The sequence below is a fragment of the Paenibacillus vortex V453 genome (assembly GCF_000193415.1).
Classification (GTDB): domain Bacteria; phylum Bacillota; class Bacilli; order Paenibacillales; family Paenibacillaceae; genus Paenibacillus_AQ; species Paenibacillus_AQ glucanolyticus.
The window spans coordinates 115343-346028 of sequence record NZ_ADHJ01000001.1 but is presented as its reverse complement, the minus strand read 5'-3'; the positions used below and the strand labels follow the sequence as shown (position 1 = coordinate 346028).

The window sequence follows — 230686 nt, the reverse complement described above, 5'->3', positions numbered from 1 at the left end:
ATGACATCACGGAGCTCGGTCAGCTGGCGCAATCCAGTCTGGATATGGCTCTTGGCCGTGGCGGAGACCAGGCCGCAGTCAAAGCGGGCCAGCGTCTTTCCTTCTACGGCGGTAAATCCAATGCGGTGGAGAAGCGGACGCGGGTAAGAGCGCGCGTCATCTCCCATGCGCTGCGTGATTTGATGCAGGAGAGCGACAAAGTCATCATTATGGGGCATAAGCTGCCGGATATGGATGTGATCGGAGCAGCCATCGGCGTGCTGAAAGCTGCCCAGATGTACAAGGTTGAGGCTTACATTGTCCTAGAGGGATTGAACCCATCCATTTCACGGATTATGGAAGAGGTCCGGAAGGATGAGGCGTTGATGAGCCGATTCGTTTCGACAGAACAAGCGATGCAGATGATGACGGAGCATACGCTGCTGGTTGTCGTTGATACACATAAAGCCTCCATGACGATGGAACCGCGTCTGGTGCATCGTGCCAGCCGGGTCGTTGTCATGGATCACCATCGGCGCGGTGAAGAGTTCATCAACGACGCTGTGTTAATCTATCTTGAGCCGTATGCTTCATCGACCTGCGAGCTGGTCACGGAGGTGCTTCAGTATATTCACGAGCGGGTATCCCTTACCCCGGTTGAAGCCACCGCGTTATTAGCCGGGATTACGGTGGACACGAAGCATTTTGCGCTGCACACGGGATCGAGAACATTCGAGGCCGCCGGATTCCTGCGGCGTCACGGTGCCGATACGATGATGATTCAGCGGGTGCTCAAGGAAGATCTGACAGAATTTATAGCGAAGGCAGAAATCGTAAAACATGCTAGAATGGTATATGACCATATCGCTATTGCGGTATCGAAGAACGGGGAGCCCATGCCGCAGCTGCTGATCGCTCAAGTAGCGGATATGCTGCTTAATATGACGGATGTGCAGGCATCGTTTGTTATTAGCGAACGCACCGACGGCAAGATTGGTATTAGCGCCCGTTCGATGGGCAAGATGAATGTTCAGATGATTATGGAACGTCTCGGGGGAGGCGGACACTTAACGAACGCCGCAGTACAGCTGGATACGACGCCTGAGAAGGCAGAGGAGAAGTTGATGGAGGTACTGGCGGACATCGAAGCGAAAGGAGGGGTTATTTGAATGAAAGTCATTTTCATAAAAGATATGAAGGGCCAAGGCAAGAAAGGTGAAGTGAAGGAAGTATCCGAAGGATACGCTACCAACTTTCTGATTCCGCGCGGCGTTGCTCGCCCGGCAACCGATGGCAACATGAAGAACCTGGAGCAGCAGCAAGCTTCCGAGGAGAAGCGTAAAGCTCAGGAGAAGGAAGATGCACAGGCACTTGGCAAGAAGCTGGAAGAGATGACGGTTGTCCTGAAAGCCAAAGCAGGCGAAGGCGGCCGGCTGTTCGGAGCAATCACAAGCAAACAAATCGCTGAGGCGCTGGCAGGACAGAAGATCAAAATCGACAAACGCAAAATTGAACTTAGCGATCCGATCCGCAGTCTGGGTGTAACCCAGGTTCCGGTGAAGCTGCATCCTGACGTCAAGGCGACGGTCAAGGTTCAAATCACGGAGGAGTAATATGGGAGGAGAACTCTATTTCGATCGGGTCCCTCCGCAGAACCTTGAGGCAGAGCAGGCGGTCGCTGGGTGCCATTCTGCTGCAGAGTGAAGCGCTGATCACAGCGATGGAGCGGGTGCAGTCCGAGGACTTCTACGATAAAACGCACCAGATGATTTACGAAGTTATGGTGCAGCTTGGAGAAGGCAATCAACCGATCGATCTGGTGACCCTTACATCTCTTCTTCAGGATAAAGGCCAACTGGAGGAAATCGGAGGAGTCAGTTATTTAGCGAAGCTGGCCCATGCGGTTCCGACGGCGGCCAACGTGGATTATTACGCTCAGATTATCGAAGAGAAATCGATGCTGCGGCGGTTGATTCGAACAGCAACACAGATTGTCAGCGAGGGATACACCGGAGGCGAAGATGTATCCGGCATGCTGAGTGAAGCAGAGCGCCGCATTCTGGAGATTTCCAACCGACGCACAGGCAGCGGGTTCATTGCGATTCGCGATGTGCTGATGGAAGTATTTGAGAAGGTGGAGGTCCTCCACCAGAACCGTGGGAATACAACGGGGATTCCGTCCGGCTTCGTTGATCTGGATAAAATGACGAGTGGATTCCAGCGAAATGACTTGATTATTGTGGCGGCCCGTCCGTCCGTAGGTAAGACGGCCTTCGCACTGAATATTGCCCAGAACGTGGCTATCCGGGCTAAGGAAACCGTCGCCATCTTCAGTCTGGAGATGTCTGCGCCACAATTGGTTCAGCGTATGATTTGCGCCGAGGCCAATCTGGATGCAAATGTCATGCGGAACGGGGATTTTAAGGGTGACGACGATTGGTCCAAGCTGACCATGGGCATTGCGGCACTGTCGGAAGCGGAAATTTACATTGATGATACACCCGGCGTAACGGTTGCCGATATCCGTGCAAAATGCCGCCGTTTGAAGAAAGAGAAGGGGCTCGGCATGATACTGATCGATTATCTGCAGCTCATTCATGGACGCGGCAAGGCGGGCGAGAACCGGCAGCAGGAGGTATCTGAGATCTCACGTACGCTCAAGCAGATTGCCCGGGAGCTTGAGGTGCCGGTTATTGCGCTGTCACAGCTCAGCCGGGGCGTGGAGCAGCGTCAGGACAAGCGTCCGATGATGAGTGACCTTCGGGAATCCGGTTCAATTGAGCAGGATGCCGATATCGTGGCCTTCTTATACCGGGATGATTATTACAATCAGGAAACGGAGAAGAAGAACATCATCGAGATCATCATTGCCAAACAGCGTAATGGTCCCGTAGGCACAGTAGAGCTGGTGTTCCTCAAGAACTTTAACAAGTTCGTTAATTACGAGCGAACGCATGCGGATGCCTTTGCAGCCGGGTGACGACAGAGGCAGCTTGTTAGCAAGGATTCTATTGGTTTCTTAATGGCGCATGTGGCCTTTGTCGTAAAGTTCGGGAAAATCTCTAATACCTGCCGCAACCTGTAAGTTCAGGGCGTTTCTTATTGCACATTCCCGAATAAAGCAGAAATCATTCCATAATCTCGTCCTAATTCCGAACAATCGTACACACTGATGTGCGATTGTTCGTTTTTGTATTTGACTTTAAAAAATGGGGCTGTTACACTGTTATTGCTGCTTTAATGCAGTGAGGTTGTTTTTTAATCATAATGAAATGCTTATTACATCAGTGTTTTGTGAAATAATAAGGGTGTAACAGCCCGGGCGGAGGAATGATTATGTCAACGGTAGTCGTTGTGGGAACACAATGGGGAGATGAAGGGAAAGGGAAGATCACGGATTATTTAGCGGAAAGCGCTGACGTGGTAGCCCGTTACCAAGGCGGCAATAATGCTGGCCACACCATTCTGATTGACGGTAAAAAATTCAAGCTTAGCTTGATTCCATCCGGAGTATTCTATAAAGATAAAACCTGTGTGATCGGAAACGGTATGGTGGTTAACCCGGCTGCACTTATTGAAGAGATTAATTATATTCATGATAATGGATTCAGCACGGATAATCTGGTAATCAGCGATCGTGCTCATGTTATCATGCCTTATCATATGGTATTGGACGCTCTGGAAGAGGATCGCAAAGGTCCCAACAAAATTGGCACGACTCGCAAGGGAATCGGCCCTTGTTACATGGATAAAGCCGCACGTAACGGCATCCGGATCGCGGATCTGATGGATGCGGAAGAGTTTGAATTGAAGCTTCGCCATATGGTGAAGGAGAAGAACCAAGTGATTACCCAAGTGTATGGTGGGGAAGGACTTGAGGTTGAAGAAATCCTGATTCAATACCTGCAATACGCTGAAATCATTCGTAAATATGTGCGTGACACTTCCGTTGTCCTGAACGATGCCATTGACGGTAATCAAAAAGTATTGTTCGAAGGCGCACAGGGGGTCATGCTGGACATCGACCAAGGCACGTATCCGTTCGTAACCTCTTCGAACCCTTCTGCTGGCGGTGTATGTATCGGTTCCGGCGTAGGACCATCGAAGATTCAACAAGTGATTGGGGTCGCTAAATCGTATACGACGCGTGTAGGGGACGGACCCTTCCCGACGGAGCTCGACAATGAGATCGGCCATTATATCCGTGAAAAAGGACATGAATACGGCACCGTCACCGGACGCGCCCGCCGCGTAGGCTGGTTTGACAGCGTGGTTGTGCGCCACGCCCGTCGCGTAAGCGGCATTACCGGCTTGTCCCTGAACTCCCTGGACGTGCTTAGCGGACTTGAGACCGTTAAGATCTGTACCGCTTATAAATTCCGCGGTGAGGAAATCACACATTACCCAGCAAGTTTGAAGATGCTGGCTGAATGTGAAGCGATTTATGAAGAACTGCCAGGCTGGAGCGAGGACATTACCGGAGCGAAGACGCTGGAGGATCTGCCAGAGAATACTCGCCGCTATGTAGAACGTGTATCGGAGTTGACTGGTATTCCGATTTCCATCTTCTCCGTAGGGCGCAACCGGGAACAGACAAATCAAGTGCTTCCGATTTATGAGAAATAATATCGAGTTGGAACAAGAGTAGAATCCATTCCAATTTGGAAAAGAAGATATATTGCGAAACCTGCTAATGGCGATGCCATGCGGGTTTTTCTTTTTATTTGGAATGAAATCTATGATTGTACCTCGGAAATAACATACAAGACCCAAAAGTGGAAGGATTTGTCCCTTTGTCTGAGGATATTATCCCCTAGCAGCATGTCCATCAACCCTATAATGGAGAGAGACATAGAGGACAGCACGCTGATTATTTGGAATTGGGGCTAAAGGCAGCGGATATATGCAGTCATTTCGATTTAGGGGGGACAGAAGCCATACGGCCAATTGGGCATGTGGCCTTCTTCGAGAGCTGGAATGTGTTTGCACATTCAGCATAATAAAGACCGGATTCATCCTCAGGTTTGTCGGGATGGATCCGGTCTTTTCATTCTACAGCAGAATCGGCTGCGGCTGCTCGGACAGCTTGCCGTCCTCGATATATACAATCCGGTCACACAGATCCAGCATACGCTTGTCATGGGTGACCATCACGGCGGCCTTCTGGCGCAGCTTCACCTCATCGGCCAACATCTGCACGACGGTCCGGCCGCGTTCAGAATCCAGACTGGCGGTGGGCTCATCTGCCAGAATGAGCTCCGGGTCGTTCATCCAGGCCCGGGCAATGGCAACGCGCTGGCGTTCACCGCCTGACAGGCTCTCGGGATAATGATTCTTACGATGGGACAAGCCCAGGCGCTCAAGCAGATGGTCTGCCCGCTGCTTTGGTTCCTGGCCCTGCTGGCCGGCCAACTTGGCAATTAACAGTAGCTGATCACGAACGGTCAAATACGGAATGAGATTCGAGGATTGAAAGACAAATCCGATATGGCTCAGCCGCAGCTGATTCATTTTTTTGGCCGACAGCTTGGTGACTTCATGATCACCCATCCAGATTCGCCCCTGCGTAGGAGATAGCAGTGCCCCTGCTATGGACAGGAAGGTACTCTTGCCGGACCCGGAAGGACCGACCACCGCTACGAACTCACCGCTCTTGATATCCAGTGAAATGCGGTCCAGCACTTTAACGGACGTATCCCCGTCGCCGAATTCCTTACTCACCTGATCCAGCATCAGTTTGGATTGTTTCATTATGCAGCCCTCCCGATAGCTTCGATTGCATCAATCTTGATAACACGATAGAGCGACAGCAGAGACCCCATCAGGGAAACCGCCAGGAACAGCAAGGAACAGAGCAGAACAACGGAAGGAGTTAAGGAAAAAGGAACGGCGCCGGCTATCAGGAGGGATACCCCGTAAGTTAGACCGATACTGATGGCAAGACTGACCACGGTCAGTGTCAGCACTTGAAAGATCAGATTCCTTACGAGATAGCCGGTTCCAGCTCCAATGGCCTTCAGGACGCCGAACTGGTTCATTTTTTGAATCGTGATAACGTAGAAGAACACAGCCAGTACGAAAGCCGCGATGACAAACAAGAACACAATCATCATTACGAGTGAGCCCTGCTCCTCCTGAAAACCGGGAATCCCCTGCAGTGCCTCGCTTTTCGTTATGATCTCGATGCCGGATATGTCCTGAGCCAAGGCGTCTATCTGCTCCTGACTACCATTCAGAGCGACCGCATTATAGATGGTCCCTTGCTGTGAACCGCTGGGCTGAAGCGCCTTCCATCCCTCAAAATTCAAGTGAATGACCGGGGCATGGCTGAAGGACTGTCCTTCTGTAAAGGCTGCGATCGTAAATGCAGCACCTCTTGCCTGATCAACGATCCGGTCACCAAGCCGGTATCCGTCATCCTTCAGGGAGCGGTCAGCCATCACATGTTCCGCATCCGTATTGTTTATCATGGTTCCTTCCACAACCTTGGGAGCCATCATACTCGCCATATCGATGGCAAAGAAAGCCGCGTCGAATTTGGCGGTGGAGCCTTCCTTGGTCAAGGTGTTCATGTGGACCCCCAGCGGGGAGGCATGGTCTCCAGCCGGATGCCGCTGGATCTCTCTCCAGATCTCATCGGTCAGAATGGAACGGTTGATCCGATGGTCGGACTCTTCCTGAAGTATCAGATAGTCGGCATTCATGTTTTGTATGGATGAGGCATTATCGGAAGAGAGCCCCTGAGCCAATCCGGTGACGAACAGGACAAGCCAGGATATCAGTACCATAATGAAGCCGATCAGCAAATAACGCAGCTTCGCGTGTTGAAGTTCGCGCAGTGCAAGAAACATGTTTCTCATCTCCATTCCTGTAATGGGTAGCATCTTCTCCCTGTATGATCACTACGGGATATGCCACAAGTATAGGAATGGAATATGAACAGCGCATGAACTGGAATCAGGCTTAAGCTACAGGGTGGGCAGGGTCACCGTAAAGGTGGTTCCTTCTCCAGGCTGACTCGTTACTTCAATGCGTCCGCCGTGCATCTGCACAATCTTCTGGGTTATGGCCAGACCTAGTCCGCTGCTGCCCTCGGAGCGGTCGCGTGCCTCATCCACACGATAGAACCGGTCAAAGATGTGAGGGAGATGTTCTGGCGGAATGCCAATGCCCGTATCGGAAATCTCGATGCTGCATGATGGGTTGTCCTGTCCTGTGATACGCAGCGAGATGATGCCTTCCGGAGCGGTGAATTTAATGCTGTTGGTCATGAGATTGGTCCATACCTGATGCAGCAGCTGTTGATCGCCGTGGATATAGGTAGATGGCAGTGACATATCCATGGTCAATTCCTTGCTGCGCCAGCTCCATTCGGTGTGGAACAACACCTGCTTGATTTGCTCGGCAACGTCGAAGGTGGATTTCTCCAGGATATTCTCTTCTTTATCCAGGGAAGCCAGCATGAGGAGCTGTTTGCTAAGCTGGGACATCCGGCGGCTCTCCGCCTCGATAATCGACAAGTAGTGCTGCTGCTGTTCCTCGGACAAGCGCTTGGTTTGCAGCGTCTGCGAAAAACCTTGAATAGAGGCAAGCGGTGACTGAATTTCATGGGATACATTGGACACAAACTCCTGGCGCATCTGCTCCAGCTGCGCTATACCTTTGGCCATCTGGGAAAAATGATCCGCGAGCTGCCCCAGCTCATCTCTTCTCGCGACATTCAGCTGTACGTTATAATTGCCCTTTGCCACATTCTGTGTAGCCTCGGTTAATTTCACGATGGGTTTCACGATATATCGCGTAATGACGCCAACCAACAGAATGCTCAGCAGGATGGCGATAGCCATAATGATCGAGAAGAAGATGCGCATTTCGCCGAACTGTACGGTAATATCGGGTCTGATGAAGAGTGCATGAGGGCTGCCGTCTACCTGCAGCGGAATGCCGATAGAGTTGCTTAATACATTGTCGAAGAAGCCGGTAATGAACAGCTCTGATGGAAACTCTGCGATGCCATGGTACACCGTACCGTTCAGCACTTGCTGCACGGTTTCAGGCGAGAGATCCCGTTCACGGAAGATACCGCCATAAAGCCACTCCTTGCCTTGATCGTTGACCAGATAGAATTGATAGCCGAGCTGCCCGATGTGCTGTAGATAATCATGAATATTGAGTTCCGGGTGGCTGTCATAGAAATCCCCGATGTCCTTGGCCATGGTGGTGACCTTCTGATCGTTATAAGGCTTAAGATTGTACTGGTAGTAGAGATTGGACAGCACAAAAGCAATCAAGCTGCTGGTCACCATAATAGCGATGGTGGTAAGTACGATGCGCGAATAGAGGGTCTTCATTGCGGCGAGGCCTCCAATTTGTATCCTACCCCCCGGATCGTTCGTATTTGAAAATCGCCGCTTCGGTCCGCAAAGCGCTCCCGCAGTCTTTTAATATGAACATCAACGGTGCGGTCATCTCCCTCAAAATCCGTCCCCCAGATGAGCTGAATCAGTTCCTCGCGTGAGAACGTCCGGTCCGGATAGCTTGCAAGCTGAGAGAGCAGCTCAAATTCCTTCATCGGCAGCATCAGCATTTTTCCGTGTCCCTGAACCTCATAACTTTTGCGGTCGATCGTGGTTTCGTTCAGATGAATTTTATCTGCGTTCACCATCTGATACCTCCGCAGCAGCGCCTTGATGCGAAACAATAATTCCTTTGGCTCAAAAGGTTTGGTTAGATAATCATCCGTACCCACAGCAAAACCCTTCTCCTTGTCCACGAGCTGATCCTTTGCCGTCAGCAGAATGACGGGAAAATCATAATACCGCCGAATCTCCTCGCAGAGCTGATAGCCGTCCATATTCGGCATCATGACATCCACAACAGCCAGATGAATCTGTTCTTCCGCCAAGCGAGCAGAGGCTTCCTTCCCATCAGCAGCTGTAAAGACCGTATACCCTTCCGATTGAAGATGATATTGCAGCAGCTCCCGAATATGCGCGTCGTCATCCGCGATTAAGATATGAATCATTACTAGAATAAACCCTCCTTCATATGCAGTTTCCAATTGACTATATATGTATCACAAATACCCCGGTCTGGTCGATTCCTGCCTTCACAACACGGGACTAGTGTGGCCTGAATTTACGTGAATCATGAAATATATCAAATAAGAAGTAGAAAAAATGGATAGAAAACGGTTGAAGCGATTCCGAGCCGTCAATACTGGAAAAAGAAAGCAATCATTGTCATGTCATTTCTGAGCATGCATGAGGAAGGAGGAGATACGGATGAATTGGATGAAATGGCTGCTAAAGGTCAGCCTTACCGCCATACTGGTGAGTACACTGACGATTGTGACAACGGGCATTGTGGTCAATGCTTATCTTCAATCGGTTCTTGCCAGTTTCAATATTCAACTGGAGACGGAGTCGGTGGGGGTTGGAGGCATTATGAAGACGATGCTGGGAATGGGTTCAGGCTCTAAGCCAGATAGCAGCAACGGGGACATTTCGAAGGCACAGGATCCCGCCGGTCAGGGTGCAGCATCTGATGATCAGACAGCAGGGGCGGATCAGAGCGGAGGGGCAGAAGAGGACACCAAGGCGACTACAGGCTCATCGGGGGATTCGGACGAGCCGCCGGTTGATGATCAGGCACCGGAAGATTCTCTGCCAGTGATGGGGGCCACTACGACGGAGTCCGATGATTCCTCCCTGGAGGATCAAGAGATCGTGATGTCTCCGACGGATATCGTGGATCGGAAAGAAAGTCTGTCGACAGCGGATAAGGAAGAGATTTTTACCATGCTGATGAATAAGCTGCCCCAATCCGAAATGCAGAAGATATCCGAGGCCATGGAGGATGGCCTGACGGCAGTGGAGCTTACGGAGATCGAGGAGGGCATATCCAAATATTTGAACCCGGAAGAATTCGATAAATTGATCTCGATGCTCAAAGAATAACGGTATGGCGGGTTTCAGACCCGGTTTGTCACTGTTTTGTCACTGACTGGCGAAAGTTGTATATTGGAAAAAATCAGGAAACCCGTGCTGCGCGCGGGTTTTTCGCTGTTTTCACAAACTTGAAATGATTGTAATGGCTATGTTAAAGTATACGAAGATCGAAAAGGTTAAAATTTTGATACCTTTTGACAGGTAGTGTCATATTCAATGCTAAGTCGGCAGGTTCAGATGAACAGAGTCTTACATATGAACAAGGCTTAAAGGAGAGAGACATGAAAGGTTCTAAGGGGAAACGGTGGATGAACAGCGTCTTGCGCAAGCAGGCGGGCGAACATTCCGCCCACAACAACAACTCGAATAGCGGGTCCTCTGAGCCGTCGAGCCCACACAACCGGGGATGGAAATCACCGCGCAGATGGGTTTGGATATCGGCAGGGGCATTGCTCATAGCAGGATCGATATATACTGGCGGAAAAGCGTATGTGAACGCGAACACGATTCCGTTCTACCATGTGCTTGTAGATGGGAAGGCAGTCGGTACCATTCAAGATGATGCTCAGCTTGACCAGCTTCTGAAAGAGAAGCAGAAGGAATATCAGGAGGAGTATCCCGACGTCCTTATGGTACTTCATACTGAAGGTATCACAACCAAGGCGGACCGTTCCTATAAGCCAATCGTGAACAGCGAGGAAACCCTTGATAAGCTGGACGGCATGCTGAAGGCCTATGCCCGCGGCGTGGAGCTGAAGGTGAACGGAGAGACCGTGGCAATCGTGAAGGATCAGCAGACGGCACAAGCGGCCGTTGAGGCAGCGAAGCTGAAATTCGCTCCGGCTGCTGCCAAGAAGGAGCAGACGCAGAAGGTTGCCTTCACGAAGACCTCCGCATCGGCATCAAGCAAGAAGAACGATAACGGCAGCGGGCTCCAGTCGGTTGATATTAAAGAAAACATCTCGCTGGCCAACACGAAGGCCGATCCGAACAAGGTGCTGGACGTGGAAGAGGCGATGAAGGTGCTTACGGGCACCAAGGACAAGCCGGTGGTTTACACGGTAAAAGAGGGAGATACCATATCCTCGATTGCGCAGCAGTTCGGCATGAAGTCAGCTGACGTGATGGCATTGAATCCCCAGCTGGAGGAGAAATATGTGCAGATCGGCGCCGAGCTGCAAGTGACGAAGCCGGAAGCGCCGCTTACTGTAAGAACGGTTGAGACGGTATCGGTGAAGCAGCCAAGCAAACCGGAAACGATTGTTCGCAAGAGCAGCGAACTTCCGCTTGGCAAGCGAAAAGTCGTCCGTCCTGGACGCGATGGTGTGAAAACGGTCGATTATATCGTAACCAAAGAGAACGGCAAGGTCATATCCAAGCAATGGACGGGTCAACAGGTGGTGCAGGAATCCCTGCCGGAAGTTGTGTACAAAGGCACCAAGGTGGCTCCTAAGAAAAAGACATCCACCGCAGTCATGAGCCAGAAATCCAGCGGCAGCATGTTTGCTTGGCCAGTGAGCGGAGCACGAATTACGAGTCCCTTCGGACATCGCTGGGGAAGAAGCCATGAGGGTGTGGATATGGTGGGAGGCAGTACTATTATGGCATCCGCCTCCGGAAGAGTTGTGTTTGCCGGTCAGCAGAGCGGCTATGGCAACGTCGTTATTGTCGATCATGGCAACGGATATCGTACCCTTTACGGTCATATGAGCAAGATTTCCGTTAGTAACGGACAATCGGTCGGACAAGGCTCCAAGCTGGGGGTCATGGGCAATACGGGCCGTTCTACGGGAACCCATCTGCATTTTGAAGTGCAAAAAAATGGAGTTGCCCAAAATCCGATGAATTATCTGTAGTTCTGTGTTATACTAGGGAAACCAATGCGACATAAGCCATTATTGGTTCATATATCATAATAGTGAAGATGGCCGCTCCTTAACGGGGGCGGTCATTTTTGCGTCTTGGCAGGTGGGGATGTGGAGGGGGATGTGGGACAGAACGGGAAATATTTGCAGTGGTGTCGCAAGTGGTGTCCTTCTCCGTCGCTGTTGAATTCGGAAAATAGAAATGTGGCTTACGATGAAATTTTCCGAATTCAAAGGCGATCGCTCACGCTCTCCGAATGACCCCACTTGCTGCATTCGAAGGTTTCCCTTATCTGTCGATCCATCCCCGCACCTTCCGGCCATGCTGCCGGAGCAAAGATGGCCATCCCCTGAATCGGGGCGGCCACTTAGCGCGGTGTGGGGGGGAGAGGATGTGGGACAAAGCGGGAATTTGCTGCCGTTTACATTGAGATGGCTGCTCAGGAGCGGTGGGTGTGTAGCGGCGGCAGGTGTGGTAAAATGAAAAGAAGACCGTTTAAGTGAAGGTATGAGGTGAACAGGAAGATGCAGGGAACCATTCTGGTGGTGGATGATGAACAGCCCATCGCCGATATTTTAAAGTTTAACTTGGAAAAAGAGGGCTATGACGTCATCTGTGCTTTTGATGGCATTAGCGCCGTGGAGATTGCGCTCACGAAGCGGCCGGATTTAATGCTGCTTGATTTGATGCTGCCCGGTAAAGATGGAATGGATGTGTGCCGCGAGGTACGTGCCGCTAACCTGCAGATCCCGATCATCATGCTCACGGCAAAGGACGGAGAGATCGACAAGGTGCTTGGACTTGAGCTTGGCGCAGATGATTATGTGACGAAGCCGTTCAGCACGAGAGAAATACTGGCACGCGTGAAGGCGCAAATGCGCCGCCAGCAAAAGCCCGACAACTCAGCGGATAACACAGGCGGCACAAGTGCGGGTGGACAAGGCCTGCGGCTGTTCGAGCTGTTTATAGATACGGATATGTATATGGTATACAAGAGCGGGGAAGCGCTCGATCTGACGCACCGTGAATATGAATTGGTGTATTATTTGGCCCGGAATGCAGGCAAAGTGATGACGCGCGAACATTTGCTGCAGGCCGTATGGGGCTTTGAATACTTTGGCGATGTGCGGACCGTGGACGTTACCATCCGTCGACTGCGCGAGAAAATCGAAGAGAATCCTAGCAAGCCGGAATACATACTGACTCGGCGCGGACTAGGCTACCTGATGCGCAGCGCTAAAAACGGAGGCCTGTAATGAAGTGGCTGTCCTTCTTCCGCACCATTCAGGCGAAGGTCATCATCATTTATGTCCTTCTCATTCTGATCGCGATGCAGCTGATCGGGGTGTATTTTGTGAGTGCGATGAAGAACTCGCTGACCAGCAACTTCACGAAGGATTTGCAGGAGCGCGCCGAGCTGATGTCAGTGCTGGCAGCTAAGACCCTTGGCGGCGAGAATGATTCGGAAGAGGATTCGATCGACAGCCTGCGGATTATGGTGAACAATCTGTTCAATTTGAACGGAGCCGAGATTCAGGTGCTGGATTCCACGGGACGGGTTCTCACCACCTCGCTGCCTTCGCATGCAGACTACGTGAACACCAAGAATACACAAACGGTTGTCAGCCGGGCATTGCAGGGAATACAGGATAATGAGGAATACATTATCGATGATGATAACATCCGCAAGAAAGTGGTGGCCAAGCCGGTCATGTATAACGAGAAAATCGTCGGTGCCATCTACATTGTGGCCAGCATGAGCGAGCTGTACAGCACGATGCAGCGGATCAACAATATTTTTATATCGGGGATTCTGTTGGCGCTTGGCTTAACCGCGGTGCTTGGCGTCATTCTGTCGCATACGATTACCCATCCGATCAAGGAGCTGACCAAGCATGCCCGGGCCGTCGCGGACGGCCGGTTTACCGAGAAAACACCGGTGTTCGGCAGCGATGAGATCGGCCAGCTCAGCCAGGCGTTCAACTATATGACCAGCCGTCTGCGCGAAGCCCTCTCGCAGAACGAAGAAGAGAAGGAGAAGCTTGCTTCGATTCTGACCAATATGAGTGACGGCGTTATCGCAACCGATGAAGCGGGACGTGTCATTCTGATGAACCGGCGCGCCGGGGAAATGTTGGGCGTGGAGGGGGAGGAGCTGGCAGGACATGATATTGTATCCCTGCTGGGCCTAGAGGAATCCGAATCGGAGGCGCTGGCGCGCAGCGAAGGGCATGATTCCAAGCTGCTGGAGATTGTACCGCGCGAGGGCAGCGAGCCGTTCATGATGCGTGTGACCTTTACGCCGATTCACCGGCGGGAGATTGGCATCACCGGTACGATTGCGGTGCTGCAAGACGTTACAGAGCAGGAGAAGCTGGAAGCGTCGCGGCGGGAGTTCGTGGCGAATGTATCCCATGAGCTGCGTACGCCGCTGACCACCATCAAGAGTTATACCGAGGCGCTGGAGGATGGGGCGCTGGAGGATAAACAGATGGGGCCGCGATTTGTCGGCGTCATCCAGAACGAGACCGGCCGGATGATCCGACTGGTAACGGACCTGCTGCACCTGTCACGGCTTGATTCCAAGGAGGCAGCTCTGCACAAGGAGCCGACGGACATTGTGGAGATGTTGGAGGATGTAGAGGATCGCTTCTCTTTCCAAATGAAGCAAAAGCATATCCGCACCATAATTGAGGTTAAACCAGGGGTATCCACAGCTATGCTGGACCGGGACGGCATCGATCAGGTTCTCGACAACCTGATCTCCAATGCCTTGAAATATACGCCAGACGGAGGCACTATCACCATGGATGCAAGCATTACGGAGGAAGGCATGCTGTCTTTATCCGTTAAGGATACCGGGATCGGTATTCCGAAGAAGGATCTGGACCGGATCTTTGAACGCTTCTACCGCGTAGATAAGGCCAGAACACGCAATTTAGGCGGAACGGGACTCGGTTTATCCATTGCCCGGGAAATTGTCAGAGCCCATGGAGGCTTTATTACCCTGCAATCAGAGCTTGAGAAGGGCACAACCGTGACCTTCACCCTGCCCTTGAACAACGAGGGGAGGGCGGTTATGTGAAGGAACGTATGAAGACCGTACTGCTGGTTGTGTTGGTCCTTGGCAGTCTGCTGCAAAGTTATGTTCTGATATTCCGTTTCCCGGGCAGCGATTCCGTTGTTCAATCCAAGGATTCCTATATCCGAACCGAGGAGATGGGACCGGAGGAGAAGCCGGAGAATCTGCTCTTTCCTGATAAAATGGTCATTCATCTGGGAGAAGACAAACATACGGTATTCTATTCGAACGATACGTTTTACAATCTCGTGTATAACCGGCTTAAGGGCCGGACCTTTGATAACTTTCAGCGCCGGATGGTTAGCAATATCGACTGGACCAAGGTTCGTTCGGAGAACCGGGGCATTGAGCTGAGCTTTGATTCGGGCATTCCGGTTACTCTGCTGCAGCGAGTAATGCAGATCGTGCCGGACACGCTGTTTGAAGGGGAAAGCATCAATAAAATATGGCTGTACAGTGTGGAAGGCGAAGCTAAGGTTCACGTCATGTTCTTCAGCACGGAGGGCGATGTCGTCTATGAAGCCGCGCAGGCTGATTTGACGGTACAGGACGTGGATCAACTGGTGGATTTCGGGCTGAGCTGGCCATCGTATAAGATGGTGGATGGGCGCTACTATATACCGGAGAAGGAACTGAATATGGTCAGTGTCGAACTGCCGATTGGCGAATACACGGTGGAGCAAATGCAGCGCAGCTTGTTCTTCGATCCTAGCATCACCCGCAACATTAGGGAAAAAGACGGCTCCGAGATTTATACGGACAGCAAGCGGAGCTTACAGGTTGACCAGGGGCAAAAATGGATCAGTTATACCGATCCGGCTGCGCCGCCATCCGGCGAGAGCAGTCCCGGGAAGGATGTACTGTCCGCCATTGATTTCGTGAATCAGCACGGCGGCTGGAACGGAACGTATCGACTGGGCAAAGCAGGCGAATCCGAGGACCGGACGCTGGTGAAATTCCAGCAGTACTATGGCGGATTTCCCATCCTGAATACACCGGGCTTCCAGTATGGGGTGATGGAACTGGATTTACAGCAGGGTACGGTCACATCCTATGAGCGTTCGCTGTTATATCTGGAGTCTGCCCCGTTGAAGAAGCAAATGGTAAAGCTGACAGGTGGCGAGGCACTGGAGGCGAAGCTGAAGCCTTATGCTGAGGATAACTCCATCGCGAGTCTGGACCCTGCATATCTGCCAGTGCGAACGGAGGAAAACCTGCTGCTTAAGCCGGTATGGGCGGTCGAGCTTCAGAACGGGACAGTCATCACGCTTGAATAAGCGATAGTGTTCAACAATGAAGGAATAAGGAGGGAACATCATGGATTGGGGCCGTGCCAAAAATGTATTGATCTACGCGTTTTTGCTGCTGAATCTGGTGCTGGGCTATCAGCTCTGGATGGATTACCGTGAGCAGGTCGGCTCCAATCTCGATTTCACCTCGCTATCCGAGAGCACCCAGCAGGTGATGGAGGAGAATGGGATTCAATTGCTGAGCCCGATTCCGACGGAGACGCCGCAGCTTCCTAAAATTAATTATATATACAGTGCAGAAGCGCAGGGCGAGCCGGTAGGGCTTGAGGAGCCGGTTGACACCAAGCTGGTGTATGCCGATGAGAAGGAATTGCGAAATGCCTTTGAAGGGAAGGTTGCCGATCTCGGAAACTATCGTCATGATCCGCAGTCAGACAAGGAGAACATATTCATATTCCGTCCGTTGGTGCAAAAGGAATGGCCGCTCTTTAATGTGGAACTGGAGTTCATTTATGAATCCCAGAAGATTCACGCCTATCGCGAACCGGTCTTTGAGATTATGCCAACCGATGATATGGAGGAGCAGAAGGTACTGTCCGCATCGAAGGCGCTTGAGACCCTCATTGAACGTAACTTTATACCGCCGGACACAGCGGTCAGAGAGATTCAGCTCGGTTATTATGGGCAGCTGTTTAATACGGAGGATCAATTGGCAGCGCCAACCTGGCGGTTTACGCTGGACCATGGCGAGATGATTTATGTACAGGGCATCAGCGGGGATGTCCTTACGCCAAAAAGCGATACGACAAAGGAGTAACAAGACTATGGGGATATCATTTTCCGTGCTGTCGAGCGGCTCAACGGGCAATGCGACCATTGTCCGCAATGAGGATACGACACTGCTGATTGATGCGGGATTGAGTGCACGGCGCATTGATGAGCTGCTGAAGGAACGCGAGATGATGGGGGAAGAAATCGACGGCATCCTGGTAACGCATGAGCATTCCGATCACATTCGGGGGCTTGGTGCGGTTGCCCGTAAATACAATCTGCCCATCTATGCGAATGAGAAGACGTGGGAAGCGATGACCAAGTCGCTGGGCAAGATTGCCGAAGAGAACCGGATTGTGCTGGAGAGTCATGAGGTCAAGGATTTTGGCACGCTGCGGGTAGAGCCTTTTGAAATATCCCATGACGCTGCGGCACCGGTCGGTTATTGCTTCTATGATGGCGATGAGAAGCTCGGCGTGGCTACAGATCTCGGTTATGTCAGCGATAAAGTGAAGAAAGCGCTGGATGGATCGGACGTGCTGGTGCTGGAGGCGAACCATGATATCGAGATGCTAAGGATGGGACGGTATCCATGGAATACCAAACGCCGGATTCTCGGCGACATGGGCCATTTGTCGAATATTTCGGCAGGTGATGCCCTGAGCGAGCTGCTGACGGGAGATACCAAACGGACATATCTTGCCCATCTTAGCCTTGATCATAACATGATGGAGCTGGCAAGAATGACCGTCCGTGATACGATGGAGGATCGCGGGTGCTTCTTCAAGGACAGTGAGTTTAAATTGTGTGACACGTATTATGACCGTCCAACCCCTTGGGATAAGGTAAGCGAGTAGACGTAAAAGCCATTATAGATTCATTATATAATCATAAGAAAACAGCCCCACCGTCATATTTATTTATGACATGGAGCTGTTTTTGTTGTTATGGCCTATCCTGAGAACTTCGCCCGCGTTAACGCTTGCTGAGACTCTCCTGCGCCATGCGAACCATTTCCCGAACCATGGAACCGCCAATCGCACCGCCGACTTTTCCGGCCTGCTCCGTGGTCAGATCTCCGTTACTGCCGGGTTTAAGCGGTACCCCCAAAGACTTGGCGACCTCATATTTGACGTCTTCCTGACTCTGCGGGTCTACCTTGTAACCTTCATTCTGCATCACCTTGGTCATGAATTGCTGCATTTCGGGGCTCCGGTGCCGCCTTGATCTTCTTGCCATCCCATAACCCTCCTCACTGCTGTATGGTTTCCCCCTCATAACATTCCCCGTTGAGAACTTACAAATGAATGGATAACCTAACCATTTCAAATACTAGGGGGAGTTTGAGAGCTCTTCTGGTTGTTAATAGGATCATTTCATAGACAAGACTCGGATAGGAGGCTAGCTGCTGGGAAATCGGAAGTATTTTTGCAATGGGAAGCTTATGAAGAATAAGTTGCCGGGAATCCAAATAGGAATGATGTGTAGGTCAACCGGAGCCTACCTCCTGGCCTGTCTGATTTGTATGGATTTGGCAGCTTTTGGCGATCTCCTTTGCCATATTCTTAACACATTTGTTCTGTATAGTTCTTGAAGGGGGAATGCACGATTGAGGGCTGAGACGTTCAGTGCTTGAGGGATGTCGAAAGAATGGAACATGGAATAATATCCTTGAAAATGGAACCTCTTGGTTGTCTCTCACGTATAGAAGGGTATCGTGTTCACCCGTGATTGTTGTTGTTCTGTAATGAAGAATTACGCTGTGTACAGACTTTAGGAATTGCCATCAATTTGGCATTTGTTTTTACAAAAGAAAGCTGACGTGAACCTCTGTTCGTGTGGTACAATAGGAGCACTAGAAGGCTGGATGCTTCTGTCAGAACCCGCATCGAACAAGACATCAGGGCCTCTGTATGGTATAGATCGAGCTGGTCCAGGTATTCCCAGTTTTTTTTACGAAAAACAGATATTTCGCGCTTAAGCCGCCCTGTTTGTGGTAATAGAAAGATACAGGGTTTTTTTTGAACTGTCGGGTGGCAATACATACCTTTTATGGAACTAGATTTCAGCCGAAAGAGCCGGAATATTCGCTAAAGAGCCATATTTCGATAAAAGTTCAAAGAGAGGGTTCAAAAATGCAACTTTTTGAGCCGCTAAAGAGTTAATACAATAGAGAGATATTTAACAGGTGGCACGCTGCCGATTCATAGAAAGCTAGATACACTCGGTGCAGGGCGGTTGTTATGACGACAAGATGATTAAGTCGGTAATGGCGGAAGGTCTGAAGCTGGTAAAGTATCTTGACGTGTAGCAGCCAAGGGGAGAGAGGGATCGCAATGGGATTGTTTGACGATGATTTCTATTCAACTAAAATTTCCAGACAGAGCAAAAATACCAGCGAGGACCCATCTGAGCGAAAAACGAAGTGGCGGACTTCCCGCCGTAAAAAGAGTTTATCCACATTTCAGATATCCGCGATCAGCTCCGTATGCAGCGCATTGATTGCAGTCATGCTGTTCAGCTTCCTTACAGGACATCCTGCGACTTCGTCGCCCATGACCTTAGTTAATGGCAGTCACCAGCTGTCCACGTCCGATGGCGATCCATACGAACGAATTATCAGCGCTGCTCAGAAGGTACGGCCGGCCGTAGTCAGCGTACTGACACATAAAGAGACCGTCTTTCCCGAAGAGGAAGGCCTAGAGGGAGAGGGTCTGGAAGAGGAGTCCGCTGTTCCACCGGAACAAGAAGGAGACTTTGAGCTTCCGGAAGGGTTCGATTTCGGGGAAGATTTTGACTTTGGCAATGATTTCGGGGGCTCGCAAGAGGATGCCTTGGGCTCCGGCGTTATCTTTAAGAAACTGGAAGGGAAAGCCTTCGTTATTACCAATAACCATGTGGTTGAAGGAGCCGATTCCCTGGAGGTTGTATTGGTAGGAGGGGAAAAGAGGAAGGCAACCTTGGTCGGCACAGACAACGTCAGCGATATCGCAGTTCTGTCCATTGATAGCAAAGGTATCGGCGAGGTCGCAGAATTTGGCGATTCCTCCAAGCTTCGTCTAGGCGAAACGGTCATTGCCATCGGCAACCCGCTTGGTCTTGGCGATACACTCACTTCCGGCATTGTCAGTTACACGAACCGTATTATTCCGGTGTCACTGAATCAGGATGGCATCTACGATTGGGAACAGGAGGTCATCCAGACTGATGCCGCTATTAACGAAGGCAACAGCGGCGGTGCGCTGGTGGATCTGAACGGCAAAGTCATTGGCATCAACACGATGAAGATTGCTGACACCGGCGTAGAAGGACTCGGGTTTGCAATTCCGGTCAATGAGATTACGGAGGTTGTGACCGAGTTGATGCTGAAGGGCCACATTGCGCGTCCATATCTGGGCGTCTACACGGTGGATCTAAGTAATCCGTATGCTCCGCTCAGCAAGAAGGAGAAGGAGAACCTCAAGCTGCCGAAGACGGTAACCGAAGGCGTGGTTGTACTGGATGCGCTTGGTCCTGCGCTGGATGCCGGTATGCAGTTGAATGACGTCATCATCAAGCTTGACGGCAAACCGATCACGACGACGCTGGAGCTTCGCAAGCACCTCTATCGTAACACGAAGGTAGGCAGTGACCTGAATGTGACCTTTTATCGCGATGGCAAGCTGCAGTCGCTGAAGGTGAAGCTGGAAGAGAAGCCTGGAGAATAATACGGGCAGTTCTGAAGAATACGGAATCAGGCCCTTGAAGATTTTTTTTGTGCCACGTGATCGTTCGTTGTTTAATGCAGCAAGTAACGGGTATATATTATCGTTAGTGTTGAATAGAATCCAATATAGAGAGATTTTGAAAAAGGTTAGATTAGAGCCGATGAACGGCCGTGAAAAAAGAGCGTGATCCACGCTCTTTTTTTCATTTACCTGAAAGAGATGTAGAGAGCGAAGGACAAGTCCTGTGAAATCCATGGATGTGGAGGAAGCTTTTGCGGATTGAAATAAAGAGGGAATAGCCATTTGCGGCAAAAAGATTTCTTTTTGTCGTAGAGTGTGGTAGAACAAAAGAGTGGCTATACTTGATTGATGATAAAACACAACATGAGGCGAATGATAGAAAGGATGCATAGAATGTACGTCGTATGCAAGGAACATGTGGAACTAGCGATCGAAAATTTCGTGGATGAATATGAGGATGCCCCGGATATTGTTGATCTGAAGGAGACCGAGTTTTCGGACTGGGACCCACCGGTGAAGTGCGCGGAGTGCGAGAAGCATGCTGAGTTTTTAGTTGTGTAACTTTTGAACATTTGACTTGAATAGATGATACCGATGAGAAAGCGTGATGAATTCACGCTTTTTTTGTTAGAATCGATGGGATTATGTTTTCGCTAAGAGCTTGGGAATGGAGGGGACGTCGATGATACAGAGGAGCATCCGAGGCATCCGAGTGACGGATTATACCGATATCTATCTCCTGAACGTGGAGTTTAACCCGAATCTGCATGCGTTCTCGGAAGATAAAGTCAAAGAGAAAATCGAGACCCTCATCCACCATACGAACGATGTGGTTCTGCTATGCGAATCTGATGATGAGGTTATAGGCTACATTCATGGAAGTCCTTATGAGCTGTTGTTCTCAGAATCTTTAATCAATGTGTTAGGTTTTGTCGTAAAGGAGAGGTACCGGAATCAAGGGACGGGAAGTCTGTTGATCGAGAGTCTGGAGCAGTGGTCCCAGAGCCGCGGTTATTCCGGCATCAAGCTGCTGTCACATCCGAGCCGTGTGCAGGCTCACAGATTTTATGAAAGACGGGGCTACAAGTTTACCAAGGATCAGAAAAACTTTATAAAAAAGTTTGAATAAACTCATGCTATCGTACAGGGACTGCCTTTTCAGCGAGGGGTTGAAGAGGTAATAAAGAGTATGCCTGCATTCCGAACGTACTTGTCAGATGGAGTCATAGGCTTCGATGTACAGACTGTCAATAGTGTATGATGGGTCTATAGATGGAATGTGGCGCGGTAAATACCTATCGTGAATGGAGACGATCACTGTGGATGACTACGGGAAATCATGGGAGAATGAAATCAGGCGGGCCGCAGATGAGGCCTACGATAAGGAAATGGATGCAATCAATCAACAGCTGAAGCAAGAAATCCTCATTGCGCTCATTGGCGATGTGAATACCGGGAAGTCTTCCACCATGAACCGTATCGTCGGTGAAGAGGTGGCAGGCGTAGGGGCTGAGCCGGGAGAGACAACCGAGATTAAACCGCACAAGTACAAAGAGCACATTTATTTTATTGACACACCCGGATTGAATGACGTAAATACGGCCAATTCGGATGTGACCTTGAATTATTATAAACAGGCGGATATCGTACTGTTCTTCCTGAACGCAGCGGGTATCGTCTTCTCCGAGGTGGAGAAAAAGTCCTTTGAGAAGATTCAGAGTATCAACTCAAATATTTTGATTGTGCTGAACAAAATCGATGCCGCAGATGAAATCGACCGGCTGGTGGCGCGCATCAAGAAGGAGACCGGGGGGCGCTACGTTGTTGCGCCGGTATCCTCACGGACGGGTGAGAACATCGACCAGCTGCGGAGCAGCATTCTGGAGCTGACTTAAAAAAAAGTCTAAAGACATTCTCTTTGCCAAAAGTATCAAAGAGAAGTCTGCGACAGCCAATGCCTGGATCATTGGAGCCTCCGTCTCCGCAGGGGCGGTAGGCGCATCGCCTATTCCGGGCTCGGATATCATTCCGATTACCGGCATTCAGGTGAGCCTGCTGACGCGGCTGGCGGTGCTGTACAATAAGCCGATCAGCAAGGAGACAGCGAAGGAGCTGGTCATTGCCACGATATTCGGGAATATCGGCAAGAGTATTTTTCGGCAGATCGTGAAGGTGTTTCCGGGAGCGGGATCTGTCGCCGGAGCGACGGTTGCGGGCGCAACTACGCTGGCACTGGGGTATGCGGTGAAATATGCCTATGAGCACAATATCGAGATCAATACGGCGAATATTACGAAGCTTTACAAGAAGTTCAGGGATAAAGCGGAGTCTGAAGCCAAGAGCGAGTCCAAGTAATCTGATGGAATAGAAAAAGGGGCCATCGGCCCCTTGATCGCAGCTGCTTACGGCAGCCGATACTTCCTTATTTACTTTACCGCAGCATGATCGGATTTTGCCTGCTGCAGCATCGATTTCCAATCCGGGAAATCCGTTTCTCTTGAAACATGCCGGTCAAACAGTTCATCTGGAATGTTATCGATATCTTCGTGAGTTTCCACCTGGAAGTTACCCTTTATCAGAAATTCCCCAAAGCTGCCGTGCGATGAATGTTTACGCATAAACGCTTCATTGAACAGCTTTTCCAGAGAAATGTTATCCGGATCCTCCTGTACCGACTTTTGTCCTTGCAGCTCCTTCAACAGATCGTCAAACGACATAGGCTTTTGCTTTCTCAGAGTACCACTCCTAAAACTTTTATTTGTTTTCAGTATAACATATCAGAAATATCTCATACGCATAACCGATTGGGCAGGGGCTTTTCAGTCAAGTTATCTTTTCAATAATGAAGACCATGTCTGCTCAAGCCAGGCATCAAAGTCAGCGCCCTTGTCACCTTCGTACGTATCGTAGAGGTCGATTCTCATCTTTTTCAACTTCTCTTTGAACTCTTCATACGTATGGTCGCGGGGCAGGCTTTTCTTGATGCGCAGCAGCACCTTCGTAGCGTCCTTCATCAGTTCGCCCTTCTGTCGTACCGGCATTTGCACATCTTCGCCAAAAGCCAGCAGTTTATGATAAGCAGCCTCCCGCACTTGATAAACCGCATCCGTATTCAGTCTATGCTTGAGGATGTCGATGGATTTCTGATTTTTCCAATTTCCTAATTCTTCTACCGCATCCAAACGTTCTCTCCAATTGGCGTTCCGGTTGGCAGAGCTCTTCAGCTCCTCGTAATTCTCGGGCATATCCGTTATTACTTCTTGATTGTCCAATCATTTCATCTCCTCAACATGTTGTATCAGGTGGATCTGTACCATATGTTTAATTATGGGGTATCTTTATGGTTTCCGGCGTCGGCTGTACCGTTCGCCTGCTTGGCCCCTTTACTGGTATAAGGTTTGGGTTTACTCTTGGCTCTTCGAGCGCTTGCATCCCACCGGCTCCAGCCCTTCTTGCCCGTGCCTCTGCCTGTTCCGCCCTTGCCTTTGGATTTACTCAACAAATCACTCCGTTATGGTTTAGTCTTGTCCATATATGCTGATTGTTTACCAGCACTGTTGAAATATACACTGTATTTGCCCATATGTATAGGATACCACGGAATTTAGCATAAGAATCGGATTTTATTGGTGGTTTTCATCAGAAGTCATGTTAGAAGTTGACTAATTTCTTTCGGCATGCTATTTTGTTTTTGAACTGACCAGTCAGAATAAGATTGATGAATCGAAAATTAGCCGTGAAAGGGCAGATCCGATTGTGAGTAAAGATAAAATTATCCAAGCAGCCATTGAAGTATTCTCCGAGAACGGATACCACCGTGCAAGCATGGATGAAATTGCCGCCCGGGCACAGGTTGCCAAGGGGACCCTCTATTACAACTTCCCGGGCAAGTCGCAGCTGTTCAAGACGGTTGTGAAGCAGGGCATCGAAGATATTATGCAGCGGACCGAGGCTGAACTGAACTCGCCTCTGCCTATGAAAGAGAAGATCGAGCGTGTGATCCGCGATCATCTGGATTTGTTTCTGGAATCCCGCCATTTTTCCCACATCGTGTTTAACGAGATTTCTAACGGAATCGAGCAGGAAGTACTGGATGAGCTGAAGGAGCTGAAGCGGAAATATTTAAGCTTCTTGGCAAGCATCATTGAGGAGGGTCAGTGTGAAGAGAACCTGTGCCGAGCCGTCGATGCCAATCTAGCGGCTGCCAGCATTGTTGGTACGCTGGAAAGCACCTGTAATTATTACCTGAACCATCAGGATGCGTATTCCCGCGATGATCTGGAGCAGTTTGCGTTCACGATGATTACCCAAGGCCTGTTTATATCGCTTGAATAAGCGAGGCCTTCTTTTTTTGAGCATGTACAACTGACCAGTCAGTACAAAATTTACGGAGGAAAGCGACGGTGTTGATCATGGATTGGAATACAAACGGTTTACTGGCATTGGACTGGTTCAAACAAATGCGAATGGACTCCCCGATAGCGGCAGTTGAGGGGGATGGAGCCTGGAATGTTTTCAAATACGAGGATGTCAAAGCCGTGTTTACAAATTATGAAGTATTCTCATCCCAAGGCTCGTCTTCTACCGATGATCCCATTGAATCCAGTGTTCTGCGGCAGGACCCGCCGAAGCACCGTCAGCTGCGCAAGCTGGTGTCTCATGCGTTCACGCCGCGCATGATTGAATCGCTTGCTCCCAAGATTCAGGAGATTACGACTTCCCTGCTGGATGAAGCAGAGAAGAAGGGAACGGTGGATATCGTTGAAGATCTCGCAAGCCCGCTTCCGATCACGGTAATCGCGGAGATGCTTGGGGTATCGATGGAGTATCGGGAACGCTTCAAGGCATGGTCGGACGCTCTGGTGGGCAACAATTCGGATGCCTATTATCAGTGTCAGCAAGAGATGAGTGAGTATTTCTCCGAGATTGCCGAGGACCGCCGCCGGCATCCGCAGGATGACCTGATCACGAAGCTGGTGGAGGCGCGCATTGATAATGAGCATCTAACCGATCTGGAGATTATCGGGTTCTGTATTCTCCTACTCGTAGCCGGAAATGAAACGACAACCAATCTGATCTCATCAGCGGTACTCGCCTTTGACAGCCTGCCGGGAGGTTCGTGCGGAGGTGCTTGCAGACCCATCGCTGCTTCCGGGGGCATTGGAGGAAGTGTTCCGCTACTTCTCGCCCGTTCAGTTAATGTTCCGCAGCGTGAAGCAGGATACGGTGCTTCGGGGGCAGGAGCTGAAGCAGGGCCAATTCGTCTACATCTGGATGGCCTCTGCCAATCATGATGAGGATGTGTTCGAGAAGCCGGACGTCTTCAACATTCACCGGAATCCGAATCCACATCTTGGGCTGGGAAGCGGCATTCATTACTGCATGGGCTCCCAGTTAGCCCGTATGGAGTCCCGAATTGCCCTTCAGACTCTGCTGGACCGTTATCCCGCATACCGCCGGGACCGCTCCGTTGAGCTGGCACGGATGGACAGCACGATGATGTTCGCGCTGAAAGAGCTGCCGATCATTTTGAAATAGATAGCAAGCGAAGAGTCGATCTCGGAGGAGAGCGGCTCTTTTTTAAATGGTGATGTCATTGCTCAAATAACGGTTGAACATGCATAGAAGCAATTGAAATGGCAATGCCCATAAGTTAAATGTTATGGCGGTCTCCTGTCGATTAGAAATTGAGGGAGGGGCTGTAGGAATGCGGAAGGTATGACCTTTAACTGGGGGCGCTACCATGTTAGAATGAACGTCATAACAGCAGAGATTAAGGAGCGAAAGCGCCATGAATATACAGATGATATGCGTAGGCAAGTTGAAGGAGAAGTACCTGGTGCAGGGCATTGCGGAGTACAGCAAGCGCCTTGCGCCTTACGTGCGCCTCTTTGTGCATGAGGTGCCCGATGAGAAGGCGCCGGAGAACATGAGCGAAGCGGAGATGCGGCAAGTGCAGGAGAAGGAGGGCGTGGGTACTCTCCTCGGCCACATCAAGCCGGACACCCACGTCATCGCCCTTGCGATCGGCGGCCAGCTGTGGTCCAGCGAGGAGCTGGCAGCCCATATCGACAAGCTGGGACACGTATGGCACCAGCAGCGTAGCTTTTGTCATCGGGGGCTCTAACGGCCTCTCCGAGGACGTATTAAAGCGCGCGCAGACGAAGCTCAGCTTCGGGCGCATGACCCTGCCGCACCAGCTGATGCGGCTGGTGCTGGTGGAGCAGGTGTACCGCGCGGTGAAGATTAATCGGGGGGAACCGTATCACAAATAGTGGTAAAGCAGAAGACAGAATTAACTATTGAAACGGAGTGGATTAAAAAAGCGTTAACTTCAAGAAAACTATAATAAAGAAGAAATGATTATAAAAGAATCTGGGGAGTTCAAATCCCCTCGCCTCCACCATGAAAACCCAGTCCTCACGCGGACTGGGTTTTGTTATGCCTTAAATATGTAGACGGATTGTAGACATGGGAACTGTAAGACATGTTTTTTTATTTTACTTGTAGACATTTTGTCTACAAATTCTAGTGACTATTAGTGTTTGAAATAGAACTTAATAAGATATTGGGACTGGTTTAATCTTTGCGATTATTCAGTCTCTTTATTGATGGATGTTTCTGAAAAGCAGTTGTATAATAAGAGTATTACGAGATTATACAACATTTAACAGCATTGGAGTGAGAAACAGTTGAGCAAAAATCTTAAACTAAAGAATGATTTTCAAAATTTCATTCTTAGTGAGGACTCCAAGCTTTATACACCTGATGAAATTAAACTAATTAACCTGATTATTCGCAATTTTGATAGTATTGCCGAAGTTGGCACAGCAGGTGGCAAACGAGCAAAGTTACTTAAAGACTTCCTCGCAATTGACTGGGGAAGTATATCTAGTGAGCTTGTTATTGCAAGCACCGATAAAGAGGCTGTGTCTTTTCCAATTAAACAACTGAAGAAAATTACTATTGAAAACTTTAGAGGTTTTTCTAATCAATTTTTTCATGATTTTTCTAAACCCTACACACTTATTTATGGAACTAACGGATCTGGAAAGACAAGCTTTTGTGAGGCATTAGAATATTCGTTATTAGGATATATAAGTGAGGCGGAATCAAAAAGATATGATTCAAACAAATATATCGTTAACGTTGCTACTGGTAAAGGGCAGAAACCTATGCTTACAGTTATTGATGAAAATGATGCCGAGATAGCAGTGTCTGCATCGCCTAATTCCTATCATTTTTGCTTTATTGAAAAAAATAGAATTGATGGATTTGCTAGAATATCTGCAAATACACGTTCAAATCAAACGCAGATGTTGTCTATTTTATTAGGATTAGAAGATTTTAATCAGTATGTTTCGGGATTTACAGAAAACATTGAAAACTATATTAATACGAACGAGTTAGAGGGGGATAAATACAAAAATCTAGCTCAAAAAACAAAAGAGGTTGATGCGGATAGAGTAAGTATTGAGACGAATAATAATAATGTCAATAAACTGAAAAGTGAAAGAGATCTTCTTATAAAAGCAAGTAAGTTAGAAATGACTTTTGAAGAAATTGATGTCTACCTTCATGGTGTTCCCGATAAAAATGGACGGTTAATTGAAATTGATGAAGAATTACAAAACATCAGTCATGTTCACTATGATAGTACTGGGCTGAAAAGTATTACAGAAAATTATGAAGAGATTTTACTTTCTTTGAAGGAGTACAAGCAGCTCAGAGAAGACTTGGATAAATCAAAGGATCAGATTAGCTTTATGCAACTGTTTACAGCGTTAAAAGAGCTGAATAGCATCTCTGAAGACAATTGTCCAGCATGCCTAACTCCTATTGCTTTAGTTGTAAAAAATCCATACAATCATGCAGTAGAAAAGCTATCGGAGTTAGGTGAATTAGCTCATTTGGAGGAAAGGCTTGAAGTAATTTCAGAGGAAATTGTATCCAAGACAACAAAGCTTATAAGAGATATTGACACCAAGATTAAATTTGCAAAAGAGCTTAGTTCGTCAGTGCAGTTTAACTTCACCCAAGACTTATTATCCCAAGAATTGAAACAGAGTAATATAAAGAACAAAGTCATTGATATAGAGGTACTAATTAATGAAATAAAGAGAAATAATGAATCACTCGAAGTATTGGAGGAGTTGCTAAACTTTAAGAACTCAGAGTATAAGAATTCATCACAGAAGAAAGATACACTTCAAGAAGAAAAGAAACACTTGAAAGGTCTTTCTGATAAAATCAAAAACATACAAACTCAAGAAAGTACATACAAAAAACTAATAAGTGATGCACAAGTAAAAATACAAGAATTTGATAAGAGCAATGCAAAATTGATTAGCGAAGTGGAAATTGAGAAACAGCAAGTTGCTATTAATAAGGAGTTTGTCAGTGCCTATAAGTCACTCTTAACTAAACTGAAAAAATACAACATGGAATTACCTGGGAAGCTAATATCTAATATGAATGAACTAACCAGAGATTTTTATAATGAAATCAACAAACATGATTCTGATTTTGAATTACTTGAGAAGATTGAATTACCAACGAAACCAGAAGATAGAATTACAGCGTATTTCAAAGATAATCCGACCAAGGCTGTTGATGCATTACATGTATTAAGTGAAGGGCATGTAAGATGTTTGGGGTTGTCTTTACTTTTGTCAAAAATCGTAAGGGAGAATATTAATGTTATTATCTTTGATGATGTAGTCAACGCAATAGATGATGATCACCGTGGAGGGATAAGAGAAGTTCTTATAAACAGTCCAATGTTAAAAAATAAACAGATAATCCTAACATCACATGCTGAAGAATTTATTAAGGATTTGGAAAACCAAGTAGGGAAGCGGCAGTATGACAAATTAATAACGAGAATTACGTTCCTACCTCCAGAGAAGAGAATAATTAGAACAGATAATATTTCAACATCACACTATTTGACTAACGCCTAAGACGTTCCTTGAACGGTCACAAAAACGAGATTGTCTACGCTATTGTAGAAGTGCGCTTGAAAATATAAACAGTGTTTTATGGAAGAGATTAGGTAGAACATATAATGCACAAATTTCAGTACAGATTCGACAACCAAAAGGTTTACCGGACACTATGTCTACCGCGCAGGGGCTTTCTAAATTTATAAAAGATCTGAAGAAAAAGGAAGGGAATGTTTAAGTTTGTATCGCATTATAGAAATTTACGACTACTTGATTGGACTTGAAACAACGAATAACACTGCATGGAATTATCTCAATAAAGGTACTCATGAAGAGGAAGAAATGTATGAATTTGATTCCCTAATAGTGAAAAATATTTTCGAGAATTTAGAATCACTAGATAATGAAGCTAAAGCAGTATAATGAAAAAACAGAAAGCAGGGAGCCACTTCCCTCAGCTATCTGTTTTATGAAATTATTTAAACGGGATCAGTTCAGTTGGAATATAAGTAGCTATTAAGTGACTTAAATGAATTAAATAATCAGGGATATTGAATTCAGGCATTGTAATGAAAAATAATGGGGGGATGTGTCATATGAAGGTTAGTGAACTTATAGCCGTGCTGCAAACTCTCCAACAAGATGCCACTATTAAAGTGGTTATTCCTGTTCCTGGAAGGGAACACTTAGGTGGTGGATATTTAAAGGAGATAAGCGAAATATCCGAAGCATATGACCAAGATACCAATAGATTGAATTATGGCATCGTCATTACAGAGTATCAACCAGATTAAATTGAAATAAAAGCAGTTAAGTTAATGGAGGATAACAAGTGCAAAAAAATAAAACTATTTATATCGCTCAATTACCTCAGCCCATACAGGAGGCTATAATGACAGATGTAAGAAGCGCGTTAATGGATATTGATTTAACAGTAGCAGAGCAAGAAATAGCATTACAAGATGCTATGGATAGCCGTTTATGTGACTTATCGGATACCATTGATATTGAAAAATATCTTTAATATAAGTTTGTTCAAGTTTTCTATAGAGCTAATAAAATAGATTTCTGTGAGATGATTTAAATCATATAAAAAGCAGCCATCAATGGCTGCTTTTGTTTTTAGTTAAACCCTAAACTAATCAATATTGATGTTTCGATTTCCTTAAACTCTATGGAATCAAAACGTAGTTTTCCGATGTATTTTGTTAAGTAACTCTTATCTACTGTTCTTATTTGTTCACACAACACGAATGATGAGTAAAGTAGCCCAGCAACGCCTTCATTTAATTGAACATGCGTCGGTAACGGTTTATTCTTTCTGGAGATAGGTGCGATTAAGGTGGTAGGAGAGAATTGATTGCCAATATCATTTTGTATAATTAATACAGGTCTATAATTCGATTGAACAGAACCAGGTCCTTTCGGTAGCTTACACATATAAATTTCTCCACGTTTGATTCGCTTCTCTAATTCTATTTTTGATTTTTCAATAATTGTCCCCATTTGTTTAATCCTCTCTATTTAATGATGTAATGATGAATAATATCATTGAAACAAAATATCTCAAAAAATGATAAAGGTATTAGCGGAGATAGGGGACAAACAAAAGCCGCCTCCCAGATTTCTTAGGAGACAGCTCGTTTTTCTTACGGTATAAAAAGTTTAGGTTCATTGAAATGTGAGTATGTCATCTGCGAAGGATGTTGAACCCCAAGCTGCTTTAAAACGGGTTTTATATGCATACGCCAATCTTGACCTGTATAACTTAATGGATTATCAAAAAGTAAAGAACGAGAAAGCTTCCCATTAATAACTTCCCATTTTACTCTGACGGCAAGAGGTCGTGGACCATCTGTACTATCTACGTCAGTTCTCCAATTGTTAGCTGTGAAAATTAGATATGTAGGTTTGATTTTCAGTGAATCGATTAGTTTTAAATTTTGTAGAATAGCATCAGGGTTTTGATCTCTATAAAGTTCTGAGTACAATATGTATTCTGCTACACCTGAGTTAGGAATAATAGAGCCATTAACAAAGGCGTTTTTCTTTGAATCAGATAAGTTAGATCCTTTATAGACATATTCCCTTATTTGTTGGTCAGATAGAGCTATTGGTGCGCTAAGCTTTCTTTCTTTGCTAGCAATTTCAAGCTTCCATCCTAGGGTAATAGAATTAGGTTTTGTAGGATGCTTACCACTACCGAAAACAACCGATTGGGATATGAACCTATCCTCAATTTTTCGGCAAGTTTCAGCGATAATACTAGCCCAATCGAGTCCAAAGTACTCCTCAGCTCTGAGAGCAGAAACCTTGTTTTCTTGGAACTCGTTGCTACTTTCGGTTTTTACAGAGATCTTTATCTCTTTTTGCTCTCCAGATTCAGTTTTCCCAAGGATATAAACATCAGTTTTGCATTCGCCGTTCGAAACTGAAGGCTTACCCACAGTTACTAATTTGTAGTTCTTGCCCTGGAAATAGAAGTTTCCTTTTGCTTTGAAGTTATCTATAATAGTTCTTTCAAGTTGACCATAATTTTTAGTTGCCATAATACCACCTTCTGTTTGTATAATTTTGTATTTTTAAGTAGTTCTATAGAAGGGGGACTTTCTCCTGCTTTTTCATATATATTGTTTTTGAGTGGGTAATTAGTTGGGATATGTTCAATGAGATCTAATGTTTTTGGTGAGTTATAAAAAAGACCTGTTTTATTACAACAGGTCATGCTTCAGAAATTGGGGTTTAGCCTTAAAGATCTATTTTTTGCATGTTGAAGAAAAGCCGCAATCGTATCAACAGTATCGTTAAAATCATCTTTTATTTGATGTTCCCAAATCCTTAATATATGCCATCCAGAATCTATGTATAATTCGGTGTTCATGCGATCCCTTTCTTTATTACGTAAAAGTTTCTTACTCCAATATTCAATATTTGATTGAGGGATGTGACCATGAATTTCGCATAAATGCCAGTAACATGAGTCAAGGAACACTACTGATTTGTATTTGTTAATAGCAATATCCGGTTTCCCAGGGAGGTCTTTAATATTTCTGCGAAAACGGAAACCTCTCTTCCATAACTCCTTACTCACTTTATCCTCCATTTTACTTATGGACTTTATAGACTTCATTATCTTGCTTCGTACTTCTCCTGAGAACTTATCAACCACTTCTTAGTTATCCCCTATCAGTTTTATTTACATTTTACGGCATGATCTAATCATGATATTTTAATATAAGTGGTGGATTTGGATTTACCCGCCTTTAGTCCGATTACAGTTCATTTATTATCGTTTCCAATGTGTGGTTGTTTTAAAATGCATAAAAAGAAAGTTGTATTTTTGTAAGGGAGGGCAACTAGTGAACGCACCAGCTGCAGAACTGTTCAAACGTGGGAATGAACTACTGAATAGAAGTAAATATAGCGAGGCCATTGAATGTTTTAAAAAGGTTATTGAATACGGAGACAATGAGTTTCTTAGTGGTTCATACGTTAATATAGCAAAGTGCCTTAATGAACGTTCCTTAGAAACTAAAGAAGACAGCAGCAATCAAATTGAAGAGTACCTTCAAATGGCACTGAAAATAAAACCAACCAACCAAGCAGCTTTTGCAAACTATTTTTGGTACCACTTGTTCAACAAGAGATTTACTGAGGCCATTGAATATTTTATGTTGATTGAAGTAAAAGCGATTTTCGATCAAGGCATTATTCTCTTAGAAAAAATCCATGAGTATAAAAACGAAAGAGAAGCAGATGCTTTTTATAATCTATACAAGAAAAATCTTAAGTATTCTAGGATATTGGTAAACGTAGCAATGTGGCATTTGAATAATGGGACATCTCACAAGGCTTATTTATATCTTAAAGAATCACATCAAAGAGTAGGAAACGATATTAATATATTGAGTGGACTTAGCTTGACATGTCTTGTTTTAAACAATCCAATTGAAGCAGAAGAGTATTGCATACTTGGAATTAATGCTTTAGAAGCGATGAAGAATAAAGAGAATAAAGTCCAGAATTCTATCGAAGGCTTTTATAGTAATTTGGCATTAGCATATTTGAATCAACATAAGTATAGCGAAGCAGTTGAGTTATTAAGTTTAAAGGTGATACGTTATCCTAATAATACTGATTTTCATAATTTAGCCTTTGCTCAGTACATGTTAGGGCGTTTCGATGAGGCGTACATAAATTGCGAAAAAGCGCTATTTATTGCTGAAGATGAAACTAGTTACTTTTTAATGGGTGAATGCCAATATGCAAAAAAAGAATATGAAAGAGCAATACTATGGTATAAAAAAGCGTTAGCTTTTATAAATGATAAGCAGACTAGTTATAATGTTGAAGATGAAACCATGAATATCATCTCGACACTACTGGATTCTAAGAAAACCTTAAAGAAAATATATCTAAACTTAATAAATGCATTATTAGAGAGTAATGAATATCTTTCTGCAGCAGCTTTTCAAGAAATTGCTCTAACTAAATTTCCATATGATCATGATATTAAACGGTTAAGTAACGTAATAAGGATGCTCGATATAAAGAATTTAGAAATTGAGACGGTAAACGAGAGAGTTAATTTAATAATAAGAGAGTTATCAGAACAGAGGGAGAAACTTGAAGAAAGAAGTGAAAAGGTAAGAGAATGGGCGTTGGAGTTAATAAAATTACAGGATAGATGCATAAAGGATGATATCCTAGTCATTCAAACAGAAGATGACTGGAGAGTAATTGAAAATCAGATGGTATCCATTGCTGATGCAATGAAGTCAAGTTCTCCGTCAGATGCTATTTATCAGAAGATTGATGCAAAGATGAAAAATGATTTTTATGGTTTGAATGAAAAATCTTTAAATTTCTTAATCACTGCGGAATATCTATATCAAATTCATTCGAACACGAGTAACATTGATTTTGCTCCAATAATGATTGAGTTCTGTAAAGTAGTTGAGAATGAACTAAGTGTAAAAATGAAACAAAAGAAGATGATAGAAAAAAAGAAAAATTTTACACTCGGGCAACTGTTATTTGAGCTAGAACGACACAGAATTAGCTCCTTCACTGAATTTGTTCCAATTCTTAAAACTATACTGCTTTATCGGAATGGCAGCGCACACACGGGCAGTACCAACGTTGAAAAGACTGGTATGGTCAGGAACCTGCTTTTTGAAGAAGGATGGTTAAATTACTTAATACAACAAAAATGATTACGGGGATCCCGTAATCATTTTTTGTATACTTATGGATTGACATCATACGCTTTTTGGATAAACGACTTAATCTGATTCAAGTTATTTACGCAAGCTAGGTTAATAAAGGCTTCATGGGTATAACGATTTAAATCCTTCTCAGTTCGTTTGTAGACTGTATTCAGTTCGCTATCGATAATTGATTGCATTTCTTTGCCTAAATTACTATTAGAGTTTCCGAAGCGCAAAATCAAGGACTTTCTTACCGTACAAAGTTTGGCAAACCCGCCTCTTCTACCTTTGCGCTTATACCCAATCCCTTTAGTGCTTTTTGGGTCAATAATATCGAATGGACCACTCCATAGAAACTGATCTATTTCCATAGCTAAATTTCTAGTTTGCACTGGGAAATGATTGAAATATTGTTCCTTGCCACTCCACCCTATTCCGTTAATTTCGCACAATTGCTCGAATTGTCTTAATAAAAAGCCTGTCACTGTTTCTGCACTGTGATTGATTTGTTGACTAAGGAAAAAACTACGGACGCTTTCCCAAGAATAAAGAAAAGGTTGCTCGATATAGGATTGCTCGGCATGAAATTTTTCCTTGTGTTTATCGAGCTGTCCCATGTGTAAATAATGTGTATCACCAATTTTGGTTTCGATAAGTACAGCAAGACCTTCCGAAAGAATTGAGGCATCAGGTTTGCTGTTTTTATCGGTGTAATTGCCCTCATTATATTTGGTTGTATTTTCTGCTATTCCTACTATAACACCCTTCTTAGCTAGTGTAAGTAAGCGTTCATGAACTTGGATTCCATAATTGTATGGCTCAAAAGTAACTGCGGAAGGATCGATCATTTGTAAGAACTGCTTCGTTAGTAGTGGGGAGGAGTGTTGTAAGACATTGATTAGAGCTTTTGTGACATTGTTTTCATTTTGAAGTGTTTTTGAATCTTCGCTAGATTGACCCCGAAAATATTGAAATACATTATCGTATTCCGTTATTGTATCCATCTTAGACCCCGCTTATCTTTTTGAAGTTTGAGTAACCTAGAAATTTGAATTTATCTGAAGGAATTGGATGATTGCTGTCGAATTCTAACTTTTGGCAAAAGAAAAAGCCTGAGGATGCTCTCCCACAGGCTTTTCTCACTGGTTCTTCCAGATTTGTATATATAGTATCACCAAATGCAATAGAAGGCAAGCTATTGCTGGAGAAAGAGAGGAGTGAAATAATGAATATGATGGCTTTTGGTAATGCAGAACGATACATCCTAAGTTTGTTTCCTCCAGATGCAATGTTTAGATTAGGCGGATTTGACTATAGAGTTATATTTTCAGGGAAACCTAGACCAACAAATCGTGGAGGCGAATGTAAAACAGATGTTTATGTAAGTGCCTTTAATATTCAAAGTGGAGATGAAATTGAACTTAAAATATCTTTCAAAAAAGAAAACGCTGACTTCTTAGAGAATAAAATGACAGATATAAGAGCAATTCAGATATTCGGTGATGCTTGGCAGAATAGGATTCGAGAATTCGTTAGTCAAATACATAGAAAATTTTTGAGTAGACCAATAATCTATAAATCTAGTTATGGCAATACCCAAGCGGGAAGCTTTACATTAGGTTGGAAAATGGAGCTAGTCTGTAGAAGTAATGGGGATTTATCAGGAAATGCCCATATGACACACGATGAAACTATTGAAGTATATGCCGGGAATAATTTAAGTACTGAAAAAAAGGATGCCATTGTTCATAATAGAATAATTTATGGATCCGGTTCAGCAAATTGTGTTTTAAATGTGGATATAGCGTATATAAGAACAATTCAAGATGCTGTAGATCATTTGCAAGGTGTTTTTGAATACACTGAACAAAATCCAGACGTTTATTTTGTGTGCAAAGCATTAAATTATCGCTCTTTTCAACAGAAATGGGATGGGGATCGTCCTTTAGCAGTTTTTGTTGAATGGCACGCTATTGATGGAAGGCTTACTCCTAGAATTATTTTTAACAATCCATTGCAAATAGGTGGTCATGCAGTTGCTGGTCTTTTGGAAGAAAGCCTACAAACGTTGGGGATTCGGGATACAGACTGTATAAACATAAACAATGTCTCGGATTCAAGAATAATTCACTTCTAAGTTTATGTTAGGTATTTGCAATAGGATACTTATGAAGGAAGGAAATGATTTGAAATATAGAGCCTATTTTGATGTTCCAATTGATACAGTGACAAAGAATATGAGAGGCAGCTCACCGTATTTGTTAGAAAGATTGATTGAAGAACTAGACAATGCAGTAGATATAAAACTGTCATTTTTCTTATACAATAATCCTTTTTTGCATGAGAAGCTTGAACAATTAAGTGATGAAGGCTGTTTAGTGCATATCTATTCTATCCCCTTAAATGGCTATACTAAGCAGTCGGTACAGATACATAATCCAATAAAGAATAGAAGTTTCCCTTCATCCAAGTACAAATATGCTGAGAAGATATATAGACGCATTGAAGAGAAGCTCTACCCTAATATAAAGCTTAGTTTATTTCCGCATACTTACGTGTGGTACAAACAACTTTTTTCTCGTGGAAAAGAAGCATACAGTCTTCATAATAAATCGATGCTTGTAGAGATGAGGGATGGAAGTACTAAATGCATTTCTTTATCAAGTAATCTTGCTTTTGCTGATCCTCCACATAGTGATAATTTATTAGTTGTAGAGAATGAACGGTATGCTACTAATATGTTTAGAACTTATTTTGACTTGTTGGATAGGCATTCTTTATCACTTGCTGAATATAAAGAGTTCTCTCTTTCGAAATATGATTTCGAATATCAAGTTAAACCAACAGACCTTGACCCTGATAATTATTATGGTTGTTATTACACTGCCCCCTTTATTACCTATAATGGTCAAGGCAGTAATCATTTTGTGCAGGGCAAGATTATTGATTTTATAAAATCAGCGAAGCAAAAAATATATGTATGCTCACAACACTTTATGGATATAGATCCATTTGATAAGGCAGCTAGAAGTGTTCTTACTTCTCTCGGTGAATTAGCTGATATGAGTCCTTTGATGGAGATAAAGGTTTTGAAGCAGACTAGGGCAAATAATCAAGCTCAAGGAAAAAGGACTCATATTGCGGAGGAATATATAAAGCGTATAAAAGATGCGGAACAAAGGTATCTGTCCCCAACTGTGCATGATAAATTTATTATTGTGGATGATAAAATCATTGTGATGACGGCGAACATTACGCCGACTCAGTTTGCATGGGGATACCCACATGCAATGAAATACGCAGTGAATAATGAAGTCCACATTGTAGAAAATTGTTTTTCTGAAATCAACAGTTTTCACTTCATTGAGGATATTGAGCTGGCGGAGAACTACAAAGCTCATTTTCAAACGTTATGGGCTATATCTAATGAAATATAATAAGAGAATGATGTCGGACTATGGAACTAAGTTCGATATCATTCTTTTTTTGAGCCTCTCAGTAGGGTATAATATATAGATAACAATGTGACGGAAGCACTGTTTAATCAGGGAGGCACTAATATATATGAAGCTTAATGAAAGAGGAAGAGGCAAATTTAAGCCTGCTCCTAATTTGTCACGTGAGGAAGTCCAACAAGTTTTATTTGAGAAAATCCAAGAAGAGATGTCATTAATTATAGAGTCTACTGATGATGAGGAACTTCTTAATAATTTAGATTATAAAAAAGATAAGTTTAACTTGGTCAGCCTCTTTTCTGGTTGTGGCGGTTTGGATATGGGGTTTGAATTAGCAGGGCTTGCTGCGGTAATTGGAGAAGAAGCTGCAATGGAAGCCTTCAAGGATAAAGATAAATTTAATGAAGTTAGGCATAAAAGCATTTTCCACACGATTTACACAAATGATCTTTTTACAGAAGCTAATGAGTCATATAAGATTAATTTCCCTCAATCGGTTGTACAACATCGTAAAGATATAAGGAAAGTGAAAAACTTTCCTAAAGCTGATGTAGTAGTAGGAGGTTTCCCATGCCCAGGATTTTCTGAGGCGGGACCAAGGTTGATAGATGATGAAAGAAATTTCTTGTACATCCATTTCATTAGATGCCTTATTGAAACTCAGCCATATTTCTTCATTGCTGAAAATGTTAAAGGCATGATGAATATTGGTGGCGGTGAAGTTCTAAAACAAATTGTAGAAGACTTTGCATCAGCAGGCTATAAAATGAAATATAAGCTACTGAATTCGAGGGACTATGGAGTTCCGCAGTTAAGGGAACGAGTTATTTTAGTAGGAGTAAGAAATGACATCGATTTTGATTATGAATATCCAGAGCCATCACATGGTGAAGGATTGGGTTTGAATCCGTATGTTACGCTGAGAGATGCAATTGGTGACTTGGTTGAAGACCCAGGTCCATATTTTACAGGATCTTTCTCAACAATTTATTTATCTCGAAATAGAAAAAAAACGTGGGAAGAGCAAAGCTTTACAATTCAGGCTTCAGGTAGACAAGCTCCTCTTCATCCTGATGGACCATTAATGGTCAAAATGGATGCAAATTGGTGGGATTTGCCTGGGGGAGAAGAACTTAATCGTAGACTCTCTGTAAAGGAAATCGCCAGAATACAAACCTTCCCTGATTGGTATGATTTCACAACGACACCTAAAAAAGTATCGGAAAGCTCCAAACTTGACTATATATATAAACAAATTGGGAATGCTGTTCCGGTTTTGTTAGCAAAAGCAATTGCTAAACCGCTAGCTGATTGGGCTGTTAAGTTCAAGGAGAATGAAGAACTGTTAGTCGAATCTATAGGTAGGCTTGAAACTAATCGATTACGTAGACGAGGTAAACAGTGGTCTTTATTGCTGCGAAGAGCTACGAGTCCACGAAATCGTGGCAAAAGGGTTTCAAAGGTATTCAACAGAAGTAGTTATGTATATCGTCGTGGTCAAAGTCAGACTTTAGTTATGAACAGAAAAAATATTGTATATCGACGCCGTAAAAGTCGGTCAAAATGACAGAGATAGCTATGTAGTTTATTTGATTTAAAATATACTGTTCATTATAATTTTTTTAATGATGGAGATATGATGTTAAAATACACTATTGGCTTTATTAAACGTGGCAATGAAATATTAATGCTAAACAGAAATTCCTCTCCCGACATGGGAAAATGGAATGGCGTAGGTGGGAAATTCGAAGAGGGAGAAACACCTCTAGAATGCATTATAAGAGAGACTTATGAGGAAACGGGAATCAGGCTGAAAAAAGAAGATGTAATTTATTCAGGTGCAGTGACATGGGCTAGTGAGAATGGAAGATCAGGAATGTATGCTTTTATTACTGAAGTGCCTCATGATTTTGAATACACAGCCCCGATTGAAATGGTAGAAGGAATTTTATGCTGGAAGAAAATTCAATGGGTTTGTGATGAAAAGAATTTAGGCGTAGTAGGTCATGTCCCTCATTTTTTGCCTAAAATGCTTAGTGATGAGAAACAATATGAGCATCGTTTTTTCTTCTCAAATGGTACTGTTAAGAAGTATGAACAGATTCCTCTAAGTGATGAATTAACATTTTAAAGAGTGGCAGGGGTTTCCCCTGCCACTCTTTAATCTAATATTGGGAAATCTGCTTCCTTACCCTTTTTTGCAATATAAGACCCAAATGCCCAAAGCAAGTTATCCATCTCAGAGTATGTCATACTACTTGGAGTAATATTATGCCCTATTAAAGAATATTGTATGAATTCATTCAGTTCCTTTCTTTGAGAATGTAACAGTTGTTGAAATAAGCCAATATCTGAGTATTCGTCTTCACTTTTGGGATTATACCAAAAACCAAATAGTCGTTTAATATGTCGATCAGGCTTAAACCCATTCCAACCTAAGTTTCTTAGAAACTCACTTGAAAGAATATATCCCATCCCCATAAATTTATAATGTTTCGGATTATAAAACATGCCTAGTAGAGTTGAGTCTTTTGGAGGGTTTGCGCAAAAACCACATATGAGCAACAACAATTGTTCATCACTTAAGTTTATTGCATCATCTTTGGTCTTATTTAAAAAGGCAGATGCCAATCTTATGATATAGTTTTGATAAAAATCTTCTAGAAGAGTTAGTTTTTGTGACCATTGAAAAACTGCGGTAACATCATTTTTTCTAGTTTGACCAGGAAAGAATGTCTTAACCTCATTTTCAAACTCAGGATTCCATTTATCGTATACTTTTAAGGGGTCGTAATCCTCTAAAAGTTCTCTTAACTCATGTTCTCTTGCAGAGAATGTCCCCCACTGACGTGAATTGCTTCCTAATGCTCTAGTAGCTGCCTCGAAGACATCTTTATTAGATACATCCCTAAAAATACTTCTGACTGGCTGTTTCAATGCTAGGATAATGGATTTCGAAAAATCTTCAGCAGAAATTGACGGTTCAAGGCTATAATCCGTTTCTATTTTCTTTCTTATGTGTGGATCTTCCCAGAGATATTGCGTGATTCTTGTGACGTTAAGTTTATCCATCGTATTCCTCCGAATAGTAATATCATTATTGTATTCTATGTTTTGTTGCTGTCAAATATTAGACTGGAAAATTCGTGAAATAAAACTCTTGACAATCACTATGTAGCCAATATATGATTAGCTTCAACAAATTGAATAACGAGTTGAGTAATCAACGGTCGAATTTTCGGCGGTCGCTCTTGTAAGCAATGAAGAGCGCGGTTAAGCCGGGTGCAAAGAATAGCTGCACCCCTGCTTAGCCGTTGGCAAAACTCGACTAAACGGAAGAGTCCCAACGTAGGGACTCTTTTTTTTGTCCCAAGTACATTGAAAAGTTCATATATCAAGTAGTCACTAACAAAAAACATTGGAGGAATTTATTTATGTCAAATCTATTATTAAAAAAACTTAACAAGAAAGCAAAGGATTACTCAGTAGAAAGAAAGCAAATTAATGGGTGTGCAAGTGAAGGATACATATTTATTTCAGGCAAGTTAAAGTTAAACTCAGATGAAGCATCTATGTTAGCAATGAAATTAATACATTTGCACATTGTTCAAGCGGTTGAGGTTTACTGTGCAGATAAAACAAACCGTTTTATACTAAGGAAAATTCGTAATGTTATTGACGGAACAAAAGTAGTTTCTGAACAACTAGAATATGCGATATCTGATTACTTCTCTGAACATGACAAAGAATTGGGTCTTGCGGTTATTAAAATAACAGCATTTGATATTCCCAATAAGCACCTAACAAGAATTTCTACTCATAGAAATAGTTTTTTGGATGTTTTACATTACTTTTTTTCTACTCAGATTCATGCGTTAACTCAGCTATATCCAGTATATAAGCCCGAAGAGGAGTCACTCTCCGATATTCAGCTTCAATTGATCAATTGTGATCAGTACGAATATCGTTTAAAGCAATTGGTTCTGGATGATATTGTGAGTAACTATTTTGAGTTTGAAATCATGGCAGGAAAAAATAATATTCAGGAATTGATAAAGAAAATTGATCAAAGCCAATTCAAAAAGGTAAAAGGGATTTATTGTATAGACCCGAAAATGACGCATGCCATATGTGCAATAAGCAAGGAATATGAAAACCATCCAGTAATTAATTTTTGGTTGCATGAAGATTTCCAATCAAGGGATAGCAACTCTATATTTGATGTCAATTGTGACTATGCTTCGATGGTGGTTAAGATTAACAGGAAAGACCGAGCAGCATTAATAAAACTGAAAACTGGTAGAGAAGCTCTTCAATATTTATGTGAATAAAGGCATGACAACAAAAGGACACACAATTTTGATTGTATAACCTTTAATGCAATAATAGGATATACAACATTAAATATGAGAGTCATCTATGACGAAAAAATAGGTTACAGAATGTTAAAGGAGATGAGCCAACTGGACTTTACCCTATACCTTAAACAACAAGAGATGCGGCAGAAAACAATTGCTGGCTATACTGCTGTAATTAATGAATTTATACAATGGCGGGATGCCCTTCTTGATCAGCCCGAAATAGTTACACAGCTACACATATTGGAATATAAATCTTATTTGAAGACAATCAGAAAAAATCATCCTAAAACGGTCAACCGCAAGCTTGCCGCTTTAAGGAAATGGATTCAGTATTTACAAGCAACAGGGCAGTTAAAGGAAGTCATTGCTGTTAAGGATGAAGCATTGGCAGATATAGAACGCTGGAAAGATCCAAAATTCTTGGATAAAAACGAAATTAGGGATATCCGAAAAGGTATCGAAAAAGAGCCGAGCAATTTTCTGCGGAACCGTGACAGATGTATGATTTACCTAATGCTATATCTTGGCTTGCGGCAAGAAGAAATGCTCAATTTGGAGCTTACCGATATTATTCGCACACCAGGCAAGCAAAAAGTTATTATTCGTGAAGGAAAAGGTGGTTTCTACGGAGAATTGGCACTTGAATCAACCGAGCTACGTGGAGCCATTGACCAATGGATAGCTGAACGAGCCAAAAGCAGATTTGCCGACAGTTCTTATCTGTTTGTCAGTCGGAAATCAGCACATGCTGGGAAGCGGGCTGCTGTTAAAATGATTAAGCGAGTATGTAAAACATCTGGTGTTGAGTTCACTTGCCATCAGTTACGACACACGTTTGCCAAACGCATCATTGATGAAACAGGAAACATAAAAAAAGCGCAGGAGCTTCTTCGCCACAAGCATACATCTTCGACAGAAATCTACACAAGGCACCGTAAGGAAGAACTGAACGAGGTACTACGAAAACTTGATGATGTGATGTAAAAAAAGCGCAAATAGCCAAGCCGATGGTATGCTGATAAAATCAGCGCAGGGGCTTGGCTTTTTTATGCGGTTTTATCGAATAGAACCATTGAACATATTGCATCTATTAGAAACATCATTTATAACGGTTTGATGAAACGGGATGGTCGTATGGAATATAGCCGATATTCAGGATGCATCCAATCTATATATTATATGGACAGTATCTGTTCCTTTCAATATATCTATTGTATCTGATAGATACGATATAACTACGGACGATAAGCAAGTGTCGCTGTTCATTATACTTGGTAAACAGTTTCAAGCTTAATCATGCTATCACAATTGAAACCATGTAGAATTACCGTTCAAATGGCATGCTAATACCAGACTACTAAATATTTTGTGTACCATTTTAAGAAAAAACAGGCTCATATCGATAAAAAATAATGTGTGCGTGAACAAGCTCGTTAATAGCAGCGACGCTAAGTGGTTGATTGGCTTTTGCTTCTAATACATCTAAAAACTGCTGGAGAGCATCGGCTTCCTTATCTGATAATTGCTTGCGATACACATAAACAAACAAGCCAAAAGCTAAGACACGATTAATAATAATTTCGTTTTGAAGAATGAATGCACTAGATTTACGTTCAGCATGCAGCAGATCCATATATAGCAATACTGCTAGGATGACAGCAGGTATGAACCAATACATTAAGCTGAACTTAATCCATACAAGTAAGCTGGCGACTGCTAGAAGAATAACACTCGCCAGCAATAGAGACAACTTTTGACTCGTAAAAAATAACTTACCCTCATATTTCAAATAGCTTCACCAGTTTTTTGTTCATTCAGGATAAGCAATGAAACGTCATGTTTCGACAATTGTTCTGAAATTTTTTGGAATTGGTCATGATCGATGTGCAAAATGTGATAAGACTGAACGACTAATACATCAATTTTTGTTGAACCACTTAATACAGGTTCAAGACTTGGACGTGGTGCATCTGATTTGACTATATCTTTTAGTATGATAACATCCTCATGAGCAACCTGATAGTCATAGCAGAATTGCTGTAAGGTTAAATATTGCTTATTAATCGTTCGTGGTGTTTCGCCACGTATATAAAAAGCAACGGTCAGGTTAGTCATATTCATAAAATTAACATTCTCCTTTCTTGGTAGATGCTTGTATTTGTTCAAGTTGCATTCTAATTGTCGCATCGTCAAAAAAATGAGCATGCCTAATATCAGATTGGTCACGATATAGTTGTTGATAACGATAACGAAATCCTTTACCAATATGTTGGTAAGCCTCAGGTGTTTCATGCATGTCTTTGAGTAATTTGCGTTCTAATAATTTATATAATGTGGATAGGCTAATCAGGAATAAAGCAAACAAAATTGTATTTTGTGGTGTTATATAGTCCATCAGTCTGTCCTCCCTAATGTTAAACCATTTTTATCCAGTTAATCTATAGCAACCAGTATAGCTGGTTTCCTCTCTCTTGCCAAGGCTAGTTATGCTAACTGTTTATGTTTGTTCTTTCTCTTCTTGTTCTTGTTCTTGTTCTAAAAAGAAAAAAATATAGTCTTGTGTCCCAGCGGATATGTCCCAAAGCAGGATAGTATCTGAAATTTGACTTTGTTTCTTGCACATATATAATGTCTCTACAAATTGCATCTGTTTAATTTTCAATATGGAGTTGATTCCATACAGATGCTATAAAATTCAAAATTTGAAGGGAATTATTTATATGTCAGAACAAATCGAACAACACATACAAGACCATAAAGAGGCATTATTACAACAGTTGAATACGTTGATTATTGGAGAACGCAAACGTTTTATTGAGCAGTCGGGAGAAGGAGAAGCAACTAAATACTTTACAGCGAAACGAGCAATAAGAGACGATGATGTAATGGCGCATTTAGATGGAGAAAGAACGGTAGGCTGTTTTTATATTGGAAAAGCAAGTAAATTCTTATGCTTTGATATTGATGAAAACAATCCATCTATCCCACTACAACTGCTTCAACTATTAAAAGATGCAGGATTCAAGTCCGAAGAACTTCACGTTGAAAATAGTGGCTTAAAGGGATGGCATATCTGGTTATTCTTTGAAAAGCCAGTTCCCATATCCCGATTGGTGACGTTTGGAAGGTATTACATTAAAGAGCTTGGTTCTATGGGGACGAAAATTGAATTGCGCCCTGAACAAATTGAAAACAGTCGGCGGCATCAAGTTGCCATTTGCTAAGCACCGCAAAACAAATGTGCGCACAACCTTTTTACAGCATGATTTGCAATCACATGATAATGCTGTGCAGTATTTTTTGAACATTATTCCGATGCAGAAGCAACGATTTGATGTTCTCGCAAGAGATGTATTGGCTTATCAAATGCAAAAAGAAGCTTTCACCATAGGTCGTTCTATGCTTTTAAAGGAAGCAGAGAATAAACCTAAAACGGATAAAGCAGAAGACGCTGCGGCAACCAAACGCAATGCATTAAAAAGTACACCACTTGCCATTGTAGCTCAAAAGCTATTACAAGACGGTATTCCTCAACAGGACACCGAGGTTCAGCAAGGAAGGCATTATTATCAATTTTTAGTTGCATTGTATTATAAAGAGCAAGGCTACTCCGAACAAGAAACGACGAAGAAAGTATTGGAGTGGGCGTTAAGAGAGAAGCAAATGAACCGTGCCAAGAGCAGTGAAAGTGAAATTAAGCAGGATGTTACGACTGATGTTCATCATGTCTATGCTAAGGATAAGAATTTTTTTGCAATAAGAGTAAGAGAAATGACATTTTACGAAGACGATTTTCGAGTAGTCCAAGAGCTATATGAAGCTACACTGCAACAGATTGCTTGGGCAATATTGATTTTGGGACGCATGTATCACGAAAATGGACAGGTTTACTTTTCAATTAGACAATTAGAAACGATGACGGGTATTAGTCGCAATACGGTTCACCGCAGGTTAAATGTATTAAAGGAATCAGGTATTTTTGAAAGTTATTGAACATGGTTATTACAAACAAGATAAGTCAATGGCGAGCTTATACCATGTTCCCGCCTTACTCAATCAGGACGACAAAGCATCGTTTATGCTAACTATTCAGGAAACAGAATGGAAGGGAATTTACGAGGAAGCACTTGTTCAGATTTACAAGCAGAACATGATAATTGAGATGCGTCAAGAGGAAGCGCAATGAGAACATTATTTTGTGACCAATCTTTGTTGCGATTTGGATTCTCCATTGTGGAAAAGGCATCTGATCATGTTCAGATTATCGCTTATGGACTGCTTCAACTGGATGCAAAGCTTCACTATATTGAGCGACTAGGAGAAATTGAAAAATGGCTAATTCGAATGATTAGAGAGTATGGAATTGAACAAATTGTTTGTGAAGAAATTCAGTTTCAGCGTAATGTTCAGACTTTTCGCAAGCTTGCCGTTCTGCAATCTGCCATTGAGGCGGTATGTTATCATAATGGAATTAGTTATGCAAAGCCATTACAAGTGCATGTCTGGCGAACAAAAGGTGTAAGGCGAATTTTGCAACTGCCTGATGGTAGTAAGCAAACGTTATTTCAATATCTCAACCATTATTTAAATGCTCCCCCAGCATTCGATATGAACCAAGCAGATGCACTAGGAATGGCGATTTATTGGTGTGATAAGTACTATGAAAATTTACCCTTACATATGCAAAATGCTTTACAACTACAAATAAAGGGCAAAGGAATAGGTTAATTCCTTGCCCGTTTATTCAGAAATACTTGGAATTGCTTGGTGAAAGAAGCTTTTTTATCATCGGTAATAACAGCCGTCTGATTCGAATGCTTGAAGTGGACAGTGTTCTCTCTAATTTCTTGTACCTGATTTAGATTAATCAAGCAGGAACGATGTGTTAATACAAAATCATGAAATAATAAGTAGTTTTCGTATAACTTGATCGAAATTTTAGACTCCAATTGCTCTTGGCTAGTATGAACATAAACAATGCGATTGATGGACTCAATGAATAAAATTTCATTAGGTGTATAAAGTTGAATGTCGTTTGAGACAACAGGAACAAATAGACCGCCGCTAGACATAAACTGAGTTTGCTTGATGCTCCAACGCTGTTTATCAATCCCTTGTTTGACTCGTTCGAATGTAAAGGGGGCTTCCAAAATATCTATCATTCCTAAATCTGCTACATAAGTCGCTGGCAATGTCTGATTGGTAATTAGAATGGTCGGAACCATTCTGCCACGCAATCGAAGCAAATGGTAGGCTTCAATCGCATTCCATTCAGTATTTACGTTGTGACCCAAAAAGACAGCATTAATATTCTGTTCACGAAGTAGGGTATCCATGTAATCTTTTGCTGAATTCGCAGTTCCAACAATTTTAACGTTTGGGATATTTTCAAGTAAGAGTTGGAGTATGTCAGATTGCTCGATATCGCCAACAAGTAATAGTTCTAATTTGGATTCATACATTTAGATCCACCTAACCAACAACAGTTTCTAATAAATAAGTTCTTTCAGTTTGTCTTCTAATTGGCTCATCATGTGCTTGGATAGTTTTCCAAGAGGCTCTAACAGCCTAGCTTGCTTGTCTATGGTCATGATTTTACTTACATCCATGCTCAGCTTAAATTGACTTTCTGCAGAATATCCCGTTAATTCCTTTACGAATAAGGGATGGCTGTCAGGGGTGCTAGAAGCTATAATTTGTACAGTTGGAGAATGTAAATTTCCTGTATTATTCTGGATCACAACTACTGGACCGACCCATTCTTCGTCATGCATTAAGTGGTTTAACTTCGCAAGAAACACATCTGCCCGCTTGGCAGGAATGCGTCCGCAGGAACATCTCTTTTTAACATTGGTAACGATTTGCTTACAGCTGGAACAAGTCATGCTGCATCCTCTCCTTTATGCTAAAACTGATCAGTTTTAGCACGAGAAAGGAAAAAAACAAAATCAGAACGTTCTGCCATTATTTTAACCCAAGATTGGTTCCATCAGATGGGTTATCGGTAGTGACAATAAGGGAATTGTTGAAACAAAGAACTCGTGGTACATACGAGAAAACGCTAGTCATGTACCGAAAGGAATGCACCGTTTTGACTAATCCCGTTACAATTAAGATAAGGAGGCGGCGCAATGGGAGTGGTTGCTAATCTAGTGGTGTATATGATTTCATCAGGGCTGCTTATTTTTATGGTAATTCTGGTGATTAGAAAAATAGGCGGTAATGAAGCGCAACGATTAATGGGGGATAATCATACGAGTAGAAGGTTACGTGACCAACAACAGCAATTAGACCCCTATATGAATCCAGGCGTAGATGTTGTGGTAGACCGTTACCATCATGGGATGAACCAGCATCATATAGGGAGCCATGACAATAATGGTTAGGGTGAATTTAATAATGAGATGTGAACAAAAAAAACATGGTGAAGAAGGGTGTCTCCCTTCTCTCCATGCTTTTTGTTTTGAACGGCTAGTCCTCAAATGGTCCATTGCTCCAGACATCAATCAAGTCGTGTTTAACTTGGTCTAGATTGCCGTAATCAACGAACAGCTTCACACCAACTGAAGACGAATCTATGGCAAGAATCTCCCGTAACTCATCATCGCCTCCGAAATGGTCCCAATTCATTATTAATAATCCGAATCGAATGTCCTGTTGACCATAAAAGAAGATTGCCTGAACTTCCTCATCTGGCAGTTTAGACATTTGAATAGAAGGAAAAAATTTCGTAATTAATGGTTGCAAAATCTGTCTTAACTCTTCGGTTGGTTCGACTCTTTCCTTTCTGCTTAATTACCCCCATAGATTGGAGAACGGTCATACCCTTGTTGCGTAGGCTGGACAAATTGGTCGGCATGACTGGGATTGTAAATATGGTTGCTGTCCAGATTGATTTTTTCAATAATCTCGTCATAGGTCGAGGTTTTCAAGCTTGCTTTATCAAATACGGAATCTTCCCCCAATGAAAAGCCTTTACCTACTTGACTATTGGCTTGAAAAAATGCAAAAGCATTGTAGCCAACAAGCCCAACTAGCAGAATAATGCCAAGAATTCCAGCCGCTACAAGCCCAATCCATGGATTTTTGACTTGTTTAGTGGACTGTTCTATTTCCACAATAGGCATTCCTGCGTTTCTCGCCGTAATTTTGGCGCCTCGGTCATTTGTAAGAAAATAAATTGGCTTTCCTTGCTTGTGTAACTGCAAATAAGCTGCAAGAATACGATCATCCATGGTATCAGCTAGATTGAGTTGGGTGAGTGTCTTGAAATCGACAGAAGGCAGTATAGTTAGGGATTGTCCTTGTCTTTGCGCATCTTCAATGGCTTTAAAGGCACGTCTTGCGTTGGAAGATGTTTCTTTATCACTGCTGTTCTTTAAGCCATCCAGTTCTTTTTGGACTTCTCTGCTCATGACAATGTTTTCTTTCTTCAATATCTCAAAGGTTTCGGTTGGGTAGTGCATTAAAATATTCGTATCCAAGCCAAAAGCATTGCCTTGCCCTATTTTTTCAGAAATAGCTTTTTTATATTGTTGGAGAAAGACATTTTGTTTCAAGTTGCGAACATTCGTTGTTGCTAATGAGCGAGAATTAAACAGAATTCGTGCAAGCGCATCTTTTGCTCCGAAAATCTCTTTATAGTGTAGGAACAGTAAGGCTGTTCTGCATATGCCGATATACAGCACCAAAGCTACCAAAGAAATAAAAAGTCTTATAAATAGTGCAGATTTGTCGTGTTGTGCTTCAATGATTTGAATGACATTTTCGCTGGCGAATGCAGTAACATTCCAGGTAAATAAGCCTGTAAGTAGGAACAGATTGGTGATCCATCTTTTTTTCATGTTCGTTAGTTCTCCTTATCATGATATACATAACAATATATATTTTAAGGGACTGTGGAAAATCTTGCCGAATATTTGGTTGTTACGAATGGGTGTTGGTTTTAACAATAACGAAAAAAGTAATTGACAAACCAATTTAACCCATGATAGTATTCTACTAAGCTCAAAAGAGTGATAACCTACAACTGAATGTTTTATTAATGATACACCCATAGTTTCCGGTACCGAAAGGTATGCGGAGCTGGTATCACCATAAAGTGGTTTCAAACACTTGGTGATCTGTCGTTTTTGCTTTACTTGTGTATCTAATCGTATCTATTAGACGGGAGAAGTCTGCCCTCTGATAGAGAAAGATTAGATGACAAGAAAAAACGATAACCAGCTCTACAACGGATTACTATGGGTGTTTTTTGTTTACCCAAGTAACTCCAAATGCTCATTGACAACTAAAAAATATTACAATCCCTAATTGCACAGGGAGCGTAATGAACAAACTTTGTAGGTGATCGAATTGGAAATGCAATATGATTCACAACTAGATCGGTGGTATGCATTAGATTTTGAAGCATTTGAGTTGCATTAAAACGAAAGCAACTAACCCAAAACTTAGCGGAGGTATATGTATGAAAACCCATTACAAACTGAAATACGAGAAGAACGATGACAGATGGTTAGCGATATCAAATCAAGATAATGAATTTCCCATGCGTTGCGGTGATATGTTTCAGATTAAGCTAGGAAAAATACTATTAAGTTGCCGTCTTGAAATGGACAGTGATTGGTATGTAATCAGCAGTGGAACAAAGATTAAGCTTCATCCGAAAGAGCATTACGAAGTACTCATCCAATAACGGTGAAGACAATTAATTATAAAAATAATAAGGAGAAATCAATGATGAAAACTAAAATAACGAAAGAAAAAAAAGGAATTCTAATTGGAGAAGCACTTGCTATTCTGGAAAATGAGCTTGAAGGTTGTCATTTTGAATATGAAATGGAATATCATGAGGTACTTTATTGGGGATGCACGTTTAAGGTCAGAGTAAATCAAAAAGGAATACTAGTACAAATGGATCCAGTTAAAGATGAACTCGGATATGAACATAGTGCGGGTCCAACTCAAATTACGAATAAGGAAATAATCAAGCTAGTTACACCTGAGAAATTATCACATCTAATACTTGATGGGTTAGATGGTGCTTGCCAAAGCTTAGGAATGCATATAAGTAGTTTCTATAAACATCTTAGACGAGAGGGCTATATAGTTGACGGTATAACTGTTGAATATAAGCAGAATAAATACTGTGTAAGTGTTTTGTTCGACGATGAAGATGGGAAGTATAGATTGATTGCTGTTGAAATCTTCAACGGTAACTTAGATAACTGGGAGTACAAAGAAACACACAACCTAGATGTTGATTTATATATTTACTTAACTGATATTGCTAATGAAATGATTTCGTTACAAAAACAATCTGTTTAACAGCAGTTCATATATAGGCTTCGATAATCCTTTAACGGTGAGAAGCCTCAAAAAAACAAAATTCCAGGAGGAAACAAGAATGCAAAATACATTATTAAAGGGTATACATATTATCGAAAACGGCACAGAAATTGAAAAAGAACTTTTCCCTTATAGCGGGGAAAATAACCATTGTTCAAAGCTTAAGGAATTTGAAGTAAGACAAATTAGACATTGGTACAGTTACGGACTCTCTACAAAACAAGAACTCGCAAATTACTTTCATGTTTCAGTTTCAACAATTAGAGATATTATCAATTATCGCACTTGGAAACATTTAAGTACTTACCGTCCCAAAGGCGAGATAATTACAGCTACAAAATTTCAATTAGTGAATAATGGGAACAGCAATAATCCCAAATTGATTGCATTAGTACATATGATAGTGTCACCAAGTGAAACAAAATTATTAGAGATTATTCACGACGATGAGTTGCTGCTTAATTATAAGTATCCCGATGCAGTACTTATTGGAGAGTACATAATAGAAACCTAATATCATAGTTGCTTTACACAAAGTGAATCACCATGAGTTGAAATAAAAAACGTAGTATAGCTATTGGAACAGTTCTAAATATGATGAAGTTTGCAAAATTTGAATGTACAGTCACATGGAAGTGGCTTTTATATAGAACCAAGGGGAAAATGAAAATGACTACAAATACAAAAAATGATATTATTACACCTACAATACAGGAGATAAAGCAGGATCAGCTTGTAACGGCTCTTATTACTATAATTAAAAAATATGCTGAGTCGAAGCAAGTGAATGAATAATTTAATGCAGGTGGGTTGCCAAATGGTAATCCACCTGATTTTTTAAGCAAAATAAAAAATATAGGAGTGAGTAGCTATGACAAAGCAAAAGGTTGCAGTATATTGTCGAGTTTCCACAGAGGAGCAAGCTAGCGGTTTTTCATTGGAGAGTCAGGAAGCAATTTTAATTGAATATGCGGAAAAAAGAGGTTTTGAAATTTATGATGTATATATCGATGATGGGTACTCGGGGAAAGATTTTAACAGACCGGAAATACAACGTTTAATGAGAGATGCTCGGCAAGATAAATTTGATATTGTGTTGGCTTGGAAGGTAGATAGAATTTCACGTAGTAATAGGGATGTTCTTACTATGATTGATTTAGAGCTTCGTCCTCGAAATATGAAATTGCTTATCAGTACTTGTGATATTGATAGCTCTACTACTATTGGGTACATGTTTATTAGCCTTCTTGGAACATTTGCTGAATATGAGCGAACAGTTATTATTGAGCGTGTTGAAATGGGAATGTCTAAGAGAGCATCAAAAGGTAAATGGTGCGGAGGAAAGATACTTGGATATAAAAATGTAGATGGCTGTTTGGAGATTCACCAAGAAGAAAAGAGAACTGTTACCCAAATATTTGAGATGAGAGCAGAGGGGTTAGGTTATAAGGCAATAGCTAGTCGTTTAAATGAACTAGGGCATACTACAAAAAACAATAAAGCCTTTCAAATTAATACGGTTAAAACCATTTTGAGTAATCCGACTTATATAGGAAAAATTAGATGGGGGCAACACCGCCAATGGGCAAAAAAAAGACGTAACGGCAAGTCTAATAATGAAATAACAGTTGATGGTATTCATGAACCAATTATAAGCCAAGAATTATGGGAAAAAGCAGTAGAGGTTGGAAAGTTACAAAATAATAAAGCGATAGCCCCAAGTAATAATAAAGGACAATTCTTGTTGTCAGGGATTTTACGTTGTCCTCAATGTGGTGCTGGTACTGTCATGACAAAACGAAAGATGAGAAATGGTGATGGACATCATTTATATTACATGTGCCAAGCTTATCATTCCAAGGGGTTGACGGCTTGTAGAACTAATCTCATTGACAAGCATCTAATTGAGGAACAGGTGTTAAAAGTTATTAAAGGGGTCTTAAATAATCAAGCGCTAGTTGATGAGATTTTAAACAAAGCCAAAAGTGAAAGCAATTATGATACAAGCGAATTGAATCTTCAACTATCAGTTCAAGTAAAAGAATTAGACAGATTAATCAATCGAAAATCAGAGACGAATCAATCGTTCATTGTAGGAGATATTGAGGCAACAGCGTACAATGAAATTACAATGGCATTAGTACAAAAAATCGAGGGCATTGAACGAAGTATCCATAATTTGAATGTTGAGATTGAGAAGAAGTCTTCGAAATATCATATAACGGAAGCTATGATAGCTGATACATTACAAAACTTTGAAACTGCTCTTGAACATGCTGACAATGAAGAAAAGAAACAATTAATAAAAGCATTAATAAAGAAAATTGAAGTTGAACCTGACCGTAAGCATCTAAAAAGCATCATCTTTTGGTTTTCGGAAGATGATGCTTTACCACTAAATGAAGCACGGAGAACCTTATCATAAATGACGGCTAAAAATTGGGTTCTTTACTGCCATCTTCGCGGCTTAGCCTGAAGTTGCCGAGGTCGCGAATGTTGTCTCCCGCTTTGAGAACGACGATGTAGCCCTGCGCGCCTAAGCAAAAATCGATTTCAAATTCATCTTCCAGTTCAACACTTAGTTGGTTGAAATAATCCTCGACCTGATCGAGGAGTGCCGCCGGAAGCGCCCCAACCCGGTGCAGCATGACAAGGTCCCGCTTAGTTTTGATGATTTTCAATCTATTTACCTCCTGAAAAAGAAAATGACCCCTCGAAAAGGGGGCTTGGTACTAGGTCACGAATATTATATATGTATCAAAAATTGCTTGAACCGGTTTTAAGCTAACTGGCAGATTAGCGAAAAAGGAAATTGCAGATCAGTGACGATGTTGTAATCGTTAAAGCTTTGAATCTCATAATTACTCTTTTGTAAGGTGTGGTTAAATGGCCTTGGAAAACACAAAGTTTAAATACTTGGAGACTTTTTAAAATCCCGCCGTGAACGGATTAAGCCGGATCGTATGGTTTGGGCGGCTTTTTGGGACAAGTTGCAAAGCGTTTGGGAGCCGGCAAAGTATTGGGGACCGTTGGAAACCCAGAGAAAGCCAAGCTTGCCGCTTCCTTCGGATATGACGAATTATTTGTCCGGTCCGAATTTGCTGAGAAGACCCTGAAGTCCACCGGACAGAAAGGCGTTCACGCTGTCTTTGATCCGGTGGGGGGAAGCATGCGCAAACAAAGCTTAGGTGCTTTGCCCGCTCGGCCAGTTGGTTGTTGTCGGAAACGCCAGCGGTGAAGAGGATGTCTCGCATTCCTTTAACCAAATATGGTTTTCCAACAAACAGTCCGCTGGTTTTACATTAGGCGGATACGCCGAAAGCAATCCTGCAGAAACCGGGAAAGCGGCGCGGGAAGCGTTAAGCATGCTGGCAAGAAAAGAAATCCATGCTGAGATTCACGGCGTGTATCCTTTGGAAAAAGCGGCAGAAGCTCTTACACTTTTAGAGCAGAAAAACACTGTCGGCAAACTGGTTTCGAAAGTATAAGCTCGAAGCAAAACGAGAGAGCTTCACTGTGAGCCTCTTTCCTAAAATACAGTTATTGAAGTAACGAAGACGATAGTTGAATAAAGCGAGATCTAAGAAAGGGCCATCCCGCGAAGGATGGCCCTATAACTTGCCGTTATAAACAACGCGGAGAACCGTATCATAAATAGTGGTAAAGTGGAGGGTAGAAATTGAATATTGATGCCCAGACATTAATCAAGATGAGAGAGCCTCACACCCAGAAGCTGAACAAAAGCGATCTGCAGGGGCATTTGGGTTCCATAAATATATAGATTCGTGAGTATGTGCCCTGCCGCATTACCGGCTAGGAAGATTCGGCATAAAAAGTGTATGATACGGTGCAGCAGCAACAGCGCCGATATCTGAGGACGGTGAGAAGGAGGGAAGAGCAGGAAACACTCTATCATTGATGTGGACCTATAATATAGATACATAAGTAACAGGGCACTCTTCGAAGTAGAGTGACCCTGTTTATAGTGTTTTAGCCAAATATACCATATTACACCGGTAAAAATGATTAACCTAGTTGTTGCACACCTTTGTACCATACGGCTTGGATAGACAAGGTATCCGAGATATTGGTTGTCGGATCACCAGCTACCAATACAAGGTCAGCGAGCGCCCCTACGGCAATTTGGCCCCGATCGTTAAGACCAAAGCGACGGGCCGGTTTTGAGGTAGCGGACCGAAGTGCTTCTATCGGAGTAAACCCGGCCATAACCAGCAATTGCATTTCATGATGAACGCTGGCACCATGCGCGAGGCCTCCGAGATTCTTAACGGGAACGGGGGAGACATCCGTACCGACCAGAATATCCACTCCGGCACGGTGAAGATCCATCACGTTACTAAAGCTATTCTCCATATGGCCTTGCGGGAAAGTATTGAAGCTAGAGTTCAAAATATCGATCCATTCCGGACTTAATTTGGAATAAACACGCGGATCATTCGCCAATTCCGATGCCGGATTCCCAAGAATGGACGAGTTCAATACCAAACATGGTGTCACGAACGCGCCTGAATCGGCTATGGATTTCACCAATTTGGCCGTGTGTTCGGGCCTGTCGATAAACAAGTGACCCAATCCGTCCACCCCAATATCAATGGCGCTCTGTGAGGAATCAGCAGTCAAGACGTGAGCTATGACGATTTTATCGAACTTATGGGCTTCTTCCACGGCTGCTTTTAGAATCTCATCGCTCAAAACAGGCAGGCCAGGAGCAGCCATGACCGTCCCTTCTTCGATCATGATTTTAATATAATCGGCTCCATTCTCCACTTGGGTATGCACATGTTTGATCGCTTCCTCCACAGTCGTTACTTGGGGCACTTCTTCGTGATCGTGAGCGTAAGCGGCTAGCATAGCTTCCCGGTCTTCTTTCGATAACTTCTCCAATTCCTTTAATATGAAATCAGGGATTTCATCCCCATCCGGAAGCAGTTCATCCGGATGACCGCCTGGAGCGGTGATCGCTGTACCGGCAGAACGGACATCGGCGACGTCATTCACATTTTTCAACTGGATCGCCCGCCCTCTTTTCGTAAAATCGCCGTTCATTTCGAGTTCTGTCGTAACGCCGAATTTTAAGGCATCCCTTAGTCCACCAATGGAAGTGTGAACATGCGCATCAATCAAGCCTGGCAATAATGTCGCGTTTTTCGCATCAATGATGGTTGCGTTTGCCGGAAGATCTCCACTTACCGCAATAATGGTTTCCCCTTTGATGACAACATTTCTTGAATCGATAACCTTTTCCCCGTCGAAAATACGTGCATTTGTAATCGCCGTAACTCTTTCTAAAGGAGAGCTTTGGGCAGCATTCTTCATTTTGTTATTCCTCCTTGGAGTTGTACGTGAATCACTTCGGAGTATAACTGTTAGATAACTAACTGTCAACAAACTAATATTTATTTGACATGCAAGCTGGATCTCTGTATAGTTTATTTACTTACAGTTAGCTTTCTAACAATTTGAGGAGGTACGATCATGAAGCCTCGCAAGGATACGCCTTATCTGGATTTGTTTCAGATTATTGGCCTTAAGTTAAAGAAAAAAGCAGACGAGAGCATAAAAGAGTTGGGGTTAAACGCTCAACAAGGAAAAATAATTGGTTATATCTACGAGAACCAAGAAACTGAATTAATTCAGAGGGATCTTGCCGATCGGTTTCATCTGCGCGGGGCTAGCATTACAAGTATGCTTCAAGGTCTTGAGCAAAGAGGATTCATCGAGCGAAAAATCCCAGCCAATAATGAACGGCAAAAAAATATTTATGTTTTACCAAAGGCCGTTGAATTGATTGAAGACTTTAATGACTCCTTCCAAAAGGTGGAGGACGAAATCGTTCAAGTCCTTTCCGAAGAGGAGAAGCAAACCTTAAAGGAATTGTTGATCAAAATAAATGAACGCTTATAATGACTGCGAGGGTGATCTAAGCCTGATGTAAATTAGGCAGCCGATTACTTCGGCGGCTTTGTGTGCATCATTCTGAAGGCTTGATCATGGCCCAGAGATTGAGACAAAAAAGTTGGGAGTTAAGCGCCGAAGTGGAATTTTCGCCGATAGACCCGTTAAGGCTGAACCGTATCATAAGTGACGGCGAAAAATATACTGTACTGTTCTACTGATCTTCTATCTTTTTGTAATTTATGTTATGTTAGAATCTGGATTTAAAGCCAAGTAGCAGAGGTGATTACTCTGAGTGAAGAGTCTATGTTAATTTTAAAACTTCCATTTTATTGGAGAATGATCGATTCAGTAGTGAGTACTTTACATCAATACCCTAATGTTTAATTAGGAGGGGTAGACATGAGAAGAAAAAAGTTAGTAATCTCGCTGACAATCATATTTGTTGTTGCATATGTTTTATTTGGAGTATGGATTGCTAATGACACAAAAGTTGTTTTAGAAAAGGCTATGAGTGGAGCAGCCGATTATCCCGAATATATGAACCAAACGACATATCAAAAAATTAATCCAATCGAACGTGGAGTTGGAAAAGAAAATTTCACGTATGACAAAGAGTTACATCGTATAGGATTTGTTTTTCCCTTGCATTTCTTTTTTGTATCGAAGGTCTATGTAACACAACAGTATGAAAATGATAGTCTCGGATTAAAGGAACCTGTCAATTTAAAACTAAAACTGAAATCTGGTAGATGGTATGCTACCAACGCACATATTAAACCTTAAAGAACAAAGAACAAGGTCCCATTTAAAGTCGCTAAATTAGCGGCTTTTTTTGTTTTATCGGTACAAGTTCTTGTCCCGAGCCAAGGACAACAACTTGTACCGATTGCCATAAAGGACAAGAACTTGAGGGCTGTCTAAGGTGTACAAGTCCATGCGCTAAACAAAAACTTGCGCCGTTACAGACAGCGCGGTGAACCTTATCACAAGTGACGGCTAAATATTTCGGGGAGAAATTCGGGCCTTCGACGCACGACGTGTGTAGGATGCGTTTGAGGGCGCCTCTGGAAATGCTCGCGCCAAAAGCGGCGGATGATGGGTAAATCCAAATCATAGCTGATCCATGGCTGGGAGCATAACCACGCTTCAAAAGACTCCTTGTCGTCAAATGTTGGTTCAACGTAATCAGGAGGTGCCACCAACGCAAACTCCTCCTGCATGTACGGGATATATTCGAGTTCCAGGGGCAGTAAGCTTTTGCGACATGATGATGATCTCTACCTTTTCCTCAAGCAGCCAGTCAAGTAGCTTGGAAGCGACACCGAGATAGGCAACGACGCGCATCTGGTAGGTGCCGATATAAGGAGCGATCCCGAAAAAACTCATGTGCAGACCCGATTCGAAGTACGGGCAAAGAAGTGATCGCACTTGTCTTGAGGGTTTGTGTGGTTACTTCCAAAGCCTCGATTAGCGGAACCAACTGTGTATATAGTGCTTTGCCTCTCTCAGTCGGAATCATTTTCCGGGGAGCTCGTGTAAATAAAGGTTCACCCACCTCTGCTTCCAGATAAGCCAAATGCTGGCTCATGGCTGGCTGGGTCATCATCCTTGTTCTGGCGGCTTCCGATACGGAACTATGCTTGTAGATACTAATAAAGCTTCGGTACCATTCAAAGTCCGCCATGTTCGCTTTCCTCTCTTACTTGAGACATTTCTGGTGCTGTACTCCTCATATCGTAAACAAAATTCCGATGACTGTCACGAGCGAAGCAACCCAAGGTACGGCAGGGAGCCCTCCTGCAAAGCCCGCATCAATGACGATACCCCGATATAGGCACCAAGTGCATTGCCCAGATTAAAGGCCGCGATGTTCAATGTCGAGGCAAGTCCTCACGTGTATTATTCGCCTAATTTGCTTAATACTGCATTTGTGACAGCGAGCGTAGACTGAGGATTTTGTCCGGTAATCAGATTGCCGTCGACCTCTACATGTGTACTCCAGTTTGGTGCCGCTACAAAAATGGCACCCAGATCACGGATTTTGCTCTCCAAGAGGAACGGCAGGTAAGAGCCCAAGACTGTCGATTCTTCTTCTCTGTCGGTGAAAGCATTCACCCGCTTGCCTGCGACCAGCGGCTGTCCATTGGACAAGGTTGCGCCAACGAGACCGGCAGGACCATGGCAAACAGCGGCGACGATTTTTCCTGCTTCGTAAAATTCACGAAGCAATTGCTGGAGCTTTTGGTTGTCTGGCAGATCGAACATCGTGCCATGACCGCCAGGCAGGAATATCCCCTCGAATCCTTCTGCCATCACATCATCCAGCTTTTTGGTATTTTCCAGATGCTTGGAAGCGTCCAGGATTTCTTGTGGTGTTTGGTCGCCCACGCTGCCCGGGTCAATCGGGCCAGCTCCTCCCTTTGGGCTTGCTACGGTGATTTCATAGCCGTTTTCTTGGAAGGCCATATAAGCCTCCGCGAATTCCGATAGCCAGATTCCTGTCTTTTTGCCTTCCTGCATATCTGTATGATTGGTGACAACCATTAAGATTTTTTTCCCATTTATATTGCCTCCTATACTTTTGAACTCTGCTTACAGGTGTTATTTTACGGCCGCGTTATCAATAAAACAAATTATGTTTTATGTGCATATATATAAATTTATTTATACTTTGTACGTGGTAAGAGCAGTGCCGCCGCGCGGCACACTTAAGCGTATTTTTCGCTGATAGACCCGTTAAGCTGAACCGTACCACAAGTAGGGCGGAAATTTCGCAAGAGGGGGACCTTTATCCTTCTCAAGGGTCTACCCAAGCATTACTTTTTGGTTTGGATAACTGGGTTTTCCATCGAAAATCGAAAATACGAGATGGTGTAAATGAAATGACTTCGCCAGTCTCCAACGGGATTTCAGAGATGACTGGAAAAGTGTCCAAACTGTCCAGCAAACGATGCAAAGAGCGAACGAATTAAAAAAACTGATTAATGGTCCTTTTATGATCATACCTTTGAAAACTGGGAATAAAATTAAGAAATAGATGGAAAAAATGTGGACTTCGTTTTGTCATGACTGATTTCGTCGATTTTAGACCTTTCTTATGAACTGATTATTATTAATTCACAACGATCGTGCGAAAGGATGTGAAGCATGATTAATATTTGGTTTGGTGAAATTCAAATCGGCAAAGTATCAAGCTCATCGGGCGTTTTTTCAGGAAGTAATGAACAGTGGAAGTTTAGGAATACATCCAAGCAAAACCAAGCGTTTGGATCTATTAACGGAGAAGGGTGCTCGATTACCGATATCCTTGTCGTCCTGAATGATGACGATAAGGTGGATTCATCTTCGAGTTCAAAGCCTACTCAAAAGTGATAAACCCCTTTCGTAAAAAACAGCACCCGCGTACAGATGAGCTGATTCATGATATCCGTGGGCGATTGGAAGAGATGGAGTCTCTGTTAAAACGCATGGAGCAACAACTTAGCCAACCGGAATGCCCTCATCCAGGCATTCAGATCGAGACTGTCCACATTCACCAACCTGTTTTGGAGAATCTGGAATTTAGGCTAGATGCTTTGGATATCGACCAGCTCAGCGGATCACTCAACTTGGGCAACAACTTCGGAACTAAGTGGATCCGAAGTCGTAGCACCTCCAAAGCCAAGAGCGGCTCCTCAAGCACTGCTGCCAACTCTGAGCCATCCAAGGAGAAAATTCATCCAACGTCATCAGGCTATCGTTGGAATAATCGGGGGTGATGACTGTGGCTTCTTTTATGTCACCGCAATTCGTGATCGGGTCGATTCGTATTGGATCCGTGGAAAATGCTTCATGCATCAATATGGGGAATAACCGGCCGGCCGGCTTCGAGAACCATCAGAAATTGACCCAAGGTTTCGGAGCGGTCAGCGGAGATCGGAACCTGGTAGCCGGCATCCGCTCTTTGCTCAACGATTCCGATTTCCTGGATATGCTTCATGTCACGGACGGAGACATTCCCGAATGGCTCAACGGTATCATTTCCAAAAACGAGCACATAAAATAGGGAGGAACTTCATTTGGAGAAGGGTAGTGACTGAAGCGATGGATAAAAAAAAAGCCCCTAATAGCATTTGGCAAGGTTTCCTAGATAATTGGTCTGAGCAGATGCTTTTTGCAAACAAGGAATTGAACGCAAAAGGCATCGAAAATTTCGTTCAAGAAACGATGAAAAATTACATGCCCAAAACTATGCTTCAACAGGCAGGCCTTCATCATTTTGCCGACTCACTCGATTACGAGCTGTTCGAAACGCATCAATCCATCTTCATAAGATGGAGTATACCAGCCGATGTTTCGCTGAAGAACATAAGATTTTACGTCAATAGTCGAATTTTAAAAATCGTACATGGCGATTCTTCCGAGGAGATCGCGCTCCCTCACGATGTGGATCCGGACCAGACATCCTCAAAATATGATCAAGGCGTCTTGGAAATCAGTCTTTCCAAGACAGGCGATCCAGAGCCGTTTCGGGAGATTTTTGTTCGCGACGGAGGCAAATGACTAAACGTTAATCCGAAAATGATAGGGCATTTGAAGCAAATTGGCCATTCCTTCAAGCAGAGGCTGTCTGCCCGAAGGAATATCCGTCTTTGCGATGGGAAGCTCGGCGAGTTGAGTCATGCAGCTTGTCGAATGCGGTAGGATATCCACGATCCGGACATTATAGCGGACGGAAGAATAAGGGGATATATCTACGGTCATACAAAATAACCGAATCATTCATGACACCAAGGAGCCTTAGACGGAATATAAATGTAGAGATAGTCTCCTATTGGGGGTGAGCGGGTTGGCTGTAATCATTACGTTGGCAGCGGGAGCTATCAATGTGAATCAAATGAATAGGGGAAGCGGAATTTCGATAGGGGAGAACTCGCTACCCGGCTGGAGCCAGAATGGGAAAGACAATTACGGCAACGGCCAAAATATTGGGGCTAACGTACAAGTGGGATTCGTGGCTACCGTTGTCGATCCAGATGCAATTGATAACCCTATAGGTGAAATTCAACCTTCCGCTTCGTTACAAAATCAAACGATTTAAGAAAAAGGGAGGCGTGACCCATGGGAGATAAGCCGGCTTTAAAACCTTGCATTCGTTGTGGGCGAATACCGGGCGAGGAAGATGAGTATTGCAGCGACTGCGGAGTTCCGATTCTAAACCGTTGTTCGGACGAACCCGGAATATTTGGCAAAGGATGTACTTTTGTGAATCCTCCAACGGCGGTTTATTGCACAAAATGTGGGGAGCCTACCGTTTATCAATTAAATGGTTTGATCCAGCCGAAGTATCCCAATGGAAACAGACCCAAGTCCTCGGATATCAATTAGTTTCTCATATGGGGCCGCCGATGATATAGCTTATGTTTGCCTTCCTTAATCAAGATTCTCGCTTGGAGGGATTAGTATGGAGGAGCGGATAAAGACGAATACACCGAAAGATTTCTACAGCCAGGTGACTGAGGTACTCGGCGATGACTTTTGGAGTGAAATGAGTGAGCTTCTACCTAATTCGGGTCCTCGGATCGACGTCTTTCATACTTCAACAACGGTGGTTGTTTTAGTAGAGCTTCCCGGTTTGGAATCGGTGGAGCAAATAAGACTTCAATTAATCGGGCAGACGCTGGAATTGGAAGGCGACTTGCCTTGTCATTATCCCGTTACCGGTCCTCGGATCACAATAAGTGAGAGGTTCTTTGGCCCGTTCTGTCGGTCGCTGGCTTTGCCGAAGCCTGTGTCCGCTGAAGCAATTTCCGCGAAGTACACCAAAGGTTTGCTGGTCGTGGTGCTGCAAATTATCCAAGATGAAAATCAAACCCCGATCCAAGTCGATTTTGAACGATCCTGATCCAGCTAATGATGTTAATAATGAAGAACCCTGTTTACGAAGTAATTAGACTGGGATAGTTCACGACATTGTTTAAGAGAGAAACGGAAAAGTTTAGAGCATCAGTGTATTCATTACTTCTGATAAAGGAGGTCTAGTCGTTGAACGTATCGGGACAGAAGGCAAGCGTCATATTTCAAAAAATGATCGTTAACCATCTCGAGGATACTTCGGGGATTTTTATTGGGACCAACCAAGCGATTGGGTGGAGTACGATTAAAAAAACAAACCAAGGATTCGGCGAGTTGAGTCATACGGTTTTGTCGAATGCGGTAGGTGTTCTCCATGATGAGGATATTGTAGACTTCACCATTCAGGATTATCATAATATCATCTTAACGGAAGTTCCCAATAACCAGCAGCAATGCGCCATTCATTTCGGCTCCCTCCAGACGAATTCGTTAATCAACTCTTGTGCGATTGACTTGGGCGACAATAAGCAATTGGGATGGAGAACTGCCCGTAAAGATAACTTTGGAGTTGGCAAACCCATTGGAATCAATTCGCTAAAACGGACCATTGGGGTACTTAACGATAACGATGCCGTGGATGCGACGATAATTACAAACCAGCATGACGAAGATATATCTACGGTCATAAAAAATATTCGAATCACTCAGGACACCGAGGAGACTTAGATGGAATGTAATTATAGGAATAGGCTCTTATCGGAGGTGAGTTGGTTGGCTATCAACATATCGTTGGGGGCGGGAGCTATTAGTGTGAATCAATTGAATAAGGGGTGCACGATTGCAGTAGGAGATAATTCTCAGCCCGGTTGGAGCCAGAAAGGGAAACACAATTACGCTAACTGTCAAAATATAGGGATCAACGTACAAACGGAATTCTTCGCTATCGTTTTCGATAAAGATGTGATCGATAACCGGATAAGTGGCATCAAATCTTTCGCTTCGTTGCAAAATCAAATGGCTTAAGAAACATCTTTCTATGACACCTTGGGATCGATTTGATGAGGCTGTAGAATGGTATTAAATGAAAAATGGGATGGAGGCGAAAAGGAACGGTCCTGACGCCAGCAAAAAAGCTTTTCTTTTCATGCTGATATGGGACAGGCTATCCTAAAATCGTAATTAAGGCTTTTTTGGACATGGATACTTTTGGCTTGATGTGGCGATGGCGACTATGGCGATACCGGCTGAGAGTAGAGAGCGGTTGTTGGATGTATATTTGGAAACGGCAAATGGACAGTGAGCGAATTGAGTATTCTTGTGGGTTTTGCTGGAGTCATGTTTGGTTACTTCGCTTTCTAGATTAACGGTAACGACAACGAGAGTTGAATCACTGACAATCAGGCCGCCGATGACTTCGGTGGCCTTCTGTCATGTTAAGTAGGCTTGGATCATAGCCCTTGGAGCGAGTAAGATTGGCAACTATGTGTCGCGGGGGATTTTTCACCGGTAGACCCGTTAAGCTGAACCGTATCATAAGTGATGGCGAAAAATGTTGTGACAAGAGGGATGTAGATGCAGCCTTATCTCTTCTTTGCAATGATGGGGGAGGCTTAGAAAGGAAAATGCCCCCGTACCTTTGGCAAGGATTGACGGGAGCATTCCAATCAATTGTTGAAGTAGTGTGACTGTTGGAGGTCGGGGAGCAGTGCTGGCTGGACGGGCCTCCATCCCAGAAGTTCCTGCGTTGCAGTGCTTGATCTTGGGATATCGGGCCCTGCAAGTGAGTAATACACCAATTGACCTAAAAGGAGCTTGTTAAAATGACAAACACACCCCAATTACGCGGTATGGCAAACATTAGTTTCTGGGCAGAGGATCTCAAAGCGGCAAAAGAATGGTATACGAAGCTACTGGGGGTGGAGTCGTACTTTCAAGATTGGATTACCGCATCGGTAGTTGATCCCTTTGGAAACATTATCGGTTTCATTCATAGTCCGCATTATAAAGAAATTTGGGATTCTTTTCACCAAACATAACCTGAACTTCTAGCTGGTGTCGTTACGCAAACTTACATCAGCTTTTCTGTGAATCCTGCTGCGCTTCGCACCGCACCGTCTTGGTCTGCCAGTTGCTTCTCCAGCATGGCTGGTCTTAACCTTGGGACGATTTTCACGGCGGTTCCCGAAGCGATGTGCTAACCCCATACTCGCTTGACCTCCTCTAATCGCTCTGCATCATGAGCGCTGGATTAACCGTCCGATGGAGTGTACTTCCCAACGTCCAGCTCGAAAGTTGCTTCATTGGACGGGTCCAGCTCTACTTGGATGGTTCCTCGATTGTCGGTCAGCACAAGCATGCGCGAGCCGACGAGAGGAACGCGGTCAGCGCTGGTGCGCATGTGTGCTAATACGACATGAGGGGAACCTTCTGCAATATAAGTTACTTCAACTGTGAACATCGGATAATTGAAGAGCCAGTGGTTATCGAATTTTATGGCGGTCAACGTCCCGGCGAATGACGAGCCCTCCATGCGGAGGCGCTCGATGTCTGCTTGCCGCCGCTTCGCGTGGACGATGGAGCCGGGCAACCGCAGGAGTACGATGACGGCCCAGAGGGCGAAGCCAGCTCCAACGATTGCTCCGAGTTCTGGTGGGATTGTTGGCGATGTAACTATGGCCTCAAGGTCGAAGGGACGCGATGGATTGTTTATAAGCGTCCAGAGCAGAAGGACTCCCGCAACAGCAGAGATTCCACCTGCGATTGATAGCATTGAGTACAGGCCGGCGACCCTGATTTGTCCGAATTGATCGTCCGCTCGCGAGTACAGTCCACCGGTCACACCGATCGCGGCGAGCAGCAGTACCACGGCGGCACCCACCGTTACAGGATGACCGAGGAACTTGCTGATCTCCGGTGTCGGCGCAAGGCCGAGCAGGGCGCCGAACGGTACGGAGCTTGCCAGCGCCCATAGTACAGCAGCAGCGAGCAACCATGACAGCAGCGGAGCCACACGTCCGACAGGGCGTCCCGGTTGGAGCGCAGTCATCCGTCCGTTCTTGTCCGTGGTGGAAAACAGCGGCAGGATCTCAATATGGTCTTGCTGCCCGTGCTTTTGCTGACCTTCCACAGTATTCCTCATTGGTATGTCCCTCCCGAGAAAGGTTCTCGTACCTCGAGCTGCGAAGGTAGAATCCCCACGGCGCAGCCGGGCTGATCAACAATAAAATTCAATTTAATATAGTTGAGAAGCTAAAGGTGAATTTTTGTAGGCATCCATAATTTTTCTATATATTACCACATGAATGTTGCCCACTGTAATACCTTCCACATACATTTTTTTACGAGTTAGAAGGTAATCATAGATTTGCAATATGGTGTGAGCAACTAACAGTCTTCGTAGATGTGAGGTTTGCAAGACTTTGATCGCGAAGGTGTACATATCCCGATGGAAAGTTTAAGCCAGATCATGCCGTGACACGCGCGGAATTTGTAGTCATGCTAATGAATGCGCTGAAGATGCAAGAAGCAGGATCGGAGCTGATATTCACAGATAAGGCTGAGATCGGAGCATGGGCACAGAAAGCAGTCTCACAAGCACTACAACTGGGCATTATTAAGGGCTGTGAAGACGGTACCTTCGGTCCGAATCGAAATATAACGCGCGCTGAGATGGCGATGATGATTGCGAAGACACTCAAGTTACCGAACGAAGAGAACGCGATAACTTCTTTCAGAGATGACAAGGAAATTCCTGTCTGGGTTAAAGGTGCAGTGGCAGCTCTAAAGGATAATGGCATTATACAAGGAACGGGTACTAACCAATTCAACCCTCGTGCCGAAACTACGAGAGCAGAGGCAGCAACCATATTATTAAACATGTTAGATGACTTAAAATAAAGAATGAAAGGCATCCAAGAGGATGCCTTTAAATTTAGCTCTATAGATGCTGTGAACCGTATGTGATCCAGTATGACGATGTCAGAGGTGTGTTCCGCATCCATCCTTGGAGGTAAGAGATTATTTTGGTAAAAAAGCGTACCCTCAACTCTTCAACGATACATTGTATAATGTCTGAAAAGGGATCGAAGGAGAGAAGAAGCATTGGGTTTTATCGAAGACTTTAAGCAACATATCCTCCGCAACGTCATGAAGGATATCGAAAAAGAATTTCAAAAAACATGGAGCATCGATTATAAAGGGCATGTGATCGAAATTCATCACGCGCTGAAAGAAGAGCAGCTCATACTGGACGGGCAAATCGTGGACCGCAAGCAGAAGAATCTGATGTTCTATTTGAAGTTGAAGCCGTATTCAACCTTATCCGGCACACTTGATGTAGGCGATGGCGTGAAGCAGAAGGTGAAGGTCAGGTTTGGAGGTCTTATCCGATTCAAATGCGTTGTCAAAGTGGGTCGGGCCGTCGTATGGAAGGAGTCAATCAAATTAGATTTTCTTCCGTGGAATCATAAGGAAATGCTGGTTCCTTTCATTGAGCAGCAAGTTCAGATCCACCACCGCGTGATGGATGATGCTTTGCCTGATGACGAATACGTGTATAGCGACCATCATCCGCGGGTGGCTGCCGGTTATGCCGATCGGCACTTAGATGATGTGCCTACGCCGTTCTTTTCAAGAAAATTGCTTAATAGATTCGCGAAGCAGCTTCATCATCCTACGATCAAGACGCGAAAGGCCACGTACGAGGACATTATATTTGACCGGTTCGCCAGTTACGGAGGGGAGTTCATCGAACGCTTGGAGAAGGCGAATCTGGATGAAGCGCTTATGCAGCAAGAGGCCGTATGGCTGCTCGAGCATGCCGCCCATCGAGAGGTCGTCAAATTCGCCGTCATGGTTCTAGGTCATACGAATTGTGAACCGTTCAAGGAACGTTTGTACGCGATTGGCATGCATGAGGAATTCACCGAGTACGTTATTTCTGCCTTGCTTCGTGGTACTCGAGAACCCAACCCGCTGATCTGGAAACTTGCTCAGTCCGTTCAGGGATGGGGCAAAATCGAGGCGGTGGTGCAGCTTGAAGCAACCACGCCTGAAATAAAGCGCTGGTTGCTGACCAAGGGCTGCGAAAGCACCGTTCAACATGGTTATTTGGCCTATACTTGCGCGGTGAAAGGAGAACTTGCCTCCGCCTTGATGCAAGAGACGATCTCCAAAGAGCTGTACGACGGGACTGGTCGGATCATCGAGAAGATATTGCAGGAGGCTGATCCGGACCTGGTCGATTATTTGCTTGAACATGCGATCTTTTATCGATTTGTCAGCCATGCTGCCGTTCATTGCAATAACGAAGGAGACTATCATGCTCTGATGCAATTAGCCCGATATTTAGCTGACGAAGAGGCATGGGAAGAATCTTTGGAAGATGTATGGAAACAGGAAGAGCGCAGATTGATCCAGCAGAAGCTGCAGCCCTTGATTGATGAACCAAGATGGCAATTGAGTCCAACTTGAAAAACAAATTACTCAAGGTCTTGGGGGACGGCCCCCGTAATGTAGCTACCCCGTAGAAGTGAAAATGAAGGCAATTAAAATGAGATTAGCAGGTATCCCGGCGAGGGCTCGGAGCTGCGCTTCATCCAGTTCCCGCCTCCCAAAATAAAGGAGAACGCCATTACGGTGTTCTCCTTATCGCTTTAGAAGTATAAAACTTTCCCTATCATTCATAAGGGATAGTATGGATTAAAACGGGAATTTTCGTTCTTCTATTTGAATAGAAACCCATTTGGTTTCTGTGAATTCGTCGATCACCCAAGGGTTACCGAAACGGCCCATACCTGAGCCTTTTACAACACCGAATGGTGTATTTTCAATCGCATTGACGGTTTGGTCATTCACGTGGGTCATACCAAACTCCAAATCAGACTGCCAGCTGATCGCCTTTACTCCAAATCCGCTGTAAAGATAGGCTGAGCTCAAACCAAATTCTGTGTTGTTGGCAATTTCGATGGCCTCTTCATCTGATGCTGCTTTAATGATGGATACAATCGGTGAGAAATATTCAGTTTGTGCTAAACGACTGTCAGGGAACACATTTCCGAATATGGCAGGTGTCAAAATATTTCCCTCACGTCTGCTATCCAGCAATACTTCTACACCTGTAGTTTTTGCTTCGGCAATAAATCCTTGTACTCTTATGATTTACTGGTATGCGATGATCTAATTCCGGATATAAATCGAGCATTGCTTCGAGAGTTACAAGATATTTTTCAAAATCGAATGTCCTTTGTAGGTGATCAGCCTTCTGAAATGGCACGACGTATTATTAATCTGCTATATTATCATTCGCCAATTATGGAGCAAATTAGTGAAAATCCCTAACCTCTTTAAAATAAAGGTGAAACGTTTCGGGCCATCGTACAAGGATGGCTCTTTTTTTGCCGTTACGATCTCGGAAGCCCTCAACTTGTACAGTTTTTGTACAGAATAGAATGATACAATTCGCGAGGGGGGGGAGAACCCTCGGGTGAAGATTTTTTTCCGCATAAAAGTATTGCTCCTTAGGGGATGGAGGTCGGCGGTTTGAAGTGGCGAAGTGGACGTAAGGTCTTGTGGATAGGACTTGTTTTATGGTTAGGCGCAGCCTTGGGGATCGGAGAAAGTTTGATCCAAGCCAAGGGGGAAAATGTAACGAAACGGTTTATTACGATGAATATGATCAACCCGAATGGCACGATGGCTACCTATTTACAGGGAGCGGAATCGGTCAATCCTGAATGGGCAGCGGGACGAGAGGCTCTCTCCGAATCCCTTGGGTTCTGGATGCAGGCGGCGCTGGCTAGTCATGACCTTGTTGCATTTGAGAAGAGTTATGACGCATTAACCCGTTATTTTACGGCAGATCGTCAATATATTGTATGGAAACTAGATCCTGAAGGTGGGGCGGAAGTCAGCACAAACGCACTTGGTGACGATTTGCGGATTATAGGGGCTCTGGTGGAAGGTTCCCGGATATGGAAGGGCCACTCCGAATGGACGGCGACTGCCAGCGATCTTGCGGAAACCTTGTTAAGCCGGTCACAAAAGAACGGGTATCTGGTGGATTTCTACGATTTCTCCACGGAGGAACTGCCCGACACCCTGAGTCTTGCTTATGTGGATCTTTCAGCACTGCGCAGGCTCTTGGAAGAAGGCATACTGGATATGAAAACGTACAATCGCTATCATTCCCTGCTGCAGGGGATGCCGGATGACGGCGTGTTTTATCCCAAAGCTTATCATGTGGTAAACGGGGAATATACATATGATGAAAATGTGAATTTAATTGATCAGCTGCTGGTCGCTATGCATGTCGGGGAAACGCAAAGGAGCCAAGAGTCGCTGCTTCAATTCCTCAAGCAGGAATTGAAGCAGACGGGAAAGATCGCGGGACAGTATAGACGCGCCGACCGAAAGGCCGTGGTGAAATACGAGTCTTCCTCGGTTTATGGTCTCGCTATCATGTTTGCTATCCAAATGGAGGACAGGCCCTTTGCCGTCAAGCTGAACAAACGTCTGCAGACCTTAAAAGGGAAAGATACCCGTTATCCTGGGGGGTATGTGTTTGAGAAGAACACGCATGTTTTTGATAACTTGCTTCCTTTATTAGGGGAATATGCTATTGATCGAGGTGGACATGGAAAATAAAAGATGGGTTCAACGCGCAGTCGGGGGATACGCCCTTCTGATCGGTTTAGCGGTGCTGCAGGAGCTGCTGGTCTATATCAATGTCTTTAGAGACCAATCCTTTACCTTACTGGAGCTGGGATTCGCCATTGGCTGCCTTGCGGCTCTGATGCTGGGCTTCCTGGCCCCTGCCGGGGTCTCGGTCGTTTGTATTTTTGTATATATCGTGGCTTATTTTGTATGGCTTACGACTTATGCGAAGGTCGATGTGCTGTCCGTCTCCTGGCTCTGGCTGCTGCCAGCCAATGTAGCCGTTGCCGCATTCATCAAAACCGGGCTGGTTCGCAATAAGCGGCTAATGGAGCGGCTGGAGGAGCTGCAACGAAAGAATCCGGAAGTGGATTTAGCCACCGCGCTAGGCAATAAGGAAGCTTTTAGGGAAACGCTGATCAAGCAGTCTAATCTCGCTAATCGTTATTCAGATACGTATAACTTCTGCCTGGTCATGTTTAAAATTGAATTTCTGCCGATGGTGCAGGAATCCCTAGGTTCACAAGGCTATGCCCAACTTCTCGCCTCCTTATCGGAAGGGATACGGAAGCATATTCGTTACGAGGATTACAAATTCGCCCTGGACCGGGGAAGATTTATTGTGCTGCTCCCTATGACAGACCAGGAGTATTTAATGACATTGACAGACCGGATTAGGCACGCGCTGGTAGACATTCCGTCTCAGGACGGGAAAGGCGGGGAGCTGAATCTGGTGATCCGTACAGGGGCCCTGGTCTTTGCTAAGGAGCAATTCAGTCAATACGAAGATGCGGATGCCGTCATTGCCGCACTTGAACGCAACACGGAGACGGATTTGATCGGAGAATATATATGAATTTTTGCGCATTATTCAATAAGCAGCAGGCAGAGAAGGAGATGTAATAGATGTCTTACACTGCGTGGTTTGTTCCGTTATGCAAGATTGTCAGCCTGATGTTTGCCTTTGCGGTTCTGGGGCTGTTCATTGCAACGCTGAGCCTTCGGGTTCGTGTGAATCGAAGATACGACCGGAGGAAGAACAGTGGCTGACGCATTATTAATGTTTTGTATTATCAGCATATGGGGTGCGGTGTTTCAATCGATCCTGATAATGGGGGGAGCGGTCCGGTTTATTTTCAGACAGAGCCGTAAGGAATGGACCATTCCCGATGTGGATCAGATGGCACATTTCCCCAAAGTCACCGTTCTGGTCCCCGCGCACAATGAAGAATTGGTGATCGCGGCAACGGCGGAGCATATACTGCGGCTGAATTATCCGAAGGATAAGGTGCAGCTCATTGTCATTGCCGATAACTGCAGCGATGGCACCGCTGGAAGACTGAAGGCTCTGAACAGCAAGGCAGCGTATCGGGACCGGGATTTCATGGTATTTGAGCGTTCAGGAACGGGCGGTAAATCGGGGGCGCTTAATGATGCGCTGGCGTTTGCCAAACATGAATGGATTTGTATTTTTGACGCTGACGCGGCGCCGGAGCGGAACGCACTGTACTTTTTGATCGAGAAAGCAATGGAAGACCCCAAAACCTATGGAGCGGTTTTCGGGCGGAACAAGGCCAGAAACCGTGGGCAGAATTTTCTCTCCAAATGCATTAATCTGGAGCTGGTTACAGCTCAGCGAATCTATCATACCGGACTGTGGGAGCTGTTCAAGCTGGGAACCATTCCGGGGACGAATTTTATTGTGAAAACAGATCTGATCCGTGAGATCGGCGGCTGGGATACGGAGGCGATTACGGAGGATACGGCCATATCCTTCGAGATTATGACCCGGGGACAGCTCATCGCGCTGGCTCCCCAGGCAGAAGCTTATCAGCAGGAGCCGGAGCAACTCAGTGTGTACTTGAAGCAGCGGGAACGCTGGGCCAAAGGAAACTTTTCCGTTGTGATGGAGAATATCCATCATTTGTTTGATCGGTCAAGCTGGCGCATTAAGCTTCATGTACTGTACTATGCGGCGAGTTATTTCTGGTTTTTACTGTCCATTATCGTGTCGGATATCATCATCGGCGTCAATCTGGTTTATTGGATGATCGCGCTATTCAAACCGGATGTGGTGTCACCGTTCCAGTTTGCAGATGATGTATATGTTTATCTGATGGTGGCCTGGGGATTGATGTATTACCTTTTTGTACTGCAGATCAATCTGGCGCTGGCAACCGATGTCGGGCAAAGCTCGATACAGAACTTTATTCTTTCCTGCCTATCGTATTTCACGTATGCTCAGCTATTCCTGCTGATCTCCTTGCGGGCCCTCTATTCTTTTGTTGTAGACAAAGTGACGGGGAGAAAAGCCAAGTGGTACAAAACGCAGCGATTTGGATGAGGGGACCGTTGCAGGAGAAGTTCTGATATAATGGGCCGGAGGAGGGGAAGGACATGCACACAATGGAGAGCTTAATGAAGCAGTTGGAGCAGCTTGGCATTGACGGCTCCGGGACGCTGCTGATCCATTCTTCAATGAAAAGCATAGGTCCGGTCGAGGGTGGCGCGGACACCGTATTGGATGCGTTTACATCGCACATGCAAGAGGGGCTGCTGGTGCTGCCCACTCATACGTGGTCTTATATCAATGAGGAACATCCGAAATTTTACGTGGATCAATCACCTGTGTGCGTCGGGATCCTGCCCGAACTTTTTCGCAAACGTCCAGGTGTGGTGCGTTCGCTGCACCCCACGCATTCGGTGGCCGCATTAGGCAGGGATTCCATAGCGTTCACAAGAGACGATCACCATTTCGATACGCCGTGCGCCAGGGGTTCCTCCTGGGGGAAACTGCTCGACCGAAGGGCGACCATTTTGTTGGTGGGGGTCGATTTAAAGCGCAACACCTTTATTCATGGAATCGAAGAGTGGGTGGACATACCGGGCAGGTTAACGGATGGGCATGAGAAGCTGTACACGGTTTTACCCGATGGCACGGAAATTCCGGTACCTTCCCGCAGACATTGCGGGTTGTCGTGGTCGGAGCATTTCTGGAAAGTCGATGAGGTCCTTGAAAGTCAAGGCGCGATGCATAAGGGGCGGTTTGGCGATGCCGTTGTTCGGGTATGCGATGCAGCTGCGGTGACGGATATCCTGACTGAGATGCTCAGGGACAATCCGGATTTATTCTCGGATAATCAGCCCTTGGAGGGTCAGCATGCTGAAGGAAGAGTTCGTTTATAATACATAGGATATATATCCGTTTTCACATTCGAAAGAGGAGATAGCCTGAGTTGTCTGCCGCTATTAAATCGGTTTGGCATAAGGCAAGGATTTCGGGAAATGTAAAAAATCGTCCTTCGAAGATACGACCTATTGGAATGCTATCAATTGACCCTTGAGAAGCATCCAGCGGCTGAAAATAAAGGGAATTTAAGAGCGCTCACCTGTCAGGTAGCGCTCTTATTTAAGGTGAACCCTATCCTAAGGCGTCTGCTTGCAGATCGGTCACCTTAAGTTTGGACTTGGTGCGTCTGGAGAGTTAAGTCCGTCTTTATGGAGAAATTATACCTAATGTTCGTTTAAAAGCCTCCATATTGTCTATCAGATACTTACTATTTTCGAATCCGGTCTGGGCAATGATGTTGTTGATATCCTGGACGAACTCGGGCAAGCTGGCGGTTGAGGCATGCTCGAATCTGTTCTCACCCGCGATGTCCCCGAACTGTCGTGCAGCTTCCTCCCGGTATTCCTCCACCCAATCCTTGCGAGTCGATACGTTCTTGGCAAAGTTCAGCAGGATGCTGTTCCAATCTTTTCCGTTCACTATCGCTTCTTGCAGCTTGTCCAGCGTGCTCGGCTCAAATTTCTTCATCATATAGGTTAGATCTATATAATCATCCGGGGCTCCAACCGGCCTCTGCGGCGGTGTTTCGTAATGGACCTCATTTGTCTTAGGATCCACGGTTCTGGTTTGGGAGATGGCTCCGATTTGACGGATCGTATTCATGAATTCCGCTGCTTCGTCATCTTCCATGTAGTTATCTGCCATATACTGGGCTTGAGTGAGTCCTAATTCCAATAACGCCGCTCGTTCTGTCTCTCCGGTTACGTCTGTAATGAAATTGGACTGAATGATGCCGTAAACGGCTTCCTTCACCTCCGGGGGTTGATCGGTGAGAAGACGATTCAGCGAATCATTGATTTGAGTGGTTCCAAAATAGACAGCCGAATGATTCACAATATCCGATGCCGCCAACTGTCTGGCAGCCGGGCTGATCTCCACGCTGTCGGTGTTATGCGGAATTATGGGCATCATGTCTGTGACCAGGGAAGGCTTCTCCGCATTCTGCTTTGAGTTTATGTATAGGTTTAAGTCTTGTTGGGTCGAGCTATGAATCTTCATCATTAACGCACCCCTATCCTATGTATTCCCATTGCTCTTCTTTCTACCTTATAGTATCGGAATAATCTTCCATATTCTTTATGTTTTAATGGATAGAAAATGGCGATAGCGCTTCATAGAATCCGGGGGAACCGAGCGCAGCATCAGACTGGGCCTATTATAGCTTCATAATATAGACACAAGGATATCTCAATCCTTCTTCCTACCGCGATGTTAGATGTGGTAGATTATGGGTGAGCGCCTATATTAGTGAATGGATTAGGAGAGGAATATTCCTTGGTAAAGGACCCGCCAAGCTACCAAATAAGAAAGAGCCATATCCTGTTATGGATAGGGTTATTCATCATCGTTCTATCGAGCATGCGCATATTGTGGATGGATTGGTTTCCTGATCAACGACAGGTTCCCATAAAGAACGGGCAATTGGATTTGCGTGATTGGAAGGCTGAAGATGGCGGCATTCTGTTGCTTGATGGGGAATGGGAGTTTTACCCTTCACAATGGCTGCAAGGGAGCAGCCGGCAGCATGCAACGGGCGAGCTGGAGCCGAGGCTGATCTCGGTTCCCGGAGGATGGAATGAGGCTTTGCCTGGTGAAGGCGAGAAGCCAACTCCATATGGATTCGCATCCTATCGCCTGCGAATTCTTGTAGATCCGGAAGAGGCTACTAATTATAATATTCGCGTACCCAGCGTGCGTACGTCATCGGAGTTATATGTCAACGGCCGATTGCTTGCCAAATCCGGGCAGGTGGCGGACGTGAAGGAAGAATATACAGCGAAGAACCTACCTTATTCCACAAGCTTTGCGGCAGACGACAACGGCGTCATTGAACTCGTGATTCAGGCCGCAAATTATGTGGATAGTCGAAACAGCGGCATTGTCAGGTCCGTTACATTCGGTTCCGAGGAAGCTCTTGCAAGGGCAATGAAACTTTCCGTTTCGATGCAGACGCTGGGGGCCGTCATATTTCTTATGCACTCTGTCTATGCACTCATTTTGTTTTTGCTGGGAAATCGGGAAAAGAGACTGCTTTATTTTTCTTTACTGGCTCTATGTATAACCATCAGCAACGTATTCAGCAACGATGAGAAGCTGTTTCACCAATTATTTTACATTGGAAGCGATTGGGATTTCCGGCTTTCCAATATGGCATTCATCATCGGATGTTATGCGTTGTTGGAATGCACGAATCATCGGGAGCTTCCTTATTGGAGCAGGATGTATCCTGTTTACACGGCCATCAATCTGGGGACTGCGGGCATTACGATGTTTCTGGCTCCCCATCAGGTGATTATGCTCTTCCCGATTTATTTCTTGTTGGCCGCTGTAGCTGTCGTGATTACAATCATGGCCATCTTTAAAAGAGTCATCCAGGATATCAAACACCATCTGTTATTGCTGTGTTCCATGCTCGTACTGGTTCATCATCTGTTATGGTCGTTATTCTGGCGGGAAAGCGGCTTGAGTATGATCCACTATCCGGTTGATTTGGTGATCTCGATGGGATGCCTGGCCTCGATCTGGTTCAAGGGTTATTTCAACATGCATGCAAATACCAGGGAGCTTGCCGCAACCTTGCAAAGAGTGAATGACCATAAGGATCAGTTCTTGGCAAACACCTCACATGAATTTAAGAACCCGCTCCATAGCATGTTAAACATGTCTCAATCCGTTCTGAAAAGGGAACGCCCTTCGCTGCAAAACAGGAGCATCAAAGAGCTTGAAACGATTCTGGCTGTAGGGCGTCAGCTGACCCTAATCTTAAATGATCTGATTGATGTGATGAGTTTACGGGAAGGCAATCCGCGGCTGCAGAAAAAAACCATATCGATTCAGCCTATCGTGACCGGCGTCATCGATATGCTGCAGCTTAACGCAGAAGTGAAGTCGGTAGCCATCTTGAATCAGATTCCGGAAGATTTTCCTTCCGTCATGGCGGATGAGAGCCGGGTGATTCAGATCGTGTTCAACTTGCTGCACAATGCCGTGAAATATACGAATGAAGGGAACATAACGATTCAAGCATTTGCAGATTCCGGAAGAGCTTATATCGTGATTGCTGACACGGGGATCGGAATGGATGAAGACATGCTGAAGCGTCTATTCCTTCCGTATGAGCAAGCGAGTGCTAGCGAGACCATGATTGAAGGCGGCTTTGGGTTAGGTTTAAGTATAAGCAAGCAGCTCATTGAGCTTCATCAAGGTACTTTAGAAGTATCCTCTGCACCGGGAGAGGGCTCGACGTTTACCTTCTCGTTAGAGCTGGCAGGTATGAACGCAGAGGAGGAGCAGAGCGGATCAAACCCGTTCGAGCCAGTGGGATTACGATGGACGCCGATCCAGGAAACAGCCGCAGCCGGCTTGGAAGAAGTGGAACGAATGCCGCCAGCTGCAAAACAACCGGTTGTAATCGAGAATAGTCGTGATCGCCCGCGTCTGTTAATTGTGGATGACGATCCCGTCAACCTGCAAGTGCTAGAAGCCATATTGCCACCTGACGAATATGATGTAACAATGGCAACCAGCGGTAAAGAAGTGTTGGCTGTTCTGGATGCTCAGGAATGGGATCTGGTCATCTCCGATATTATGATGCCGCAGATGTCCGGTTATGAGCTGACTCGAAGGATTCGCGAGCGTTTTACACTCACGGAGCTCCCGGTGCTGCTTCTTACTGCAAGAAGCCAGCCGAAGGATATCCAAAGCGGATTTTTGGCGGGAGCGAACGATTATGTGACCAAGCCGGTGGAAGCAATAGAGATCCGGTCGCGGATCGAGGCGCTGACCACGATTAAACAAACGGTCCGGGAACAACTACGACTCGAAGCGGCATGGCTGCAAGCTCAAATCCAGCCTCATTTTTTATTCAATGCATTAAGTGCTGTAACCGCTCTAAGCGACGTGAATCTGGATAAGATGCGTACCTTGCTTGATGAGTTCAGCCATTTTTTGAGGTATAAATTCAGGTTCCAGAATACGGATGGACTTGTTCCGATTGAAGAGGAGCTGAGTCTAATTCGATCTTACGTCTACATTGAAAGTGTTCGGTTTGAAGACAGGCTGCAGGTTGTATGGGAGCTGGATGACTGCGAGGAATTAAAAGTTCCGTTCCTTTCGATCCAGCCTTTAGTGGAAAATGCGATCAGACACGGCATTATGAAGCGCACGCGCGGAGGTAAAATACATATTCGGATTGCTGTCCGAACCACGCATGCAGAGATAACGGTTCAAGACGACGGTGTCGGCATGAGTGAAGCTAAATTGCAGCAAATATTGGATAGAAAAGCAGAGAATCGGTCGGGCGTCGGCTTGATCAATACGGACCAGCGGTTAAAACGGCATTTCGGAGCAGGACTCCGTATCCAGAGTGTGTTAGGTAAAGGGACCGAGGTAACTTTTCATGTGCGTCTCGGAATGAAGTGACAACGTAAGAGCAGTTTGAAACGCAGCCCGGTGTGGTTGCGTTTTTTTATGATTACTCGCTCGAACGCGGGCGGCTCTACGGAGGTTCGCTGACTTGGTTTGGCATATTGCCGCATCCTAAATTGGATCATCTGAGGTGCGAAGCCAAATTTCGCTATCTCATCTATGGATGCTGCAGCTACTCCTTGCGTTTTTCTCCAGGCACAGCTTGGAGTGGGTCTTATTGTATTACAAGATTTTAAGCTGACAGCCGCAACTTCCTGGTATATAAACGGGATGTTGAAAGCTTGAATACTCCGGTGAGTATTAACCTCCAAGCCTTGTTACCGCACCACAACTAACAGTACAATAATTCCGAGCCAAATCAGCCAGGTTACTGGGTGACCGAAATTTAATCCCCAGCCGACTCCGAACCTTTTCTCGACGATTAGATTTGGATCTTTGCGATTGAAATAAATCATACCTAATAGCCATTTATCATCATCATGGACAGGTCTGACATTGGAGTAATTGGCAGATCGTTCCAAGCGGCTTCCGCCCTGACCAGCCCAGAACGATAAGGCGAAGGCGTATAGGATGATAAAGGCTATTATGATTAGGATAATGGGGATAGCGAAATTGATGTTAAGCAGAGACATCATGTTTAGTTGCACGACGGAAAACAGGATAACTATTAAGAAGCTTGCTGTAATCATAAAACATGACCAAGTACGGCGGAAAGTTACGTCTTGTCTGATGGAACGGTCAGGATCAGTGGGTTGAACCTGCTGCTTCACTCTGCGAATACTCCAATTCTCAAATATGAACAAAAGTGTTATGAACACTTGCACTATCGTAGGCATAAACACAGAACTATAAGATTTAGCTGCATAGCGGTCCACGTTCCAACTGCTGTTGTAATGGATCGGAATCTGATCAGGAATCAGATCGTAGTTGCGTAGCACAGTTACAATACTAACAACAATAATTAAAACATGAATGAGGAACCAATAACTAGACAACCCAATGTTTCTTTTCCGAAATCCAGTGTCCACTGCCATGATCGATGGTTCCGGAGCAATAGGCAGCATAGGTAGTAACCTTTTCATTTTGAAATGATAGCTAATGTTTATGATTAGGGAGATTACGACCATGGCGAGTGAATAAGTGACAATGATCCAACTTTGTTGCTTGGAATGTTCATCACCGTATATTAGGCAGATGATACAAACAATGAATAGGATGGTATGCAAGGTAGCACTAATCCTGGCATATGACTTCCGCATCTGGCGCAAAGGCTCACTGTGGAATTGTACAGCGCTGACGGTGACCCCAAAACTAATCGTCTCTCTTGTTAAATAAGGCATGCTTACCATGAGTACAATGGTAGGTACAAATACAAAGACCATTACTATAACAGGCATTATCGTCATATCATTCGCCTCCTCTTATACATAATTGTGTATTCGAAAACTCTATAACCCTTATAACATAATTGAAGAAGGAATTATTCCAATGCAGATCTCAGATGATGGTATTATTAAGCCTCAATATGCTTGGCGGGGAATAACGCTGAATAATAATGAACATCTGACACTTTATCCGACGAATGAGACCCGTGGACTATATGCAGTCAAAGATACAAATATGAGCATTAGATACCAACTAAACATATCTGCTAATCCTTATGCTTGGCTTAGAGCTTATTACACCCCAACTTATGAATGGAGATCTGAGGGTACAAAACAAAACAGTAACAGACACATATAGGGCTCCAGTTTCAGATTATTATATAGGATTTCTTCGTAATCTGTCCTCTGATGCATTTACATCAATATATTTGAAATCAAGTTTTATTGCCAACCTTGGGTAAACCGATGTTCTGTTTCTTATGCGCATAGTAAGAGGACTTAAAAAACACTAATTGTCTTCTCCGTACATAACACGACGAAATGTGTACGAATAATGGAAGCGAAAAAGGTCCGTGTTTCCCAGAGATCCCCCATTTTGTATAAAAGCATTGGCAACGTTCGTTTTGGAGGGGAACTTGGAGAAGGCCTGAAATAATTTAACGGCTTTTAAATAGCATATAACTATCATATAATAGAAATATCATATTTTTTTTGACCGGGAAGGGATGTACACTGTCTTGAATGAGAGCGCCTACATCTTTTCTTCAAATATTAACGTGTAAGGACGGTAAACATGAGCAACCGACAAACCGAAACAGACGTTATTTTAATTGGTGCCGGAATTATGAGTGCGACTCTGGGAACATTGCTGAAGGAATTGGTGCCGGACTGGAAAATCACTGTGTTTGAGAAGCTGGCAAGCGCAGGGGAAGAAAGCTCTAACGAATGGAATAATGCGGGGACGGGGCATGCTGCGCTGTGCGAGCTTAACTACACAGCTGAACGACCGGACGGTTCTGTAGATATTAGCAAAGCGATAGACGTGAATGAGCAGTTTCAAGTTTCTATGCAGTTTTGGTCTTATCTGGTGAATGCCAATCTGATTCGTAATCCGCAAGATTTTATCATGCCATTGCCTCATATGAGTTTAGTGCAAGGGGCAGAAGATGTCGCGTATTTGAGAAAACGTTATGAAACGATGTCCAATCACCCTCTGTTTCAAGGGATGGAGTACTCCGATGACCCGAAACAGCTGATGGAATGGATTCCGCTGATCATGAAAGACCGTACATCGAATGAGCCCATAGCGGCCACGAAAAGTGACTCGGGTACGGACGTTAACTTTGGCGCTTTAACGCGCATGCTGTTCGAGCACTTAAAGAATCAGAACACCGATATCAAATACAAGCATAGCGTGGATGATATCAAACGCACGAGCGATGGCTCATGGGAATTGAAAGTGCGGAATGATCACGGTCAAGTCGAGCGCCATACCGCCAAATTCGTCTTCATCGGCGGCGGCGGCGGAAGTCTGCCACTGCTTCAAAAATGCGGTATCCCTGAGGGAAAACATACCGGAGGCTTCCCGATCAGCGGACTGTTCATGGTCTGTAACAATCCTGAGGTTGTAGCGGAGCATCATGCCAAAGTATATGGCAAAGCGAAGGTGGGTGCGCCTCCGATGTCGGTTCCGCATCTGGACACCCGATTCATTGATCATCAGAAATCGCTGCTCTTCGGACCTTTTGCCGGCTTCTCGCCAAAGTTCCTGAAGACCGGTTCCATGTTTGACTTATTTGGTTCGATCAAACCGAATAATGTGCTGACGATGCTGGCCGCAGGTGCCAAGAACCTGTCATTGACCAAATACCTGGTCCAGCAAGTCATGTTGTCCAAAGAAAAGCGCATGGAAGAGCTGCGCGAGTTTATCCCGAATGCCAAGATCGAAGATTGGGATATGTTGGTGGCCGGTCAACGTGTGCAGGTAATCAAAGATACGGATATCGGCGGTAAAGGAACGCTTCGATTCGGTACGGAAGTGGTTAGCGCCGCTGACGGATCGATTGCAGCCTTGCTGGGCGCTTCTCCAGGGGCTTCCACCGCTGTTTCGGTTATGCTGGAGGTTGTCGAAAAATGCTTCCCGCAGCATGTTAAAGCGTGGGAGCCGAAAATAAGGGAAATGATTCCTTCCTATGGCTTGTCGCTATCGGAGAATCCGGAACTTATTCAAGATATGCACGCTTCCACCGCGCAGGCGCTCGGTCTGAACAGTAATTCGAAGCTTCAAATCGCGCGTTAAGGGGCATTAGTCCAATAAGCATCACAGGAGAGCAGAACAACCAGGTTCTGCTCTTTTTTTTGCATAAAAAAACCCCGATTCGACCGGGGGGATTATTTATTTAGAAGGGCTGCCGCTTCCAACTTGCGAAGGGGCAGCCCAGGTGTAATCATTTATTTATTTCCCTTACGTACCTTGAGCAGCTTGCCTTTCACTGTGGTGTTCTGCATCATCTCGAGTACCATAGGACCTTTGCCATTGAGTATCTCCACATCGGTCACAAAATCAAAAATGGTAATGATCCCGATGTCATCCGCGGTGATCCCATCCAGCTTCGCAATCGTTCCAACGAAGTCCACGGCGCGAAGCTTTTTCTTCTTGCCGCCATTGAAATTAAGCTTCATGATCTGCTGGTTCAGCTGCTCACGCTTGTCTTTTTTCAGCTTAGGCCGAATATTCAGCTTGCGTTCGAACGCTTCCCGGCATTCATCAACCTTCTCTTCAGAGGGAGCGGTCATCTTCGGAATAGCAAAGCCAATATACGCTTCGATATCGGCTAATCTCCCGGAATCCCTTGGGGTGACGAGGGTAATAGCACTGCCGGTCTGGCCGGCTCGCCCCGTACGTCCTGTGCGGTGTACGTAGCTTTCCTTCTCCAGCGGGATATCGTAGTTGATGACATGAGTGATATTGGAGATGTCGATCCCCCTGGCAGCAACGTCGGTCGCAATGAGATAGCGGAATTGCCCTCGTCGGAATGCGTGCATCACTTCGAAACGCTCTTCCTGCTCCATGCCGCCATGAATTCGATCACACGGGTACCCGAGATCAGCCAGCGCCCGGAATAGGGTATCTACATGCTCTTGTGTCCGGCAAAACACAATGCAGCTGTCTGGATTCGTGGTGATAAGCAGATTTTGCAGAACAGCGAGTTTATCCGCCTCTTTGACCTGGACCTGAGCGTGGTCAATCGTCGCAGTTGTGAGCCCGCTTGCCTTAATCTCGATCTGCTCCGGGTGATTCATGTACTTGTGGGCGAGTTTAGCCACATCCTCGGGAAACGTAGCCGAGAACAGCATGGTCACCCTGTTGCGAGGGAGGGCTTGAATGATCGACTGTACCTGCTCAATAAAGCCCATGTTCAGCATCTCATCCGCTTCGTCGATGACGAGATGCGAGATCCGATCCAGTGACAGCGATCCGCGCTCTATATGGTCCAGCACCCGCCCCGGCGTGCCTACAACGATATGCGTTCTTTGCTTGAGCTCGGCTTTTTGCATATGGAAGGGATGTCTCCCATACAAGGGAGTCGCCTTGATTCTCTTGAAGCGTCCAATATTCGTAATGTCCTCGTTGACCTGTAGGGCAAGTTCACGGGTGGGGGTTAGGATTAAGGCCTGCGGCTTATTCTCATTCCATTCCACTTGCTCACAGAGCGGAATGCCGTAGGCGGCGGTTTTGCCGCTGCCGGTCTGGGATTTGACAACAAGATCCCGTTTCTCCAGCGCAACGGGTATGACCTCTGTTTGCACCTCGGTTGGTGTCGTGTAGCCAAGACTATCGAGCGCTCTCCTAATCTCTTCACTTAATGGATAATCTGTAAAACGCTTGTCGCTCATCATTAACCTCTTCTACGTTATATTCGAATACCTATTTATACAGGCTTATACCATGCATTTATCGTATACCTATCTATTATACTCCGAATCTTTCGGTTGTATTTGTTTTATCCAGAAATCAGGGGGTTCATAGACAATGAGGGAGTAGTCCAGTTCATGGCCTTGAGCAGTTGCTAATTGAACGAGCAGTTTTTTATTTAGATCAAAAGGTCGTAAAGCGCTCGTTTTTATCGATATTACCTGGACCCCGTCCCGTGAAGGCTTCCCACTGAGAACGATTTGATTGCCATGTGTGTACACATATGTAACCGTTGTCTGAAAAACAACGATATATAGATCAAGGTCCGTTCTATTCTGGAACACGGGGAACTCAATGCCTACATTTTGCTTAAAGTCTAATTCGCTGGAGATTCCGATGTCATATGTTGTGAATAATCGGTGAAGCGCATAATGTATGCGCATAGGCATGTAGCTCCATCGGCCACCCCAATAGGTGCTATGCCAGTGTTCTTCATATACAGGTCTTCGAAAGTCCGGATCATTCTTCAGTATTATAAAGGGAACGGCCGTACCTTTCTGGAGAACCTCTGAAATCGGGATGATGTCTTTAGGATAGAATGAGTCATCAATTATATCTTCTGGCCATTCCATAATGGTCTGGGGCTTGGATGGTTCCAATCGTTCTAAACGATGTTTAACATCCTCGCCCTCTGGAGAGGGACAGGCTGGAATGGTATAATCTCAGAAAGAATGATTAGAGTGGGAGGCATGAACGATGAGTGAGGAGCTTTTGGAGCAGCTGGAAGAGTGGCATGAAGAGGATGAATATGAAGAAATTGTCGATGCCATTATGGAAATTCCCGCAGAAGAACGGGATTATGTGCTGATCAGCCATTTGGGCAGAGCGATGAGTAATCTTGAGCGTTATGAAGAGGCAGTTGAGCAGTTCTTGCTGATTGCAGAAGAGGGTAAGGATGATCCGCTGTGGCATTACCGCATAGGTCTTGCTTATTACTATCTGGAGCAATATGAGGACGCCCGGAGAGCGTTTGAAGTGGCTGATCACTTGGAGCCCGGTGATGAGGATACTTTAGAGTTTCTGGAATGGATTCGAAACAAAACTGCTCCGAAGCCTGTAGTGGAATCTGCGGTTATGGCCTATACGGATCCTGACGTGCTGAGCTTTTGGAATGATAGCGCCCCTGCGGCAGAGAAATATGTTTCAGCCCCGCCGACAGATGATGTAATTGAGTCGGTGGAGGAAGCACTGGTCTTCAAACTGCCCGCATCTTACGTAAATATGATGAAATTACATAATGGGGGGATTCCCCACAATCGGTATTTCCCTCTGGGAGAAGCAACAGCTGAGGGAAAAGACGCCATTGAGATTTCCGGTATTCTGGGAATTGGACGAGAGAAGAAAAAATCATTGGCCGGAAGCTTAGGCAGCCGATTTATGATTGAGACGGGCGGTTATCCGGAGGTTGGCGTGGTCATATGTGACTGTCCTTCAGAATCCGAGGTCGTCATGCTGGATTACCGTTCATCCGGCAACGACGGGGAGCCCGAGGTTATCCATGTGGATAAAGGACAGGATTACAAGATCACCCGGCTTGCCGTAAACTTCGAGGCCTTCATTAACGGATTGGTGAGTAAGGGGTAGCAAATATCCAGAAACATTCGATTTACAACGCAAGAAAATGCCTCTACAAAAAGGCCCAACTTCTCTGTAACTGTATAGAGGAAGTAGGGCCTTTTGCGTTATGAACCATAAATTGATGTAAACTGAGCCTGTGGAGGAAGCCGTTCATGCATTCATGGAGTTTGATAGCAACATGAAGGAAGATCGGTGTTTTGTACACAGACGATTGATGGTCTGGGTTGCAGACGAGGAGCAACATGATTTTCAAATCCACGGATTTTACCAGCACCATGGGTAGTGCTGCAGATCCACCCATGCGTAATGCAATTTTTTTCATGTCCTAAAATATTCCAACCTATGCTAAAATGTAAACAAAACAGAAACGTTAGGGAGGCATTTATTTTGATAGGGCGCAGTGGGAATCCAATACTCAAGGAAGAAACGTTTGAGAAGAGTGGGTATTACAATGACCAGGAAACGATGACGATTGGCGGAACGGTGAACAAATCGTTCATGCTGCTCGCGCTGCTGATCGGGGCAGCGGTCATTTCGTGGGTGATGTTTTTCAACGGGTATGAGGTATTCCCGTTCATGATCGGCGGAGCGATAGGCGGTTTTGTCCTGGCGCTGGTCATCAGCTTTGTGCCGAAGGCAGCACCGTATTTGGCACCAATCTATGCGGTTCTGGAAGGCTTCTTCCTTGGGGCATTGTCCGCACATTACGAATATCTGTACTATGGAATCACGCTGCAGGCGGCCTTACTGACGATGTGCATATTCCTGGGCATGCTGCTCGCTTATAAGACAGGTCTGATCCGGGCGACCCCAGGCTTCAAAAAGGGAATTATTGCAGCCACGATCGGCATTGCGCTTGTATATCTGCTTAGTATGGTTCTGGGCCTGTTTGGTGTAGCCGTGCCTTACCTTCATGACAGCACCCCGATCGGCATCGGGATTTCGATTGTCATCATCATCATAGCTGCACTGAATTTCGTGCTCGACTTTAACTTCATCGAAGAGGGAGCACAGCAAGGCGCACCCAAATATATGGAGTGGTACGGTTCCTTCGGTCTCTTGGTTACCCTCGTATGGCTGTATATTGAAATCATCCGCTTGCTCTCGAAGCTGGCGAATCGGGATTAACGCTTTATTTTAGAATGTGAATGATCGCTGTCGGGATGTCCTCGGCAGCGATTTTTTAATATATGGGATGGGGCATGGGTCCGCAGAATAATTAATTCTCGAAAGTAAAACCCTATAAAGTGCGACTTGTGTTTAAATAATAAGTAGGGTAGATATCGTCATCATTAAACTGCGTGAAGAAGGAGATCCCATGACAGACAAGAAAGCCATGATAGATATAGGTTGGAATTTAGACAACAGTTATGCTCAATTGCCGGAAACTTTTTTTACAAAACAGGCTCCCACGCCTGTGCGTGCACCGGAATTGATTGTGCTTAATGCGCCACTGGCGGCATCTCTTGGTTTAAACGCCAAGGCACTGCAAAGCCCGGAGGGTGCAGCCGTGTTGGCGGGTAACGAAATGCCCGAAGGAGCCTTGCCGCTGGCACAGGCCTATGCCGGGCACCAATTTGGGTATTTTACGATGCTCGGTGACGGCCGGGCGGTTCTGCTGGGCGAACAGCTCACGCCGCAGGGCAAACGGGTGGATATTCAGCTTAAGGGTTCAGGCCGGACACCATATTCCCGTGGAGGGGATGGCCGGGCGGCTCTAGGCCCGATGCTGCGCGAATATATCATCAGTGAAGCCATGCATGCCCTGGGTATTCCGACCACCCGCAGCTTGGCGGTCGTGTCCACCGGTCAGCCTGTTACGCGTGAAAAGGATCTGCCGGGTGCGATTCTGACCCGCATAGCGGCCAGCCATCTGCGCGTCGGTACGTTTCAGTATGTAAGGGGGGCGGGGACAACCGAGGATCTGCGAATTCTCGCGGATTATACCCTGCAGCGGCATTACCCGGATGCAGAGCCTGGAGCTGGTGCTAACCGCTATCTGGTCCTGCTGCAGGAAGTTATCAAGCGCCAGGCCGCTCTTATTGCCAAGTGGCAGCTCGTAGGTTTTATTCATGGGGTCATGAACACCGATAATATGACCCTGAGCGGCGAAACGATTGATTATGGTCCTTGTGCTTTCATGGATACCTTTGATCCCAATACGGTATTTAGTTCTATAGATTCCCAAGGGCGCTACGCCTATGTCAACCAGCCCTATATTGCGGCGTGGAATCTTGCCCGATTGGCGGAGGCCTTGCTGCCGCTGCTGCATGAGGAGGAGGAGCAGGCTGTCAAGCTGGCCGAGGGTGCCATCGGCGCATTTACCGATCTGTATCATGAGCAGTGGCTCGCAGGCATGAGAGCCAAGCTGGGAATTTTTCATATGGAGGAGGAAGACGAAGCCTTGATTGAGGATCTTCTCAAGATGATGAAAAATCATCAGGCCGACTACACCAACACCTTCCGTGCTTTAACCTTTAATAAGCTGGAGGACACGCCTTTGCAAGGCACACCGGAGTTTGCCTCCTGGTATGAGCGCTGGCAGGCCAGACTTGGCAGGCAGCAGGAATCGTGGGATGATGCCCGCGAGCTTATGCGCAGCAGCAATCCTGCCGTCATTCCGCGCAACCATCGGGTGGAGGAAGCGCTGGAAGCAGCAGAGCAGGAAGGGGACTACAGCGTGATGCAAGAGCTGCTGGACGTTCTGGCAGAGCCTTATGCGCATTCCCCGGAGCAGGCGGAATATGCAGTCGTGCCTAAGGGGTCCCGTCCTTACCGGACCTATTGCGGAACGTAAGGGAATAGAGGGTCAAGCAAGGAAGCTTCTTGCTTGACCCTTTTTTATATGGGCTCAGCCTTGTCCATCTGTTACTTCCGAATTCCGCATGAATTCAAATACAACACAAAAAAGCCCCTGGACCTAGAGTCCAAGGGCTGTATATCGTATGGCTATTTTATTCGAGACCTTATTCAACATCATAGCAGAACCGAAAGAAACAGTCTATATTTTTGCCCGGAAATACCATAGAGTGAGGAAGCCGGCAAAACAAATGAACGGGAGCGTGGTTTCATGGGGTGGACTTGTCATCTCGATCAAGCGGATTTACAGGAGTATGTCGAGAAGGTTCTGGGTACCGGTTATGTTGTGGCGGAAGTGACGAGGATGCATGGTGGCGCGCAGAAGGTCGTCTATAAGATTCATTGCGATAACGGTTTTGTCTGCGTGCTGTATGTGTGGGATTTAACGATGAATTATTTTCAGGAAGAAATAGCGAACGAGCATGATGTGCACGAACGGTCCTTTGGCGCTTATTCGTTTGAAATGAATAACAGATGGCTAAGGGAACACGGCATTTTAACACCTGCTCTGTATGACCTTCATGTCCATACGAAACAGAGCCGTTACCCGTTTGACTATGCTCTTGTTGAGTATATCGAGGGACAGAAGGCGGAGGCTTATGTTCAGCACCCGGATCAACGGGTCCAAGATGAGGTGCTGGAGCGGCTGGGCGACATGATCGCAGGTATGCATGCACATCAAAGACAGATCTATGGAAAACCTGATCCAAGCGAAGGGCGGCGCCAGGAGCCGTGCCATCTTATGCAGCTGGATAACGCCAAGAAACAGCTCTCATACGTTGTCTTGCATCATGCAGCGATCCGAGACCATCACGACAGGCTGATTGCTATATTGAATGAGCTTGAATCCAGAATAGATTCCCGTAAGCGGTACGGTTATATCCATGGGGAGCTGGGACCGGACCACGTCTTGGTCACGGAACGCTTCGAGCCGTATCTTATTGATATTGAAGGTGCGCAATTCTTCGACACCGAGCATGAACATACGTTTCTTGAGCTTCGATTCGGAGAGAGCTACCGGTATTTCAGACCAACCGGGCTGGATCCGAACCGAATGTTATTCTACCGCCTGCATCACTACATCTCGCTAACCTCGGGCGGCTTGAAGCTGCTTCACCGCGGGTTTCCCGATCCGGCCTTTGCTCGAAGCCTGGCCGATTACCATGCCCGGAACACCCTGCGATTCATAGAGGAATGGAGATGATCCTCGAGGAGGGTGGCCGTGGCAGGCGGATCGGACTTACAATACGGTTCAACGGTGCCGTAATGAGCACTTACCGGAGCCTGCAACACCTGCAACAGCATAAACAGCCGATGATCTGCATGTCATGCAATCATCGGCTGTTTTGTTAGTAGTGGTGATCGGCGCTTGGCTCAAGAAGCTCAAACCTCGCTCTATTACTTGGAGGCCTGTTGCTTCTCGTTCAAATGCTCGGTCAGGAATGTTATGATTCCGTCCTCCGCATCCTGGGAGTACTGCCAGACCATCGCGCCGGCGAGGTCCTTGTTCTGGATGTAGTTGACCTTTTCCTGCAAGGCCTCCTTATCCTCGTAACTGATGAAGGTATTGCCGTTAAAGAGGTAGGCGGCCTTGGCTTTGTTGTCATAATAACGCTTGAAGCCGTTTTTGTTCAGGTAGGCTTTCTCGATCTGTTTGTAATTGAGATTTACCTTGTCGATGTCAATCGGCGTTCCGGGTGCGAAGAGACCATCTTTGCTGCCCTTGACCTCCTTGACGTTCTTCCAGCCGTACGAATAGGCAGGGACACCCAGCAGCAGCTTCCTGCTGTCGATATCGTGGTCCAGGTACATGGAGATGATCCCGTCGATGGAGTGCTTGGATTTCCCCCTGCTGTCCACGTACAGATTGGAGTTGAACCCTGTGGTGTCCGACCACTTGCCGGTCAGGTCATAGGTCATCACGTTGATGTAATCCACGTATTTCTCCACTTTTTTGACCTCAACATTGTCGAAATACCAATCCTGTGTCCCCGAGGCGAAGGTCAGCAGGTACTTCTTGTTCTTATGGGGCAGACGGTACAGCTTCTCCCGCAGTTCCTTCATCAGACTGGTGAAATTCTTCGTATCCTCAGGGCGTGCTTTCTGTGTATTCCAGGCATGGAATGCCGGATACTCCCAGTCAATATCTACCCCGTCGAGATCCAGCTCCTTGACCATATGGATGATACTTTCCGTGAACAGATAGCGGTTCCCGTCCAGGGAAGCATCGGAGAAGCCGTCTGCACCATAGCCACCGATCGCCAGCACCATCTGGGTCTTCGGATTATGCTTTTTCAAATTCTTGATATTTTCTTTGATCTGGTTGTTGGTGGTGCTGTCTTCATGGAAATAGAGGTCCGTTCCCTTAATCTTGGCAAAAGCGATAAAAGCGATGTCGACGCCCTTCTCTGACAGCTTGATATTCTTGTAGTCCTGCCAGGCCTCCACGTATACAGCCGTTATCTTCCGGTCTTCCGCCGAGGAGATCTGATAGAAATATAAGCCCATGCCCCCAAGCAGCAGCACGATAAACATCTTGGTATATATCGTTATTCTCATCGTAGTTAACCCCGCCCGCCGAATAGAATGTAGGTTGCCGTTTTACTTAGGTTCAGCACCTTGACGGTGATGTAGCTGATGGCGAAGATGATGGAGATATTCACGATCAGGCTGAGGGACGCTTCCAGAAACGTAGCCTCGACCTCGGTTCTGCCGGACAGCATCATCTCCACCAGCAGGTGAATCAGATAGATGCTGAAGCTGGCCCTGGAGACCGAACTGATCAGCTTCTGGATTTTGTGGTTTACTTGATCGCTGATCGTGGCTTCCTTCTCCTTGAAGAAAACAAACAAGCCGACCGCCATGAAGAAGGTGGTCATGGAATAGTTGCCGTAGAACATCTCATCCAGCACACCGCTGCGCAGCGAGACAAAATAAGTGGCTACCGGCGTGAGGAAGAACGAGACGATGCCCAGATTGTATAATATGTTTTTGAGCTTTAGCGGCAGCTCGTAATGGAACAGATAGTACCCCAGTATAAAATAGCCCAGGAATCCCATGAAGAACGGAATGTTCATAATCGGAATGTTAATATATTGATCAGTTGCCCGGAATACCGTGTCCGAGATGAAGCGATACGCAATGCTGACGATAAACCATAACAGCAGGTAGTACCTGAGATCCTTCTCGCTGCAGGATTTGATAAACTTGCTGATCAGCGGTACCGTCATATAGATGGCAATAATGGCATACAGGAACCAGAGATGCACATAATTCCGGTCGGTCAGCAGCCGATAACCGAAATCGACCACGAACTCATAGGCGTTCATGCGGCTTCTCATAATGTAGTACTGATTGTACAAGCCATAGATGAGCGACCAGGTCAGGAGGGGAATGAGCAGCGGCAGCACGCGCTTCACGTAGAATTCCCGGTAGGTCGTGATTTGGGTTCGGAGAATCATGGCGCCGCTGATCATGAAGAATACCGGCACGGCGAAGCGGGAAATGGAATTAAACCCGTTGCTGATCCACCATGAGGAGGAATTGAAGTCATTCGTGCTGGTCAGCACCTCCGCTGTATAATGCAATATAATGACGGCAACGATGGATAGAATTCTTAGAATATCTACGTATACGATTCTTTTATTTGGAACCATGCTGTTTGAGCAGCCTCCTTCTTCATGACTTAATTCGATCCTGCGGCGATGTTCTGGCTGATGGTAGCAACGCCTTTCCGCTCCACGAAGCCCCAGCCCTCATCATTGTCAAAATATTTAAATGTGCCCGCAATATTGATGTACAGCAGCAAATTCCGGTAGGTTAACAGCTCCACTTGGCTGAACAGGAACATTCTCATATAATCCATAAACGTATACGTACTGCCGTACTTACGGCATAAGTACAAGGAAATGATGACCTGGGCCGCATTGAGCAGCACGCTTATAAGCAGGAACAGGATGGCATGCAGCAGGTTTCCGCCAAAGATCAGCGTCTGCCCCAGATAAAATATCGTGGTAAATGCCGAGAGGGTTCCCAGCATAAACCCGTCAATAGCAAAAAACAGGCTCACGCTGACGCTGAATTTCTGGGACAGCCTGGACCAGTAGATCAGGATGCAATCAACAAATGCCTTCTGCCAGCGAATCCGCTGCTTATAGAAGTTCTGGAGATTCTCGGGGCATTCGGTATAACATACCGCTTCGGGCGCGTATACCAGCTTTTTCTTCAGTCGATTGGCTTTGATATATTCATGAATTTTCAAGGTAATGTCGATATCCGTCGCCTACCGTGCTGCGGAAGCCGGCCACATGGACCAGAACGTCCTTGTAAAAGGCACCAAAGGCACCTGAAATCACAACGATCGAATTAAAATGCGATTGCGTAAGTTTGCGGACATAGAAGCCGTGCGTATAATTGATGATCTGGCTCTTAATGAGCCCTTTTCCACGAAATTTCTCCACAATCGCACCGTTCTCATCCCGCACAGCACCCTGCACAATCTTGACGGTACCGCCAAGCGCAATGATGTCGTCATCATGGAAATATTGATTCACATACTTGAGCGAGTCGGCTTCCAGCATGCTGTCTGCATCCAGGGTAATCACGATATCCGAGGCGGCATAATCGATGCCCGCATTCAGCGAATCCGCTTTTCCGCCATTCTGCTTGTCGATAACATAAATATGGTGGTAGAGATTGGAACGATAGAATCCTTTGATCGGTTTATAAGTCAGCTTGTTGTCTGCCGGCCTGTCATCCGGCTGTAAATCCAGCAGCTCGTCAAGCGTGGACATCGTCCCATCCTTGGAGCCGTCGTTGATGATCATGATCTCATAGTTGCTGTAATGCAGACCGGCCATGGCATCGATGCAATTTCGGATCGTCAGCTCCTCATTGTAGGCGGGAACGAGCACCGAAATTGATTTTTCGTCCATATCCGCATTCAGCTTCTTCACTTTGCTGCATAGCAGCGGAATTACCGTATACAGGGCTTGAAACACCAGGAATACACCGGCTAATCCATAAAAAAAGTACTCCAAACTCCTCACTCCTCTCTTCTCTATCTCTCTGTGTGATGAAGACCAGTATGGTGCGCCAACTCTATGGGGTTTGAGGTGAATCGGCGCTTTCTCTATATCGATCAATGTCAAGGGGTAAATTTGGTTGCGCAGGGATAATATCATCCATTTACAACCTTTCATTCCATATAAACCCATGTAACATCTTATGTAATAAACTATCGTAATTGGCTCCCAAAAGTAAAACCGCGCTATGGAGCAAGAAAACGAATACATAGATGCTTTTCGAGTATAGCCTCTGTTTTGGTGCATCTTTCTATATTTTAGGCGGCTAAAGCGATTTAACGAGGAATGCATTCTGGAACATTTCGTGTAACTTCGATAGAACTGGACTTAAATCGACGCCATTCTTCAGGAATGACTTGATATTTACAGGGGGTCCCTTAGAATGGTAGAGAAGAAGATGATAGAGGAGTTCAGGACATGAATGAGGTTGTTGTACGAAACAACGTGAAAGTGATAGGAGAAGGGGAGCGCACACTCATGCTGGCGCATGGATTCGGCTGCGACCAGAGCATGTGGAAATATATCTTGCCTGCCTTCGAGCCGCACTATCGCATCGTGCTGTTCGATTACGTAGGCTCGGGACGATCCGATCTATCGGCGTATACATCGGAGAGGTACAGCAGCCTGGACGGGTACATGCAGGATGTGCTGGATATTATGGAAGCGCTGCAGCTTCAGGACGTTATCTTCATAGGTCATTCCGTGAGCTCCATGATCGGGATGCTGGCATCCATCCAGCGGCCGGACTATTTTGAACAATTAATCATGATCGGACCTTCGGCCCGCTATTTGAATGGTGACGGGTATGTTGGGGGTTTTGATAAAAGCGATGTGACCGAATTGCTGGCGATGATGGAGATGAACTTCGCGGGCTGGGCGAGCTTTCTCGCGCCGATTGCCATGAACAATCCAGAGCTTCCCAAGCTGACCAAAGAACTGGAACGAAGTTTCATCTCCACAGACCCTGGGATTACCAGAGAGTTTGCCGAGGTGACCTTTTTCTCGGACTGCCGGAACGAATTGTCTCGCGTTACCGTGCCTGTGCTCATTATGCAGTGTTCGGATGACAGCATCGTGCCGATTGCAGCCGGCGAATATTTACATAAACACCTCCATAACAGTACATTCCGCCTCATGGAGGCAAAAGGCCATTATCCGCATATCAGTCATCCGGAGGAAACCATTACGATAATTCAGGAGTATCTGAAATAAGCGTGTATATCTAAGGATGAGGGCTCGTACGGAAAGGATCGATCAATAAGCAATGGATGAGCGATTGAAATATGCACCCTGCGGTTATGTTTCCATAACCCAGCAAGGCCTCGTAAGAGAGGTGAACCAAACCTTCCTTCATATGATGGGATACCTTGAAGAAGACGTGGTGCAGAAGCATTTTGAAGCCATGATGTCGACGGCAAACAAGCTGATATTCCACTCCTATTTCTATCCGCATATCCATCTTGACGGACATGTGGAAGAGCTGTTTATCCGTTTAAAGAACAGTCGGGGCGATTCTGTTCCCTTCATATTGAATGGTCGACGGTTTGAGCGGGAAGGCGAAGAATGGCTGGACTGCGTACTGGTGCAGATGGGAAGGCGCATTGATTATGAGATGGAGCTGAGGACGGCCAAGAGGCAGATTGAGGAAGCGTATTGGGAGAAGGATCGGGCGCTTGGCGAGCTGAAGCATATTCATATGGAGATTGAACGGAAGCAGACGGAGCTGATGGAGATTAATGCGGTCTTGGTCGAATTGTCGAATACGGACAAGCTGACAGGACTGAAGAACCGCAGGTTCTTTCAAGAGCAGCTCGAAGAGCAGCTGAGACTTTACAACCAATCAGGACGTCCATTCTCCTTGTTCCTCATCGACATCGATTATTTCAAGCGCGTGAACGACACATGGGGACATGCGGTGGGAGATGAGGTTCTGGTTGATGTAGCGGGTATACTGAAATCCTGTGCACGTGAAGGAGATGTCGTGGCCCGTTATGGCGGGGAAGAGTTCGTGATGATTCTGCCGGGGCTGGATGTGGCGGAAGCAAGGGAGATTGCGGAGCAGTTCAGGCGCGCAGTCAATGATGCCATCTGGACAACAGGCAGCATTACTATCAGCATCGGCATGATCACAGCGACGCCGGAGGACCATGAGGCGGCACTCCTGCAAAAAGCGGATCAGGCCCTGTATGCCTCCAAGCAAAACGGTAGAAACCAGGTCACCCATCATGTGGATTTGAAGCTTCCCGGGTATTCGCACTAATAATGACGGTATCGCTACAAAAAGCCATAACCCAGGTGAGCTAAGGCTCGCATGGTTATGGCTTTTCAGGTTTATCCGAGTATTTCAGGTGGGTGTCGTCTCGCACGCTTCATCATGCTTCGCCAAGTGGCGAGCAGCCAGAGACTTCGTCCCTCAGGGCAGACGTTTACCGGGCAAGGCGGACCCCAAACACCGCTTGAATTACTGTCCGGCACTGCGCCGGTTGTACGAGTCGGTGTACGTGCTGTGCCGGAAGTGCAGAATCGGGTCATCGGACAGCGCCATGCCCTCCGCCATGACCGTGGGGTCCATGAGCAGCCCCTCGGGCTCCTCGATGATGTCGGTGACGTAGAGATGGCCAAGGATGACTCGTTTACGGTCGTCCGGCCATGCGCGGGTAGGATCATCTGTGGGATCGCCAGCTTCCCCGAAAATGGCATCCAGCTGGAATACAGGCTGGCGCTGTCTCAAGGCGAAGGTGCAGCTCGTCCATCAGATAATCCTCTGGCTGCTGTGCGGCTTCCTTGATAGACAGCGTCTCCACACCGCCTTCCGGCAGCCATTCGAATTTCACGGGCCGGGCATTTCCCTGCGAGTCGAGGAACAAGTAGGCATGGATGCAATAATAATGACAGGCAACATAGCTGGCCGGCGGCTTTAGAAGTTTTACAGCCAGCAGGCTTTCTTTGCTCTCCGAGAAATGGGTGATGATCTCTCGAATCAGATCTATCGGTCCCCGCTCGCCTTCCCGAGTCTCGTTAACGGTCTTCATGATGTCGAGAAACGATTCGGGTGTACGGGCAAAAAAGACCGGCACCGTGGCCCCTACCAAGTAAGTAACATCGCCCCCAGGCAGGGTGAATTGGACGGCCATCCCTTTGGCCGGAGATAACAGGTCAGCCATGGCCGGGTTGGTTGAAACGCCGGAGAAGCGGACGATTGCGGGCGTCTCCGCCTGTTCCTGCATATGAGGGGCCGTGGTAAAGGCTGCGCCCAGGCCGCTCGACCGGAAGCTGGCACGGCAGCAGAATCCCTTGGCATGCGCCCGGCGGTAGCCGGGATGCACGCCGGACAGATCCTCAAGGGCATTCACCGTTTGCGACGTGATATCGGATGGAGCAGAATCCGGAACCGGATGAGTACGGCCAGACTGCGCGTCTGTCATCATCTCTTCCTCCTCGCGTTGTCATTAATTACCACGAGAGTGTGCCCCATTAACTTGTTTTTTATGAGAGTAGGGGAATCTACATGAATTCGTAGAAGTAACGAATGAAATGAAAAAAGATCGGCGAGGTGTAGGTCAGGCTGTCCACCCGGCTTAAGTAGCTTTTCTTCAACGCATCGAACCGTCCGTCGTCGCCGATTAATAGATCCCGCTTCAGCACCGATACCGTCAAGCTGCCGAAGAAGCCGCTGAGGCTGATCAGCATGCCGGATAAGAGGGCGAAGGTCGGGCTGAGCGGCGTCAGATAGGGGTAGATGAGGTAGGCGCATCCTGTTGTTGCAAGAAACGCACAGGCAAAGCCTTCCCAAGTCAGGTTGGGGTTCGATGTCGGCACGATTCTGCGTCTGCCAAAATAGAGGGAAGCGATGGTGTGCACCACATCGTTGAGCTGTGTTAATACAACGAGAAACAGCACGAGTCCTGCTCCATACTGGGGCGACGCAAATTGGAAGTAGGCCAGGTGGCTGAGCCCGAACACCATCAGCATCAGACCCCACTGGGTCGAGCTGACGCTGCGCATGAACCCGACGGTACCTTTGTTGATCAATCGCGGGAGCGGCAGCACCAGGAATACATAAATCGGTATGAATACAATAAACATGCCGTACCATTCGATATAGATCCAGTAGAACTGGACAGGTATGGTTAAGTACGCCCACAGGAACAGTCGGCGGTCGGCTTTTCTTGTTTTGATCATGGAGAAATATTCTTTGAGCGTAAAGAAAGTAAGCACCATTAGGGATAGCAGAGAAACGACGGGATTCAGAAACGTCGCCAGGCAGAAGATGACCAGCATGCCCCACCAGGTTTTGATGCGGAATCCTACATCGGTATAATCGATATTCGGCTGCGTCTTGCTCATCACATAATAGAGGAGCTGAATGACCGACAGGACGGAGAATATCAGGATTAAGGTTAGTATCGAGCTTTCCATATGCCTATCATCACCAACTTGTCACGGGTAGGATTTTTCGTTCTGCTGCAGGAATCATATGTTATTATGAAGGAATAACTCCAAATTGATAAGGGGAAATTTCGTAAATGGTAGACGATCGATCGGTCTTTATACTGCTTACCAATACCGGAACGCTCTTTACAAAAGTCATTCAGGGCTATACGAGAGCACCTTACAATCATGCTTCGATCTCCTTTAACCGGGAGCTGTCGGAGTTATATAGCTTCGGAAGAAAGAATCCGAACAACCCGCTGAACGGCGGGTTTGTGAAGGAGGATCTGAGGACGGGAACGTTCAGTAAGTACCCCAATACGACATGTGTCATCTATGAGCTTCGGGTGTCTGAACGCGACATCGAGAAAATGAAGCGGGTCTTGCAGGCCTTCATCCGAAAGGACAAAAAATACTTTTATAATATATTGGGTGTGCTGGGCATCGCGCTCAAGGAACCGATTGAGTTCAGCAATTCCTACTTCTGCTCGCAATTTGTGGCAGAGATTCTGCACCGATCCGGCGTCAGGCTGTGGGATAAGCTGCCTGCCCTGGTAACGCCGGACGATTTTCGCCAAAGCGAGCGCCTGAACTTGATATATGAAGGAAAGCTCAGCGAGTACGAGGCTTGAACTTCGCGGCAAGTGTGCGGCCGCTTGCAATCCTCCTCCTACGCTCCCCTCCCCGAACATCCGAATCACGATCCGATGATGAAGGAACTGCGCAGTATATTTGATCGGAATGAGCAGGAGGGCCACGTGTTTTTTGATTATGAGACGAGGGTGTATTGGGGAGAGGTTCAACAGAGTTTATTGTTTGAGCGCCGCTCGCCCGGGGTACTGGTACTACGAGTGCACCGATGAACTTAAAAGGAGCGGATGATCATGGAAGTCCATGTCAGATCTTTTTTCGTGAACGATGATGGAGAGGTCCCTAACAATCCTGAGCTGCCCGTCATTGTATACAATGGCGTGTTCGCGGATGACCCGAGCGGGCTGGAGGCAGCCTTTAACCGGCATCAATGGAGCGGGAGTTGGGCAGGCGGCGTATATGATTATCATCATTATCACAGCAACACGCACGAAGTTCTGGGCGTGAGGTCCGGAAGCGCGACCGTCCTCGTGGGCGGTGACGCAGGGGAGAGGCTGGAGATTTCTTCAGGCGATGTGATTGTGCTGCCGGCAGGTACTGCACATATGAAGCTGAGCAGCAGCCCTGATTTTGAAGTGATTGGTGCTTATCCCGAAGGGAACACGCCGAATCTGAGGGAGCGGAACCCGACGGATCGCGCGCAGGCCATCCACGAAATCAGAAGTGTCCCCGTCCCGGATACCGACCCGGTATTTGGCAAGGAAGGACCGCTGCTGCATAAATGGGTGAAATGATAAGATCGATAACCGCCGTATGGGAAGTAAAGAGATCGGGAGGCCGGCACTAAGACTGCGCATGTGCGCAGGGCAGGTGCGGCCTCTTTTTTTATATACAGGAAATTGTAATGGAACTTGGCCCATGCTATCTTAAATAATGGAAGGTTTGGGTACATGGTTTTCAATTCTGCTAGTGGAGGTGCGGTATATGAAAGCGCTTTTTATTGGAGGGACCGGAACGATCAGCTCGGCAATCACGAAGCAGCTGCTGGAACAGGGGTGTGAGCTCTATCTGTTGAACCGGGGGAATCGAAATGACGCGCTGCCGGAGGGAGCGCATGTGCTGCAAGCTGATATTCATGATGAGGATCATGTGGCACAGCTCGTTTCGGACCTGCATTTTGACGTGGTGGCTGATTTCATCGCCTTTGAACCAGCCCATCTGGAGAGGGATTACCGCCTGTTTGAAGGGCGAACCAAGCAGTTTATTTTTATCAGCTCGGCTTCAGCCTATCAAACGCCTTTGTCCGATTATCGCATTACCGAGGGCACGCCATTATCGAATCCGTATTGGGAATATTCCCGTAATAAAATAGCATGTGAAGACTATCTGATGAAGCAGTACCGCGAGACAGGCTTTCCGGTTACGATCGTTAGACCGAGCCATACGTATGATGAACGCTCGATACCGCTTGGTGTTCATGGCAGCAAGGGGAGCTGGCAGGTCGTGAAGCGGATGCTGGAGAATAAACCCGTTATTATTCATGGAGATGGAACATCCCTGTGGACGTTGACGCACAACAGCGATTTTGCCAAAGGCTTCATCGGCCTGATGGGCAACATTCATGCCATTGGGGAGTCGGTGCACATCACGTCGGATGAGTCGCTCACCTGGAATCAGATTTACGGAATCATTGCGGATGCGCTTGGCGTACAGCTGAATGCGGTCCATGTGTCTTCCGAGTTCCTGGATGCCACCAGCACGCAGGATTTCCGCGGCTCGTTATGGGGTGATAAAGCCAACAGCGTTGTGTTTGATAACAGCAAGCTGAAACGGCTGGCTCCTGACTTCGTGGCAGCCATTCGCGCGGATCAGGGTATCAAGCAGACGGTGCGCCATATTCTGTCCCATCCGGAGCTGCAGCGGGAGGATGCGGAGTTTGATGAATGGTGTGACAAGGTGATCTCCGCATTGGAGAAAGCGAAGTCTCTTGTCAACGAATAGTGTTATCAAGGGCACCCCGACCGAGGGGTGTCCTTTTTTTGCGGATTTCCGTTAAGTCTTTTATAAAAGAAGGAATATGTTAGAATGGTACGATATGTTGAAACATAAACAAGAACGGGAGAATATGAAATCATGTCGAATTTGCCGAATTGTCCGAAATGTAACTCAGAATATACGTATGAAGACGGGAATCTTCTGGTTTGCCCTGAATGTGCCCATGAATGGACCCTGGAGTCTGAAGCGGAGCATGACCAAGAGGCCAGGATCGTGAAAGACGCGAACGGAAATGTCCTGGTCGACGGTGACTCCGTAACGGTGATCAAAGATCTGAAAGTAAAGGGCAGCTCCTCCGTACTGAAAATAGGCACCAAGGTGAAAAATATCCGTCTGGTTGACGGCGATCACGATATCGATTGCAAAATCGACGGATTTGGCGCGATGAAATTGAAATCGGAATTTGTGAAAAAGATTTAAATCGTGCCCGCAGTCGTGAAGAAAGCAGGTGTAACGTGGATATTGTTCTGTTCGTGTTCATTATACTTGTGGCATCCATACTCCAGACCAGCACCGGATTTGGTTTCTCCATCCTGGCTACTCCGTTTCTGCTGCTGTTATTCCAGCCGGCTGAAGCGATTCAGATCAACCTGGTTCTATCCCTTGTGATTTCAGCTGCGCTGATCGCCAAGATTCGCAAGGATATCGACTATGGCATCTTAAAAAGATTGGTCATCGGAAGCGCAGCCGGTCTGCCTGCAGGGATCATCGTGTTCTCACTCATCGATATCGATGCTTTGAAATTAGGCGTGAGCCTCATCATTCTGGCCCTAACCGCGCTGCTGATGCTGAAGTTTAGAATCCGCCAGAACCGGGGCAGAGATTTGGCAGTGGGAGGACTATCGGGCTCTCTGACAACCAGTATTGGTATGCCAGGCCCGCCGTTACTGTTATATTTCTCCGGCACGGATACGCAGAAGGCCAAGCTTCGAGGGACAACCCTGGCCTTCTATTTGTTCATATATTCGCTCAGCCTGATCATTCAGGTGACGGTGGCGGGAACGAGCAAGACGGTCTGGATGTCCAGCGGAATCGCGCTTCCCTTGGTCTTCGCCGGGCTGTTCATCGGACAACGTTTATTCAACGTCATCAACCAGCGGGTGTTTCAAATCTTCACCTACATCATCTTAATCTTTACGGGTGTGTACATGCTGATCGAGAGCCTGTAATGAAGAGTTATCGTGCCGTGTTCTTCAGCATCGCCTCTGCGAGCAGGGGAAACAGGTTATCAAAAGCATGCGTATTGCCGTCAAATACATAACCTCCCGGATAAGCGGGATCTTGGCTCCGGAATTGGGTCATACGATCGTATAATTGCTGTGCCCAAGGGAGGTCATCCGTTTTCAGCGCGAGAATTATGGCTAGAGCGTAGACAGCAGGGGACTCATAAGCCGCGTCCGGCTTGCGGGTCTCCCGGTGGTAGCGGCCAACCAGCTGTCCGTTCTGCTGGAACTCTTCCTTGAGGAACGATATAAGCTCCCTCGGCGGATGGTTCATCTCCGCCAGGTGAATGCCAACGATCAGCTGGTCAATCAGATTGACCGAGGTGTCGTATTCATATTGGCCGGAGCCGATCTGAAAGGTCTTGGGATAGAAGACGCCGTCATTCGGCATATGGAACAGCAGGTCTTGATATCGTGCATAATCCTGGCTGGACAGAATTCCGATCTGCTCCATCTCCCGCAGTGCGGATATGTCTGCATAAACCAGGCTCAACACGGCGGGCGATTCATTCCGCTCAAAATCATGATAATCCACCAAATATCCTTTGGTTTGAGAGGAGGCCTGCAATGTCGACCCGATCCTTTTTGCCAATGGAAGATAGGACTCGTTGTTGTCCCACAGTCTGGATGCCTTCAGCAAGGCGTCCAGGATTCGCAGATCATCGCCCAGCGCATTCGTGGTTACGTCGGATCGTCCGTCCGGTCTAAGCTTCCACCGGATATAGGTCTCCTTGTCCTGGTGAAGGAAATAAGTTGTAAGCAGTTGAACGCTCTCATCGAACCTTGCCTGATCACCGGATAGGATGGCGTACTGCATCCAGAGCCCGAGTGACTCGGATAACGCTTCTCTGCCTGCAACGATATCCGGGTGCTCTGAAGGAGCCGGCTTGAGATAGGTAGCCAGCGTACCGTTATCGTTCCGCATATGTTCTTCGATAAACGCAGCGGTCATGTCGGGGTTCTCCCTGTTCTGAAGGATGGAATAAGTTATAAAAAAGATGCCGGTAAAAGCAAGGGTGGCGGTGATTGCAAGAATGGTTTTCTTGCGGTTCGAAAATCGCTTTGTCATAGGTTCACCTCGAACATACTATTCTACACTTGCGTGCCAATGCCTTTAAGAAGAGCTGGGGATGGCTGCATACAGCCTTTTTTTGATTATAGCCTTTGTTGATCATAAGCTTTGTTATACCCCAAAAAGGGCTGTACCCGATGTTTGAAGTACAAAACATCCAGGGTACAGCCCTTATGTATAAGCATAGGATCGACTATTGCAAACGGACAATCTTCAAACTCTGATCCTGCAGATGCTGAATGATTCGCGGCAAGGCATCCACAACCGCCTGCGATTCGTGCAGAAGAATAATGGAGCCGGAAGCCTCGATGTGCTGGACATAATCCAGGATTTTATCCTCGTCGCGAGTCAGCCAATCCTCAGGGTCCCGATTCCAGAGCACCATTTTGTTGCCTTGGTGACGGCTTAATGCTTCGGTCTGGCCATCAAACGCCCCGTAAGGCGGGCGGAAGAGCACCAATTTCTCGTGCGTAATATTCTCAATGAGTTCAGCCACGCGGGTCAGTTCCATTTCCTGCTGTTTATAGGATAGGCTCGACATTTGGCTATGGGTCATGGAGTGGCTGCCGATCGAAAATCCATTGGCATGGATAGCCTGGACATAATCGGGATGTTTTTTCACATTGGTGCCCACAAAGAAGAACGTGCCGCCCACTCCATATTTTTGCAAGATGTTCATGATATCCACGGAGTGCTTGGAGGGTCCATCATCGAATGTTAGAGCTACATAGCCTTTGGGAATGCTGAAGCTGATAAACTCATCAAGCTCCAGATATGGAACGGTGTCAGAAGGAAGATGATGATCCTCCGGCTGTTTCTCAGTTTCCTCCTCCAGCGAAGCTACGGGTTTAGCCATTATCGCATGTCGGTTCTCGGCCAGCAGCTGGATGACCGTTTCTACCTCCACCGTGGCCGTTGTTGCTTGGCGGGGCGGAATGCCACTTGGATCTGAGTAATTAAATGAACTTAATAACAACACAAAGATCAAACTCATCATGGTTGCGCTTACCAGCTTAAGCGGAAGCCGATGCCTTTTCCTTCCGGAACGTCGGGCGTCTGTACCCTCCTCGATCGGTACTGCTATGGGTTCATCAGGCTCAGATCGATACGCAGACAGGAAGGGCAAAGTATGTAGATCATCCAAACGCCTTGCATTCTTAATCGACTCTAATTCGTTTCTGAAAGAAACCGAGCACGCGAATTGAAACCGATCACTATGATCACGATATGTACGCGTAATTAAACCCATGTATTGCTGTTGATTTACATCCCATACGGTTTGCAAGGATAATCGGTATTTGTGAATCCAGTTGAATTCCGACACGGCTGCTATATTCTCGATGGTATCGGTATCAGTGATCCATATTAGTTCTGCCGATTCAGTGAAGGACAGCTTGATTCGTAGACCGAAGACTTCGGAATCCCTCTCGATAGCCAGCAGTTCAATGACTTTTCCATAGGAGTCTGACATGATGGCCCCCCTTTCTCTAGATGTTAGATTACGGGCTGTCTTTATTCAGATGATGTGCTGGAAGCCGATGTCTTCGGTGAGAAGGAGAAGGACATTTTCTCGGTAAAATCATTGATGGTCTGCATCAGTCTGGCTTTATCATCCAGAATATTCTGGTATTGCTCCGCATATTTCTCGTTTGCGATCTCCAGCTCGCGGACCTTCTCTTCAAGCGAGCTGATCTTGAGCATGCTTTGATATTGTGAATGGTTAGCCTCTTCATAGAGCTTGTTATATTTGGCGGTCTCCGTTTCGAGCTGGTTGGAGAGCTTCTCGTACGCCAGGTTCGATGTCAGCTGATATTCCTTGTAGTCCTCAAGCAGCTGGTCGTAACTCATCTGTTTGTTGGTCAGCACATTCTCGAGCTCGCGGATCTCTTTGTTCTTCTCCTGAACGAGCTGATCTCTCTTGATCTGCTCGTGCTTATACCGGTTAATCGTTTCGTTTGCGGTTAAGAGCTGGTCCTCCAAGCCTTTATTCTTATAAGACAGCAATTGGCGTTCCTTCAGCATGTTCTCGATGGACACAATGACGTCAAGGCCGATTTTGTCCTGATTATCCTTGGAGAACAGATGTTTATTGCTTTCTGCAGCAGGCATCTCAGCCTCTACGGAATAAGCCGTTTCCTCTTCTGCCGCTGCGGCGATCTCCTGGTATTCGGTGTTGTTCTTCTCGGGTTGGCTCTGATTCGAGCGAGCATTCTTAAACCAGACCATACCTTTTTTTTCTGTTTCCCTGGCCAAAATATCAACTCCTATATATTTCAATGAATGTCATATGAGATTAGAGTAAAAGACCCTACTAATAGTCATCGGTAAAAACACCCTAAAAACTTTGCCCTGTTCCCTTGTGAAAACAAAAAAAAGCCCCACAGCGTTGTGGGGGCATGAAAGCGGCAAATCAGCCGTTCCTTATGGACGAAAGAGCGGGGACTCTGATAGAAAAAAAGGATGTGCAGATGCTGCACTCCTCTATTCAGGCTTCTGAATGATCAGTTTCGGGGCGATGACATCCACCCGATTCGTCCAAATTCCGCCGCTGTAATCGTCTGGCAGCCGCTGCAGATCCAGCTCGGAGTCAAAGCCCTCCGACCAGCCCCCGTCTCCGGCAACCAGGATGACGCGCGTATTGATGCTGTCCATCCGGTTCAGGAATTTATCGGGCCAGCCCCATAAATAGCGGGCATACTTCTCCGGGATGTGCAGCTGGGTGTTGCGGCAGACCGAGGGAATGTAACCGCTCCAGCCGGCTCCGGCGTAGGATACAAGACAGCTCTTGAGTGTATGCATCGACATGACGCGCAGAGAAGGCAGCTGCGATTTTAACGTACGAATCGGTTGATCGTCCCCGTAAACGGTCAGCTGGCTAAGACGCTTCAGCGGCAGCCCGGCCAGATAGTCCGCAAGCAGCTTCCCTTCCTCTGGGTCTGTGCTTTTGATATGGATAAGAAATTCCCCGTCCGGGAATTCCGTTAACACTTCCTCTAATGATGGAATCAGGCCCACGCCCTTGCCGCGGAACGGATAGGTGGCCCCTTGATCAGCCGTGTAGCCATACCCGATGTCTATTTTTTTCAGCTGGTCCATGGTATAATCCTTGACCGAGCCCTCCACATTGGTGCGGCAATCCAGAGTCCAGTCATGGAACACAGCGATCTGACCGTCCTTGGTCGGCTTGACATCCAGCTCCACGATATCGGCACCGGCCTCAAACGCAGCTTCCATGGACGGAAGGGTATTTTCCAGATAGGCATGCTCCGGCACATAGATGCGGGAAGCGGTGCAAGTGTCAGCCTCAATGCCCTCCATCGGGAAGGTCTGACCGAGCCCGCGATGGGCCAGCAGCACGCGGCTCTCCATGACGGTCTTCGGTGAATAGCGATGTATTATTAACAAATAGAAATACAAACAGAACGACAAAAAACAGTATGATATTCTTCCATCTTTTTAGTGTTCGCATGATCCAATCCCCCAAAATCGTTTACAATAAGCAGTATAGTAGATTTGATTAACTTCTCTCTCTAAGTTCTCTATTTCTTTCTCTTATTTAAATCTTAGTGATTTTGGGCGCATACTCAATGGCTGGAGCATGACAATTGCATAATAGCGAACTGATAAATACGATAGGTAATTTAAGGAAACAGGAGGGAGCATGATGGACAAATCCTCCTTTTTGATGGTGGAGCGGGGGAATCCCTACGAGCGTGGAGACGTAATACCGTTAACCAAACCGATGATGGTGCTTGGCCGCAAGGGGCAGCACTTTCATCCGGATATTGCGTTTGATAATATTTTTGTGTCCCGGCGGCATGCGGCGCTGCTGTATAGAAGCGGGCATTTCAGCATTAAGGACCTGGACAGCAAGCATGGAACCTATGTCAATAAGGAGCGGCTGGCTCCTCAAGAGGAAGTTCCCCTTCAGCATGGGGATATCATTGTGCTGGCGGGCGATCTTATCGTGCTGTCCTTCTCGATTCTGAGCATGGATGAGACGATGGACATCACGCCGCTGATCAAACATCTGGCCGCTATTGAGACGTCCGGCGGATTTCAGCTGAACCCTTTTAAGCAGGAGATGGTATACGGCGAAGACGTGTACGCTTTTTCGGAAAAAGAGTACAAGTGCATGGAGCTGCTTATTCATCATCAAGGCCAGTTTGTGTCCAAGGAGCAGCTGAAGACCTACGTGTGGCCCGAGCGAAGCTGCAGCACGGACGAAGTGCCCGACGTGAGCTCGGAGGAGCTGAACGCGCTGATCTATCGGGTGCGCAAGAAGACGCGGAATATTCTGGAGATTGAGAGCATCCGTGGAAAGGGTTATATCCTTCAGTCCGAAGATGAGCGGTAATCAGGTTTGCACAATTCAGATAAAAAACAGACAGGCAGGCTCTTCCTCATTTTGCGGGAGGAGCCTGTTTTTTAGCTGAATTTACGGCAATGGGGAAGAGTGAAGCCATTTATTTTCAAGGATTATGGATAGCGAAAGGGAACCTGATGATGTGTATCGAAGTGTAACAGCATAGAATTTTGAATGGACCATTCAGAGAGGATGAGTATGGGAGCATGAAGATGAAGCATGAACAACCGATCGGCATTGCCGTTAACCAGCTGGGCTACCGGAGCCAGGACACCAAGATTGCGGTTATCCCTGGTCAGGGAGGCCGTTATCATCTTGTAGATGATCAGAACGGCGAGACGGTTTGGCATGGGAGCACATCGCCTGCCATCGTGGATGCTGCCAGTGGGCAGACGGTAAGCCGGGGAGATTTCACGGGGTATGAAGCTCCAGGCACCTACCGGATCGAAACGGAGGATGGGCAGACCTCGGCTCCTTTTGTCATTGCGGAGTCAGTCTATGAGGATGCACACCGCGCATTATTGAAAGCGTTTTATTACTTCCGGTGCGGGATGGCCTTGGACGAGTTGCATGCTGGACCATGGAAGCATGAAGCGTGTCATCTCGCACCTGCCATCGTTTATGGAGAGGAATCCAGGCAAGTGGATGCCTGGGGAGGGTGGCATGACGCCGGGGACTATGGCAAGTATGTCGTTCCGGGCGCCAAGGCGGTAGCCGATCTGCTGCTGGCCTTCGAGCTGTACCCGGAGGCATTTGCACAGCCGCTGCCATTGCCGGAAAGTGACGGCGCCATGCCGGATGTGCTCCATGAATGCCGGTATGAGCTGGAGTGGATGCAGCGCATGCAGGATGAGGAGTCGGGAGGGCTGTTCCACAAGCTCACGACTTTGCAGTTCCCGGGAGGAGACGTCATGCCGGAGGCCGATACGGCCGCACTGTACCTGTCGCCGATATCGGCGACAGCAACCGGTTGTTATGCTGCCATTATGGCAATGTCGGCGCGGATCTACGCCCCTTACGACGAGCCCTTCGCTGCCAGCTGCCTGAAGGCGGCAGAACGCGCTTGGGCATGGCTGGCGGAACATCCGGATATGCCGGGCTTCCGCAACCCGGCGGATATTGCTACGGGTGAATACGGTGACGGTCAGGATGCTGATGAACGATACTGGGCGGCGGCCGAGCTGTATCGCACCACGGGTGAAAGGCGTTACCATGAGGCTTTCCAAGCGTTAGCCAAGCAGAATGCCTTCGGTAAATATGAACTGGGCTGGGCCGACATGGGCGGCTATGGAACCTTTGCCTATCTGATGTCGGAGCGGGAAGAAGACCCGGAATTGGCGGAAGTTTTGATGCGGGGTTTAATTCAACGTGCGGACGAGCTTGCCGCGGTCAGTGAACGGGACGGGTACGGTATTTCACTTCATCCGGATCAATACATCTGGGGCAGCAACATGCTGGTATTAAATCACGCGATGCTCCTGCTGATAGCGGGCAGATTGTCCGGCACCGAAGACTATGAGTCCCATGTACATGAGCATGTACACTATTTGTTCGGAGCTAACGTGATGGGGATGAGTTACGTCACCGGGTACGGGGCGAAGCCGATCCTGTATCCGCATCATCGCCCTTCCGAAGGAGATGGCGTTAAGGAGCCCGTTCCCGGTCTCGTCTCAGGCGGTCCGAATAAGGGGCTTCAGGATGATTATGCGCTTAAGCACTTGGCAGGCAAGGCGCCGGCAGCTTCTTTTGCCGATGTGATGGAGAGTTACTCTACCAACGAAGTGACCATCTATTGGAACTCGCCGGCTGTGTTGGTATTATCCCATTTTGTATAGGAAACATAGGGAATGCACAGAGGAAAAAGAAACGCCAAAGAGAGTCTCCGGTGTTTCTTTTTTACTAGTTCCCAATCTGGTCCGGCATGCCGGGTACATGGATTATCACAAACGATTGATTCGTTATTTCTTCGACGGTGCTTCATTTTTGTGCTCAATCACATGCAATACTTTCGGTTCGACAGCTTTTAGCATTTGTTCATTTGAAGTTTTGCCTGTTGGAGCATCGCCATGATGCTCTCCTTGAATTTGTGCATCAACCTGTGTTTGGGCGATGACATCGATCACCTGTTGTTTTGAGACATTTTTAGAGGCAGCAACCTCCACAACGGAGTTCCCTTTGGCCAATTCTTCTTTCAATTCTGTTGCGCTCATTCCTAATAGGGCAAACAGTTTTGCATCATTCAAGAAGGTATCGGCAAAATAATCCGGCTTACCGTTCGTGGTGAAGAAACCTTCTACTTCAGCGTTGGAAGGCGCAGCCTTACCTCCGATCCGAGAAGCACTGATGGTATTGCCATGCACAAATATCTGATAGAACGGCTCACTGGCTCCCTTTTTGCTGTAATTCAGCATCCACGTTTTTTGATCCGGGTTGTCCATTGGCTCCATAGCAAACTCGTAATCTTCGATGGGGCCATACATTCTATTGATGAGATCATCTACCTTTGCCTTGATTTCCTGATCGGTCAGAGCCATGAGCGGCTTCTCCTTGGGCTCCCAGTTCTCTTGAATCACGTGTTCAATCGTACCCGACACACTGTTCATATGAAGGGTAATCGTTTTGCCCGTCCCTCCCTTTTCCCGCAGCATGATGCTGGTTTGAACGTCTTGAACGGTGCTTGCATTGACCATCTCGAACGATTTGGTTTCGGGAAATGCGCTATACAGCTTCTCAAGCGCTGCATTGCCAACCTCATCCGACTTGATCTGTTCGGTAGTCATGGATGTTCTGGTAAGGATCTCGATTAGGGGAGGAGCCGCAAATGCCGCAGTTGGAATCAGAATCGCCGTGGCAACAATTCCGCTAATGAATCTTTTTTTCATCGTTTTTTTGCTCCTTTTGGGTTGGAAGTATTGTGAATAGGATTGTTCTATTCGTTTGGAAATGTCCGGGGGACACGCCATAGCCTCTGCCTTTTTGTGCAGATGTTCACGGATTTTGTGTTCAATAGGCATTGATTTTTTCCATCCTTTCCGGGGGGAGATTCCGTAAGTTCTTTCGCAGGGCCGTAAGGCCTGCATGATATCTGGATTTGACTGTTCCCAGGGGGATTTCGAGCAATGTCGCGATTTCTTCAAGAGCATAGTCGTGAAAAAAACGGAGGATAATCACCGTACGCTGTTTGTCCGTCAGCTGCTGGATTGCCTTCGATATCATCTGGTTCGTCTCATCCATGAACACGGCGGGCTGATCCCAGTGGGACTCTTCCCGCGAGAAGGCGCGGATACGTTCAAAAATTCGGAATCTCCGCCAGCTCTTAACCCGAAATCTCTGCACTTGTCGGATCACCAAGCCGTGCAGCCAGAAGTGGAATGGCCGGTTCGTATCGTAGTTTGCAAGCGAGGTCCACATTTGCATATAGATCTCATTCATGACATCTTCCCGATCCTGCGGGTGAATCCACCAGAAAGGAAACGGTCCGGTAGACATCCTGGTAGGTAGCATCATACATCGCATGGAACGCCTGTTGATGCCCATCTTTCATTTGTGTAAGTAGCTGGTACATGTATTCACTTTGCATTCAGAGGGCCCTCCTGGGTAAGCAGCTTACACCCTATATTGTCTCTATGGCAGAAAAAGGTTCGGTCCCTCTTCTTATTTTTTTGCACAAGGCTAAAGCGCAAGAGGACAGCTATCGGTTCGTTGAACTTAGGAAGATAGGTGTACGAGCTCCGTGAAATTCGCCCATTGGCAGGGTAATATCACTCATAAAATTGGAATTTACAGGGTGGTGCGGTCATGCGAATCTTCGAATGAAAACGCGAGCCATCATGTATTTTCAAAAAAACGACATGATCCTTTTAAAAGTTGTCAACAATATTCTTGACGAAACCCGCTTTTCCTTTCGTTGAGCCTTTTGCCGGGCTGACTTAACATATAGATGTCAGAGCAAGGCGACAACACAATATTCAGATTTATTGTTCAAATATGACTAGGAGGTCAATACGATGTCCAACGAGACAAATACAAACGCTTCCAAAGGCATTCGCGTAAGGGTACAGCAGCTCGGCCGTCTCCTTAGCGGCATGGTGATGCCGAATATCGGCGCGTTCATCGCTTGGGGTCTGATTACGGCTCTGTTCATCCCGACCGGCTGGTTCCCTAACGAGAAACTCGGGGAATTGGTTGGCCCGATGATCACGTACCTGCTCCCGCTCTTGATCGGTTACACGGGTGGACAGATGATTCACGGCAAGCGCGGTGCAGTCATCGGTGCTGTGGCAACGATCGGCGTCATTGTCGGGGCGGATATCCCGATGTTCCTCGGCGCCATGATTGTCGGTCCGATTGCAGCTTGGGTATTGAAGCAATTCGACAAGCTGATTGACGGCAAAATCAAATCCGGCTTCGAAATGCTGGTCAACAACTTCTCGCTCGGTATTATCGGGGGCGCGCTGGCCCTAGTGGCTTACACCGGAATCGGGCCGCTGGTACAGGGAATCACCAAAGCACTCTCGGCTGGTGTAGACGTACTGGTCAATGCCAACCTGCTGCCGCTCGTTAACATTATCATTGAGCCGGCGAAGGTGCTGTTCCTAAACAATGCAATCAACCATGGAATTTTCAGTCCAATCGCCTCGGAGGAATCAGCACGCCTTGGCCAATCTGTACTGTATATGCTGGAATCGAATCCAGGCCCAGGGCTCGGTATCCTGCTCGCCTATTGGTTCTTCGGACGCGGCTCTGCCAAATCCTCCGCGCCGGGCGCTGTTGTGATTCACTTCCTGGGCGGTATTCATGAGATTTACTTCCCATACGTTCTGATGAAGCCGGTTCTGATTCTGGCCGCGATTGCGGGCGGTGTTGCCGGAACCTTCACCTTCCAGATCCTTGGAGCCGGATTGGCGGGTCCTGCGTCGCCGGGCAGCATCCTTGCTTACATCGCCATGGCACCTAAGGGCGGCCTGATTCCGGTGCTGGCAGGTGTCCTTGTTGCAACGATTGTGTCCTTTATCGTAGCGGTATTGCTGCTGAAAACAGGCAAACAGACAGAAGAAGAGCCGAATCTTGAAGAAGCATCCGCCAAAATGAAGGAAATGAAAACCGGCGGCATGAACGACCAAGTTGCTCCTGCTTCTGCGGCTGTTGCCAATCTGGATAAAGACAATGTGAACAAAATCGTGTTTGCTTGTGATGCCGGCATGGGCTCCAGCGCAATGGGCGCTTCGGTGCTTAGAAAGAAACTGCAGCAAGCGGGTGTCAACATTACCGTTGTGAACTCGGCTGTAAGTGAAATACCGGATGACGCGGATATTGTCATCACCCAGAAGACACTCACGGAGCGGGCCATCGCCAAGAATCCGAATGCGGAGCATATCTCGATCGACAACTTCCTGAAGAGTCCGAGATATGATGAGCTGGTGGAACGACTCAAAGACTAAATAGTTCTGCATCATATGACACGCTGGCGTAATTACGCCGGCGTTGTCTCCATTTCATGAAGAAGGGAGCCATGCGTCTGGGACAAATCACTGCCCGCCAGCGACAAATCCTTCTGCTCCTGATGAGCAGGACCGAGGGCATGACAGCTGCGGAAATAGCGGCTGAGATCGGGGTCAGCGTCAGGACGGTTCACCGGGAAATGGAGGAGATTGAGAAAGGACTGCAAGGCGCAGACGTTCTGCTTCATAAAAAGTCGGGAACGGGCATCCGGCTGGAAGGAGAGACGCCTGAGGGTATCGCCCAGCTGCGGAAACGCCTGCTTGAAGGTAAGCCTGCCGATTATTCCGTGGAAGAGCGCAAAATCCTCATGTTATGTGCTTTGCTTGAGGCTGATGAACCCATCAAACTGTTTGCTCTGGCCCACAGTTTGAAGGTGACCGTGCCTACCGTCAGCAGCGATCTGGATGAGCTGGAGCCCTTAATGAAGAGGTTCAAGCTTAATCTGATCCGCCGCAGAGGTTACGGGGTTGAGCTTGAAGGCACGGAAGCCGTAAGGCGAAGGGCCATTTGCAGGCTTGCGGAGGAATATCTGGATTATTCGGATCTTGTCGGGGACGGTTACAGCGATGCCCGAGAGCCGGTGACGGCCCGGCTGCTCTCCATGGTTGGTAAACCGGTGCTGCTGGATGTGGAGAAAAGCTTGTGGGATATGAACTGGAGCTGGACGGAGAGCCTTAGCGAAAGTGCCTATACCTCCATGCTGATTGCCTTATCGGTTTCCGTGAAGCGGATCAGGCAGGGACGACCTATGGAGGCGGCCGATATGGCCACTCAGGATGGAGCCTCCTCCTCCATGGAGGAAGCCAGAGATTTTGCCGTTCGTCTCGGTGAAACACTGGAGATCCCTTTTACGGATTCAGAAATGAAATATATCTCGAATTTGTTCGAGGCAGCCAGGGATATGTCTGAGATCAGTGAGCTGGCCCATACGGATGTGGAAATGGTGGAGATGGCGCACCGCCTGATCGAGCGGGTGCAGCGGCGCACCGGCATTCCGTTTCAAGAGGATCGCACGCTGCGGGCAGGCTTGGTGGAGCATATCGGTGCAGCCATGAAACGGATTCGGGAAGGGACCCGGATTCGGAATCCGCTGCTGAGTCCGATCCGGAAGGATTATGAGGAGCTGTTCGGGATTGTCCGGCATTCGGTTGATGAGCTGAGGCTGGGCTTGACCATCCCGGATGAGGAAATCGGGTTTCTTGTTATGCATTTTGGGGCGTCAAGTGAACGCCTGAACCAGCTGGGACACCATCTGAAAGCCATCCTCGTATGCTCCAGCGGTCTTAGCTCCTCAAGGCTTCTCGGAACCCGGCTGAACAAGGAGATGCCTCAGATTGAGGTGCTTGGCAACGTGTCATGGTATGAAGCGGCTCGAATGCCGAAGGAGCAATATGATCTCATTATAACGACCATAGATCTTCCGCTGCCGAAGGATCGATATGTGAGATTAAGTCCGCTGCTGACAGCGGATGATAAAGAGGCGCTGCTTCAATATATCCAGAGCACGTCCGTGAAGCCGGGTGGAAGCGGCACGGCCGTCAACCGGATCGAAGAACAGCGTAAAGCTGCATCATTCGAACGGCTTCGCCTGCAGGCCGCGCTGATGAATGCGATTGTATCGCTCCTGGACGGCTTTCATGTGCATGATCTGGATAACCGTCCGGATGACCTGGAGGGTACGTTGAACGAGGCCTTGGCCAAGGTATACGAGTGCGGTGCGGTCAGCGATGCGGGGAAGGTGAAGGAGCGGTTGCTTGAGCGTGAACGGATGGGCACTCAGCTCATCCCGGATACGACGCTGGCTTTGTTCCATACGCGCAGCCGTTATATCGCCTGCCCGTCGCTTACCCTGTTCCGGTTAGCGCATGCCGCACCGCTTGAGGATGGGGCGGAAGCAGGGGTCATTCTGCTGATGCTGGCACCGAAGCAGCTCCCGAAGGAGAGCCTGGAGGTGCTCAGCGAGATCAGTGCGATGCTGCTCGGCTCCGAGCTGATTGAGCTGATGGAGCGGGGCGGCGAGGACGAAATTCGGTCATACCTGGCTGAAGAGCTGCAGCATTTTTTCAATCACAGACCATAGAAAGAGGGAGACTAACATGAATAACATACTGTCCAAAGATAAAGTCGTATTGAATGCGAAGGCAAATGATAAAAGCGAGGCCATCCGCATGGCGGGGAATCTGCTGGTGCAGGCAGGCCACGTATCAGAGGATTACGTAGATAAGATGCTGGAGCGCGAAGAGATTGCATCCACTTATATGGGCGGGGGACTCGCGATTCCTCACGGCACCAAGGAAGCCAAAGGCATGGTTATCTCTACGGGATTGTCCATCGTTCGCTTCCCGGAAGGCGTTGATTTCGGCGGAGACGAGCCGGCGTTCATCGTCATTGGGATCGCGGCCGCTGGCGGTGACCATATGGAGATTCTGACAAACGTTGCGATGATCTTCACAGATGACGAGAGCATTGAGAAGGTGATGAACGCATCGAGCGAAGAGGAGATTCTGGCCATCTTCGAAGGAGGAATGGGCGCATGAAGGCAGTCCATTTCGGAGCAGGGAACATCGGGCGCGGGTTTATAGGGCTCCTGTTGTCCCAGGCAGGTTACGAGGTTTGTTTTGTCGATGTGAACGAGGAGCTGGTTTCGGAGCTGAAGGCTCGTGGAGAATATCCTGTAACACTGGCCAGCGAAGGGCAGGAGACAACGGTTGTAAAGGGCATTACGGCCCTCAACAGCGCTTCGGAGCCGGAGGCTGCCGCGCGTGCGGTGGCAGAAGCCGATCTCGTCACAACAGCGGTAGGCGTGAACATTCTGAAGTTTATTGCCGGTACCATTGCCGAAGGGCTAAAGCTTCGGTTGCAGGGAGAATCGGCACCGCTGCATATTATTGCATGCGAGAATGCCATCGGCGGCAGTACGCAGCTGAAAGAGCATGTGTACGGTAAGCTGGATGATGAGACGAAGCAGAAGGCCGACCAGCGGGTGGCTTTCCCGGATGCAGCCGTAGACCGGATCGTGCCGCTGCAGCAGCATGAGGACCGCTTGAAGGTGGTGGTGGAGCCGTTCTATGAGTGGGCGGTGGATCGCTCGCAGATGTTTGAAGGCTACACGCCGGTAGAAGGCATTCACTATGTGGACCGCCTGGAGCCGTACATTGAGCGCAAGCTGTTTACGGTGAATACCGGTCACTGCTCTGCTGCCTATGTAGGCTTCCTGAAAGGCTATGAGACGATTCAGGACGCCATGAAGGATGACGAGGTGGCGGCCCATGTGCGCGCGGTGTTGGAGGAAACGGGGGCTGCGCTTGTGCATAAACATGGCTTCAATTCTGCCGAGCATGGAGCGTATATTGACACCATTCTGGAGCGGTTCCGTAATCCGGCGCTGACAGACGAGGTATCCCGCGTCGGACGCTCCCCGATTCGGAAGCTGTCTCCCGGCGACCGGCTGGTATCTCCAGCGATGCTGGCATTCGAGAGCGGGCTCCCTTACAAGAGTCTGGCCAAATCCATGGCAGCGGCCTTGTTGTTTGATGTGCCCGAAGACCCGGAAAGTGTAGAACTGCAAGCCTCCGTACGGGATATCGGAGTAAGCGACACGGCTTCCCAATATACCGGTATGGCTGGCGAGCATCCGATTATGGGTGAGCTGATGGAGCAATATGAAGCCTTGAAGGCGGAGACTGAGGCTGGGCGGTCATAATTTTTAGCTATGAGAGAAAACCCCTGATTTTCTTTACGGAGAAATCAGGGGTTTTTTGGGCTCGCTTCAGGATGAGCTCCGCTTCCTCAACGCTGGTGTCCAGCTGCCAGGGAGGAATTCCATAATTTCCATCCGTTGATTTTCAGAAAATTTTCGCTTATTTTCGGAATTAAGAGTACACTAGAAGTAAGAAACCGAAGTGGATGTGATGAACATGGCAGAAGAACTGATCTTGACCCAAGAGGGCTATGATAAACTCCAGGAGGAACTGGATGACCTCAAATATGTAAAACGCAAAGAGTTAGCGGAACGGATCAAGCTTGCGATCAGCTATGGTGACTTGAAGGAGAACAGCGAGTACCACTCGGCCAAGAACGACCAGGCGTTTATGGAAACGCGCATCATTATCCTAGAAAAAACACTGAACAGCGCCCGGATTGTCGACTCCAAGCAGGTAAGCTCGACAACGGTGAATGTCGGTTCGAATGTCGTCCTGAACGACATCGAGTTTGCAGAGAAGCTTGAATATCAGGTTGTAGGCCCGGCAGAAGCAGACGTGTTGAATAATAAAGTCTCCTATGAAAGCCCGCTCGGCAAAGCACTGATGGGCAAAGCGGTTGGCGACCAAGTCAACGTGGATGCACCGATGGGCATCGTCAAGTACGAGCTGCTGGAGATCAAGGTGTTGTAAACGATCGATCATTTGCGTCTAACGCCATGATGGATGGGATCCTTGGAACTGCTGGCTGTCTGCATAGCAGACGTTATTCAGATTGCCGCAGCATCTGTAGATGGATGAACTCATATATAAATGAAAGGCGTAATCCGGGAGTGTCATGTCCGGTTACGCCTTTTCTCATGATTATGCCCCAGCCGCAGCAGCCTTGCGCTCATACATATAGCAGGCTCCCCCGAGAATGAAGGCAAGTCCTACTAATGCAGCTCCTACCCAAGGCAGGGAGGTTAAGCTCAAATGGGTAATGACCAATCCGCCAATGAAGGCTCCCGCTGCATTTCCGAGATTACCGGCGGAGTGGCTTGCCGTAGAGGCAAGTGCCGGGGCCGACTGGGCAAGACTCATCACGCGTACCTGCATCCCGGGCATCACAGCGAAGGAGGCAGCGCCCCAGAGCACGATGGTCAGCACAGCAGTCACCGGATGATAGATGGTAACGGTGAAGATGGTCAGGATAACGGCAGTTGTGAAGTAGACGCCCAGAATGGAGGGCAATAGCTTCCAGTCTGCAAGTCTTCCGCCCACGATGTTACCCGCGGTCACGCCGATGCCGAACAGCACCAGAATCCAGGTGACGCTGGGCTCTGCAAAGCCGGTGATCTCAATGAGCAGCGGAGCAATATAGGTGAATACAGCGAACAGGCCCGCGTTGCCAAGCGCTCCGATGAGCAGGAAGAGAAGCAGTCCTGGCTTCATAAGGGCTGTGATCTGCTGGGCGATGCTCGAGGCCTGCTCCTGGCGGATCTTCGGAATGAAGATCAGAATACCAATCAATGCGATAACGCCCATAATGGCAATCGCCCCGAAGGAGGCGCGCCAGCCCATCGTTTGACCGATGAAGGTACCGATCGGAACCCCGATGATGTTGGCTATCGTTAACCCTGCCATCATGATCGATACGGCCCCGGCTCGCTTGTCCGGCCGTACCAGGTTCGAGGCGATAACGGCTCCCACACCGAAGAAGGTGCCGTGTGTCAGTGCCGTCAGCATCCGGGCACCCATCAGCACGGCATAGTTGGGAGCGAAGACCGATACGCCATTGCCCAGAATGAATAAACCCATGAGCAGCAGGAGCAGCTTCTTTTGCGGGATTTGGTGGGTAAGAACGGTCAGGATAGGAGCTCCTACAGCTACCCCGAGCGCATACATCGTAATCAGCTGTCCGGCAGAGGCGATGCTGACGTTCAGATCGTCCGCGACGTTCGGGAGTATTCCCATGATCACGAATTCCGTCATTCCAATGGCAAAAGCGCCTACAGTAAGAGACAATATCGAGATGGGAAACGGCTCTTTAGGCCCTTTGTTCCCAGTGGCCTGCTGCGATAATTCCATGATGTTCAAGTCAACCTTTCTGCTGTGTATGTTAAAGATATAAACCCAATCTATATTATCGGATTTGAAAGTGGGCCTGTTACATATTATTTAACGTTCTCCGATGATAATCAAGAATTTTATTTTTGGGCAAAATGGACATGCTGATCATGTAAGCTTATTCGGCATATTAGCTTGTCCGCTATGTAAAGCTTGTGAGAGTACCACCCAGGCACTCTCTTCATGAAGCAAGCAAACGATTGTGGTCATCCCATACAGTCGGTTGATCCTGTCCCTTTGCTGTGATGGATTTAGAAACAGGTAAACGACTCGATTCTCCCCAGATCAAATCCTGAGAATACCCACATCCTCCCGGTCCAGCGAAAGCCGGCAACCGATGTCCGGCCAACAAAGGTCGGATAAAACCAGAAGCCCGGCCCATTTCTCGGCCAAATATAGGTGTTGCGGAATAGACAGCCCGTAATAGCTCCAGGGTCAACGGCAAAGGTAGCTGCAAGCGGTTGTTGGGGTACAGTCTGCGGGGGTGGAGAAGAGGGCCCTTGTTGCGGTCCCTGAGGTCCTTGCGGCGGCATAAATGCCATAATGGATTCACTCCTTAATCGGTTTATAGGTTTGGAAGTGAGCAAGAGCGGCTACACCATCAAGAATGCAAGATGAGCCAGGCTCTAGGTATAGAGCAGGGTGATTACTAGTAATTCGAAGAGGACAAGGGGCAGAATGACATGATTATAGTAGCTGGGACCGAAACCGCGCTGGTGATTGTAGTCTGGCAGACTTAAGTATAGAATTCCTCTGTCACACCGGATAATCGTCCCTTCAAAGACGTCACCGTCCAGCGTTTCGACGCGAACCAGTTGGTTCGCATGCTGTTTGCACAGATGGTGAATATGATCCCGAACGGATTGGATGCTGTGCCTCATATTGGGTTCAGCTTGATATAAGGTTTGTTCCTGGTGTCCTGGATATTGAAGACTCATATGGAAAGACCCCCATCGTTATTAGTCATACATAGATTACATCCTATGCGGATGCCTATAGCGGGGTGCTCCTGAAATTCCCGCATGGGCAAATTTGTAGATTAGTGATACTATTTAGATCAATATATGAATTGAGGAAGTGAGCGTTAGTCGTGATCAATATAACCATCCCCAAGCCGGACGTCACCATTACCAAGCAGGCTGCTCCGGAACTGAGCCATATTTACGGATTTACGGATTTCCACCTGATCCCGAGAGACCGGGGCGGGATCTTTATGTTCTACAACAGCAAGGAGGAGCTCTTGTTTGTTGGCAAAGCCAGAAAGCTAAGACCGCGGATCAAGAAGCATTTTGAAGATAGTGTATCTCCCATTAAGGACCATCGTAATGAAGTGACAAGAATAGAGGTCTGTGTCATCGAAGATGCCGTTCACAGAGAAATCTATGAAACCTATATTATCAATGAATTAAAGGCTGAATATAATGTGGACAAAGTGTTCTTTAAATAAAGGACATGTGTAATGGAGCAAGGAGAGGCAATAGACGGGTCTTGGAGAGATCAACGTTTATTGCTTTTTTTGTTGTCGTCCATCATTACAATAAAATCTAAATATTCCTTTACAGGAATATTCCTGATGTGGTATATTGAATTCAAGAAATCAAACACACCATTATATCCGTAAAAAAAAGAGGTGATGATGATGACGGGAACAGAGAGAATGAAGAATTGTCATATCTCAAGGACCATCGGTGCTGTAACGGTCATCATGACACAATGGAACTGACAACGTTTACCGCATTAGCTGAACCGAGTCGTTTCCGCATTGTGGACCTTCTGCTGAGGGGACCGATGACGGTAGGGGATATCGCCGAACGTCTGGAGATCAGGCAGCCCCAAGCCTCGAAACATCTGAAGGTGCTGCTGGAGGCTGGGCTGGTGGAAGTTAAGGCTGACGCCAACCGGCGAAATTACATGCTTCGATCCGAGCCGTTTGAGGAGATGGACCACTGGCTGAATGATTACCGCAGAATTTGGAGCGAGCGGTTCGACAACTTGGATAACTACTTGGAGAAACTTCAGGCTGACACGAAGAATCAGGATTAAGCTACTTAATATGAGGAGGAATGTATGATGGCAAACACCATGATTACCCGTGTTGAAGGGCAAGTACTTGTACTGGAACGTGTTTTTAATGCACCTAGAGAGCTGGTATTCAAGGTATTCTCTGACGGAGAGCATCTGAAGCAGTGGTGGGGTCCGCGCGGGTGGGAGGTTACCGTATCCAGCATGGATTTCCGTCCAGGCGGTTCATGGCATTACTGTATGAAATGCATGGATAAGAATCAGGGCGATTTCTACGGCATGGAATCCTGGGGCAAATCGGTTTATGAGGAAATTGAGGCGCCTGGGAAAATAGTCTATATCGACTATTTCTCGGATGCGGAAGGCCAAGTTGCAGAGGGGATGCCCGCAACCACGGTTACCATGACCCTTGAGGAGATCGATGGAAAGACCAAGCTGGTCAGTCGAGGTGTATATGAATCCCCAGAAGCACTCAAAACCGTGCTGGAGATGGGAATGGAAGAGGGCATTACCCAAACCTGGGACCGTCTCGAGGAATACTTGGCAGCCCAACAGTAACTTTATTACCATCATGCAATCTCGGTTACGCGATATAAAGAATGGCTGGAATTCGCAAGGATACGGCCATTTTTTTATTTTCCTGACATCATGATTGCATAGAATCCACCGCATCAGTTAACTTGTAACTTGAAAAACAGAAGCCAAAAGTTCAATATAAAGATAAATGGATAATCAAAACCGTGTTGTCTGCCGGAGGGGCGGGTCAATGACACATACATAACAGGAGGAAATCAAGATGGAGATCGGAGTCAGTTCATTTGTTGAGACATGGCCGGATGTGAAGACCGGGGAAGTGATCAGCCATGCGCAGCGGCTGCGCGAGGTAGTGGAGGAGATCGTTCTGGCCGATCAGGTGGGCCTGGATGTCTATGGCGTAGGCGAGCACCATCGCAAGGATTATGCCGCATCTTCGCCAGCCGTTGTGCTTGCCGCGGCAGCGTCGCAGACGAAGTGGATTCGGCTGACCAGCGCAGTTACGGTGCTGTCCTCTGCGGACCCGGTGCGGGTCTTTCAGGATTTTGCTACCTTGGACGCGATTTCGAACGGGCGTGCAGAGATTATGGCGGGCCGGGGCTCCTTCATCGAATCGTTTCCGCTGTTCGGCTACGATCTGAGTCATTATGACGAGCTGTTTGAAGAGAAGCTGGAGCTGCTGCTTAAGATCCGGGAATCGGAGAAGGTAACCTGGAGCGGCGGACACCGTCCCGCGATCCAAAACTTAGGCGTGTACCCACGCCCGGTTCAGAATCCGCTGCCGGTGTGGATTGGCAGCGGCGGCAATTCGGAATCGGTCGTGCGCGCAGGCTTGCTCGGTTTGCCGCTTGTACTGGCGATTATCGGCGGTAGCCCCTTGCAGTTCGCGCCGCTGGTCAAGCTGTATAAAGAAGCGGCGGCCCATGCTGGGCATGATGTGTCAAAACTGCCAATTGGCTCGCACTCGCATGGATTTATTGCGGAAGATACCGAGATGGCAGCGGACAAGTTCTTCCCATCGACCCAAGCCAGCATGAATGTGCTGGGACGGGAGCGGGGCTGGGGATATTATGACCGTGCGAGCTTCGATGCGGCACGAAGCTTCGAAGGTGCCCTTTATGTGGGAGACCCGGAGACGGTCGCCCAGAAAATCATTCACCTCCGCAAACACGTAGGCATTACCCGCTTTATGCTGCATGTCCCGGTCGGGACGATGCCTCATGATGAAGTCATGAGAGCCATTGAATTGCTCGGAACCGAGGTAGCACCCCGGGTCCGCAAGGAAATTGATCGCTGGGAAGCGGCTGGTGAGCCAGAGGAATGAAGCCATGGTTGATAACAGGATCGGATTTAAATAGAAACCTTTCGGGGTCACCCCGCGTCTATTACATAGGCTAAGACAAGCTGAGAATAGGGTGGGATGGTTTTATGAACGTTGCCAAATATTTTGCGATGGGGTTCATATTTATGTTCCTGTTGACCGGAGCTTACCTCGGGCTTGAGTTAATGGAAGGATACAGTATCCGTACAAGCATGTATTACGGCATCCACAACCTGGGTTTTGCCTTAATTGCGGTGGTCTTTCTTGCCTCGGTGATCATTTACATGGTGATCATGTTTCCATTATCTTGGCTGCTGGGTTTCATCCCTTGGAGAAGAAGTGTCATGACGCTTTATCTTCTCTTGTACTGTGTATTATGGGTTGCGGCAGGCGTGTGGCTGTTCCACCAGCTGTATGATCCTGTATATGTGAATGAGTATCATCTGCGTATCGACACGGCTATCTTTATATTTGGCGTGATGGGACTGCTCTATGGCTGGATCGAATGGCTGCTGATTCGAAGAGCTGCGATAAAACCCTGAACGTATTGAAAAGAAGGCCTTTGTGAGTGAAGTGAAGCTGCTTGGCCTTGAAGAGTCGCATATTAAAAGGAAAGGGCGTTCCTCTATGATCAGGAACGTCTTTTTGTGTTGCCGTAAGAGGATATCAAATTTGAGCCTATCGCCTTAAAACCAGCATTATCCGGAAAAATGGTATAATAAATGGAAAAACAGGAAGAGACGCTTTGATACATCATAGGAAAACACAGGCAGGGTTCGGATAGTCGATGCTATGCTATGGGGGCGGCTTGTACTGCAACGAAAATCAATCCCTAATCATCATCGGAAAGAGGGTTAAATCATGAATAAATCATATAATGCTATATTCGGTCCACATATCATCAAAATGGCTCAACTTATGTTCATCTTTGCACTCATCTCGCTCTCCGGGTGTACGAAAGCCGACGTTGCTCCCCCTGTTCCTCCGACTGAGAATACGCCCCAGACGGCACCAGCAGCTCTGGCTGACCCAGATTTCGTTCAACTCGAGAGCAAGTTTAGCGCTCGTCTCGGTGTCTATGCTATCGATACTGGCACCGAGCGGATCGTCGCCTACCGCCCCGATGAACGGTTTGCATACGCGTCTACTTTTAAGGCTCTTGCCGCAGGCGCAGTATTGCAGCAAAACTCGATGGACACACTCGATAAAGTCATCACTTACACGAGCAAAGACTTGGTCACCTATTCGCCGATCACCGAGAAGAACGTGAATACCGGGATGACCCTTAGGGAGCTTAGTGAGGCTGCTATCCGTTATAGCGATAACACTGCAGGAAATCTCTTGTTAAAAGAACTGGGAGGCCCTGATGGCTTCAGGACAGCATTAAAGCAGGCCGGTGACAACGTAACCAACCCCGAACGCTTCGAGACAGATCTGAACGAAGCCATTCCGGGAGACAATCGTGACACAAGCACCCCGAGAGCGCTTGCCACCACGCTTCAGGCTTACACGGTTGGCGACGAGCTCCCGACGGATAAACGCACGCTCCTCATCGATTGGCTGAAGGGGAATACCACTGGAGACAAACTGATCCGTATGGCCGTGCCTGAAGGCTGGGAGGTCGGGGATAAGACCGGAGCCGGAGGTTATGGAACGCGAAACGACATAGCCGTCATTTGGCCGCCAAACAAAGAGCCTACCGTTATCGCCATTCTGTCCAGCCGCGATACACCAGATGCCACTTATGACGATGCGCTTATCGCACAGGCTGCCAAGGTCGCACTTGACGCTCTGAAGTGAATCATAGTCAGCCCACACATCGCTAAAGATGTATGTAGTTCTTCAATAGCAGTCTATCTTGAATTGCATCTCCACGGGCTCTCTTGTCCGGCCGTTCGTTCCAAAAGCCGAAGCGGGTGCTATTCGTAGCGAATGCCGTTTGAAGCTCTCTCGATGGCGTCCCAATCCAGAACGCGGATCATTTGCCCGTTGCGCTCCAGCATCCGGTTCTGCACAAAAGCCTGCAGCACCCGGTTTAAATGCCGGTGTGTTGTGCCCAGCAGGCTGGCGATCTCTCCAATATGGTCGGTTTGCAGTTCCATGCCGAATGAGGCATTCGATCCGGGCGACATCGTCGACATAAGATAACTGGCGAAGCGGTTCTCCACGGACGCGAGCAGGTTGACCCGGGAAGCAGTCGTGCAGGTCTGGAGCTTGTAGCTTAAGTGATCCAGCAAAGTGGATGTAAAGCGGGGGTTCTTCAATTCATGCTGCTTGATATAGTCAAAGGAAAGCCCGATCAGCAAGCATTCGTTAACGGCTTCAATCTGCGACTGGACCGGTACGTTTCGAATCAATTCAATATCGCCGATGATGGAAAAGGGATGGCCAAAGCGCAGCAGGAGCGATTTGCCGGTTTCGATGCAGGAGGTCACCTTGATTTTCCCCTGTACAAGGAACAAGAGGGAGTGCAAGGCGAAGCCTTCATGCAGAATGATCTCGCCCTGCTCATATTGCTGCAATGCAAAAGGCACAGGTCTGGTTAAGTCCAGCATGTGCTCGAATTGAAAATCTTTCAGCTTCGCGTTCAGTAATGGTTCGTTATGAAGCAATTTCATGGATTTTTCGGTGGCTCCCTTCTCTTCTGGACATATGTCCTTCTCATTATACGATCAACTGATATGATAAGGGCAATAGAAGATACAGGGGGAAGCAGGGATGAAATTTGTATTCGATCTGGACGGAACGATCTGTTTTAAAGGTCAGCCGGTTTCGGACGTACTGTTGAAGACTTTCGAGGAGCTGGTGGGGCAGGGGCACGAGGTTATTTTTGCTTCCGCAAGACCGATTCGTGATTTGCTCCCTGTCCTCCATGAGCGTTTCCATCATTACCCCATGATCGGGGGCAACGGCTCAATGGTAGCGACAGGTGGCAATATCGTATCCACGGTGGGGTTTAATCATGAGGTTTTACCGGTGCTTCTTGAGCTGTTGGCTAAGTATAATGTGAGTTATTTAATCGATGGGGATTGGGATTATGCTTATACGGGTTCTGAGGATCATCCGATCCGGCTGAATCTGGATCCGCACAATTTGGCTAAGCGAGTGGCGCTCCAGGAGCTGGAATCCATCGTGAAAATATTGATGCTGACCTCGGACCGCATGGCCGAAGTCGAAGAGAAGCTGAAGACACTGGACGTCGTTGTACACGTGCATGGGCAGGAGAACGTGCTGGATATAAGCCCGACGGGGATCCACAAGTGGAGCGGGCTTCAGCAGCTCGGAGTTAAGGAGGGCGAATTTGTTGCCTTCGGCAACGATGCTAACGATATCTCGATGTTTCAGCATGCGCTGCACAGCGTGATGATCGGTGACCATCCGCTGCTGGCCCCGTATTCTTCGGAGCAATTGCTGCTGGATGGTAATATTGAGCATGCCATTTCGGATCGATTGAAGGAACTTGGGTGTTTGTATAAGGTGATTTAGAGTAATAGAGCAGGTCATTATGTAGAAGAAACCTCGTCTCATGGGAGCCGCTTGCTTATATTTGGTTAAGTCCCGCATATGGCCGGGATTCGGCTTATATTGCGGTTCATATGTACAAAGGCATGCCGTATGAGGACTATTTCCAGGCGATGGAGCGCATCTTCCTCCGTTATGGCGGTCGGCCGCATTGGGGCAAAATGCATTCCCTTGAGGCTGCGCAGTTGAAGGAACTGTATCCGATGTGGGATGCTTTCCTTGCGGTTCGGGAGGAGCTGGACCCGGACGGCATATTATGGAGTGATTATACGGGAAGGCTGTTCGATTCATCCGGCGCTGTCTTCAACAACTTGCTTTTTCTTTGAATTTTACTTGGAGTATATAAAAAAGCCTGATGAGGAAATTCTAGTAGCAAAAAGAAAAGGGGAATTACATTACATGAAGCGGCGATCCATGATCCATGTTCTGCTGTTATGCGCCTTGCTCCTGTTCAGTCTGGGAAGCGCAGCTGCCTATGCGCAGCCACAAGAAGAGAAGCCCAGGGAGCGGCAGCTCGAGAATGCCATGCTGCAGCAGTTATATCCGGTTATCCGATCCTCGCTCCAGGAGATATATAGCGAGGCGTATCCCTCGTTTGGCTGCGAGCGGATTATATCGATCAACGAGCGGGTAACGATGGCAGAGGATAGCCAGCATGCCAGTCCGGTGGATGCGATGCACGGGGCCACCTATTTTGAGATTACAGTTGGCTTATGTAAGGGGAGTGGGGAGAAGATCGAGCTGCGCCTCAAGAATGATACGCCTACGGCGCAATATTATGTGGACGTGTTTCATGTGAGATAACGCTACTCTTGTTCAGCGTATCTGAGAAAAAATGAGTTAAACCATTTTATGCGGTTTGGGGTGCTTCATCCTGTAGTAGAATTAGTCATGATTTGCGATGCTGCTCATTATCCGTTTCATGAAGGAGTGAATGAACCATGGCGCATGCGCATGACGTTCTATTGAATCAGCTGTTAGCCAATGCGAATGATCCCAGCTGGCACGTTCCTTTCCAGCAATCCGTTGAGCATATAACGGAGGATGAAGCGTTCTGGACCCCTGCCAATGACAGCCACAGCATTGCTGAGATCGTGCAGCATCTACTTTATTGGAATGAAACCTGGCAAACCAGATACCGGGAATCACGAATGAGTGCGGTGTCTTCTATTGGAGACAATCAACATAGCTTTATCATTCCCGACAATGCGACCTTTGCAGAGCTAAGAGACCGACTGTTAGCCGTGCTATTGCAGTGGCAGGAACTGCTGACAGAGGCGAAGCTCGAGCAGGAGGTGGACGGTTTTCCCGTACCGGCCAAGTGGTGGGAGATCATAAGCAATGCGGCTGCGCATAATGCCTATCATATCGGTCAGATCGTGTACATTCGAAAGCTGCAGAAGAGCTGCAAGGCGCTGGAATGGTAAGTTTCGTTAAGAAGTAAGGTTCCCCCGCTCTGGATCCCGTCTAGGCTCTCTGCTGCTTGATCCCCGGGCCAGCTTCCCTGCTCTAACGAGCAAATGCATGGAGGGGCCCGGATTACCCTGGACCCAACCATGCATGCACCTCTCTTACAACGCCTCTTTAATTATCCGTTTATAGAACAGCACCGATAACAGCCCGAATATGGAATACAGTGCCGTATACAGCAGCATAACCATAACCATGGGCAGCCACAGCTCGGTTCCGAAGAAGAACCAGCCGGATTTAACGGCGAAGTAACTATGGAACAGGCCAACGATCAGCGGAATGCCGAAGTTGAACAGCTGCTTCATCTGAATGCCCTTCAGCAGGTTGCCCTGAGTGAAGCCGAGTTTTCTCAGAATGGTATAGTTCGCTTTCTCTTCTTCCCCTTCATCCATTTGTTTGAAGTACAGGATGCAGCCGGAGGTGATCAGGAAGGTGAGTCCAAGGAATCCCACGATGAACATCATCAGGCCCATGTTGCTCTTCTGGTTCATTATCAGCTCACTCTGGGACAGGTTCCCGGTAGACTCACTAATGCCGAGATCCTTGAAGATCTGATTGGCTTGATCGATGGCGATCGGGTCGACAAGGTCGATACCATAGTAGACATTCGTTTCCTTCTGGATCTTCGGATCCAGATCCTGGGCCAGCTTGTCAAAGACGGTGTGGTCCACAATCGCTGCCGGCAGACCTCCGCTGGCAAAATAATAGGATACATAGGAGTCCTTCTCCAAGCCTATCAACTGCTGTTTTATTTGCTGGTTAGGGCTTGTCAGCTCAATATCCCCCGTGGCCTGAATCGACATAAACTGTTGAATTGCATCGCTGGATCCCGTGAACAGCGTCTCCTCAGGAGAAACATCGATTCCTTCCACACTCTCGTCGCTGATGACCGGTATGACCATTGGTTGCTGTTCTCCTGGACCTGATACGACCTCCAAGTTGGCCCCAATCACCTGAGAAAGGTCAGCATTCACTTGAATAACGTCACGTTTGGTCTGCTTGAACTCTATATTCTCGTCGGTCAGCGCTTGGATATAAGCAGCCAGATCGTTGGAATTTGCTACCGTAAAATGATTGGGTACGCTCTGCCGTGCTGATTTCTCCGCGGAGTAGTAAGAGATGTAGCTGAGGGACAACAGTCCGATCGCTAACGCGGATACGGTCGTTATGATCGTTAACAGCAGTGCGTTGGATTTCATGCGGAACATGATGGAGGAGAGCGACAGCACTTCATTCACGGATAAGTAACCGCCCTTGCTCTTCCGGATCGCGTTGAAAATAAAACTGACGGATCCTTTATAGAATAAATAGGTTCCGATAATGACCGATCCCAGGATCAGGATCATCGCCATGAACAGCTCGTTCATGGAGGTGAAATCCCCGCTGAACAGCTTGGTTGACACATAATAACCGAGAAGAATAAGTCCGATTCCGAGCAAGCCGAATAACATTTCGAGGAAGGACATCTTCTTGATCTGATTCTCCGTTGTAGATACCGCACGGAACAGGGACAGAATGCTCTGCCGCTGGATGAACGTATAATTCATGATCATGATCAGCACATAGATGACGGCAAACACAATGACGGTTTGGATCAGCGCTTCGGTGGAGAAGGACAAGGCGGCTTCAGCGTCAACACCGATAACCTTGAACAAAATCATCAGGATCAAGCGGGAAGCCGCAAATCCGGCAAAGATGCCAATCACCATGGAACCGAAATACAGAATCAGGTTCTCCGCGCTCAAGATTCGGAATATCTTGCCTTTGGTTAAGCCGATGAGCTGAAACAACCCGATTTCCTTGCTTCGCCGTTTAATGAAAATCGTGTTGGCATACAGCAGGAAAATCGCAACGATGGCCACAAGCAGCACCGAGGCGGCTCCCACAGCTGCAGCGCCCTTCACAGATCCCTTGGCCTCATCCGTGGCCGGATCATATTGCAGCGTCACAAAGGCGAAATACAGACCCACGCTGAAGATGAGGGCAAAGACATACAGATAATAATTTTTAATATTCTTCTTCAGATTCCGGTAGATCAGATAATTAATGTTCATTCTGAACACCGCCTAGCACGCCCTGAGTCTTGATGATGTCATTGAAGAAGGCCTGCCGGGACTGCTCGCCCTTGTTCAGCTGGGTATAAATCTGTCCGTCCTTAATGAAGACAACCCGGCTGCAATAGCTGGCGGCCACAGGATCATGAGTAACCATGATGATGGTGGAGTCGATCTTCAGATTCAGTTCGCTTAATTTGTTCAACAGATCGGAAGCGGACTTCGAGTCCAGCGCTCCGGTCGGCTCATCTGCAAAAATAATGCTGGGATCGTGAATGAATGCGCGGGCCGCTGAAGTCCGCTGCTTCTGTCCACCGGATATCTGATTCGGATATTTGTCCTTGAGTTCGTATATGCCAAGCTCGGTTGCTATTTTTTGAAACCTCTGGTTCGCATCTTTTTTGGATACCTTCTTGATGGATAGCGGCAGTAGAACATTTTCTTTGACAGTCAGCGTGTCCAGCAGGTTGTACTCCTGAAAAATAAAGCCCAGATGGTGCTTCCGGAATTCGGCCAGTTCCTTCTCTTTCATGCCAGTAAACTCTTTGCCTTCGATTTTTATGCTGCCAAGGCTCACTTTATCGATGGAAGAGAGCACGTTCAGCAGCGTGGTTTTCCCTGAGCCTGATGCGCCCATGATGCTGACGAACTCGCCTTTATCCACACGGATATCGATGCCCTTCAGCACCTCCTGTTTATTGAATTTATTGCCGAAACTCTTATGGATTTGGTTTGCTTCCAGAATTGCCAAGTTCCTCACTCCTTTGTTTACTGTCCTTATCATAAAGGAGCGGCAAGGGCCTTTTCCTTCGATTCGCCGAACAAAGTGCAAAAGCATGTGACATTGTTGTCACATGCCGATAATCCTCACAACATCGTTCTTCTTCGGAAAAATTAAAGTGAAGGTTGTGCCTTTGCCTGGCTTCGATTCCACCTGAATGCGGATCAATAGGGCATTGGCTGCCTTCTGTGTCAGATACAGCCCCATGCCGGTTGCCGCACGGTCCTGATGTAAGGTCGTGGACGTGAAACCTTTGTCAAAAATACGAGGCATGTCCTTCGGATCGATGCCGCGTCCGGAATCCCGAATGATGAGTCTAACATGGTCATCCACGAGCTCACTCTGCAAGGCAATATCCGATGCAGAGCTGTATTTAACGGCATTGGTCAGCAGTTGACGGATAATGAAGCCCAGCCATTTCGTATCGCTCAGCACCTCCGTTACCTGCAGGGAGACGTCAAAACCGATGCCTTTTTGCATGCACCAGGATTTGAGTGCCCGTATCTCCTGGAAGATGATCGGCTCAAGCGCGGACACCTCAATATGGAGATCGTTCTGGATAAAGGGGATGCGTTTTTGGTGCAGCTGCTGGTCCAGCAGCAGGTGGATGCGGAGCCATTCGTACTGTAGCTGTCCTTTTAACGTCTCATCCTCTATGCGCTCGATCATCAGCTGCATGGTGGTAAGGGGCGTTTTCACTTCGTGGATCCAGGACAGCAGCTCATCCTTCTCCTCTTCCATCTCCATCAGGCGGATGGAGGATTCCCTCTTAAAGCGCTCGGCCTGGAGGGAGAGCATGTCCATGGCAATTGCTTCAAAGGGATGCTCCGGCTCGGTGATGGCGGCTAAGTCGAAGGTGTCATCCCATGCCCGAAGGCTTTTGTAGAATTTCGTCTCCCGGTTGTATCTGACAATCAGAAACACCATGAAGAGCATAGATGACAGAAACACAATATAGAGAATGGGCAGGAACGGGATTTGGGAATCCACAGCGGCAACAAACAGAAGCAGCAGCTGCAGGAACAGAAATAACAGAATCCAGCTTAGCCGTTCCCGAATATAGGCAAGGATCATGCATGAGCCTCTTCTGTCGCGATATATCCTTGTCCCACCTTGGTTTCGATGTAAGGATCAAGGCCAAGAGGCTCCAGCTTCTTACGCAGTCGATTCACATTCACCGTTAACGTGTTATCACTGACAAAATGCTCATGGTCCCATAAACTCTTGATCAGCTCCTCCCGGCTGACGATCTGATTCTTCCTCTCCATGAGGATCTTTAGAATATACATTTCATTCTTCGTCAGTTCGACCGTGCCTTGAGGGCTGCTAATGGTATTCTTGCCGAACTCGACGGTTGCTCCGCGCCAGGCTCTCAGCTCTGTTCGTTCGGTGCTGTAGTTGTAAACCCGGCGCAGGGTGGCCTGGATTTTGGCAATCAATACATCAAAGTGGAACGGCTTCTGAATGAAATCATCCGCTCCCAGCTGCATGGACATCACCATGTCGGTAGGATGATCCCGTGAAGACAGGAAGATAATCGGGACGTTCGAATGGGATCGAATCATCCGGCACCAGTGAAATCCGTCGAATTTGGGCAGCTGGATATCGATAATGACAAGATCCGGCTGTACGTCTGTGAATTCCTGGAGTACACTGCTGAAATCCTTGATGCCATATACGTCATAAGACCATTGCGAGAGCCGTTCCTGGACTTCATGGAACAGGGTCGCGTCGTCTTCGATAAGCATAATTTTGAACAAAAGATTCACCACGCTTTATAAGGTTGTCCAAAAAAAGCCGGGGCTCTCGGAAACTTCCCGTTGCTGTAGATGGGCCTTTTAGTTTTGGACTTTATGTAATCGGCACTTCATTCCCAGTGTATAGCAAAAAGGGAGCAAGTGCCATCCGGTGGATGAACATAAGCGCATGCGTAGATGACGAGGCTGAATTACCTATTTACAAACATTTCCTATCTCCCGATAATAGATATGAGCCTATGACCTGGGAGGGGACAATATGAATATGCATAAGAAGTTTAAATGGTTGACCGTACTCGTTGCAGCTATGCTTGTCATTATGACAGGGTGTCAGTCCGTGGGAGGTTTGGATATCAACAAGGCGATGCTTACAAGTCTTGATGTTAAATCCAGTGAATCCAGTGCAAGCATTCGATTCGAGGCGGTGCCTGCCGACCGGGCCCTGTCGTCTGAAGATAAAGAAGCGATTGAACTTATTAATTCGTTATCATTGAATGTGGATCGTGCCATCGTCCAGGATGCCAACACCGTGTCCATTCAGGGCAGTGTGCATTATTTGGACAAGAAGATTCCGCTTCACTTGTCCATGGATCCCAAAGGAATGGCGATTCAACTGGAAGGCGCCAAGCTGCCGTTCTATCTCTCAATGGATACAACGGTTCCCGGAATTCCTGACACCAGCCAATACGAGCAGGCGATTCAAGACGTAGTGAAGAAGGCGGCCGGGCTTGTACTGAAGCATTTTCCGAATCCGACAAAAATTGCTGTGAAATCTGCCCAGGAGAAGGTGAATGGGGAGAGCTTGAACCTGACGCATCTCCATATGGAGCTGACCGGGGAAGAGATATTGACGATGTTCAAGCCTTTTGCAGAGAGTCTCATGAAGGACGAAGCAGGCTTAAAGCAGTTGATTGGTGATGCCTATGATGCCATTTATCCGATGATGGTTAGCATCGGTGAGGCTTACGGGGAAGATGTGGAGCTCTTGCCGCAGGAATCCAAGGAAGAGGTTGTGGCTTCGCTCTACGAAATCGTTCATGGCAGCTTGGCCGAATTGACGGAGAATTACGATGAACAGAAGGAACAGCTGTTGGAGGAGTTCCCAGGAGGCGATACCGTCTTCGGTAAGGATACGGTTCTCAAGCTGGACTATTACTTTGACGAGCAGCTTAACACACGCAAGAACGCTGTGGAACTGACTGTCGCACTTCCGGCTTCCGAAGACATGCCCTTGAAATCCTTCAAGGTGTACTCCGAGGGCGAGGTATGGAATATCGGCAGTGCGGTGAAAGCCAATAAAGTGGATACATCCAAGGGCGCTTTGGATGTCCTGAGCGAATCGGTGACACCAGGCCAGGTGCTGCGCAATTTCGAGAAGAATTCAACGATTTATAACGTGCTGAAGGATGATTTGAAGATCACGCACAGATCGCTGTATCTTGATACGAACGAGGATCTCGTATACCCTGTGATCAAGAAGAACAATCAGACCTTTGTTCCACTTCGTTACCTGACCAATCGTCTTGATGCCGAAGTGAAGTGGGCGAAGGGCTCCAAGAACATTACGGTCATCAATGATCTGACAGGAGAGGAAATCAAGCTGACGGTAGGTTCCCAGAAAGCGACTGTAGGCGGTAAAAGCGTGACCCTGCAGGCGGCTCCGTTTGTCCATAGCGACGGATCTACCTACGTTCCGCTCCGGTTTATGGCGGAAGCCCTCGGGGCAACGCTTCATCTGGAGGGCGATGGCTGGATTATCATTGAGCGTGATTAAGCGATAACCCATTTCGATAACAGACGGACCTGTCGGTCGGCGAGTTAGAGATGGATACACAGGGAAGTATTGCCGGGGCTGTTTCCCGTCATCTTGGGATGGCGGGAAACAGCCCTTTTTGTCATGGTTGCTGATGTGTTATCAGCGGTTCTTACCGCATAATCGCAGGGCAAGGAAAAGGTATGGATACATCCTATCCTTCCTTCGCCCCATCAACTGTATCGGTACAGTTGGCGTTATTTCTAATCGTAAGGGTGCTCCTCCTGCCGTATGCTAACTTTAGCAGATGCAACACTCCAGGATTGCAATGCATACGAGAAAATAAAGGAGATCATGATTAATGAATACACCGCATACAGGCCGGGCCTATGCCGCAGCGTTAGGATATACCGTCATTATAGGTTTTTCGTTCATGTTTGTGAAAATGGCACTGATCGTATCCAACCCGCTGGACACGTTAGCGCACCGGTTCACCCTCTCTTTCATTGCCGCCGCACTGGCATTGCTCATCGCCCGCAGAAGAGTTCCGCTCCATCTGAAGCGACTGCTGGTTATTGTGCCCTTGGCGATATTCTATCCGTTTCTGTTCTTTACACTGCAAACCTTCGGTTTGGTCTACACGAGCTCAGCTGAAGCGGGAATTATCCATGCTACCGTTCCGATCTTTACGATGCTGCTGGCATCATTATTTTTGAAGGAACGCTCAGGATGGGCACAGAAGCTGTTTACCGTATTGTCGGTAACAGGGATTATTTCGATTTTCGTGCTGAAGGGCGTTTCCTTTGAAGCCTCCAGCATGCTCGGTATCGTGCTTATTCTGTTGTCGGCACTGTCTAATGCCATTTATAGCGTAATGGCCCGCAAGTTAACCCAGAAGCAGCCGGTGCTGGATATTACGTTCATCATGACGCTAATCGGATTCGTGCTGTTTAACCTGATGTCGGTTGTTCAGCATGCGGCCCAAGGAACGCTCATGCAGTATTTTGACCCGTTTGCTCATCCTTCCTTTGTATGGGCGGTCCTGTATCTTGGTGTCCTGTCTTCCCTGGGTACGTCCCTTCTGTCGAATTATGCCTTATCCCAGCTGGAAGCGTCGCGGATGAGCATCTTCAACAATTTGGCAACTGTAATCACCATCATTGGAGGTGTCTTCTTCTTGAACGAACAGTTGGCCTATTATCATTTCATTGGCGCAGGACTCGTTATTATCGGGGTGATTGGTGCCAGTTTCGCTGGAAGATCCAAGCGGGCTGCACCAACGGGACTGACCCCGGGTGAATCCAAATCCACTTAACTTAACACCAGTGTGTAGAATAAGTGTAGAGAAATTGTCGAGATCCGCCTTGTATGATTACATGCTGAACCATCTGTTTCCCATTAGCAGGTAGTCATAGCATTCATTTTTAGAACAGATGAAATCATACAAAGAGGTGGATCTATACGATGTGGAAGAAAGGAAGCATTCTGGTACTGGCACTCCTGCTGCTGTTTCAGGGGATGTTCGGTACGGGTGCAGGGTTTTATGATTCGGGTCGTGCATGGGCTGCACCAGCTGATCCGGTTGTGTCGGTGGATCCCTTGGATCCGGGCAACGGGAATGGACCTGCGGATTCGGTAACGGATGCGGTATATCAAGATCCGGGCCAGACGCAAGGGGTGAACGCAGGCGCAGGACAGAGCATTCTGACGAAGGTTACGATTAAGGACAAGAACGGTACGGTCATTGATTCGGTATACAATCCGGATCTGGGAGAGCGTATTGAGCTTGGCTCGGACGTGAGCTTGTCGTATGAATGGGAGCTGCCGAATGGGCATGATTACGTCGACGGCTCGACCTTTGAATTCGACATTCCGGGCGCCTTCAAAATTTATAACAGCTTTAACGGGAGTCTCCTTGCCGATGGCGGCGATGTGGGGACGTTCTCTGTATCGACGAGCGGCCATGTGGTGATGACCTTTAATGATCAGGTTAACAACTCCGAGGTACGGGGGACGCTGGAATTCCTCACCGAGATTAGCAAGGAGACCGTTAAGGGCAGCACGGAAGTACGAATCCCATTCCCGATCCGGGGCGGGGAGCAAGTGGCTATCCTGTATATCAAACCGGCAAAAGGCTCCCATCTGGACAAGAAGGGACAAGCCAATCAAGCGTCGAGCATCCTTTGGAGGATCGATGCGAACACCATCCTGCATCCGATTGACTTAGCGGTCATACAGGATCAGATTCCAGCAGGGTTAACCCTGGATGAGAGCTCTGTGAAGGTATACAAGCTGGACGTCAATATTGATGGAAGCACGGTACGCGGAGCGGAGGTGACGGCAGGGTTCAGCCTGAATACAGGTCCTTCTGCATTCACGATTGCTTTTGACCAGAAGATCACATCGGCTTATCGCGTGGAATATACGACGGCAGTAGGCAAGGGCGATGAGACGAGTTTCACGAATAACGCTGCATTATCGGGGAGCGGAATGCCGGACCAAACGGTGAACGCCACGGTGACAATCGATCGCGGAGAGCTGTTGACAAAGAAGGTTGCCAGCTATGACAAGGGCACCCGGACGATCGGCTGGAGTATCGAATACAATTTCCGTGAAAAAGAGATTTCCCGGCAGGATGCCGTTCTGGTAGACCGCTTCAACGGGACTCAGGAGCTGGAATCCGGCTCATTTAAGGTAAGACATGCCGGAACCGGAGGCGCGGAGCTGGTTGAGGGAACCGATTATATCCTGACACCTGTACAGAATGATAATGGGAAGAACGGATTTGATCTGTCCTTCCAAAGTGATATCGATTCCGGCTATATCATCACCTATAGGACCAAAACCGATGATCGCATCTATACCGATGAGACTGTGGCAAATACGGTTAAGGCCAATGGCGTAACGAAGACGGCTAGCCAGAAGCATGAGGCTGTTATCCTCAAGAAGTACAATAGAGCGGTGGATTACAACGCCAAAACGACAACATGGGAAATCAGCCTCAACGAAGACCAGTTCGATATGGACTCGGTGGTACTGACCGATACGTTCCCGAATGGCGGGTTAGAGCTGGTTGCCGGTACGCTGAAGGTGCTCCACGCAGATGGAAGTGCGGTTGATCCCTCCTGGTATACGGCGAAGGAAGACGAGCCTAAGAAAGGCTTCACGGTTACCTTCCATCAGACGTTCAACGAGACTTTGAAGGTGACGTACACCACGACTTTCAATAACGATTGGAAAATCGATAAGACCAAGTCCGAGTTCCGTAACCGGGCTCATCTGGCTTGGCTTGAAGGTACCCAGAACAAGACGATAACAAAGGACGCTGTGCTGAGCCCCGATAATTTAACGAAGACGAACGGGGACAAGAGCGGTGCATACAATCCGCGAACCAAGGAGATCTCCTGGACCATCCGGGCAAATTATAATAAAAAAGAAGTGGCACAAGCCGTCTTCACCGATAAGCTGCTGCAGAATCAGAAGTTTGTTCCAGGGTCGCTTCTCGTATATGAAATGAAACTGACGGGCGCTGCTAACGGGACAACTCGGGGAGATCTCGTAGACCCGATCCTGTATGATGCGGTGCTTCCGGATGAAGCTAATGGCAACGAGCTGCGGGTAGCGTTCAAGAACGCTATCAACAGCCCTTATCAGATTGTGTTCAAAACCACGTTAGACGGAGAGGTCATCGCAAGCGAAGTGTCGAATACAGGCATTTTTCTTGATGGCACAAGCAAGCTGGCGGAGTGGACGGCCAAGGTGAGCATTCCGCAAGGTGGCGAATATGTATTCAAGAACGGCGTGCAGAACGGTGAGAAGCTGAAGTGGACCGTCTATGTCAACCGCGGTCAATCTTATGTGGAAGAAGCCACGATTATGGATGAGCCCACAAGCAATCTCATCCTGGTGGAAGATTCGTTCCACGTCTACGCAACCACTGTTGCCGCGAATGGTGCGGTTTCCAAGGCAGCCGAGTTAGTGCGTGACCAGGACTACACGCTGGAATTCATCTATGGAGCGACCGAATACTTCGTGCTTCGCTTCAAGAACCCGATTGATAAGGCTTATATTGTGGAGTATGAAACACTGATTGATGCGGCAGACAGAGAAAAGGTGGGCAATAGCGTCTCCTTTGAGGGGCTTGGTATTACAACCGGTATCCGTGAGACTACACAGGAGATCGAAGTACGCATGTCTTCAGGCTCCGGCACCGGCTCCGGGGTCCGCGGCAGTCTGGAGGTCCTGAAAGTCGATAAGGATGATGCTGCTCTTGCCCTGGAAGGAGCCGTCTTCGTTCTTCGAGACCAAGAGGGCAAGCGACCAGCCGTGACACTGACAACCGATGCGGACGGCAAGGTGTTGTTTACAAAATTGCTGTATGGCCAATATGTTCTGGAAGAGACGGCTGCTCCGCAAGGGTATGTGATCGATCAGGCGACGACTACGGTTACGATCGATTCAAGCATTAAACAGACAGGCAACATCAAGCGAATCACCATCACGAACAGCAAAAAAAGCGTTCCACCCGGCCCTGATCCAGGTAACCCTGGTCCCGATCCGGGTAACCCCGGCCCCGATCCAGGCACCCCTGGTCCTGATCCAGGTAACCCGGGCCCTGATCCGGGCGCCCCTGGTCCCGATCCGGGTAACCCCGGTCCCGATCCGGGCAACCCCGGCCCTGATCCAGGCACCCCTGGTCCCGATCCGGGCACCCCGGGTCCTGATCCAGGTAACCCCGGTCCCGATCCGGGCAGCCCTGGCCCTAATCCGGGCAGCCCTGGCCCATCACCGGGAGGTCATTCCGATAACGGGACGCCGACCGTCCCCGGGGAGATTGTATCGCCCGGTGATCACGATGGGGTGGACAAGCCAGCCCATCCGGTTGACCCGGCAGTTCCGGGCGAAGTTGATCCAGAACCGATTCCTGTAGAGGAACCGGAAGAGGGCGCTTTGGTTAGCAATGAGATATCCAAGCCGGAAGATAAGCCGGCTCCACCGACGGAGCATGATGCGAATAGCGCCGATCCGGTTGATGAAACCAAACCGGACAGCGGGGCCGCCATGCTTCCGAAAACAGGAGAGAGCAATCCGCATCCACTCCAATTCGGAGGGCTTGCACTTATGCTCGCAGGTTTCTTCTTGAGTCGTCTGCGCAATAAGCGTCAATAATGGATGAAATCCCCTTCTCCTGCTGGTGCATGGAGAGGGGGATTTTGAATGTCAATTCATCCATAGGGAAGGACGGATAGAATGAGAAAACTCTCAATTGCTCTTATCGTGGTTGGGCTTCTCGTGTTCTTATATCCAATCCTTCGCGATTGGAATGGGGACCGCCAGCAGAAGGAATTGCTGAGGGAAGCCGCGCGATTAGAGGTCGAAGCTGAGCAGCGTTCTGTACAAGATTCCGCTGCTTATCAGTACATGGAATTGTCTCGCATCCTGGACGAGGGAGAGATGGCTGCTTCCGGACAAGAGGAGCCTGCTGATTATGAAGCCGGATCGCCCATCGGCATTATTCGGATTGATAAGCTGGATCTGGAGCTGCCCATTCTTGAAGGGGCAACCCAGTCTAACATGAAAAATGCAGCGGCTCGCGTTACGGGTACGGCGAAGCTCGGCCAAACCGGGAATGCAGCCATTGTTGCCCATCGTGCCCATAAGACCGGGCGGCTATTTAATCGGTTGAATGAGCTCACATACGGTGATGAGATCATTGTTATGACAGCAGGACGCGAGTTGGTTTATCGCGTGGATCAGATCTCGATTGTGGAACCAACGGATGTGTCCGTATTGGAAGGCAACCCTGATGAACAGAGGCTTACGCTGATTACTTGCGACCCTCTTTACGAGGCGACGCATCGTCTTATCGTCCAGGCTGAACGGGTATCAGGCTAGCAGATTGATTGTCGCAGATCTGCAAGAAGTGCTGCGGTATATGAAGTGAGATGAGACCTTAAGGGGCTTCCGGGAAATCTGTATGATTTTGGGGAAGTCCCTTTCCGTTTGTTTTTGGGCGATTGAACCCAGTGCTGCTCTTCTTGAGATTATGCCTCTATATTAGCAGGAAAATAGTTTGTAATATTAGGTGACACCTAATAAAATAAGGTGTGAACTAATATTGTGTGTGGAATGGAGGGGGACCCTTTGCTCGAATGGATGCTACGAAACGTTATGGCAAAGAGAGGGATATGGTCGGGAGCTGCGTTAGCGAGGCTGATGAAAGAGAAGGCCGATTACAGTCTTTCAGCGGCTTCCATTAGTGCATTGCTGACGAGCCAGCCCAGGCAGATGAAGGCAGCGACGTTAGATGCCCTGTGCACAACCTTAGAGTGTACTCCAGGGGACTTATGGGTGCATACACCTCCTTCTAAAACAAAGGGGGCATAAATGGATGACAGTAAAAGCTATAGTGCCATTCGGCGATCCCATTCTGCGAAAAGTCGCGCGGCCTGTTGATCCCGTGAATGCGAGGGCATTAAAGATACTCGATGATATGGCGGAAACGTTGTATGACAGCGCTGGCCGTGCCGGCCTTGCCGCACCACAAATCGGTATTTTGCGAAGACTTATTGTTATGGACTGCGGTGAAGGGTTGATTGAACTTATTAATCCTGAAATTGTGGAGATGAACGGTGAGCAGGTGGGCCCGGAAGCTTGTCTATCTTATCCAGGATATTACGGGTATGTGCAAAGAGCCCATCACGTTAAGGTGAAGACCCTGAATCGGCAGGGAGAGACGATCATCCTGGAAGGTGAGGATTACCTGGCGAGGTGTATGCAACATGAGATCGACCATCTTAATGGACTGCTTTTTGTGGACCATGTTCGGGATGGATGGCTGTACCATGAGGAGACTCATCGGCGCGTCGAGTTGTTCCCTGTTATTGGGTTATCCAATACAGGTTCGTAGCGCAATCATGAAGGCTGCCTAATGATGGTCGACAGCGATCCAAGCATGTCCCCGACTACTCATGTTTGCACAATGTGTACAAAAAAACGGTCGGAGCCTCTCCGACCGTTTTTGCGATGTGTTGTTTTACGATTCTTTTTTTGATATCGACAAATTTTCGAATTCTTGAAGGGATTGACGAACCAGGAATATCATGATATTATTATCTTAAATTAAAGATATATTAAATCGAAGTAATAATTCAAGATAGTCGTGCAAACAATTTATGATATGAGATGGAGGAATTTAAACATGAATGGATTAAAAGGAATTCACCACGTAACAGCGATTACAAGCAGTGCTGAGAAGAACTATGAGTTCTTCACTTATGTTCTGGGGATGCGTTTGGTGAAGAAGACGGTCAATCAGGATGATATTCGGACGTACCATTTGTTCTTCGCCGATGATAAGGGGAGTGCGGGAACGGATATGACCTTCTTTGATTTCCCGGGTATTCCAAAAGGAAGACATGGCACAGACGAGATTTACAAAACCTCATTTCGGGTTCCTAATGATGCGGCATTGGAATATTGGGTTCAGCGTTTTGACCGGATGGATGTGAAGCACCAAGGCATTCAAGAGCTGTTTGGCAAGAAAACACTTGCTTTTGTTGATTTTGATGATCAGCAGTATCAACTCATCTCCGATGAGAACAATGCAGGCGTGGCTTCGGGAACGCCATGGCAGAATGGACCGATCCCGCTGGAACACGCCATTACCGGACTTGGCCCGGTCTTTGTGCGGGTATCCAGCTTCGATCCCTTCAAGGAAGTGATCGAGAACGTGCTGCAGTTTACGGAAATTGCCAAGGAAGGCTCGCTTCATCTGTTTGAGGTTGGTGAAGGCGGCAATGGCGCTCAGGTGGTGGTTGAGTATAATGCGGTTCTTCCAAGAGCGCAGCAGGGTTTCGGAACCGTTCATCACGCTGCCTTCCGGGTAGAGGACCGATCGGTGCTGGAGCACTGGATCAAGCGTCTGGACGACTTCCAGTTCCATACATCCGGCTTCGTGGACCGCTTCTTCTTCCAGTCCCTGTACGCACGGGTGGCCCCGCAGATTCTGTTTGAATTCGCAACCGACGGTCCGGGCTTCATGGGGGATGAGCCGTATGAGACGCTGGGCGAGAAATTGTCCCTGCCTCCATTCCTGGAATCGAAGCGCGAGCAGATTGAGGGCATGGTTCGTCAGATTGACACGGTGCGCAGCACGAAGGAATTCGTGAAGGAATAAATATCGTGAGTCCAAGAAGCAATCCGGCTTGTTTATAACAAGCGGCGGATTGCTTTTTTTTATGTAACGACTATATTCATGCCATCACATTTAACCGGAGTGGAAGATCCACGATATGATGTACAGCCAGCCACCGCCGGGCTGTTGTCTCACGTTCTCCCTGTAGATGACAATTCACTGCAACAAGCCAATTTACCGATTAAGTACATCAATTCTGGTTTAAATACAAATACTGTATAGGAATTCATAACGAATTGGCTGAGGTGGAGCGTGTGAAAGGAAGTTTGTTTAAAAACGTTGTATTTTCGATATCGGCCGTAATCATTGCGGTTTTGGCTGTCCTGGGGGCAATTAGACCGGGGGCATTCGGGGAAGTAGCAGGGTATCTTTTTAGATTCACAACCAATAGTTTCGGTTGGTTCTATTTGCTCTCGATATTCATCATCATCGTCTTTCTGATTTGGGTTGCGGCAAGCAAATATGGCACGATTCGTTTAGGCGGAGACAAGGAAAAGCCGGATTATCCGTTCTTTACCTGGATCGGCATGCTGTTCTCCGCCGGTTTCGGGGTGGGGCTGGTATTCTGGGGTGTTGCCGAACCGATGAGCCATTTCTTTAATACACCCTTTGCAGGCGTGGAAGCAGAGGGCGTTGAGGCCGCGCGTGTGGCTATGGGCTATTCCTTTTTTCATTGGGGAATCAGTCAGTGGTCCGTCTTCGCCTTGGTTGGTCTTGTCATCGCTTTTCTCCAATTTCGCAAGCAGAAGGACGGGCTGGTCTCTACGGCACTTGAACCTGTCACTGGCACCAAACGGGGCGTGAAGAATACGATTGATATTCTGGCCGTTATCGCTACAGTCATGGGGATAGCTACCTCTATTGGACTGGGCGTGCTGCAAATGAGCGGCGGCTTAAACTCCATTATGGGAATAAACAATGGGGTCGGTCTGCAATTGATCGTGCTGGGGATTATTTTTGTAGCATATATGATCTCTTCGACTACGGGACTGGACAAGGGCATTAAGTATTTAAGCAATCTGAACCTTGCGATGGCACTTGTCCTTTTATTGTTTGTATTTATTACCGGACCCTCTGTATTCATACTAGAAACGTTTACGCTGGCAATCGGGGATTATGTTTCGAATTTTGTGTCGTACAGCTTGAGGCTCCAACCTTATGCGGAAGGGACATGGGTACGGGAATGGACGATTTTTTACTGGGCGTGGGCCATTGCCTGGTCGCCATATGTGGGAGCCTTCGTAGCCAGAGTTTCCAAGGGAAGAACCGTTCGGGAATTCATTGTGGGTGTGATGGTCGTGCCGCCCGTCATTGCCTGTCTCTGGATTGCTGTCTTCGGCGGGACGGCAATTTGGTTTGATCTGCACGAGAATACAGGGATTGCGGCGGCCGTCAATGCGGATGTCACCTCCGCTTTATTCCAGCTGTTTAACCAGTTGCCCTTCTCGTCTGTGATGAATGTGCTCGCGATTATCTTGATTCTGACCTTTCTGGTGACTTCGGCGGATTCAGCGACCTATATCTTATCCAGCATGACGACTTACGGCAGCCTGAACCCTCCTCAAATTGCAAAAATCGTGTGGGGCACACTCATGGCAGCAATTGCCGGCGTGCTGCTCTACGCCGGTGGATTGGAAGCCTTGCAGACGGCTTCACTGATCGCAGCACTGCCATTCACCGTGCTGCTGCTGCTTCTCATTATTGCGATCGTGAAGCTGCTGCGCCGTGAACCGCTTCCGATTCGGAAGGCCGATCTCAAACGGTTCCGTCATCTGGAGGAGGCTGCGAACAAGGGTAAGAAGTGAGAAGAAACCGTCGTAAGAAGCGGGAACAGATACTTTACGGTTTACCATAAGGGGCACTCATGCAGTGTTCCCTTTTTATTTTGTTGCTGAAGATATAGGCTCTGCATGGACCACAACGGTCGTACTGCAAAAAAAAAGCCTTTATTACACCCGGGGGGAGCGTAATAAAGGCTTTGGGAAAACCAGCAGGAAAACCTGTTATTTTTTCTTGAGCAGCAAATATACAAAATACGGCGCACCGATGATGGCAACCATGATCCCGGCGGCGATGCCGTCAGGATCTACGATATTGCGCCCGATCGTGTCTGCAAGCAGCAGCAGCCAGCCGCCAATCAATACAGCAATCGGAATGTAGAGCTGATTCCGCGGACCTACGAGCGCTTTGGCGATATGCGGGCCCATGAGTCCAATGAACGTAATGCCGCCCGTCACAGACACGGCAGATGCTGCAAGAGCTACAGCCGCCAGAAGCAGCACAATGCGTTCCTTCTCGATGGACACGCCCACCCCGATGCCTACGGGGTCGCTTAATCCCAGCAAGTTCATTCGCTGCGCTTTGTACAGCGTGAAGGGAACCAGGATAATCAGCCATGGCAGAAGCGCAGCAATGAAGGGCCAATCGGTACCCCATATACCACCCGCTAACCATTTGGCTATAAAATCGACCTTGGTTCGTTCAGCGGATGAAGTGAGTACAATCATGACACCCGAAAGCGCCATGGAGAACCCGACGCCGGTAAGCACCAGTTTAACGGGCTGCAGGCCTTGGCCTTTTCGGAATGAGAACAGGTAGATACACACCGCGGTCAGCACGGCACCGATAAATGCGGCAAGCGGCAGCATGTATATAAAGGAACCCGCCTCAATCGGGAAGAACAAGAAGAATACGGCTACCCCTACCCCGGCGCCGGAGTTAATTCCGATAATGCCGGGATCAGCGAGGTCGTTGCGGGTAATGTTCTGCAGAATAGCACCGGAGAGCGCAAGTGCCATTCCTGCCAGCAGCGTGATGATCATGCGCGGCAGACGAACATCAAAGATAATGAATTTTTCTTTGAAGCTGCCCTGGCCGAACAGGGTCGGCAGAATCCGGTCATAGCTGACGGACGAATAACCCAGACCAAGCCCGATCAGGATGGTCAGCAGTGTCAGCACGAACAGGGCAATAAATGTTATGCGCTGCTTTCTTACTAAGGATGGATGAATCATGTTAGTCCACGCCCTCCTTTATGCACAATGAACAGGAAGAAGGGCAATCCCATAATGGCAATCAGGGCAGCAACCGGCGTCTCATAAGGAGCATGCAGCGTCCGGCCGACCGTGTCAGCAAACAGCATGAAGATGGCTCCAACCGTTGCCGACATCGGAATCACGTGGCGGTAATCGGTTCCAACGATACCGCGGACGATATGAGGAATCATGAGGCCGAGGAAGGCCAGATTCCCTACCAATGCTACGGACGTTCCTGCCAAGAGGACAATACACCACTAAACAGAATGAGTTTGATGGCTGCGATATTTTGCCCCAAGCCGACAGCGACTTCTTCGCTCAAGCTGAGGATGGTCAGCTGTCTGGATAATACGATGGCGATGACAATGCCTATTAGAATAAACGGAAATATCGTCTGAAGCTGACCCCATGACGTGCCGATTACGCCGCCAGCCGTCCACATGGATATGTCTTTGGATATTTTAAAATAAATACCGATGCCTTCTGCGATGGCGTACAAAAATGCCGAGACAGCTGAACCGGCCAACACCATCTGCAGGGGAGAGAAGCCGCCTCTTCGCATGGCTCCGATTCCGAAGACCATGACAGCCCCAACCGCCGATCCAATGAAGCAGGCCACCATAATGCCGAAATAATTGGCGGTAGGAATGAAGGCCAGCGTAAAAGCCAGAGCCGCATTGGTCTCCGCTGGTAAGGCCTAACAGACCGGGGTCAGCCAGCGGATTGCGCGTGATTCCCTGCATGATGGCGCCGGAGACCGCAAGCGAGGCTCCCACCAGAATGGCAGCAACCTCACGGGGCAGGCGAATTTCCCGAAGGATGGATAATTTCTCGCCTTGCATTGAGGTGGTAAGGGCAAACCACACATCCTTGATGGTGGTTTCAGCCGCACCGAACACCATCGCAATGACAAACATGCCAATGAATACGATGATGCCTGCGATCAATTTAAGAGAAAAAGGAATAGACCGTTTTGTTGGCATGAGAATCATCTTTTCATTTTAAAGTTTGAATAACTCGTAGTTAGTCTGGCCCAGGGCAGATTCATATGTTAGTTGCCCAGAAAATGTTCAATAAAGAAATCCAGTTGGTAGTCGAGCGTAGTAGCATCGTTAAAATAGAACCGTGTCGCATCAGCTTCGAATACGTGGCCATTCTTCACAGCCGGTATTTGTTTGTATGTTTCGGTTTCCTGGAAAGAGCTATCCGCCCCAGGGGTTTTACTGAAGATCACGTAGTCGCCGGCAAACTCCGGCAGTACTTCGGCGGACAGCGCATAGTAGCCGTCTTTCAATGCCATTTCTTTTACCTTTTCAGGCATTTTCAGTTTCATTTCCCCGTAGAGAATTTCGGTACCGCGGCCCCAGTTATCGCCGAATACATAAATTTGCTTTTCAAAATTCTCGATGACGGATACCGTGGCATCCTCACCGATTTTGGCACGGATATCCTCACCGGCTTTTTGGGCGCGTTGTTTGAAATCGTCGATCCAGGCTTGCGCCTCTTTCTCCTTGTTAACCAGCTTTCCGATCTCCAGATGCTGGGTCAGATAATCCACTTTGTTGTAGGTATAGGTAACGGTTGGCGCAATCTCCTTGAGTTTGTCGACGTTCTTGATATTGGAGAGACCGATGATCAGGTCGGGATCAAGCTCAATGATTTTCTCCAGACTTTCGTCGCTGACTTCCATAGCATCCTTGATTTTATCCGCAAATGCCGGATTGTTTTTAGACCAGGAATCAACCCCGACAAGATTGACGTTCAGCGCAATCAGGTTGCCTGTGAACGCGGATAACACAATGACACGCTGCGGATTGGCCGGCACCTCGATGGGTCCGTTCTCGGACTCATATGTAATGGTTCCCGCTGCAGTTTCCGTTTGTTCCGCTTTAGGTGTTTCGGTAGTTCCTGCATTGCTGCTGCTTGTCTCTGCCGGCTTGCTGTTGCAAGCGCTAAGAATGAACAGCAGTGCGATAAACGGGATGAGTAGCTTCTTCATAGTTGTCGTTTTGCTCCGTTTTGAGTACATTCTCTTTTTCCCCTTTTAATAGATTGTATGTGATGCATATAGGTTTCGCGGTGCGGGGATCGCGGCCGATCTCTGCATCGATATGGAATACTTTCTTTAATACATCGTGGGAGATAACCTCTTCCGGATCTCCGGCTTGAATGATGTCTCCGTCTTTCATCGCAATGATGTAATCAGCGAATCTTGCAGCCTGGTTGAGATCATGCAGAACCATGACAATGGTACGCTGCTGCTCGATATTCAGCTTCTCCAGAAGCTCCAGGATTTCAAGCTGATGCGCCATATCCAGATAAGTGGTCGGCTCGTCGAGGAAAATCATCTCGGTCTCCTGCGCAAGTGCCATCGCAATCCATACCCGCTGGCGCTGCCCACCGGATAAAGCATCCACCGAGCGATATTTATATTCCTGGGTTCCCGTAACCTCCAGAGCCCAGTCAATGACTTCCATATCCTGCTTGGACAAGCGGCCAAAACCGCGCTGATGTGGATAGCGGCCATAAGATACCAGCTCGCCAACGGTCAGTCCGCCTGGCCCTTCGGGTGTCTGAGGCAGAATCGCGAGTTTCTTCGCCAGCAGCTTTGTATTCATTTTGGCGATTTCTTCTCCATCGAGAATGGCAGCTCCGGCTTGATAGGGAATAATGCGGGTAACGGCTTTCAAAAGAGTAGACTTGCCGCAGCCGTTAGGACCAATAATAGTTGTGATTCTTTTATCAGGAATATCTACATTAAGACGATTCAATATCAGATTCTCGCCGTAGCCGACGCTTATTCGATCTGTACTTAGGCGAATCATCATGTCACCTCCAGAATAGTTAGCAATCAAACGATAATGATTCTCAATTTCATCCATAAATATAATGTGGAGGCGCGCCGTTGTCAATAAATATCTTAATGGAAATTTCAAATAATATTCATGTTTCTTCATAATAATAACAACATGTAGGTTATGGTCTTATGGAATGACTGTATATAGGCGAAATTGTGACAAAATGAATTTTTAATAAATGTTTGATTGTAAAACAGAGGAAGTCAACGTATACTAATTGATAATGATAATCATTTACGTTACAAGGTGATCACAACAGCCTTTTAATCTATAGACCGGGAGTGAAATGCATGAGTGGGAATGAGATATTTGATGTAACCGTTATTGGTGGAGGACCAGCAGGATTATATTCTGCTTTTTATAGTGGACTGCGTGGAATGAAGACCAAGATTATAGAATATCAACCCATGCTAGGCGGGAAGGTTCACGTCTATCCGGAGAAAATGATATGGGATGTCGGCGGGCTGACGCCGACTCCGGGCGCGAAGCTGATCGAACAGATGGTTCAGCAAGGCTTGACGTTTAATCCCGAAGTGCTGCTAAACGAGAAAGTGGAATCGATTGTCCGTAACGAGGAAGGGCTATTCGAATTACATACCGCGCATTCCGGCGTGCATCTGTCCCGAACGGTTATCGTGGCGGTCGGCGGAGGTATCCTGAATCCGCAGAAGCTGAAGATTGAAGGAGCAGAGCGGTTTGAAGTGTCGAACCTGAATTACACGGTGAAGTCCCTACAGCATTTCAAGGGCAAGACCGTCATCGTGTCGGGCGGAGGAAATTCGGCGGTGGATTGGGCAAACGAGTTGGAGCCTGTGGCGGAGAAGGTGTTCCTGGCCTATCGCAAGGGCGAATTGTCGGGTCATGAAGCCCAGGTGGAGCAGCTGATGAACAGTAAGGCGACCTGTCATCTCAATACATCAATCACGAAGCTTATTGCTTCCGATAATCATGAGGTGATCGAGCGCGTGGAACTGACCAATAACGAGACGGGGGAAGTTTCGTATCTGGCCGTGGACGAAGTCATCATTAACCATGGCTACGAACGGGATATGTCGCTCTTGGAGAACAGCAAGCTCGATATTGAACGGAAAGACGACTACTATATTGCGGGCAACGCAAGCTGTAAATCCTCCGTACCCGGACTGTATGCCGCAGGTGACATCCTGCATTTTGACGGGAAGCTGCACTTGATTGCGGGTGCTTTCCAGGATGCAGCGAATGCGGTGAACAGCGCGAAGCAATTCATTGAACCGGACGCCACAAGTTACGCCATGGTTTCTTCGCATAATGATGTATTTAAGGAACGAAATCGCGAACTAGTGAAGCAATTGATCAATTAGAACGAAGGCATGCCGCTTTATTATAGAAGAGAAGCGAGGGAATCCGAGCTTCTTTTTTTGCGTTCCCCTATTGTTCTGGGTAATCCCTGAAGTAAATCAACGGGCCGTAGCTGATCAGCTGCGCCATCAGAGTCAGGGCGCCCCTTTGATCTGATTCCCTAAGGAAACCGTCAACAAATGGACGCCCTGCGGTTCTTTCAAAACGTGACAAAACCCATCGCTTTCTTGGCAGCAAGGAGTGTTCCGCTGGCAGTTTGGGCAGCCCGCTGGGCCCCATCTATCAAGATGCGGTCAAGCTCGGAAGAATCCACGATTTGATGGAACTTCTCTTGAATCGGAAGCAGCTTCTCAATGACCACCTCGGCCAATTCCTTCTTGAAGGTGCCATACCCCTGGCCATCATATCGCTTCTCGATGACGGAGATATCTTCCTCGGAGAATACGGAATAGATCTCGATCAGATTGCTGACAGCAGGCTTCTGCTCCCAATCGTGACGAACCTCGCCTTCGGAGTCGGTAACGGCTTTGGAGAACTTCCTGCGGATATCCTCCGGCGAATCCATCATGTGGACGCAGCTGTTCTTGTTGGGATTGCTCTTGCTCATCTTCTTCGATGGATCATCCAATCCCATGACCCGGGAGCCAATATCCTGAATGATCGGCTCAGGGATTATAAACGTGCTGCCAAACCGGTTATTAAAGCGCTCTGCCACATCACGGGTCAGCTCCAGATGCTGTTTCTGGTCGTCGCCGACAGGCACATGCGTTGCCTGATAGAGCAGCACATCGGCAGCCATCAGAACCGGGTACGTAAACAGTGCAGAGCTCACCGTATCTTTGCCGTCCGATTTCTCCTTGAATTGGGTCATTCGCTTTAACTCCCCGAAATGCGCTTGCGTCTCCAGCAACCATCCAAGCTCCGCATGCGCAGGAACCTGCGATTGCAGAAAGATTGTCGCTTTGCGCGGATCAATGCCCGACGCGATGTAGAGAGCGGCAATGTCCCGCGTACGCTGGTGCAGCTTCCTGGGGTCCTGATACACCGTAACCGCATGGAAGTCCGGGACAAAGAAATAGGCTTCGTAATCATGCTGCAGATTCACATACTGGCGAAGTGCGCCCCCGTATCCGCCAATATTCAAATCTCCGCTGGGTTTGATACCTGACAATAATCGTTTCATTCACACACCTCCTGATCATTTGGAACAACACAAAAACACCTCATCCCCTATGGGACGAAGTGTAACTCCGCGGTACCACCCGAATTCGACTGAAGTGTCGCACTTAAGCATGACAGAGGACTTGACTGCTCACTGGTTTCTGTCATCTCTCCCAAGGTAACGGGGGAGCACCGTCAAGGCCTACTGCTCTAGTGTTTCCAGAGGTTCGGGTTGAAGCGAGAAGATCCATTCACATATTCCAGGGTACCGGGCCTCGCACCAACCGCCGGTTCGCTTTAACCTTGGGAATAAGCTACTATTCCTTCTCATAGCCGTGTGGTATGTTGTTCATGAATTTCATCCATCCTGTTCAGCATGAGTGCAGGCAGGATGGATATGATGAGAATCATTACACAGTTGTTATGTGAATGTCAATCAGGAAGGTAACCTTTTTCATATAAAGTGGCACTTCTTTATAGAGACATGATGAAGGGAGGTACGGAAGAAAGTGTTCCAGTGGATCGAGGATGCCAAGAGGGGTAGTGCGGAAGCCCATGAAAAATTGGTCAAACATTATACAGGCATGGCGTTAGCTGTGGCTTACGACAAATTACAGGATCCCTACTTAGCGGAAGATGCGATGCAGGAGGCGTTCACCGACGCTTTTGACAATCTCCATAAGCTGCAGGACCCCCGGCGATTTCCCGGATGGTTCAAGGTGATCGTGGAGCGTCAATGCTACAGATACCTGCGCAGAAAACAGTTTCGGACACTGCCGCTCCATGAGCTTGAGCAGCCCATCGTTAATCAGCAAAGCTTGGAGTCGATTGTGGAGAGGAGAGAAATGATCGGTCAGTTGCATGGGACGATAGAGGAATTGCCATCGAACATGCGAATTGCGGTCGAGCTATATTATTTTCAGGGCTACAGCCTTCAGGAGATTTCTGAATATTTGGATGTGTCCTTGTCTGCCTTGAAGAAGAGGCTGTTTGATGCACGGCGGAAGCTGAAGAACACGCTTCATGTTGCCGACTTTGTATCGGTGTTCTCTGATCTATATGAGGGAGGTAAACGCATGTTGCATATCGTAAACGGAGATTCGGTTGGAGATAAGCTGAAGCAAGGAAAAGTCCAGGGGGATATTCTGGTTTGGAGGGAGCTGTACTCGTTCGGTCCGGTATTCCCGCAAATGGATGAGCCCGATAACCGAAAGGCAAGGGCGCAGTATTTGGAGCAAACGCTTGGAATCCCGCAGAAGGAATATCTGGACACTTGTGAGTTGCAGGAGCGGAAGCTGCAGGATTTTGGAAAATATGATGAAGTTGTCCTTTGGTTTGAGCATGACCTGTTTGACCAGACGATGCTGTCTTATTTGTTGAATTGGTTTAAGGACCGGCCGCTGGGGAATACGAAGCTTAGCCTGCTGTGCATAGGCGCGTATCCCGGTATTGAGCTGTTCCGTGGGTTGGGGCAGCTTAGCTCAGCGCAGCTGGAGACTTTGGCGGGTACATGGCACACGAATCGGAGATGAGGAGCTAACGCTGGGAAGTAAGGTATGGGAAGCCTACACTTCGGATCAGCCGCAGAAACATCAGCGCATCTTGCAGGATGATTATACGGCGCTGCCGTTTGTCAGAGATGCATTTGTAAGCTCACCTGTCACGTCTGCCTTCCGTGAGCAGCGGGCTCGGGATCATCGAGCAGGCCACGTTAGAGGCTGTGGCGGGTGGAATCAACACACCTTATGAGTTATTTCGGAAGGTAGGTGACCAGCTTCATGTACTCGGAATGGGTGATCTGGAGTTCTGGTATTATTTATCCGCAATGACGGAGGGACCGCATGCATTGCTGGATATTAATGGCGCAGCATCGTTTCCAAGATTCAAGGCGAAGGCTCCCGATTTCCGAGATTGCATGCTTCAGGTGACGAGTCTGGGAAGGGATGTATTGGCAGCGAAATCGGACTACGCCCATACAAACATCGTCGATAAGTGGATTGGCGGCCTGCATCTGCAGGGGAAAGCTCCGCTGTGGCGCTGGGACCTGCAGCAAAGAACGATAGTGCTAGCAGGCGAATCAGAATGACATCAGACTAAGGGGACGAACCGTTTGGAATATCCAGACGGATCGTCCTTTTTTTGAAAAAAACTGATCTTCGGGATGGGGTTGGCCTGTCGCCATGTATGAAACAACTCGGTCTCTGGACGGAGCAGGTTCTCATCCCAGGGCGGGAATTCATAGCCGCTTCTTTAGCATACAATGGTGTCAAAGATACGTTCGAAATTTAAATCAAGCTGATAAAGATATGGAGGAAGTGCTTTGGAGAAGGGTGTCTTGATCGGAAAAGGCAGGAGTGCAGAGGTCTATGAATGGGGCGAGTTTCAGGCCTTGAAGCTGTTCTACCAAGGGTACCGTCCAGAATGGATAACGTATGAGGCGGAGATGGGGCGCATTGTTTCGGAAGCCGGCGTGCCGGCACCGGCCGTATTTGGCATGGTGGAGCTCGAGGGGAGGACAGGGCTCGTATATGAACGAATTACAGGGTCCTCGATGCTGCATCAGGTGCAATCGTCCCCGCTCCAGTTAAGGAAATGCGCGCGGGATATGGCACGGCTCCAGCATGCCACTCACGGCTGCACAACAACCATACTGCCGCGGCAAAAGGAAAATTTGGAACATGCCATAATGGATGCCCGCGGCATTTTACAGGATAAAGCTCAGACGATCTGCAAGATGCTGGAGTCTTTGCCGGAAGGGGACTCCATCTGTCATGGAGACTTTCATCCCGACAATATAGTGGTTACGGGGGATGGATGCCGGGCGATTGACTGGAACAACGCCAATGTCGGTAACCCTCTGTGCGATGTCGCCAGGACATCCCTGATGTTTCAGTCACCGTTTAACCCGTTGCAGCAATCAAGGATTATGGCGGCTGTGCTCCGGGCTGCCCGTACGATGTGGAATAGAGTATATCTGAACGAATACTGCCGCCTATCCCATGCAAAGCGGGAGGATATCCACCGCTGGATGTTGCCGGTAGCGGCAGCCAGATTGAGAGAAGACGTTCCAGGTGAACGGGCATGGCTAATGGAGCTTATTGATGATCGGTTACGTGCGTATGCTTGATGAGCCGGTTATGCCGATCATCTCCAGAGTAGATGCGCCATCAGGCGTAGTCATGCCGATCAGCTGAAAGTAATGGTGCTGTTCCATGGTGCAAGAGATGGCTTTTTGAGCAGACCATCGTATAAGGGCAGCGCCCCGGGCTCCCTGACGAGAAAAAAGGGACTCCATCCACATCGGATGGGTCCCTGCTTCTTACGGCTTGGCGGGTCCTTTAATCTTCTCGAAGTACGGAGCCAGCTTGGAGGCGAGCTCCTCAAACTGCTGCTGCTCTTCTTTGGTCAGCTTCTCCTCATGTTTGACCCCATTTTTATCGGTGATCTTCAGCTTTAATTGCATCAACTGCTTGGTCAGCTCCACATACTCCTTAAATTCGTCTTCCGTGAGTTTGTCTTTTGCTGCTTGAAGCATTCCCTCAATCTCTTGATAATCTTCCTGGGTACCGCCGATCTGTTCAATGGTTGTAGAAGAACCGAATATACCATCGGCTAGATAGGAAGAAGCATATACGGCTGACGGAATCAGGATGGCTACTGCGGCAATACCTGCAAGCATGCGTTTTTTCATGGGAGATCTACCTTTCTTTTCGTTCGCATAGTGTTGGTAGGACTGTTTAACACGCTCATACAATTCAGGTGGACAGTGCATCGAATCTGCCACCTGGCGAAGCTCTTCACGTAATTCCTTGTCAATGGACATACGCGTCACCTCCCGTCATCTCGAATCGTTTTCGGAGTTCTTTCAGTGCCAGATGATGCCTGGATTTCACTGTGCCAACGGGGATTTGCAGCATGTCTGCGATTTCTTCCAGAGCATAGTCGTGAAAATAGCGAAGGATAACGACGACACGAAGTTTATACGACAACTGACGGACAAGGCTGAACAGCTCATGCTGCGTTTCGGACCGCAGGACCGCGTTGTCCGTCCAGTCGAACGGTTCGCAAGTCGTCTGGCGGTTTCGTTCAAAGAGGCGAATTCGCCGCCAGGCCTTTCTTTTCCAATCCTGGACAAGCCGGACCGTGATCCCGTGCAACCAAAATCGGAATGGCCGGTTCGGGTCGTACTTGTCCATCGACCGCCACATGCGCATGTAAACTTCATTCACGATATCCTCAATGTCCTGTTTGTTGTAGACGAGAAAAGCAACCGTCCGATAGACGTCTTGATGAGTCGCCTGATAGACAAGCTGAAAGGCCGACTCGTCGCCGAGCTTCGCTTGTTCAAGCCACGGAAGTAACTCTTTATCATTCATTTGGGGCCCCTCCTGAACTTGTTACAACTCTTAATTCGCTCCCGTGGGCAAAAAGGTTCAGTAAGAGAATAAACTTTTTTTGCGATACTCGCTATTTCAGGGATTTTTTCAGGGTGTATCACTAAATTTCATGATGAGGAAAGGCACATTATAGAGAAGGATTGGCACATCTATTAAATATGGAACAGCTTCCGGAAGGCTTGTTTGAACAAAGAGAAGCTGGTGACGAGCTTGACTACCTAGGAGAAGCGGACAAACAACTGGGGAATCGTGCTCGGGTCCTGAAGGGATTTGGTCATCGTCAATTCATGGCGTGATAGACCGAGGCTGAGGTTCCTGTCTGGTAGTAGGGGTAGCTCATATCCGATTTTACGAGCTCCACGGTTGGCGCATCGGTTAACCTTTCAAGCATGAAGAGGCCGAGATCAATGGATGAAGATACCCCTCCGCCTGTAATGAGGCGGCCATCCCGCACGATGCGCGCTTGAACGACCTCCTTGCAGTAGGGTGCCAAAAGATCGTAAGCCGAAGCATTGGAGGTAGCTCGCTTGCCCTCCAGCAAACCGGCTGCCCCAAGCAGCAGTGATCCGGTGCAGACGGAAACGAGATATTTTGCTTCCCGGGCCGTCTGCAGCCATGCGATTACCTCGGAATCCTGTCGCAGCTTCCGCGTGGCAAAGCCGCCGGGAACAAAAACCAGCTCATACTTGGAAAGATCGGGCTTTACCCGGCCGATCACATATTCCAGCCCGCGATCATCGGTAATGTGTGAAGTCATCGCGCAGTAATCCCAGGAGACCTCCGCTTCCGGCCGGATGCGGGAGAGCCTGGTTATGACTTCGGTGAAGCCGATCAGGTCCAGAGCCGTCATGCCATGGAACAGGATGAAAGCCATTTTCATAATAAATACCTTCCTTTCAAAATGTGTTAAACTAATTCTAATCATGAGCTCGGAAAATGGAAGGACCATTTATAGCAACTGTATTAATACAGGGGGATGAGCGGGATGGATACGAAGCATGAACAAATCGTTGCGTATATGATCCGGGAAGTGGAAGAAGGTCATATACGGCCGGGTCATAAGCTGCCATCGATCCGGGCGGTGGCCCACATGTTCTCGTGCAGTCCCAATACGGTCGTTCATGCGTATCAGACCTTGGAACGCGAAGATGTGATCTATGCGGTATCCAAGAGCGGGTACTATCTGGTAGAGGGGAAGGTCCGCTCCCATACACGGACTGAAAGCGGGCCGATCGATTTCGCCTCAACGACACCCAGGGGCGATTTTTTGCCGTTCCAGCAGATCGAGCACTGCCTGCGCCAGGCCATTTCCTTGTATAAGGAGGAACTGTTCGGTTACACCGATCCGCAAGGGATCGCCAACTTGAGGAATGAGCTGCGAAAGCACTTCCATGCGCAGCAGATCTTTGCGCAGCCAGGCCAGATCGTGGTGGTGACAGGCGCTCAGCAGGCCTTCTCGATCCTGACGCGGATGCCGTTTCCGGGGGAGGGGCAGGCAGTTCTTGTGGAACAGCCGACGTATTTTGGGTTCCTGGCGGCCGCGGATGTTGCGGGGTGTCCGGTGATCGGAATCCAGCGGGATGATCAGGGGATTGACCTGGGAGAGCTGGAGGCCCATTTTGGCAGCGGACAGATCAAATTCTTCTTCACGGTGCCGAGATTCCTCAATCCGCTCGGTACGTCTTATTCGCTGGAACAGAAGAAGCGGATTGTGGAGCTTGCGAGTAAGTACGGTGTTTATATCGTGGAGGATGATTATCTTGCGGACCTTGAAGAGGATGCGAAGGCCGATCCATTGTACGCCCTGGACGATGGCAAGCAGGTGATTTATATCAAGAGTTTCTTCCAAGACAATTCTTCCGGGGATTCGAATGGGTGCCGCCATCCTCCCCGAACGACTTGTAGACCTGTTCATAAACTACAAGAACGCTGCGGACATAGCGTCGCCGATCCTCTCCCAAGGCGCGCTGGAGCTATACATGAAGAGTGGGATGTATAGGCGCCATGCCACCAGAATCCGTGACCATTACCGAGAGAAGATGCGATATGCTATCGAAGTGTGCGCATGTGTTTTCGGCAGCGGCATTCAATATACGTGCCCTTCCTCAGGCGTGTTCATCACCCTGCAACTGCCGCAGTATGTGAAAGCTTCTGTACTGCAGGATCGTCTGAAGCAGAAGGGGATTTCGGTGACAAACGTGGACCAGCACCTGCTGCCGGAGAATCAGCGGAATGACCGGATCCGGCTATGCATTATCGGCGTGGAGCAGCCTCAGATCGAGGCAGGGTTTATCGTGATTGAGGAGGAGATCCGGCGCTTGGAGCGCAGGGTGCGTTAACAGAGGGGGGCTGTATTTGGACTTACAACATGAAGACAAACTAGAGGCAGCGACCTCATGTTAGGCCGCTGCCTCTAGTTTGCTATTAAGAACCCTTCCGATATGTCAGGATATGATTAAATGGATTGTCGATGTAGGAGATATTCAGTCGCAATGATGTACAAGTAAAAGACCCACACCGTCATGGCGTGGGTCTTTTACTTACTCATAGTTTCACAGATTGCTCGCCAGCAACTGATGAAACAGGTCGCAGTTTACCAAGTATATGAAATGCCAGAGTGAGTTAGTACGGGTTATGAACCCTTGCCCAGGCCCACGCATAAGATGTAGTCACAAACCTGCTGCCTGGGAAAGGGCGTGACTTCATATGGGAATTCAATTAACCGCGATGCACTGGGTTTACCTGGCGTTCATCGTCCTGATCATGACGCTGCTGATCCGGCGGCGCGATACAACGCTTATATGCGTGACCGGAATATTTGCGCTTGGCCTGCTGGCAACGGAAACGCTCGAGCGGACTCGGTCTCCGGCGTGTTTAATTCCTTCATTTATGCTACGAAAGAGCTGATGGGTACAATCATGATCATATCGATCATTGTAGCGATGAGCAGGGTATTGATCAAGACCGGCATCAACGAAACGATGGTAGCCCCGCTAACCCGGTTCCTCCGTACCCCGGCCATGGCTTATTGGGGAATCGGCATCATCATGATGGTAACGTCCTTCTTCTTCTGGCCGTCACCGGCGGTTGCGTTAATCGGAGTTGTGCTGCTGCCTGTAGCCATTCGCGTGGGACTGCCCGCGCTTGGTGCTGCGGTAGCCATGAACCTGTTCGGTCACGGCATAGCGCTGTCGGGGGATTACATTATCCAGGGCGCGCCTAAATTGACTGCGGATGCCGCCGGTCTGCCGGTATCCAGCGTGATGGCAGCGAGCGTTCCGCTTGTCATTGTGATGGGAGTTGTAACAACGGTGACGGCATTCTGGATGATGCGGAGAGATCAGCGGAACGGCAGCTGGAGAGATGGATTGGTCACCATCAAGAGCACAGGAGAGACACTCGCCGCACGTTCTGAAGAGGATGACGCTGCTGCTCCTATTTCTCCTGGCATGAACGACGATGGCTGGCTACTACGCCATTCTGCTGCTGTTTGCTGCCGACGTTGCGGCCATGTTCATCCTGAAGCTGCAGGGCGGGGATGCAACAGCCTTGGTCGGCGGAACCGCGGTCCTTATCTTAAGCATCATTACGCTGGTAGCACATCGCAACCGCGGACTAGAGAAGGTCACCTCGTATTTAATTGAGGGCTTCGTGTTTGGATTCAAAGTATTCGGACCCGTCATTCCGATAGCGGCATTCTTCTATCTCGGAGATGCGGCGTTTACCGATTTGTTTGGCAAAGTACTTCCGGAAGCTTCCCATGGGATCGTGAACGACCTGGGGGTTGCGCTTGCGAGTGCGGTGCCGCTGAACGGCGCGGTGGGCTCAGTAACGTTGACCATCACCGGTGCAATTACGGGCCTGGACGGCTCGGGCTTCTCCGGCATATCGCTTGCCGGCTCGATCGCGCAATTGTTTGCAACAGCCATCGGATCAGGTGCAGCTACGCTGACCGCGCTTGGGCAGGTTGCAGCAATTTGGGTGGGGGGAGGCACACTTATACCGTGGGCACTGATTCCGGCCGCAGCCATTTGCGGCGTCAGTCCCTTTGAGCTCGCAAGGCGTAATTTAAAGCCAGTGCTGATCGGTCTTACCGTTACCACGGTTGTGGCCATGTTCCTGGTGTAAGTGGCAAACGACAGAAGGAAAAGCGCTGTCTCTTGAGGGGCAGCGCTTTATCTCATGGAAGAACCATAATTGGTAATGTTAATCTTCACATCATACGTTACGTTGGCCTTGCTAAAGGCCTCGTCCCAGTTCTTCTCAACCTTTTTCCATAACCGGGGATGCTTGATTCGGAGCTGTTCTCCGAATCCTGCGACATCGACATGATAGGACTCCTGCATTTTGTAGAGTACCTGCCGAATTTGTTCGCGGACCGTATCCTCAAAGTAGCCCTCCAGCTCATCCTGGTAAGACTCGGTTGCTGTATGCTGCGGACTGCTCCAGTCCTCGATCAGGGCTCCTCTGGATGCGACCTCGACATGGAATGAAATTTGATCCCCTCGAACGATGGGAGTGATCTTGCTCTTCGTTACTTTTGGTTCATAGGTTATCGTATCTTCGGTTCTCGGTTTATAGGTTTTCAAAGCGCCTGTTCTGACTTTGCCCGTAATCCAGGATAAGCCCTCCAGATCCGTTTGGTTTAGACTGCCGATCCACTTCTTGCTTGTTCCCTTGAAGATGCCTGCTCCGGAGAATTTGTGCTCGCCCTCGGCCGTAATGACATTCTGCAGCAGAAAGCTCGAACCGGATTGCATCATGCCATCGAGCTTGACCAGTGACATGGCAGGCAGAATCTTGTTGGATAATTGATGGTTATCAAACAGCCCGGTCAAATATAAGGCGGGAATTTCCCCGGGCTCCGATGAACTCAACGCTTCCACTGCACTTCCGTGGCTGATCAGGATGAGACAGCTGGGCCGGATGTCGTTATCCCGCATAATATAGTCCAGGAGCTGCTCGAGATTATATTTCTTTGCTAATTCGGTGGACAGGACAATGACCTTCAAGTGATGACCAATCAAGGGGCGCTCTCGTCTTAGAGCAAATTGCCGAAGGATTTGAACCACGGAATCACCAGTCAAGCGCTCGTTCAGATAAGACTTGCCCCCTTGCGGTGATGATGAGTTCTGGTTCTTCTTTTGCCCGCTGGACGGGGGGGTGATTTGAACGGTGATGGTCATGTTCTTTTTTTTCGGATAATGCCCTCCCTGCTCATTGACCTGCTTCTCAAACTTGGACTCTTGGGCAACGTCCATTCCAAGGCCTACATATAGATTTAATTCCTCGATCTCATCGTTGCTCCAACACCCCGTCGTCGTAAGCAGTATGACGCATGTGAGCACGATTCTCAGAGTACGTGCAGACTGATTCAATTGGTAGTCTCCCCTTTGCGGCGAATCTTGCTGATGATCAGCAGGAAAAATGGAAGGGTGCCAAATAAATAAACCGACACATTGCCCACAATCTGCCCCAGCTTGAATAACTCCGAGATATTTTTCGGGATGACGGCAATCAAGAAAATAACCGGCAGCATCATGAACAGAAAGGGGCGGATGTTCTTCTTGAATAGCTGTGACCAGCCGAGTGATGCGGCATAATGCGTTATGGTAAAGGTCGAGAAAATCTGCATAATCCAGATGACAAGCAGCAGGGATTCGAACCGTTCAAAGATCAGGCCTTGAATTTCGAAGCTTCGGATTAAATCCAGACTGGGCCAGGTGGCAACCTTGACGCCGCCGAGGGACAGACCACCGATGGTCATGACTAGCGCAACCAGGTAGACAAACGTAGGGACGATCGTCCCCCAAGTAACGGCCTTCATTCCTTTTTGGGGAGAGCTCATAAATGCCATAATGATGAGCATGATCTCAAAGCCGGCAAATGCGAGCGTCGTCGATTTCATTCCCTGAAGCACGGGCATTACGCCGGAGCCCAGTACGGGGCGCAGATTGTTGATCTCGAATAACCCGCTGCTGAGCGAGAACGTAATGATGGAGATGACCAGAGTGATGGGCAGAATAATCTCGAAGAGCCTGGCTATGCTGCCGATCCCACCTGTAGTCAGGTAGAGGCCAACCCACATAAAGGTCATCACGATCGCCCACATGGGTGTTCCCTCTAACAGGAACATCCCCGTGACTTCTGCCATGACTCTGAGCTCAAAAGCCGAGATGGTAAGTAAGTAGCCGATGGTGATCAGGCTGATCAGAAATGCAATTGCTTTGCCTGTAATTTGAGGCACGAATTGAAACCAGGTCTGACCGGGAAATCTCCGGCAAAGCTTCAGGATAACGAATCCGGCCAGAAGAATCAGCAGGCTTGAGAGAAGGACCGAGATCCATACGTCAGGTGAATTGCTTGCTGTGACGGCCGTTCTCGGCAATGTCAAAATACCTGCACCCAGCATGTAGTTAATAATGATGACTGCAGCCTGTGCAGTCGTAATTTGATCACTCGAACGGTTCATCGGTGTCACCTCCGCCATATTCTTCAACATTTACTTTTTTCGATCCGAGTCCTTGGTCTTGATCATTTGAGGGCGCGTCCTTCATGACTTGCAGCGGCAAACGGATGAGTAAATCCTTCCAGTCACTGAATCGGTAAGGCACCAAGGGGCTTGCATACGGGACACCGAAGGATCTCAGCTTGACGATATGGCTGCAGAGGAATAGAAAGAACATGACAACACCGAACAATCCAAGGAAGGCAGCGCAGAACATGCCGATGAATCGAAGGAACCGGAGGCTGATGCCTGCACTGTAACTCGGAATGGTGAACGAAGAGATAGCCGTAACGGCAACAACAATAACCAGAAACGGGCTGACAATCCCTGCATTAACGGCGGCGTCGCCAATAATAAGACCACCAACGATACCCATCGCGGGGCCAATTGGCTTGGGCAAGCGAATACCGGCTTCTCTTAAGATCTCAATGGCAATTTCCATAATGAGTACTTCGAGCAAGGAGGGAAAGGGGACTCCCTGTCTGGTCTCGATTATTGAGAGGGCTAGCCGTGTCGGAATTAGACCGGGGTGGAACGAGATAAAGGATACGTACAGTGCCGGAGCGAGAAGTGCCAGCATGGCTGCCAGCATGCGAAGCAAACGAACGAAGGAACCGGATATCCAGCGTTCGTAATAATCCTCAGGTGACTGCAGCAGCATACTGAAGGTAACGGGGACAATCAGAGCAAAAGGGGTCCCGTCCAGCAGGATGGCGACACGCCCCTCAAGTAAAGCACCGATCACCCGGTCCGGTCTTTCGGTATTGTGCACTTGTTGGAAGGGGCTCAGGATGTTGTCCTCAATCAACTGCTCCACGTACCCGGATTCCAGAGGGTCATCGATATCCATTCGCTGGATTCGCTGCGTGACTTCCTGGACAAGCCCATCATCGGCGATGTCCTTCATATACGCGATGACGAGGTCTTTCTTCACGCGGGTTCCGACTTGATGCCGGGTAATCGAGAGGCTTTCGTTTTTTCCGTGAAGCCTGAGCAGTCCCGTGTTGTCCGCCAGCCTTTCTGTAAAACCCACACGCGGTCCCCGAAGCAGAGCTTCGGATAGCGGCTCCTCCAGACTGCGGCTTTTGCCTCCTGCCGAGAAGAGAAGGAAGGCGCCCTCCATCCCCTCCACCAGCAAACCGGTTGTACCAATCAAGACGGATTGAACCAGATCCCCGAGAGTCTGGGTCTCCGCGATATCCGTGACAGGCAACAGTCGCGTCTTCAGATAGCTGTTGATGGAGTGGCTGGAGTCGGCGAAGCCGTCTGCTTCAGACTCAGGCACACCACTCAGCATTAACGGCGTAATGAGATGGGTGTCGATGATATCGTTGTCGCATAAACCATCGATTGTCAGTACGGCAACACGGGTTTGCGTCCCCTTGATCGTGAATTCTCGGATCTTCACATCGGCGTTGCGACTGGTATGTTCGCGAATGAGCGTGATTTCGGCAGCGTATTGACCCGTTAGTTTAAATACTGTATGCGTGGAATCCTTCCCGCTTTTCTTCTCCATTTCGGCAGCGGAACGCATGTCGCTGCGTGCGGAATGACGCCCGTTCAGGGCTTTCCTGAGCCAGCGCGTGAGCTTAAGCAGCAGGAGCGGGATGATAAGAAGCAATAGGGCTTGAACAAGAATGATCCAGCTGGGAATATGTTGGAGAACCATTGACAACAAACCAATCACCCCTGCGTTGTTTAAAATGAATGCAAGGGTATTGTTGCCCTATAGGCTGTTAATAATTCCTTTATTTTCATCCGGTGCTACTTCGGACCAACAAAAAAAGGGACGTCCCCCGGAACCGTGATATGGCCCGGTTGGATGTCCCTTGGATCAATCTATATAGATATCAATGTGGTCTTTACTTCTTCGATATCGAGAACGGCAGTTCTTCTGCCTCATAAGAACGGTAGCTTGGTGCGAGTCCGAGACGGAAGCTTAGGGATTTGCCTTCCAGAATATCGTCATGCGTAATGTACAGCTTGGTATAATCCTGCCCCTCCAGTTGGACATTCGCAACGAAATTGGACTGCGGGTTATTGTTGTCGGTATAAATGTGCATCTGCTTGCCATTCGGCAGCTCAATCGTTACGCTGTCAAACAGCGGAATACCGAGCACATACTCATTGCTGCCCGGGCATACCGGATAGAAGCCCATGGAGCTGAACACGTACCAGCCTGACATGCTTCCGTTGTCCTCGTCGCCCGGGAATCCGTTAAAGCCGCTGTTGAACAGGTTGGTCATCAGCTGTTTAATGATAACCTGGGATGAGGCAGGCTGCCCCACATAGCTGAACAGATAAGGAATATGGAAGCTTGGCTGATTGGATATTGCCAACTGGCCATAGTCGATGGCAGCCATCTCACTCATCTCATGAATTTCAAAGCCATAGCCCCGCACGTCGAAGTCGGGCGCTTTATTGCACAATTCGGTTATTTTGTCGAAAAAACGTTCCTTCGAACCGTACGCCTCAATCAAACCCTGGATATCCTGGAATACGGCAAAGCTGGTCTGCCAGGCGCTTCCCTCAGCATAATCGAGTCCCCAGCTCGTGTCGTTAAAATCTGGACGAAACTGGCCGTTCTGATCCTTGGCTCGCATAAATCCGGTCTCTGCATCAAAGATATTGCGGTAATTGAGCGCACTTTGTCGGTAATGATCCGCCATATCCGGTTTCCCCAGCACATCGGCTACGCGGCTGATGCAGTAGTCGCTGTAGGCGTAATCCAGCGTGTGGTTGACACTCTCATGATAGCTGCTCGGAACATAGCCGTGCTTGATGTAATCGAGCGTTCCTTGACGGCCATAACAGTTCTTCTCGCTTTGCGTGGTGGCTGCAGTCAGCATCGCCGCAAGCAGCTCTGGCATCAGGTCCTGGGCAATGCCCTTGGCGGCAGCATCGGCAATGACGGCGTCAATAAGCGTACCCGGCATCAGTCCGCGCTCATCAGGCGACAGCCATTTCGGCAGGAAGCCGGTTTCGCGGTAGGAGTTCAGGTAGCCCTCCAGCATTTCCTCATATTCCTTCGGCGCGATGATGGAGTACAGCGGATATACGGTTTTGTAGGTATCCCAGAATCCGTTATTGGTATACAGAATTCCTTTCTTGACGGCTCTGGCAGTTGTATCATAGTGGACCGGCTCCATGTTGGCATCCAGCTCATAGAACTTCTGTGGAAACAGGAACATACGGTACAAGCAGGTATAGAAGGTTCGCAAGTACTCCTCATTGGTATGGGTAACCTGGATTTTGTTCAAGTAATGGTTCCAGGCCTGCGCAGCCGCCTCCTGCCGATCTTCGAAGGATGCATCCAGCTCGCGTGTAAGGTTAAGCTCCGCTTGCTCCATGCTGATAAAGGATGTGGCCAGCTTCACATCGAGGGTATCTCGCTCACATTCTATGAAACGCAGGACAGCATGCTGATTGACGCCGCTAAAATCTACCTCACGGGAGAATTGGCCCTCGGCATCGTATTGGCCCGTCGCCCCGAGGTCGATGTCCTTGCTGAAACTCATGGCTACGTACATCCGGAACCCATCATCGTGGCAGCCCGAGAAGTTGCTGATATAGCCGGTGATTCTGCGACGGGCAGCATCAAGCTTGAACTCGCTTTGGCCCTTCGCGTTCAGCACGAAGCCGGCCTGCTGTCCGGAATGGTACTTCATGCGCATCGCCGCTCCGTAGCAGCTGGGAACCAGCTCGGTTGTGATGTTATAGCGCTGCTGCTTCACCTTCATGTAATGCGGCTTGAATGTCGCTTCTTCCGGGCGGTAGGAACTTTGACAGGTGAAGACGGACCCTCTGATTTTGTCATCCGCAATCGGGGTCATCAGGAAGTGGGCGAAGTCGCCCATCCACGGACTTGGCTGGTGGGTCAGTCGGATGCCTTGGAACACGCGGTCATTGGGGTTGAAGAACCAGCTTCCCTCATTGTGGGTCTGTACGACATAATGATTCATGCCAAAAGGCACACCGGTGTAAGGAAGCGTATTCCCGTTGGAATAGGCATGTTGGTTGTTGGAGCCTTGTCGAGTATCGATATAGTGCAGCATGCAAAAGTCTCCTTTGGTTTTCAGAAATGAAGTGTCTTACAGTTTCTTTACGGTCTGGCGCTCGATGAGCTGAACCGGAACCACAACATGCTCAAGCGGTTGATCCTTGGGGCTCTCGATCAGTGTGATCAGGCTTTGCGCGGCCTGATATCCCATCCGTCCAAAATCCTGGGATATGGTCGTCAGCTTGGGTTCAACGAAGCCAGCAAGATGAATGTTATCAAAACCGACAACGGAGAAGTCATCCGGTACGGAGAGGCCCAGCTCTTTGGCGATTTGAATAATCTCGATCGCAATCAGGTCATTCTCGGCAACGATGCCCGTAATCCCTTGTGCCATAACGGATTGAATAAACTGGATATAATATTCCCTGCCATTATCGTTGTCATGGGTCAAATAACGGTCAGTTAAATCGCTCACGCTGTAATCGATCAGGCTGTGATCATACAGAGCCTTCAGGTAACCGAAATATCGCTCTCGAATGGAAGAGGAATTCTCTACCTTCAAGGAGGAGATAAAAGCGATTTTCTTATGGTTATTCTCAATCAGATGCTTGGATGCCTGATACCCGCCATCAAAGTTATCCGAGACAACCGACAGGAACGGAATACCCTCAATGCATTTATCCATCGTCACGAGCGGGTACTTCGCCAGGTGGTATTGGTACAGAATGCCAAGGTCCGAAATGCTGCTTACCGGATAGAAGATTAATCCTGAATTCGTACTTTGAAGTGCGGACTCCAGCAGCTTCCGTTGACTGACAATCGTATTGGACTGAATGTTCAGGGTATAGTCGGTTGTTGCAAGATATTCGTTAATGCCCTTTTCATAATCACCAAGTCCCGGGTTATGCGAGAACGGAAGGATCAGCAATATTTCCTTGCTGGTCCTGCTCACAGGACGGTGCGGAGCCTTGGCGGCATTCACGAAGCTTCCCTTCCCCTGAACCCGATGGATCAGCTTGGCATTCTCCAGCTCGGTCAGTGCCCTCTTCGACGTGATTCGGCTTACGTTGTATTCCTTCGAAATTTCAGCTTCGGTCGGAAGCTGGTCTCCAGCCTGAAGCTCTCCGGATTCTATCCTGGCGGTAAGCGCATTTACGATATGTTGATATAGTGGAATTTGTTCCATAGCGGATCTCCTCGCTAAATTTGATATATCATTTCGCGGCGTATATGTCAAAGTCTAATGATGTTTTTAATGTGAAAATACAGTGGTTATGTTGAATATACGAAAGACAAGAGACATAGGCAAACCCATTTTTTTATGTACGTAGTCCAACCCTTGGCTATTGTGCATATAGGCAGGGAGTAGGCTCTTGCCGGCTTTGTCTCCATTACCAATGTGCAAACGAAAATCATGAACTTCTAGTTTCATAGTATAGTTCCCTCCGTTATATTTCAAGATTAAACGCTTCCAACCCCAATAAATAGAAATGTAAGCGCTAGACAAATAAATTGGTATATCTTATAATCGGATTTATGAATTAATTGATATATCAAATAATGGGGGTTGATGGAGTGTTTCGCGCTAAAAAAGGGAAGGTTGTCATGTCGTTGTTGCTGGCATCTGCTCTGCTTGTTACGGCTTGCGGAGGAAAGTCCGGGGAAGCACAGGATCCGAAAGGTAATGCATCTGCCGATACAAAAGAAATTTCGCTTTTACGGCCAAGCTGGAACAATTTACGGCCTGCATCCAGCGAGCTGTGGATGTGGCAAGAATATGAGAAGATGTCCGGGATCAAGGTGAAATGGGAAGAACTCACCGATATCGGGGAGAAGAAGAACGTGATTTTGACGAGAGGCGATCTGCCGGATGCGTTCTATCAAGTCGACTGGAGCAACGGAGAATTGCTGAAGTATGGTCAGCAAGGCCTGTTCTTGCCACTGGAAGAGCTCATTAAAGAGCATGCGCCGAATCTGCAAAAATATCTCGAAGAGAATGAAGATGTAAGAAAAGGCTTGACCAGCGCAGACGGTCACATTTATGCAACCCCTTACATCGATCCATACCCGGAGGGTAACCGGACGATCCGCTTGTGGATCAACAAGAAATGGCTGGACAACCTTGGCATGGAGGTTCCCAAAACAACGGCCGAGCTGGAGGAAGCCTTGATGGCATTTGTGACCAAGGACCCGAACGGCAATGGCGTGAACGATGAGCAGGGCTGGTATATGCCAAGCGGCTCGCTCGGCTGGACGTTCGAACAGATGATGATGGGTTCCTTCGGCATCGGCAACGGTGGACGGAAGGCGCTCGGAAACTTTATTTATGTCGATGACAACGACGAGATTCAACTGACGATTACAGCCGATGGATACAAGGAGCTCTTGAAGTATGAGAACCGGATGTACAAGAATGGCGCGATCAACAAACAGGCCTTCAGCGGCGTGGACTACGATAAGTGGACGGCGGACGCTGCCAAGGACACTGTCGGCGCATGGAACTGGGCGGCCATCGATTATATCGGGGAGAGCGTAAAGGATGATTTTGTAGCCATCAACGTGCTTGCAGGTCCTGACGGAGATACCGCATCGTTGACCGATTCCCAGGTTGCGGGGGCTTCCAGTTTGGTTGTAACGAAGGATGCGAAGGACCCGGGCGCGATCCTGAAATGGGTTGACTACTTCTACAGTGAGGAAGGCAGCGTATTCGGTTACCTGGGCAAGGAAGGCGTTACTTACAATGTGGAAGACGGCAAGAAAGTCTATATCGATGAAATCTTGAACTATAAAGACGGCATCGGACTGGGCGCATTCCAATACGTGGATAACGTATATGGCGGTTACTTCCCGTACATCGAGCTCTCCCCTGAGGTTAGAGCTGCTGCGGGCCGCAAAGAGGCGCCGGTATACACGGATCTGACGGAAGAGACCCTGCCAAGCGTTATGCTGCCGGATCTGCCGGCAACGATCCAGGAAGCGAATGAATCTTCCTCCATCATTGCAGACGTTGGCAACTATGTTGGGCAGATGCGCGTGGAGTTTGTAACGGGTACCAAGGATATCGACAAAGAGTGGGATAACTATATTGCCCAGCTGAAGAAGATGGGCTCGGATAAATATCTGGAAATCAAGCAAACGCAATACAAACGTTATAAAGAGAGCTAAAAGGACCGTTTGTTGGGGAGATTCTTCTTGAATCTCCCCAAATTTTAAATTCTAAGGAGAGGGGAAAACCATGGAATCTTCACTTCACAAGAAGCCGTTCCTTAAACCGAAACGCAAATCCATTTTGAAGCAAAAGTGGCTGTACTTCATGATGCTGCTGCCGCTGACCTCCTTAATCATATGGAATTATATCCCGATGTACGGGATTATCATCTCGTTTAAAGATTACTCTCCCGCATTTGGCATTATGGACAGCCCCTGGGTGGGATTTGCCCACTTCGAACGGTTCTTTAACGCCTTTTACTTCTGGGATGTCATCATTAACACGCTAAGAATCAGTCTGTACAGCCTCCTGGTCGGAATTCCGCTTCCCATCATTCTGGCGCTCATGTTCAATGAGCTGCGCCGCAAGAAGTACAAATCGCTTGCACAGACCATCTCCTACATTCCGAATTTCATTTCGATTGTTATCGTTGTCGGCATGGTTACGTTCTTCACGTCCCCGGTCGACGGTGTGATCAATACGGTCATTCAATATTTCGGCGGTACGCCGATTGATTTTGTCGGCAGTGCGAAGCTGTTCCCGCATGTCTTTGTCTGGTCGGGCATTTGGCAGACCGTGGGCTGGGGAACGCTGATCTATACTGCCGCCATGTCCGGCATTCCGCAGGATCAATATGAAGCGGCTTACCTGGAAGGCGCCACGCGTTTGCAGTGCATCCGGTACATCACCATTCCGGCGATCATGCCAACCATTGTGATCTGCGCCATTTTGGCCACGGGGTCGGTTATGTCAGTCGGGTTCGAAAAGGTGCTGCTCATGCAGAACGATGCAAACCTTGCAACGTCGGAGGTGTTGTCAACATACATGTACAAGTCAGGTATATTGAACGCGGAATACAGCTTCTCGGCTGCCGTAGGCCTGTTTAACAACCTGATCAACTTTATCGTCCTGTATCTGGTGAATAAATTCGCGCAGAAATTCAGTGAGACCAGCCTGTGGTAAGGAGGGGCAACCATGCAGTTTCATCTATCTAGAGAAGATAAAATTTTTAACTGGATCAACATTGTAGTCGTAGGGATCGTCACTTTGCTTATTCTATATCCGTTGTTATTCGTTGTGTTTGCGTCACTCAGCGATCCCCGCCAGATCTTCGACAGTGCTCTGCTGCTGTGGCCCAAGGGATTTACGCTGGAAGGATATAAACGGGTGTTCGATAATCCGGATATATGGATGGGCTTCAAAAATGCCGTGATTTACACGGTCCTTGGAACAGCCGTGAACGTCATCATGACCACCTTGGCGGCCTATCCGTTATCCCGGAGGGATTTCCGGGGCCGGAACGTCATTACCATTCTGTTCACATTCACAATGTTCTTCTCCGGCGGGTTGATTCCGACGTATTTGGTGAACCAGCATCTGGGGATCATCAATACGATGTGGGTCATGATTCTGCCGGGAGCCGTTAGCGTATACAACATGATTATTATGCGTACTTACTTCCAGCAGAACATTCCGCTTGAACTGGAGGAGAGCGCGTTTATTGACGGAGCTACGGACATGCAGCTGCTGCTCAAGGTGGTTCTTCCATTATCGACTCCGATCATCGCCGTGATGATGATGTTCTACGGAGTAGGCAGATGGAACGGTTATTTTGACGCGATGATTTATTTGTCAGACCGCGAACTGTTCCCGCTGCAGCTGATCCTGAGGGAAATCCTGGTGCAGAACCAGATGGGGGATGCAGCGAACCAGGCGATGATGAACAGCAACCAGAGCGAGGTCAACCTGATCAAGCAGTCGATTAAATATGCGGTTGTGGTGGTGTCGAGCATTCCGGTGCTGGTCTTCTATCCGATTGTGTCCAAGTATTTTGAGAAGGGCATCATGGTTGGGGCGATCAAAGGATAATCTTCAACATATGCTTCTCCGCAGCAGTCTCTATCGTTTGTCGCCGAATTCATCGGGTAGGCCAAAACCGTCCCGGGATCCGGCGACAACGCGGTTAGGGATGCAGCTGGATTGATATGATTCTGTAACGACGGGGAAATTGGGTTTACAGTTCGTTCCGAAGCGCTCGGAGGTTGATTTGACAGCTTGTCACTTAAGTGATAAATTGACAGAGATTAGGATCGAGGAGGTGAATGGAGCAAATGAAGCAATTAGGGTTTAGTCAAGAGAACCGGCTGGCGATGCTGTCCTGGATTCGGATCACCCGTTTTCAACAGGTCGGCAATCAAATCTCGAATGAATTCCTGCAGCCCTTCTGCATTACCGTTGCCCAATTCGACGTGCTGATTCAGGTCATGGTACATCAGCCTTTATCGCAGCAGGAGTTGGCTGAATACCTTTCCATCAGCGGGGGCGGCGTTTCCCACATGGTGAAGCGGCTGGAGAAGCTGGGGCTGATTGTCCGCAAGCAGGATTGGAAAGTGAAGTATATCTCCCTTACGGAGAAGGGACAAGCCCTGCTGGAAGAGATTATCCCGTTGCTGTCGGATTTCCAAACCTCCATGTTTGATATTCTGGATGAACAAGAATTACAGCAGCTGTACAAAACCATGAGAAAGCTTCATCAACATAACCTGAAGAATAAGGCAGCGCAACCGGAGTTCAAAGCCGAGGAGGAATAGCCCCGAGGTTATCCCGGGTGCCTCCATTCCATTAACTGAACAATAATTGTTGTATCCATGCAGTGTCAAGAATGCTGTGGCGGCGGTGAATCGGCTGCAGGCTTGATTGCCGGGAAGTAGACGGGGGGTCCTCTCATAGGGGATTCCTTTTTTAATGTTGTTGAGGTACAGCTTTTTTAGGGTTGTGCCCTAGATTTCTATGTACTTCGCAAGAACATTTGTTCTATAATTGGGGGTGAATAAATCGAATCGTACAGGAGGTTGTTTCTTTTGAAGAAGAGTGCGCTATTGGTCATTGATGTACAGAATGAGATGTTTCATGTGAATGATCCGGTGTATGAAGGGGAGCGATTGCTCTACAATCTCAAGCAGCTCATTGCAAAAGCCAGAAACGGCGGCGTTCCTGTTTTTTACATACAGCATAATGACGAGGGTCTGGTCAAGGGGTCCGACGCGTGGAGAATTAATCCCGAAATAGCGCCCGCGATGTCGGATGTCATCATTCAGAAGACCAGACCGGATTCATTCTATCACACAACGCTTGAAGAAGAACTGAAACGGCAGGATATTGAACATGTGATTCTGGCGGGGATGCAGAGTGAGTTATGCGTAGATACCACGTGCAGGAGAGCGTCCAGTATGGGCTACGCGGTTACCTTGGTGTCGGATGCTCACAGCACCTGGAGTAGTGCGGCGTTAACGGCTCAGCAGATCATAGATCACGAGAATGCTACCCTCAGATGGTTTGCGAGCATCAAGACAACGGAGGAAGTTATCTTTGCGGAAGAAGCCGGCGTATAATCGCCGGCTTTTTTTGGGGTTCTGAGCGTTGTAAGAATACGCTCCTGCTTGGAGCAGGGCGTGAAGCTGCGGCGCATTTTGATAGGGCAAATCAGATTCTGACAAGCGAGAACGGCAGAGCGAGAATCATGAAGAGTTAACACTTTACCAAGATGCAAGCAATCACGATGGTTAACCCCACAGCGCGATGGCGATGATGCCAAACGTGATGAGCATGGACGTGAGGATTCGTCGCCAGCCTTGCTGCTCACGCAGAACGAGGATGCCGAGTATGGTGCCGAATACCGTGCTGATTTCACGAACCGGAGCGATATGTGCAAGCGGGGTAAGCCGCATGGCGAACAGAAACAATAAGTAAGACCCGGGTGCAAGGACGGAGCCAAGCAGGATCGTCCGCCAGTTCACCGACCATTCCTGCTTCAACTGTCCAGCCAGCATAACCGGAATGATCAGTGCGATGAAATAACTGATATTGGATAGCTGGATTAGCGTGACGGGGGAAACCCCCGCATCCAGAATGGCTTTGTCGGTAAGGGTGTATCCCGAAATACAGAGCCCGACCAGGCAGGCGTAGATCAATGCTTTGGGATTCACGCCCGATGGGCCTCTGAACCTCAGACCGGATAAAGCAAATAACGAAAAAGTAATGATACCAAGCCCCATATACCCCAATGGTTTTAACTGTTCATGAAATAACACAAGGCTGCACAGCGAGGTCAACATGGCGCCGAGCCCCCGCATGAACGGATATACCTGAGACATATCGCCATGGGTATACGCTTTGGAGAGCAGCGTAATATAGCAGCCCTGGATTGTCATCGACAGAAGCATCAGGCCGTATATGTGCGGGCTCAGCTGGAGCTTAGACATCTCGATGAGAAAATAAGGCATCAGGAAGATTAAAGTGACCGAGTGGATGCACCACAGAAATACCGATTTATGAATGCTCCGCTTCGTGAACAGATTCCAAAGCGCATGCGTCAGCCCGGATGACAGTACCAGCAGCAGGGATAGCAATTCCATCAGAGATGTCCGATGAGCACTTCAATGCCGCGTGCGGACAGATTGTCCACCCACTCCTGTGAGCAGCCCCGATCCGTAATGACCATGGAGATATCCTCCAACTTGGCAAGCTTGGCGAATGTGGTGACCCCCAGCTTCGAATGATCCGCGAGAACGATGCCTTCCTCGGCACGCTCCAGCATTTTTCGCGAAATATAGGCTTCGTCCAGATCATAATCGGTAATCCCGTCGGTTAACGAGATGCCGCCGACAGAGATAAACGCTTTATTCACTTTGAACTGCTCCAGCAGCATCTCGGTGAGAGGGCCTGTTGCCGCTTGTTTGGTGCGGTCCATATCACCGCCGATATAAATAATTTTCCCCTGGAAAATTTCCATCGCCAGATTGAGCACAGGCAGCGAGTGGGTGATGACCGTGATATGAGACCGGTCCTTGAGATAACGCATCACCTCAATCGTGGTTGTTCCGTTGTCCAGCAAAATCGTTTCGCCATCCTTGACCAGGGATGCGGCAAGTTGGCCGATAGCGGCCTTCTCTTCAGTCCAAGTCTGGGAACGGCTGGTAAAGGATGGTTCAATATGCTCGGCGCGCGATTTGACGGCACCGCCGTAAACTTTGCGAAGTTTGCCTTCCTTCTCTAAACGGTCCAGATCCCGCCGGATGGTTTCGGCAGATACCTCCAGCTGTTCGGCGAGAATGTGGACCTTTACCTTGCCTTCAAGTTCTAATTGATGCAAAATTTTCTCCCTGCGATCTTCGTAAGTAACGGACATCTATTTATTTCACCTCGATATAATGTATGACTGATAGTGACCGATGATGTGTATTAATCCTTATATTAGGGTGATAAAATCATAAAGTCAATGAAAAATCATTGACTTTACGAAGTTCCCTCCTCTAATATACACATAAAACCACAATAATGTGTATCAGAACCACATGCCCATATAAAAGGAGGAAATACGCAATGAAGCCGATTCTTCGATTCGGAGACGATCATACCTTCAAAATCGTGCAGTTTACCGATATTCATTGGATGAATGGAGAACCAGAGGATCAGTTGAGCCGACAGTGCATGGATACGGTGCTGGACCTGGAGCAGCCGGACCTGGTCGTGTTTACGGGCGATCTGATCTATTCAGGGGAAGTTGATCCCGGCTCAAGAAGGTGCGAGGATCCGGTGCAGGCTTTCAAGGATGTCGTGGCTTCGGTAGAATCCCGCGGCATCCGCTGGGCTTTTGTATTCGGGAATCACGATACGGAGGGGGATGTGACGCGTGAAGAGCTAATGGATGTCGCTATGCAGCACACCTATAACTGTGCGGAGCACGGTTCGGCGGATATTCATGGCGTAGGGAATTACACGCTTCCTATATACGGCAGTAATGGGGACAAGACAGAGGCCGTGCTGTACTTCTTCGACTCAGGGAGAGAGTCCGAACACCCTGCCGTTCCGGGATACGATTGGATCCGACGCGATCAGATCCGGTGGTATGAAATGGCCTCGATGGCTTACAGCGTTAAGCATAGCGGGAAACCGCTGCCGGCATTGGCTTTTTTTCCTATATCCCTCTGCCGGAGTACCAGGAGGTCTGGGAGCGGAAGACGTGTTACGGCAGCAAGTATGAGAAAGTATGCTGCCCGGAGGTGAATACCGGACTGTTCGCGGCGATGCTCGAAAGAGGCGATGTGCTGGGTACCTTCGCCGGGCATGATCACATCAACGATTATTGGGGCGAACTGCACGGCATCCGTCTCTGTTACGGCAGGGCGACCGGATATGGCACATATGGCCGGGAAGGCATGCTCCGAGGGGCGAGGGTCATTCGCCTGCATGAAGGACAGCGGCAATTTGACACCTGGATCACCCTGGCTAACGGCTCGCAAATAGGAGAGCAGGATAAGCATGAGCCCGGCATGTCTGTCTGATTATTGCGTATAGCCCCAAATACACCTCTTTAACGATATGCGGGACAATGAACCCTGCGGTTCCATAAGAGGTGTATGAATTGGGTTATTGTACTTGTGCGTTCATGAATATTACTTTGCTTGCTTGAGTATCACTTACTCAAGTTTACCGGCATTTCAACGGCTTTTTCAAAAAGCCATGCAGATAGCTGTTCAAACACCTCGGACTCCCTTTCAACCATTTTGTACATTTTGTTCTGGCCTCTTATAGCATAACCTTTTTGATTCATATCGAGGAAGTAATCATGTAATTCTCCATCACCGTCACGATAAAAAATAGTGAACGCAAACGTCTCTCCTCCATCATTTCTTATGTTTTTGGTGACAAATGATCTTGCTGATCTCGTATACGAAACGGAATCCAGAATGCTCATCCATTGGTTGAGCTCATTATGGTTGTCCTCGAATTCGATTAGGTAAGGTGTTATGTTAGATCCATTCAGGTGATAAAAAAAGATTTTTTCTATTGTAGTAGAATGGCTAATGAGGCTTGTAGCAGGCAAGCGAACCGAGTAATAGTTAATGGTCCAAGAAATTGTTAAGATTATCACTGCACATGTGATCACTAATTTCTGTTGTTTCCTCAGCTTCTTCATAAATTTCCTTTCCTCAATCCCTGTCTTTAGTATTTATTAATCTAAACACTTGATTGGATCACTTGGTTGCAGAAACACCCTGTTTTTGACTGCACATTGGTAAAAAAGAGCGAAGCGTGCTTATTTTTGTTGGAACCGTACATTGGATCAAGCAGGGCGATCCTCCTTTTTGCATTAGATTTGTTGGGAATGATTTTTTGGAAGGTGGGGTGTTGTTGCGGATGAAGGTACAGATGTTGGAGCAAGCTTACGTATTATCGGGGCTGTCCATCAAGGATGTTCTGGAACAAAAGTTCTGTGTATTCGATCTGGAGGCCACCGATGATCAGGTAGAGAACGCGGAGGTCGTGGAAATTGGAGCCGTCCGTATGGACAGTACGGGCATACAAGAAGAGCAGACGTTCCATACGTATATCAAACCATCCGGGCCGATTCCGCAGCCGATCGCAGTCTCGACAGGAATCTATAATGCAGATGTGGAGGGTTCGCCCAGATTCCCGAAGGGGTACGGAATGTTTACCGGTTTTGCTAACGAATGCATCTTTGTCACGTACGGAGGGTATGAGTTTGTTCTGCCGCTGCTCCAGCGTGAGTGTGCCCGGCATGGTCTGCCCGAACCCGCGAATCCCTGTATTGATATCAAGGCAATGTTCGCTGGCCTTCATCCTGAAGTCGAAGATGAGATCACGATGGAGATGATGATGGACTATTACGGATTCGAGACCACAAGTCATAAGAGTGGCAATAGAATCGGAAATTACATGTTGATCGGTCACATATGGATGGATATGATGCAGGAGCTTAAGGCCAGAAGCATCCAACACCTTGAATACCCCGAACCGCTGATCGTCAAAAGATTTCAGCATCCGTCCAAGCGAAGCGTAGATACCGGCTCACGCAAGGTTCGTTTTCCTGCTCTGACGGATTCCCAGCGGAAGATCATGCTCAGTATTCTTGTATTATTCTTTCTTACGATGACTCTAACGGGTATGGTCGATCTATTCACGTTCCGATTGAGATGGAATGGCGGTTTATCCGGCAATGGCAATCCTGCACTCTTGATTGTATTCCTGCTGGTGCCGTTATACACCGTACTTCTGTGCCTGACGGGGGCGGCATCCTGTTACTTTTTCCGGGAAAAAATGAGGGATGGATGGTATTCCGGTGGCATGTTATCTTTCCTTGTCGTGATGACCGGCACCATAAGCTGGTTGGCTGTCGGATATTATTATAGGATCTTTCATGACCTTGTCGGGGCAACATCAGAGTCTGGCTCCACTATATTCCGGTTTGGGGAATGGGATCAGTATTCAAATACGGCCTTTATTAACATTCTTACATATAGTCTGGGCATCTCTCTTTCGTTGTTAATAGGCTATGGGATTGCATTTCTTACACGTAAACAGCGGGGCTGATCTGGTGAGGCCCTGCCCTCAGGGAAGCTTAGAACGTGCAGGAACGCGAATTGCCTATAACTCCCCTTGTGTTCGCCTCGGAATTTTGGGACAATAAGGAGTGGTGGACTATGAATGGAAAGAGGACCTATCAATGAACAAACCATCCATATATGGATTAACCTTAGATCAGATGACCGCTTGGCTTGGTGAGCGTGGACATAAGAAGTTTCGGGCAACACAGGTGTGGGAATGGCTGTATCGGAAGCGTGTCACTGCTTTTTCGGATATGACGGACGTGCATCCCGAATGCGTGGAGCTGCTCGCGGATCATTATACTATTCTGACCTTGGAAGAGCATACCAAGCAGGAATCGCTGGACGGGACGGTTAAGTTTCTGTTTAAGCTGGTGGACGGCAACCTGATAGAAACCGTATTGATGCGGCATAAAATTCGGCTTGTCGGTCTGTGTGACAACTCAAGTGGGCTGCAACATTGGCTGCAGCTTCTGTGCCAGCGGGCTGCTGAAGAAGAGTCGGGATTTATCGGCAGCTGAAATTGTAGAGCAGGTCATGCAGGTTCAGCTACACCTGGATGAGAGAGGCAAGGACGAGCGCGTCAGCCATCTCGTAGTGATGGGGATTGGGGAGCCGTTTGATAACTATGAGAACATGTCGGATTTCATCCGCGTGATCAAGGATCATAAGGGCCTTGCGATCGGACCGCGGCATATCACGGTTTCGACCAGCGGGCTAGCTAACAAAATCGTGGAGTTTGCGGACAGCGATCTCGGCGTGAATCTCGCCATCTCCCTGCATGCGCCGAATGACGAGATTCGTACGCGCATCATGAAGATTAACAAAGCGATTCCGATTCAGAAGCTGATGGCAGCTATTGATTATTATTTGGAAAAAACGAATCGCCGGATCACGCTGGAGTACATTCTGCTGAAAGATGTGAATAGACCAGCGCGAGCACTCGCTCGAGCTTGCAGAGCTCGTGGGCGATCGCCGTAACCTGGCGAATGTGAACCTCATTCCCTACAATCCGGTGGATGAGCACAGCCAATATCAGCGGAGTTCGAAGGAATCGATTACCGCATTTTACGATACCCTGAAGAAGCAGGGGATCAGCTGCAGCGTGCGTCTGGAGCATGGCACCGATATCGATGCGGCCTGCGGACAGCTGCGGAGCAAGCAGATCAAGAAAGCACAATAGCACCGAGGGCGATGCTGGATACAGCAATCGATCAGGGCTTATCGGACGAAGAAGAGTATACTCATTCCATGGGTATGCTCTTTGCTGTTTCCATGGACTTTTATAACTCGGGATAGAAATAACGGCCCTGAAAAGGGCCGTTATGCCTGCTCTCATACATGTTACGGGAATCAATTGCTCCTGCTCCGTTTCCTTCTTGGACTGCTGATTGCTTAGTAAGCTTTTCTACCGCTATAGGAATGGTGCTTGTGGATCCGGCCGTGTTTTTTGACTTCTTTGTTGATCGCTTTGCCACCGGCTCCGCCTCCGACTGCTTGCTGCTGCCGGGTGCCTTTGCTATCGATGGCCGCGTTGGTTCCGCCTGTGCTGTATTTTCCGGCGCCGCTGGCAATTTGCGTAGCAGAAGCGCTGCTGCCCCGGCTCGGCAGCTTGGCTACCTGTTTGTTGATCACAAACACCACTTCCTTTTGAAGCTGTTTGTGCCGGCCGCGCTTGCTGCGGTGTTTCGAGGAATGATCCCTCGGATCCTTAAGTCCCAGGTTCTTGGCAATGCCGCCCGCGCCTATGCTTTCCTGCTGGAACGTATGCGGGGAGTTGATGGCGGCGTTGCTGCCGGATGCGCTGCTCTTTCCTGCGCCGCTGGCGATTTGCGTTGTATTGGGAGCATTCGTGAATTGGTCGTTGACGACAACAACAAATCGTCCGATGCCTCCAAGCGGCGAGGTCAGGGAGAAACGCTGGCTGCCCTTCTCGATGGTGATGGTAAGCTGATCCTTATGAGCCACTTGCCCTCATCTCCTTTTTTGCAGGGTCTATGTTTATACTTTATCGTAGAACATTCATGCTGAGCAGGGTAAGGGGTATATGCCAAGAGACGGACCAATTGAGGAAACGGCCTGTATTCCAGCGGACGGTTAGAGGAATATATAAGAATTGGGGCTTCGTTGTGTATAATGAGTAAGGTGATAGAAAGGGTGGGAATATGCTGACAATTAAAGAATACAGCGTGGAGTTGGTCAAAGATCCGTTCGGAATCTTAACCGGCAAACGCTTTGAATTTGTATGTGATCTGGACGTTCCGGAGGAAGATGAGCTTTATTCGGAGCAGGGCATTTACTTAAGGGTGATTTTTCTGGATGACGAGGAGCGCTCGCGTATCGTCAAGTACGATTTTTATGAGCGGACCACGGATCAGTATCTGGACTTCGATATGGAACCCGAAGAAGAAGAACAGCTTACCGCTTTTTGCAAAGAGCATTTGCAAGAGGAAGGTTAGAGCCGAGCCGGAAGCATTGTGAAAAGGCACCCTCGGGGGTGTCTTTTTTTCATTTTTACACAGCAGATTTATCGTTCAGCGGTAATTCAAGACATACAGGCGTATTCCTTAAAATCAAGAGCCAGACTATGCATACAATCGGTTCGCTATTTGCATGATATAAAATAACAGAATTCAACATAATTTTGGATGAGCTGTAGGTCATATACTGAAAACATGGTGAAATAGAGGATAGGGTTACCATATTTTCACCCTATTCGTAACGCAATTTACATACCTGTAAACCTCTTTGAAGATTAAATATGTTATCCTAGACATACTAACCTTACATACATCATTCATTAGGGAGGGGATTGACCGTGAATATTGAGGTACGTTTATGCCCGAAGGAACAGTCATTTATTCTGCATAACATCTATCCACTGTACTTGCATGACATTGCTGAGATATGGGGGGTCCGCCCTAACCGGTTCGGTGTATTCGAGAAAGAGGATGTGCCAACCCTGAGCGAACAGACCAAGCAGCTCGATGTTTGGTGGGAGCAGCCATCGGTTCTTTTTCCTTATTTGATCAGTGTGGATGGCATTGCGGCAGGGCTGGCGCTGGTGGCGACAACACCGTACATTCCATCACCGAATATCCAGTATTATTTGAATGACTTTTTTGTGCTTCGGACTTTTCGAAGACAAGGTGTAGCCCAACGTGCGGCTGAGCTTGTGTTCGATCATTTCCAAGGTGCATGGGAGCTTCAGACGAATCCGACCGAGCGTAATATGAGCACTCAGATTTTTTGGCGCAAAACGCTGAATACGTACACGGGCGGAAGGTATACGGAGCATGATGGTGTCCATCCTGAGAAGGGAGATATGCTGGTATTCCGTTTTAATAACAAATAGATCGGGAAACTCCAAGTATTTTCTTCAATGTTGGGATAGGGGCTTGACAGCTAGGTGAGGCCGGGATTACACTGAGTAAAATTTTGTGAAAAAATGCTTGGATGAGGACGCCTGAATCGTAAATGAAGCTGAAATCAGAGAGCTGCTGGATGGTGCGAAGCAGTCAGCGGCGATGAATGGCCATCACCTCGGAGCAGATCTGCCGATGATTGAGGTCTTGAGGTGGATCCGGGAACTCCCTGCCGTTATCATGGGGCATCATTGATGGATGGTGATTAGAGCGCGTGCCGGTTTGATCGGCGCGAATCAGGGTGGTAACGCGGAGCGAGGCTCCGTCCCTACAAGGGACGGGGTTTTTTTGTGTTCCCAGGGTCATCGTACGCGCAACGCACAAGCGCACAATGCTTGATGACGGATGGATTCAGGACTCCAACAGCTGGCAAACAGGATTGATCCTGGGAGAGAGGGAGTGTACAAATGCTTGGGAAGTTGATGCCACGGGACGAGGTGCTGTATGGAGCGGATTTTATTCAGGATGAGGTCTCGTACAATCTGATCCATCTCATAACTGAATCGCCGCAGAATGTTGGTCTGAAATCGCTGGATGGACGCATGATCCTTGCGCAGTCTCCCCGTGGGAACGCATGGTTATGGTTAGCCCGGGAGGTCACAGACGAAGAACGTCAAAACTTGTTGCAAGAGCTGGTGAGGGAGCTGGGAGAGGCTGCACTGCCTGGAGTGACCGGAGAGCCGGACGTGGCGGAGCAGTTTGCAAGGATTTATGCGGACGCCCATAACGTGGCCTGCCGTCATCATATAACGATGGAATGTTACCATGCTCCCATCGTGAAGCGGCCTCTGCATGTAGAGGGTGCAATTAGGCTTGCCGCACCCGAGGATACGCAGCAGGTGGCCCGGTTTCTGGTAGGCTTCTCGGAAGATGCTTACGGTGTGCGCGCGAATGCGGCAAGCCAGGTCGTGGCAGCGGAGCGCCTCATTAAACAGGGCGGACTCTATGTATGGATTGCCGGTGATCAAACGGTATCCATGGCCAACATCGCGCACCGGTCACCAAGACACGGACGGATAAATGCCGTATACACTCCGAGAAATGAACGGAAAAAAGGATATGCCAGCGCGTTGGTGGCCGAACTTGGACTTGTCCTGAGGCAGGATGGCCTGGTCCCCATGCTGTATGCCGATCAGGCCAACCCGGACTCCAATCGGGTGTACCGAAAGATCGGATTTAACCGGTGCGGGACGATTCGTGACTTCAAGTTTGTTAACCATGAATAACGAATCCTTGAATGTCGCCCGCCACGGCTTGGACAAAGCCGGGGCAGACGGCAGGCGCCAACAAATGTTATTCTATAAAGGTATCTAGAAAATGCCGGGCCCGATTGGACAGTACATGATCCTTGAGCCAGACAATGCCGACGTCGGACTGAAAATCAGCGCTTGTGATGGACAGTGTCCGGATGTTGGGGATCGCGAATGAGGACATGACCGATTCGGGTAAAATGGTGGTACCAATACCTTCAGCTACCAAGGCCAGGATAATGGCGACGCTGGAACATTCACATATGACACGCGGTTCAAGTCCGCCGCGCTTGAATTCTTGTATGACCCGCTCATGCATCCCGATCGTCTGATCGGTCTTTAAGGACAGGAACGGATAATCCGCCAGCTCGCGCATCGAGATTTCGGACAGGGCGGCAGTGCTTGCCCAACTGCTGGGAAGGACCGCCACGAAGGGGTCCGAAGGCAAGGGCTGCACAGCATATCGCTCAGGCCCGAAGCTGGATTCGAAGGGGAGGCGGGTTACCGCCAGCTCAATGTTGCGTTTGTCGAGCTGATCTGCCAGCAGGGAATGATCCCCTTCCCGAATCTTGAAGGTGACCTCCGGATAGTGCTGCCGGAAGATATGGATCCGCTGCGGCAGGAGAGAAATGCAGGATACGACGGCGCCGATGGAGAGCATGCCGCGGACTCCTGCGTGAATCTCTTTCACCTCGGTTAGCGTTTCATTAAACTGGTTTAGCAGGGATGCCGCCCTGTTCTGCAGAAGCTCGCCTGCGTGCGTCAGCTGCAGCTGCTTGCCGCTGCGGTCAAACAGCGTAACGCCAAGCTCCTCCTCCATCAGCTTCAGCTGACGGCTTAACGGAGGCTGCTCCATGTTCAGCTGTTTCGCTGCACGCGTGATCTGTCCTTCCTGCGCAATCGTCAGGAAATATCGTAGCTGCCGGATATCCATGCTCTCTACCTCCTCTCCATACCCAAAAGGTATGGTATCCCTATAAATCAGATATTTTTAATATAGGGTATCGATTGATATGATTCAACTAATAAAAACGTTTGCAGATTAAGGAGATGTGTGTACATGACTTACACGATACCCGTGGAATTAACGACTACCCCGAAGGCGAAGCCGAGCCATCATAAACAGGCCTTCGGCACTGTGTTTACGGATCATATGTTTATTCTCGACTATGACGCCGGCAAAGGCTGGCACGATCCCCGTGTCGTTCCTTATCAGCCTATTGAATTGGATCCTGCTGCGAAGGTATTTCATTATGGCCAGACGGTATTTGAAGGCTTGAAGGCTTATCTGACAGAAGATCAGCGGATTCTTATGTTCCGTCCAGGCAAAAATATTCAGCGGCTTAATTTGTCCAATCATCGCCTCAGCATCCCGGCACTCGACGAAGAACTGGTGATGGAGGCACTCAAACAGCTGGTGCTCGTGGATCGCGACTGGATTCCATCCGAGCCGGGAACATCGCTCTATATCCGCCCGTTTGTCATTGCAACCGAGCCGGTGCTTGGCGTAGCGCCGTCCCTGCAATACAAGTTCATGATCATCCTGTCGGTTGTCGGCTCGTATTATGCGGAAGGCATTAATCCGGTGAGCATTTATGTCGAGCCGAAATATGTACGCGCGGTAGCCGGAGGAGTGGGTAACGCCAAGACGGCAGGCAACTATGCGGCAGGCTTGAAGGCACAGGATGAAGCCACCCTGAAGGGATATTCCCAGGTGTTATGGCTCGACGGCGTGCACCGCAAATATATTGAGGAAGTCGGCAGCATGAATGTGTTCTTCAAGCTTGGCGACACAGTGGTGACCCCGGCACTGAACGGAAGCATCCTGGACGGGGTTACCCGGAACTCGGTCATTCAGCTGCTCCAGCATTGGAACATTCCTGTGGAAGAACGTGCGCTTTCCATTGATGAGATCGTGGAAGCCCATCGCAGCGGATTGCTGACCGAAGCATTTGGAACCGGCACGGCAGCGGTTATTTCACCCATCGGCTCCCTGGAGTGGGAAGACGAGCAATTGGTGATTGGCGAGGGAGCAACGGGCGAACTCTCCAGACGTGTATATGATGCGATCACGGGCATCCAGCTTGGAACGGCGGAGGACCCGTTCGGCTGGGCCATTGAGCTTACATTATCTTAATGAACTTTAAAAGGACTTGCTTCAGGCGGCACACTGCTTGAAGTTGAGTCCTTTTTTTCTTGCCGCGGCTCATGGTACGATGTGGGTAAATCACGACTCGTATCGATATTGAGGGCCATGGAGGTGAATGTGTGTGAATCGTCCGCAGAGCGTTGTTCCGGATGCCATCGTTTTTACGAATGCTGCCTTTCCTTTCACTGCATCGACCACGCACGGTATATTTGCCGGAGCCCAGCGCCTGCATTGGCACCATGCTCTGGAGCTTAACTATATTCGCAGCGGCATCGGATTTATTCTGATCAACGGGATGAAGCTGCCTTTTCAGCAGGGGGACATTATTTTCATTAACAGCAATGATCTGCACCGGGCCTATGAAACGGAGAACCTCGTCATGGATGTCATTATGTTCGAGCCTTCGCTGCTGTCCATTGATCTCAAGTTCGATCCGGATTTGATGGCTCCGTTCCGTTCGCTGGGGAACGTGGACCGGCAGTCTCCGGTCCACGATGAATTGGCCCGGCTGCTCCGGCGCATGATGGACGAGAATGAAGCGCGGGGCACCTCTTACATGAGTCTGATCCGTTCGGATCTGATTCGATTCCTTAGTTTGGCGAATCGCCACCTGTCAACTCCGATCCAGGAGAACCGACCGATCAAGGGCAGGGGAATGCACGCGTTAAAAGAAGTTCTGCGCACGATGGAGCTTCACCTGGATTACGGCTGGACGCTGCAGGAGCTGTCGGATTTGACACACCTGAGTCCTTCCCGGTTCAGCGCACTCTTCCAGCAGGCGGTTGGAACGTCCCCGCACCATTACCTGATCCAGCTGCGCCTAACCCATGCCGTGCATCTGCTGGAGACAACCGATCAGAAGATCATTGAGATTGCGGAAACCTGCGGATTTCGGAATTTGTCCAACTTCAACCGCTTGTTCAAGCAGCATGTCGGGGCATCGCCAAGCGAAATTCGGGAGCACGCGTATGCGGGCCGTCCCGTTATTCCTTCAACCACGAAGCCTGAGAAACAGTAAGATAGTATCACACCTCGATGGTATAGCAGTAGATGGAGCACGGTGGAAGCGGTATCTTGGATATATACCACCATGATGCCGCTATAGGCGGGTAGGAGTGAAGTCCATGAGTTTGTATCTGGGTGTAGATGCCGGCGGCAGCAAGACGCACGCTGTGATCTGTGATGAACAAGGGAACATTCTTGGCAAGGGGGCTTCTGGTAACGGTAATCACCAGATTCACCGTGAACATGCGGCCCGTAACATTGAGGAAGCCTGTGATGCAGCTCTTCAACAGGCTGGTGTTGCCAAAGAAGATATAAGTTATGCCTATTTCGGCTTGGCTGGAGCGGACCGGGAAGCAGATTATGAGATTCTGCGTCCCATGATCGGAGCGCTGGGCTATGCCAGACATGGTATCGCATGCGATACCATTATCGGTATGCGGGCAGGAACGAGCCGTCCATATGGAGCTGCATTGATCTGCGGTACGGGCTTTAACAGCGCGGCGCGCAATCGCGCGGGAGCAGAGCTGCAGTATGGGGGCTTCGGATTCCTGTATGGAGACGGATACGCAGGCGGTTCGGGGTTCGCGAAGCTGGCCTTCCGGGCGGTTATTCGGGCTTGGGACGAGCGGGGACCGGCAACTTTATTGACTTCGCTCGTTCTGGAGCAGATGGGATATGCGTCCGTGGAACCGATGTACGAGGATGTTCTCTACGGTAAAGCTTCGGTTCCGCCAAGCCTGGTGAAAACCTTGTTCCAGGCAGCCGAAGCCGGCGACGAGGTAGCGACCCGGATTCTTCAGAACGAAGGCGAAGAGCTGGCCAATGCGGTATGCACGCTCATCCGGCGGCTGGATATGACCGATGAAGCCTTTGACATTGTCTATATCGGCAGTGTGCTGAACAGGCCGAACAGCTCCATTTTGACGGATGCGATTGAACGGGTCGTTGCAGTCCGTGCACCGCATGCAGCATGTGTAAGACTGACCTCCGATCCGGTTTCCGGCGCACTTCTCTGTGCGATGGATGCCGATGGGGTTACCGTGGCTGCAGAGACGGAAGCCAAACTGAAGGCTTTTACGTTCGAACAGGTAACCACGGCCTGACCAGCTTAGCGATGGAATAGATCATATGGATAACATATCTTGGAGGCGATGAACATGGCAGCAGGATTGAAGATAGCGGTCATTGGGGGAGGGTCCTCGTACACCCCGGAAATTGTTGAAGGTTTCATTCGCAATTATGAGCAGATGCCGATTCGTGAACTATGGTTCGTAGATATTGAAGAGGGCAAGCATAAGCTTGAGATCGTAGGAAATCTGGCGAAGCGCATGGTAAAAGAGTCCGGCCTGCCGATTGAGGTTCATCTCACACTGGATCGCAGACAAGCGATAGCAGGCGCTGACTTTGTAACGACTCAGATGCGTGTCGGCTTGCTGGCCGCACGTAAACAGGATGAGCATATTCCGATTATGCATGGTGTCATCGGTCAGGAGACGACGGGTCCGGGAGGAATGCTGAAGGCACTGCGCACTGTTCCTGTCATTCTGGACATCTGCCGCGATATCGAGGAGCTGGCGCCGAATGCGTGGATGCTTAACTTTACGAATCCGGCCGGAATTGTAACCGAGGCTGTTGCAAAGCACAGCAAGGTCAAGTCCGTAGGACTGTGCAACTCCCCGATTAACTTCCAGAAGTTTCTCGCGGCTGAATATGGCGTGTCCGAGAAGGATGTTCTAGCCGAGTTTGTTGGCATCAACCATCTTCACTGGGTGACCTCGGCCATCGTCAACGGCGAAGAGAAGATGCCGGAGCTGCTGGACGGCGGCAAGTCGTATACGGCCAAGAACGTGCCGACCTTTGGATGGGATGCCGACTTCATCCGTTCGCTGGGAGCCATTCCGACGTATTACCTTAAATACTTCTACATGACGGATACGATGCTCGCGGATATGAAGGCATCACTGGAGAAGGACGGGACCCGAGCGGACGTGGTTAGCCGGGTAGAGCAGGAGCTGTTCGAGCTCTACAAGGACGAGAATTTGGCGGAGAAGCCGAAGCAGCTGGAGCAGCGGGGCGGTGCTTACTATTCCGAAGCGGCTGTTAACCTGATGACCTCGATCTACAATGACCGCCATGATATTCAGACATTGAATGTGTCCAATGGAAACATCTACGACTTCCTGCCTGCGGATGCCAGCATTGAGATCAACTGCGTGGTGACAGGCCAGGGCCCAATTCCACTCGTACCGCAAAAGGTTCCTTCCCATGTAAAAGGGCTGATGCATGCGGTGAAAGTGTACGAACAATTAACGATTGAAGCCGCCATTACCGGTGATCGCGGCATTGCTCTGCAAGCGCTGGTTCATCATCCGCTGGTACCGTCCGTGACGGTAGCGAAGCAGCTGCTCGATGAGATGCTGGAGGCGAACAAGAAATATTTGCCGGCCTTTTTTAAGCCGGAGGCTGTGCTGTAAATCGAGTGGGGATACCACTCCACATAAGAAACAACGCTTATATTTAGTAACAAAAGGGCCTTCCCAAGATCAGACAATCTTGGGAAGGCCTTTTGCTGATGAAACCGTATGCGATTTGTTATACGCCGGAATAAGCCATGAAACCGCCGTCCACAGGGATCACCGTTCCCGTGACGAACCCGGAGGTCTGATCGTCCACGAGCCAGAGTAGCGTACCGAGCAGATCCTCGGGTACGCCGAACCGTCTCATGGGAGTATGCGAGATGATTTTATGAGAGCGTTCGGTTAGCGAACCATCGCTATGGGTCAGCAGGTTGCGGTTCTGCTCGGTCAGGAAGAAGCCAGGCGCAATCGCGTTCACACGAATGCCCGATTCCGCGAGATGAACCGACAACCACTGCGTGAAGTTGTTGATGGCCGCTTTGGCTGCGCTGTAAGCCGGAACCTTGGTCATCGGGCTTGGCGCGCTCATGGACGAGACGTTCAGCACGACGGCCCCGGGACGCCCCAGCATCCCCTCCGCAAAGATTTGCGTCGGAATGAGGGTGCCGATGAAGTTCAGGTCGAACACGCTGCGGAAGCCCGGCACGCTTAACCCGAAGAACGTTGTAACCTCCGGATCCGGCGCCCCCGCATCTTCCGGCCGGTAGATTTCATGGGTTGTGTTGGCATCCTTACGGTTGCCGCCGGCTCCATTAATGAGGATATCGCAGGGGCCATAGGCTTCGCGTACAGCCTTCTCGGCTTCGCGGACGCTCTCAACATCCGTCACGTCGCACGGAACGGCAATCGCAGCACCGCCGGCGGCGATAATCTCGTCGGCCACCTGCTGGCCCTTCGAGGCCGTGCGATTCAAGACAGCCACCTTGGCGCCTTGCCGTCCCAGTTCAAGGGCCATCGCCCGGCACAGCACCCCGGAGCCGCCCGTAATGACAACCGTCTTTCCCTTTAGTGACGGATGGAGCGGAAGTGACGGGGTATTTTGCGGCGTGTCTTCAGGGATAGCTTCTCCTGATCCTGGCCCGGAAGCTCCTGCAACATGAATATGAACCTCGCTCATTGAACAGCCTCCTTCCGCTCGGCTGCGCTCTCTGCAAGCTCACGGCTGTATGCGTCCCACAGCCCCCACAGATACATAATGCCTAAGGCCCGGTCATACAGACCGTAACCCGGGCGGCATTGCTCACCCCAGATATGCCGTCCGTGATCGGGTCTTACATATCCGGTGAAACCGTTGTCATGATAAGCCTGCACAATACCGGATATATCCACGGTCCCGTCTTCGGTCCGGTGCGACGTCTCCATGAAATCGCCATTCTCGTAGACGCGGACATTTCGGATATGCGCGAATGGAATCCGGTCATGGAACTCGTGGATCATGGAGACGATATCGTTGTCCGGATTAGCGCCGAGCGACCCGCTGCACAGGGTCAGGCTGTTCGCCGGGCTGTCATACAGATGGAGGAATCTGCGCAGATTCTCCTGACTGGTGATGATTCGCGGCAGACCAAAGATCGGCCAAGGCGGATCATCCGGATGAATGGCCATTCGAATGCCATTCTTCTCGGCAGCCGGAATGACGGCGCTTAAGAAATATTCAAGATTGCTCCACAGATCTTCCTCGGTAACGCCGCGGTAAGCCTCGAATAAGGACGTCAGATGCGCCAATCGCTCCGGCTCCCAGCCTGGCATGGTCAGGGTGCTGTTCCGGTTGATCGTCTGAACCAGCTCCATCGGGTCGGTGCCGTGGATCTTGGCCTTCTCGAAGAAGAGAGCCGTGGATCCATCCGGCGCCTGCTTGTGAAGATCAGTTCTAGCCCAGTCGAACACCGGCATGAAATTGTAGCAGATGACTTTGACGCCGACCTGACCCAATTTCTCAATCGTCCGGATGTAATTGGCTATGTATTGGTCGCGTGATGGGAGGCCGAGCTTGATATCCTCGTGGACATTCACGCTTTCCACGACGTCCACATGAAGTCCGTACGCTTTAGCTTGGTCCACAACTTCTCCAATTCGCTCCATCGGCCATTCTTCACCGACAGGAATATCGTGAAGTGCCCATACGATGCCCTCCACGCCGGGAATTTGTTTAATCTGATCCAGCGAGACCGTATCATTACCCTCGCCGAACCACCTGAATACCATGCGCATTTCTTCACCGCCTTTATAAGTTTAAGGAGTTAACGCAACAGCTGCCGGAAATCTGCAATTACGATGGTACAGCCAAGATGGAAGGCTGCGGACGGACAAGGAGGTGCACCCGCACCCGCCGCGTATGCCTTATTTAAAATAATCGGGATGCTTTTCTTTCAGCACAGCCAGATTGGAGATGATCAGGCTGAGATGTTCCTGCATCTCACGCTCTGCATGATCAGCGTCATGGCGCCGGATCGCGTCCACGATCTCCCGATGCTGCTCGTACAGGTTGGTCCAATTCGGATCGGCGGACAGCCATAACATCCGGCTCCGGTTCAGATGAGCATTCATCTGCTGCAGCACATTCCAGGTACCTACCTTGCGGCAGCCTTCAAACAAAATCCGGTGAAAGGTTTCATCCAGTTCAAACATATGCTTGCCGTCATGTTTCTCGATGCTCTCGCTTTGCTCGGACAGATTCCGTTCCAGCTCAAGAAGTTTATCCTCCGGAAAGCTCTCGCAGGCAAGACGGACGACAGCCTTCTCAAGCTGCTCCCGCATGAAGCGGGCTTCCTCGACCAGCTCCGAATCAATGAGCGAGACCCGCGTGCCGCGCTGGGGAAGCACAACAACAAGGTCCTCCTGAGCCAGGCGGACAAAGCTTTCCCGCACCGGTGTTCGGCTAACTTCGAATGAAAGGGAAACCTCCTTCTCGGATAGAGCGGTTCCGGGGGGGAGCTCGAGACTCACAATTTGCTGCTTAAGCTGGGAGTACACGATATGTCCGGCCGACCCTGGCTGTAAACGCAAAGATTCTACCACGGCATCACCTCCTAATGTATTCCATACTACCATACTTGTATGGTAGTATGGAACTGAAAATCTAAATAAGAATCGGAGGGCAATCACATGAGCCGTTTGGATACGGAAAATCTGCTGCTGAACAGCAACAGTGCCAAGAAACTTTTTTATGATTATGCGGAAGGCATGCCGATATTCGATTATCACAATCATCTAAACCCGAAGGATATCGCGATCAACCGGCAATTCGATAACCTGACAGAGATATGGCTGGAGGGAGATCATTACAAATGGAGAGCCATGCGCTGGCTCGGTGTCAACGAAGAGCTGATTACAGGCAGTGCAAGCCCGGAAGAGAAGTTTATAGCCTGGGCAGGCTGCGTTCCGCGTCTGGTCGGCAATCCACTGTATCACTGGACGCATCTGGAGCTGGCGCGTTACTTCGGGGTTCAGGAGCGGCTAACCTCAGGCAATGCCAGGGAAATCTGGGAGACCTGCAACGAACAGCTCAAGAGTCCTTCCTTACGGGCAGGCGGGATTCTGGATAAATTCAAAGTGAAAGTAGCCTGCACCACGGATGATCCGCTCGATTCGCTGGAGTTCCACCGTGCCATTCGGGAGAACGGGGAATTGACCACCATCGTAGCGCCTGCATTCCGTCCGGATCGGGTGCTGGACCTGACCCATCCCGATTTCACCTCCTATGTGGAGACACTGGGATCCACGGCAGATCAAGCTGTAGATACCTACCAGGAATTGCTGGAAGCTCTGCAGAAACGGATACAATATTTCCACGATCATGGCTGCCGCCTGTCGGATCACGGCTTTGGCAGTTTTCCTTATGAACCGGCAGGGGAGAAAGAGGTTGCAGACATTTACGGCAAAGCCATCAGCGGTCTCAGCATAACGCCGCTCGAAGAACGGAAATACCGCACGCATACCCTGCTTAAGCTGGGCGAGATGTATCACGCGATGGGCTGGACCATGCAGCTGCATATTGGGGCGATCCGGAACAATAATGCGCGTATGTTCGCGAAGATCGGCAAGGATAGCGGGTATGACTCGATTATGGATTTTCATCTGGCGGAGAGCCTGAACGGATTCCTGAGCAGACTCGACAGCAGCGATCAGCTTCCGCAAACGATTGTATACAGCTTGTATTCGTCTCATTACGAAATGCTGGCTACCACGATCGGGAATTTCCAGGCGGCTGGCGTTGAGGGCAAGCTTCAGCTCGGGTCGGCCTGGTGGTTCCACGATCAGAAGGAAGGCATGCTGAAGCAGCTTACCGCGCTGTCTTCCATGGGGCTCATCAGCACCTTTGTCGGCATGCTGACGGATTCACGGAGCTTCATGTCGTTCCCAAGGCATGAATATTTCCGGCGAGTGCTGTGCCGTCTGTTCGGGGACTGGATCAAGGAAGGGGAGGTACCCGCGGATTACGATTATATCGGTGCCATTATCCAGGATATCTGCTACCTTAATGCCGAGCGTTATTTTCAAATTCGTTGACAATTTCGCGCAGAGCATGAACAATAGACTTACTATATGAAAGCGTTTGCCGACTGACGGATAGGCATGGGTTGGTAGGCAGATGGGAACAAAAGGCGAGGGGGACATACCGTGCACTTGAACCGGGCGATATTGGTGGATGACGAGGTGTTTACGCGCAAAGGGCTGCTGAAGCTGATAGATTGGGAAGCCTGCGGCTTTCAAATCGTAGATGAGGCGGATAACGGCGAAGATGCGCTGGAGCTGATTGAACGGCTTCAGCCGGATGTGGTCATTACCGATATCCGCATGCCGGTGCTGGATGGACTTGAGCTGATCAGGCGAGTTGTCACGCAGGATATCGTGAAGCCTTATTTTATTATTGTAAGCGGATACGATGACTTTAACTATGCGCAGCAGGCGGTTCGTTACGGTGTACACGACTTCATTCTGAAGCCGATTGACGAGTTGGAATTCAGTAATGCGCTGGTCCGGCTCAGCGGACGGCTGGAGTCTGACCGCGAGGCACGCTTGCGAGAAGAACGTCTGTTGTCCGGCGCCTTGATGGAGTCGCTGATTATAGGGGAAGCGGATGAGGCGCTGCTGCAGGAATGGGAGCGACGTCTTGAACTCTTGCCCGAGGACCGACTGTTCTACGTCTTCGTCGAGCGGAATGACCTACCGCTATCAAAGGACGAGGGTGAAGCGGGCGGAGGCGAGTTCAAGGACCGGGTGGAAGAGGCGCTCCTTGCCGTCACGAATGGAGCTCAGCCCTTCTACTTGCATGAGCATCGCAATCGAATCGGCATCATCGTACCGGGGCGTATTCTGCAATCTTCTCAGGATTGTCAGCGGGAATTCGCCAGACGCATTCAACAATCGCTCGTTACTGATAACGATAGGATCTTTGTCTATTTCGGTCAACCGGTTCAGCAGCTGTCCCTTATCCAGAATGCCTATGAAACGGCCAAGGAAGCCTTGTTATACAAGTACGTCTATGATGAGAGCGGCATCGTAATCCATGAGGAAGCCGCTCTGCATGCGCTGCAATATATTGGTCTGGAGGAGAGCCTCTACGAGCTGCTGCTGGAGCAGATCGAAGAGCTGCATTTCGCCAAGCTGGAGGAGACGATCACATTATTGTTTCAATCCTTCCAGGCGAAGCTGTATGCGCCTGAAGCCGTGAAGATGGCGATCAACCAATGCGTACTGGGCGTGGTGCGGGTGCTTAGCAGCATGGAGGGGGATCAGAGCCGGCTGTCCAGCCTGGAGCCGATGACCGAGTGGCATGACCGCAATCTGTCGCTGCGTGAGCTGAAGCGTCTGTTTACCGATTTTGCAGTTGAGAGCGCAAACTATATTTCACATCTTCGCAAGGAGCAGCACAAGGGCGGAATTCAGAAGATCCGGGCTTATATTGAGGCTAACTTTCATGAGAATATCAGTCTGAAGAGCATCGCGGGAAAGTTCTATATGAACCCGGTCTATCTGGGACAGCTGTTTAAAAAAGCATACGGCGTGTACTTTAATGATTTCCTGCTGCAGCTGCGCGTAAATGAAGCCAAGCGATTGCTGCGCCAGACGGACCTGCGCATCTATGAGGTGGCCGAACGCGTAGGCTTCGGCAACCCGGACTATTTTGTCACGCAATTCGAGAAGATTGAGCGGATGACGCCAAGTGAATATCGGAGCCGCTTGATGAAGGAGGCAGCGTCCGAAGGGACGAATCGATGAAGCCAAGCTTAAACAATGTCCGCCTGCGGGACAAGATGCTGCTGATGTATTTCCTGGCTGTTTTTTTGCCGATTCTGATCACCAACCTGATCTTCTATAATGTGACATCCGGCAGCGTGAGGGAGCAGCGGATCCAGGATATAACCGTAGCGCTTGAGCAGATGAAGAACGAATTCCGCCGAGAAGTCGAGGATGCCCTGGAGATCTCCTCGGTTTTCTATACGGACGTTCAATTGAACGAGATCGTGGAGACGGGATACGACCACCCCGCCGATTATATTGAGGCTTATGACAGCTATCTTCGCCGCATTTTGAATTCGGGCAGCGCCGTATACAACTCGGTCAGCGAAATTACGGTATATGTGGACAATCCGACCCTGCTGTATTCCGGGGGCATCAATTACATCGATGACAAGGTGAAGGAAGAGGCCTGGTACAAATTGATCGCGGGCAAGAACGTGACTCAACCGATCGTGATGCGCACGGGTGGAAACGGCCAATTGGACAGCTTCAGCATCATCCGGAGCATGAATTATTTCAACTCCCAGAATGACTATACCAAGTATCTCAAGATTGATATGCGGATGCCCTCGATCCGGCAGATTATGAGCAATCTGAACGTGCAGGGCAAGGTGTACCTGCTGAGCGGCGCCGGAAATATTGAATACACCACAGATTCGAACGTCAACGTCATGCAGGGCTCCGTGCCGTACAGCAGCATCGAGCATGAGGACAAGTTTCTGGAGTTTCGTACCGACAGCTTCACAACCAACAATCTGAACTCCTGGACGATGGTGGCGGTGACGCCTGAGGATGTGGTGCTGCGGGATGTCCAGCAATCCCTGCGGTTTGTCATTGTGCTGACCTGCTTGAACTTTCTGCTCCCCACCCTGGTGATCGTCTGGATTAGCCGTTCCCTAAGCGTGCGGCTGGTACGCATACTCAAGCATATGAAGAAGGTTAAGAACCAGAATTATGACACGATTGAAGAAGCGGAGGCGCGCGACGAGATCGGCCAGCTGACGGGTGAATTCAACCGGATGACGCTGCAGCTCGAAAGCTTGATCAATGACGTATACGTGGCGGATATCCAGAAGAAAAATTTGGAGCTGCAGCGAAGGCACGCGCAATTGAATGCACTGCAGAGCCAGATTAACCCGCATTTCCTCTTTAACGCCTTGGAGACCATCCGCATGCGGAGCCTGATGAAGGATGAGGATGAGACGGCAAGAATCATTCATAACATGGCCAAGATTTTCCGTAATTCATTAGTTTGGAAAAAAGATATGGTGACGCTCAAGGAAGAGGTGGAGTTTATCCACTGTTTCCTTGAAATCCAGAGATACCGGTTTGGGGACAAGATTGATTATACGGTCCACGCACCCGCAGAAGAGGGTCACCTGCAATTACCCAAAATGGCGATTGTTACCTTCGTGGAGAATGCCAGCATTCACGGCATTGAGCCGCTGAAGCACGGGGGACGCATTGAAGTGCATATCGTACGCGAGGGTCGATCGCTCATCTGTACCATTCAGGATAACGGGGCCGGCATGTCCGCGGAGCAGGTCGAACGCATCTGCCGTTATCTCGATACCGAGGATGAGATGGGGGAGCGGATCGGCATTCAGAATGTGATCTACCGATTGAAGCTGTACTACGGAAGCCGGTTCCGGTTTGAAATCGACAGCTCGCCGGGACAAGGCACTCGGGTCCGAGCTGTCCATTCCCATCGAACAATAACGGCGGCAAATCCTGCTTGGCATTCCGGTTTGGAATGACCAGAAGCAGGATTTGTTTGTTGCAGGGAGAAACCTGCCCTGCATGATGCCCGTACAGCCTTTTTTTTCTGCCGCTGGACACAGTTCTATAGTTTTCTAAGTATCACCTAAAGATTGACGGGTGAAAATCGCTCAAGGGCTCTCTTATAATGAAAGTGCTTACAATTAAACAAGACCGAAAGGGGTAGGTCAAGAGCATGAATAAGAAATTTTGGATGAGCTGTCTGACCGTAGTCATGATGGTATCTCTTCTGGCAGCTTGCGGCGGAAAAGACAATCAAACCGCGGACAACACGCCGGCGGCTGGTGGCGAAGGCGAGAAGAAGGAAGAGAAGGTCACCTTCACGTATTTCAACGCAGCAGCAGGCAAGGACAAAAATACGAACGAAACCACCATCGGTAAGATCTTCGAAGATCAAACTGGCGTGAACTTTAAGATGGAGCATCTGGTAGGGGATGAGAACACGAAGGTGGGAACCTTCATCGCCAGCAACGATTATCCGGATGTCATCGTACCGGGGAACTCGATTGACAAGCTGGTTGGCGCGGGCGCCTTTATCCCCTTGAATGATCTGATTGATAAGTATGGACCTAACATCAAGCGTGTATACGAGCCGTATTACAACCTGATGAAAGCCGAGGATGGCAACATCTACTTCCTGCCGCTGAGCGCGGTGGTAGGAGAGTACACGTCTGCTCCAAACATTGAGCAGGGTGCATTCTGGATTCAACGACGTGTTCTGAAGGAAGCGGGTTACCCGAAGATCAAGACCTTCGATGAATACCTGGGCCTGATTCGCGACTACGTGAAGAAACATCCGGAGGAAGGCTTGACCGGGTACCTGGCACTGACAACACAGGATAAATTTTTTGCACTGACCAATGCCCCGATGCACTTGGCCGGATATCCGAACGATGGCGGGATCATCATCGACATGGAGACCCACGTAGCGAACGATTATGCGGACGATGACATTACGAAGCGCTACCTGCAGGAGCTGAACAAGCTCAATACAGAGGGGTTGTTTGATAAATCCTCTTTCGTGGATAACTATGATCAATACCTTGCCAAACTGACTTCCGGTAAGGTGCTCGGCTTCTTCGACTATCGATGGCAGGTAGGCCAATCGATGAATAACCTGCGCGAAACAGCCAACGCATCGGGTAACGACGATCTCGAATATATGGCGCTGCCGATCGTCTACGATGAGAATATCAAGGACCAGTATCTCGATCCGCCATCCTTTGTTAACAACCGCGGCGTAGGAATCTCCGTCAGTGCGAAGGATCCAGAGCGTATTGTGAAATATTTCAACAACCTTCTTACGGACGAGAACCAGGTTCTGTCGAACTGGGGCATCAAGGACGAGACGTATTCCGTTGATGAGAACGGCCGCTTCTACCGTACGGAAGAGCAGATCACACAGACGAATACGGAAGCCTTCCGCGAGTCGTTCGGCTTCAAGTACTTTGAATACAACTGGCCTCGTTACGGCAATGGCTCCACGCTTCCTGACGGTAATTCCGTCGGTGCAGGACGCCAGCCTGAGGTTGCCAAAATGTCTTATTCCGAACCGGATAAGAAGCTGCTTGAAGCCTATGACATCGATTCCTTCTCGCAATTGTTTGCGGCGCCGGATGATCGTCCATGGTACCCGGCTTGGAGCATTCCGATTGATCAGGGCTCACCGGCACAAATCTTCACTCAGAAGAAAAGCGATTTGCAGCGTAAATACTTCCCGAAACTGGTGCTTGCAAACCCTGCGGAGTTTGACCGTATCTGGAATGAATACGTGGGCGAGTTCAGCAAGCTGGATGTGAAGGGATATGAGGATCTGATCACCGAGGAAGTCGCCAAGAAAATCGCAAATGCCCAGGGACAATAATAGATGAAGGAGAGGCGAAGGGGGCGGACCACTCGGTAGACTTGAGTATCCGTCCCTCCTCTTCTATACAACAAGCTCGGCGCTGAGAAGTTGCCTGCTTCGAACTTAACGGTAAGGGCTTGGATAGGAAGGAGAAGAAACCGTGGATAAAGCGAACCCGATTGGACCTGCAGAGACGAAGGCGTTGCGAGAAATGCCGGCGGAATCGAAAGGTTTCTTCAATAAACAACGAAAAAACGATACTGGTTTAAATACCAGGCCGCCATCAGGTGAAAAAAGCTTCTTTCAAAAGCTGCTGCAGCAGAAGGCGCTCGTCTTCATGTCGATTCCTTTTTTGCTCTGGCTGTTTATCTTTAAATACCTGCCACTATGGGGCTGGACGATAGCGTTTCAGGATTTTAAACCTGCGAAGAAAATCTTTGATCAGGAATGGGTAGGTTTGAAGCATTTTACCTTCCTGTTTCAGGATGAGCATTTCCTTCGGGTCATGCGCAATACACTCGCCATGAGTTTTATTAACCTCGTGCTCGGGTTTGTTACCGCCATTGTGCTGGCGATTCTGCTCAATGAACTGCGTAATCTGATGTTTAAACGGGTCGTGCAGACGATCAGCTATTTGCCCCATTTCATCTCATGGGTGGTGGCGGCGAGCATTATCTCGACGGCTCTGTCCTCGGACGGCGGAATCATCAATGAGCTGCTGCTGTGGCTCGGTCTCATCAAGGAACCGATTCTTTGGCTTGGAGAAGGAGAATATTTCTGGGGAATACTCGGTGTTTCGGAAGTATGGAAGAATGTCGGCTGGAACACCATCATATATTTGGCAGCCATGACGATGATCGATCCCTCGCAGTATGAGGCGGCGGAAATCGATGGCGCCGGACGTTTTCAACGGATTTGGAACATAACCCTGCCGGGTCTGAAGCCGGTATTTATTATCCTGTTGATCATGAATATCGGTAACTTGCTCGAATCCGGTTTTGAACCGCAATACTTGCTTGGTAACGGCATGAACGTGGATTATTCCGAGAACCTGGATATCTTCGTGCTGAAATATGGTATTCAGATGGGGAACTTCTCGCTCTCGATCGCTGCAGGCATGTTCAAGACGGTGGTCAGCTTCATACTCTTGTTCACGGCTAATCATATCGCGAAGAGACTGGGCGAGGAACGATTGTTCTAAGCGTAAGCTTACGAGGACCGTTTTCCTTCAGAACACTTACAGGAGGATTCATATGGCGAAGACATCAGATTCACCACGAGCTCATGCCCGGTTCAAGTCTCCCGCGGACCGGATATTCGATACTTTGAACATTGTATTCATGATCTGCCTAATGGTGGTTACGTTGTACCCGTTCCTGAATACGCTCGCAGTATCCTTCAACAATGCGACGGATTCGGTAAAAGGCGGCATTTATCTATGGCCTCGGGACTTCACATGGGAGAATTACAAATATGTGTTTAACGAAGCAACCATCTTTCAAGCTACCTTCATATCCGTGCTTCGTACGGTGATCGGTACGATCACCTCCGTATTCTGCTGCGCCATGGTTGCGTATACGATCAGCCGTCCGGAATACGTACTGCGCAAGTTCGTATCCATTGCTTTTATCTTGACCATGTATTTCAGCGGCGGTTTAATTCCGAACTTCCTGCTGATTCGCGAATTGGGCATGCTGGGCACCTTTTCGGTGTACATCATTCCGGGCCTGATCGGCGTGTTTAACGTGATCGTCATTCGCTCCTTTATCGAAGGGCTGCCCGAAGGGATTCTGGAATCGGCACGCATTGACGGCGCCGGCGAATTCACGACCTTTATGCGGATCGTGCTCCCGCTATGCGTACCCGTTCTTGCGACGGTATCGCTGTTCACGGCGGTATCGCAGTGGAACTCCTGGTTTGACGTATTCCTCTACAACTCTTCCTATACGGAACTGAGCACACTGCAGTACGAGCTGATGAAAATACTCCAGAACTCGAATTCCTCGATGAACTCGGGCAATGATTACGCAAGCCAGTTCGCAAGCTCGGAAAGCGGAGCGAATCAGGTCACGCCGACATCCATTCGGGCCACGATGACCATTGTGGCAAGTGTGCCGATCATCCTGGTGTATCCGTTCCTGCAAAAATACTTTGTGCAGGGGATGACCTTGGGCGGGGTAAAAGGTTAAGCTGCGGGAGCCGCTAAAGCTGTGCACCGTGCGCACTGCTTCCTGTGCGCACGGTACGTGGCCCGATGCATGCCTTGGATGACTGTCGACCAACCGGGATGCAGGTGGCATCACGATCATAAACCATCAATCTTGTTATTATCTCGTAATTCAAGGAGGGACTGAATGTGACCAACCATCATCGTAGTGAACCAAAGCTGAAGGAAATGTTCGAGGATGACTTTCTCATTGGAGCGGCCGTAAACCCGCTGACGATCGAAACGCAGGAGGAATTGCTATCCTATCATTTCAACAGCATTACGGCGGAAAATGAAATGAAGTTTGTCAGTGTGCATCCCGCGGAGGATACGTATACGTTCGAGGATGCGGATAAACTCGCTGCCTTCGCCCGCAAGCATGGAATGAAGATGCGAGGCCATACGCTGGTATGGCATAACCAAACGACCGACTGGCTGTTCCAGGACAAGAATGGGAACATGGTGGATAAAGCGACGCTGTACGAACGGTTGAAGTCGCATACCGATACGGTCGTGAAGCGATACAAGGATGATATTTATGCCTGGGATGTCGTGAACGAGGTGATCGCGGATGAAGGAGAAGAGCTCCTTCGTCCATCCAAATGGCTGGAAATCGCGGGTCCGGAGTTTATCTCCAAGGCGTTCCAGTTTGCGCATGAAGCAGATCCGTCGGCTGTATTGTTCTATAACGATTACAATGAGTCCCATCCGAACAAGCGGGATAAAATCTACACGCTGGTCAAGTCCTTGCTGGATCAGGGAACCCCTATCCATGGCGTAGGATTGCAGGCACATTGGAATCTGTACGATCCTGGCCTTGACGATATCCGCGCAGCGATTGAGAAGTATGCATCGCTCGGTCTGCAGCTTCAGCTGACGGAGCTCGATGTTTCGATGTTCCGGTTCGACGACACCAGAAAGGATCTGACCGAGGCGCCGGAGGAGCTTCTGGAGGCTCAAGCCCAGCGGTATGACGAGATGTTTGGCATTCTGAAGGAGTATCGGGATCATATTACGTCCGTTACCTTCTGGGGTGCAGCCGACGATTACACCTGGTTGGACAACTTCCCGGTGCGGGGGCGCAAGAACTGGCCATTCCTGTTCGATGAGCTTCATCAACCGAAGCGTGCGTTTCACCGCTTGATGGAGCGTATGGTCAAGTCGTAATTGCTTTTACAAGGATTCCTACATTCAATTTAATTACCATAGCTAATAGTATGAAGCGGCTGAGGCTGCCCCTCAGCTTGTCGTGCCGGTCCTTGTGGCCGGCATCTGTATTTTACTGCCTCAGGGCAGCAGGAACTAGTGGAGTGAGAAGCTGGGAAATCATTGGCCTTGCCCAAACGAAGGGGGAACTTACGTTGAACAGCACTTTATATAAAGCGTGGCTGCAATATGCGCCCATCGAGGATCGGGAGCTTGCTGCCGCCTACAGCAGGCAACTCGGCACCATTGTTGTGGATCAGCAGCAGTCCCGAGTTGCGAACGCGGCTGTCCAGGAACTGAAGCATGCGTGTCAATCCATGCTTGGCATCGTACCGAATATCACCTCGGAAGCCTTGAACTCCTCCCATCTGGAGGTTCGTATTCATGTGGGGGCAGCGGCAGCAGCCGAAGGAGCCGCAGAGGGGATAACCGGGGCTATGGATAGGGGCCGGGCTGATACACAGCTGGATCCGGAGGGCTTCACGCTGGTACATTCAGGCCAAGGGCAGCAGGAGAAGCTTGTCCTGATCGGGGGATCCGGCAAAGGTATATTATACGGGGTGTTTCATTTGCTGCGGTTGCTGGCCTCCCATCAACCGCTAACCGGTTTGAAGGTGGCTGATCAGCCTGTGAATCGTCTGCGGATGATTAATCAATGGGATAACGTCGACGGCACCGTTGAACGCGGATATTCGGGTCAGTCGATTTTTTACGAGAACGGGCGGTTTACCGACAATCTGGAACGAGTGAGGGACTACGCCCGATTGCTGGCTTCGGTAGGCATGAATGCAATCTCCATTAATAATGTCAACGTGCATGAGATCGAGACGCGATTCATTACGGCCGAATATTTGCCAACGGTTGCGAAGGTGGCTGATATTTTCAGAGAATACGGGATTACACTGTATCTTAGCATCAACTTTGCGGCTCCGCTCCACATAGGGGGCGTATCCACCTCCGATCCGCTGAATGAAGAGGTTCGGCAGTGGTGGAAGGATGCGGCAAATGAAATCTACGATCATATCCCGGATTTTGGAGGCTTCCTGGTCAAGGCGGACTCCGAGCATCGGCCGGGTCCATTCGCTTATGGCCGGGACCATGCCGACGGCGCCAATATGCTCGCCGAAGCGCTGGAGCCGCACGGCGGACTCGTGATTTGGCGCTGCTTCGTATATAACTGCATGCAGGATTGGCGCGACCGCAGCACGGACCGTGCACGTGCGGCCTATGATCATTTTACCCCGCTGGATGGACGGTTTAAGGACAATGTGCTGCTGCAGATTAAGAACGGGCCAATGGACTTTCAAGTACGAGAGCCGGTATCGCCGCTGTTCGGCAGCATGAAAGAGACCAATCAGGTGCTGGAGTTCCAGGTTGCCCAGGAATATACCGGCCAGCAGCGTCATGTGTGTTATCTGGTGCCGCAGTGGAAAGAGGTGCTGGATTTTGATACCTATGCGGATGGGGCCGGGTCTGAGGTGAAGAAGATAACAAACGGCTCGCTGCATGGCATGAAATATAGCGGGATTGCTGCGGTGTCCAACATCGGGAATGATGAGAACTGGACGGGCCATACGTTGGCACAAGCGAATCTGTACGGCTTCGGACGGCTGATCTGGAATCCTGAATTATCCTCGGAGGGGATTGCAGAAGAGTGGACGAGGTTAACCTTCGGCAATGACGAGTCAGTTGTAAAAACGGTGTGCCGCATGCTCATGCAGTCGTGGCCGATCTATGAGAGTTATACGTCACCGCTCGGCGTGGGCTGGATGATTACACCGCATACGCATTATGGTCCGGATGTAGATGGCTATGAATATTCCCGGTGGGGTACGTATCACTTCGCGGATCGGGACGGCATGGGGGTGGACCGCACGATGGCGACGGGTACAGGCTACACTGCTCAGTACTTCGAACCAAATGCCGCTCTGTATGATTCACTGGAGGACTGCCCGGACGAGCTGCTGTTGTTCTTCCATCATGTCCCGTATTCCCATATGCTGAAATCCGGCAAAACCGTGATTCAGCACATATATGATACTCACTTCGAGGGAGCCGAGGCTGCCGCTGGACTGCTTGACGCCTGGACCTCGCTAGAAGGCAAAGTCGATCCGGAGCGTTTCGCTCAAGTGGCACAGCGGCTGGCCGATCAGGCTGAGCACGCCAAGCATTGGCGGGATGTAATCAATACGTACTTCTACCGCAAATCAGGCGTACCGGATGACTCGGGACGGATCATATATTAATTCGGGCGAAAATATAGGGGGGTGCCCCATCAGATATTCCATCTGATGGGGCACCCTTTGGTTATAGCGATCCACAGAACCATTCATGTATCGATTCAACGAAATCTCATCCGTTCGGATAACCTCATTCCATAAGCTGGGCTTTATAGGGTGGGGGGCTATATGATATACTAGGTTCAGGATAGATTAGATTCAAGATGAAGGAACGGGATTTAAAGGAGGGGGAAATGGGCATGACAACTGAGAACCATGTACATGATGCTTGTGCTGTAACCAGCGAGCGGAAGAGCCATCATTCCGATAAAACGAAAAGCAACCTCATCAGCCGGTTGAACCGGATCGAAGGGCAGATTCGCGGTGTGAAGGGCTTAATTGAGAAGGATACGTACTGTGACGATGTATTAAACCAGATTTCCTCGATCCAGTCGGCATTAAACGGTGTCAGCAAATTACTGCTGGAACATCATATGAAGAGCTGCGTCGTGGAGCGCCTTCAGGAAGGCGACGATGAGGTTATTACCGAGCTGTTAACAACGATGAATAAGCTGATGAAGTAACGGGGATGGGACTCTCAGCTGGAGAAGATCCGGTTGAAGTGAATAATGTATGGAGCTGCCACCTTCCGAAGGTGGCAGTATGTGTTTAGTCAAAGTGATGAATTCCGCACGGTTATGCGATGTATCCATGAGTATTGGAATTATTTTATAAAAAATCGATAATAACTGGTTGACTAAATATAGGGTAGGGGGGTATACTAACTACAAGAAATAGAAATTACAAGTAAAGTTCAGCGGGAGGTCGAGTCGAGCTTCCTGGATGATTCATCAACAATAAAACCAAACCTAAAGGAGAGATACAGAATGGAACAGGTAACCATGAAAGTAGAAGGCATGTCCTGCATGCATTGCGTGAATTCAATTGAAGGGGCACTGAAGCAGCAGAACATCGAGGGCCATGTAGACCTGAAGGCGGGCACCGTTTCCGTCAAATATGATGAAGCTAAGTTCAATCTGGAAGAAATCAAAGAGATCATTGAAGAACAAGGGTACAACGTAGTTTGACCAAATGGCACGAGGATGAAGAGGGGTGAGGAGAAGATGGAAGCAGGAGCAACAATGGAGCCGAAGAAAACGTCGCTGCAGTTAACGGGCATGACATGTGCCGCCTGTGCGAATCGGATCGAGAAGGGCTTAAGCAAAATGGAAGGTGTGCAGGAAGCCAATGTGAACTTTGCGCTGGAGAAGGCATCCGTGTACTTTTGACCCGAAGGTGGTTACTGTCCAGCAGATGGAAGAGAAAATCGAGAAGCTGGGGTACGGAACAGCCAAGGAAACGGTTGATTTGCAGCTGATCGGCATGTACTGCGCGGCTTGCGCGGCGAAAATCGAGAAGGTTGTAAGCCGGATGCCGGGAGTCAGCGAAGCGAACGTTAACTTTGCCATGGAGACCGCCCGGGTGGAGTACAATCCTGCCGAGGTTAGCCTTGGCGATATCCAGCAGCGGGTCGAGAAGCTGGGATATCAAGCCGTATCGAAACGGGAGACGCTGGATCAGGAAGGTCACCGCAAGGAGGCCATCACCAAGCAGAAACGGAAGCTGCTCATATCGGCCATTCTGTCTCTGCCATTGCTATGGGCCATGGTGAGCCATTTTTCCTTCACCTCGTGGATCTGGATGCCGGATCTGTTCATGAACCCTTGGTTCCAGCTGGCCCTGGCAACGCCCGTACAATTCTATATCGGAAAACAGTTCTACGTGGGGGCTTACAAAGCGCTCCGCAACAAAAGCGCCAATATGGACGTTCTCGTTGCACTCGGCACCTCAGCCGCTTACTTCTACAGCCTTTATCTAACGATCGATTGGGCAGCGGCCGGAGCGAGCGTACACCATGGGCCCGAGATGTATTATGAAACGAGTGCGGTTCTGATCACATTGGTGATTATGGGCAAGCTGTTCGAATCTATGGCGAAAGGCCGTACCTCAGAAGCCATCAAAACCCTGATGGGTCTTCAGGCCAAGACAGCCCTGGTCGTTCGTGGCGGACAGGAGATCACCATTCCGATTGAACAGGTGATGGCGGGAGATCTCGTATTGGTGAAACCGGGGGAGAAAATTCCGGTGGACGGGAAAGTAGTGGAAGGCACGTCGGCGGTGGATGAATCCATGCTGACCGGTGAAAGTATTCCTGTTGAGAAAAAAGCGGGCGATGCGGTCATCGGTGCCACTATGAACAAGAATGGACGCTTGACACTTGAAGCGACCAAAGTGGGCAAAGAGACAGCTCTCGCCCAAATTATCAAGGTGGTGGAGGAAGCACAGGGCTCCAAAGCCCCGATTCAGCGGGTGGCGGACGTCATCTCGGGAATTTTCGTTCCCATTGTGGTTGGAATTGCGGTGGTTGCCTTCCTCGTGTGGTTCTTCTGGGTAACACCGGGTAACTTCGCCCATGCGTTAGAGATTGCCATCGCCATACTGGTCATTGCTTGTCCATGTGCGCTGGGTTTGGCTACGCCAACCTCGATTATGGCCGGATCAGGCCGCGCGGCAGAGCTGGGCGTGCTGTTTAAAGGCGGGGAGCATCTGGAATCCACGCATAAAATCGATACAATCATTCTGGACAAAACAGGCACGGTCACCAAGGGTAAACCCGAGTTGACGGATGTTGAAGTGAACGACATTGACGAGGAGCTGTTCCTGCGTCTGGTTGGATCTGCGGAGAAGAGCTCCGAGCATCCGCTGGCTGAAGCGATTGTTGCCGGAATTGAGGCAAGAGGGACACAGCTCCCGGCTGTCGAGCATTTTGAAGCCGTTCCGGGCTATGGCATCCGTGCCAACGTGGAAGGACACGAGGTGCTTGTCGGTACACGTAAGCTGATGGCACAGCATATCGTGGCAATCGACTCGGTTCTGGCCCGAATGTCGGAGCTGGAGACCGAGGGCAAGACGGCTATGCTTACCGCGGTAGATGGCCGATATGCCGGTCTGGTGGCCGTGGCGGATACCATTAAAGAGACGTCCCGGGCAGCCGTAGCCAGACTGAAGCAAATGGGCATTGAAGTGATCATGATTACCGGTGACAACGAACGCACGGCTCAAGCCATTGCGAAGCAGGTGGGCATTGACCATGTTCTTGCTGAAGTGCTGCCGGAAGGTAAAGCGGACGAAGTGAAGAAGCTCCAGCAGCAGGGCAAGAAGGTCGCCATGGTTGGCGACGGCATTAATGATGCGCCGGCACTTGCCGTTGCCGATATCGGCATGGCTATCGGGACAGGTACGGATGTGGCGATGGAAGCCGCGGACGTTACGCTGATGAAGGGTGATCTGAACAGCATTCCGGATGCCATCTATATGAGCCGCAAAACGATGAGCAACATTCGTCAGAACCTGTTCTGGGCGCTCGGTTATAACTCGCTTGGCATTCCGATTGCCGCCATCGGTCTTCTGGCACCTTGGGTGGCCGGGGCCGCCATGGCACTCAGCTCCGTATCGGTTGTGCTGAACGCTCTTCGTCTGCAGCGCATGAAGGTGTAACGGCAACGGATGAAGGATATTCGTAGAGCAAGGAAAAGATACTATGGTGACTTGATGGGAGTGTAGACATTGGCATCGCAAAAGTTTGCCGTAACCCCCGGCTTTGAAGTGGGCGGGACGCTGTTCCGCCCGCAGCAGCTGGCGGTACTGGGCTCCATCGTAGGTGAGGATGCCCGCATAGAGATGACAACCTTTAAGCAGCTGTACGTGGAGATGGATGAAGAGCGGGCGGAGGAGGCGAAGGCGAAGCTGGTGGCCGCAGGCCTTCAAGTTCATCCTGCCGGTTTTGTCTCCAAGAGCCTGATTACCTGTAATTTTTGCCGGGGAGCAGAGGATTCGGGCCTGGATGTTGCAGCTATGCTGGATGAAGTTATATCCGATCATCCGGTACCCAATCCCCTGAAAATCGGGTACGCCGGCTGTGCGCTGGGAACGAGCGAGCCCCTGCTTAAAGATATTGCCGTCATCAAGATGAGGGATGCCTTTGATCTCTATGTTGGCGGAGAGCCAAGAGGATTGAAGGCTGCTCTGGCGAAGCCGCTGCACACGGATTTGAAGGCTGAGCAGCTGGCGCCGATCATCTTGAAGCTGATAACCATTTATCAGGAGAACGGGAAGAAGAAAGAGAAGTTCTCGCGGTTTGTGGACCGCATGACACTCGATTACCTGCAGGAAGCAACGCTTCACGAGCGGATGGATACCGCTGCTGGATAATCGACCGGATCAGAGTAGGCATCACCTTAGGGTGGTGCCTTTTTTGGTGCAGGATGAGGTCAACCAGAAACATAATGCTATGCTGAAAGATAGTGCTGATCAGAGACATAACGCCAAGTCGAAACATAACAGAGAGTAGATAGCCTCCGCAAGAGCTGCCTAACACCTAACGGGATACTCCGAAATGGGGATGGATATACTTTACAAAAGCACCGGGAGGTGCTTTTTTTATCTATCAGAACCTGAATCTGAATCGAAATACAGTAATTGAAATCATGGAAATAACAACCAAATCGGGCATTTTATCGCGGTTGACGAGCTATGTGAAAGGGTATACAATTTAATTGTTAAAAGCTTTTAACTATTTAAATTTGTAATATATAACGATGACGGACTTCGTCAGCACCGAGGAGATGAATACTGATACTGGATAAGCGGGAACAACTATCGAACATGATGGCTCGTCAGATGATGACACTTGTGGCGAACTATGCCAAGATCTTGGACAACGATTTGACAGCTCCTCAGTACTTCGTGCTCCAGACCTTGGCTTACGAGGGGCAGCAGACCAGCTCGTATTTTGCCAATGCTTTGAATGTTACACTCTCTGCTGTGACCAATTTAAGCAATAAGCTGGTCAGCAAAGGTTACATTGAGCGAGTGGCTTCAAGCACGGACAGGCGTCAGGTCTATCTTAAGATTACGGAGCAGGGCCGTGAAGTGGAGGCCCGAATGATTTCGAAGTACCGTGAACTGAACGAAGGTTTATGGTCGGATTTCTCGGATCAGGAGATGGATGTGCTGATCGCCTCGTACGAGAAGATGATTGAGCATTTGCAGCTTAAGATCAGTCAATCCAAGGCGGAAGACGGGTCCAATGACTAACAATTTCAGGAGGTATTCCTATGGGAAGATTAGATAATAAAGTAGCGGTGATTACGGGTGCAGCAGGCGGTATGGGTAAAGCTGACGCTCTTTTATTTGCGCAAGAGGGAGCCAAGGTGGCCATCACGGATCTTCAGGAAGACAAGATCAAAGACGTGGTTGCCGAGATTGAAGCGCTTGGCGGCGAAGCCATCGGATTGAAGCACAACGTGGCTTCCGAAGAAGACTGGGTTCGCGTCGTGGACGAGACGATGAAGAAGTTTGGCAAGATCGATATCTTGGTCAACAATGCCGGTATCTCCAATGCTACGCCGTTCATGGATTTGACGGTGGAAGGCTGGGAGAAAACAATGACCATTAATGTGACGAGCATTTTCCTTGGCCAAAAATATGTCATCCCGCACATGATCGAAGCCGGCGGTGGTTCCATCGTCAACATCTCCTCCATTGCCGGTCTGACCGGCGGCAGCGGCGCAGGTCCCTACACGGCGAGTAAAGGCGCTGTACGTATGCTGACCAAAGCTACGGCTGTTGACTACGCGAAGCACAACATCCGCTGCAACTCGATTCACCCCGGATTTATTGAGACTCCAATGACCGTTGATATGTTCAAGGATGAACAGATGACGCAGTGGTTCCAATCCCAGACTCCGCTTCCACGCCTGGGCAGAGCGGAAGACATCGCGCGCGGTGTATTGTTCCTGGCTTCCGACGAATCTTCTTACATCACCGGCGTTGAGCTGCCGATTGACGGCGGATATTACGCGAAGTAAATCACTATAGATTTCAACAGGGGAGTGTTGATACATGTCCGATAACCAAACAATTGCTGTCATCACGGGTGCAGCCAGCGGAATCGGTAGAGCCAGCATTATATGACAGGATCCCTGGTGACCATTGATGGCGGGCTGACGCTATAAAAAAAGAGAAAGACCAGTTAAGCGCCGGGTTCCGGGCTTAACTGGTCTTTTTGGATAAGGGCTGTTATTTGATGCCGACGGCATCCGCCAGCAGCTCATAAGAGTGCAGACGCGCCTTATGATCATAGATCGCGGCGGCAACAATGATCTCGTCCGCGTTTGTTGTTTGCTGGAACTGCTCCAGCTGCGCACGGACGGTGGCCGGGCTGCCGATCGCGGAGAAGCTGAGCTGGCGCGTTCACAATGGCCTGCTCCTGCAGGTTCCACTAGAGTACATCCATGCTGTCTACCGGCGGACTCAGCTGGCCGGTGCGGCCCCGGATGATATTCAGGAACTGCTGGTACGGCGATGTGGCAAGGCGCTGCGCTTCCTCATCCGTGTCCGCACAGATCACGTTCACGCCGATCATGGCGTACGGCTTGCTTAGCTCGGAAGAAGGCCGGAAGCTGCTGCGGTACAAATCCAGCGCAGGCATCAGATAATCCGGGGCGAAATGGCTCGCAAATGAGAATGGAAGCCCCAGCTGTCCTGCCAGCTGGGCACTGAATCCGCTGGAGCCGAGCAGCCAGATCGGAACATGCAAGCCTTCACCGGGAATCGCCCGAATGCGCATGGACGAGCCGGAGGTGGGCTGGAAGTAATTTCGGAGCTCGCCGAGACGGTCAGGGAAATCCTGGCCATCACTGCCGGGTCCGCGGCGGAGTGCCCGGGAGGTTAGCTGATCCGATCCCGGCGCACGGCCAAGACCGAGGTCGATCCGGCCCGGGTAGAGCGACTCCAGTGTACCGAATTGCTCGGCAATGACAAGCGGTGCATGGTTGGGCAGCATAATTCCGCCGGATCCCACGCGAATGGTGTTGGTGCCTCCAGCGACATGCCCAATGACCACGGATGTGGCAGAGCTGGCAATCCCCGGCATGTTGTGATGTTCGGCAAGCCAGTAACGGTTGTAACCCCATTTCTCGGCATGCTGGGCAAGATCAAGCGTATTCCGCAGCGAATGTGCAGCGGTGCTGCCCGCTGTAATCGGTGCGAGATCCAGAATGGATAGAGGGATATCGCGGAGCGCTTTAGGCGCTGTATGATCAAGATGTGGTTCTGTCATATTGGAATGACCTCCTTATGCGTACGTAGTGCACGGTGAGTGAGATTATATAGATAACCGATAATGGTACATTTACAGTTGGAGATGGTATCTCTATATAACCCATATTATATACCTACTTAATCGATATGAAAAATAAGTATGTAATTACTCTTATATAATATATGCTTATTCACCTGATCTAAGTATCGTTTAAAAAGGATTCTGTGGATGCATAATAACGAAAACTCCGGCCGGCGTTTTACCTGCACGACCAATAGCCCAAAAAACAACGCGACCCTGCAGCGGCCGCGTTGTTGAATGTTCAGATAGGGTGGAGCTTGTTGTAATCAGTCTGTCTCGCTTGGCGGCGTAATTCGCTCCATTCCGTTCAGGTAGGGTCTCAGCGCTTGCGGGATCAGAATCGAACCGTCCTCCTGCTGGTGATTCTCCAGCAGCGGGATCAGAATCCGGGGCGACGCCACAGCCGTATTGTTCAGTGTATGGCAGTAACGAAGCTTGCCTTCCGCATCCCGGTAGCGGATGTTCGAACGGCGCGCCTGAAAGTCCAGCAGGTTCGACGACGAGTGGGTCTCTCCATAAGCTGCGCGGCTTGGCATCCAGGTCTCGATGTCGTATTGTTTGTACGTCTTCTGCGACATATCGCCGGTACAGACGGCAACGACCCGGTACGGCAGCTCGAGCATCTGAAGCATTTCCTCGGCATTCGCCGTGATTTCCTGAAGAAGCTGCTCCGAGGTTTCCTCACTCGCTTCGCAGAGAACCACTTGTTCCACCTTGGCGAACTGATGAACACGGTACAGACCATGGACATCCCGGCCACCCGAGCCGACCTCGCTTCGGAAGCATAGCGATGCGGCAGCCAGACGGATCGGCTGCGTGACGTCAACGATTTCCCCGCTGTAAAACGATACTAAGGGGACTTCCGAGGTGCCAACGAGCCACTTGTCTTCCTCGGCTATGTGAAAGGCCTGATCCTGACCCAATGGGAAGAAGGCCGTATTCTGCATAGCCTCCGTCCGTACGGTCAATGGTACATCCATGAGGGTAAAGCCTCTGGCTGTCAGCATATCAACCGCAAGCTGCTGAACGGCCCGGTGCAGCATCGCCCCGATGCCGGTCAGGTAATAGCTGCGCGTGCCGGCGGTTTTGACGCCGCGGGGAATATCGATCAATCGGTGCAGCTCACCGAGTGTTACGTGATCCCTGTATTCAAACTCAAACTCGGGTGGCTGGCCTACGCGTTTAACTTCGACATTGTCTTGATCCGAAGCGCCTACAGGCGTATCCGGCGAAACGATATTCGGTACAAGTATGAGCAGCTCGTTGTAAGCAGCGTCAACCTCCCGGTGCAGCCCTTCCTGTATATCCAGCTCTGTATTGATAGCCTTGACCTGCTGCTTCAGAAGCTCTGCCTCTTCACGCTGCCCCTGCTTCATGTGGTTGCTAATATCGAGCGACATCGTATTGCGCTTCTGCCGCAATCCCTCCACGGCAAGCAGCAGGGCTCGCCGCTGTTCATCCAGCTCGACCAGTTCGGCAACCGACAGGGCGATGCCCTTCTGGTCAGCTACACGCTGCAATTGCTCCTGATTTTCTGCACTTTCCCGGACCCATTTCATGTCTAACATGATCACCGCGCTCCTTTTCTGTGGAAAAAATAAAAAAGCGTCCTAGTCCATATGGGACGAGGGACGCTTATGCGCTCGCGGTGCCACCCAAATTGATTGAACAGTAACCTGCCGCGAAAGCACGCCGGTCCTGGTTCAATCCACTTTGATTCCGCGGTAACGGGCGGTGCCGGTTAACTTAGGGGGATGGTTGATCAATTAAGGATCAATTCCCCTTGACGAGAACGCCTCAGAGTTGGAAGCTCTTCATTGGCCTGATGTTCATATTGTTGTTCAGTATACCGCATGAGCCGTCTTTTATACAAGGGGCAGCAGGTTTTTTCTGTTGTTGAATGTTAAACTCGGTATTGAATGAAAGCGATTTAACGTTTAGTCTATTAGTGTAGTGCAAACTAGTATGGCAGTTGGATGAGGAGGCTATGGAGTCTATGAATTACAGACAATTAGGCAATACGGAACTTCACATTAGCGAGATCAGCTTCGGCACATGGGCCATCGGCGGCTCATGGGGGCAAACCAATGATGAGGAAGCTTTGAAGGGACTGGATCGCGCCATTGGGGAAGGCGTGAACTTTTTTGATACAGCCGACGTGTACGGCGATGGACATGCAGAGGATTTACTCGCAATCGCAACCAAAGGCAAAGAAGATTCGGTGCATATTGCCACCAAGTTTTGCCGTGCTGGAGATATTCATGATCTTCAGACCTATTCCGAGGCGTCGATTCGCCGCTATTGTGAGAACAGCTTGAAGCGGCTCAAGCGGGAGCGGATTGACCTCTATCAGGTTCACTGTCCTCCCTTCGAGGTGCTGAAGGACGGACGGGTGTTTGAGACGCTGGACAAGCTGCAGGCTGAAGGAAAAATCCGCCATTACGGTGTAAGTGTGGAGACGGTGGAGGAAGGACTCTACTGCCTTGGGGTTCCCGGGGTGAGGTCCTTGCAGGTCATCTTCAATTTGTTCCGCCAAAAACCCCTGGCAGAGCTCCTTCCGAAGGCAAAAGCGTCCGGTGTGGGCATTCTGGTGCGCCTTCCGCTGGCCAGCGGCCTGTTAACCGGGAAGTTCACGGAGACAACCGTCTTCCATGAAGGGGATCACCGGAATTTCAACGCCAACGGCGAGCAGTTCAATGTGGGCGAGACCTTTGCCGGACTTCGTTTTGAAAAAGGGGTTGAGCTCGCCAGAGAGCTCGCCTGGATCGCTGAGGGCAGAGGCGACATGGCTCGTGCATCCATGCGCTGGATTCTGGATTGCCCTGAAGTCACCGCCGTGATTCCTGGTTTCCGAAACGTCCGCCAAATCGAGGACAATCTCGGAACCCTGGATGTGCCTTCGTTTACGATGGAGGAGAAGGAACGACTGTCCCGATTCTATCGGGAGCAGGTGACGGAGCATATCCGCGGCGCTTACTAAGCACGATTTTCTTGAGGTAGAATAATAGAGAAGCCTCCCGATCATTCGGGGGGCTTTTGCTTGGGATGACGGCCTCCGGGAGAGCAAAACAACGGTTACAGCGCTGCTTTAAAGCGTATCCTATGCTTTATCATGGCAATGATACTATAATATAGGCAAGTATTCGGATTCGGAATGAGTTCATCAGGAGGATTGTCGTTTTGAATGATTTGTTGAAGCGGGAGCATGACATCATCAAGGTCTGTCTGTTAGCAGGCAAAATCATGCTGCAGAGCGGGGCCGAGACCTATCGTGTCGAGGACACGATGATGCGGATCGCCGCGGCTTATGGCGTGGAGAACAGCCACAGTTATATGACCCCGACCGGGATTATTTTCTCGGTGGAGGAGCCTCAGCACATTACCCGGCTGATTCGGATCTCGGATCGGACAACCAATCTGTACAAGATCGATCAAGTCAACTAGCGTTTCCCGGTAGGGTAAAGCATCGGAGAGCTTGACGATTGAAGAGGCCCGAACGGACTCTGGAGAAAATCGAGCATGAGCCGGCAATTCTATCCAACGTGGCTGCTTATCCTTCTCTCAGCGGTGGCCAGTGGCTGCTTCCTCATCATGTTTCGCGGGATCTGGCCGGACTTCATCCCGGCGGCCATCGCGGGCGGACTCGGCTTCTCCTGCTTTGTATTTATGCATCGGGTCATACCGGTGCGATTTTTTGCCGAGTTCTCGGGAGCGCTATTGATAGGGATTGCATCGGTATGGATGGTCAGATACGGATTCGGTCATCAGCTGGATATGATCATTATCAGCTCCGTGATGCCGCTTGTCCCGGGCCTGCTGATCACCAATGCCATTCGCGACCTCATGGCCGGGCACCTGATCTCCGGTCTGTCCAAAGGGGCGGAGGCCTTTGTCACGTCCTTTGCCATCGGCGCGGGGATTGCATTTACTTTGTCATTCTAAAGGGATGGAGTGGAGGAACAGGATTATGGCAGCCTTTTACATACAGCAGCTCATCACGAGTTTTATTGCTTCGGCCGCATTCGGGATGATGTTCAATGCACCCAAAAAAGCACTGCTGCAGTGCGGATTTGCCGGAATGGTGGGCTGGCTGCTCTACATCATGCTGCAGGACATGATGGTTCAGCCGGTGACGGCCACCGTTGTGGCGGCTTTTTGCGTCACGATGATCAGTCATTTTTTTGCGAAAAAGTACAAGACCCCCATTATCGTGTTCAGTGTGTCGGGAATCATTCCGCTCGTCCCGGGCGGTGTCGCCTATAATGCGCTTCGCCATGTGGCGCAGAATCAATTCGATCAAGCCGTTCAGCTGGGGGCCCAGGCGTTCATGATCTCAGGCGCCATTGCGCTCGGTCTGCTGCTCTCGGAGGTCATCAACCAGGTCATCCGGAAATGGTCGATATCCCGGTCCATATCCCGGTAGAAGCAGGTGCAGCGCATTTCAATCCGAACGCAAGGCGCAAGCTCTTGGCAGACGCTGCAGCATCAGGAAGAGGCAGCCTTACCTGTCTTGAGATGAAACCATGAACCAGCCGTATTTACGCGTTGCCGCGGGATACGGTTGTTTTGGTGCTTGCGAAGATAAGGATCCTTTTGCATCTTTATTTACATAAGTTTCATGTTATTCCTTTTTATTGTCCTATCGCTCGCTGTGCTATATAATCTTCTTGCATCCAATGAAACCGTATTCAAATCAAACCTTTGTGTAACTATACTGCATTGCATTGATTGTAAGCGGACTGTCAGATGAAGGGACCAATAGTCCATCGGGAAGAGGGTTATCTATGCAGGAGCTGACTCTGCATCTGTTCGAACGGATGGGCATGCTGCTCATCCTGACTTTCATACTGACGAGAATTCCGTTATTCCGCCAGCTGCTGGATCGGAAGGAGATGTCCGGCAAGCGGATGTTCACGTATTCATGCTTGTTTGGACTCTTCGGCATCCTTGGAACGTATGCAGGCGTGGTCGTGGAGAATGGCGAGTCCAGCTCCTCCTTCTGGCTGATGCGGCTGACAGAGAATCAGGCCTTGGCCCATTCCGCTTTGGTTGGCGTGGTCATCGGCGGGCTGATCGGCGGACCGCGCGTCGGAATCGGGGGCGGACTTCTGGCGGGAGCCCATCTGCTGTACATTGGCGGATATACCGGGCTGGCCGGTGTCATCGCGGTGCCGCTGACGGGAGCCTTGGCAGGAGGCGTGGCGCGATTTTTCTCGCAGGAACGGGTCGTCTCCCCCGCCAAAGCCTTATTCGTTGGGATGTTTGCACCGATCCTCCTTATGGGGGTTATCCTGATCTCTGCAACGGAGCCGGACCGGGCGATTGAGCTGGTTAATCTGATCGGTCTTCCAATGGTGCTGACAAACAGCATCTCCATTGCCATCTTTACGACCATGCTGCGGGTTGCGCTCGCCGAGGAGGAGCGGGCAGCGGCCTATGAGACGGAGAAGGCATTCCACATCGCCGAAGCCGCGCTTCCGCATCTGAAGCAGGGGCTGACGTACCGGACGGCGCAGGCCGTGGCAGCGCTGCTGCTGCGGGAGCTGAAGACCACAGCGGTAGCCATAACCGACACAGAGCGATACCTGGCCCATGCCGGGGCCGCCAGCCGTACCATCGATCCGGGAGAAGAGATCCGGTCAAGCCTGACGAAGAACGTCATCTTAACCGGCACACTTCAGATCGTGGATAATGCGGAAGATATTCAGCCCCGGCATCCGTCACTTGGCGCCGCCATCCTGGTTCCGATCATCGAGGGGAGCCAAGTCGTGGGCGTCATTCAGTTCTACTTCAAGCGGCCGCAGGATATCCGCCGTGTGGAGCTGGTTATGGCCCAGGGTCTGGGACAGCTGATCTCCTACCAGCTCGGTGCCACATCCCATGAGAAGATGAGCCATTTAATGAAAGAAGCAGAGCTGAAGCTTCTTCAGGCCCAGATCAACCCCCACTTTTTGTTCAATACGTTAAATGCGATCCATTCGCTGATTCGCACCGATCCGCATCTGGCAAGACATGCCACGATGCAGCTAGGAGCATTCATGCGCCTGAACGTAAAGGTTATGGCTTCACGCAGAACGACCATACGTGAGGAGATGGAGCTGTTGAATGCGTATTTGGATATTATTCAGATCCGGTTCGAGGACCAATTTACGTTTGAGTGCCAGTTGGATCCGGCGCTTGAAGAGCTTCTGATTCCGCCTGCCACGCTGCAAATGCTGGTGGAGAACAGCATCAAGCACGGCTTGCGTGACAAGGCAAGCGGCGGCATCATTCAGCTGACGCTGAGGCAGGTCGATGATATGGCGGTCATTCAATTGAAGGACAACGGGGTCGGTATCTCACCCGAGGTTCTGGATCGTCTCGGTGAACAGCCCGTCATCGGCAGCGAGGGTACCGGAATCGGCATCTACAACATTAATCAGCGTTTAATCAGCATGTTCGGCAAGGAAGCCAGACTGAGGGTGGAAAATCTGGCAGAGGGCGGCTGCGGCATAACTTTCAGCTTCCCCTCGCATATCGGAAGGGAGTCGGTACCGTGAAGCGAATTAAAACGATCATTGCGGAGGACGAACGATTGGCAAGGGAGGAGCTGGCTTATCTGCTCGAACAAGAGCCTGATATCGAGCTGCTTCCTCATGCCGTGAACGGCAGAGAGCTGCTGGAGCTCGTTCCGTTGTGGCAGCCGAATGTCGTCTTTCTCGACGTTCATATGCCAGAGCTGGAAGGACTGCAGGCGGCACGAATGCTAAAGGCATCGCCTGCTTCACCCTTGATTGTGTTTACGACGGCTTATGATGAATATGCTGTCGAGGCGTTTGGTCTGGATGCGATTGACTATTTATTGAAGCCATACAGCCATATGCGGTTGAAGGAAACGCTGCAGCGAATCCGTAACCGGCTTCTGGAGGGGCACGCTTCCCCCCGCCCGGAGGACAGCGCCTCCACTCCTCAGCGGGCCTCCAATTCCCAGGCAGACGCAGCTGCCCGAAGCATGCGCGGCAAGCTGCTGTTCGATGATGGAGACAAGCATGTGCTGGTTGATCCCGAGGGGATCCTGTACGCGGTGCGCGAGGAACGGGTCATTCGCATTTTGACAACGGAAGGCCAGCGGATCACGAGCAAGAGCACGCTTCAGGAGCTGGAGGAGAGGCTTGAGGGTTATTCATTCTTCCGTCCTCATCGCAGCTATTTGGTTAACGTGAACCGGATTGCAGAGTTATCGCCTTGGCAGAATGGGGCTTACAATATTGTGATGAAGGATGAGCAGCGGACGATGATTCCATTGTCGAGGGAGGCAGCCAAGGATTTGTTCCGTTTGCTAAGAGAAGCATAGCCTACGTGCGCAAGAAGGGTATTGTCCCCTGTTCAGGCGGCATATCCGCCTTTTCACGCTTCATATCGGGCGTTTCGCGCAGGAGCCGTAGTCGGCTGCGGACCTCCCGTATATAATCATTCTAAAGCGCTTTCAAGTGTTGGAGCCGCAATAGAATCTGGATCATTAATGGAGGGAAAGGCAATGGAGGAAAAAAGCTATACCGAAGTATGGCATTCTGAAAAATTCAAAACGCTGCTCTCCCGCAAGAAACGGTTCATTATTCCCATGACCGTCTTTTTTCTTCTGTTTTACTTTGCGCTGCCGATCCTCACTTCGTATACTGAAGTGTTGAATCATCCTGCTATAGGACCGATTACGTGGGCATGGGTGTTTGCCTTCGCGCAATTCATTATGACGTGGGTGCTGTGCATATTATATTCCCGCAAGGCAGCCCAATTCGACCGAATGGTAGACGATATCAAAAAGGATATGGGGGCGTAATCGACTATGGCTATCGCGTTATTTTGCGGGATTGTACTTCTCACGCTGATCATTACCTATTACGCCGCCAAGAAAACAACCAACACCAGCGATTTCTATACGGCTGGCGGAGGACTGAAGGGCTGGCAGAACGGGACGGCCATTGCCGGCGATTATATGTCCGCGGCTTCCTTTCTAGGCATCGCCGGTTCGATTGCTTTGGTTGGATTTGATGGTTTCTTCTACAGCATCGGCTTTTTGGTTGCTTATCTGGTTGTACTGTATCTCGTAGCAGAACCGCTTCGGAACCTCGGCAAATATACGGTGGCCGATATGATCGCCGCCCGTTTCTCCGACAAGAAAGTGCGCGGCGTGGCAGCGTTGAACACGATCTCCATCTCCATCTTCTATATGATCGCGCAGCTCGTCGGGGCGGGTGCGCTCATCAAGCTGCTGCTGGGCCTGGACTATGTAACGTCCGTACTGATCGTGGGCGTGTTGATGACGATCTATGTTGTGTTTGGCGGCATGCACGCAACAAGCTGGGTCCAAATATCCAAAGCCGTGCTGCTCATGGCAGGCACGTTCATTATTTCGCTCATTGTATTTGCCAAATTCGATTTCAGCCTGACTCAAATGTTCCATCATATGAAGACGGCCACGCCGCTTCAGGAAGCCTTCCTGAACCCTGGCAACAAATACAAAATCCCGCTGGAGACGCTGTCGCTCAACCTTGCGCTCGTGCTCGGAACAGCAGGACTGCCGCATATTCTGACTCGCTTCTTTACCGTGAAGGACGCCAAGACGGCACGCAGCTCGGTTGTATACGCCACATGGATTATCGGCATTTTCTACGTCATGACGATCTTTCTCGGATTCGGTGCAGCGGCCTTCGTAGGTGCAGCGGATATTACAGCGGTTGACAAAGCAGGCAACATGGCTGCACCGCTGCTGGACTAAAGCCATAGGCGGCGACTTCCTGTTTGCGCTGATCTCGGCGGTTGCGTTCGCGACCATTCTCGCTGTGGTGACGGGGCTTGTGTTGTCCGCCGCATCGGCCTTCGCCCATGATTTTTACGGTCAAATCTTGCGCCGCGGCGAATCTTCGGAGAAGGAACAGCTGAAGATGGCGCGTTACGCATCGATTGGCGTATCCATCGTCTCCATTCTGCTTGCCTTGTTCGCTCAGAAGATGAACGTGGCGTTCCTCGTCTCGCTGGCCTTCGCCGTTGCAGCCAGTGCCAATTTACCGGTTATCCTGTTCACGGTATTCTGGAAAAGATTCAATACGACAGGCGCGATCACAGGCATGCTGACCGGATTGATCAGCACGGTGATTCTCGTAGCCCTGAGCCCGAATATATGGGATCCGGCCGGCAAAGCGATTCTGGTTGGCGATCCGATCTTCCCGATGAGCAACCCGGGCATTATCTCCATTCCCCTTGGCTTCCTGGCAGCTTATGTCGGCACGCTCCTGTCCTCCTCCAAGGATGAGGCCAAATATGCCGAGGTGCTGGTCAAGGCAAATACGGGCGCTTGATTCGATTTGAGCGTGCTTAAGACATTTGTTGAAGAAAAAAGGGCGTATCCTGCTGCTCGTCAGAGCAAAGGATTGTCCTTTTTTTGCCATTTTATCGTAGAATGGGAGAATAACAGCACCTCTGGGGCTGAGCGGAAGGAGGTCATCCAAGTGAACATGTCCGGCATCGTTTTTTTTCTGGCGATTGTGGTTGGCACGTTAATGATTACGTATTAGTGCCGCCAGGCGAACCACCAACACGAACGATTTCTATGCGGCGGGCAACCGGCTTAGCGGCTTGCAGAATGGACTGGCCATCTCCGGTGACTATATGAGCGCGGCGTCCTTCCTTGGCATTGCGGGTTCCATCGCGGTTTACGGCTTCGACGGTTTCTTCTATTCGATCGGCTTCCTCGCCTCCTATGTCATTGTCCAGTACATCATTGCCGAGCCGCTCCATAATCTGGGCAGGTATACGATGGCGGATGCGGTGGCGGTCCGGTTCGGCGAGAAACGGCTGCGCGGGTTTATCGCTGTCAACAATATGATGATTACCGTGTTCTATATGATTGCCCAGCTGGTTGGGGCCGGATGGCTCATCCATTTGCTATTCGGCCTTGAAACGTCGCTTGCCATCGTGCTGGTTGGCAGCTTAATGACTATCTACGTCACGTTTGGCGGGATGCTTGCGACGTCCTGGGTGCAGATCGTCAAGTCCATACTGCTGGTAAGCAGCACCTTTATCGTGAGCCTGATTGTGTTGGCCCGATTCGATTGGGATCTGCTCGGCTTATTCGCTTCCATGAAGCAGGCAACGCCGCTGCAGGAGCGGTTTCTGATGGCGGGCAATATGTTTGATCAGCCGCTCGATATGCTGTCCTTCAATATGGCGCTTGTGTTAGGGACGGCCGGACTGCCGCATATTATTGCGCGCTTCTACACGGTCAGAGACCCGCTAACGGTGCGCGCTTCGGTAAAGACGGCGACGTTTACGATCGGCATCTTCTACGCAATGACAATCTTTCTAGGCTTTGGAGCCGCCGCTTTTGTTGATTGGTCAGTTTTGTCCGAGCGGGTGGATCTGGCGGCGCCGCTGCTCGCAAGCGCGCTGGGCGGCGAATTCCTGATGGCGTTTGTATCGGCCGTCGCGTTTGCGACTATACTGGCCGTGATCTCCGGGCTTGTGCTGACGGCATCCTCAGCGTTTGCTCATGATGTCTACAGCAGCATCTTCCGCAGCGGGCAGGCGACGGAGGCACAGCAGATGCGAGTGGCCAAGCTTTCGGCCATCGTGGTTGGCATGGCCTCAATTGTGCTCGCGCTTGGCGCGCAGAAGCTGAACGTGGCGTTCCTTGTGTCGTTTGCCTTCGCAGTTGCCGCCTCGGCCAATCTGCCGGTGCTGCTGTTCACGCTATTTTGGCGGAAATTTAATACGTACGGCGCCATGTCGAGCATTGCGGCCGGTTTGATATCTTCCCTGCTGCTCATGGCTATCGGGCCTAATGTAATGGACCCGGAAGCAGGCTGGATTCGGGCAGAAGCGATCTTCCCGCTCAAGCATCCGGGCATCGTGTCGATACCGATCGGATTCGCTGGGGGCATCATCGGCACCGTGCTGTCGGGCAAAGCCAGCTCTACGGGCCAATTCAAGAAGATGCAGGCGATCGCCCATGTCGCTCCGGATGAGATCCGTACGCGTGAGCTTGGCTAAGGCTGACTCCATATGTTTTTTTGAAAACGAGGCTCATCCCATGTCCCATACTTTGTGCATATGCACAATAAAAACCGTTATGGCGTCAATAGGCTTGAATGCGGCATTCCGGTTATACTGAATCCTGTAAGCGCAATCATAGTTTCATAAAGGATGAATACATCATTGTTCACAAGCTATATTGCTTAAGGAGGCATACACAACATGGATGGGACTGTTATACATTGGGGCGGAGCCGTTGTCGGTCTGATTATCGCCATTGTCTTGATTTTTAGAAAAGTAAACCCGGTTTACGCCTTGTTTGGAGGCGCTGTCATTGGCGGTCTGCTGGGCGGAGCCACCATTGATCTGACCGTGCAGTATATTATCGAGGGCACCAACAGTGTCATGGGTGCTGTCGTCCGGGTCTTGGCTGCAGGGGTGCTCGCAGGGATATTGATTGAATCGGGAGCCGCGGAGCGCATTGCCGAGACCATTGTTGCCAAGCTGGGCGAGAAGAAAGCGCTTTTATCCATCGCGCTGGCAACCATGATTATCACCGCGGTAGGGGTATTCATTACCGTTGCGATCATTATCGTAGCGCCCATCGCTTTGTCCGTCGGCAAGAAGATCGGAATTTCCAAAACAGCCTTGCTGCTCGCGCTGGTCGGGGGCGGTAAAGCGGGGAACATCATTTCCCCGAACCCGAATACCATTGCTGTCGCCAAGGGTTTTGACGTCGATCTGGCTCAGGTCATGATCCATGGTTTCCTGCCGGCGGTTGCCGGACTGATTGTCACCATCATCGTGGCGAAGATGCTCACAAACAAAGGGGTTATGGTATCGGATAGCGATCAAGTGGCGGAGGAAGCCGGCAAGAAAGACAAGCCAAGCTTCGGACGTGCGATGGTTGCACCCATCGTGGCCATCGTCTTGCTGGCGCTGAATCCACTGGGAAGCATTCTGGGCATTGAAGCTCTTCAAGCCATCAAGATTGATTCCATGATTATTTTGCCGGTTGCCGGTATCATCGGTTTGATCGCCATGCGACAGACAAAGAGCATCATTGCTTATACCACCTCCGGTTTGAACAAAATGACCGGTACCGCAATCATCCTGATTGGTGCCGGCGCCATTGCCGGCATTATCTCCAAATCCAATCTGAGTGCCGTTGTGGTACAGGGTATCGATGTCATGGGCGTATCCGGCACATTCCTTGCGCCGCTCGCCGGTATTCTGATGGGAGCCGCTACGGCATCCACATCGACGGCATCCATTGTGGCCGCAGGTTCGTTTGGTGAAGCGATTCTGTCCATGGGGACAGCGCCACTTGCCGCAGCCGTCATGGTACACACGGGGGCAACGGTCATTGACCATCTGCCGCACGGGAACTTCTTCCACGTCACCGCAGAATCGGTGAAGATGAGCATTAAGGAACGGATGAAGCTGATTCCTTACGAAAGCATTGTCGGTCTGACCATGGCCATTGTCGCTACGATATTGTACGGATTTGTATTTTAAAGAGACTACAGCATAGATTTGAAATCAATAAGGATAGGCAGGGGATAAACCATGAAGCAGGATTATGTAATTGTACTCGCGCCCGATTCATTTAAAGAGAGCATGACCGCCAAGGAAGTCTGTGAGGCGATGGAACGCGGCATTCTGAAGGCAAACCCGAATGTGACCTGTATCCATGTGCCGATGGCGGACGGCGGTGAAGGCACGATGCAGTCCCTCGTGGATGCAACGGGCGGCACGGTGCACACCGCGATGGTCACGGGTCCGCTGGGCAATCAGGTGGAGGCGTCCTACGGTGTTTCGGGAGATGGCAGCACCGGCGTGCTGGAGATGGCCAGTGCAAGCGGGATCCACTTGGTGCCCCCGGCTGAGCGGAATCCGCTGGTAACCACGACTTACGGGACGGGTGAGCTGATTAAAGCTTGCCTGGATCATGGCGTGAGCAGGCTGCTGATCGGCATCGGCGGCAGTGCGACGAATGACGGCGGAGCGGGAGTTGTTCAGGCGCTCGGCGGCAAGCTGCTGGATGCGGAAGGGAGGGAGCTTGCTTTTGGCGGCGGGGGCTTGGGCAGGCTTGCAAGTTTTGACTTGACCGGCCTGGATTCACGACTGCAGCATGTGGAGGTCGAGGTGGCCTGTGATGTAACCAATCCGCTCTGCGGCGAGACGGGAGCCTCTCATGTGTTCGGACCGCAGAAGGGTGCTACGCCGGATATGATCGAGCAGCTGGACAGCAATCTGCGGAACTACGCCGGGGTTATGAAGCAGCAGCTGGGCAAAGATATCGTGGACTACCCAGGGGCTGGAGCGGCAGGCGGCCTTGGCGGGGGACTGATGGTCTTCCTGAACGGGACGCTGAAGAAGGGCATCGATATGGTTGTTGACTATACAGGTCTTGAAGAGAAAGTGCGCCAGGCGGATATGGTGTGGACCGGCGAAGGCGGGATGGACTTCCAGACGCAGTACGGCAAAACCCCGCTGGGCGTGGCGATGGTTGCGAAGAAGCATGGCAAGCCTGTTGTTGCCTTGGCCGGACGGATCGGTGACGGGATCGAGGTGCTGTACGATAAAGGAATGGACGCTATTTTTGGCATTATGCCGGGTGCGGCTACGCTATCGGAAGCACTGGTGAACGGACAGCAGAATGTGGAGAGAACATCGGAGAATATTGTCCGTCTCATGAACTCCTTGAACAAGTAATCATTCATTTCATAGTGAGAGAACAAGGGGGAGCTGACCTTTACGGGTCGGCTTCTTTTTCTACCGGCAGGATATGGATTGGAAGCGGGATGTGTAAACTATAGAGAGTAACTCTTGTATTGGGATCTTATACAGGACAGTACATGACAGGCAGGTAAGGAGGGACATAATGCATGAAACTATCACGTCCGCTGGCGGAGAATATCGCCAAAGAAATGATGCGTGTCATTCCTTACAATATTAATGTAATGGATGAGAACGGGGTCATTGTGGGCAGCGGGGACCCAGCACGGATCGGCACGCTGCACATCGGTGCCCAGAAAGCCATTCAGACCGGGAGAATCTATGAGGTCTATGAAGAAGGCGGCGGCATGAAGCCGGGGGTGAACGAGCCTATTGTAGTGAAGGATGAGGTGATTGGCGTGGTCGGCATCACGGGGCATCCCGATGAGGTGAGACCGCTCAGCAATTTGCTGCAGGTGACCGTCATTCTCCTGATCGAGCAGGAGCGTCAGAACAAGGCCATGTTGAACCAACGCCAAAATCGGGAGAAGTTCTACCATGAGTTATCCTATCGCAAGACACCTTACGATGAACCGTTTCTGGAGCGTGCCGAAGGCTATGGACTGGACCTGACGCGAAAATGCCGGGTGCTGCTCGTGCAGGGCTCTGTGGGAGGCAAAGTATTCCGGGGGCTGCAGCAAGCGTACCCTCAAAGCTGGAATTTGGAGAACGACAAAACCGTATTCTTCATGACAGACGCCATGAAATACCGGAGCCTTCTGGACAAGCTGACCGAGCTGGATGAAGTCCACAGCTTGGGGATTGGGGAGCGGGAGGAGCTGGCTGCCACATCGCTGGAGCAGGCGGTATCCGCTCTGGAGCTGGGCATGAACATCGACCCCCGCCGCAAAGTGAATTTCTACGAGGATTTAAGGTTTCTCATCAGCCTGGCTTATAATTCGGATGACACACAGGCTTCGCTGTATTCGCTTCTGGAGCAAGGCGGAGACAAGCTGGACCTCATTGAGACGCTTCAGGTATATATTTCCGAGAATGGGGATCACAACAATACGGTCAAAAGGCTAAATATCCACCGCAATACCCTGCATTACCGGTTAAACCGAATTAAGCAGCTGACAGGCAAAAATCCGCGCCATGTGCTGGACCTGTTCGAATTGTTGTGCAGCTTAATGTGGCGAAAATAAGCAGTGAGGCTGAGCGCGGTCTCGATCTGGAAGGGCTACCGGTTCTCGCTGACTCTTCCTGCAGAAATATTTCACGGCATATCATCGGCAGGGGCGGTGAAGGGCTGAGAAGAGGTAATGAGAAAGGCGCGCGGCTCTTTTTTGTCTTATGGCAAAAGAGTCCAATGAACAACAGGGCAGCTTCAAAGGCCATTATGACCTTGGAGCTGCCCTGTTGTCTGACTTTATTTAATGCCGAGCCGCATGCGGTAGCTGAGCATCACGGGGAGAGTACGCCCTTGAAAATGCTCCTCGACCAGCGTATGAAACAGTGCAATTTTGTCGTTGATTTCGTTTTGCTTCAGCTTGAATACGGTTTGGATGCCGCCTTGACTGACAGCAAGGCCGGTATAGCGTTCCGCGGTGAACGGCTCCATATGGTGGAATACAATTTCCTTGGAGAAGCGGAACACACCGCTCTCGCGGATGTGCTTCAGATGCTCGTTCTTATTCCCTTTATAGGCCTGCTCCTGAGTATCCACATGGCGGTCAATGATGGTTTCAGCCAGTTCAATCAACTCAAGATAGGTTTGTTCAACTTTCCGGGTGAGGCTTGGCGGCCAGTCGCAGTCATATACAGCGAATATACCGTCCTCGCGCAGCACACGGGATACCTCTTTTAACGTACTGGCAGGGTCCATCCAGTGGAAGGACTGGGAGCAGGTAATGATGTCTGCGGATTGATCCGGCAGTGCCAGCTGATTGGAATAACCGGAGACGAACTTGATATCGGCAGCGTTTCCATGGGGACTGCTGCCTTGCTCTTGCTGCAGCGACTGCCATTTGGCGATAGCTTTGCCCCGCATATCGTCATTCGGCTCGACGCCGATGACTTGGTCCGCGGTATCTCTCCATGCAAACGAGGATAACCCCGTCCCGCAGCCCAAATCGACAACAAGCGAGGGCTTGTGTTCCAAATATCCTGTTAGAAGTGTAACAACCTCCTGAGGAGCTTCCGGGCGATGCTGGTCATAGGTATCCTCAAAGCCGGTGAAACGATCCACATTACTGGCCCGATTGCCTTCGGGAACGAAATCCTTGCTCCACACTTCGGTCATATCCTTGGTCATCGTTATTCATCTCCTTATCCGGGTACATAAGCTGGGCATTGCAATTTGAGCTTGCTTGGCTGTGCGCGAGTCTGGATGAGGACTCCATTGCCGTATCCTGCTGCTTTAATGCCATCATATCACAGCAAGGGAGCTTATCAACAGACGGACTTGACCCAAGCGGTGCCTGTACAGGTACAATAGAGGGACAGGGAGAAGGAAGAGGGATGAATATGAAGAGAACAACATCACCGAAGGGAATCTTCTTCGATGTGGATGATACATTGTATGACCATTTGGCGCCTTTTCGCGAGGCTGTTCAAGAGACGGCCCGTCCAGGCGAGGCATTTCCCTATGAAGCGGCATACCATCGGATGCGATATTACAGTGACCGCTTGTCCGTTGAGCTGGGAGGTGCTGGCACGGCAGCTTACGGGGAAGCCGTCGAGGAGATGCGCAGACGCCGATTTCAATTAGCGCTGGCTGAATTCGGCATCCCACTGTCACTGGAGGCGGCCGAAGTGGTACAGCAGACCTATCTGGATCGGCAGTATACCATCAGAATGTTTGCCGGTGCCCGGGAGCTGCTGAAAAAGTTGGCGGACGCCGGGCATGTGGTCGGCTTGATTACCAATGGACCGGCGGATCACCAGATGAACAAAATAGCGGCTATGCAGCTCGGTGATCTAATCCCGCCGGATCGTTTGTTCGTATCCGGCGCCGTTGGCTGGGACAAACCCGATCCGCGGATATTCCGCCATGTGAACCAGCTGACCGGCACTGCGCCGGAGAGTTCTTATTACATCGGGGATTCATGGCGCAATGATGTGATTGGCGCACTCGCCGCGGGCTGGAATATCATCTGGTTCAATCACCGGAGCGTTGCTCCCGAGTCGGAACATGAGCCGCACCATATTGTCACGAGTTATGGCGAGCTGGAGCGGCTGCTTGATGAGCTGATTGGATAAGGATGAAATGCCGCTTCTAGGCTGCACCGGAGAGTGTTTGATGTTTGGTTAACCCCCCAGACGATGCCCAGGTGGTTGTTTATGATGGAGACCACGAACAAAATGGCCCGAAATGAACCGCGTGTGGATGGAACCTGGGAGATCACTGTGCCTCATGAGGAAGACTGGTTGGCAGAGGATATCGAGCAAGCACGGACCGAATACATCACCAAACCGAGCATGGCTGGGGTAAAAGATGTTTGAAGGGCTGGAGCAGCGTCTGGAGACAGGAAAGATGAATGATCTCGATCTAATGAACTAGGGAGCGTGTTTTATAGATGAAGAGTATAACCCCGTTTCTGATGTTTCAGGGCAATGCGGAAGAAGCCATGAACCATTACATTTCCATAATCGAGGATTCCGAGATCACGAGTATCGACTTGTACGGCCCGAATGAGCTGGGAACCGAGGGAAGTGTCAAACATGCGACCTTTACATTAAAGGGACAGACCTTTATGTGTATTGACAGCAATGTGCAGCATGGTTTCACGTTCACGCCTTCATTCTCCATCTATCTGACCTGCGAGTCGGAAGCGGAGATCGAGAAGCTGTACGGGGCATTAATCGATGGCGGGAGTGCTATGATGCCGCTGGGCAACTATGGCTTCAGTGAACAATTTGGCTGGATCGCGGACAAGTTTGGCGTGTCATGGCAGCTGGATCTGCCAAACAAAGCATAGTGTCAGGCAGCCGATCTAAACAGGACGGGCCCAAGTGGGGCCGTCTTTTTTTATGTGCGGGTACTGCAAGATGCCGTGCAGCCGCTGCCGGGTGTCCAGAACCAAGAACTATCTCCTTGTTGTCCTCTGACCTAAATGATCACTTCATGTGGTCATGATCATGACTCTCCATATCCCGCTTATTCCGTATACTGCTTACGGAATTGCAGCGGCGATAGGCCGAAACGCGCGGAGAAGCGGCGGGAAAAATAGGGCGGATATTGAAACCCAACATGCTCTGCAATATGCGACATGGACCACCTTGTGGTCAGCAGCAGCCGCTTTGCCTGATCCAGGCGGTATTGAAGCAGATACTCTGTTGGGGTTACGCCATGGGATTCTTTCATGCAGCGCGTCAAATAATTGTAGTGAAAATGCAGGTCTGCTGATAACCGCGCATTGCTGATGGGTTCGCGATAGTGCATTTTGATATAGGATTCCACTTGTTCCGCCACTTTGCGCACCCGCGACTGTTCCTGGTCGGACCTCGACGGATCAAGCAGCTGCAGCAGTTCAATAAACAAGGTTTGTTCCCGCCAAAATGCGGTAGACCTCGGTTCGGTTGCCAATAGGTGCAGAGACTCGAACTGTTGGTAAACTTGCTCCGGATAGGGTATACGGCCTTGTTTGGGCAGCTCAATATTGTGTGAGATTGAATCATGTCCGGTTATATCCGGTGTCAGGGTCTGAAAATGCAGCCAATAGAAGGACGTTTCTTCTCGGCAATCCTGTACCGCGAAGTGGTAAGCATCGGGGAGCAAGACGACCATATCCCCCGCACACAGTTTCCAGTGCTGCCTCTCTTCGCCCAAGAACAGGCAGCCGCTTTGCACCAGGATGAGATCGAAGACGCCAAGGTTTCTTCGGTTCGGATGCGACTCACCCGGCATATAGTGTGTTTTACCTGATTCAAGGAAGAAGGGCAGCGGCAGGGAAGGGAAGGCAAGAACGCTTCGTTCCGTCACGGATTCACCTCCAAGGGATGTGTGAGATTGTATAAGAAATTAGGTCATTTTTGATATCGTTTTCATCCTATCATAGATCGTAGAATGGGAAGTGTCGAGGCTTTATCCTATCGAATCTCAAAGGAGTGTATTGAAGATGATGACTCTTGCTTCGTGTTCTGCTGCCGTACCTCTTAAGCAAGTGAAACTGACGGACCCGTTCTGGGCCCGTTACATAGAGCTGGTAAGGGATGTGGTGATTCCGTACCAGTATGAAGCCCTGCATGATCGAATCCCGGGTGTCGAGCCAAGTCATGGCGTCTCCAATTTTCGAATCGCTGCCGGCAGGGACAAGGGCGAGTATGGCGGGATGGTATTTCAGGATAGCGATGTTGCCAAATGGCTGGAGGCTGCGGCGTATTCGCTTGCCATTCACCCGGATCCGAAGCTGGAAGAGCAGGTGGATCAGCTGATTGATCTTGTGGCCGCTGCCCAGCAGCCCGATGGATACCTGAATACGTATTTCACGGTGAAGGAGCCGGAGAAGCGCTGGACCAATCTGACGGATTGCCATGAGCTGTACTGTGCCGGACATATGATGGAAGCCGGGGTAGCGCACTATCTGGCAACAGGGAAGCGGAAACTGCTGGATGTGGTGTGCCGCCTGGCGGATTATATCGATTCCGTTTTTGGGCCTGAGGATGGCAAAATTCACGGATTTGACGGGCATCAGGAGATCGAATTGGCGCTTGTCAAACTGTATGAGGTGACCCGGGAGCCGAGATATTTGAGCCTGAGCCAGTATTTCATAGATGTGCGCGGCACGGAGCCTCACTTCTTCCTTCAGGAGTGGGAGCAGAGAGGGCGGAAATCATTCTACTCCTCGGTAGCCAACCCGCCGCACTTGCCTTATCATCAGAGTCATCTGCCCGTAAGGGAACAGAGGGAGGCGGTTGGACATTCGGTCCGGGCCGTGTACATGTACACGGCCATGGCGGACTTAGCGGCCAGAACAAAAGACCCCGCTCTTCTGGAGGCTTGCGAGAACCTGTGGTTTAACATGGTCCATAAACAGATGTACATTACCGGAGGCATCGGTTCAACCCATCATGGAGAGGCGTTCACGACGGATTATGATCTGCCGAACGATACGGTGTATGCCGAGACCTGTGCCTCCATTGGTTTGATCTTTTTTGCCCGGCGCATGCTGGAGCTGGCTCCCAAATCGGAGTATGCGGATGTGATGGAGCGCGCGCTGTTCAACACGGTCATTGGCAGTATGGCTCAGGACGGGCGGCATTTCTTCTATGTCAATCCGCTTGAGGTATGGCCTGCGGCCTGTCGCCATAATCCGGGCAAGTTCCATGTGAAGCCGGTTCGGCCGGGCTGGTTCGCCTGCGCTTGCTGTCCGCCGAATGTGGCGAGACTGCTGTCTTCGCTGGGTGAATATGTGTATACGATGAACGAGGATACGCTGTACACCCATCTATACATGGGGGGTGAAGCATCGGTTCAGTTCGGGGATGTGCCTGTGAAGGTCATTCAGAACAGTGCGCTGCCTTGGAATGGGGACGTCACACTTACTATCCAGCCGGAGAAGGCTGTTGAGTGGACGGTGG

General features: G+C 48.8%; 207 protein-coding genes, 22 pseudogenes and 1 other annotated feature (2 of these 230 cut by a window edge). Of the genes and pseudogenes, 151 read left to right on the top strand and 78 right to left on the bottom strand.

Going from position 1 to position 230686, the window contains the following annotated elements; all coding sequences use genetic code 11:
* The 4 genes and pseudogenes from PVOR_RS01605 to PVOR_RS01590 all read left to right on the top strand — a co-directional run.
* A pseudogene (locus tag PVOR_RS01605) lies at positions 1-1152 on the top strand (DHH family phosphoesterase); it begins 850 nt to the left of the window's first position.
* A complete protein-coding gene (gene rplI / locus PVOR_RS01600; protein WP_006207318.1) occupies positions 1149-1592 on the top strand; it encodes a 50S ribosomal protein L9 in 444 nt (147 codons plus the stop codon). Before PVOR_RS01605 ends, rplI begins: the two are co-directional and overlap by 4 nt.
* Position 1593: 1 nt before the next feature.
* Positions 1594-2959, top strand: a pseudogene (dnaB, locus tag PVOR_RS01595) (replicative DNA helicase).
* A 356-nt stretch (positions 2960-3315) separates the two neighbouring features.
* Positions 3316-4605 carry an adenylosuccinate synthase gene (locus PVOR_RS01590; protein ID WP_006207316.1) on the top strand — a complete coding sequence of 430 codons (1290 nt, stop codon included), beginning with the start codon at positions 3316-3318 and terminating at the stop codon, positions 4603-4605.
* Between the two features lie 426 nt (positions 4606-5031).
* Here the strand turns inward: PVOR_RS01590 and PVOR_RS01585 are convergent, their stop codons facing one another.
* The 4 genes from PVOR_RS01585 to PVOR_RS01570 all read right to left on the bottom strand — a co-directional run bounded on the left by PVOR_RS01585 (position 5032) and on the right by PVOR_RS01570 (position 9004).
* Entirely contained in the window at positions 5032-5730 is a 699-nt protein-coding gene (locus PVOR_RS01585) for an ABC transporter ATP-binding protein (RefSeq protein WP_006207315.1), read from the bottom strand.
* A complete protein-coding gene (locus PVOR_RS01580) occupies positions 5730-6830 on the bottom strand; it encodes an ABC transporter permease (protein ID WP_006207314.1) in 1101 nt (366 codons plus the stop codon). Before PVOR_RS01580 ends, PVOR_RS01585 begins: the two co-directional genes overlap by 1 nt.
* A 117-nt stretch (positions 6831-6947) precedes the next feature.
* Complete coding sequence (locus tag PVOR_RS01575) at positions 6948-8330, bottom strand: sensor histidine kinase (RefSeq protein ID WP_006207313.1); 1383 nt, start codon at positions 8328-8330, stop codon at positions 6948-6950.
* Positions 8327-9004 carry a response regulator transcription factor gene (locus tag PVOR_RS01570; RefSeq protein WP_006207312.1) on the bottom strand — a complete coding sequence of 226 codons (678 nt, stop codon included), beginning with the start codon at positions 9002-9004 and terminating at the stop codon, positions 8327-8329. The genes PVOR_RS01575 and PVOR_RS01570 overlap by 4 nt, the downstream gene beginning before the upstream one ends.
* Before the next feature lie 259 nt (positions 9005-9263).
* Here PVOR_RS01570 and PVOR_RS01565 point away from each other — a divergent pair, with 259 nt between their 5' ends.
* The 8 genes from PVOR_RS01565 (at position 9264) to PVOR_RS01535 (ending at position 17755) form a co-directional block, all read left to right on the top strand.
* Positions 9264-9938 (top strand): hypothetical protein, encoded by a 675-nt coding sequence (locus PVOR_RS01565; RefSeq protein ID WP_006207311.1) that lies wholly within the window; start codon positions 9264-9266, stop codon positions 9936-9938.
* Between the two features lie 272 nt (positions 9939-10210).
* Positions 10211-11785, top strand: a complete 1575-nt coding sequence (locus PVOR_RS01560) for a peptidoglycan DD-metalloendopeptidase family protein (protein ID WP_006207310.1) — start codon at positions 10211-10213, stop codon at positions 11783-11785.
* A gap of 223 nt (positions 11786-12008) precedes the next feature.
* A complete protein-coding gene (locus tag PVOR_RS30270) occupies positions 12009-12278 on the top strand; it encodes a hypothetical protein (protein ID WP_138917764.1) in 270 nt (89 codons plus the stop codon).
* Between the two features lie 41 nt (positions 12279-12319).
* Complete coding sequence (yycF, locus tag PVOR_RS01555; RefSeq protein ID WP_006207308.1) at positions 12320-13051, top strand: response regulator YycF; 732 nt, start codon at positions 12320-12322, stop codon at positions 13049-13051.
* On the top strand, positions 13051-14880 hold the full coding sequence (walK, locus tag PVOR_RS01550; RefSeq protein WP_006207307.1) for a cell wall metabolism sensor histidine kinase WalK: 1830 nt from the start codon (positions 13051-13053) through the stop codon (positions 14878-14880). The genes yycF and walK overlap by 1 nt, the downstream gene beginning before the upstream one ends.
* On the top strand, positions 14877-16154 hold the full coding sequence (locus PVOR_RS01545) for a YycH family regulatory protein (protein ID WP_006207306.1): 1278 nt from the start codon (positions 14877-14879) through the stop codon (positions 16152-16154). Before walK ends, PVOR_RS01545 begins: the two co-directional genes overlap by 4 nt.
* A 40-nt stretch (positions 16155-16194) precedes the next feature.
* Positions 16195-16944 carry a two-component system regulatory protein YycI gene (yycI, locus tag PVOR_RS01540; protein WP_006207305.1) on the top strand — a complete coding sequence of 250 codons (750 nt, stop codon included), beginning with the start codon at positions 16195-16197 and terminating at the stop codon, positions 16942-16944.
* A 7-nt stretch (positions 16945-16951) separates the two neighbouring features.
* On the top strand, positions 16952-17755 hold the full coding sequence (locus PVOR_RS01535) for an MBL fold metallo-hydrolase (RefSeq protein WP_006207304.1): 804 nt from the start codon (positions 16952-16954) through the stop codon (positions 17753-17755).
* 118 nt (positions 17756-17873) lie between these two features.
* On the opposite strand, the gene PVOR_RS01530 is transcribed toward PVOR_RS01535, so the two are convergent.
* Positions 17874-18137, bottom strand: a complete 264-nt coding sequence (locus tag PVOR_RS01530) for an alpha/beta-type small acid-soluble spore protein (RefSeq protein ID WP_006207303.1) — start codon at positions 18135-18137, stop codon at positions 17874-17876.
* A 1097-nt stretch (positions 18138-19234) separates the two neighbouring features.
* Here PVOR_RS01530 and PVOR_RS01525 point away from each other — a divergent pair.
* The 4 genes and pseudogenes from PVOR_RS01525 to PVOR_RS01515 all read left to right on the top strand — a co-directional run bounded on the left by PVOR_RS01525 (position 19235) and on the right by PVOR_RS01515 (position 22981).
* Positions 19235-20605, top strand: coding sequence for a S1C family serine protease (locus PVOR_RS01525; protein ID WP_006207302.1), 1371 nt, complete (start codon positions 19235-19237; stop codon positions 20603-20605).
* Positions 20606-21019: 414 nt separating this feature from the next.
* Entirely contained in the window at positions 21020-21187 is a 168-nt protein-coding gene (locus PVOR_RS29450) for a CxxH/CxxC protein (RefSeq protein WP_006207301.1), read from the top strand.
* A 121-nt stretch (positions 21188-21308) separates the two neighbouring features.
* Positions 21309-21755 (top strand): GNAT family N-acetyltransferase, encoded by a 447-nt coding sequence (locus PVOR_RS01520; protein ID WP_006207300.1) that lies wholly within the window; start codon positions 21309-21311, stop codon positions 21753-21755.
* Between the two features lie 190 nt (positions 21756-21945).
* Positions 21946-22981 (top strand): annotated as a pseudogene (locus PVOR_RS01515) (GTPase).
* A 71-nt stretch (positions 22982-23052) separates the two neighbouring features.
* Here the strand turns inward: PVOR_RS01515 and PVOR_RS01510 are convergent.
* The 3 genes from PVOR_RS01510 to PVOR_RS29445 all read right to left on the bottom strand — a co-directional run bounded on the left by PVOR_RS01510 (position 23053) and on the right by PVOR_RS29445 (position 24125).
* The gene (locus PVOR_RS01510; RefSeq protein WP_006207299.1) at positions 23053-23343 is read right to left on the bottom strand and encodes a hypothetical protein; all 291 of its coding nucleotides are present in this window, start codon (positions 23341-23343) and stop codon (positions 23053-23055) included.
* A 111-nt stretch (positions 23344-23454) separates the two neighbouring features.
* The gene (locus PVOR_RS01505) at positions 23455-23898 is read right to left on the bottom strand and encodes a HEAT repeat domain-containing protein (protein ID WP_006207298.1); all 444 of its coding nucleotides are present in this window, start codon (positions 23896-23898) and stop codon (positions 23455-23457) included.
* A 53-nt stretch (positions 23899-23951) separates the two neighbouring features.
* On the bottom strand, positions 23952-24125 hold the full coding sequence (locus PVOR_RS29445) for a DUF3934 family protein (protein ID WP_006207297.1): 174 nt from the start codon (positions 24123-24125) through the stop codon (positions 23952-23954).
* Between the two features lie 257 nt (positions 24126-24382).
* Between PVOR_RS29445 and PVOR_RS01500 the strand changes: the two genes are divergently transcribed.
* From PVOR_RS01500 to PVOR_RS01470, 7 genes and pseudogenes are all read left to right on the top strand, one after another.
* Positions 24383-24961 (top strand): TetR/AcrR family transcriptional regulator, encoded by a 579-nt coding sequence (locus PVOR_RS01500; protein WP_006207296.1) that lies wholly within the window; start codon positions 24383-24385, stop codon positions 24959-24961.
* Between the two features lie 77 nt (positions 24962-25038).
* Positions 25039-25404, top strand: a pseudogene (locus PVOR_RS32735) (cytochrome P450); the annotation flags it as partial.
* A gap of 349 nt (positions 25405-25753) precedes the next feature.
* Positions 25754-26164, top strand: a complete 411-nt coding sequence (locus tag PVOR_RS31235; RefSeq protein ID WP_327196517.1) for a cytochrome P450 — start codon at positions 25754-25756, stop codon at positions 26162-26164.
* A gap of 253 nt (positions 26165-26417) precedes the next feature.
* A pseudogene (gene rlmH, locus PVOR_RS01490) lies at positions 26418-26901 on the top strand (23S rRNA (pseudouridine(1915)-N(3))-methyltransferase RlmH).
* 417 nt (positions 26902-27318) lie between these two features.
* Positions 27319-29589 (top strand): AAA family ATPase, encoded by a 2271-nt coding sequence (locus PVOR_RS01485; protein WP_006207293.1) that lies wholly within the window; start codon positions 27319-27321, stop codon positions 29587-29589.
* Positions 29590-30167: 578 nt separating this feature from the next.
* The gene (locus PVOR_RS01475; protein WP_006207291.1) at positions 30168-30365 is read left to right on the top strand and encodes a hypothetical protein; all 198 of its coding nucleotides are present in this window, start codon (positions 30168-30170) and stop codon (positions 30363-30365) included.
* A 38-nt stretch (positions 30366-30403) separates the two neighbouring features.
* Entirely contained in the window at positions 30404-30595 is a 192-nt protein-coding gene (locus tag PVOR_RS01470) for a hypothetical protein (RefSeq protein WP_006207290.1), read from the top strand.
* A gap of 98 nt (positions 30596-30693) precedes the next feature.
* Here PVOR_RS01470 and PVOR_RS01465 read toward each other — a convergent pair whose 3' ends face one another.
* The 3 genes from PVOR_RS01465 to PVOR_RS01455 all read right to left on the bottom strand — a co-directional run bounded on the left by PVOR_RS01465 (position 30694) and on the right by PVOR_RS01455 (position 32740).
* Positions 30694-31077 (bottom strand): type II toxin-antitoxin system PemK/MazF family toxin, encoded by a 384-nt coding sequence (locus PVOR_RS01465; protein WP_006207289.1) that lies wholly within the window; start codon positions 31075-31077, stop codon positions 30694-30696.
* 143 nt (positions 31078-31220) lie between these two features.
* Positions 31221-32120, bottom strand: a complete 900-nt coding sequence (locus tag PVOR_RS01460) for a hypothetical protein (protein ID WP_006207288.1) — start codon at positions 32118-32120, stop codon at positions 31221-31223.
* Positions 32121-32299: 179 nt separating this feature from the next.
* The gene (locus PVOR_RS01455) at positions 32300-32740 is read right to left on the bottom strand and encodes a very short patch repair endonuclease (protein ID WP_006207287.1); all 441 of its coding nucleotides are present in this window, start codon (positions 32738-32740) and stop codon (positions 32300-32302) included.
* A 190-nt stretch (positions 32741-32930) separates the two neighbouring features.
* On the opposite strand from PVOR_RS01455, the gene PVOR_RS01450 reads away from it, so the two are divergent.
* Positions 32931-34787, top strand: coding sequence for a tetratricopeptide repeat protein (locus PVOR_RS01450; protein WP_006207286.1), 1857 nt, complete (start codon positions 32931-32933; stop codon positions 34785-34787).
* Positions 34788-34819: 32 nt separating this feature from the next.
* Here the strand turns inward: PVOR_RS01450 and PVOR_RS01445 are convergent, their stop codons facing one another.
* The gene (locus PVOR_RS01445) at positions 34820-35785 is read right to left on the bottom strand and encodes a hypothetical protein (RefSeq protein WP_006207285.1); all 966 of its coding nucleotides are present in this window, start codon (positions 35783-35785) and stop codon (positions 34820-34822) included.
* 71 nt (positions 35786-35856) lie between these two features.
* Between PVOR_RS01445 and PVOR_RS01440 the strand changes: the two genes are divergently transcribed.
* From PVOR_RS01440 to PVOR_RS01425, 4 genes are all read left to right on the top strand, one after another.
* Positions 35857-36918: a hypothetical protein gene (locus PVOR_RS01440; protein WP_006207284.1), complete on the top strand. Its 1062-nt coding sequence runs from the start codon at positions 35857-35859 to the stop codon at positions 36916-36918.
* Between the two features lie 31 nt (positions 36919-36949).
* The gene (locus PVOR_RS01435) at positions 36950-38218 is read left to right on the top strand and encodes a hypothetical protein (RefSeq protein WP_160163969.1); all 1269 of its coding nucleotides are present in this window, start codon (positions 36950-36952) and stop codon (positions 38216-38218) included.
* A 127-nt stretch (positions 38219-38345) separates the two neighbouring features.
* Positions 38346-39803: a DNA cytosine methyltransferase gene (locus tag PVOR_RS01430; RefSeq protein ID WP_006207282.1), complete on the top strand. Its 1458-nt coding sequence runs from the start codon at positions 38346-38348 to the stop codon at positions 39801-39803.
* Between the two features lie 69 nt (positions 39804-39872).
* A complete protein-coding gene (locus PVOR_RS01425) occupies positions 39873-40367 on the top strand; it encodes an NUDIX hydrolase (protein WP_006207281.1) in 495 nt (164 codons plus the stop codon).
* Positions 40368-40396: 29 nt separating this feature from the next.
* On the opposite strand, the gene PVOR_RS01420 is transcribed toward PVOR_RS01425, so the two are convergent.
* Positions 40397-41308 (bottom strand): hypothetical protein, encoded by a 912-nt coding sequence (locus PVOR_RS01420; protein ID WP_006207280.1) that lies wholly within the window; start codon positions 41306-41308, stop codon positions 40397-40399.
* A gap of 362 nt (positions 41309-41670) precedes the next feature.
* On the opposite strand from PVOR_RS01420, the gene PVOR_RS01415 reads away from it, so the two are divergent.
* Together PVOR_RS01415 and PVOR_RS01410 are read left to right on the top strand one after the other, a co-directional pair.
* Positions 41671-42567, top strand: a complete 897-nt coding sequence (locus PVOR_RS01415; RefSeq protein WP_006207279.1) for a hypothetical protein — start codon at positions 41671-41673, stop codon at positions 42565-42567.
* A gap of 123 nt (positions 42568-42690) precedes the next feature.
* Positions 42691-43581, top strand: a complete 891-nt coding sequence (locus PVOR_RS01410) for a tyrosine-type recombinase/integrase (RefSeq protein WP_234972737.1) — start codon at positions 42691-42693, stop codon at positions 43579-43581.
* 394 nt (positions 43582-43975) lie between these two features.
* Here the strand turns inward: PVOR_RS01410 and PVOR_RS31230 are convergent, their stop codons facing one another.
* The 3 genes from PVOR_RS31230 to PVOR_RS01395 all read right to left on the bottom strand — a co-directional run bounded on the left by PVOR_RS31230 (position 43976) and on the right by PVOR_RS01395 (position 44992).
* Positions 43976-44230: a hypothetical protein gene (locus PVOR_RS31230; protein WP_234972736.1), complete on the bottom strand. Its 255-nt coding sequence runs from the start codon at positions 44228-44230 to the stop codon at positions 43976-43978.
* A 152-nt stretch (positions 44231-44382) separates the two neighbouring features.
* A complete protein-coding gene (locus PVOR_RS01400; RefSeq protein WP_006207276.1) occupies positions 44383-44718 on the bottom strand; it encodes a hypothetical protein in 336 nt (111 codons plus the stop codon).
* A 4-nt stretch (positions 44719-44722) separates the two neighbouring features.
* Positions 44723-44992 carry a hypothetical protein gene (locus tag PVOR_RS01395; protein ID WP_006207275.1) on the bottom strand — a complete coding sequence of 90 codons (270 nt, stop codon included), beginning with the start codon at positions 44990-44992 and terminating at the stop codon, positions 44723-44725.
* 325 nt (positions 44993-45317) lie between these two features.
* On the opposite strand from PVOR_RS01395, the gene PVOR_RS01390 reads away from it, so the two are divergent.
* From PVOR_RS01390 to PVOR_RS01375, 4 genes are read left to right on the top strand one after another with little or no spacing between them, the layout of a single operon-like run.
* Positions 45318-45821 (top strand): TOTE conflict system archaeo-eukaryotic primase domain-containing protein, encoded by a 504-nt coding sequence (locus PVOR_RS01390; RefSeq protein ID WP_006207273.1) that lies wholly within the window; start codon positions 45318-45320, stop codon positions 45819-45821.
* Complete coding sequence (locus PVOR_RS01385) at positions 45784-46590, top strand: helix-turn-helix domain-containing protein (protein ID WP_234972735.1); 807 nt, start codon at positions 45784-45786, stop codon at positions 46588-46590. Before PVOR_RS01390 ends, PVOR_RS01385 begins: the two co-directional genes overlap by 38 nt.
* Positions 46577-46783, top strand: a complete 207-nt coding sequence (locus tag PVOR_RS01380; protein ID WP_006207271.1) for a hypothetical protein — start codon at positions 46577-46579, stop codon at positions 46781-46783. Before PVOR_RS01385 ends, PVOR_RS01380 begins: the two co-directional genes overlap by 14 nt.
* Positions 46780-47325, top strand: coding sequence for a crossover junction endodeoxyribonuclease RuvC (locus PVOR_RS01375; protein ID WP_006207270.1), 546 nt, complete (start codon positions 46780-46782; stop codon positions 47323-47325). The genes PVOR_RS01380 and PVOR_RS01375 overlap by 4 nt, the downstream gene beginning before the upstream one ends.
* Here the strand turns inward: PVOR_RS01375 and PVOR_RS01370 are convergent.
* Together PVOR_RS01370 and PVOR_RS01365 are read right to left on the bottom strand one after the other, a co-directional pair.
* Positions 47322-48059 carry a LytR/AlgR family response regulator transcription factor gene (locus PVOR_RS01370; RefSeq protein WP_006207269.1) on the bottom strand — a complete coding sequence of 246 codons (738 nt, stop codon included), beginning with the start codon at positions 48057-48059 and terminating at the stop codon, positions 47322-47324. The genes PVOR_RS01375 and PVOR_RS01370 overlap by 4 nt on opposite strands.
* 27 nt (positions 48060-48086) lie before the next feature.
* Positions 48087-48482: a type II toxin-antitoxin system PemK/MazF family toxin gene (locus PVOR_RS01365; RefSeq protein ID WP_006207268.1), complete on the bottom strand. Its 396-nt coding sequence runs from the start codon at positions 48480-48482 to the stop codon at positions 48087-48089.
* Between the two features lie 246 nt (positions 48483-48728).
* Here PVOR_RS01365 and PVOR_RS01360 point away from each other — a divergent pair, with 246 nt between their 5' ends.
* Complete coding sequence (locus PVOR_RS01360) at positions 48729-48983, top strand: hypothetical protein (RefSeq protein ID WP_006207267.1); 255 nt, start codon at positions 48729-48731, stop codon at positions 48981-48983.
* Positions 48984-49068: 85 nt separating this feature from the next.
* Here PVOR_RS01360 and PVOR_RS01355 read toward each other — a convergent pair whose 3' ends face one another.
* Entirely contained in the window at positions 49069-49344 is a 276-nt protein-coding gene (locus PVOR_RS01355) for a hypothetical protein (RefSeq protein ID WP_006207266.1), read from the bottom strand.
* A 44-nt stretch (positions 49345-49388) separates the two neighbouring features.
* The gene (locus PVOR_RS01350; RefSeq protein ID WP_006207265.1) at positions 49389-50441 is read right to left on the bottom strand and encodes a PIN domain-containing protein; all 1053 of its coding nucleotides are present in this window, start codon (positions 50439-50441) and stop codon (positions 49389-49391) included.
* A gap of 623 nt (positions 50442-51064) precedes the next feature.
* Between PVOR_RS01350 and PVOR_RS01345 the strand changes: the two genes are divergently transcribed.
* From PVOR_RS01345 to PVOR_RS01325, 4 genes are all read left to right on the top strand, one after another.
* Complete coding sequence (locus PVOR_RS01345) at positions 51065-51292, top strand: DUF5348 domain-containing protein (protein WP_006207264.1); 228 nt, start codon at positions 51065-51067, stop codon at positions 51290-51292.
* Between the two features lie 41 nt (positions 51293-51333).
* Positions 51334-51924: a hypothetical protein gene (locus tag PVOR_RS01340; protein WP_138917763.1), complete on the top strand. Its 591-nt coding sequence runs from the start codon at positions 51334-51336 to the stop codon at positions 51922-51924.
* Positions 51925-52003: 79 nt separating this feature from the next.
* Positions 52004-52459 carry a hypothetical protein gene (locus tag PVOR_RS01335; RefSeq protein WP_006207262.1) on the top strand — a complete coding sequence of 152 codons (456 nt, stop codon included), beginning with the start codon at positions 52004-52006 and terminating at the stop codon, positions 52457-52459.
* A 357-nt stretch (positions 52460-52816) separates the two neighbouring features.
* Positions 52817-54370 carry a recombinase family protein gene (locus PVOR_RS01325; protein ID WP_006207260.1) on the top strand — a complete coding sequence of 518 codons (1554 nt, stop codon included), beginning with the start codon at positions 52817-52819 and terminating at the stop codon, positions 54368-54370.
* Positions 54371-54377: 7 nt separating this feature from the next.
* On the opposite strand, the gene PVOR_RS01320 is transcribed toward PVOR_RS01325, so the two are convergent.
* On the bottom strand, positions 54378-54626 hold the full coding sequence (locus PVOR_RS01320) for a hypothetical protein (RefSeq protein ID WP_006207259.1): 249 nt from the start codon (positions 54624-54626) through the stop codon (positions 54378-54380).
* A 299-nt stretch (positions 54627-54925) separates the two neighbouring features.
* Here PVOR_RS01320 and PVOR_RS31225 point away from each other — a divergent pair, with 299 nt between their 5' ends.
* Together PVOR_RS31225 and PVOR_RS31220 are read left to right on the top strand one after the other, a co-directional pair.
* On the top strand, positions 54926-55183 hold the full coding sequence (locus tag PVOR_RS31225; RefSeq protein WP_234972734.1) for a zinc-binding dehydrogenase: 258 nt from the start codon (positions 54926-54928) through the stop codon (positions 55181-55183).
* Entirely contained in the window at positions 55155-55433 is a 279-nt protein-coding gene (locus PVOR_RS31220; RefSeq protein ID WP_234972733.1) for a zinc-binding dehydrogenase, read from the top strand. The genes PVOR_RS31225 and PVOR_RS31220 overlap by 29 nt, the downstream gene beginning before the upstream one ends.
* Positions 55434-55971: 538 nt before the next feature.
* Here the strand turns inward: PVOR_RS31220 and PVOR_RS01310 are convergent.
* Positions 55972-57282 (bottom strand): amidohydrolase family protein, encoded by a 1311-nt coding sequence (locus PVOR_RS01310; protein ID WP_006207257.1) that lies wholly within the window; start codon positions 57280-57282, stop codon positions 55972-55974.
* Positions 57283-57441: 159 nt separating this feature from the next.
* On the opposite strand from PVOR_RS01310, the gene PVOR_RS01305 reads away from it, so the two are divergent.
* Entirely contained in the window at positions 57442-57870 is a 429-nt protein-coding gene (locus PVOR_RS01305) for a MarR family winged helix-turn-helix transcriptional regulator (RefSeq protein ID WP_006207256.1), read from the top strand.
* A gap of 393 nt (positions 57871-58263) precedes the next feature.
* Positions 58264-58647 carry a hypothetical protein gene (locus tag PVOR_RS01300; RefSeq protein ID WP_006207255.1) on the top strand — a complete coding sequence of 128 codons (384 nt, stop codon included), beginning with the start codon at positions 58264-58266 and terminating at the stop codon, positions 58645-58647.
* Between the two features lie 402 nt (positions 58648-59049).
* Here the strand turns inward: PVOR_RS01300 and PVOR_RS31215 are convergent, their stop codons facing one another.
* The 4 genes and pseudogenes from PVOR_RS31215 to PVOR_RS01290 form a co-directional block, all read right to left on the bottom strand.
* Positions 59050-59250: a hypothetical protein gene (locus PVOR_RS31215; RefSeq protein ID WP_006207254.1), complete on the bottom strand. Its 201-nt coding sequence runs from the start codon at positions 59248-59250 to the stop codon at positions 59050-59052.
* Positions 59165-59548 carry a LysR family transcriptional regulator gene (locus PVOR_RS31210; protein WP_006207253.1) on the bottom strand — a complete coding sequence of 128 codons (384 nt, stop codon included), beginning with the start codon at positions 59546-59548 and terminating at the stop codon, positions 59165-59167. Before PVOR_RS31210 ends, PVOR_RS31215 begins: the two co-directional genes overlap by 86 nt.
* A 45-nt stretch (positions 59549-59593) precedes the next feature.
* A pseudogene (locus PVOR_RS32730) lies at positions 59594-59751 on the bottom strand (MFS transporter); the annotation flags it as partial.
* Positions 59752-59763: 12 nt separating this feature from the next.
* Positions 59764-60384 carry a type 1 glutamine amidotransferase domain-containing protein gene (locus PVOR_RS01290; protein ID WP_234972732.1) on the bottom strand — a complete coding sequence of 207 codons (621 nt, stop codon included), beginning with the start codon at positions 60382-60384 and terminating at the stop codon, positions 59764-59766.
* Positions 60385-61011: 627 nt separating this feature from the next.
* On the opposite strand from PVOR_RS01290, the gene PVOR_RS01285 reads away from it, so the two are divergent.
* From PVOR_RS01285 to PVOR_RS01270, 4 genes are all read left to right on the top strand, one after another.
* On the top strand, positions 61012-61236 hold the full coding sequence (locus PVOR_RS01285; protein WP_006207251.1) for a hypothetical protein: 225 nt from the start codon (positions 61012-61014) through the stop codon (positions 61234-61236).
* Positions 61237-61310: 74 nt separating this feature from the next.
* A complete protein-coding gene (locus PVOR_RS30500) occupies positions 61311-61622 on the top strand; it encodes a hypothetical protein (RefSeq protein WP_148248551.1) in 312 nt (103 codons plus the stop codon).
* Complete coding sequence (locus tag PVOR_RS31205) at positions 61622-61909, top strand: hypothetical protein (protein WP_006207249.1); 288 nt, start codon at positions 61622-61624, stop codon at positions 61907-61909. The genes PVOR_RS30500 and PVOR_RS31205 overlap by 1 nt, the downstream gene beginning before the upstream one ends.
* Positions 61910-61947: 38 nt before the next feature.
* Positions 61948-62406: an Hsp20/alpha crystallin family protein gene (locus PVOR_RS01270; RefSeq protein ID WP_006207248.1), complete on the top strand. Its 459-nt coding sequence runs from the start codon at positions 61948-61950 to the stop codon at positions 62404-62406.
* Here PVOR_RS01270 and PVOR_RS30490 read toward each other — a convergent pair whose 3' ends face one another.
* Complete coding sequence (locus PVOR_RS30490) at positions 62407-62607, bottom strand: hypothetical protein (protein WP_006207247.1); 201 nt, start codon at positions 62605-62607, stop codon at positions 62407-62409.
* Positions 62608-62683: 76 nt separating this feature from the next.
* Between PVOR_RS30490 and PVOR_RS01260 the strand changes: the two genes are divergently transcribed.
* The 5 genes from PVOR_RS01260 to PVOR_RS01235 all read left to right on the top strand — a co-directional run bounded on the left by PVOR_RS01260 (position 62684) and on the right by PVOR_RS01235 (position 65735).
* Complete coding sequence (locus PVOR_RS01260; protein ID WP_231887964.1) at positions 62684-62944, top strand: hypothetical protein; 261 nt, start codon at positions 62684-62686, stop codon at positions 62942-62944.
* 363 nt (positions 62945-63307) lie between these two features.
* Positions 63308-63748, top strand: coding sequence for an Hsp20/alpha crystallin family protein (locus PVOR_RS01250; RefSeq protein WP_006207245.1), 441 nt, complete (start codon positions 63308-63310; stop codon positions 63746-63748).
* Between the two features lie 140 nt (positions 63749-63888).
* The gene (locus tag PVOR_RS01245) at positions 63889-64425 is read left to right on the top strand and encodes a hypothetical protein (RefSeq protein WP_006207244.1); all 537 of its coding nucleotides are present in this window, start codon (positions 63889-63891) and stop codon (positions 64423-64425) included.
* 36 nt (positions 64426-64461) lie between these two features.
* Positions 64462-64722, top strand: coding sequence for a hypothetical protein (locus tag PVOR_RS01240; protein ID WP_231887963.1), 261 nt, complete (start codon positions 64462-64464; stop codon positions 64720-64722).
* A 797-nt stretch (positions 64723-65519) separates the two neighbouring features.
* On the top strand, positions 65520-65735 hold the full coding sequence (locus PVOR_RS01235) for a hypothetical protein (RefSeq protein WP_006207242.1): 216 nt from the start codon (positions 65520-65522) through the stop codon (positions 65733-65735).
* Between the two features lie 9 nt (positions 65736-65744).
* On the opposite strand, the gene PVOR_RS30485 is transcribed toward PVOR_RS01235, so the two are convergent.
* Both PVOR_RS30485 and PVOR_RS01230 read right to left on the bottom strand, forming a co-directional pair.
* Positions 65745-65903 (bottom strand): hypothetical protein, encoded by a 159-nt coding sequence (locus PVOR_RS30485; protein ID WP_156515035.1) that lies wholly within the window; start codon positions 65901-65903, stop codon positions 65745-65747.
* A gap of 44 nt (positions 65904-65947) precedes the next feature.
* Positions 65948-66838: a hypothetical protein gene (locus PVOR_RS01230; protein ID WP_006207241.1), complete on the bottom strand. Its 891-nt coding sequence runs from the start codon at positions 66836-66838 to the stop codon at positions 65948-65950.
* 299 nt (positions 66839-67137) lie between these two features.
* Here PVOR_RS01230 and PVOR_RS32935 point away from each other — a divergent pair.
* The 3 genes and pseudogenes from PVOR_RS32935 to PVOR_RS01220 all read left to right on the top strand — a co-directional run.
* Positions 67138-67188, top strand: a pseudogene (locus tag PVOR_RS32935) (S-layer homology domain-containing protein); the annotation flags it as partial.
* 12 nt (positions 67189-67200) lie between these two features.
* Positions 67201-67596, top strand: coding sequence for an S-layer homology domain-containing protein (locus tag PVOR_RS01225; RefSeq protein WP_160163966.1), 396 nt, complete (start codon positions 67201-67203; stop codon positions 67594-67596).
* 204 nt (positions 67597-67800) lie between these two features.
* Positions 67801-69171: a hypothetical protein gene (locus PVOR_RS01220; protein WP_006207239.1), complete on the top strand. Its 1371-nt coding sequence runs from the start codon at positions 67801-67803 to the stop codon at positions 69169-69171.
* Positions 69172-69399: 228 nt separating this feature from the next.
* Here PVOR_RS01220 and PVOR_RS01215 read toward each other — a convergent pair whose 3' ends face one another.
* Positions 69400-69855, bottom strand: coding sequence for an aldehyde dehydrogenase family protein (locus tag PVOR_RS01215; protein WP_268741772.1), 456 nt, complete (start codon positions 69853-69855; stop codon positions 69400-69402).
* 384 nt (positions 69856-70239) lie between these two features.
* Between PVOR_RS01215 and PVOR_RS01205 the strand changes: the two genes are divergently transcribed.
* From PVOR_RS01205 to PVOR_RS01190, 5 genes are read left to right on the top strand one after another with little or no spacing between them, the layout of a single operon-like run.
* Complete coding sequence (locus PVOR_RS01205; RefSeq protein WP_006207236.1) at positions 70240-71343, top strand: hypothetical protein; 1104 nt, start codon at positions 70240-70242, stop codon at positions 71341-71343.
* Entirely contained in the window at positions 71333-72208 is an 876-nt protein-coding gene (locus PVOR_RS01200) for a GGDEF domain-containing protein (protein ID WP_040680072.1), read from the top strand. Before PVOR_RS01205 ends, PVOR_RS01200 begins: the two co-directional genes overlap by 11 nt.
* A 50-nt stretch (positions 72209-72258) precedes the next feature.
* Positions 72259-72402 carry a hypothetical protein gene (locus PVOR_RS30895; protein WP_006207234.1) on the top strand — a complete coding sequence of 48 codons (144 nt, stop codon included), beginning with the start codon at positions 72259-72261 and terminating at the stop codon, positions 72400-72402.
* Entirely contained in the window at positions 72395-73696 is a 1302-nt protein-coding gene (locus PVOR_RS01195; protein ID WP_006207233.1) for a glycosyltransferase family 2 protein, read from the top strand. The genes PVOR_RS30895 and PVOR_RS01195 overlap by 8 nt, the downstream gene beginning before the upstream one ends.
* 53 nt (positions 73697-73749) lie before the next feature.
* The gene (locus PVOR_RS01190; RefSeq protein WP_006207232.1) at positions 73750-74538 is read left to right on the top strand and encodes an AAC(3) family N-acetyltransferase; all 789 of its coding nucleotides are present in this window, start codon (positions 73750-73752) and stop codon (positions 74536-74538) included.
* 310 nt (positions 74539-74848) lie between these two features.
* Here the strand turns inward: PVOR_RS01190 and PVOR_RS01185 are convergent, their stop codons facing one another.
* Complete coding sequence (locus PVOR_RS01185; protein WP_234972731.1) at positions 74849-75613, bottom strand: hypothetical protein; 765 nt, start codon at positions 75611-75613, stop codon at positions 74849-74851.
* 363 nt (positions 75614-75976) lie between these two features.
* Here PVOR_RS01185 and PVOR_RS01180 point away from each other — a divergent pair, with 363 nt between their 5' ends.
* Entirely contained in the window at positions 75977-79123 is a 3147-nt protein-coding gene (locus PVOR_RS01180) for a hybrid sensor histidine kinase/response regulator (RefSeq protein WP_006207230.1), read from the top strand.
* A gap of 323 nt (positions 79124-79446) precedes the next feature.
* Here the strand turns inward: PVOR_RS01180 and PVOR_RS01175 are convergent, their stop codons facing one another.
* Positions 79447-80535, bottom strand: a complete 1089-nt coding sequence (locus PVOR_RS01175; RefSeq protein WP_006207229.1) for a DUF1648 domain-containing protein — start codon at positions 80533-80535, stop codon at positions 79447-79449.
* A gap of 772 nt (positions 80536-81307) precedes the next feature.
* Between PVOR_RS01175 and mqo the strand changes: the two genes are divergently transcribed.
* Positions 81308-82813 (top strand): malate dehydrogenase (quinone), encoded by a 1506-nt coding sequence (gene mqo, locus PVOR_RS01165; RefSeq protein WP_006207227.1) that lies wholly within the window; start codon positions 81308-81310, stop codon positions 82811-82813.
* 152 nt (positions 82814-82965) lie between these two features.
* On the opposite strand, the gene PVOR_RS01160 is transcribed toward mqo, so the two are convergent.
* Both PVOR_RS01160 and PVOR_RS30480 read right to left on the bottom strand, forming a co-directional pair.
* A complete protein-coding gene (locus PVOR_RS01160; RefSeq protein ID WP_006207226.1) occupies positions 82966-84411 on the bottom strand; it encodes a DEAD/DEAH box helicase in 1446 nt (481 codons plus the stop codon).
* Positions 84412-84480: 69 nt separating this feature from the next.
* Positions 84481-85089, bottom strand: a complete 609-nt coding sequence (locus PVOR_RS30480) for a hypothetical protein (protein WP_006207225.1) — start codon at positions 85087-85089, stop codon at positions 84481-84483.
* A 97-nt stretch (positions 85090-85186) separates the two neighbouring features.
* Between PVOR_RS30480 and PVOR_RS01150 the strand changes: the two genes are divergently transcribed.
* The 4 genes from PVOR_RS01150 to PVOR_RS01130 all read left to right on the top strand — a co-directional run bounded on the left by PVOR_RS01150 (position 85187) and on the right by PVOR_RS01130 (position 90131).
* Complete coding sequence (locus PVOR_RS01150; RefSeq protein ID WP_006207224.1) at positions 85187-86074, top strand: SMI1/KNR4 family protein; 888 nt, start codon at positions 85187-85189, stop codon at positions 86072-86074.
* Between the two features lie 381 nt (positions 86075-86455).
* Complete coding sequence (locus PVOR_RS01140; RefSeq protein WP_006207222.1) at positions 86456-87196, top strand: Bax inhibitor-1/YccA family protein; 741 nt, start codon at positions 86456-86458, stop codon at positions 87194-87196.
* A 190-nt stretch (positions 87197-87386) separates the two neighbouring features.
* Positions 87387-88865, top strand: coding sequence for a protein adenylyltransferase SelO (locus tag PVOR_RS01135; protein WP_006207221.1), 1479 nt, complete (start codon positions 87387-87389; stop codon positions 88863-88865).
* A gap of 273 nt (positions 88866-89138) precedes the next feature.
* On the top strand, positions 89139-90131 hold the full coding sequence (locus PVOR_RS01130; protein ID WP_006207220.1) for an aminoglycoside phosphotransferase family protein: 993 nt from the start codon (positions 89139-89141) through the stop codon (positions 90129-90131).
* A gap of 194 nt (positions 90132-90325) precedes the next feature.
* Here PVOR_RS01130 and PVOR_RS01125 read toward each other — a convergent pair whose 3' ends face one another.
* From PVOR_RS01125 to PVOR_RS01115, 3 genes and pseudogenes are all read right to left on the bottom strand, one after another.
* Entirely contained in the window at positions 90326-91486 is a 1161-nt protein-coding gene (locus PVOR_RS01125; RefSeq protein ID WP_006207219.1) for a glycoside hydrolase family 18 protein, read from the bottom strand.
* Between the two features lie 5 nt (positions 91487-91491).
* A complete protein-coding gene (locus PVOR_RS01120) occupies positions 91492-92583 on the bottom strand; it encodes an acyltransferase (RefSeq protein ID WP_006207218.1) in 1092 nt (363 codons plus the stop codon).
* 29 nt (positions 92584-92612) lie between these two features.
* Positions 92613-93966 (bottom strand): annotated as a pseudogene (locus PVOR_RS01115) (glycosyltransferase family 2 protein).
* A gap of 462 nt (positions 93967-94428) precedes the next feature.
* Between PVOR_RS01115 and PVOR_RS01110 the strand changes: the two are divergent.
* From PVOR_RS01110 to PVOR_RS31200, 3 genes are all read left to right on the top strand, one after another.
* Positions 94429-95223 carry an alpha/beta fold hydrolase gene (locus PVOR_RS01110; RefSeq protein WP_006207217.1) on the top strand — a complete coding sequence of 265 codons (795 nt, stop codon included), beginning with the start codon at positions 94429-94431 and terminating at the stop codon, positions 95221-95223.
* 52 nt (positions 95224-95275) lie between these two features.
* On the top strand, positions 95276-96271 hold the full coding sequence (locus PVOR_RS01105) for a sensor domain-containing diguanylate cyclase (protein ID WP_006207216.1): 996 nt from the start codon (positions 95276-95278) through the stop codon (positions 96269-96271).
* A gap of 196 nt (positions 96272-96467) precedes the next feature.
* The gene (locus PVOR_RS31200; RefSeq protein ID WP_234972730.1) at positions 96468-96623 is read left to right on the top strand and encodes a hypothetical protein; all 156 of its coding nucleotides are present in this window, start codon (positions 96468-96470) and stop codon (positions 96621-96623) included.
* 51 nt (positions 96624-96674) lie between these two features.
* Here PVOR_RS31200 and PVOR_RS01100 read toward each other — a convergent pair whose 3' ends face one another.
* Together PVOR_RS01100 and PVOR_RS01095 are read right to left on the bottom strand one after the other, a co-directional pair.
* The gene (locus PVOR_RS01100; RefSeq protein WP_234972729.1) at positions 96675-97439 is read right to left on the bottom strand and encodes a catalase; all 765 of its coding nucleotides are present in this window, start codon (positions 97437-97439) and stop codon (positions 96675-96677) included.
* A gap of 76 nt (positions 97440-97515) precedes the next feature.
* Positions 97516-98430, bottom strand: coding sequence for a phosphatidate cytidylyltransferase (locus PVOR_RS01095; protein WP_006207213.1), 915 nt, complete (start codon positions 98428-98430; stop codon positions 97516-97518).
* Positions 98431-98537: 107 nt separating this feature from the next.
* On the opposite strand from PVOR_RS01095, the gene PVOR_RS01090 reads away from it, so the two are divergent.
* The 6 genes from PVOR_RS01090 (at position 98538) to PVOR_RS01070 (ending at position 102257) form a co-directional block, all read left to right on the top strand.
* Entirely contained in the window at positions 98538-99074 is a 537-nt protein-coding gene (locus PVOR_RS01090) for a hypothetical protein (RefSeq protein ID WP_006207212.1), read from the top strand.
* Positions 99075-99086: 12 nt separating this feature from the next.
* Positions 99087-99305, top strand: a complete 219-nt coding sequence (locus PVOR_RS29995) for a hypothetical protein (RefSeq protein ID WP_234972728.1) — start codon at positions 99087-99089, stop codon at positions 99303-99305.
* A 21-nt stretch (positions 99306-99326) separates the two neighbouring features.
* The gene (locus tag PVOR_RS01085; protein WP_006207211.1) at positions 99327-99827 is read left to right on the top strand and encodes a cupin domain-containing protein; all 501 of its coding nucleotides are present in this window, start codon (positions 99327-99329) and stop codon (positions 99825-99827) included.
* A gap of 190 nt (positions 99828-100017) precedes the next feature.
* Entirely contained in the window at positions 100018-101034 is a 1017-nt protein-coding gene (locus PVOR_RS01080; protein ID WP_006207210.1) for an SDR family oxidoreductase, read from the top strand.
* Between the two features lie 132 nt (positions 101035-101166).
* Positions 101167-101508 (top strand): zinc ribbon domain-containing protein YjdM, encoded by a 342-nt coding sequence (locus PVOR_RS01075; protein WP_006207209.1) that lies wholly within the window; start codon positions 101167-101169, stop codon positions 101506-101508.
* A gap of 35 nt (positions 101509-101543) precedes the next feature.
* Positions 101544-102257, top strand: a complete 714-nt coding sequence (locus PVOR_RS01070; protein ID WP_006207208.1) for a sulfite exporter TauE/SafE family protein — start codon at positions 101544-101546, stop codon at positions 102255-102257.
* A gap of 7 nt (positions 102258-102264) precedes the next feature.
* Here PVOR_RS01070 and PVOR_RS01065 read toward each other — a convergent pair whose 3' ends face one another.
* The 4 genes and pseudogenes from PVOR_RS01065 to PVOR_RS01050 form a co-directional block, all read right to left on the bottom strand.
* Complete coding sequence (locus PVOR_RS01065) at positions 102265-103380, bottom strand: glycosyl hydrolase family 8 (protein WP_006207207.1); 1116 nt, start codon at positions 103378-103380, stop codon at positions 102265-102267.
* Between the two features lie 196 nt (positions 103381-103576).
* Complete coding sequence (locus PVOR_RS01060; RefSeq protein ID WP_006207206.1) at positions 103577-104854, bottom strand: polysaccharide deacetylase family protein; 1278 nt, start codon at positions 104852-104854, stop codon at positions 103577-103579.
* A 41-nt stretch (positions 104855-104895) separates the two neighbouring features.
* On the bottom strand, positions 104896-105636 hold the full coding sequence (locus PVOR_RS01055; RefSeq protein WP_006207205.1) for a hypothetical protein: 741 nt from the start codon (positions 105634-105636) through the stop codon (positions 104896-104898).
* A gap of 228 nt (positions 105637-105864) precedes the next feature.
* Positions 105865-106852: pseudogene (locus PVOR_RS01050) on the bottom strand (glycerophosphodiester phosphodiesterase family protein).
* Positions 106853-107044: 192 nt separating this feature from the next.
* On the opposite strand from PVOR_RS01050, the gene PVOR_RS01045 reads away from it, so the two are divergent.
* The gene (locus PVOR_RS01045; protein WP_234972727.1) at positions 107045-107740 is read left to right on the top strand and encodes an FHA domain-containing protein; all 696 of its coding nucleotides are present in this window, start codon (positions 107045-107047) and stop codon (positions 107738-107740) included.
* Between the two features lie 221 nt (positions 107741-107961).
* Positions 107962-109584: a glycoside hydrolase family 9 protein gene (locus PVOR_RS01040; RefSeq protein WP_200860812.1), complete on the top strand. Its 1623-nt coding sequence runs from the start codon at positions 107962-107964 to the stop codon at positions 109582-109584.
* A gap of 123 nt (positions 109585-109707) precedes the next feature.
* Here the strand turns inward: PVOR_RS01040 and PVOR_RS01035 are convergent, their stop codons facing one another.
* Together PVOR_RS01035 and PVOR_RS01030 are read right to left on the bottom strand one after the other, a co-directional pair.
* Complete coding sequence (locus PVOR_RS01035) at positions 109708-110631, bottom strand: hypothetical protein (RefSeq protein WP_006207201.1); 924 nt, start codon at positions 110629-110631, stop codon at positions 109708-109710.
* Between the two features lie 121 nt (positions 110632-110752).
* A pseudogene (locus PVOR_RS01030) lies at positions 110753-111329 on the bottom strand (sigma-70 family RNA polymerase sigma factor).
* A gap of 427 nt (positions 111330-111756) precedes the next feature.
* Between PVOR_RS01030 and PVOR_RS01025 the strand changes: the two are divergent.
* The 5 genes from PVOR_RS01025 to greA all read left to right on the top strand — a co-directional run bounded on the left by PVOR_RS01025 (position 111757) and on the right by greA (position 117645).
* Positions 111757-113190: a PTS mannitol transporter subunit IICB gene (locus tag PVOR_RS01025; RefSeq protein ID WP_006207200.1), complete on the top strand. Its 1434-nt coding sequence runs from the start codon at positions 111757-111759 to the stop codon at positions 113188-113190.
* A gap of 56 nt (positions 113191-113246) precedes the next feature.
* Positions 113247-115331 (top strand): BglG family transcription antiterminator, encoded by a 2085-nt coding sequence (locus PVOR_RS01020; RefSeq protein ID WP_234972726.1) that lies wholly within the window; start codon positions 113247-113249, stop codon positions 115329-115331.
* Positions 115332-115347: 16 nt separating this feature from the next.
* Positions 115348-115788 carry a PTS sugar transporter subunit IIA gene (locus PVOR_RS01015; RefSeq protein WP_006207198.1) on the top strand — a complete coding sequence of 147 codons (441 nt, stop codon included), beginning with the start codon at positions 115348-115350 and terminating at the stop codon, positions 115786-115788.
* Entirely contained in the window at positions 115785-116954 is a 1170-nt protein-coding gene (locus PVOR_RS01010; RefSeq protein ID WP_006207197.1) for a mannitol-1-phosphate 5-dehydrogenase, read from the top strand. The genes PVOR_RS01015 and PVOR_RS01010 overlap by 4 nt, the downstream gene beginning before the upstream one ends.
* Positions 116955-117168: 214 nt before the next feature.
* Complete coding sequence (greA, locus tag PVOR_RS01005) at positions 117169-117645, top strand: transcription elongation factor GreA (RefSeq protein WP_036640355.1); 477 nt, start codon at positions 117169-117171, stop codon at positions 117643-117645.
* A 171-nt stretch (positions 117646-117816) separates the two neighbouring features.
* Here the strand turns inward: greA and PVOR_RS01000 are convergent, their stop codons facing one another.
* The 3 genes from PVOR_RS01000 to PVOR_RS00990 all read right to left on the bottom strand — a co-directional run bounded on the left by PVOR_RS01000 (position 117817) and on the right by PVOR_RS00990 (position 119999).
* Positions 117817-119022 (bottom strand): MFS transporter, encoded by a 1206-nt coding sequence (locus PVOR_RS01000; RefSeq protein ID WP_040680068.1) that lies wholly within the window; start codon positions 119020-119022, stop codon positions 117817-117819.
* A gap of 290 nt (positions 119023-119312) precedes the next feature.
* Positions 119313-119603: a hypothetical protein gene (locus PVOR_RS00995; protein WP_006207193.1), complete on the bottom strand. Its 291-nt coding sequence runs from the start codon at positions 119601-119603 to the stop codon at positions 119313-119315.
* A gap of 84 nt (positions 119604-119687) precedes the next feature.
* Entirely contained in the window at positions 119688-119999 is a 312-nt protein-coding gene (locus PVOR_RS00990; RefSeq protein ID WP_006207192.1) for a hypothetical protein, read from the bottom strand.
* Between the two features lie 152 nt (positions 120000-120151).
* On the opposite strand from PVOR_RS00990, the gene PVOR_RS00985 reads away from it, so the two are divergent.
* The 6 genes from PVOR_RS00985 (at position 120152) to bla (ending at position 124738) form a co-directional block, all read left to right on the top strand.
* Positions 120152-120508, top strand: a complete 357-nt coding sequence (locus PVOR_RS00985) for a nucleotide excision repair endonuclease (RefSeq protein WP_006207191.1) — start codon at positions 120152-120154, stop codon at positions 120506-120508.
* Positions 120509-120774: 266 nt separating this feature from the next.
* Complete coding sequence (locus PVOR_RS00980) at positions 120775-121104, top strand: ArsR/SmtB family transcription factor (protein ID WP_040680067.1); 330 nt, start codon at positions 120775-120777, stop codon at positions 121102-121104.
* Positions 121105-121128: 24 nt separating this feature from the next.
* Positions 121129-121641, top strand: a complete 513-nt coding sequence (locus PVOR_RS00975) for an SRPBCC domain-containing protein (RefSeq protein WP_063478145.1) — start codon at positions 121129-121131, stop codon at positions 121639-121641.
* Between the two features lie 238 nt (positions 121642-121879).
* On the top strand, positions 121880-122941 hold the full coding sequence (locus PVOR_RS00970; protein WP_006207188.1) for an LLM class flavin-dependent oxidoreductase: 1062 nt from the start codon (positions 121880-121882) through the stop codon (positions 122939-122941).
* A gap of 104 nt (positions 122942-123045) precedes the next feature.
* The gene (locus tag PVOR_RS00965; protein ID WP_006207187.1) at positions 123046-123480 is read left to right on the top strand and encodes a hypothetical protein; all 435 of its coding nucleotides are present in this window, start codon (positions 123046-123048) and stop codon (positions 123478-123480) included.
* Positions 123481-123844: 364 nt separating this feature from the next.
* Entirely contained in the window at positions 123845-124738 is an 894-nt protein-coding gene (gene bla / locus PVOR_RS00960) for a class A beta-lactamase (protein WP_419144493.1), read from the top strand.
* 119 nt (positions 124739-124857) lie between these two features.
* On the opposite strand, the gene PVOR_RS00955 is transcribed toward bla, so the two are convergent.
* Positions 124858-125556, bottom strand: coding sequence for a Crp/Fnr family transcriptional regulator (locus tag PVOR_RS00955; protein WP_006207185.1), 699 nt, complete (start codon positions 125554-125556; stop codon positions 124858-124860).
* Between the two features lie 100 nt (positions 125557-125656).
* Between PVOR_RS00955 and PVOR_RS00950 the strand changes: the two genes are divergently transcribed.
* The 4 genes and pseudogenes from PVOR_RS00950 (at position 125657) to PVOR_RS00935 (ending at position 127887) form a co-directional block, all read left to right on the top strand.
* Complete coding sequence (locus PVOR_RS00950; RefSeq protein ID WP_006207184.1) at positions 125657-126424, top strand: HAD family hydrolase; 768 nt, start codon at positions 125657-125659, stop codon at positions 126422-126424.
* A gap of 59 nt (positions 126425-126483) precedes the next feature.
* Positions 126484-126786: pseudogene (locus PVOR_RS00945) on the top strand (D-arabinono-1,4-lactone oxidase); the annotation flags it as partial.
* A gap of 73 nt (positions 126787-126859) precedes the next feature.
* Positions 126860-127264: a hypothetical protein gene (locus PVOR_RS00940; RefSeq protein WP_006207182.1), complete on the top strand. Its 405-nt coding sequence runs from the start codon at positions 126860-126862 to the stop codon at positions 127262-127264.
* A 137-nt stretch (positions 127265-127401) separates the two neighbouring features.
* Positions 127402-127887: a DinB family protein gene (locus PVOR_RS00935; RefSeq protein WP_006207181.1), complete on the top strand. Its 486-nt coding sequence runs from the start codon at positions 127402-127404 to the stop codon at positions 127885-127887.
* Between the two features lie 144 nt (positions 127888-128031).
* Here the strand turns inward: PVOR_RS00935 and PVOR_RS00930 are convergent, their stop codons facing one another.
* The 4 genes from PVOR_RS00930 to PVOR_RS00915 all read right to left on the bottom strand — a co-directional run bounded on the left by PVOR_RS00930 (position 128032) and on the right by PVOR_RS00915 (position 132525).
* Positions 128032-129984 carry an FtsX-like permease family protein gene (locus PVOR_RS00930; protein ID WP_006207180.1) on the bottom strand — a complete coding sequence of 651 codons (1953 nt, stop codon included), beginning with the start codon at positions 129982-129984 and terminating at the stop codon, positions 128032-128034.
* Positions 129974-130735 (bottom strand): ABC transporter ATP-binding protein, encoded by a 762-nt coding sequence (locus tag PVOR_RS00925; protein ID WP_006207179.1) that lies wholly within the window; start codon positions 130733-130735, stop codon positions 129974-129976. Before PVOR_RS00925 ends, PVOR_RS00930 begins: the two co-directional genes overlap by 11 nt.
* A 99-nt stretch (positions 130736-130834) precedes the next feature.
* Positions 130835-131839: a sensor histidine kinase gene (locus PVOR_RS00920; protein ID WP_006207178.1), complete on the bottom strand. Its 1005-nt coding sequence runs from the start codon at positions 131837-131839 to the stop codon at positions 130835-130837.
* On the bottom strand, positions 131836-132525 hold the full coding sequence (locus PVOR_RS00915; RefSeq protein WP_006207177.1) for a response regulator transcription factor: 690 nt from the start codon (positions 132523-132525) through the stop codon (positions 131836-131838). Before PVOR_RS00915 ends, PVOR_RS00920 begins: the two co-directional genes overlap by 4 nt.
* A gap of 256 nt (positions 132526-132781) precedes the next feature.
* Between PVOR_RS00915 and PVOR_RS00910 the strand changes: the two genes are divergently transcribed.
* The 8 genes from PVOR_RS00910 (at position 132782) to PVOR_RS00875 (ending at position 144277) form a co-directional block, all read left to right on the top strand.
* The gene (locus tag PVOR_RS00910; RefSeq protein ID WP_006207176.1) at positions 132782-134296 is read left to right on the top strand and encodes a copper amine oxidase N-terminal domain-containing protein; all 1515 of its coding nucleotides are present in this window, start codon (positions 132782-132784) and stop codon (positions 134294-134296) included.
* Between the two features lie 340 nt (positions 134297-134636).
* Positions 134637-135590, top strand: a complete 954-nt coding sequence (locus tag PVOR_RS00905) for a DMT family transporter (protein WP_006207175.1) — start codon at positions 134637-134639, stop codon at positions 135588-135590.
* Positions 135591-135739: 149 nt separating this feature from the next.
* Entirely contained in the window at positions 135740-139444 is a 3705-nt protein-coding gene (locus tag PVOR_RS00900; protein ID WP_006207174.1) for an LPXTG cell wall anchor domain-containing protein, read from the top strand.
* Between the two features lie 81 nt (positions 139445-139525).
* Complete coding sequence (locus PVOR_RS00895) at positions 139526-140170, top strand: class D sortase (protein ID WP_006207172.1); 645 nt, start codon at positions 139526-139528, stop codon at positions 140168-140170.
* A 249-nt stretch (positions 140171-140419) separates the two neighbouring features.
* Entirely contained in the window at positions 140420-140662 is a 243-nt protein-coding gene (locus PVOR_RS00890; RefSeq protein WP_006207171.1) for a helix-turn-helix domain-containing protein, read from the top strand.
* Between the two features lie 4 nt (positions 140663-140666).
* Positions 140667-141185: a peptide deformylase gene (gene def / locus PVOR_RS00885; RefSeq protein WP_006207170.1), complete on the top strand. Its 519-nt coding sequence runs from the start codon at positions 140667-140669 to the stop codon at positions 141183-141185.
* A gap of 291 nt (positions 141186-141476) precedes the next feature.
* A complete protein-coding gene (locus PVOR_RS00880; protein WP_006207168.1) occupies positions 141477-142454 on the top strand; it encodes a ring-cleaving dioxygenase in 978 nt (325 codons plus the stop codon).
* Between the two features lie 272 nt (positions 142455-142726).
* Complete coding sequence (locus tag PVOR_RS00875; protein ID WP_040680066.1) at positions 142727-144277, top strand: BCCT family transporter; 1551 nt, start codon at positions 142727-142729, stop codon at positions 144275-144277.
* Positions 144278-144475: 198 nt separating this feature from the next.
* On the opposite strand, the gene PVOR_RS00870 is transcribed toward PVOR_RS00875, so the two are convergent.
* From PVOR_RS00870 to PVOR_RS00855, 4 genes and pseudogenes are all read right to left on the bottom strand, one after another.
* Positions 144476-145486, bottom strand: a complete 1011-nt coding sequence (locus PVOR_RS00870) for a FecCD family ABC transporter permease (protein ID WP_006207166.1) — start codon at positions 145484-145486, stop codon at positions 144476-144478.
* Positions 145483-146490: pseudogene (locus PVOR_RS00865) on the bottom strand (FecCD family ABC transporter permease). The gene PVOR_RS00870 and the pseudogene PVOR_RS00865 overlap by 4 nt, the downstream one beginning before the upstream one ends.
* A 68-nt stretch (positions 146491-146558) precedes the next feature.
* Positions 146559-147506, bottom strand: coding sequence for an iron-hydroxamate ABC transporter substrate-binding protein (locus tag PVOR_RS00860; RefSeq protein ID WP_006207162.1), 948 nt, complete (start codon positions 147504-147506; stop codon positions 146559-146561).
* Positions 147460-148332, bottom strand: coding sequence for an ABC transporter ATP-binding protein (locus PVOR_RS00855; RefSeq protein WP_036640309.1), 873 nt, complete (start codon positions 148330-148332; stop codon positions 147460-147462). Before PVOR_RS00855 ends, PVOR_RS00860 begins: the two co-directional genes overlap by 47 nt.
* A 323-nt stretch (positions 148333-148655) precedes the next feature.
* Between PVOR_RS00855 and PVOR_RS00850 the strand changes: the two genes are divergently transcribed.
* On the top strand, positions 148656-149705 hold the full coding sequence (locus PVOR_RS00850; RefSeq protein ID WP_006207160.1) for an NAD(P)/FAD-dependent oxidoreductase: 1050 nt from the start codon (positions 148656-148658) through the stop codon (positions 149703-149705).
* A gap of 197 nt (positions 149706-149902) precedes the next feature.
* Here the strand turns inward: PVOR_RS00850 and trpS are convergent, their stop codons facing one another.
* Positions 149903-150886, bottom strand: coding sequence for a tryptophan--tRNA ligase (gene trpS, locus PVOR_RS00845; protein WP_006207158.1), 984 nt, complete (start codon positions 150884-150886; stop codon positions 149903-149905).
* A gap of 47 nt (positions 150887-150933) precedes the next feature.
* Positions 150934-151204 (bottom strand) — a binding site (T-box leader).
* 169 nt (positions 151205-151373) lie between these two features.
* Here trpS and PVOR_RS32930 point away from each other — a divergent pair.
* Both PVOR_RS32930 and PVOR_RS00835 read left to right on the top strand, forming a co-directional pair.
* A pseudogene (locus PVOR_RS32930) lies at positions 151374-152950 on the top strand (sigma-70 family RNA polymerase sigma factor).
* Positions 152951-153184: 234 nt separating this feature from the next.
* Positions 153185-153991, top strand: coding sequence for a phosphotransferase family protein (locus PVOR_RS00835; RefSeq protein WP_006207154.1), 807 nt, complete (start codon positions 153185-153187; stop codon positions 153989-153991).
* Positions 153992-154183: 192 nt separating this feature from the next.
* Here the strand turns inward: PVOR_RS00835 and PVOR_RS00830 are convergent, their stop codons facing one another.
* Both PVOR_RS00830 and PVOR_RS00825 read right to left on the bottom strand, forming a co-directional pair.
* Positions 154184-154687, bottom strand: a complete 504-nt coding sequence (locus PVOR_RS00830) for a DUF3600 domain-containing protein (RefSeq protein ID WP_006207153.1) — start codon at positions 154685-154687, stop codon at positions 154184-154186.
* The gene (locus PVOR_RS00825; RefSeq protein ID WP_006207152.1) at positions 154677-155240 is read right to left on the bottom strand and encodes a sigma-70 family RNA polymerase sigma factor; all 564 of its coding nucleotides are present in this window, start codon (positions 155238-155240) and stop codon (positions 154677-154679) included. Before PVOR_RS00825 ends, PVOR_RS00830 begins: the two co-directional genes overlap by 11 nt.
* Positions 155241-155401: 161 nt before the next feature.
* On the opposite strand from PVOR_RS00825, the gene PVOR_RS30470 reads away from it, so the two are divergent.
* Positions 155402-155557: a hypothetical protein gene (locus tag PVOR_RS30470; protein ID WP_160163964.1), complete on the top strand. Its 156-nt coding sequence runs from the start codon at positions 155402-155404 to the stop codon at positions 155555-155557.
* On the opposite strand, the gene PVOR_RS00820 is transcribed toward PVOR_RS30470, so the two are convergent.
* On the bottom strand, positions 155542-156141 hold the full coding sequence (locus PVOR_RS00820; protein WP_006207149.1) for a DJ-1/PfpI family protein: 600 nt from the start codon (positions 156139-156141) through the stop codon (positions 155542-155544). The two genes, PVOR_RS30470 and PVOR_RS00820, sit on opposite strands and share 16 nt — an antisense overlap.
* Positions 156142-156246: 105 nt before the next feature.
* Between PVOR_RS00820 and PVOR_RS00815 the strand changes: the two genes are divergently transcribed.
* From PVOR_RS00815 to PVOR_RS29440, 3 genes and pseudogenes are all read left to right on the top strand, one after another.
* Entirely contained in the window at positions 156247-157260 is a 1014-nt protein-coding gene (locus tag PVOR_RS00815) for an aminotransferase-like domain-containing protein (RefSeq protein WP_006207148.1), read from the top strand.
* Positions 157145-157600, top strand: a complete 456-nt coding sequence (locus PVOR_RS32430) for a hypothetical protein (RefSeq protein WP_268741771.1) — start codon at positions 157145-157147, stop codon at positions 157598-157600. Before PVOR_RS00815 ends, PVOR_RS32430 begins: the two co-directional genes overlap by 116 nt.
* Positions 157601-157967: 367 nt before the next feature.
* Positions 157968-159389 (top strand): annotated as a pseudogene (locus tag PVOR_RS29440) (hypothetical protein).
* A gap of 47 nt (positions 159390-159436) precedes the next feature.
* On the opposite strand, the gene PVOR_RS00800 reads toward PVOR_RS29440, so the two are convergent.
* From PVOR_RS00800 to PVOR_RS00780, 5 genes and pseudogenes are all read right to left on the bottom strand, one after another.
* Positions 159437-160639: a Ger(x)C family spore germination protein gene (locus PVOR_RS00800; protein WP_006207146.1), complete on the bottom strand. Its 1203-nt coding sequence runs from the start codon at positions 160637-160639 to the stop codon at positions 159437-159439.
* Positions 160636-161733, bottom strand: a complete 1098-nt coding sequence (locus tag PVOR_RS00795; protein WP_006207145.1) for a GerAB/ArcD/ProY family transporter — start codon at positions 161731-161733, stop codon at positions 160636-160638. The genes PVOR_RS00800 and PVOR_RS00795 overlap by 4 nt, the downstream gene beginning before the upstream one ends.
* Before the next feature lie 30 nt (positions 161734-161763).
* Positions 161764-163438 (bottom strand): annotated as a pseudogene (locus PVOR_RS00790) (spore germination protein).
* A 193-nt stretch (positions 163439-163631) separates the two neighbouring features.
* On the bottom strand, positions 163632-165824 hold the full coding sequence (locus PVOR_RS00785; RefSeq protein ID WP_006207143.1) for a GH92 family glycosyl hydrolase: 2193 nt from the start codon (positions 165822-165824) through the stop codon (positions 163632-163634).
* 36 nt (positions 165825-165860) lie between these two features.
* Positions 165861-166955, bottom strand: coding sequence for a LacI family DNA-binding transcriptional regulator (locus PVOR_RS00780; RefSeq protein WP_006207142.1), 1095 nt, complete (start codon positions 166953-166955; stop codon positions 165861-165863).
* Positions 166956-167344: 389 nt separating this feature from the next.
* Here PVOR_RS00780 and PVOR_RS00770 point away from each other — a divergent pair, with 389 nt between their 5' ends.
* The 5 genes from PVOR_RS00770 (at position 167345) to PVOR_RS00750 (ending at position 172369) form a co-directional block, all read left to right on the top strand.
* Positions 167345-168934 (top strand): extracellular solute-binding protein, encoded by a 1590-nt coding sequence (locus PVOR_RS00770; protein WP_006207140.1) that lies wholly within the window; start codon positions 167345-167347, stop codon positions 168932-168934.
* Positions 168935-169004: 70 nt separating this feature from the next.
* Positions 169005-169940 (top strand): ABC transporter permease, encoded by a 936-nt coding sequence (locus PVOR_RS00765; RefSeq protein WP_006207139.1) that lies wholly within the window; start codon positions 169005-169007, stop codon positions 169938-169940.
* 12 nt (positions 169941-169952) lie between these two features.
* Positions 169953-170846, top strand: a complete 894-nt coding sequence (locus PVOR_RS00760; RefSeq protein ID WP_006207138.1) for a carbohydrate ABC transporter permease — start codon at positions 169953-169955, stop codon at positions 170844-170846.
* A 242-nt stretch (positions 170847-171088) separates the two neighbouring features.
* The gene (locus tag PVOR_RS00755) at positions 171089-171568 is read left to right on the top strand and encodes a MarR family winged helix-turn-helix transcriptional regulator (protein ID WP_006207137.1); all 480 of its coding nucleotides are present in this window, start codon (positions 171089-171091) and stop codon (positions 171566-171568) included.
* A 270-nt stretch (positions 171569-171838) separates the two neighbouring features.
* Positions 171839-172369, top strand: coding sequence for a cysteine hydrolase family protein (locus tag PVOR_RS00750; protein ID WP_006207136.1), 531 nt, complete (start codon positions 171839-171841; stop codon positions 172367-172369).
* A gap of 171 nt (positions 172370-172540) precedes the next feature.
* On the opposite strand, the gene PVOR_RS00745 is transcribed toward PVOR_RS00750, so the two are convergent.
* Entirely contained in the window at positions 172541-173392 is an 852-nt protein-coding gene (locus PVOR_RS00745) for a DMT family transporter (RefSeq protein WP_006207135.1), read from the bottom strand.
* On the bottom strand, positions 173392-174165 hold the full coding sequence (locus PVOR_RS00740; protein WP_006207134.1) for a DeoR/GlpR family DNA-binding transcription regulator: 774 nt from the start codon (positions 174163-174165) through the stop codon (positions 173392-173394). Before PVOR_RS00740 ends, PVOR_RS00745 begins: the two co-directional genes overlap by 1 nt.
* Positions 174166-174359: 194 nt before the next feature.
* Here PVOR_RS00740 and PVOR_RS00735 point away from each other — a divergent pair.
* Positions 174360-175321: pseudogene (locus PVOR_RS00735) on the top strand (metallophosphoesterase family protein).
* 131 nt (positions 175322-175452) lie between these two features.
* Here PVOR_RS00735 and PVOR_RS00730 read toward each other — a convergent pair.
* The gene (locus PVOR_RS00730; protein WP_006207133.1) at positions 175453-175956 is read right to left on the bottom strand and encodes a hypothetical protein; all 504 of its coding nucleotides are present in this window, start codon (positions 175954-175956) and stop codon (positions 175453-175455) included.
* A gap of 221 nt (positions 175957-176177) precedes the next feature.
* Here PVOR_RS00730 and PVOR_RS00725 point away from each other — a divergent pair, with 221 nt between their 5' ends.
* Complete coding sequence (locus PVOR_RS00725) at positions 176178-177371, top strand: 3'-5' exonuclease (RefSeq protein WP_006207132.1); 1194 nt, start codon at positions 176178-176180, stop codon at positions 177369-177371.
* A gap of 133 nt (positions 177372-177504) precedes the next feature.
* Positions 177505-178568: pseudogene (rlmN, locus tag PVOR_RS00720) on the top strand (23S rRNA (adenine(2503)-C(2))-methyltransferase RlmN).
* A 212-nt stretch (positions 178569-178780) separates the two neighbouring features.
* Here the strand turns inward: rlmN and PVOR_RS00715 are convergent.
* Complete coding sequence (locus tag PVOR_RS00715; RefSeq protein ID WP_006207131.1) at positions 178781-179353, bottom strand: hypothetical protein; 573 nt, start codon at positions 179351-179353, stop codon at positions 178781-178783.
* Positions 179354-179550: 197 nt separating this feature from the next.
* Here PVOR_RS00715 and PVOR_RS00710 point away from each other — a divergent pair, with 197 nt between their 5' ends.
* From PVOR_RS00710 to PVOR_RS00700, 3 genes are all read left to right on the top strand, one after another.
* On the top strand, positions 179551-179844 hold the full coding sequence (locus PVOR_RS00710; protein ID WP_006207130.1) for a DUF6509 family protein: 294 nt from the start codon (positions 179551-179553) through the stop codon (positions 179842-179844).
* 359 nt (positions 179845-180203) lie between these two features.
* Complete coding sequence (locus PVOR_RS00705) at positions 180204-180740, top strand: GNAT family N-acetyltransferase (protein ID WP_006207129.1); 537 nt, start codon at positions 180204-180206, stop codon at positions 180738-180740.
* 477 nt (positions 180741-181217) lie between these two features.
* On the top strand, positions 181218-182036 hold the full coding sequence (locus tag PVOR_RS00700) for a GNAT family N-acetyltransferase (protein WP_006207128.1): 819 nt from the start codon (positions 181218-181220) through the stop codon (positions 182034-182036).
* A 67-nt stretch (positions 182037-182103) separates the two neighbouring features.
* Here PVOR_RS00700 and PVOR_RS00695 read toward each other — a convergent pair whose 3' ends face one another.
* On the bottom strand, positions 182104-182994 hold the full coding sequence (locus PVOR_RS00695) for a LysR family transcriptional regulator (protein WP_006207127.1): 891 nt from the start codon (positions 182992-182994) through the stop codon (positions 182104-182106).
* A 126-nt stretch (positions 182995-183120) separates the two neighbouring features.
* On the opposite strand from PVOR_RS00695, the gene PVOR_RS00690 reads away from it, so the two are divergent.
* From PVOR_RS00690 to PVOR_RS00675, 4 genes are all read left to right on the top strand, one after another.
* Positions 183121-184197: a branched-chain amino acid aminotransferase gene (locus PVOR_RS00690; protein ID WP_006207126.1), complete on the top strand. Its 1077-nt coding sequence runs from the start codon at positions 183121-183123 to the stop codon at positions 184195-184197.
* 133 nt (positions 184198-184330) lie between these two features.
* Positions 184331-185227 carry an AraC family transcriptional regulator gene (locus PVOR_RS00685; protein WP_006207125.1) on the top strand — a complete coding sequence of 299 codons (897 nt, stop codon included), beginning with the start codon at positions 184331-184333 and terminating at the stop codon, positions 185225-185227.
* Positions 185228-185333: 106 nt separating this feature from the next.
* Positions 185334-186317 (top strand): N-acetylglucosamine kinase, encoded by a 984-nt coding sequence (locus PVOR_RS00680; RefSeq protein ID WP_006207124.1) that lies wholly within the window; start codon positions 185334-185336, stop codon positions 186315-186317.
* Positions 186318-186371: 54 nt separating this feature from the next.
* Positions 186372-187688, top strand: a complete 1317-nt coding sequence (locus PVOR_RS00675) for a 6-phospho-beta-glucosidase (RefSeq protein WP_006207123.1) — start codon at positions 186372-186374, stop codon at positions 187686-187688.
* Positions 187689-187806: 118 nt separating this feature from the next.
* On the opposite strand, the gene PVOR_RS00670 is transcribed toward PVOR_RS00675, so the two are convergent.
* The 3 genes from PVOR_RS00670 to PVOR_RS00660 form a co-directional block, all read right to left on the bottom strand.
* The gene (locus PVOR_RS00670; RefSeq protein WP_006207122.1) at positions 187807-188748 is read right to left on the bottom strand and encodes an SDR family oxidoreductase; all 942 of its coding nucleotides are present in this window, start codon (positions 188746-188748) and stop codon (positions 187807-187809) included.
* Positions 188745-189842: a mannonate dehydratase gene (uxuA, locus tag PVOR_RS00665; RefSeq protein WP_006207121.1), complete on the bottom strand. Its 1098-nt coding sequence runs from the start codon at positions 189840-189842 to the stop codon at positions 188745-188747. Before uxuA ends, PVOR_RS00670 begins: the two co-directional genes overlap by 4 nt.
* 129 nt (positions 189843-189971) lie before the next feature.
* Entirely contained in the window at positions 189972-190649 is a 678-nt protein-coding gene (locus PVOR_RS00660; RefSeq protein WP_006207120.1) for a GntR family transcriptional regulator, read from the bottom strand.
* Positions 190650-190736: 87 nt separating this feature from the next.
* On the opposite strand from PVOR_RS00660, the gene uxaC reads away from it, so the two are divergent.
* From uxaC to PVOR_RS00590, 14 genes and pseudogenes are all read left to right on the top strand, one after another.
* Positions 190737-192140 (top strand): glucuronate isomerase, encoded by a 1404-nt coding sequence (uxaC, locus tag PVOR_RS00655; RefSeq protein ID WP_006207119.1) that lies wholly within the window; start codon positions 190737-190739, stop codon positions 192138-192140.
* Between the two features lie 111 nt (positions 192141-192251).
* Positions 192252-193853 carry a response regulator transcription factor gene (locus tag PVOR_RS00650; RefSeq protein ID WP_040680027.1) on the top strand — a complete coding sequence of 534 codons (1602 nt, stop codon included), beginning with the start codon at positions 192252-192254 and terminating at the stop codon, positions 193851-193853.
* Positions 193850-195631 (top strand): sensor histidine kinase, encoded by a 1782-nt coding sequence (locus PVOR_RS00645; RefSeq protein WP_006207117.1) that lies wholly within the window; start codon positions 193850-193852, stop codon positions 195629-195631. The genes PVOR_RS00650 and PVOR_RS00645 overlap by 4 nt, the downstream gene beginning before the upstream one ends.
* A gap of 197 nt (positions 195632-195828) precedes the next feature.
* Positions 195829-197517, top strand: a complete 1689-nt coding sequence (locus PVOR_RS00640; protein WP_006207116.1) for an ABC transporter substrate-binding protein — start codon at positions 195829-195831, stop codon at positions 197515-197517.
* Between the two features lie 142 nt (positions 197518-197659).
* Positions 197660-198700, top strand: coding sequence for an ABC transporter permease (locus PVOR_RS00635; protein ID WP_006207115.1), 1041 nt, complete (start codon positions 197660-197662; stop codon positions 198698-198700).
* 52 nt (positions 198701-198752) lie between these two features.
* A complete protein-coding gene (locus PVOR_RS00630; protein WP_006207114.1) occupies positions 198753-199688 on the top strand; it encodes a carbohydrate ABC transporter permease in 936 nt (311 codons plus the stop codon).
* A gap of 167 nt (positions 199689-199855) precedes the next feature.
* Complete coding sequence (locus PVOR_RS00625; protein WP_006207113.1) at positions 199856-200872, top strand: endo-1,4-beta-xylanase; 1017 nt, start codon at positions 199856-199858, stop codon at positions 200870-200872.
* A 194-nt stretch (positions 200873-201066) separates the two neighbouring features.
* Positions 201067-203157, top strand: a complete 2091-nt coding sequence (locus PVOR_RS00620) for an alpha-glucuronidase family glycosyl hydrolase (protein WP_040680060.1) — start codon at positions 201067-201069, stop codon at positions 203155-203157.
* 233 nt (positions 203158-203390) lie between these two features.
* A complete protein-coding gene (locus tag PVOR_RS00615) occupies positions 203391-203714 on the top strand; it encodes a metal-sensitive transcriptional regulator (RefSeq protein WP_006207111.1) in 324 nt (107 codons plus the stop codon).
* A gap of 303 nt (positions 203715-204017) precedes the next feature.
* Complete coding sequence (locus tag PVOR_RS00610; protein ID WP_006207110.1) at positions 204018-204218, top strand: cation transporter; 201 nt, start codon at positions 204018-204020, stop codon at positions 204216-204218.
* 36 nt (positions 204219-204254) lie between these two features.
* Positions 204255-206688, top strand: a pseudogene (locus tag PVOR_RS00605) (heavy metal translocating P-type ATPase).
* 69 nt (positions 206689-206757) lie between these two features.
* A complete protein-coding gene (locus PVOR_RS00600) occupies positions 206758-207402 on the top strand; it encodes a nitrite reductase (RefSeq protein WP_006207107.1) in 645 nt (214 codons plus the stop codon).
* A 453-nt stretch (positions 207403-207855) separates the two neighbouring features.
* Positions 207856-208287, top strand: a complete 432-nt coding sequence (locus PVOR_RS00595) for a MarR family winged helix-turn-helix transcriptional regulator (RefSeq protein WP_006207105.1) — start codon at positions 207856-207858, stop codon at positions 208285-208287.
* Between the two features lie 20 nt (positions 208288-208307).
* The gene (locus PVOR_RS00590) at positions 208308-209060 is read left to right on the top strand and encodes an SDR family NAD(P)-dependent oxidoreductase (protein WP_006207104.1); all 753 of its coding nucleotides are present in this window, start codon (positions 208308-208310) and stop codon (positions 209058-209060) included.
* A gap of 211 nt (positions 209061-209271) precedes the next feature.
* Here PVOR_RS00590 and PVOR_RS00585 read toward each other — a convergent pair.
* Together PVOR_RS00585 and serS are read right to left on the bottom strand one after the other, a co-directional pair.
* Positions 209272-210313, bottom strand: a pseudogene (locus PVOR_RS00585) (LLM class flavin-dependent oxidoreductase).
* 329 nt (positions 210314-210642) lie between these two features.
* Entirely contained in the window at positions 210643-211944 is a 1302-nt protein-coding gene (serS, locus tag PVOR_RS00580) for a serine--tRNA ligase (RefSeq protein ID WP_006207102.1), read from the bottom strand.
* Positions 211945-212372: 428 nt separating this feature from the next.
* On the opposite strand from serS, the gene PVOR_RS00575 reads away from it, so the two are divergent.
* The 11 genes and pseudogenes from PVOR_RS00575 (at position 212373) to PVOR_RS00525 (ending at position 225309) form a co-directional block, all read left to right on the top strand.
* Positions 212373-213356, top strand: coding sequence for an aldo/keto reductase (locus PVOR_RS00575; protein WP_006207101.1), 984 nt, complete (start codon positions 212373-212375; stop codon positions 213354-213356).
* Between the two features lie 200 nt (positions 213357-213556).
* A pseudogene (locus tag PVOR_RS00570) lies at positions 213557-214318 on the top strand (threonine/serine exporter family protein).
* A 25-nt stretch (positions 214319-214343) separates the two neighbouring features.
* Positions 214344-214799, top strand: coding sequence for a threonine/serine exporter family protein (locus PVOR_RS00565; RefSeq protein WP_006207100.1), 456 nt, complete (start codon positions 214344-214346; stop codon positions 214797-214799).
* Between the two features lie 361 nt (positions 214800-215160).
* Complete coding sequence (locus PVOR_RS00560) at positions 215161-216915, top strand: LytS/YhcK type 5TM receptor domain-containing protein (RefSeq protein ID WP_006207099.1); 1755 nt, start codon at positions 215161-215163, stop codon at positions 216913-216915.
* Positions 216912-217709 (top strand): LytR/AlgR family response regulator transcription factor, encoded by a 798-nt coding sequence (locus tag PVOR_RS00555; protein ID WP_006207098.1) that lies wholly within the window; start codon positions 216912-216914, stop codon positions 217707-217709. Before PVOR_RS00560 ends, PVOR_RS00555 begins: the two co-directional genes overlap by 4 nt.
* A 183-nt stretch (positions 217710-217892) precedes the next feature.
* Positions 217893-218192 carry a DUF485 domain-containing protein gene (locus tag PVOR_RS00550; protein WP_006207097.1) on the top strand — a complete coding sequence of 100 codons (300 nt, stop codon included), beginning with the start codon at positions 217893-217895 and terminating at the stop codon, positions 218190-218192.
* 6 nt (positions 218193-218198) lie between these two features.
* A pseudogene (locus PVOR_RS00545) lies at positions 218199-219711 on the top strand (solute symporter family protein).
* A 156-nt stretch (positions 219712-219867) separates the two neighbouring features.
* Positions 219868-221401 (top strand): annotated as a pseudogene (locus tag PVOR_RS00540) (solute symporter family protein).
* Positions 221402-221605: 204 nt separating this feature from the next.
* The gene (locus PVOR_RS00535; protein ID WP_006207092.1) at positions 221606-222901 is read left to right on the top strand and encodes a GntP family permease; all 1296 of its coding nucleotides are present in this window, start codon (positions 221606-221608) and stop codon (positions 222899-222901) included.
* 51 nt (positions 222902-222952) lie between these two features.
* Positions 222953-224101: a glycerate kinase gene (locus PVOR_RS00530; RefSeq protein WP_006207091.1), complete on the top strand. Its 1149-nt coding sequence runs from the start codon at positions 222953-222955 to the stop codon at positions 224099-224101.
* A 173-nt stretch (positions 224102-224274) separates the two neighbouring features.
* The gene (locus tag PVOR_RS00525) at positions 224275-225309 is read left to right on the top strand and encodes a CdaR family transcriptional regulator (protein WP_006207090.1); all 1035 of its coding nucleotides are present in this window, start codon (positions 224275-224277) and stop codon (positions 225307-225309) included.
* Positions 225310-225533: 224 nt separating this feature from the next.
* Here the strand turns inward: PVOR_RS00525 and PVOR_RS00520 are convergent, their stop codons facing one another.
* Positions 225534-226418 carry a class I SAM-dependent methyltransferase gene (locus PVOR_RS00520; protein WP_006207089.1) on the bottom strand — a complete coding sequence of 295 codons (885 nt, stop codon included), beginning with the start codon at positions 226416-226418 and terminating at the stop codon, positions 225534-225536.
* Positions 226419-226624: 206 nt separating this feature from the next.
* Here PVOR_RS00520 and PVOR_RS00515 point away from each other — a divergent pair, with 206 nt between their 5' ends.
* The 3 genes from PVOR_RS00515 to PVOR_RS00505 all read left to right on the top strand — a co-directional run bounded on the left by PVOR_RS00515 (position 226625) and on the right by PVOR_RS00505 (position 228084).
* The gene (locus PVOR_RS00515) at positions 226625-227365 is read left to right on the top strand and encodes an HAD family hydrolase (protein ID WP_006207088.1); all 741 of its coding nucleotides are present in this window, start codon (positions 226625-226627) and stop codon (positions 227363-227365) included.
* A gap of 81 nt (positions 227366-227446) precedes the next feature.
* Positions 227447-227608: a hypothetical protein gene (locus PVOR_RS31195; protein ID WP_234972725.1), complete on the top strand. Its 162-nt coding sequence runs from the start codon at positions 227447-227449 to the stop codon at positions 227606-227608.
* A 74-nt stretch (positions 227609-227682) separates the two neighbouring features.
* Positions 227683-228084, top strand: coding sequence for a VOC family protein (locus tag PVOR_RS00505; RefSeq protein WP_006207086.1), 402 nt, complete (start codon positions 227683-227685; stop codon positions 228082-228084).
* Between the two features lie 179 nt (positions 228085-228263).
* Here the strand turns inward: PVOR_RS00505 and PVOR_RS00500 are convergent, their stop codons facing one another.
* On the bottom strand, positions 228264-229088 hold the full coding sequence (locus tag PVOR_RS00500) for a helix-turn-helix domain-containing protein (protein WP_006207085.1): 825 nt from the start codon (positions 229086-229088) through the stop codon (positions 228264-228266).
* A gap of 136 nt (positions 229089-229224) precedes the next feature.
* Between PVOR_RS00500 and PVOR_RS00495 the strand changes: the two genes are divergently transcribed.
* Positions 229225-230686: the 5' portion of a glycoside hydrolase family 127 protein gene (locus PVOR_RS00495; RefSeq protein WP_006207084.1), read on the top strand. It continues 500 nt past the right edge of the window; only the first 1462 of its 1962 coding nucleotides appear in the window; its start codon is at positions 229225-229227; the stop codon falls past the right edge of the window.

Coding starts and splice junctions, on each gene's coding strand:
- rplI (WP_006207318.1), top strand. CDS start 1,149: ATGAAAGTCATTTTCATAAAAGATATGAAGGGCCAAGGCAAGAAAGGT.
- PVOR_RS01590 (WP_006207316.1), top strand. CDS start 3,316: ATGTCAACGGTAGTCGTTGTGGGAACACAATGGGGAGATGAAGGGAAA.
- PVOR_RS01585 (WP_006207315.1), bottom strand. CDS start 5,730: ATGAAACAATCCAAACTGATGCTGGATCAGGTGAGTAAGGAATTCGGC.
- PVOR_RS01580 (WP_006207314.1), bottom strand. CDS start 6,830: ATGTTTCTTGCACTGCGCGAACTTCAACACGCGAAGCTGCGTTATTTG.
- PVOR_RS01575 (WP_006207313.1), bottom strand. CDS start 8,330: ATGAAGACCCTCTATTCGCGCATCGTACTTACCACCATCGCTATTATG.
- PVOR_RS01570 (WP_006207312.1), bottom strand. CDS start 9,004: ATGATTCATATCTTAATCGCGGATGACGACGCGCATATTCGGGAGCTG.
- PVOR_RS01565 (WP_006207311.1), top strand. CDS start 9,264: ATGAATTGGATGAAATGGCTGCTAAAGGTCAGCCTTACCGCCATACTG.
- PVOR_RS01560 (WP_006207310.1), top strand. CDS start 10,211: ATGAAAGGTTCTAAGGGGAAACGGTGGATGAACAGCGTCTTGCGCAAG.
- PVOR_RS30270 (WP_138917764.1), top strand. CDS start 12,009: ATGAAATTTTCCGAATTCAAAGGCGATCGCTCACGCTCTCCGAATGAC.
- yycF (WP_006207308.1), top strand. CDS start 12,320: ATGCAGGGAACCATTCTGGTGGTGGATGATGAACAGCCCATCGCCGAT.
- walK (WP_006207307.1), top strand. CDS start 13,051: ATGAAGTGGCTGTCCTTCTTCCGCACCATTCAGGCGAAGGTCATCATC.
- yycI (WP_006207305.1), top strand. CDS start 16,195: ATGGATTGGGGCCGTGCCAAAAATGTATTGATCTACGCGTTTTTGCTG.
- PVOR_RS01535 (WP_006207304.1), top strand. CDS start 16,952: ATGGGGATATCATTTTCCGTGCTGTCGAGCGGCTCAACGGGCAATGCG.
- PVOR_RS01530 (WP_006207303.1), bottom strand. CDS start 18,137: ATGGCAAGAAGATCAAGGCGGCACCGGAGCCCCGAAATGCAGCAATTC.
- PVOR_RS01525 (WP_006207302.1), top strand. CDS start 19,235: ATGGGATTGTTTGACGATGATTTCTATTCAACTAAAATTTCCAGACAG.
- PVOR_RS29450 (WP_006207301.1), top strand. CDS start 21,020: ATGTACGTCGTATGCAAGGAACATGTGGAACTAGCGATCGAAAATTTC.
- PVOR_RS01520 (WP_006207300.1), top strand. CDS start 21,309: ATGATACAGAGGAGCATCCGAGGCATCCGAGTGACGGATTATACCGAT.
- PVOR_RS01510 (WP_006207299.1), bottom strand. CDS start 23,343: ATGTCGTTTGACGATCTGTTGAAGGAGCTGCAAGGACAAAAGTCGGTA.
- PVOR_RS01475 (WP_006207291.1), top strand. CDS start 30,168: ATGAAGGTTAGTGAACTTATAGCCGTGCTGCAAACTCTCCAACAAGAT.
- PVOR_RS01465 (WP_006207289.1), bottom strand. CDS start 31,077: ATGGGGACAATTATTGAAAAATCAAAAATAGAATTAGAGAAGCGAATC.
- PVOR_RS01460 (WP_006207288.1), bottom strand. CDS start 32,120: ATGGCAACTAAAAATTATGGTCAACTTGAAAGAACTATTATAGATAAC.
- PVOR_RS01445 (WP_006207285.1), bottom strand. CDS start 35,785: ATGGATACAATAACGGAATACGATAATGTATTTCAATATTTTCGGGGT.
- PVOR_RS01435 (WP_160163969.1), top strand. CDS start 36,950: ATGAAGGAAGGAAATGATTTGAAATATAGAGCCTATTTTGATGTTCCA.
- PVOR_RS01430 (WP_006207282.1), top strand. CDS start 38,346: ATGAAGCTTAATGAAAGAGGAAGAGGCAAATTTAAGCCTGCTCCTAAT.
- PVOR_RS01425 (WP_006207281.1), top strand. CDS start 39,873: ATGATGTTAAAATACACTATTGGCTTTATTAAACGTGGCAATGAAATA.
- PVOR_RS01420 (WP_006207280.1), bottom strand. CDS start 41,308: ATGGATAAACTTAACGTCACAAGAATCACGCAATATCTCTGGGAAGAT.
- PVOR_RS01415 (WP_006207279.1), top strand. CDS start 41,671: ATGTCAAATCTATTATTAAAAAAACTTAACAAGAAAGCAAAGGATTAC.
- PVOR_RS01410 (WP_234972737.1), top strand. CDS start 42,691: ATGAGCCAACTGGACTTTACCCTATACCTTAAACAACAAGAGATGCGG.
- PVOR_RS31230 (WP_234972736.1), bottom strand. CDS start 44,230: ATGGATCTGCTGCATGCTGAACGTAAATCTAGTGCATTCATTCTTCAA.
- PVOR_RS01400 (WP_006207276.1), bottom strand. CDS start 44,718: ATGAATATGACTAACCTGACCGTTGCTTTTTATATACGTGGCGAAACA.
- PVOR_RS01395 (WP_006207275.1), bottom strand. CDS start 44,992: ATGGACTATATAACACCACAAAATACAATTTTGTTTGCTTTATTCCTG.
- PVOR_RS01390 (WP_006207273.1), top strand. CDS start 45,318: ATGTCAGAACAAATCGAACAACACATACAAGACCATAAAGAGGCATTA.
- PVOR_RS01375 (WP_006207270.1), top strand. CDS start 46,780: ATGAGAACATTATTTTGTGACCAATCTTTGTTGCGATTTGGATTCTCC.
- PVOR_RS01370 (WP_006207269.1), bottom strand. CDS start 48,059: ATGTATGAATCCAAATTAGAACTATTACTTGTTGGCGATATCGAGCAA.
- PVOR_RS01365 (WP_006207268.1), bottom strand. CDS start 48,482: ATGACTTGTTCCAGCTGTAAGCAAATCGTTACCAATGTTAAAAAGAGA.
- PVOR_RS01360 (WP_006207267.1), top strand. CDS start 48,729: ATGGGAGTGGTTGCTAATCTAGTGGTGTATATGATTTCATCAGGGCTG.
- PVOR_RS01350 (WP_006207265.1), bottom strand. CDS start 50,441: ATGAAAAAAAGATGGATCACCAATCTGTTCCTACTTACAGGCTTATTT.
- PVOR_RS01345 (WP_006207264.1), top strand. CDS start 51,065: ATGAAAACCCATTACAAACTGAAATACGAGAAGAACGATGACAGATGG.
- PVOR_RS01340 (WP_138917763.1), top strand. CDS start 51,334: ATGATGAAAACTAAAATAACGAAAGAAAAAAAAGGAATTCTAATTGGA.
- PVOR_RS01335 (WP_006207262.1), top strand. CDS start 52,004: ATGCAAAATACATTATTAAAGGGTATACATATTATCGAAAACGGCACA.
- PVOR_RS01325 (WP_006207260.1), top strand. CDS start 52,817: ATGACAAAGCAAAAGGTTGCAGTATATTGTCGAGTTTCCACAGAGGAG.
- PVOR_RS01310 (WP_006207257.1), bottom strand. CDS start 57,282: ATGAAGAATGCTGCCCAAAGCTCTCCTTTAGAAAGAGTTACGGCGATT.
- PVOR_RS01305 (WP_006207256.1), top strand. CDS start 57,442: ATGAAGCCTCGCAAGGATACGCCTTATCTGGATTTGTTTCAGATTATT.
- PVOR_RS01300 (WP_006207255.1), top strand. CDS start 58,264: ATGAGAAGAAAAAAGTTAGTAATCTCGCTGACAATCATATTTGTTGTT.
- PVOR_RS31215 (WP_006207254.1), bottom strand. CDS start 59,250: ATGAGTTTTTTCGGGATCGCTCCTTATATCGGCACCTACCAGATGCGC.
- PVOR_RS31210 (WP_006207253.1), bottom strand. CDS start 59,548: ATGGCGGACTTTGAATGGTACCGAAGCTTTATTAGTATCTACAAGCAT.
- PVOR_RS01290 (WP_234972732.1), bottom strand. CDS start 60,384: ATGCAGGAAGGCAAAAAGACAGGAATCTGGCTATCGGAATTCGCGGAG.
- PVOR_RS01285 (WP_006207251.1), top strand. CDS start 61,012: ATGATTAATATTTGGTTTGGTGAAATTCAAATCGGCAAAGTATCAAGC.
- PVOR_RS30500 (WP_148248551.1), top strand. CDS start 61,311: ATGGAGTCTCTGTTAAAACGCATGGAGCAACAACTTAGCCAACCGGAA.
- PVOR_RS31205 (WP_006207249.1), top strand. CDS start 61,622: ATGACTGTGGCTTCTTTTATGTCACCGCAATTCGTGATCGGGTCGATT.
- PVOR_RS01270 (WP_006207248.1), top strand. CDS start 61,948: ATGGATAAAAAAAAAGCCCCTAATAGCATTTGGCAAGGTTTCCTAGAT.
- PVOR_RS30490 (WP_006207247.1), bottom strand. CDS start 62,607: ATGACCGTAGATATATCCCCTTATTCTTCCGTCCGCTATAATGTCCGG.
- PVOR_RS01250 (WP_006207245.1), top strand. CDS start 63,308: ATGGAGGAGCGGATAAAGACGAATACACCGAAAGATTTCTACAGCCAG.
- PVOR_RS01235 (WP_006207242.1), top strand. CDS start 65,520: ATGACAAACACACCCCAATTACGCGGTATGGCAAACATTAGTTTCTGG.
- PVOR_RS30485 (WP_156515035.1), bottom strand. CDS start 65,903: ATGGGGTTAGCACATCGCTTCGGGAACCGCCGTGAAAATCGTCCCAAG.
- PVOR_RS01230 (WP_006207241.1), bottom strand. CDS start 66,838: ATGAGGAATACTGTGGAAGGTCAGCAAAAGCACGGGCAGCAAGACCAT.
- PVOR_RS01225 (WP_160163966.1), top strand. CDS start 67,201: ATGAATGCGCTGAAGATGCAAGAAGCAGGATCGGAGCTGATATTCACA.
- PVOR_RS01200 (WP_040680072.1), top strand. CDS start 71,333: ATGGAAAATAAAAGATGGGTTCAACGCGCAGTCGGGGGATACGCCCTT.
- PVOR_RS30895 (WP_006207234.1), top strand. CDS start 72,259: ATGTCTTACACTGCGTGGTTTGTTCCGTTATGCAAGATTGTCAGCCTG.
- PVOR_RS01190 (WP_006207232.1), top strand. CDS start 73,750: ATGCACACAATGGAGAGCTTAATGAAGCAGTTGGAGCAGCTTGGCATT.
- PVOR_RS01185 (WP_234972731.1), bottom strand. CDS start 75,613: ATGATGCCCATAATTCCGCATAACACCGACAGCGTGGAGATCAGCCCG.
- PVOR_RS01175 (WP_006207229.1), bottom strand. CDS start 80,535: ATGACGATAATGCCTGTTATAGTAATGGTCTTTGTATTTGTACCTACC.
- mqo (WP_006207227.1), top strand. CDS start 81,308: ATGAGCAACCGACAAACCGAAACAGACGTTATTTTAATTGGTGCCGGA.
- PVOR_RS01160 (WP_006207226.1), bottom strand. CDS start 84,411: ATGAGCGACAAGCGTTTTACAGATTATCCATTAAGTGAAGAGATTAGG.
- PVOR_RS01150 (WP_006207224.1), top strand. CDS start 85,187: ATGAGTGAGGAGCTTTTGGAGCAGCTGGAAGAGTGGCATGAAGAGGAT.
- PVOR_RS01135 (WP_006207221.1), top strand. CDS start 87,387: ATGACAGACAAGAAAGCCATGATAGATATAGGTTGGAATTTAGACAAC.
- PVOR_RS01130 (WP_006207220.1), top strand. CDS start 89,139: ATGGGGTGGACTTGTCATCTCGATCAAGCGGATTTACAGGAGTATGTC.
- PVOR_RS01125 (WP_006207219.1), bottom strand. CDS start 91,486: ATGAGAATAACGATATATACCAAGATGTTTATCGTGCTGCTGCTTGGG.
- PVOR_RS01120 (WP_006207218.1), bottom strand. CDS start 92,583: ATGGTTCCAAATAAAAGAATCGTATACGTAGATATTCTAAGAATTCTA.
- PVOR_RS01110 (WP_006207217.1), top strand. CDS start 94,429: ATGAATGAGGTTGTTGTACGAAACAACGTGAAAGTGATAGGAGAAGGG.
- PVOR_RS01105 (WP_006207216.1), top strand. CDS start 95,276: ATGGATGAGCGATTGAAATATGCACCCTGCGGTTATGTTTCCATAACC.
- PVOR_RS01100 (WP_234972729.1), bottom strand. CDS start 97,439: ATGATGACAGACGCGCAGTCTGGCCGTACTCATCCGGTTCCGGATTCT.
- PVOR_RS01095 (WP_006207213.1), bottom strand. CDS start 98,430: ATGGAAAGCTCGATACTAACCTTAATCCTGATATTCTCCGTCCTGTCG.
- PVOR_RS01090 (WP_006207212.1), top strand. CDS start 98,538: ATGGTAGACGATCGATCGGTCTTTATACTGCTTACCAATACCGGAACG.
- PVOR_RS01085 (WP_006207211.1), top strand. CDS start 99,327: ATGGAAGTCCATGTCAGATCTTTTTTCGTGAACGATGATGGAGAGGTC.
- PVOR_RS01080 (WP_006207210.1), top strand. CDS start 100,018: ATGAAAGCGCTTTTTATTGGAGGGACCGGAACGATCAGCTCGGCAATC.
- PVOR_RS01075 (WP_006207209.1), top strand. CDS start 101,167: ATGTCGAATTTGCCGAATTGTCCGAAATGTAACTCAGAATATACGTAT.
- PVOR_RS01065 (WP_006207207.1), bottom strand. CDS start 103,380: ATGACAAAGCGATTTTCGAACCGCAAGAAAACCATTCTTGCAATCACC.
- PVOR_RS01060 (WP_006207206.1), bottom strand. CDS start 104,854: ATGTCAGACTCCTATGGAAAAGTCATTGAACTGCTGGCTATCGAGAGG.
- PVOR_RS01045 (WP_234972727.1), top strand. CDS start 107,045: ATGATGGACAAATCCTCCTTTTTGATGGTGGAGCGGGGGAATCCCTAC.
- PVOR_RS01040 (WP_200860812.1), top strand. CDS start 107,962: ATGAAGCATGAACAACCGATCGGCATTGCCGTTAACCAGCTGGGCTAC.
- PVOR_RS01035 (WP_006207201.1), bottom strand. CDS start 110,631: ATGAAAAAAAGATTCATTAGCGGAATTGTTGCCACGGCGATTCTGATT.
- PVOR_RS01025 (WP_006207200.1), top strand. CDS start 111,757: ATGTCCAACGAGACAAATACAAACGCTTCCAAAGGCATTCGCGTAAGG.
- PVOR_RS01020 (WP_234972726.1), top strand. CDS start 113,247: ATGAAGAAGGGAGCCATGCGTCTGGGACAAATCACTGCCCGCCAGCGA.
- PVOR_RS01015 (WP_006207198.1), top strand. CDS start 115,348: ATGAATAACATACTGTCCAAAGATAAAGTCGTATTGAATGCGAAGGCA.
- PVOR_RS01010 (WP_006207197.1), top strand. CDS start 115,785: ATGAAGGCAGTCCATTTCGGAGCAGGGAACATCGGGCGCGGGTTTATA.
- greA (WP_036640355.1), top strand. CDS start 117,169: ATGGCAGAAGAACTGATCTTGACCCAAGAGGGCTATGATAAACTCCAG.
- PVOR_RS01000 (WP_040680068.1), bottom strand. CDS start 119,022: ATGGAATTATCGCAGCAGGCCACTGGGAACAAAGGGCCTAAAGAGCCG.
- PVOR_RS00995 (WP_006207193.1), bottom strand. CDS start 119,603: ATGGCATTTATGCCGCCGCAAGGACCTCAGGGACCGCAACAAGGGCCC.
- PVOR_RS00990 (WP_006207192.1), bottom strand. CDS start 119,999: ATGAGTCTTCAATATCCAGGACACCAGGAACAAACCTTATATCAAGCT.
- PVOR_RS00980 (WP_040680067.1), top strand. CDS start 120,775: ATGGAACTGACAACGTTTACCGCATTAGCTGAACCGAGTCGTTTCCGC.
- PVOR_RS00975 (WP_063478145.1), top strand. CDS start 121,129: ATGATGGCAAACACCATGATTACCCGTGTTGAAGGGCAAGTACTTGTA.
- PVOR_RS00970 (WP_006207188.1), top strand. CDS start 121,880: ATGGAGATCGGAGTCAGTTCATTTGTTGAGACATGGCCGGATGTGAAG.
- PVOR_RS00965 (WP_006207187.1), top strand. CDS start 123,046: ATGAACGTTGCCAAATATTTTGCGATGGGGTTCATATTTATGTTCCTG.
- bla (WP_419144493.1), top strand. CDS start 123,845: ATGGCTCAACTTATGTTCATCTTTGCACTCATCTCGCTCTCCGGGTGT.
- PVOR_RS00955 (WP_006207185.1), bottom strand. CDS start 125,556: ATGAAATTGCTTCATAACGAACCATTACTGAACGCGAAGCTGAAAGAT.
- PVOR_RS00950 (WP_006207184.1), top strand. CDS start 125,657: ATGAAATTTGTATTCGATCTGGACGGAACGATCTGTTTTAAAGGTCAG.
- PVOR_RS00940 (WP_006207182.1), top strand. CDS start 126,860: ATGAAGCGGCGATCCATGATCCATGTTCTGCTGTTATGCGCCTTGCTC.
- PVOR_RS00935 (WP_006207181.1), top strand. CDS start 127,402: ATGGCGCATGCGCATGACGTTCTATTGAATCAGCTGTTAGCCAATGCG.
- PVOR_RS00930 (WP_006207180.1), bottom strand. CDS start 129,984: ATGAACATTAATTATCTGATCTACCGGAATCTGAAGAAGAATATTAAA.
- PVOR_RS00920 (WP_006207178.1), bottom strand. CDS start 131,839: ATGATCCTTGCCTATATTCGGGAACGGCTAAGCTGGATTCTGTTATTT.
- PVOR_RS00910 (WP_006207176.1), top strand. CDS start 132,782: ATGAATATGCATAAGAAGTTTAAATGGTTGACCGTACTCGTTGCAGCT.
- PVOR_RS00905 (WP_006207175.1), top strand. CDS start 134,637: ATGAATACACCGCATACAGGCCGGGCCTATGCCGCAGCGTTAGGATAT.
- PVOR_RS00900 (WP_006207174.1), top strand. CDS start 135,740: ATGTGGAAGAAAGGAAGCATTCTGGTACTGGCACTCCTGCTGCTGTTT.
- PVOR_RS00895 (WP_006207172.1), top strand. CDS start 139,526: ATGAGAAAACTCTCAATTGCTCTTATCGTGGTTGGGCTTCTCGTGTTC.
- def (WP_006207170.1), top strand. CDS start 140,667: ATGACAGTAAAAGCTATAGTGCCATTCGGCGATCCCATTCTGCGAAAA.
- PVOR_RS00880 (WP_006207168.1), top strand. CDS start 141,477: ATGAATGGATTAAAAGGAATTCACCACGTAACAGCGATTACAAGCAGT.
- PVOR_RS00870 (WP_006207166.1), bottom strand. CDS start 145,486: ATGATTCATCCATCCTTAGTAAGAAAGCAGCGCATAACATTTATTGCC.
- PVOR_RS00860 (WP_006207162.1), bottom strand. CDS start 147,506: ATGAAGAAGCTACTCATCCCGTTTATCGCACTGCTGTTCATTCTTAGC.
- PVOR_RS00855 (WP_036640309.1), bottom strand. CDS start 148,332: ATGATTCGCCTAAGTACAGATCGAATAAGCGTCGGCTACGGCGAGAAT.
- PVOR_RS00850 (WP_006207160.1), top strand. CDS start 148,656: ATGAGTGGGAATGAGATATTTGATGTAACCGTTATTGGTGGAGGACCA.
- trpS (WP_006207158.1), bottom strand. CDS start 150,886: ATGAAACGATTATTGTCAGGTATCAAACCCAGCGGAGATTTGAATATT.
- PVOR_RS00830 (WP_006207153.1), bottom strand. CDS start 154,687: ATGTCCATTGACAAGGAATTACGTGAAGAGCTTCGCCAGGTGGCAGAT.
- PVOR_RS00825 (WP_006207152.1), bottom strand. CDS start 155,240: ATGAATGATAAAGAGTTACTTCCGTGGCTTGAACAAGCGAAGCTCGGC.
- PVOR_RS00820 (WP_006207149.1), bottom strand. CDS start 156,141: ATGAAAATGGCTTTCATCCTGTTCCATGGCATGACGGCTCTGGACCTG.
- PVOR_RS00815 (WP_006207148.1), top strand. CDS start 156,247: ATGGATACGAAGCATGAACAAATCGTTGCGTATATGATCCGGGAAGTG.
- PVOR_RS00795 (WP_006207145.1), bottom strand. CDS start 161,733: ATGAACCGTTCGAGTGATCAAATTACGACTGCACAGGCTGCAGTCATC.
- PVOR_RS00785 (WP_006207143.1), bottom strand. CDS start 165,824: ATGCTGCACTATATCGATACTCGACAAGGCTCCAACAACCAACATGCC.
- PVOR_RS00780 (WP_006207142.1), bottom strand. CDS start 166,955: ATGGAACAAATTCCACTATATCAACATATCGTAAATGCGCTTACCGCC.
- PVOR_RS00765 (WP_006207139.1), top strand. CDS start 169,005: ATGGAATCTTCACTTCACAAGAAGCCGTTCCTTAAACCGAAACGCAAA.
- PVOR_RS00760 (WP_006207138.1), top strand. CDS start 169,953: ATGCAGTTTCATCTATCTAGAGAAGATAAAATTTTTAACTGGATCAAC.
- PVOR_RS00755 (WP_006207137.1), top strand. CDS start 171,089: ATGAAGCAATTAGGGTTTAGTCAAGAGAACCGGCTGGCGATGCTGTCC.
- PVOR_RS00745 (WP_006207135.1), bottom strand. CDS start 173,392: ATGGAATTGCTATCCCTGCTGCTGGTACTGTCATCCGGGCTGACGCAT.
- PVOR_RS00740 (WP_006207134.1), bottom strand. CDS start 174,165: ATGTCCGTTACTTACGAAGATCGCAGGGAGAAAATTTTGCATCAATTA.
- PVOR_RS00730 (WP_006207133.1), bottom strand. CDS start 175,956: ATGAAGAAGCTGAGGAAACAACAGAAATTAGTGATCACATGTGCAGTG.
- PVOR_RS00725 (WP_006207132.1), top strand. CDS start 176,178: ATGAAGGTACAGATGTTGGAGCAAGCTTACGTATTATCGGGGCTGTCC.
- PVOR_RS00710 (WP_006207130.1), top strand. CDS start 179,551: ATGCTGACAATTAAAGAATACAGCGTGGAGTTGGTCAAAGATCCGTTC.
- PVOR_RS00700 (WP_006207128.1), top strand. CDS start 181,218: ATGCTTGGGAAGTTGATGCCACGGGACGAGGTGCTGTATGGAGCGGAT.
- PVOR_RS00695 (WP_006207127.1), bottom strand. CDS start 182,994: ATGGATATCCGGCAGCTACGATATTTCCTGACGATTGCGCAGGAAGGA.
- PVOR_RS00690 (WP_006207126.1), top strand. CDS start 183,121: ATGACTTACACGATACCCGTGGAATTAACGACTACCCCGAAGGCGAAG.
- PVOR_RS00680 (WP_006207124.1), top strand. CDS start 185,334: ATGAGTTTGTATCTGGGTGTAGATGCCGGCGGCAGCAAGACGCACGCT.
- PVOR_RS00675 (WP_006207123.1), top strand. CDS start 186,372: ATGGCAGCAGGATTGAAGATAGCGGTCATTGGGGGAGGGTCCTCGTAC.
- PVOR_RS00670 (WP_006207122.1), bottom strand. CDS start 188,748: ATGAGCGAGGTTCATATTCATGTTGCAGGAGCTTCCGGGCCAGGATCA.
- uxuA (WP_006207121.1), bottom strand. CDS start 189,842: ATGCGCATGGTATTCAGGTGGTTCGGCGAGGGTAATGATACGGTCTCG.
- uxaC (WP_006207119.1), top strand. CDS start 190,737: ATGAGCCGTTTGGATACGGAAAATCTGCTGCTGAACAGCAACAGTGCC.
- PVOR_RS00645 (WP_006207117.1), top strand. CDS start 193,850: ATGAAGCCAAGCTTAAACAATGTCCGCCTGCGGGACAAGATGCTGCTG.
- PVOR_RS00640 (WP_006207116.1), top strand. CDS start 195,829: ATGAATAAGAAATTTTGGATGAGCTGTCTGACCGTAGTCATGATGGTA.
- PVOR_RS00630 (WP_006207114.1), top strand. CDS start 198,753: ATGGCGAAGACATCAGATTCACCACGAGCTCATGCCCGGTTCAAGTCT.
- PVOR_RS00615 (WP_006207111.1), top strand. CDS start 203,391: ATGACAACTGAGAACCATGTACATGATGCTTGTGCTGTAACCAGCGAG.
- PVOR_RS00610 (WP_006207110.1), top strand. CDS start 204,018: ATGGAACAGGTAACCATGAAAGTAGAAGGCATGTCCTGCATGCATTGC.
- PVOR_RS00595 (WP_006207105.1), top strand. CDS start 207,856: ATGATGGCTCGTCAGATGATGACACTTGTGGCGAACTATGCCAAGATC.
- PVOR_RS00590 (WP_006207104.1), top strand. CDS start 208,308: ATGGGAAGATTAGATAATAAAGTAGCGGTGATTACGGGTGCAGCAGGC.
- serS (WP_006207102.1), bottom strand. CDS start 211,944: ATGTTAGACATGAAATGGGTCCGGGAAAGTGCAGAAAATCAGGAGCAA.
- PVOR_RS00575 (WP_006207101.1), top strand. CDS start 212,373: ATGAATTACAGACAATTAGGCAATACGGAACTTCACATTAGCGAGATC.
- PVOR_RS00565 (WP_006207100.1), top strand. CDS start 214,344: ATGGCAGCCTTTTACATACAGCAGCTCATCACGAGTTTTATTGCTTCG.
- PVOR_RS00560 (WP_006207099.1), top strand. CDS start 215,161: ATGCAGGAGCTGACTCTGCATCTGTTCGAACGGATGGGCATGCTGCTC.
- PVOR_RS00550 (WP_006207097.1), top strand. CDS start 217,893: ATGGAGGAAAAAAGCTATACCGAAGTATGGCATTCTGAAAAATTCAAA.
- PVOR_RS00535 (WP_006207092.1), top strand. CDS start 221,606: ATGGATGGGACTGTTATACATTGGGGCGGAGCCGTTGTCGGTCTGATT.
- PVOR_RS00530 (WP_006207091.1), top strand. CDS start 222,953: ATGAAGCAGGATTATGTAATTGTACTCGCGCCCGATTCATTTAAAGAG.
- PVOR_RS00525 (WP_006207090.1), top strand. CDS start 224,275: ATGAAACTATCACGTCCGCTGGCGGAGAATATCGCCAAAGAAATGATG.
- PVOR_RS00520 (WP_006207089.1), bottom strand. CDS start 226,418: ATGACCAAGGATATGACCGAAGTGTGGAGCAAGGATTTCGTTCCCGAA.
- PVOR_RS00515 (WP_006207088.1), top strand. CDS start 226,625: ATGAATATGAAGAGAACAACATCACCGAAGGGAATCTTCTTCGATGTG.
- PVOR_RS31195 (WP_234972725.1), top strand. CDS start 227,447: ATGATGGAGACCACGAACAAAATGGCCCGAAATGAACCGCGTGTGGAT.
- PVOR_RS00505 (WP_006207086.1), top strand. CDS start 227,683: ATGAAGAGTATAACCCCGTTTCTGATGTTTCAGGGCAATGCGGAAGAA.